The organism is Micromonospora sp. RTBAU3-60, assembly GCF_054963695.1.
This window is the reverse complement of record NZ_JBUEGB010000009.1, coordinates 1-217123: the sequence shown is the minus strand read 5'-3', so window position 1 is coordinate 217123 and position 217123 is coordinate 1. Positions and strand designations below refer to the sequence as shown.

The window sequence follows — 217123 nt, the reverse complement described above, 5'->3', positions numbered from 1 at the left end:
GGTGACCCGCCTCGGCCGGTCGTACAACCTGGCGGCGCCGGCGAGCGGCCGGATCATGTCGGGTGGTATCGACTCCACCGCGCTCTACCCGCCGAAGCGCTTCCTGGGCGCGGCGCGGAACATCGAGAACGGTGGCTCCCTGACCATCCTCGCCACGGCGCTGGTGGAGACCGGCTCCATGGCCGACACGGTCATCTTCGAGGAGTTCAAGGGCACCGGCAACGCCGAGCTCAAGCTGGACCGGAAGATCGCCGACAAGCGCGTCTTCCCGGCGATCGACATCAACCCCTCCGGCACCCGCAAGGAGGAGGTCCTGCTCGCGCCGGAGGAGCTGGCGATCGTCCACAAGCTCCGGAAGGTGCTGCACTCGCTGGACTCGCAGGCGGCGCTCGACCTCCTGCTGGACCGGCTCAAGCAGTCCCGGACGAACATCGAGTTCCTGATGCAGATCGCGAAGTCCACGCCGGGCGAGTGATCCCGCCAGGAGCGGACGGAAGAGGGGTACGGCCTTGGGGTCGTGCCCCTCTTCCGCGTTCCGGCCCGGCACGGCCGAGCACGGTTCTGAAGTTTTTCTACGGTTAAGCCGGCAGGTATTGAAACTTCTGTTCACTCTCCGGTTGACTGTCGGGCATGCGTACCCGCAGTCGATCCGCCTCTCTTGCCGGCGTCCTGCTGCTGACGCCGCTGCTGACCCTTGCCGGGCCCGTCCCACCGGGCGTCGCGGCGCCCGCCGGCGAGCCACGCACCGCGGCCGAGGACGCCCCGGCCGCCTCCTCGCGCCCTGACTCCGCGGTCGCCATCGCCGGCGACGCCGCCGCCGGCCTGGAACCGGCCGGTGGCCTGGAGACCGCGAAGACCACCCGTCCGGTCGCCCCCGGACTCGACCTGACCTCCTTCGACCGGTACGACGCCGACGGCTGGCTGCGCGCCGACGCCCTCACCGCCGACCTGTCCGGCGGGGTCACCGTGGACTACGTCAACTCGGGCGCGGTGACCCGGGACGAGCCGCTGCGCGCCGCGGCGGACCGTACCCGGGCGGTGGCGGCGGTCAACGGCGACTTCTTCGACATCAACAACTCCGGCGCCGCGCAGGGCATCGGCATCCGCTCCGGTGAGCTGGTCCAGTCGCCGGTCGCCGGGCACACCAACGCCGCGGCGATCAGCGCGGAGGGGCTGGGCCGGGTGATCCAGGTGGGCTTCGAGGGCACCGCCACCCTGCCGGCCGGACCGGTGCCGCTGACTCAGTTCAACAACATGGTGCAGCGGGACGGCGTCGGCGTCTTCACCCCACTCTGGGGCACGTACGCCCGCAAGCGGGCCGTGGAGGGCGCCGCGCGGGTGGTCGAGGTGACGGTGACCGGCGGGAAGGCCGCGACCGTGGCCACCGCCCCGGGGGACGGGGCGATCCCGGCCGGGACCACCGTGCTGCTGGGCCGGGATGCGGGCGCGGACGCGCTCGCGGCGCTGCGGCCGGGCGACCCGGTCGACCTGAGCTGGCGGCCGAAGGCCTCCGACGGGAGCAGCCTGCGCGCGGCCGTCGGCGGCGGCAGCGTGCTGGTCCGGGACGGGGTGGTGCAGGACATCGCCGACCAGAGCCTCGCCCCGCGTACCTCGGTCGGCTTTTCCGCCGACGGGCGCAAAATGATCATGCTGACCGTGGACGGCCGGCAGGTGGACAGCCGGGGCGTCACCCAGACCGAGATGGGCCGGATGATGCGCGAGCTCGGCGCGTGGACCGCGCTGAACCTCGACGGGGGCGGCTCCTCGACCCTGCTGGCCCGCGAGCCCGGCGCGGCCACCGTGCAGGTGGAGAACAGCCCCTCGGACGGCAGCGAGCGGCCGGTGCCGAACGGACTGGCCATCTACGCCCCGCAGGGCAGCGGCCGGCTCACCGGATTCTGGCTCGAGACGGCGAGTGACCCGACCGCCGCTCCGGGGGTCGCCCCGGTCCGCGGCGGGCGGCCGGACCGGGTCTTCCCCGGGCTCACCCGCCGGCTCACCGCCGCCGGCTACGACGAGACGTACGGCCCGGCGGCCGGCGCGCCGCAGTGGCGGGCCAACCCGGCCGCCCAGGGCACGGTGGACGACGAGGGCGTGTTCCGGGCCGACCGGCCCGGCCGCAGCACCGTCACCGCGTGGCGGGAGGAGGCCCGCGGCACCCTGGACCTGACCGTGCTCGGTCCGCTGGAGCGGATCGACTCCACCGTGGACCGGCTCGGCCTCAACCGGCAGGGCGACACCGGCCTGTTCGGCGTGGTGGGCTACGACGCCGAGGGCAACACCGCGCCGATCGAGCCGGCCGACCTGCGCCTGGAGTACGACCACGACGTCCTCGCGATCACCCCGACCGATGACGGCAACCTCTCCGTGAAGGCGCTCGGCGACAGCGGCTCGGCCCTGGTCACCGTCCACGTCGGAGCGGAGACCACCGTGCTGCCGGTGACCGTCGGGCTGGCCGACGTGCCGGTGGCCGGCTTCGACGACGCCGCCGCCTGGAAGTTCAGCCAGGCCCGGGCCAGCGGATCGGTCGCGCCGGCGCCGGGCCACACCGGCACCGGGCTGAAGATGTCGTACGACTTCAGCCAGTCCACCGGCACCCGCGCGGCGTACGCCGACCCGCCGGCCTGGATCGCCGTGCCCGGCCAGCCGCAGGCGTTCGGCATGTGGATCAAGGGCAACGGCACCGGGGAGTGGCCCAGCCTGCACCTGCACGACGCCCAGGACACCCAGTTCGTGCTGCGCGGCCCGTACGTCACCTGGACCGGCTGGCGGTACGTCGAGTTCGCCGTCCCGCCGGGGGTGCAGTACCCGGTCCGGGTGCGCCGGTTCTACGTGGCCGAGACCGACCCGGCCAAGCAGTACAAGAGCGAGGTGGTCATCGACGACCTGGTGGCCAAGGTGCCGCCCACGCTGGACGCGCCGGCCGAGCCGGGCCGGACCGACCGGGTGGTGCTGCGCGACGGCACGGTGGACGGCGCGCCCTGGCGCTTCGCGGTGATGTCCGACGCCCAGTTCGTCGCGGCCGACCCGGACAGCGACCTGGTCGCCCAGGCCCGCCGTACGCTCCGCGAGGTCAAGGCGGCGAAGCCGGACTTCCTGATCATCGACGGCGACTTCGTGGACACCGCGTACCCGGCGGACTTCGCGCTGGCCAAGCGGATCCTCGACGAGGAGTTGGGCGGCGAGCTGCCCTACTACTACGTCCCGGGCAACCACGAGATCATGGGCGCCCCGATCGACAACTTCCGGAACGTCTTCGGCGCCACCTCGCGGGTCTTCGACCACGAGGGCACCCGGTTCGTCACGCTGAACACGTCGAGCGGTTCGCTGCGGGGCGGCGGCTTCGACCAGGTGAAGCTGCTCCGGGACACGCTGGACGCGGCCGCCGCCGACCCGGCCGTCGGCTCGGTCGCGGTGTTCTTCCACCACCCGCCCCGCGACCCCAGCCCGGCCAAGGCAAGCCAGCTCGGCGACCGCAAGGAAGCCGCCCTGGTGGAGCAGTGGCTGGCCGACTTCCAGCACCGGACCGGCAAGGGCGCGCTCCTGGTCAACGGGCACGTCGGCACCTTCCACGCGGACCGGGTGGACGGCGTCCCGTACGTGATCAACGGCAACTCGGGCAAGAACCCCTCCACCCCGCCCCAGCTCGGCGGCTTCACTGGCTGGACCGAGTTCGGCGTCGACCCGGTGACCCCGCAGGAGGCGGAGCGGGCCCGCCGTGACCCGCTGGCCGAGGGGCCGCGCTGGGTCGAGGCGGAGTTCCACGCCCACGTCGACCGGCTCGCCCTGGCCGCTCCGGCCAGCGTCCCGGTGGGCGCCCCGGCGACCGTCACGGCCACGCTCACCCAGCCCGGCGGCCGTGCCGTTCCGGTTGCCGCGCCGGTCAGCGCCGACTGGTCAGGCTCGCCGAACCTGTACGTGGGCGGCGCCGACGGGGTGAAGCCCTGGCACGTGGCCCGGTTCGACCCGGCGACGGGGCAGCTCACCGCGCTGCGTCCCGGCGGTCAGGTGGTGCTCGCGGTGACCGTCAACGGCGTACGCGCCCAGGCGACGGTCACCCTGACGGCGGCGGAGGCGCCCGCAGCCTGACCCGCCCCGGGGGCGCGGCCACGCAGCCGCGTCCCCGGCGGCCGGCCGCCACCCGCCGACGGGCCCTGTGACCTGGGGGAGGAGCCCGTCGGCGGGTGCTCGGTCAGAAGTCGCCCTCGGCGACCTGGAAGACGGTCAGGCCGAGCGCGCGCCACATCCGGACCACCTGCTGCCGGTCGTCGAAGACGCCGACCACCCGGTACCGGTCCCTGATCTCCCGCTCGTAGATCTCCTGCTTGACCACGGCGTCCTTGCGCTGATCACCGACCGCCCGCAGGTGCAGCGCCAGGTAGGGCACCTTGACGTGCCGGTCCAGCCAGGCCTCGGTGGCCGGCCGCGCGGTCGCGTCCCGGCCCGAGCAGAAGACCACCCCGTGCCCGGCCGCGTGCATCGCCCGGACCGCCGCGATCACCGCCTCGTTCGGGGCGTCCTCGCCGACCCGGGTCATGTCGTACGGGCTGCGCGAGACGTTCAACGCCACCGTGCCGTCGATGTCGACCAGCACGATCGCCGGCGGCTCGGGGTGGGGCGGGTGGACCCGGGCCGGGGTGCCGGTGCGGGCGGTCGGGACCGGCAGCGGTAACGGACGGTTGGCCAGGTAGCGCTCGTGCAGGCGGCGGATCGCCGCCTCGCCGACCCGGTCGGCCTCCGGCCGCGCGGCGTCCCGCCGTAGGCACTCCTCCAGCGGCACGTCGGTGAAGTCGTGCACCTCGAACGCGGCGCCGTACCGCTCGGCCAGCTCGGCCCAGTCCCGCAACGTGCGCGAGCGCAGGTTGGTGTCGTCCACGCAGACACTCACCCGGGCCGCCAGCAGCGCCTCCACCTGTGCCCGCTGGGCCCGGGTGACCTGCCCCTCGGCCCACTGGGTGAAGAGCCGCTCGCCGTGCATCATCCGGCGCAGGTCGTCCCGGTTGACCCGGACCACGCCGGGCTGCAGCCGGCGGGCGAAGGTGGTCTTGCCGGAGGCGGGCAGCCCACGGGTCGCGATCAGGCAGAACATCCCGCACCTCCGGTTCGTCCCGGTCCACCCCGGCACCGGTTGACGAATGCCCGCGAGCGGGGCGGGAATGCGTGCGGGGTGGTGGGCGTTGCGCCTGCCGGACCTCCGGTGCGGCCCGCTCGCCGGGTCGGCGGACGTCCGTGGCACACTGGTCAATCGGCCACCGGTTCCGGTTCACGCCCGAGCCCCTCGCGGATGACGGGGAGCAACGACGGCGACCCGGCGACCACCGAAGAAAGGACCGAGGCGAGATGAAGCCCAACATCCACCCGGAGTACGTGACCACCGAGGTCCGCTGCTCCTGCGGCAACACGTTCACGACCCGCAGCACCGCCAAGGGCGGTCAGATCAGCGTCGAGACCTGCAGCGCCTGCCACCCGTTCTACACCGGTAAGCAGCGCGTCCTCGACACCGCCGGTCGGGTCGCGAAGTTCCAGCAGAAGTACGCCAAGGTTCAGGCCAAGAAGGCCAAGTAGCTGCTCCGACGACGCCCGTGTCCGGCTCCGTGCCGGACGCGGGCGTTCGTCCGTTTCCACCCTTTTATCCTCACCCCCACCCGGTCGTCGTCGAAGGAGCATCCGCAGCATGAGCAGTGAGCGCCTGGCCGCCCTCCTCGACGAGTACGCCGAGCTGGAGAAGCGGCTCGCCGACCCCGCGATCCACGCCGACCAGGGCACCGCACGGCGGGTCGGCCGGCGCTACGCGGAGCTCGTCCCGCTGCACAAGGCCGCCGGTGAGCTGGAGCAGGCCCGAGCCGACCTGGTCGCCGCCCGCGAGCTAGCCGCCGAGGACCCGGCGTTCGCCGCCGAGGCCGAGGCGATCGCCGCGTCCCTGCCGGCGCTCGAGGAGAAGCTGGCCGAGCTGCTGATCCCCCGGGATCCGCACGACGCCAAGGACGTCATCGTGGAGATCAAGGCCGGGGAGGGCGGCGAGGAGTCGGCGCTCTTCGCCGGCGACCTGCTCCGGATGTACACCCGGTACGCCGAGCGGCACGGCTGGGTCACCGAGGTGATCGACTCCCAGGAGTCCGACCTCGGCGGCGTGAAGGACGTCTCCCTGGCGATCAAGACCAAGGGCGTGCCCGAGGGCGGCAACGGCGTCTGGTCCCGGCTCAAGTGGGAGGGCGGCGTGCACCGGGTGCAGCGCGTCCCGGTCACCGAGTCGCAGGGCCGGATCCACACCAGCGCGGCCGGCGTGCTGGTGCTGCCGGAGGCCGAGGACGTCGACGTCACCATCGACCCGAACGACCTGCGGATCGACGTGTTCCGCTCGTCCGGGCCCGGCGGCCAGTCGGTCAACACCACCGACTCGGCGGTCCGGATCACCCACGTGCCGACCGGGATCGTGGTCTCCTGCCAGAACGAGAAGTCGCAGCTGCAGAACCGGGAGCAGGCCATGCGGATCCTGCGTGCCCGGCTGCTCGCGGCCGCTCAGGAGCAGGCCGACGCGGCCGCCTCGGACGCCCGCAAGGCGCAGGTCCGCACCGTGGACCGGTCGGAGCGCATCCGCACCTACAACTTCCCGCAGAACCGGATCACCGACCACCGGATCGGCTACACCGCGTACAACCTGGACCTGGCCCTGGCCGGTGAGCTGGACGGCGTCCTGGACGCCCTCACCGAGGCCGACCGCGCCGCCCGCCTGGCCGGCGAAACCGAACTGACCCGCCGCTGACCCCCGCCGCCCGGGGGCGGGTCAGGAGGCGCGGAGGCGGTCCTTGGCGCGCAGCATCTCCCGGTCGGCCAGCTCGAACGCGGCGCCGAGCGCCTCCCGAACGCTCGCCCCGGAACCCCCGCTCACCTCGGCGAAGCCGATGCTCACCCCGACCGGGGTGCCGGGGACCAGCGACTCCCAGTCCTCCGTGCGGATGGCGGCCTGGATCCGGCGGGCCACCTCGGCCGCCTCGGTCATGCCGGCTCCGGGCAGCACCACGACGAACTCGTCCCCGCCGTACCGGGCCACGAAGTCCCCGCGCCGCATCACCCGGTTGATCACCCCGGCGATCCGTTGCAGCACCAGGTCACCGGAGTGGTGGCCGTGCCGGGTGTTCACCGCCTTGAAGCCGTCCAGGTCGCAGACGCCGATCACCACCCGCTCGCCCCGGGACACCACCGCGCCGATGTAGCGCTCCAGCCGGCGCCGGTTGGGCAGCCCGGTCAGCGGGTCGGTGAGCGCCTCGCCCTCGTACCGGGCGGCCTCGCGGCGCACCTCCTCGTGGTCGATCCGGGCGGCGATGCCCTCGATGTAGACGTCCCGCAGCCGGTCGTTGCGCTGCGCGGCCAGCCGGAACGCGTACCGGTCGGCCCGGTGCGCGGCGGCGTGGTCGCCGGCCCGGGCCAGCGCGATGCTGCGCAGCCGGGGCGACTCGGCCGCGCCCAGCGTCTCGATGGAGACCCGGGCGGTGTCCAGCCGGGTCACCGCCTCGATCGGCCGACCGTCGGCGATGGCGAGGCAGACCTGGCCGAGCTGCTGCATGTCCCGCGCGCGGGCGCTGTCGCCGCCGTGCCCGAGCAGCCGGTCGGGAGCGGCGGCGGGGTCGGACTCCACCTGGTCGCCGAGGGTGGCCTGCCGGGCGGCGGCGTACCCGTACGCCGCCAGGCTGCTCGGTCGGATGTTGCCGGCCCGCCCACTGCGCAGGAAGCGGTGGAAGTCCCCGGCCACGTCGCGCAGCACCCGCAGGCAGCCGTCGCTGTCGCCGGTGTGGTCCAGGGCCACCGCGTTGCGCAGCCGGATGCCCGGGGCGGCGAAGGTCTCCTCGGGAATGCCGGCGCCGAGCCCCACCTGGCGGGCGCGCTCGATCGCCCCCAGCGCGTGCCCGTGGAAGCTGAGGTACGAGTAGGCCATCGCCAGGTCGTGCCAGCCCCAGGCGGTGTCCCGGTCCGGGTCGTCGTCGGCGGTCAGCCAGCGGGAGGCCTTGACCAGGTGGGTGACGCAGCGGTCCAGCGCCCCCTGGTGGTGCGCGGCGAGCGCCGCCAGGGCGTTGAGGTGCCCGTGCAGGTAGGGCTCGGCCAGGTCCCGGACCGCGGCGGAGGCCTCCTCGATGGCCCGGGTGTACTCGGCCGTCCGACCGAGATTGATCACTGCGCAGAGGCGCTGGACCAGCGCGTCCGCGCGGGCACAGGGATCGCTGGTGGTGCGGATGATCCGGTCGAGCAGGGTGACTGCCTCCGCCGAGCGGCTCGCCTCCTGCAGCGCCCGGGCGCGCCGGAGGGCGTCAACCTGGTCGTCGACCCGGTCGAGCCAGCCCACTCGAACCTCCCTGTGGTGTGCGCCCGAACGCACCCGCTCGTGATGTCACCCCGCGACGCTTCATGATTATGTCGTGACCCACCTCCCGCAACACCCGTCCGAAGGGACGGAACGCGAGCGGCCCTCGCTGGCGGTCGCCCGGGCGGCCCGGACCCTCGCGGCGGCGGGCGTCGAGGCGCCCCGGGCGGAGGCCGAGCTGTTGGCCGCGTACGTGCTGGACGTGCCGCGCGGGCGGCTGGCCCTGACCGAGGGCCTCGACCCGGGCCAGCGCGACCGGTTCGACGCGCTGGTGGCCCGGCGGGTGGCCCGCGAACCCCTCCAGCACCTCACCGGCACCGCCGGGTTCCGGCACCTGGAGCTGGCGGTCGGCCCCGGCGTGTTCGTGCCCCGGCCGGAGACCGAGCTGCTCGCCGGCTGGGGCGTGGCCCAGGGCCGGGGCCGGGGCGTGCCGCTGGTGGTGGACCTGTGCAGCGGCTCCGGCGCGATCGCCCTGGCGGTGGCCCAGGAACTGCCGCGAGCCCGGGTGGTGGCGGTGGAGCGTTCGCCGGCGGCGCTGGCCTGGCTGCGCCGCAACGCCGCCGACCGGGCCGCCGCCGGGGACACCCCGATCGAGGTGGTGGCGGCCGACGTCACCGACCCGCAGCTCCTCGCCGACCTGGTGGGCCGGGTCGACGTGCTGCTCTGCAACCCGCCGTACGTGCCGCGCTCGGTGGCCGTGTCCCCGGAGGTGGCCGGGTACGACCCGTACGAGGCGGTCTTCGGCGGCGCGGACGGGCTGGACGTGATCCGGCCGGTGGTCGCCCGGGCCGCCGAGCTGCTCCGGCCCGGTGGTGTGCTCGGCGTCGAGCACGACGACACCCACGGGGCGGCGGTGCCGGCGTTGCTGACCGCGGACGGCCGGTACGAGCGCGTCGAGGAGCACCGGGACCTGGTCGGGCGGCCCCGGTTCGCCACCGCGTCCCGCCGCGCGGACGGCCAGCACGCCGAGCCCGACGCGGCGTGGCAGACTGGCTCCTCGTGATGCTCTACGACTGTCGGTCGCTCGCCGACCGGGACCGCGGCATCGCCGCTGCCATCGAGGCGGTCAAGAACGGGGAACTCGTCGTCCTGCCGACCGACACGGTCTACGGCCTCGGCGCCGACGCCTTCACCCCGTACGCGGTGAAGGCGCTCGCGGACGCCAAGGGCGGCACCCGGCAGGCGCCGCCGGTGCTGATCGGTTCCCGGCACACCCTCGACGGCCTGGTCTTCTCGCTGCCGCGGGCGGCGCGCGACCTGGTCGAGGCGTTCTGGCCGGGTGCGCTGACCATCGTGGTGGAGCACTCGCCGAGCCTGTCCTGGGACCTGGGCGACGACAGCGGCACCGTGGCCGTCCGCATGCCGCTGCACCCGGTGGCCTTGGAAGTGCTGCGGGAGACCGGCCCGATGGCGGTGGCCTCGGCCAACAAGGTCGGCCAGCCGGCCGCGCTCACCGCCGAGGAGGCCCGCGACCAGCTCGGCTACGGCGTGCGGGCCTACCTGGAGGCGGGCCCGCCCCTCGACCCGGTGCCGAGCACCGTCGTCGACCTCACCGGCGAGGTGCCCCGGGTGCTGCGCCAGGGCGCGGTGTCGCTGGAGAAGCTGCGCGACGTGGTGCCGGACATCCTCGACGAGCGGGGGTTCTGAGTGCCGCCGTTCACCGTCCTGCACGTCTGCATGGGCAACATCTGCCGGTCGCCGATGGCCGAGCGGCTGCTGGTGCTCGCGGTGCGCGAGCGGCTGGGCCGGCTCGGTGCCGACCCGGAGCGTTCCGACGAGCTGCTGCACAGCCACAGCGCCGGCACCGGCGGCTGGCACGCCGGCGAGGAGATGAATCCGCCGGCCGCCCGGCAGGTGACCTCCCGTGGCGGCGACGTGGCGGGCTTCGCCGCCCGCAAGCTCCGCTCCGACCTGATCGACGCCGCCGACCTGGTCCTCACCGCCACCGCCGACCAGCAGGAGTACGTGGTGGCGCTGCGCCCGGACGCCGCCGCGCGCACCTTCGTGCTGGGGGAGTTCGGCCGGCTGCTGGGCGGGGTGGACGCGTCCGCCCTGCCCCCGGCCGCGGCCGCCCCGGACGCGGTGTACGCCCGCGGCGTGGCCCTGGTGGCGGCGGCGGACGCGGCCCGGCAGGGTGCCGCACCGCTGCCCGGGGACGACCTCGACGACCCGTGGGGCCGGGGCGACCAGTGCTTCAGCCGGGTGGCCGACGAGATCGAGGAGACGGTCCACCCGCTGGCCGCCGTGCTGTTGCCCTGACCCTTTCCGGTATTCGGCGTAGGGGTTTCTGTCACCTTCATCCTTCCTCGCGAAATTCCTGCGTGTTTTGGGGAAGGTGGCGGCGAAACGGCCGATTGCGGTCATTCTGAACAGGTCTCGTACAGCCGGCTCCTGCGGGGAGAGCTGATGAACCGGGCCCATCTCGACAAGTTGTTCACCATCCTGCTCGCCGGCGTGCTCGCCGGGTTGGCCCTGGCGGCGGCCGCGCTGCCGGCCGCGCTGGTCTTCGGGTTCGGTTTCAAGGGGCTGGTGCCCTTCGCCGAGCTGCCGCAGTCGCTGCGGACGCCGGAGCCGGCCCAACGGTCCAACCTCTACGCCAACGACGGCCGCACCCTGATCACCTCGTTCTACGTCGAGGACCGGATCGACGTGCCGGTCGGCGACGTGGCGCCGGTGATGCGCCAGGCCATCGTGGCCGCCGAGGACGTCCGGTTCTACCAGCACCACGGCGTGGACGTGCGCGGCGTGATCCGGGCCTTCACGGTCAACCAGCGCGAGGGCGGGACCCGGCAGGGCGCCTCCACGCTGACCATGCAGTACGTCCGCAACGCGCTGGCCAGCGATCCGCGGCTGACCGAGGCGGAGCGGGCCCGGGCCACCGAGATCAGCGCCGGCCGCAAGATCCGCGAGATGCGGTACGCGCTGGCCCTGGAGCGGGAGCTGAACAAGGACGAGATCCTCGGCCGCTACCTCAACATCGCGTACTTCGGCGCCGGGGCGTACGGCATCGGCGCGGCCAGCAAGCGCTACTTCTCCACCACCCCGGCGAAGCTGACCCTGGCCCAGGCGGCACTGCTCGCCGGACTGGTCCGCTCGCCGGACACCGACGACCCGATCAACGGGAACGCCGACGCGGCACTGGGGCGCCGGGCGTACGTGCTGGACCGGATGGTGGAGACCGGCCAGGTCTCGGCCGAGGACGCCGCCCGGGCGAAGGGCGAGCAGCTCGCCCTGAAGCCCAGCGCCACCCCGAACGACTGCACGGCGATCTCGAAGGAGCACAACGACTGGGGTTTCTTCTGCGACTGGTTCACCCAGTGGTGGAACAGCCAGTCGGCCTTCGGGGCCTCGCCGGACGAGCGGCAGCGCACCCTGCGCCGCGGCGGCTTCTCGATCGTCTCCTCGCTCGACCCGAACGTGCAGCGCAAGACCACCGAGCAGGTGCTGGAGATCTACCCGGTCACCAACAAGCGGGCCGCGCCGACCGCCGTGGTCCAGCCGGGCACCGGTCGGGTGCTGGCCATGGCGGTGAACCGGAACTACAGTGTGGCCGAGAACCCGGCGGGGCAGGAGAACTATCCGAACACGGTCAACCAGCTCATCGCCGGTGGCGGCGGCATCGTCGGCTACCAGGCCGGGTCGACGTTCAAGCTGTTCGCCATGCTCGCCGCGCTGGAGTCCGGGCTGCCGCTCGCCACCGAGTTCGACGCCCCGTCCGTGTACGTCACCAAGTACGCCACCGGCCCCGGGCCGGCCGCCTGCGGCGGCCACTGGTGCCCGGCCAACGCCAACCCGGACTGGATGGACGGCCCACGCACCATGTGGAGCGCGTTCGGCCGGTCGGTGAACACGTACTTCGCCTGGCTGACCGAGCGGGTGGGCGCGGACCGGGTGGTGGAGATGGCCGAGCGGCTCGGCATCGTGCTGCGCGCGGCCGACGACGCCCGGCTGGCCCACGACGGGGCGAAGAGCTGGGGCCCGTTCACCCTCGGCGTGGTCGCCACCACCCCGCTCGACCTGGCCAACGCGTACGCCACCGTGGCGGCCGAGGGCGTCGGGTGCCGGCCCACCCCGGTCACCTCGATCACCGACAGCTCGGGCCGGAAGCTGGCCGCGGGGAACCCGGACTGCCGGCAGGCGCTCGACACGGAGGTGGCCCGGGCGGCGGCGGACGCGGCCCGCTGCCCGGTCGGCGATCAGTCGATGTACCGCCGCTGTGACGGCGGCACCGCCGAGGAGCTGGCGCCCGGGCTGGACCGGCCGGTGGCCGGCAAGACCGGCAGCGCGGAGCGGAACGAGACCGAGACGGTGGTCGCCTTCACCCCGCAGCTCGCCGTCGCCACCATCGCGGCGAACCCGGACAACCCCCGGGACGCCGTCGGCGGCGGCGTGCAGACCCGGCAGATCGCCGCCGTGGGCCGGGTGCTGGCGTACGCGCTGCGCGACCAGCCGGTGCGCGACTTCGTCCCGCCCAGCCAGACTATCGCCTTCGAGCGCACCAGCCCGCGGTCCGGGAACTGACCGGGTCAGGCGTCGGCGGTCTCGGCGCCGGCTCGTGCGAGGCGCCCGCCGAGGTGACTCGGGGCTCCGGTGCCGAGACATGGCACAGCCCCCGGTGCGGGGCTCCGTAGACTCCTACGCTGTGGAGAACACCAGAGACACCTTCTGGGGGCCGGACTTCCAGCAGCTCAGCACCGTCGACCCGGAGATCGCCGAGGTGGTGCTGGGGGAGTTGGCGCGGCTGCGCGGTGGCCTGCAGCTCATCGCCAGCGAGAACTTCACCTCCCCGGCCGTGCTGGCGGCCCTCGGCTCCACGCTGACCAACAAGTACGCCGAGGGCTACCCGGGCCGGCGCTACTACGGCGGCTGCGCCGAGGTGGACCGGGCCGAGGAGATCGGCATCGCCCGGGCGAAGGAGCTGTTCGAGGCCGAGCACGCCAACCTCCAGCCGCACTCCGGTGCCGGCGCCAACCTGGCCGCGTACGCCGCGCTGGTGCAGAGGGGCGACACCGTGCTGGCGATGGACCTGCCGCACGGCGGCCACCTCACCCACGGCAGCCGGGTGAACTTCTCCGGCAAGTGGTTCCACACCGTCGGCTACACCGTCCGGCGGGACACCGAGCTGATCGACTACGACGAGGTACGCGACCTGGCCCGGGCGCACCGCCCCAAGATGATTATCTGCGGGGCGACCGCGTACCCGCGGCTGATCGACTTCGCCCGGTTCCGGGAGATCGCCGACGAGGTCGACGCCTACCTCATGGTGGACGCGGCGCACTTCATCGGGCTGGTCGCCGGCCGGGCCGTCCCCTCCCCGGTGCCGTACGCCGACGTCGTCTGCGCCACCACCCACAAGACGCTGCGCGGCCCGCGCGGCGGCATGATCCTCTGTCGGGAATCGCTGGCCGCCCGGATCGACAAGGCGGTCTTCCCGTTCACCCAGGGCGGCCCGCTGATGCACGCCGTCGCCGCCAAGGCGGTCGCGCTGCGCGAGGCCGCCCAGCCCGAGTTCCGGGCGTACGCCTCGCAGGTGGTGAGCAACGCCCAGGCGCTCGCCGACGGGCTGGCCGCCGAGGGGATGCGGCCGGTCTCCGGCGGCACTGACACCCACCTGGCGCTGATCGACCTGCGCGAGGTCGGGGTGACCGGGGCGGACGCCGAGGCGCGCTGCGACGCGGCGAAGATCACGCTGAACAAGAACGCCATCCCGTACGACCCGCAGAAGCCGATGGTCGCCTCCGGCATCCGGGTGGGTACGCCGAGCGTCACCACCCAGGGCATGCGGGAGGGTGAGATGCGACGGATCGCCACGCTGATCGCGCGGGCGGTCCGCACCGATCCGGCGGCGCCCGGGGGCGCCGACGAGCTGGGCCGGATCGCCGCCGACGTGACCGAGCTGGTCACCACGTTCCCGGCGTACCCCCGTGGCTGAGCCGGGGACGCGCGCCGCGGAGGCGCTGGAGGACCGCGGCTGGCGGCTGCGCCACCTGCCGGTGCTGCTGATCTCGACGGCGGTGCTGGCGGCGGTCGCCGGGGTGGTCGGCGGGGTGACCCGGGGCGCGGACGGCGCGCTCGGCGCGGCGGCCGGGGTGGCCGTCACCGCGCTCAGCTACACGTTCACCACGGTGCTGCTGGCCTGGGCCGACGCCCGCGACCCCCAGCTCGTGCTGCCCTTCGGCCTCGGCGCGTACGTGGCCAAGATGAGCGTGCTCGGGGCGGTGATGATCGGGGTGGCCGCCACCGGCTGGCCGGGACTGATCCCGTTCTGCCTGGGCATCGCCGCGGGCGTGCTGGTCTGGACCGGCGTGCACATCTGGTGGCTGACCACTGTGCACGCCCGGCGGTCCCGCGGCTGACCTGCGGACACACCGGCGCGCCGTCCCACGCTTCGGACGGCGCGCCGGTGTGTCCGCGATCGGTCATTCTCTCAGTGGCGGAAGGGGAGTAGCGTGCCTCCAGACGACTTCGCCCACCCGTGTCCCACACAACCAGGTTGTGCGGGGGGTGAGGCACAGCCTCGTCTCCTCGACTGATATCGTTCGCCCCGACATGGCCGGTGACCAGAAACCCCCCAGCACTGGCGGCCCGGGCGACGTTCCGCCCGGTGCCGGTCAGGGTTGGACCGCGCTCAGCTATCTGATCGCGGGCATGCTCGTGTGGGGCTTCATCGGCTGGCTGGTCGACCGTTGGCTCGAGACCGATGGCATCGCCACCGGGATCGGGATCGTGCTCGGCATGGCCGGGGGGATCATCCTGGTCGTGCGCAAGCTCGGCACGCCTCAATAGGAAGGGACGCGGTGTTCGGACAGGCGAACGTCCTTGCACAGGGCGCGGCAAACTTTCCTCCCAGCGTGGAGGACTTCTACCTGCCCAGCATCCTGCCCTGGGGTGCGCACAACTCCTACTGGTTCACCAAGATCACGTTCATGGTCTGGCTGGCGGTCGGGATCCTGATCCTGTTCTTCATGCTCAGCTACCGCAACCCGCAGCTGGTGCCGACCAAGAAGCAGTGGTTCGCCGAGTCGATCTACGGCTTCGTCCGGAACAACATCGCGGTCGACATGATCGGGCACCAGGGAGTTCGGTTCGCGCCTTACTTCACCACGCTCTTCTGTTTCGTCCTGCTGACGAACTTCTTCGCGATCGTCCCGTTCTTCCAGATCTCGCCGAACTCGCACATCGCCTTCCCGGCGTTCCTCGCGTTGATCAGCTACGTGCTCTTCAACTATGTGGGCATCCGGCACCACGGCTTCGTGAAGTACTTCAAGAACTCGCTCATCCCGCCGGCGCCCTGGTACATCCTGCCGCTGCTGATCCCGATCGAGGCGTTCTCGACTTTCCTGGTCCGGCCGTTCTCGCTGGCCGTCCGTCTGTTCGCCAACATGTTCGCCGGGCACATGCTCCTGCTGGTCTTCACGCTGGGCGGCTTCGCGATGCTCAACGCCACCGGGCTGCTGGCGCCGGTCTCGGTGCTCTCCTGGGTGATGACCGTCGCGCTGACCTTCCTCGAGTTCCTGGTGATCTGTCTACAGGCCTACGTCTTCACGGTGCTGACCGCCAGCTACGTGCAGGGCGCGCTCGCCGAAGAGCACTGATCCACTTCGCACCAACCGTTGTCGTCCCGCGTGACAGTCACGCGTGATAACCAGGAGGAACACACCAATGGACGTTCTCGCCGCGGTATCGGGCAGCACCGCCGCCATCGGCTACGGCCTGGCCGCCATCGGCCCGGGCATCGGCGTGGGCCTGGTCTTCTCGGCCTACATCCAGTCGACCGCCCGCCAGCCGGAGTCGTCCCGGATGACCCTGCCGTACGTCTGGATCGGCTTCGCCGTCATCGAGGCGCTGGCGCTGCTCGGCGTCGCGTTCGGCTTCGTCTGGGCTAAGTAATCCCCCCTCTGATCGGGAGGTCTTCCATGTACTTCCTCGCCGAGGCGGCTGAACACAACCCGATTATCCCGCTCTGGCAGGAGGTCGTGGTCGGTGGCATCGCCTTCATCGTGCTCTGCTTCGTGCTGATGAGGTTCGTCTTCCCCCGCATGGAGCAGACGTTCCAGGCCCGGGTCGACGCGATCGAGGGTGGCATCAAGCGTGCCGAGGCCGCCCAGGCCGAGGCCAACAAGCTGCTCGAGCAGTACCGCGCGCAGCTGGCCGAGGCCCGGACCGACGCCGCCAAGATCCGCGACGACGCCCGGGCCGACGCCGAGGGGATCCGCCAGGACATCCTCGCCAAGGCGCGGGAGGAGTCCGACCGGATCATCGCGGCCGGCAAGGAGCAGCTCTCCGCCGAGCGGGCCACCATCGTGCGCGAGCTCCGCGCCGAGGTCGGCACCCTCGCGGTGGACCTGGCCAGCAAGATCGTCGGTGAGTCGCTCGCCGACGAGGCACGTCGCAAGGGCACCGTCGACCGGTTCCTGAGCGGTCTCGAGAGCGCGGGGGCCCGCTGATGCAGGCCGCCAGCCGGGAGTCGTACAAGGTCGGGGCCGAGCGCCTCGACGCGTACGCCCGCGGCGCGGAGCCGTCGGCGGTGGCCTCCACCGCCGACGACATCCTCTCCGTGGCCGCACTGCTGCGGCGCGAGCCGCGGCTGCGCCGGGCGCTGTCGGACCCGGCGCGTCCGGGCGACGACCGCACCGGCCTGCTCACGGGCATCCTGAGCGGGAAGGTCGGCGCGGACGCGCTCGACCTGCTCACCGCGCTGGTCGGCGGCCGCTGGTCGGCGCCGTCGGAGTTGCTCGACGGCACCGAGCGGCTGGGCGTCGAGGCGCTCCTGGCGGGCGCCGAGAAGGCCGGCGAGCTGGGCGAGGTCGAGGACGAGCTGTTCCGTTTCGGCCAGGTCGTCTCCGCTTCCGCCGAGCTGTCCAACGCGCTCTCCGATCCGATGGCCCCGGCCGAGCGGCGGGCCACCCTGGCCCGCGAGCTGCTCGCCGGCAAGGCCCGGCCGGTCACCGTCCGTCTCGTCGAGGCCGCGCTGGCCGGCTTCGGGGGGCGCTCCTTCATCGGGGCGCTCACCCGGCTGGTCGAGCTGGCCGCCGACCGGCGGGACCGTCAGGTCGCGTACGTGACCGTGGCGGCCCCGCTGAGTGACGAGGAGGAGCGACGCCTCGGTGCCCGCCTCTCCGCGATGTACGGTCGAGAGGTTTCCGTCAAGCAGACGGTGAACCCCGAGGTGCTCGGTGGGGTGAGCGTGCGGGTCGGCTCCGACCTGTACGACGGCACCGTCCTGCGCCGCCTCAACGAGACCCGCAACGCGCTCGCGAAGCGCTGACCAGCGCCTCCGCAGCCCTGATTCGACGCCATCGGACCGGTCGGTACTAGGTATCCCGGGCCCCTGATACTTGAAGGAAGCAGAGGATGGCCGAGCTGACCATCTCGACGGAGGAGATCCGCGGCGCCCTGGAGCGCTACGTCTCCTCCTACACGGCCGACGTCTCCCGTGAGGAGGTCGGCACCGTCGCCGACGCCGGCGACGGCATCGCCCACGTCGAGGGTCTGCCCTCGACCATGACCAACGAGCTCCTGGAGTTCGAGGACGGCACGCTCGGCGTGGCGCTGAACCTCGACGTCCGGGAGATCGGTGTCGTCGTCCTCGGTGACTTCGGCGGTATCGAGGAGGGGCAGCGCGTCAAGCGCACCGGCCGGGTGCTCTCCGTCCCGGTCGGCGACGCCTTCCTCGGCCGCGTGGTCAACGCGCTCGGCCAGCCGATCGACGGCCTCGGCGACATCCCGGACGAGGGCTACCGCGAGCTGGAGCTCCAGGCCCCGAACGTGATGTCCCGCCAGTCGGTCTTCGAGCCGCTGCAGACCGGTCTCAAGGCCGTCGACGCGATGACCCCGATCGGCCGCGGCCAGCGTCAGCTGATCATCGGTGACCGGAAGACCGGCAAGACCACGGTCGCCCTGGACGCCATCCTCAACCAGCGGGACAACTGGCGTTCCGGCGACCCGAAGAAGCAGGTCCGCTGCATCTACGTCGCCGTCGGCCAGAAGGCCTCCACCATCGCCTCGATCAAGGGGACGCTGGAGGAGGCGGGCGCGATGGAATACACCACCATCGTCGCCTCCCCGGCCTCGGACCCGGCCGGCTTCAAGTACCTCGCCCCGTACACCGGCTCGTCCATCGGGCAGCACTGGATGTACGGCGGCAAGCACGTCCTGATCGTCTTCGACGACCTGAGCAAGCAGGCCGAGGCGTACCGGGCCGTGTCGCTGCTGCTGCGCCGCCCGCCGGGCCGCGAGGCGTACCCGGGTGACGTCTTCTACCTGCACTCCCGCCTGCTGGAGCGCTGCGCCAAGCTCTCCGACGAGCTGGGCGGCGGCTCGATGACCGGTCTGCCGATCATCGAGACCAAGGCGAACGACATCTCCGCGTTCATCCCGACCAACGTGATCTCGATCACCGACGGTCAGATCTTCCTCGAGACCGACCTGTTCAACCAGGGCGTCCGGCCGGCCATCAACGTCGGCACCTCGGTCTCCCGGGTCGGTGGCGCCGCCCAGGTGAAGCCGATGCGGAAGGTCGCCGGTTCGCTCCGGCTCAACCTGGCCCAGTTCCGCGAGCTGGAGGCGTTCGCCGCCTTCGCCTCCGACCTGGACAAGGCCTCCCGTGCCCAGCTCGAGCGCGGCTCCCGCCTGGTCGAGCTGCTCAAGCAGCCGAACTACTCGCCGTACCCGGTGCAGGAGCAGGTCGTCTCGGTCTGGGCCGGCACCGAGGGCAAGCTGGACGACATCCCGGTCGGCGAGATCAAGCGCTTCGAGTCGGAGTTCCTGCAGTACCTCCGGCACAAGCACGAGGGCGTCCTGGCCGCGATCGCGGACAACAAGTGGGACGACGACATCATCGGCTCGCTCGACTCGGCCATCACCGAGTTCAAGCAGCTCTTCCTCGGCAAGGAGGACGAGGTGCGGATCAACGAGGCCCCGGCCAAGCCGCTGGAGGGCGAGGAGACCCGCGAGACGGTGACCCGCTTCCGCGAGGGCTCGACCGACCGCCCGGCTGAGAGCTGACGATGGCCGCCCAGGTACGCGTTCTTCGTCAACGGATCCGCTCGGCGAAGTCGATGAAGAAGATCACCAAGGCGATGGAGCTGGTGGCGACGAGCCGCATCGCCAAGGCCCAGGCGCGGGTGGAGGCGTCCCTGCCGTACGCCAAGGCGATCACGGACGTGCTCACGGCGCTGGCGTCCAACGCGCGGATCGACCACCCGCTGCTCACCCCGCGCGAGCGGGTGCGGCGGGCGGGCGTCCTGCTGGTCACCAGCGACCGCGGTCTGGCTGGCGGCTACAGCTCCAACGCGATCAGGACCGCGGAGTCGCTGATCGCCCGGCTTGCGGCCGACGGCAAGGAGCCCGTGCTCTACGTCATCGGTCGTAAGGGCGTGACCTTCTACCGGTTCCGCAACCGGGACATCGCGGCGAGCTGGACCGGCTTCTCGGAGCAGCCGGCGTTCTCCGACGCCCGCGAGGTGGGTGAGACGCTGATCAAGGCGTTCACGGCCGGCGCGGACGACGTGGACGGCGGGGCCGGTCCGGACGGGGTTGTCGGCATCGACGAGCTGCACATCGTCTACACCGAGTTCAAGTCCCTGATGACCCAGACGCCGGTCACGCGGATCATCGGCCCGATGCAGGTCGAGGACCGGCCGCGGTCCGAGGGTCTGCTCCCGGCGTACGAGTTCGAGCCGGAGGCGGAGGCGCTGCTCGACGCGCTGCTGCCGAAGTACATCAACACGCGGATCTACGCGGCGTTGCTGGAGTCGGCGGCCAGCGAGTCGGCGGCCCGTCGGCGGGCGATGAAGAGCGCCACCGACAACGCCGAAGAGATGATCGAGAAGTACACGCGGGAGATGAACACGGCCCGCCAGGCCGGGATCACCCAGGAGATCAGTGAGATCGTCGGCGGCGCGAACGCGCTCGCCGCGTCGGGAAGTGAAGTGTGATGACTGCCCCAGTAGAGACCAAGACGGCCACGGGTCGCGTGGTCCGGGTCATCGGCCCGGTCGTCGACGCCGAGTTCCCGCGCGACGCCATGCCGGACCTGTTCAACGCTCTGCACGTCGACGTGACCCTGTCCGGCGGCGAGAAGACGCTGACCCTGGAGGTCGCCCAGCACCTGGGTGACAACCTGGTCCGCGCAATCTCGATGCAGCCGACCGACGGCCTGGTCCGCGGCACCGAGGTGCGGGACACCGGCTCGCCGATCAGCGTGCCGGTGGGCGACGCGGTCAAGGGCCACGTGTTCAACGCGATCGGCGAGTGCCTCAACCTCACCGAGGGTGAGACGCTCAACCCGGACGACCACTGGCAGATCCACCGCAAGGCCCCGGCCTTCGCGGACCTGGAGCCGAAGACCGAGATGCTGGAGACCGGCATCAAGGTCATCGACCTGCTCGCCCCGTACGTCAAGGGCGGCAAGATCGGCCTGTTCGGTGGCGCCGGCGTGGGCAAGACGGTGCTCATCCAGGAGATGATCACCCGCGTCGCCCGGAACTTCGGTGGCACCTCGGTGTTCGCCGGTGTGGGTGAGCGCACCCGTGAGGGCAACGACCTCATCGCCGAAATGACCGAGTCCGGCGTCATCGACAAGACCGCGCTGGTCTACGGCCAGATGGACGAGCCGCCGGGTACCCGGCTCCGGGTCGCCCTCTCCGCGCTCACCATGGCGGAGTACTTCCGCGACGTGAAGAAGCAGGAGGTGCTGCTCTTCATCGACAACATCTTCCGCTTCACCCAGGCCGGTTCCGAGGTTTCCACGCTGCTCGGCCGCATGCCGAGCGCCGTGGGCTACCAGCCGACCCTGGCCGACGAGATGGGCGAGCTCCAGGAGCGGATCACCTCCGTCCGGGGCCAGGCCATCACCTCGATGCAGGCGATCTACGTGCCCGCCGACGACTACACCGACCCGGCGCCGGCCACCACGTTCGCCCACCTGGACGCGACCACCAACCTGGAGCGGTCGATCTCCGACAAGGGCATCTACCCGGCCGTGGACCCGCTGGCGTCCTCGTCCCGGATCCTCGCCCCGGAGTTCGTCGGCCAGGAGCACTTCCAGGTGGCCACCGAGGTGAAGCGGATCCTGCAGCGCTACAAGGACCTGCAGGACATCATCGCCATCCTCGGTATCGAGGAGCTCTCCGAGGAAGACAAGATCACCGTGCAGCGGGCCCGGCGGATCGAGCGCTTCCTGTCGCAGAACACCTACGCCGCCGAGCAGTTCACCGGCGTACCGGGCTCGACGGTCCCGATCAAGGAGACCATCGAGGCGTTCAAGAAGATCAGCGAGGGCGAGTACGACCACTTCCCCGAGCAGGCCTTCTTCATGTGCGGCGGTCTCGAGGACCTGGAGCGCAAGGCCAAGGAGCTGATGGAGGGCTGAGACCCTTGCCACACTCCACGGAGGCCGCCCCGACAGACGTCGGGGCGGCCTCCGCCTGTTCGGGCCCGGCTCGTACCAGATGTCCGGATGTCCGGAAAGCGGTTCGCCGGACCGCGCGGTACCGTTCGTGACACGACTTCACGTCATCAACGTTGCTCTCTATTGCAACGAAACGGATCCGCCCGCCCGTCTACCAGTCGTGGGCGCGACGATTGGAGAAGTTCGTGGCCAAGGCCGGCACGCGCGGCGGCAAGCGGTCCATCTGGCGGGGAGTGCCGCGGTGGGCCCGGATGTGCACCATCTTCGGCGTGGTCCTCATGGTGCTGAGCGGCAGCGTGCTGGTGGGCTATCACGCGCTGGTGGCCCGCTATGAGGGCGCGGTCGGCAAGGGGGACCTCTTCGGTGACGAGGCGGCCGGCGCCACCGAGAAGAAGAGCGACATCAAGGGCCCGCTGAACATCCTGCTGGTCGGCATCGACCCGCGCGATCCGAAGACCCCGCCGCTGTCCGACTCGGTCATGATCATGCACGTGCCGGCCGGCCTGGACCGGGGCTACCTCTTCTCGCTCCCCCGCGACCTGCGGGTCGACATCCCGGCCTTCCCCAAGGCGCACTACTCCGGCGGCACCGGCAAGCTGAATGACGCCATGTCGTACGGCAGCAGGGTGTCCGGGCAGAACCCCGACGCCGCGCAGGGCTTCGAACTGCTCGCGAAGACCGTCCAGCAGGTCACCGGGATCGAGCGCTTCGATGCCGGCGCGATCATCAACTTCACCGGCTTCCGGAAGATCGTCGACGCCATGGGCGGCGTCGAAATGTACATCGAGCGGGACGTGAAGTCGGAGCACCGCCAGCCCGACGGCACCATGCGCCAGCTCAAGCCCGGCGGTGGGGGCTACCTCGGCCCGCAGGCCGAGTACAAGAAGGGCAACGCGCACCTCAAGGGCTGGCAGGCGCTGGACTACGTGCGGCAGCGCTACCCGCGCAACGGCGTGCCGGACGCCGACTACGGCCGGCAGCGGCACCAGCAGCAGTTCGTCAAGGCGATGGTGAGCCAGGCGTTCAGCGCCGACGTGGTGACCAACCCGGTGAAGCTGGACCGGGTGCTCCGCGCCGCCGGCGAGTCGCTCATCTTCAACGGCCGCGGCAACAGCGTGGTCGACTTCGCGCTCGCCCTGAAGGGCATCCGCGCCGACTCGATCCAGACGATCAAGCTGCCCGGCGAGGGCATCGGCACCGGCTCGGCGTACAAGGGGGAGCGGCTGCTGCCGCCGGCCGACGACTTCTTCGCGGCCCTCCGCAACGAACAGATCGACGCGTTCATGCTGGAGCACCCCGACTTCAAGCAGAAGACCAGTTAACCTGAGCGCCAACGGACCCCGGCGGGTGCCGGGGCTCGTTGACATGACCGTGGCGCAGCTCTCGCCACCCGCGTTGGGTGGGGCTCGGGGCCGCGACTAGACTTTCGGCAATCCGCCGCCGCAGCAAGGAGACAGCGTGGCACAGCAGCTTCACGTCGAGCTCGTAGCCGTCGAGGAGAAGGTCTGGTCCGGCGAGGCCGAGATGGTCGTCGCCCGGACGACCGAGGGTGAGCTGGGTGTGCTGGCGGGGCACGCGCCCCTGCTCGGCCAGCTCGCCGAGCCCAGCCAGGTACGCATCAAGCAGGCCGGCGGCCAGCAGCTCGCGTACGACGTGGCTGGCGGCTTCGTGTCGGTGACCGGTGAGGGCGTCACGGTCCTCGCCGAGAGCGCCACCCCCGCCACCCCGGCGCGCTGAGCCGACCCGCCGATGGAGATCGTGGAAGGGATCGGAATCGGCGTCGCGGTCGTGCTCGCCTCGCTTCTGATCCTCTTCGTCCGGCGGGCACTGTTCACCCGCAGCGGAGGCATCATCCGGCTCAGTGTCCGGGTCTCCACGATCCTCGACGGCCGAGGCTGGTCACCCGGCTTCGGCCGTTTCGTCGGCGACGAACTTCGCTGGTACCGCATGTTCAGCTTCGCCCTGCGGCCCAAGCGGGTGCTCTCCCGTAAGCGGCTCGCGGTGGAGCGCCGCCGGCTGCCCGAGGGGCAGGAACGGCTCTCCATGCCGGCCGACTGGGTGATCCTGCGCTGTACCAGCAATCACGCACCGGTGGAGATCGCCATGGCGCGATCCACGGTCACCGGCTTCCTCTCCTGGCTCGAGGCCGCCCCGCCCGGGGCGGTCTCGCCGCGTCTGGCCTCCCAGGACTGGCCCGCCGCCTGATCCCTCGCCCCTGGTCCGTCCTGGGTCGCGGTCTGGGGCTCGCCGCCTCCTCGTGGAGTGTGTCGCCTTTGGCGCGCTGGCCAGGGCTTGATCGACTCCATATACGCGATGTGGCGGTGTCGACGGCTGCCGGATGCCGCCGTTTACGCGACCTGGTGTGGATCTTCGGGGGTTCGGCCCCTCTGTCCGGGCGTTCTAGCGGGAGCCCGGGGCGAGTGAGGCGAGTGGCGCGAGCGGGCGGCGGCAGTGGTACACGAGGGCGGGTGGCAGGTTGGCCCAGACGGTCCGGCCCACGGTCACCTCGTCGAAGACGCCGGTCAGCAGCCGGTGGAAGCGCCGGGCCGGGCGGGTCGGCAGAGCGTGCCGGTACGCGAAGGTGGTGAAGACCCCGCCGGCGTTGAGCGCCCCGACCACCGCGGCGAGGATCGCCCGTTGCCGTCGGGCGGGAAGGGCGGCCCAGGGCAGCCCGCTGACCACCACGTCGGCCGCCGCGAGCCGGCGTTCCGCCAGCAGCTCCCCGAGCGCGGCGGCGTCGGCGCGTACCACCTCGACGGCGGGGTGCCGGCGGGCCAGGCCGGTGGCGAACGCCGGGTTGAGTTCGACCGCCAGGTGGTGGCCGCGGCCGGCCAGCCGCTGCTGGATCGCCCCGGTGAACGCTCCGGTCCCGGGGCCGAGCTCGACCACCAGCGGGTGCCCCACCCGCGGCACCGCCGCCGTGATGTCCCGGGCCAGGGTGGGCCCGCTGGGCAGCACCGCGCCGGTGGTGAGCGGGTGCCGCATGAACTGGGTGAGGAAGGTCGGCGCGTCGCTGATCACGCTGGTCGACGCTAGGCGCGGGACGGCCGGGCGGACCTCGTGCCGGCGGTCGGCGTACCGGCCACCTGGAGGAGGCACGGCGGCCGATGGGAGGGCCGTCGGCGGCGCCGGTCGTCCGTATGGTTGGCCAGGTGACGGGTGGGTGGCGCGGCTGGTGGCGGGAGCTGCTGCTCGGGCTGGCCACGGCCGGCGTGGGCCTGGCGACCACCCGGATGGCCCGGCCCGGGGTGGCCCGCGAGGAGTGGGCGGAGGTCTTCGCGGTCCTCGCCGGGCTGGCCCTGGTGGCCGTACGGCGGTGGCCCTGGCCGGTGCTGCTCGCGGAGTCGGCGCTGATGGTCGGCGGCGGCGCGGTGACGCTGGCCGGTGGCGGCATCCCGCAGCTAGCCGGGGCGGTCGCGCTGGGCTACGTCGCATACCGGTGCGGCCGGTCGGCGACGGTGGCGGGGTATGCCCTCTACCTCGGGGCGACGCTGGGCGACGCCCTGCAGCGCGACGCGGGCGTCCTCACCGGCGGCACCGGGGTGATCCGCCTGGTCCTGCTGGCCGGGGTGGTCGCCGCGCCGGTGGCGTTCGGGCGGTATCTGCGCGGGGTGCGGCAGGCCGCGGCGGCGGCCGAGGAGCGCGCCCGGGAGGTGGAGGAGCGCCGCGCGGCGGAGACCCGGGCGGCCCGCCTCGCCGAGCGGGCGGGTGTCGCCCGGGACCTGCACGACATCGTGGCCCACCACATCGCGGCGATCGCCCTGCGCGCCGGCGCGGCCCGGTACGCCGTGCAGCACACCGGCCGCACCGACGAGGCGGTGTCCGCCCTCGGCGAGCTGCGGGACACGGCCGGGCAGGTGCTGGACGAACTGCGGGAGCTGCTGGAGGTGCTCCGGGACCCGGAGGCGGTCGAGCCGACCGACCCGCAGGTGGAGCCGGAGCAGGTGATCCGGGACGCCGCCCGGCGGGTCCGCGAGGCGGGTGTGGCGGTCCAGGTGAGCGTGTCGCCCGCGCTGGCCCGGGTGCCGCTGGTGGTGGGTACGACGGCCGCGCGGGTGGTGCAGGAGGCCCTGACCAACACCCTCAAGCACGCCGGACCCGGGGCGATCGCCTCGGTGGACGTCCAGGGGGTCGACGGCGCGCTGCTGCTGGAGGTGCTGGACAGCGGGCCGGTCCGGCAGCAGCTCGCCGAGCCGGATCGTGGCCGGCCAGGGCGTCCCCCGCTGCCCCCGTCCGGCTACGGGCTGAGCGGGATGCGGGAGCGGGTGGGCCTGCTCGGTGGCACGTTCACCGCGACGGGCACGGAGGGCGGTGGCTGGCGGGTGCAGGCGCGGCTGCCGATCAGGGAGATCAGATGATCAGGGTGCTCGTGGTCGACGACCAGACGCTGGTCCGGGCCGGGGTGGGTCTGCTGCTGCGGACGGCCGGTGGTTTCGAGGTGGTGGGCGAGGCGGGCAATGGCCACGACGCGGTGCGCCTCGCCGAGCGGCTGCGGCCGGACGTGATCCTCATGGATCTGCGGATGCCTCGGATGGACGGCATCGAGGCGACCCGGCGGATCCTGGACCGGCAGCCGGCCGCCCGGGTGCTGGTGCTGACCACCTTCGCCGACGACGTCAACGTGTACGGCGCGCTCGGCGCGGGCGCGATCGGCTACCTGGTGAAGGACGGGGCCCCGGAGGAGCTGATCGACTCGGTGAGCCGGGCGGCGCGGGGGGAGACCCTGCTGGCGCCGCCGGTGCTGGCCCGCGTACTGCGCCGGGCGCTCGCCGCCCACGACCGGGAGCAGCGGCCGCACCCGGACGCCCGCGCGGCGGACCTGCGGCTGCTGAGCACCCGGGAGCGGGAGGTGCTGGCTCTGGTCGGCGCCGGGCTGTCGAACGCGGAGATCGGCGTGCGGCTGCACCTCGGGGTGACCACCGTGAAGACGCACGTGTCGGCGGCCATGGAGAAGCTGGAGCTGCGCAATCGGGTGCAGGCGGCGGTGCTGGCGCACCGGCTCGGCCTGGTCGACGACGACTTCAACCCCGTGCCCGGTGCGGGGGAACCCTAAGGGGGTCGGCGGCCACCTGGAGGACCCGGGCGGGCCGGCGGGAGGAGGGCGGTGTCGCCCCGGCGCGGCACGCTGGGTGACGTGACCTTCCTGGATTCCCTGCTGGACCGGCTCGACCACCTGCCGCCGGGTTACGTCCTGCTGGCCGCCGCGGCGGTGCTCGCCGCCGAGGTGGGCCTGCTGGTCGGCGTGGTGCTGCCGGCCGCCACCACCATGCTGACGGTCGGCCTGCTGGCCCGGGACGGCCGGCTCGACCTGGGCCTCGCGCTCGCCGTCACCACGCTCGCCGCGTTCGCCGGGGACCAACTCGGCTACCTGGAGGGGCGGCTGCTCGGGCCCCGGCTCCGGCGTGGCCGGCTGGGCCGCCGGGTGGGGGAGCACCGCTGGCAGCGCGCCGAGGCGCTGGTCGCGGCGCGCGGTGGGCCGGCGGTGCTGCTGGGCCGGTGGACCGCGTTCGTCCGCACGTTGGTGCCTCGGGTGGCCGGGGCGGCCGGGCTGCCGTACCGCCGGTTCGTGCTCTTCGACGGGCTGGCGGTGGCGGTCTGGGTGCCGGGGACGGTGCTGCTGGGCTGGGCCGTCGGCGCCGCGCGGACGGCGCTGCCGGCCGCCGCGGGGGTGCTGGTCGTCGCGGCGGTCACCGCCGCCGTCGGCGGCCACCGGTTCCGGGTACGGCGGGCGCGCCGGCCGGCCGCGCAGGCCTGTCCGGGACCGGCCCGGGTGCGCGGCCGGTCGAGTGGCCGGCGGGGCGGCTCCCGCCGGCCCGGCGCCGGCCAGCACGCCCCGGCCCGCCGGGGTGCCGTGTGCTGAACGTCGGGCTGGGGTGACCGCTCAGTCGAGTGCGCCGACCAGTTCCACCTCGTAGCCCTGCCCGTCCGCGAGGTATGCGGCGTACGTCCCGGGGCCACCGGCGTGCGGGTGACGGTCCGGGAAGAGCAGTTCCCACCCGTGCTCCGGGGCGGCCGCGACCAGCCGGTCCACCGCGGCCGGCGGGCCGGCGTGGAAGGCCAGGTGGTTGAGGCCCGGCGCGAGCCGGTCGTGCACCCGGCCGGAGAGGGCAGGGGACTCCTCGATCACCAGGTAGGTGGGGCCGAGCCGCCAGGACCGGCCGGCCGGCCAGTCCTGGTACGGCGTCCAGCCCAACTCGCCGAGGAGCCAGCCCCAACTGTGTCTGGCGGCGGCGAGGTCGGGTACCCAGACCTCCACGTGGTGCAGGGCCCCGGCGGTCAGCGCTTACCGCCCGGCACCCATAGCACATCGCCGTCCGGATTTGCCGTTCTTGCCAGGATAAAGAGCAGATCGGAGAGCCGGTTGAGATACTTTGCCGGGAGGGTGCTGGTCCGCTCCGGATCGTGCGCGATCAGGGCCCACGCCGCCCGCTCGGCGCGCCGGGCGATCGTCCGTGCCACGTGCAGCAGCGCCGCACCAGCGGTGCCACCGGGGAGGATGAAGGAGTCGAGCTTGCTCAGGCGCCCGTTGTACTCGTCGCACCAGCCCTCGAGGCGCTTGACGTACTCCTCCGTGACCCGTAGCGGCGGGTACGCCGGATCCGGCTCCACCGGGGTCGACAGGTCCGCCCCGACGTCGAACATGTCGTTCTGGATCGACCCGAGGACCGCCCGCAGCTCGTCATCGAGCTGCCCGAGGGCGAGCGCGACGCCGATCGCGGCGTTGCACTCGTCCACGTCCGCGTACGCGGCGATCCGCGGATCGGTCTTCGGCACCTGCTCGTTGTTGCTCAGCCTGGTCATGCCGGCATCGCCGGCCTTGGTGTAGATGCGCGTGAGGTGGACGGCCATGACGCACAGCCTACGGATTCCGGACCTGACCATCCCGGCCCGGCCGGCCCAGACCGGTTGGCCGGCCGGGGTCGGTCCCGGCGACGCGGGTGATCCGGCGGTCAACGACGTCGACGTCATCCGGGTGCTCGGTGAGGCCCGGCTGGCCGGCACGGTGCACGTGGTCGGGGCGAAGAACTCGGCGCTGAAGCTGATGGCCGCCGCGCTGCTCGCCCCGGGACGCAGCGTGATCACGAACGTCCCCCGGATCACCGACATCGCCATCATGGGCGAGGTGCTGCGCCGACTGGGCTGCGGCGTCCGGTTCGCCGCCGACGACCCGGTCGACCCGATGGTGGCCCGGGGCGGGGTGGAGCGCTCCCGGTCGGTCGTCATCGACGTACCGGAGCAGCCCGGCGCGGAGGCCGACTACGACCTGGTCCGCCGGCTGCGCGCGTCGATCTGCGTGCTCGGCCCGCTGCTGGCCCGCCGGGGGTACGTGCGGGTGGCCCACCCCGGTGGTGACGCCATCGGGTCGCGCGGCCTGGACATGCACATCTCCGGCCTGACCCGGATGGGTGCCGAGATCTCCGGCGAGCACGGCTTCGTCATCGCTGAGGCCCCGGAAGGCCTGCACGGCGCGGACATCGTGCTGGACTTCCCGAGCGTCGGCGCCACGGAGAACCTGGTGATGGCGGCGGTGCTGGCCGAGGGCACCACGACGATCGACAACGCCGCCCGGGAGCCGGAGATCGTCGACATCTGCACCATGCTGAACCACATGGGCGCCCGGATCGAGGGGGCCGGCAGCTCGACCCTGCGCATCGTCGGGGTGCCCGAGCTGCGCCCGGTGCGGCACGCCACCGTGGGCGACCGGATCGTCGCCGGCACCTGGGCGTTCGCTGCCGCGATGACCCGCGGGGACGTCACCGTGACCGGCGTAGACCCGGCGTTCCTGGAGGTCGCGCTGGACAAGCTGGTCTCGGCCGGCGGCCTGGTGGAGACCCGGGCCGACGCCTTCCGGGTACGCGTCGACGACCGCCCCGCGGCCGTCGACGTGGTGACCCTGCCGTACCCCGGGTTCGCCACCGACCTGCTGCCCATGGCGATCGGGCTGGCCGCGGTGAGCGACGGGGCGTCCCTGATCACCGAGAACATCTTCGACGGCCGGTTCATGTTCGCCAACGAGATGATGCGGCTCGGCGCGGACATCAAGACCGACGGTCACCACGCCCTGGTCTGCGGTCGCGGGCGGCTCTCCGGCGCCCCGGTCCGCGCCACGGACATCCGGGCCGGCGCCGGCCTGATCATCGCCGGGCTCTGCGCCGACGGCGTCACCGAGGTCTCCCACGTGCACCACGTCGACCGCGGCTACCCCGACTTCGTCGCCGACCTGCGGGCGCTCGGCGTGGAGGTGGAACGCGGCACCGCGCCCGAGGAGCCGGATCTCGCCATCTGAGGGGCGCGGGGCTCTCGCTCGGCCGAGACAGCCCTTAGCACTCGTTCAGGCTCGCCGACTAGGGTGCTGGCAGACACTCAATCAGGCGAGGGAGAAGCAGATGGCGGGTCGACTCGCGGTCGTCGGTGCCGGGCTGATGGGCTCGGGCATCGCCCAGGTCGCGGCGCAGGCGGGCTGGCAGGTGACGCTGCGGGACCTGGACGACGCGGCCACCAAGCGGGGCGTCGACGGCATCCGGAAGTCGCTGGAGAAGTTCGCCGAGAAGGGGAAGATCGAGGCGTCCGAGGTCGAGGCCAGCCTGGCCCGGATCACCCCGACCACCGACCTGGAGGCGGCGGCCGACGCGGACATCGTGGTCGAGGCGGTCTTCGAGAAGATCGAGATCAAGCACGAGGTGTTCCGCGCGCTGGACAAGATCTGCAAGGCGGACGCGGTGCTGGCCACCAATACGTCGGCCATCCCGGTCACCCAGATCGCCACGGCCACCGAACGCCCGGAGTCGGTCGTGGGCACCCACTTCTTCTCGCCGGTGCCTATGATGAAGCTCTGCGAGCTGGTCCGCGGCTACAAGACCAGCGACGAGACCCTGGCGACCGCGAAGGCGTTCGCCGAGGGGGTGGGCAAGACGGTGGTGGTGGTCAACCGGGACATCGCCGGCTTCGTCACCACCCGGCTGATCTGTGCGCTGGCCATGGAGGCGGTCAAGCTGGTCGAGTCCGGCGTGATCTCGGCCGAGGACCTGGACACCGCCTGCAAGCTGGGCTTCGGTCACGCCATGGGCCCGCTGGCCACGGTCGACCTGACCGGGGTGGACGTGCTGCTCAACGCCAGCAAGAACATCTACACCGACACCGCGGACGAGAAGTTCTTCCCGCCGGAGTTGCTCCAGCGCATGGCGACCGCCGGCGACCTGGGCCGCAAGACCGGCCAGGGCTTCTACGCGTACTGAGGCGTGCCGCTGACGCCCCCGACCGCGCGGCGGCCGGGGGCGTCACGCCGTCCGGGGCGGGGTGAGCGCGGGGCCCAGCAGACCCTTCCCTCCGGCTCAGCCGTCGCGCTTGGTGGTCCAGCGGAAGGTGGTCAGGCAGAGGACCAGGCCGATCACGCACCACAGCGCCAGCACCAGGGCGACCCGGCCCAGCTCGAACGAGCCGGCCGGCTCCTGGGCGCCAAAGCTGTCCGGCAGGAAGACGGCGCGCAGCCCCTGGCACGTCCACTTGAGCGGGAAGAGCGCCGCGATCTGCTGCATCCAGCCCGGCAGGCCGGTGAAGACGAAGAACACGCCGGAGATGAACTGCAGGATCAGCGCCACCGGGGTGACCACCGCCGAGCCGCTGCGGGCAGTGCGCGCCAGCGAGGAGATGGCGATGCCGCACAGGGTGCAGGCGGTGACGCCGAGCGCGGCGACCCAGGCGAAGGTGAGCCACCTGCCCGCCGTGCTGGGCAGGTTCAGATCGAAGAAGACGGCGGAGACGGCGAGCAGCAGCGCGGTCTCGGCGACGCCGATCGCCACCACCATGATCACCTTGCCGGCGAACCACACCCACTTGGGCATCGGAGTGCCCCGATAGCGCTTGAGCACCCCCCGGTCCCGCTCGATCGGGATCCAGATGCCGAGGTTCTGGAAGCTGACCGTCATCAGGCCGGTCGCGATCATGCCGGTGATGAAGTACTGGGTGTAGCTGACGCCGGGGGCGATCTCGTCGTTGAAGATCGAGGCGAAGATCAGGATCATGATGATCGGGAAGCCCATCGTGAAGACGACGGACTCCCGGCTGCGCAGGAACTGGGTGATCTCCAGCCGGCCCTGCCGCAGCGCCAGGGCGCCGGCGCCGAGGCGACGCCCTCCGGCGGTGGTGGCGACCGGGGCGGCCGGCTTCGTGGTGGTCGTCATCAGTGTCCGATCATCCGCAGGTAGACGTCTTCCAGGGTCGGCCGGGTCACCGTGAGCCCGGGGACCTCGCCGCCGAAGCGCGCGGCCAGTTCCGCGACCAGCGCTGTCGGCGTCGCGGTCGCCGCGCTCTCCGGCGTTCCCTCCGGGGTACGCCAGGAGACCGTCGCCAGGGCCTCCTGCCGGTTGCCGAGCCGGTTCGGCGGGGCTACCTCGACCACCCGGCCGGCGGCGATCACGCCGACCCGGTCCGCCAGGGCCTCGGCCTCGTCCAGGTAGTGCGTGGTCAGCAGGATGGTGGTGCCGGCGGCGGCGAGGTCCCGGATCAGCTCCCAGAACTCGCGCCGGGCCTCGGGGTCGAAGCCGGTGGTGGGCTCGTCCAGGAAGAGCAGTTCGGGGCGGCCGATGATGCCCAGCGCCACGTCCAGCCGGCGCTTCTGCCCACCGGAGAGGGTGTGCGTACGGGCCCTGGCCTTGGCGCCCAGCCCGACTCGCTCGATGACCTTGTCCGGGTCGTCCGCACCCGGGTAGAAGCCGGAGAAGTGCCGCACCACCTCGGCGACGGTCAGCTCGTCGAACTCGCCGGTGCCTTGGAGCACGATGCCGACCCGCGAGCGCCAGTCGGGGTCCGGGTGGGCCGGGTCGGCGCCGAGCACCCGGACCTCGCCGGCGTCGCGCTGCCGGTAGCCCTCCAGGATCTCCACGGTGGTGGTCTTGCCGGCGCCGTTCGGGCCGAGCAGGGCGAACACCTCGCCCCGGTGGACGTCGAGGTCCACGCCCGCCACCGCGAGGTTGTCTCCGTACGCCTTGCGCAGCCCCCGTACGGAGATCGCGAGCTCGTCATCCATGACGTCCAGTGTGCGACTCCGGCGCGCCGGCCGGCGGCGCGGGGGTGTGGTGGTCTCGGCCATGTCGCGCCGCTCGTGCCCGGTGGTCCCCTCCATGGACCTGTGTGGTTTTCCACAACCCGTTTTACTGAACGGTAACTTAGACTCCGGCCATGGATGAGAAGGCTCCCTCGGGGCGGCTGCCGGAGCGCGACCGGCCCTGGGTGATGCGCACCTACGCCGGGCACTCCTCCGCCGCGGCCACCAACGCGCTCTTCCGCCGCAACCTGGCGAAGGGGCAGACCGGTCTCTCCGTCGCCTTCGACCTGCCCACCCAGACCGGGTACGACCCGGACCACGAGCTGGCCGCCGGCGAGGTGGGCCGGGTGGGCGTGCCCGTGGCGCACCTCGACGACATGCGGGCACTCTTCGACGGTCTCCCGCTCGCCGAGCTGAACACCTCGATGACCATCAACGCGCCGGCCATGTGGCTGCTCGGCCTCTACGCCGCGGTCGCCGCCGAGCAGGGCGCGGAGCTGGCCCGGTGCGCCGGCACCACGCAGAACGACATCATCAAGGAGTACCTGTCCCGGGGGACGTACATCTTCCCGCCGGCGGCGTCGCTGCGACTGACCGCCGACGTCATCGCCTACACGCTGCGCGAGATGCCGAAGTGGAACCCGGTCAACATCTGCTCGTACCACCTGCAGGAGGCCGGTGCGACGCCGGTGCAGGAGGTCGGCTTCGCCCTGGCCACGGCGGTCGCCGTGCTCGACGCGGTGCGCGACTCCGGCCAGGTGCCCGCCGAGCGGATGGGCGACGTGGTGCAGCGGATCTCCTTCTTCGTCAACGCCGGGGTGCGCTTCGTCGAGGAGATCGCCAAGATGCGCGCGTTCGGCGCGCTCTGGGACGAGATCACCCGCGACCGGTACGGCGTGGCGGAGGAGAAGCAGCGCCGCTTCCGGTATGGCGTCCAGGTCAACTCGCTCGGCCTCACCGAGGCCCAACCGGAGAACAACGTGCAGCGCATCGTGCTGGAGATGCTCGGCGTCACCCTCTCCCGGGACGCCCGGGCCCGCGCGGTGCAGCTCCCCGCCTGGAACGAGGCGCTCGGCCTGCCCCGCCCCTGGGACCAGCAGTGGTCGCTGCGGATGCAGCAGGTGCTGGCGTACGAGTCGGACCTGCTGGAACATCCCGACCTCTTCGCCGGCTCGCAGGTGATGACCGCGCTGGTCGACGACATCGTCGCCGGTGCCCGGGTCGAGCTGGCGAAGGTGCTGGAGCTGGGCGGCGTGGTGGCCGCCGTGGAGACCGGCTATCTGAAGAGCGCCCTGGTGGCCTCGCTCGCCGACCGCCGCCGGCGGATGGAGGCCGGCACCGACGTGGTGGTCGGCGTCAACCGGTTCACCGAGACCGAGCCGTCGCCGCTGACCGCGGCCGGTGCCGAGGCGATCGAGCAGGTCGATCCGGCCGTCGAGGCGGCCGCCGCGACCGCCGTACGCCAGTGGCGAGCCGGCCGGGACGCGGCGGCGGCGGACGCGGCACTGGCCCGGCTGCGCGCGGACGCCGCGACCACGGCGAACCTGATGCCGGCGACGCTGAAGTGCGTGCGGGCCGGGGTGACCACCGGCGAGTGGGCCGGCGCGCTGCGCCAGGTCTTCGGCGAGTACCGGGCCCCGACCGGCCTCTCCGGCGCCGCCGGGGCGGGTGGAGACGCGGGGCTCGCGGGGGTCCGCGAGCGGGTCGCCGCGACCGCGCGCGAGCTGGGCAGCGGCCGGCTGCGGCTGCTGGTCGGCAAGCCCGGCCTGGACGGGCACTCCAACGGCGCCGAGCAGATCGCGGTACGCGCCCGCGACGCCGGCTTCGAGGTGGTCTACCAGGGCATCCGGCTGACCGCCGGACAGATCGTCGCCGCAGCGGTCGAGGAGGACGTGGACCTGGTCGGGCTGTCGGTGCTCTCCGGCTCGCACCTCGCCGCCGTGCCGGCGGTGCTGGACGGGCTGCGCGCCGCCGGGCGGGCCGATCTGCCGGTGGTGGTCGGCGGCATCATCCCCACCGGCGACGCGGAGGCGCTGCGGGCGGCCGGTGTGGCCCGCGTCTTCACGCCGAAGGACTTCGCGTTGACCGGCATCATCGACGAACTGGTCACCGTGATCCGCGCGGCCAACGGCCTGCGCTGAAAGCAGGGCCCCAAGCCCACCGAGAGCAGCCCACGACGCGGACCCAACCCGGAACCGCGACCAGCAGGATCAGACCCGGAATCCAGCCGCGCGGGCTGCCGCGCGTTCCCGCCGCCGGTCCTTGCGCCGCCGCAGGAACCAGCCGAGGAACAGGACGAACCCGAGCAGGAACGCCAGCACCAGCACCGGCAGCAGGATGGCCACCACCGACATGACCGCGCTCGTGGCGTCCTCGGCGGTGCTGGCGACCGGGGCGCCGAAGCCCGCGGTGGTCGCGTTGATGACCGGGCGGACCGCCGACTTGAGCAGGTGCACGCCGAGCGCGATGAGGACGCCGACCACGACGGGCACCCACTGGTGCGAGGAGAAGAACGTGTCCGGGTCGCTGACCGTGACGGTCTGCGAGCTGGAGCCGGCGCCGAAGGCCAGGCCGCCGGCGGTGGGCCGGACCACCGTCTGAACCACGTCGTTGACGTGGTCGACCACCGGCACCTTGTCGGCGACCACCTCGATGGTGAGCAGCACGGCGAGGATCAGGATGACCCAGCCGTTGCCCAGCCACTGCCACCCGCTGGGCAGGTCGACCAGGTCGGTGTAGCGCGCCAGCAGACCCATGAGGAGCAGCGGGATGTAGGCGTTCAGGCCGGCCGAGGCGGCGAGGCCGGAACCGGTGAGGACTTCGAGCACGATCTCAATATCGCACCGGTACGCCAGTGGCGCTCGCCGGCGAGCGCCGGGGGCTCGGCTACCCTCGTCGGGTGCGGTTGGTGATTGCGAAGTGCTCGGTGGACTACGTCGGACGGCTCTCGGCGCACCTGCCGCCGGCCACCCGGCTGCTCATGGTGAAGGCGGACGGCTCGGTGTCGATCCACGCGGACGACCGGGCGTACAAGCCGTTGAACTGGATGAGCCCGCCGTGCCGGTTGGAGGAGGCGCCCGGCGTCTGGCGGGTGGTCAACAAGGCCGGCGAGGAGCTGCGCATCACCCTGGAGGAGATCTTCCAGGACACCTCGTACGAGCTGGGCGTCGACCCGGGCCTGCGCAAGGACGGCGTCGAGGCGCACCTGCAGGAGCTGCTCGCCGCCAATCCGGAAACCCTCGGTGAGGGCTTCACGCTGGTCCGGCGGGAGTACATGACCGCGATTGGTCCCGTCGACCTGCTCTGCCGGGACGCGAACCAGGGCGCGGTCGCGGTCGAGGTGAAGCGGCGCGGCGAGATCGACGGGGTGGAGCAGCTCACCCGCTACCTCGAACTGATGAACCGCGATCCGCTGCTCGCCCCGGTCACCGGCGTCTTCGCCGCGCAGGAGATCAAGCCGCAGGCCCGGGTGCTCGCCACCGACCGCGGGATCCGCTGCGTGGTGGTCGACTACGACAAGCTGCGCGGCATCGAGCGCGACGAGCTGACCCTGTTCTGAGTCCGGGGGAGACCGGCCCCGTCAGCGGCCCCGGCCGTACATCAGCTTGGCGGCCTTGACCAGGCGGGCGACGTCGGCCGGGGTGCGCTCGAAGGTCATCGACGGCAGCAGCGAGGGCCCACGGCGCCGGGTGATCGCCTTGGCCCGGCCGAACTCGCGCAGCCCGTCCTCGCCGTGGATCCGGCCGAAGCCGGAGTCGCCCACCCCGCCGAACGGCAGGGTGGACATGCCGGCGAAGGTGAGCGTCGAGTTGATCGCGGCCATCCCGGAACGCAGCCGCCGTGCGACCGCCACCGCCCGCTTCCGGCCGAAGACCGAACCCCCGAGACCGTACGACAGGGCGTTGGCCCGCTCGACGGCCTCGTCGATGTCGCGGACCCGGTTGACCGTCAGGGTCGGGCCGAAGGTCTCCTCGCGGACGGCGGCCGAGTCTTCCGGGACGTCCACCAGCACGGTCGGGTGCACGTACGGCGGCTGCACCGCCTCGGGACCGCCGAGCACCGCCCGGCCGCCACGGGCGACCGCGTCGTCGATGTGCCGGCGGATGACGTCGAGCTGGGCCGGCATGGTGATCGGTCCGATGTCGGCACCCTCCGGGCCGACGGTGAGCCGGCCGGCCTTCGCCACCACCTTGTCGAGGAAGGCGTCGAAGACCGGCTCGACCGCGTAGACCCGTTCGATGCCGATGCAGGTCTGCCCGGCGTTGGTCAGGGCGCCCCAGACGCACGCCTCGGCGGCGGCGTCCAGGTCGGCGTCGGCGTCCACGATCATGGCGTCCTTGCCGCCCGCCTCCGGCAGCACCGGGGTGAGGGTCTCGGCGCAGGCGGCCATCACCTTCTTCGCGGTGGCGGTGGAGCCGGTGAAGGCCAGCTTGCCCACGCCGGACCGGCACAGCGCCGCGCCCACGTCGCCGAGGCCGTGCACGGCGGTGAGGACGGGCTGCTCCGGCACCACCTCGGCGAAGCGGTCCACCAGCCACTGCCCGACGGCCGGGGTGTACTCGCTCGGCTTGAACACCACAGCGTTGCCGGCCGCGAGGGCGTACGCGGCGGAGCCGATCGGGGTGAAGACGGGGTAGTTCCAGGGGCCGATCACCCCGACCACCCCGTACGGCTGGTATTCGAGGTGCCCGGTGAACTCGGCGAGGATCAGCCGGGTGCGCACCCGGCGCGGCCCGAGCACCCGGCGGGCATTGCGGGCGGCCCAGTCGATGTGCTCCAGCGCGGTGAGGATCTCGACGACGGCGTCGCCGATCGGCTTGCCGCCCTCCGTGTGCACCAGTTCGGCCAGTTCCTCGATGCGGCGGGCGATGACACCGCGCCAGCGCAGCAGCCGCTCCCGGCGGCCGGTGAAGCCGAGCCCGGCCCACCACTGGCCCGCGGCGCGCCCCCGTTCGACCGCGTCCCGTACGTCCGCTACGGTCGCCACCGGGACCCGTCCGGCTTCGGCGCCGGTCGCCGGGCTGGTGGACACCAGGTGACCGTCCTCGATGATCGGGGTCCCCGGGACATGCACAGCCGTCATGGCCGAAGTCTAGACCCGAACGTTACTCACTGGTAGGTCCGGCGTCCCGCGTAACCTGCCCTGACCGGGGCGCCGACGAACCGACGGAATCGACGGACATGACCGGTGAATGAACCCGAAACGGCGAACAGAAGTTGACCGGCCGGGGTTGCGGGGGTGACCGCGCGGTGGTGACAGCCATTACGGTGAGCTGGCAGGCTGACGCCGCAGGCGACGGGGTGGAGGGGCGACTGCCGATGGAGGAGCATCCGGAGCTGATGCCGCTGTTGACGGTGTCGGGCGGGGCGCTGCGCGGGCTGAGCTTCCGCGTCGGCCGGGACCCGCAGGTCATCGGCCGGGCGCCGAGCGCCCACATCGTGCTCGCCGACGCGCATCTGAGCCGGCGGCACGCCACGGTGCAGTTGACCCCCGAGGGGGCCTGGCTGACCGACCTCGGCTCGACCAACGGCACCTGGCTCAACGACCAGCGGATCAGCGGCAGCGTGCCGCTCACCGACGGTGACGTGATCCGGCTCGGCCGCACCGACCTGCGCTACTTCGACCCGGGGGTGGCCCGGACCGACCCGGTGGGGATGAGCTTCAGCCTCCCGAGCCCGGGCCACCGGCCGACCCTCCCGCTGCCCGTCCCGTCTGCCCGGACGCCGGTGGAGTCGCGCGAGATCCTGTCGCTCCCGGTCGACGCGCACTCCTGATCCCACCGGGTCCGTCCACACCCACGGGCGGTCCGGAGTGGGGTCCGGGCACATGGACCGGGCCGGCGCGGTGTGCCAGCATGCGCGGATGCGGAGCACGCGGCACACGGTCCACGCCAACGGCATCACCCAGTCGGTACGGGTGGCCGGTCCGCCGGACGGCGTACCGGTGTTGCTGGTCCACGGCAACGTCTCGTCGTCGGCGTTCTGGGAGCCGCTGCTGCGGCGGCTGCCGGAGGCGCTCCGCGTGGTCGCCCCGGACCTGCGCGGGTACGGCGAGACCGACACCGCCCCGGTCGACGCGACCCGGGGCCTCGGTGACTTCGCCGACGACGTGGCCGCCCTGCTCGACGCTCCCGGGCTGTTCGCCTCCGGCGCGCGGCCCGTGGTGGTCGGGCACTCGCTCGGCGGCGGGGTGGCGATGCGGCTGCTGGTCGACCATCCCGACCGCGTGGCCGGGCTGCTGCTGGAGGCGCCGGTGTCGCCGTACGGGTTCGGCGGGACCCGGGACCTCGACGGCACCCCCACCACGCCCGACTTCGCCGGCACCGGCGCCGGCACCGCCAACCCGGACTTCGTCGCCCGCCTCGCCGCGCAGGACCGGGGCGAGGACGGCCCGACCAGCCCGCGCAACGTGCTGCGGGCGGCGTACGTGGCCGACCCGGCGTCGCTGGGCGAGGACGAGGAGCTGCTGCTGGAGAGCATGCTGACCACCGCCACCGGGGACGACAACTACCCGGGCACGGCGGTCGCCTCCGCGCACTGGCCGGGCACGGCCGCGGGGAAACGCGGGGTGCTCAACGCGCTGGCGCCCGCCTGGTTCCGGGTCGCCGACAAGCTGGTCACCGTCCCGGCCAAGCCGCCGGTGACCTGGGTACGCGGCGATGCCGACGTGATCGTCTCCGACACCTCGCTGTTCGACCTGGCGTACCTGGGGTCACTCGGCGCCGTGCCGGGCTGGCCGGGAGCGGCGGACTGCCCGCCGCAGCCCATGGTGGGCCAGACCCGGGCGGTGCTGGACCGGTACGCGGCGGCCGGCGGCACGTACCGGGAGGTGGTGCTGCCCGGCTGCGGCCACAGCCCGCACCTGGAACGGCCGGCCGAGTTCGTCGCGGAGCTGCTGGCGCTGGTCGGGGCGCCCGCGGAGGCCTGACCCGGCGACGCTGGCGGAGGCCTGACCCGGCGGCGACGGCGGACGACGGTGCCCGGCCTGCGGTGACGGCGCATTGCCCGGGCCGGCCGCGCCGGGGGCGGAGAGTGACGGACGTCGTGAAATATCCCACGGCGTCTCGACAACGTAGAGTCACGTGGCAGACTCCGGCGCATAACCTTAGCGGCCGTTCATGTCGGCAACGGCGGAGTCAACCAAGGGGAGGCCGGTCGTGGCGCGCGAGTTCACCAGGGTGGGTGTGGTGGGTCTGGGCACCATGGGTGCCGGCATCGTCGAGGTGTTCGCCCGCAACGGCATCGACGTGGTGGCCGTGGAGATCTCGGCGGCCGCCCTGGAGCGTGGCCGGGCCACCCTCACCGGGTCGACCGACCGCGCCGTGGCCAAGGGCAAGCTCGTTGAGGCCGACCGGGACGCCCTGCTGAGCCGGGTCGACTTCCAGGTTGGGCTGGGTGCGCTGCACTCGGTGGACCTGGTAATCGAGGCGGTGCCCGAGCATCTGGACCTGAAGCAGCGGATCTTCGCCGAGCTGGACCGGGTCTGCAAGCCCGAGGCCATCCTGGCCACCAACACCTCCTCGCTGAGCGTCACCGAGATCTCCGTCGCCACCACCCGGCCCAACCAGGTCATCGGCATCCACTTCTTCAACCCGGCGCCGATCATGAAGCTGGTCGAGGTGGTCCGCACCGTGGTCACCTCCGCCGACGTGGTGGCCGACGTGGAGGCGCTCTGCACGCGCCTCGGCAAGGTCGACGTGACCATCAACGACCGGGCCGGCTTCATCGCCAACGCGCTGCTCTTCGGCTACCTGAACCACGCCGTGAGCCTGTTCGAGGCGCGGTACGCGAGCCGCGAGGACATCGACGCCGCGATGAAGCTCGGCTGCGGCCTGCCGATGGGCCCGCTGGCGCTGATGGACCTGATCGGCCTGGACACCGCGTACGAGATCCTGGACACCATGTACCGGCGCGGTGGCCGGGACCGCCGGCACGCGCCGGTGCCACTGATCAAGCAGATGGTCACCGCCGGGCTGCTCGGGCGGAAGTCCGGCCGCGGCTTCTACACCTACGAGCGGCCGGGCTCGCCGAAGGTCGTACCGGACGAGCACACGCCGGTGGCGACGGAGGCGGCGCTCGCCGACGGCGCGCGGGCGATCGCCAAGGTCGGCGTGGTCGGCTCGGGGACCATGGCCACCGGCATCATCGAGGTCTTCGCCAAGGCCGGGTACGAGGTCATCTCGGTCACCCGGGGCGCGGAGCAGTCGGCGAAGGTCTGCGAGGCGGTCAAGACCTCGCTCAACAAGGGCGTGGTCCGGGGCAAGCTCAGCGAGGCCGACCGGGACGCCGCGCTCGGCCGGGTCACCTGGTCGGCCACATTGGACCATCTCGCCGACGTCGACCTGGTGGTCGAGGCGGTGGTCGAGGAGCTGAGCGTCAAGAAGGCCCTCTTCGCCAGCCTCGACGAGATCTGCAAGCCGGGCGTGGTGCTCGCCACCACCACCTCGTCGCTGCCGGTGATCGACGTGGCGATGGCCACCCAGCGTCCGGCCGACGTGATCGGCCTGCACTTCTTCAACCCGGCGCCGATCATGCCGCTGGTGGAGATCGTGCAGACCATCCGCACCTCGGCGGAGACCACCGCCACCGCCCGCGCGGTCTGCGCGGCGCTGGGCAAGACCGGCGTGGTCTGCGGCGACCGGTCCGGCTTCATCGTCAACGCGCTGCTCTTCCCGTACCTGAACGACGCGGTGAAGATGCTGGAGGCCAGCTACTCGACCGCCGACGACATCGACCACGCCATGAAGCTCGGCTGCGGCTACCCGATGGGCCCGTTCGAGCTGCTCGACGTGGTGGGTCTGGACGTCTCGCTGGCCATCCAGCGGGAGCTCTACCTGGAGCTGCGCGAGCCCGGCTTCGCCCCCGCGCCGCTGCTGGAGCACCTGGTCACCGCCGGCTACCTGGGCCGCAAGAGCGGCCGTGGGTTCCGCGACCACACCCACCGCTGATCCGGGTCAACAGCGGGCGCCGGTGACGGCGTCTTGAGGGTGTGACCTTCGAGGAGTACGTCGGCAGCCGCGGCCCAGCCCTGTTGCGCCTGGCCCGGCTGCTGACCGGCGACGCGCACCGCGCCGAAGACCTGACCCAGGACGTCCTGGCCCGCGCGTACGTGCACTGGCGGAAGATCGCCCGGGCCGACCGGCCGGACGTGTACGTGCGGCGGATGCTGATCAACGCCAACCACTCGTGGTGGCGCCGGCGGTCCAGCCACGAGCTGGCCGTGGACACCTTCGCCGAGCAGGCCCACCGGGGCGACCTCGGCGGCGAGGCGGCCGACCGGGATGAGATGTGGCGGCTCATCCGGGCGCTGCCCGACCGCCAGCGTGCCGTGCTGGTGCTGCGCTACTACGAGGATCTGGACGACGCGACGATCGCCCAGATCCTCGACTGCTCGCCGGTCACCGTCCGCACCCACGCGATGCGGGCGCTCGCCCACCTGCGGGAGCGCTGCGGCGCCCCGACGACGAACGGGAGCCGGCCGTGACCGACCTCGACGAGCGGATCGCCTCGGTGCTGCGGGAGCGCGCCGAGGGGGAGACCGACACCCACCGCCTGCTCCGGGAATCCCGCGCCCGGGGCCGCCGCCGCCAACTACGCCGCCGGGCCACGACCGGCACCGCACTGGCCCTGGTCGGGGTGCTCGGCTTCGTCGGGGTGACCACGGCCGACTTCACCGGGCTGCCCGGCCGACTGCCGTGGACGGCGGCGACGCCGACCGTCGCCCCGCCGGTGCCGCCCCGGGCCGACGGGGTGCCCGGGGCCGCCCAGCGCCCAGACCTGGTGGGCACCGACCCGCAATTGCTGCACTTGGGCGTGGACACCAGCAAGGCCCGTTACCTGCGGTGGGCCGCGTCTCTGGATGTGGAGTCGATCCGGTTCAGCGTCGGGGGTGAGCAGCCGGTTCTTGTCGAAGTGGCCCGGTCCGCGCAGTCGTTCACCGGCATGGGGATCGAGGGTTTCCCGAACCGGGTCGGTCCGGTCCCGGTGACCTTCGACGGTGAAATCCGGCAGGTGGCCGGCACGACCGGCGGCCTGGTCAAGGCCTGGCAGCCCGTCCCCGGCCTGTACGCCCGGGCGAGCATGCTCGGCGGCGACCGGAGCATGCTGGTCAAGGCCCTGGCTGCCGTCCGCTGGGACGAGGCACGACGGTGCACGGCGCCGCTGCGGCTGAGCACGTTGCCGGAGGGCGCGACGATGGGCTTCTGCTCCGTCGACGCCACCGGCTTCCCGAAGGCTCTCAAGGTCGAGCTCACCCTTAACCGAAAGCCGTCGGCAACCATGTGGGTGCGGCTGCTGTACGGGGCGGAGATCGTGGGAAGCACTACCGAGAGCAACCGCGAGGCGGGTGGCCGTCCCGCCTACCTCTACCCGGACGGTACGAAGCTGGAACTGCTCGGCATCCCGAGAGCGCACCTGACCGCCGAGTTCGGTTGGCCGTTTCCAGGGATCGACCCCCGCAAGGGTGGCCTGGACTTCACGGAGGCCGACGCGACGAGCGTGCTGGCCGGGGTGCAAGTGGCGAAGGACCTGACCGACCCGGAAACCTGGAAGTGACCGGCGCTGCCGGCCGGGCCGCCCGTCGCGGGGCGGCCCGGCCGGCGAGCCGTACGCTTGGTGACCGTGAGCCCCCGTCGCAACCGCCCCCGCCGGGACGACACCACCCGGCTGGACTCCGACCGGGCCCGCCAGGGCGTGCCCACCGTCCAGCAGTGGCGCGACGGCGACTGGCAGGTACGCGGGATCAGCGGCGGGGCGTCCGTCAAGACGTACCGCTGTCCCGGCTGTGACCAGGAGATCCGCCCCGGGGTGGCGCACGTGGTGGCCTGGCCGGCCGACGACCGGGGCGACCTCACTGACCGGCGGCACTGGCACAGCGGCTGCTGGCGGGCCCGGGACCGGCGCGGCCCGAACCTCCTGCGCGGTCGCGGCGCCCCCCGGTACGGCTGAGCGATCTGGGTCACCCTGTTTCCGCCCCGGCGGGCGACGGGGCGGACGGCGCGCGAGACTGGGACGGTGAGCACCCCGATCCGTGCGTCGTCGATCCTCCCCGGCCACCGGGAGGACATCGAGCTCCACACCGCCGACGGGCTGACGCTGGTCGGTGAGCTGGCCCGGCCGCTGGACCGGGAGCCCGCCGGCACGCTGGTCTGCCTGCACCCGCTGCCCACCCACGGCGGGATGATGGACAGCCACGTGTTCCGCAAGGCGGCCTGGCGGCTGCCTGCGCTGGCCGACCTGGCCGTGCTCCGGTTCAACACCCGGGGAACCAGCAGCGTCCGGGGCACCAGCGAGGGATCCTTCGACGCCGCCGTCGGCGAGCGCTTCGACGTCGCCGCCGCCATCGAGTACGCCGAGTTCCACGAGCTGCCGAACATCTGGCTGGTCGGCTGGTCGTTCGGCACCGACCTGGCGCTCAAGTACGGCTGCGACCCAGCGATCGCCGGGGCGATCCTGCTCTCCCCGCCGCTGCGTTTCTCCGAGCCGGCGGACCTCGCCGTCTGGGCCGAGGCGGGCAAGCCGCTCACCGCTCTGGTGCCCGAGTTCGACGACTACCTGCGCCCGGACGAGGCGCGGCAGCGGTTCGCGGCCGTGCCGCAGGCCGAGGTGGTCGGGGTGCCCGGCGCCAAGCACCTGTGGGTGGGCGACGCGGAGACCGTGCTCGACGAGATCGTCCGGCGGGTCAACCCGGCCGTGCCGGTGCCCCTGCCGACCACCTGGGACGGCCCGATGGAGACCGGTGACGTCAGCGCGTACGCCGACCGGACCGTGGCCGCCTTCGCCGACACCCCGGTCCCCGGGCCGCAGCAGCGGCAGGCGGGCTGACGCCGCCGGTCAGCGGGAGTCCTGCCGGGGGAGGACCACCTCGCGGAGGATGAGCTGAAGGGCGGCCACCACCGGGATGGCGATCAGCGCGCCGACCACCCCCAGCAGCGACACCCCCAGCAACGCGCCGAGCAGCGCCGCCACCTCGTTGACCGAGACCGCCCGGCGCATGATCTTCGGGTAGATCAGGTAGTTCTCCACCTGCTGGTAGACCAGGAAGAAGACCAGGCAGGCGACGCCCACCGGCAGGTCGGTGGCGAACCCCACCAGGGACACCACCACCGCGCCCAGGGTCGCCCCGATCTGCGGGATCAGGTCGGTCACCGCGACCACCACGGCCAGCGCGAACGGGTACGGCAGCCCGACCGCCAGCGCGAAGACGAAGGTGCTCGCCCCGGCCAGCACCGCGATGGCGAGCGCGCCCACCATGTACGCGCCGACCCGGGTGAGGATCTCGTCGCCGATCAGCCGGACCCGTTCCCGTCGGGTGCGGGGCACCAGCGCGTACCCGAGGTCACGCAGCCGGTCGAAGTACGCCAGGAAGTAGATGGTCAGCACCAGCACGGTCAGCGCCCGGAGGATGGTGCCGAAGATCAGCTGAGCGCCGCCCAGCACGCCGCCCAGCGCCCGGCCGATGGTCTCCGCGTTCGCCGCCGCGCGGACCCGTTCCATCACGTCGTACTGCTCGATGAGGTCGTTGACGGTGGGGTTGCGGCGCAGTTGCTCCACGTAGCCGGGCAGGTGCGTGATGAACTGCCCGGACTGGGTCACCACCGGCGGCACCAGCGCCAGCAGCCCACCGATGATCAGCAGCAGCACGGTGAGCGTCACCACCGCCACGGCCAGCCCGTGCGGCAGGCCCCAGCGGCGCAGCCGGACCACCGCCGGGTGCAGACCCACGGCGAGGAAGAGCGCGATGACCACCAGCACCAGGATGCCGGCGGCGTTGCGGATGCCCAGGAAGACCGCGTACGCCAGCAGCACGCCGAGCGCCCCGGTGAAGCCGACCAAGAAGGCGCTGCGGCGCAGCGGCTTGCCCGGCACGCCGAACCGGCCGCTCGGCTCGAACTCGGTCGGTTCGGCCGTCTCATCGGGCTCGGTCGGCTCGCCGGCGGTGGGCCGCCCGGACTCGTCGGCCGCGCCTTCCTCGGGGCGGAGCGCGCCCAGCGGGTCGTCGTCCTCCGGTCCGGCGTCGCCCGGCCGCCCGTCCTGCGTCACCTGACCTCCCCCGATCCCGCTCCGGCGTACCGGAGTCCAGCTCGCCGGACCGGCTCGGGTGGCCCGGATCGGCCGGCCGGCCGTCGGGTCCACGCGGCAGCCCGCTGCTCGGGAGGTTAGCGGGCCTGGCTTTCCTCGGCCAGCCCTTCCGCGGCCCGTGCCGGTCACCTCCCGCTTCACCGTCCCGGCGGGAGCCCCTGGCCTCCGGCGAACTCGCTGATCTGGCGGGCCAGGGCGGGGCCGGGGGTTCCCGCAGACGGCGAGCTCGCTGATCTGGCGGGTCAGGCCGTCGGCTAGGGGCTCCCGCCGATGGCGAGGCCGCTGATCTGGCGGGCCAGGCCGCCGTCACCGAGGGGTAACCCCCACTCCGCCTACAAACTTGATGACACAACGATTCACCGCTGGGTGGAAGGCGCCACGCGAACTTCGCCTTCCAGACCCCCTGTGATCACGGTGATCCTCGGACCCCAAAGGCCGGCAGGCCGCCCCCGGCTGAGTCGTTTACGTCATCAGGTTCGTAGCGTCCGGCGGGCACCCGGCCCGGCCGCCGGACGGCAGCGGGGGCGCGGTGGACGGCGGCGGGGCGCGGCGATGCCGGCCGAGGTCGGATATCGGGCGGGACTCCTCGCCTGGGTCAGTCGGTCTCGACCTTGACCGCGCTCGGCTTGGCGCTCCGCTCGTCGGTGGTGGGCTTGGTCGGGCGCTTGCCGTTCTCGCCGGTGCTGGTGATCTTCGTGGGAGTGGCGCCTCGGCCGCCCTCGCCGGGCACGGCGGCGACGGTCGGCTCGCCGTCCACGCCGGCGGTGGCGGCGCCGCCGTCCACGGTGGTCACCGGTTCGGCGACCGGGCGGGCAGCGCTGCCGTCCGCCGCCGGCTCGGTGGCCGCCGGCTCCCCGGCCGCCGCCGGCGCGGGCTCGCCGCCCTCGGGGGAGACGGTCGCGGTGCCCTTCGCGGTCACCGGGGTGGTGTCCTTGCCGGCGGTCACCGGCGCGGTGTCCTTGCCGGCCGGCACGGTGTCCTTCCCGGAGGACGGCGTGCTCACCCTGCCGGCGGTCACCGGGCCGGTCTCCTTGCCGGCAGCCACCGGAGCGGTGTCCTTCCCGGCGGTCACCGGGGTCGTGTCCTTGCCGGCCGCCGGCGCGCTGTCCTTCCCGGAGGCCACTGACGTGCTCGCCTTGCCGGCGGTCACCGGGCCGCTCTCCTTGCCGGCCGTCGGGGCGGCGGGGCCGGTCGCGGCCGGCCCAGAGGAATCGCCGCTGGCGGCCGCGCTCAGCTCGTCCGGGTCGACGGGGGTGGTGGCGAGGCCGGCCTTGGTCGCCGACAGCCGGACCTCGGCGAGCTTGCGCTGGAGGTCGTCGGACTCCTGGCGGGACTTCCAGGTCTCCGTCCGCAGGTCGGCCAACTCCTGCTGGGCGTGGGCGATCTCCAGCATCACCTGGGCGAGCTGCTGGCGGCCGGCGGCCACCTCCTGCTGGGTGGCGGCGAGGTGCTGCTGCGTGGTAGCGAGGTGCTGCTGAGTGGTGGCCGCGTACTCCTCGAACTGGCGGCGCGAGGCGGCGACGTGCTCGTCGGCCTTGCGGCGCTTGTCGGCGGCGTCGACCTCGGCCCGGCGCAGCAGCTCGGCGCCCTCCTCCTCGGCCCGCCGGCGCATGGTGAGCGCGTCCTGCTCGGCCGCCTTCCGGATCCGGGCGGCGCCCTGCTCGATCTCCTCGCGCCGGGCGGCGTACGCCTTCTCCAGCTCGTCCTGCCGCTTCTTGTGCTGCCGGTCGAGCTCGTCGCGGCGCTTGGCGTACTCCTGCTCGGCGGCCGCGCGGCGCTGGGCGAACTGCTTGTCGGCCGCCTCCCGCCGGGCGTTGACCTCCTGCTCCACCCCGGCCCGCCAGGCGCCCAGCTCCTGCTGTGTCTGGGCCCGGGCCTCCTGGACGTACGCCTCGGTCTCGGTGCGCATCCGCTGGACGTACGCTTCGATCTCGGCGCGCTTGCGCTTGCCCGCCTCGGCGGCCTCGGTGCTGAACCGGTCGGCCTCGGTGCGGGCCCGGCTCCGGGTGGCCTTCGCCGCCTCCTCCGCGTCGTCGACGATCTTCTTGGCCTCGGCAAACGCCTTGGCGTGGGTGGCCCGGCCGGCCTCGGCCGCGGACTCGGTGAGGCGCTTGGCCTCCTGCTGCGCCTTGGCGTGCACCTCCTTGGCCGCCTCGCGGAGCTGGGTCGCCTCCTGCTGCGCCTTGGCCAGCGCCTCCTTGGCCGCCTCGCGTAGCCGGGCGGCCTCCTGCTGGGCGCGGGTGTGGATCTCCTTGGCGGTGTCCCGGAGCTGGGTCGCCTCCTGCTGGGCCTTGGTCAGCGCTTCCTGGGCCGTCCGGCGCAGCCGGGTCGCCTCGTCGTTGGCGTCCTTACGGAGCTTGGTGGTCTCTTCGTGGGCGTCCTTGCGGAGCTTGGTGGTCTCCTCGTGGGCGTCCTTGCGGAGCTTGGTGGACTCCTCCTTGGCCGCCTTGAGGGTGGCCTCCGCCTCGGCCTTGCGGGCGGCGGTGAGTCGCTCCTCCTCGGCCCGCCGGGCGGCGAGGGCGATCTCGAAGTCCTTGAGGGCCTGGGCGGACTGCTCCCGGGCCTCCTCGATGATGTGCTCGGCGGCGGCGCGACGGGCCTCGATCTCCTCGTTGGCGGCGGCGAGGATCTCGTCCGCCTGCTCCTCGGCCATCAGAAGGATCTGCTCGACCCGGGGACCGAGGTGCCGGAACGAGGCCCGGTCCACCACGCCCACCTGCTTGCGTACCTGGGCGAGATCGCGTTGCAGCACCTCGACCTGGCCGGCCAACTTGTGGATCTGGGTGTACGCCTGCTCCCGCTCGGCCGTCAGCGCCGCGATCTCGTGCTCCGCCCGAGCGACGTACCGGTCGACCTGTCGTTTGTCGTACCCCCGCAGCGCGGACTCGAAGCTGGGCTCCGTGGCCACGTCCCCGCCGAGAGCAAACAGTTCCTCGCCGTGCGACATGCTCCCATCCTCACACGCATCCGGTTCTGCTGGGGCGATACGGACGCCCCGGTTGGGACCTACTTCACTGACGGGTCGAAACGGGCTGGAAAGCGTGACGGCGCGGGGTGGCACCGGTTACCCGGTGTCACCCCGCGCCGTGGTTCATGCCCCGTCGCGGGTGGTGTCTCAGCTGGCCGACTCGGCGCTCACCTTGTCCTCGGCGCCACCGGCCTTGGCCGCCTCCGGCTTGGCGCCGCCGCCCGGCACGCCCGGCACGATGCCGGCGAGGCCGGAGAGCATCTGCCCGAGCTGCGAGGTGACCGCGTCCTTCTGTCGGGTGAGGTCCTCGACCTCGCGGCGGGCCGCCTGGGTGGTCAGCTCCGCCTCGGTGCGGGCCTCGCTGAGCAGGCGCTGCGCCTCGGCCTTCGCCTCGTTCAGCGTCTTGTCGGCCAGCGCCTTGGCCTTGTCCACCGTCTCGTTGGCGGTGCGCTCGGACTCGACCCGGCGGGCCTCGGCCCGCTGCTCGATCTCCTTGGCCCGCTCCTGGGCGGCCCGGGCCCGCTGCTCGGCCTCGCTGACCAGCTTCTGGGTCTGCGCGACCTGGGCGGCGTGCCGCTCGGACTCCTCGCGCTCGGCCTTCTCGCGCCGCTCGGCGAGCTGGAGCTCCAGGGCCTGCAGGTCCTTGTCGCGCTTGTCCCGCGCGTCGGTGAGCAGCTTGGTCGCCTCGGCGCGCTTCTCCTCGGCCTCCCGGGCGGCCTTGGCCCGCTGCTGGGTGATCTCCCGCTCGGCGGTGGCCCGCAGGGTGGCGACCTCACGCTCGACGGTGGACTTCAGCTCGGCCACCTCGTGGGCGGTGACCGTACGCAGCTGCTTGGTCTCCCGGTCGGCGTCGGCGCGCAGGGTGTCCGCCTCGCGGCGGGCCTGCACGCGGACCTCAGCGGCTTCCCGCTCGGCGGCGGTGCGGACGCTGCCGGCCTCGCGCTCGGCGGTGGCCTTCATGGCGGCCGCTTCGGCGCGCGCCTTGTCGGTGATCTCCCGCGCCTCGAGGCGGGCCGCGGAGAGGATGCCCTCCGACTCGCGCTTGGCCTCGTTGCGGTGGTCGTTGGCCTGCTCCTCGGCCAGCCGGAGGATCTGCTCGACGCGGGTGCCCAGGCCGGAGAGGGTCGGCCGGCTGTTCTCCTCGAGCTGCTTGCTGGTGTCGGCGAGCTTCTGCTCCAGCGCGCTCTGGCGCTGCTCGGCCTGGCGGAGCCGGCGCTGGGCGTCGTTCATCCGCTGCTCGGCCTCGGCCCGGGCCTGCTCGGACTGGCTCAGCGCGGCACTCAACCGGCCGATGAAGTCGTCGACCTGGTTGGTGTTGTATCCGCGCAGGCCAACGGTGAAATCTGGCTGCGTGTTCGCGTTATCGAAGAACGCAAGAGGGGAGGACTGCTGCTGGGGCATTGGGACATACTGGCAGACGCCCCAGGGTGCTTCGCAAGAGCGGTCGGAAGCTTTCGTGTCCTGTTTACATGGTCAACTTCGCGGGCGGGCCGGACCGGACCGAACAGCGATCTTGGCAGCTCCGGGCGTGCCCGACGGGACGCGAGTCGCGCGCCGAAAAGGGCCGCCGGTCGGTGCCCCGCGGCCCTTTGTCGAGCAGTCCCTGAATCGCCTTCCGCGCAATGGAAAGCGCAATGCCTCCACCGCCCGGCCGGTGCCAGGACCACCCGGACGGGTCAGTGCCCGCGGAACCGGTTGATCGCCGTTTCGTGCCGGGCTCGCAGCTCGGTGTCCCGGACGCCGAGGCCGTCCGTCGGGGCGAGGCAGCGCACCCCCACCTTGCCCTGGTGCGCGTTGCGGTGCACCTCGTACGCGGCCTGGCCGGTCTGCTCCAGCGGGTAGGTCCGCGACACGGTCGGGTGGACCTTGCCGAGTGCCACGAGGCGGTTGGCCTGCCACGCCTCGTGGTAGTTGGCGAAGTGGCTGCCGACGATCCGCTTGAGGTGCATCCAGAGGTATCGGTTGTCGTACTGGTGCTGGTAGCCGCTGGTGGAGGCGCAGGTGACGATGGTGCCGCCGCGCTTGGCGACGTAGACGCTGGCGCCGAAGGTCTCCCGGCCGGGGTGCTCGAAGACGATGTCCGGGTCCTCGCCGCCGGTCAGCTCGCGGATCCGCTCGCCGAAGCGCCGCCACTCGTCCGGGTCCTGGGTCTCCTCGTCCTTCCAGAACCGGAAACCCTCGGCGGCCCGGTCGATGACCAGTTCGGCGCCCATCCGCCGGCACAGCTCGGCCTTCTCCGGCGAGGAGACCACGCAGACCGGGATCGCGCCGCCGCCCAGGGCCATCTGGGTGGCGTAGCTGCCCAGGCCGCCGGAGGCGCCCCAGATCAGCACCACGTCGCCCTGCTTCATGTTCGCGCCATGGTGGGAGACGAGCTGCCGGTACGCGGTGGAGTTGACCAGGCCGGGACTGGCCGCCTCCTCCCAGCTCAGGTGGCGCGGCTTCGGCATGAGCTGGTTGGCCTTGACCACGGCCAGTTCGGCCAGGCCGCCGAAGTTGGTCTCGAAGCCCCAGATCCGCTGCTGTGGGTCGAGCATGGTGTCGTCGTGGCCGGCCGCGTCCTCCAGCTCCACCGAGAGGCAGTGCGCGACCACCTCGTCGCCGGCCTTCCACCGGGTCACCCCGGGCCCGGTCCGCAGCACCACGCCGGCCGCGTCAGACCCCACCACGTGGTACGGCAGGTCGTGCCGGCTGGCCAGGTCGGAGACCCGGCCGTAGCGCTGGAGGAACTTGAACGTGGGCAGTGGCTCGAAGATGCTGGTCCAGACCGTGTTGTAGTTGATCGCGCTGGCCATCACCGCGACCAGCGCCTCGCCCGGGCCGAGCTCGGGGGTGGGCACCTCCTGCAGGTGCAGCGCCTTGCGGGGGTCCTTGTCCCGGGTCGCCATGCCGTCGAACATCCGGGTGTCCTCGGCGCGGACGACCACGCCCCGGTAGCTCTCCGGTACCGGCAGGCCGGCGAGGCCGGCGAGTTCCCGCTCCGGCTGCGCGGAGCCCTCCGCCGCCATGATCGCATCGAGGATGTCCTGCATGGTGACCTCCCGTTCGTCCGCACCCACACCGGGGCAGGGGTGCTGCCATCGTCGGCGCCGGTGCGACGGGTCCGCCATGTCGGCAATCGACACATCCGGCACCGGTCGCACTCTTGTGGGGCCGGACGTTACTGAACGGTAGCTAGGGTCGGAAGTCCCCTGTGAAAAACTGCATCCACCGATGCGTGGAGGTGTCCGCGGGACGGCTGAACCGCGCATCGCCGCGCTCGGCCCCGGCGAAAGGAAGGGCCCTCTGCTGACCAGGGCCCTTCCTTTTCGGCTCAGTGGGCGGCCGGCTCGACCAGCTCGACCAGCACGCCGCCGGCGTCCTTCGGGTGCACGAAGTTGATCCGGGAGTCGGCGGTGCCCCGCTGCGGGGTCTCGTAGAGCAGCCGTACGCCCCGCTCGCGCAGCGCCGCGCAGGCCGCGTCGATGTCCGTCACCGTGTACGCGACCTGCTGCACCCCGGGCCCGTTGCGGTCCAGGAACTTCGCGATCGTCGACTCCGGCGACAGTGGGGCGAGCAGCTGCAGACAGCCGCCCTCGGTGGTCGGCCCGACGGCCAGCATCGCCTCGCGTACGCCCTGCTCGGCGTTGGTCTCGGTGTGCACGCAGCGCATCCCGAAGGTGCGCTGGTAGAAGTCGATCGCGGCGTCGAGGTCCGCCACGGCGATCCCGACGTGGTCGATGCGGCGCAGGCCGATGTCTGTGACATAGTCGGCAGTGGGCTCGACGGGGGAGTTCTCAGCCATGGCGCTAGTCTGACCGAACAATCGTTAAGGCGTACAGGTCGGCACCCCCCCCTCGGAGGCAGGCATGGCTTCGGTGATCGTCAGCGGCGCGCGGACCCCGATGGGGCGCCTGCTGGGCAACCTCAAGGATCTCCCGGCGACCCGGCTCGGCGGCGTCGCGATCAAGGCGGCCCTGGAGCGCGCCGGCGTGTCCCCCGACCAGGTGCAGTACGTGATCATGGGGCAGGTGCTCCAGGCCGGCGCGGGCCAGATCCCCGCCCGCCAGGCGGCCGTCGAGGCCGGCATCCCGATGTCCACCCCGGCGCTGACCATCAACAAGGTCTGCCTCTCCGGCCTCGACGCCATCGCCCTGGCCGACCAGCTCATCCGGGCCGGCGAGTTCGACATCGTGGTGGCCGGCGGCATGGAGTCGATGACCAACGCCCCGCACCTGCTGCTAGGCCAGCGCAGCGGCTACAAGTACGGCGACGTCACGATCAAGGACCACATGGCTCTCGACGGGCTCACCGACGCGTGGGACTGCTGCGCGATGGGTGAGTCGACCGAGCGGCACGGGGTGAAGCACGGCATCACCCGCGAGGAGCAGGACGCCTTCGCGGCGGCCAGCCACCAGCGCGCCGCGGCCGCCCAGAAGAACGGCCACCTCGCCGACGAGATCACCCCGGTGATCATCCCGCAGCGCAAGGGCGACCCGCTGGTGATCAGCGAGGACGAGGGCATCCGCCCGGACACCACGGTCGAGACGCTGGCCAAGCTGCGCCCGGCGTTCACCAAGGACGGCACCATCACCGCCGGCAGTTCCTCGCCGATCTCCGACGGCGCGGCCGCCGTGGTGGTCATGAGCAAGGCCAAGGCCAAGGAGCTGGGGCTGACCTGGCTGGCCGAGATCGGGGCGCACGGCAACGTGGCCGGCCCGGACAACTCCCTGCACTCGCAGCCCTCCAACGCCATCAACCACGCCCTGAAGAAGGCCGGCCTGACCGTCGCCGACCTCGACCTCATCGAGATCAACGAGGCGTTCGCCGCGGTCGGCATCCAGTCCACCCGGGACCTGGGTGTCAGCCCGGAGAAGGTCAACGTCAACGGCGGCGCCATCGCGCTCGGCCACCCGATCGGCATGTCCGGCGCCCGGCTGGTGCTCACCCTGGCGCTGGAGCTCAAGCGCCGGGGCGGCGGCACCGGCGCGGCCGCGCTCTGCGGCGGCGGCGGCCAGGGCGACGCGCTGATCATCCACGTGCCGTCCGGGGGCGAGACCGAGCAGTGAGCGACGCCGTCGAGAACGCCCCGGTTGCGGCCACCGGATCGGTGCGCCGCAGCCGGGACGTACCGATGCTGGTGGAGCGGGCCCGCGCGGGTGACCCCCGCGCGGTGGCCCGGCTGATCACCCTGGTGGAGTCCGGCGACGAGGTGCTGCCGCAGGTCGCGGCGGCCCTCGCGCCGTACACCGGGCACGCCCAGGTGGTCGGGCTGACCGGGTCGCCGGGGGTGGGCAAGTCGACCACCACCAACGAGCTGGTCCGGGCGCTGCGGGCGCGCGGCCACCGGGTCGGGGTGCTGGCCATCGACCCGTCCAGCCCGTTCACCGGCGGGGCGATCCTCGGCGACCGGGTCCGGATGCAGGACCACGCCACCGACCCCGGCGTCTACATTCGCTCGATGTCCAGCCGCGGGCACCTCGGCGGGCTCTCCGCGGCCACGCCGCAGGCGGTCCGGGTGCTGGAGGGCGCCGGCTGCGACGTGGTGCTGGTGGAGACGGTGGGCGTCGGGCAGGCCGAGGTCGAGGTGGCCTCGCTGGCCGACACCACGCTGGTGCTGCTCGCACCGGGCATGGGCGACGCCATCCAGGCGGTCAAGGCCGGCATCCTGGAGATCGCCGACGTCTTCGTGGTCAACAAGGCCGACCGGGACGGCGCCGACGCCACCGTCCGCGACATCCAGGGCATGATCGCGCTGGGCGAGCGCGGGCCGGGGGAGTGGCGGCCGCAGGTGGTCCGGGCGATCGCCGCGCGGGGCGAGGGCGTCGACGACATCGCCGCCGCGATCGACAAGCACCGCGACTGGCTGGAGCGGCACGGCGAGCTACGCCGCCGCCGGGAGGCGCGGGCCGCCGCCGAGGTCGAGGCGATCGCGCTCGGCACCCTCCGGGACCGGATCGGCTCGCTGCGCGACGGTACGCAGCTGCCGACCCTCGCCGCCAAGGTGGCCGAGGGTGCGATCGACCCGTACGCGGCCGCCGCCGAACTGCTGGCCCAACTCGGGGCCTGACGGGTCCACTGCGGACCGGCCCCGAACTAGTACGCTCGCACCGCCTCATGGCGGTCGTGGGGCAGGACGAGTGGGCGGGAGAGCATGGCTGACGAGGCGACCCAGGAGCTGTCGGTGCTGCCGGACGCGGTGGCGGGCGGTGCGACGCACGTCTCCGACGAGGTGGTGGAGAAGATCGCGGTGGCCGCCGCGAAGTCCGTGCCCGGGGTGGCCGAGCTCGGTGGCGACGTGGCTCGGTTCTTCAACGCGGTGCTGGACCGGGTCGGGCTGGACCAGGTCGGCGACGCCCGGCGGGGCTGCTCGGCGCACGTCACCAACGGCGCGGCGCTGGTCAACCTGGTCATCGTGATCGACGGCGGCCGGCCGGTCCCCGAGGTGACCGACGCGGTCCGGGTGAAGGTCACGGAGGCGGTCGAGGCGTACGGGCTGCGGGTCGACGAGATCAACATCCGGGTCGACGACGTGGCCCTGGGCGGGCCGGCGGCACCGTCGGCCTGAGTCAGGTTACCGGCCGGTACCCACGTCCTTATCGATCGTTCAGGTATCCGTTCTACACTCGGTCTTCAGTCGAGGACTCGAGGAGGAGCTCCGCGCATGGACGCCGACGAGATCGCCGCCGGTCGGGCCCGCTGGCAGGCCCGCTACGACGCCGCCCGCAAGCGGGACGCGGACTTCACCACGCTCTCCGGCATGGCCGTGGACCCGGTGTACGGCCCGCCGGAGGGCCTGCCCTACCCCGGGTTCGAGCGGATCGGCTGGCCGGGCGAGTTCCCGTACACCCGGGGGCTCTACCCGACCGGCTACCGCGGGCGGACCTGGACCATCCGGCAGTTCGCCGGCTTCGGCAACGCCCAGCAGACCAACGAGCGCTACAAGATGATCCTCGGCGCCGGCGGCGGCGGGCTCTCCGTCGCCTTCGACATGCCGACCCTGATGGGCCGCGACTCCGACGACCCGCAGTCGCTCGGCGAGGTCGGCCACTGCGGCGTGGCCATCGACTCGGCCGCCGACATGGAGGTCCTCTTCGGCGGCATCGACCTGGCCGGGGTGACCACCTCGATGACCATCTCCGGCCCGGCCGTGCCGGTCTTCTGCATGTACCTGGTCGCCGCCGAGCGGCAGGGCGCCGACCTGTCCAGGCTGGACGGCACGCTCCAGACGGACATCTTCAAGGAGTACATCGCGCAGAAGGAGTGGCTCTTCGACCCGGAGCCGCACCTGCGCCTGATCGGCGATCTGATGGAGTACTGCGCCCAGGAGATCCCGAAGTATAAGCCGCTGTCGGTCTCCGGCTACCACATCCGGGAGGCCGGCGCGACCGCCGCCCAGGAGTTGGCGTACACCCTGGCCGACGGGTTCGGCTACGTCGAGCTGGGGCTCTCCCGCGGGCTGGACGTCAACGTCTTCGCCCCGGGGCTGAGCTTCTTCTTCGACTCCCACGTGGACTTCTTCGAGGAGATCGCCAAGTTCCGGGCGGCCCGCCGGATCTGGGCCCGCTGGCTCCGCGACGTCTACGGCGCCACCAGTGAGAAGGCCCTCTGGCTGAAGTTCCACACCCAGACCGCCGGGGTGTCGCTCACCGCCCAGCAGCCGGTCAACAACGTGGTACGGACCGCGGTGGAGGCCCTCGCGGCGGTGCTCGGCGGCACCAACTCGCTGCACACCAACGCCCTCGACGAGACCCTGGCCCTGCCCACCGACGAGTCGGCCGAGATCGCCCTGCGTACCCAGCAGGTGCTGATGGAGGAGACCGGGGTGACCAACGTGGCCGACCCGCTCGGTGGGTCCTGGTACGTCGAGGCGCTCACCGACCGGATCGAGGCCGAGGCGGAGGAGATCTTCGCCCGGATCAAGCAGCTCGGCGGCGACGGCCCGCACAAGATCGGCCCGATGACCTCGGGCATTCTGCGCGGCATCGAGGACGGCTGGTTCACCGGGCACATCGCCGAGTCGGCCTTCGTCTACCAGCAGGCGCTGGAGAAGGGCGAGAAGAAGATCGTCGGGGTCAACTGCCACACCGGCACGGTCGCCAAGGACCTGGAGATCCTGCGCATCTCGCACGAGGTGGAGCTGGAGCAGCGCCGGGTGCTCGCGGAACGCAAGGCCGCCCGCGACGACACCGCGGTCAAGGCCGCCGTGCAGCGCATGGTCGAGGTCAGCCGGACCGGGGAGAACATGATCCCCGCCATGCTGGACGCGGTCCGCGCCGAGGCGAGCCTCGGCGAGATCTGCGACGCGCTGCGCGCCGAGTGGGGCGTCTACCGCGAGCCCGCCCGCTTCTGAGTGGCCACGCCGGTGCCGGGACTTCCGGCACCGGCGCCCAGCTGGCGTGACAGTTGCAACTGTCGCCGTCGCGGTTGATCTGAGTTCAGGCGGACACGTGCGAGACTAGATAACCATGAGCGACCCACGGATCACCTCGTCGATCTTCACCCGCGGCGCGGTCGACCTCAGCGCCCTGCGCAGCGCCGCCCCCAACGCCGCCCCGGCCAAATCCGGTCCCCCCGCCGGCGCGCCGGGCGGCGCGGTCGGTGGGGTCAGCGTCATCGACGTGACCGAGGCGACCTTCCAGTCCGAAGTCCTCGAACGCTCGCTGACCACCCCGGTGATCGTGGACTTCTGGGCCGAGTGGTGCGAGCCGTGCAAGCAGCTCTCCCCGGTGCTGGAACGGCTGGCCGTGGAGGGCGCCGGCGCGTGGCTGCTCGCCAAGGTGGACGTCGACGCCAACCCGCGGATCGCCCAGATGTTCCGGGTGCAGGGCATCCCGATGGTCTACGCGATCGTCGGCGGTCAGCCGATCGACGCCTTCTCCGGGGTGGTGCCGGAGGCCCAGCTGCGCCAGTGGATCCAGGCCGTGCTGAAGGCCGGCGGGGTCAACGTCGAGGCGCCCGAGGACCCGCGCCTCGCCGAGGCCGACGACGCCCTGATGACCGGCGACCTCGACGCGGCCGAGCGGGCGTACCGGAAGATCCTCGCCGAGTCCCCGGCGGACGCGGCGGCGGAGGCGGGGCTGGCCCAGGTCGGGCTGGCCCGCCGGGTGGCCGGCGCCGACCCGCAGGCGGCGCTCATCGCCGCGCAGGCGAACCCCGACGACGTCGACGCCCAGCTGCTGGCCGCGGACATCGAGGTGCTCAGCGGCCTGGCCGAGCAGGCCTACCAGCGCCTGGTCGGCCTGGTCCGCCGCACCGCCGGTGACGACCGGGAGAAGGTACGCCAGCACCTGGTCGGCCTCTTCACCATCGCCGGCCCGGACGACCCCGCGGTCGCCTCGGCCCGCCGGGCCCTGGCCAGCGCCCTGTTCTGAGCAAGTAGCACGCCAGCGCGGGCCGGCGTATCGGCCGGCCCGCCCGACCATCGAGGACGGGAGCCCATGATGCGCCGGATCGCCGTCCTCGACGCGCCGACCAACCTCGGGTTGCGCCCGCCCACGGTCACCTCGGTCCCGGGCTGCGCCAAGGCCCCGGGCGCGCTGCGCGACCACGCCCTGCTCGCCCGGCTGCGGGCCCGCGACGCCGGCTGCCTCACCCCGCCCCGGTACGACCCGGGCGACTGGCGCCCCGGCGACGGGGTCTGCCACGCCCCGGAGATCGCCGCCTACTCGGCGGCACTGGCCGACCGGATCGGCGCGATCATCGACCGCGGGGAGTTCCCGCTGGTCCTCGGCGGGGACTGCTCCGTGCTGCTCGGCTCGGCGCTGGCCATGCACCGGCTCGGCGAGGCGGTCGGCGGCCGGATCGGGCTGGTCTTCGTCGACGGTCACTCCGACTTCCGGCACCCCGGCAACGCCTCGTACGTGGGCGCGGCGGCGGGGGAGGACCTGGCTCTGGTCACCGGCCGGGGGCAGGCCGACCTGGCCGGCATCGAGGGGCGGCGCCCCTACTTCCGGGACATCGACGTGGTGGTGCTCGGCATCCGGGCGCAGGACGAGTACCGACTCGACCTGCAGGCCGCCGGCATCACCACCCGGCCGGTGCCAGCGCTGCGGGCCGAGGGCGCCGCCCGTACCGCACAGTGGGCGCACGAGCAGTTGGCCGACTGCGCCGGCTACTGGGTGCACATCGACGTGGACGTGCTCGACCCGGCGGTGATGCCGGCCGTGGACGCGCCCGACCCGGGCGGGATCGCCTTCGCCGAGCTGGAGATCCTGCTCGCCGGGCTGGTCGACACCCCGCACTGCCTCGGGGTCGAGCTGACCGTCTTCGACCCCGACTACGACCCGGACGGGTCGTACGCCGCCGAGATCGTCAACACCGTGGTGGCCGGGCTCGCGCCGGTCTCCGCGCCCACCGCGACGCCGCCGCGGCTGCTGCCGGCCGGCCCGGTCGCGCCGGCGCCCCGACCGGGCAATGCCCGTCCCGCCGAGCGCGCCGTCCTGCCGGCCCCGGTGGTCACCCCGGCCCCCGCGGTCGCCGTGGAGCCGCTCGGCCCGCCGCCGGGCGAGCCCGCCGACGGTGACTCCACTGTCCCCCTGGCCGCCGGCGACGGGGCGACGTCCCCCGGGACCGCCGGGCCGGGCCTGTTGCGACGGGCGGCGACGGAGGAGGGCGACGGTCCCGAGCCGTTCGGTCCGGGGGCGGGCCTGCTGCGGCGGGTGTCGGCGCGGGACGAGACGCCTGAGCCGGTCGGGCCGCCCGCGTCGGCGGGTCCGGGCCTGCTCCGCCGGGTGCCCGTCGCCGAGGACGGCCCGACCGCGTCGACCGGGGACGCCCCGTCGCGACCGGGCGTCGACATCGCCTGACCTCCGCCGGCGCCCGCCCGCGATGCGGTGGCGTGGTCGCGCGTCGTCTCGCGGGCGGCGTTCCGGCGCAGGGCACCGCTCCCTGCCGCACCTCGCCATGATCGTGCTCAAGCCTGGATGTAGTGGCATCGGATCGTCGGCGAGGCCACTACATCCAGGATCGGGCGTGATCGTGAGGGGGCGGCGGGACCCGCAAGCGGGTGGGGTCAGCGGGTGGCGAGAGCGCGGAGGAAACGGTCACTGATCGGGACCGCGCTGGACGTGCTGGATCCGCCCTGCTCCACGAAGACCGCGAAGGCGATGTCGCCCTGCCAGCCGACGAACCAGGCGTGCGTGTGCGCCGGGTTGTTGTCGTACTCAGCGGTGCCGGTCTTGCCGTACACCGGCCCGCCGGGGGCCTTGGCCAGGGCACTCGCGGTGCCGCCGGTGACCACCGTGCGCATCATCGTCTTCAGCGCCGCCACCGACTCGGGCTTCAGGGCCGGGCCGGCCGGGGCGGGCTGCTGCGGGGCAGGGTCGAGCAGCAGCTTCGGCTGCTCCCAGTGACCCCGGGCGACGGCGGCGGTGGCGGCGGCCATGGCCAGCGGACTGACCACGGTGGTGCCCTGGCCGATCGCCGCGGCGGCCTGCTCGGTGAGGCCCCCGTTCGCGGAGACCTTGCCGGTGAAGACGTCCACGCCGAGGTCCCACTTCGCCTCCAGGCCGAGGCTGCGGCCGGTGACGGCGAGCCCGTCCGGGCCGAGCTTCGGGGCCAGCGAGGCGAACGCCGTGTTGCAGGACTTCGCGAAGTCGGTGCTGAACGGGACCGAGCCCAGCTCGAAGTTGTCGGAGTTCTTGAACGACCGGCCGTCCACCGCGAGGGTCTTCGGGCAGTCGACCCGGGCGTCCGGCGTCACCGCGCCGTTGTCCAGCAGGGTGAGCGCGCTGACCATCTTGAACGTGGAGCCGGGCGGCACCTGGGCGGTGAAGGCGAGGTTCTCGCCGGCCGGGCCGGGGCCGTTGGCGGCCGCCAGCACCGCGCCGTCGCTGATCCGTACGGCCACCAGGGCGGAGCGCCGGGTCTCTCCGCGCAGCGCCGCGTCGGCGGCGTTCTGGGTGGCCACGTCGAGGGTCGTCTTCAGCGGCTGGCCCGCCTTCGGCTCGCTGCGGAAGAGTTCGGCGCCGGTGGGGGCGGTGGTGCCCTCGGACCCGGGGTGCTCGGTGATCACGGTGAGCCCGGGGACGCCCCGGAGCCGCTCGTCGTACCCGCCCTGGAGGCCGCCGTGGCCGACCAGGTCACCCGCGACGTAGCGGTCGGGGTGGGCCTTCAGGTCGTCGGCCTGGGCCGCGTCGACCGAGCCGAGCAGGGCCCGGGCGAACTCCCGGGTCGGCGCCAGGTCGAGCTGGTCGGTGGGAAACTTCGTGCCGGGCAGGTCGTAGATCCGGGGCTTGATCTGCCGGTACGCCTCCTCCCGCAGGGTCACCACCTCGACGAGCGCCCCCGGGTCGGCCTCCTTGAGGCGCTTGGGCAGGTCGGAGAGGTCAACCGGCGGGGTGAGCGGGGGCCGGATCGCCTTGAACGCGGCGTCCAGTTGGCGGACCAGCGCCGGGACGTCCTTGACCTCGGCGGGGTGCACGCTGACCCGGACCACCGGTCGGGGCGCGACGATGGCGTTGCCGGCGCCGTCGAGCACCCCGGCCCGGGGCGCGCGCTCGCGGCGCAGCGCGAGCCGGTCGCCCTTCTCCAGCTTCTCGTGCACCACGGCCGGCTCCCAGATCACCTGCCACTGGTCGTCGCCGCCCTGCCGGAGGCGTACCGGGGTCTGGTAGCTCCAGCGGGTCTGGCCCGGCAGCGTCCAGGTGGCCTGCACCCGCGCGGCGGCGGTGTCGGCTGTGATCTTCGGCTCACCGACCGGCTTCAGCTCCGGCGGGGTGCCGGCCAGTTCGCCGGAGAGCGCCTTGATCTCCTTGGCCACCTCGGCGGCCGGGACGCGCGCCCCGGTGGGGTCGATGAAGCCCACGGCCTGCAGGTCGCCGGAGCGCCAGCCCGTCAGGAAGGCGGTGAGGCTCTGCTCGGGCCCGTCCGCCCCCGAGCACCCGACCAACGCACCCCCGGCGAGCACGGTGGCGGCCAGCGCCGCGAGGAGGGGGCGGCGACGGGAGAAGCGCCGGCGAACGGGGTACGACGTGGGCATGCAGCAGTCCCTCCGGTACGAAACTGCCCTGCACGCTAGTACGGCGGGCCCTTCGCCACTGCCCCGCCGCCGTGCCGGGGTGGGCGAGATCGCGCTGGGGCAGTGTGATGAACATCCCCAGTCCGGGTACTCCCCGACCAGCCGACCACGTACCCGCAACGGGTGAAAGGACAGAGTCCCGATCCGGACGTCCGGCCAGTGGTCCGCCGACGAACGGGCAGGGCGGCAGGGCCTAGGCTGGGCGGGAGAGTGACCCACAACGCGGTGGGTCGAGGGGAGTGGCACCGATGGACCGGCGTCCGGCGATCAAACCGGGACCCGACCTCCGGCAGGTTGACACCAGCCGGGACGATGACAGCTTCGATTCGGCGACCGACGGGGACGGTTTCGGCCGTCTCGACACAGGAGTGACCGGAATGACCGGTTCGAGCGTCGACACGCTCTACGAGTTGGGCCTGCCCACGCAGGCGCTGACCGAGGAGCCCGACGACGCCGAGTTGGACGAGCCGGTACCCAACGCGGAGCGCCTGGTGGCCCAGGCGGTCGCGCTGGCCGGCGACGACCACGACGCGGCGACCCTGGTCGGCCGCTTCTGGCGGTTCGCGCCGGACGAGGAGCTGATCGGCTTCACCGCCGAGGAGATGCTCGACGCCGCCCGGGCGCACCGGGACCTGGCCCAGCAGCGGGTACCAGGCGAGCTGAAGCTGCGCATCCACGAGCCGGATGCCGACCAGCACCACACCGTGATCGAGATTGTCACGGACGATATGCCCTTTTTGGTGGATTCGGTCACCGCGCTGCTGAACTCGCACCACATCGACGTGCACCTGCTGGTGCACCCGCTGGTCGTGGTCCGCCGCGAGCCGTTGGGCCGGCTCACCGAGGTCTCCGCCGACGTGGAGCCGGACGACGCGATCGCCGGCGACCTGGTGGAAAGCTGGATGCACATCGAGATCGACCCGGTGCGCGACCCGGCCGAGCGGGAGAAGCTCCGCAAGGAGCTGCAGCGGGTGCTCACCGACGTCCGGGAGGCGGTCGAGGACTGGCCCAAGATGCGCCAGCGCGCCCTGGCGCTGGCCGACGAGCTGGCCGCCGCGCGTACCTCGGACAACCGGCCGCCGGTGCCGGAGAAGGACATCACCGACTCGGTGGAGCTGCTGCGCTGGCTGGCGCACGACCACTTCACCTTCCTGGGCTACCGGGAGTACCGCCTCGTCGACACCGACGGCGCGGACGGGGGCCAGGCGCTGGAGGCCGTCCTCGGCACCGGGCTGGGCATCCTGCGCTCGGACTCACCGGAGGCCCGGGCGCTGTCCTCGATGACCCCCGAGGCGCACGAGAAGGTGCTGGAGAAGCGCCTCCTGATCATCACCAAGGCCAACTCGCGGGCCACCGTGCACCGCTCGGCCTACCTCGACTACATCGGCTTCAAGATCTTCAATGACGCCGGCGAGGTGGTCGGCGAGCGCCGGTTCCTGGGCCTGTTCTCCACCGCCGCCTACCGGACCAGCGTGCAGGAGCTGCCGGTGGTCCGCCGGAAGGTCGCCGAGGTGCTGGACCGCTCCGGGCTGAGCCTGCGCAGCCACTCCGGCAAGGACCTGCTCCAGATCCTGGAGACCTACCCGCGCGACGAGCTGTTCCAGATCAAGACCGACGACCTCTACCACGCGGTGATCGGCGTGCTGCGTATGGCGGGCCGCCGCCAGCTGCGGGTGTTCCTGCGCCGGGACGGGTACGGGCGGTTCATCTCCTGCCTGATCTACCTGCCCCGGGACCGGTTCACCACCCAGAACCGGCTGCGCATGCAGGACATCCTGCTGCGCGAGTTGAACGGCGTCGGGGTCGACTACACCACCCGGGTCACCGAGTCGATGCTGGCCCGGGTGCACTTCATCGTCCGGACCGACCCGGGCAACCCGCCCGGAGAGATCGACGCCGACCTGCTCGCCGAGGAGCTGGCCGACGCCACCCGGCTGTGGGACGACGACTACCGGCTGGTGCTGGAGCGCAAGCTCGGCGACGAGCAGGCCAAGCACCTGTTCAGCCGGTACGCCGACGCGTTCCCGGAGGGCTACAAGGACGGGCACACGCCGTACGAGGCGATGAAGGACCTGGCCAAGCTGGAGCTGCTGGAGGAGCCCGGCCAGCTCGAGATGCACCTGTTCCGCAAGCAGTTCCCGCCGCGGGTGAACGGCGGCGACCGGGATGTGGACGTCGACGAGACGATGGACGTCCGGTTCAAGGTCTACCGGTACGGCGAGCCGATGATGCTCTCCGCCGTGCTGCCGGTGCTGCACTCGCTCGGCGTCCGGGTGGTCGACGAGCACCCGTACGAGGTGGAACGGGTCGACGGCCGCATCTGGCTGTACGACTTCGGCCTGCAACTGCCCGAGGCGCACCAGGAACTGGCCGAGGTGCGCCCGCACGTGGAGAACGCCTTCGCCGCCGCGTGGCGGGGCGAGGCCGAGGTGGACGGCTTCAACGAGCTGGTGCTCCGGGCCGGGCTCACCTGGCGGCAGGTGGTGGTGCTCCGGGCGTACGCGAAGTACCTGCGGCAGGCCGGCACGGTCTTCTCGCAGGAGTACATGGAGCAGACGTTCATCGCGTACCCGAGGATCGCGTCGCTGCTGGTGGAGCTCTTCGAGACCCGGTTCGCCCCGGGCGCGACCACCATGGACGAGCGGCGGCAGCGCAGCGGCGAGCTGGTCACCGCGATCGGCGAGGCGCTGGACGACGTGGTCAGCCTCGACCAGGACCGGATCCTGCGGTCGTACCTGACGTTGATCCAGGCCACCCTGCGGACCAGCTTCTACCAGAAGCCGGTCGGCGGGCGGCCCAAGTCGTACGTCGCGTTCAAGCTGGACCCGCAGGCGATCCCGGACCTGCCGGCGCCGCGGCCGAAGTTCGAGATCTTCGTCTACTCGCCCCGGTTCGAGGCGGTGCACCTGCGGTACGGGCCGGTGGCCCGAGGCGGCCTGCGCTGGTCCGACCGGCGGGAGGACTTCCGCACCGAGGTGCTCGGCCTGGTCAAGGCGCAGATGGTGAAGAACGCCGTGATCGTGCCGGTGGGCGCCAAGGGTGGCTTCGTGCTGAAGCAGAAGCCGGGCGACCGGGACGAGGCGGTGGCCTGCTACAAGGAGTTCGTCGGGGCGATGCTGGACGTCACCGACAACATCGCCAGCGGGGAGATCGTGCCGCCGGAGGACGTGGTCCGGCACGACGGCGACGACCCCTACCTGGTGGTGGCGGCGGACAAGGGCACGGCGACGTTCTCCGACATCGCCAACGAGATCTCGGCCGCGCACAACTTCTGGCTGGGTGACGCCTTCGCCTCTGGCGGTTCGGCGGGCTACGACCACAAGAAGATGGGCATCACCGCCCGGGGCGCCTGGGAGTCGGTGAAGCGGCACTTCCGGGAGCTGGGGCACGACACCCAGACCCAGGACTTCACCGTGGTCGGCGTCGGCGACATGTCCGGCGACGTGTTCGGCAACGGGATGCTGCTCTCCGAGCACATCCGGCTGGTGGCCGCCTTCGACCACCGGCACATCTTCCTGGACCCGGACCCGGACGCGGCCACCTCGTACGCCGAGCGGAAGCGGCTGTTCGAGCTGTCCCGGTCGTCCTGGGAGGACTACAACCGGGAGCTGATCTCGGAAGGCGGCGGGGTGTACCCGCGTACCGCCAAGTCGGTGCCGATCTCGCCGCAGGTCCGTGCGGTGCTCGGCCTCGACGAGGACGCGACGCAGCTCAGCCCGCAGGAGCTGATGAAGGCCATCCTGACCGCGCCGGTCGACCTGTTCTGGAACGGCGGCATCGGCACCTACGTGAAGGGGTCGACGCAGACCAACGCCGAGGTCGGGGACAAGTCCAACGACGCCATCCGGGTGGACGGCAAGAGCCTGCGCTGCCGGGTGGCCGGCGAGGGCGGCAACCTGGGCTGGACCCAGCTCGGCCGGATCGAGTACGCGCAGAACGGTGGGCGGATCTACACCGACTTCATCGACAACGCGGCCGGGGTGGACTGCTCCGACCACGAGGTGAACATCAAGATCCTGCTCAACACGGCGGTCGCGGACGGCGAGCTGGACCGGCCCGAGCGCGACGAGCTGCTGGCCCAGATGACCGACGAGGTCGCCGAGCTGGTGCTGCGGGACAACTACGAGCAGGCCCGGGCGATCAACAACGCCCAGGCGCAGTCCGCCTCGCTGCTCCCGGTGCACCGTCGGATGATCAACGAGCTGGAGCGCTCCGGGGCGCTGGACCGCGCGCTGGAGGCACTGCCGCCGGACGAGGAACTCGCGGTCCGGAACGAGACCGGGCTGACCGCGCCGGAGTTCGCGGTGCTGCTGGCTTACGTGAAGATCGTGCTGGAGCGGGAGATCGTCGGCGAGGGTCTGGCCGACGAGGAGTGGACGACCGACATCCTGGTCAACTACTTCCCCACCCCACTGCGGGAGCGGTTCGCCAGCCGGATGGGCCAGCACCGGCTGCGCCGGGACATCGTCACCACCGTGCTGGTCAACGAGGCGATCAACCGGGGCGGCATCTCGTTCGTCTTCCGGACGGTCGAGGAGACGGCCGCGTCGGCGGCGGACGTGCTGCGGGCGTACGTGGTGGTGCGCGAGGTGTTCGGGCTCCGCGACCTGTGGAACGCGATCGAGGCGCTGGACAACAAGGTCTCGCCCGAGTTGCAGACGAGCGTCTTCCTGGACACGCGCCGGCTGCTCGACCGCGCGGTGCGCTGGCTGGTCACCAACCGGCGCTCGCCGATCGACGTGCCCGGGGAGATCGCCCGGCTGCGGGACGGGGTGGCCCGCCTCCTGCCCGACCTGGAGAACCTGTTCTACGGCAGCGAGCGGGAGGCGATCGCCGCCCACATCGACTCGCTGACCGAGAAGGGGCTGCCCCGGGACCTGGCCGCGCAGGCGACCCGGCTGATGTACAGCTTCGGCCTGCTCGACGTGGTGGAGACCGCCCAGTCGACCGGCCGGGACGTGAGCGAGGTGGCCTCGGTCTACTTCGTCCTCTCCGACCGGTTCCGGGTGGACGCCCTGCTGTCGAAGATCTCCCTGCTGCCGCGGGAGGACCGCTGGCAGACGCTGGCCCGGATGGCGCTGCGCTACGACCTGTACGCCGCGCTGGCCGCGCTCACCGCGGAGGTCCTCGGCTCCACCCCGGACAACGTGCCGCCGGTCGACCGGGTGCAGGAGTGGGAACAGGCGAACGCCACCTCGATCCACCGGGCGCACCGGGCGATGGGGGAGTTCGACGAGTCCCGGGCCGACCTCTCCGCCCTGTCGGTGCTGCTGCGCCAGATCCGTACCCTGGTGCGGACCTCGGCGGCGGCCTGACCCGTACGGACGCCGGCACGGCCCGGTGGTCGGTCACCCCGACCACCGGGCCGCGCCCGGTTGCACCGCCTCACGAGGTCATGGTGGCGAAGGCGATGACATTGTTGAGGTAGCTGCCGGAGCTCTGGTCGAACTGCCCGCCGCAGGTGACCACCCGGAGGCTCGGCTTGTCGCTGGCGCCGTAGACCACCTCGGTGGGGAAGGCGGTCTTCGGGTACGACTTCACCTCGTTGACCGCGAACGTGGCGGTCGAGCCGTCCTGCCGGGCGACGCTGATGGTGTCGCCGGCCTTGAGCGCGCCGAGGTTGAAGAAAACCGCCGGCCCGAGCTTGGCCGAGTCGACGTGGCCGACGATGACCGCGTTGCCGACCTCGCCGGGGCTGGCCCCGAGGGAGTACCAGCCCGCCTTCATGGCCTGCTCCAGCGGCGGCACCTGGACGCTGCCGTCCGCGTTCAGGCCGAGGCTCATGATCTCGGCGTTCACCCCGATCCGCGGGATCGAGATGGTCGTCGGAGCCGATCGGGGCAGCCCGGTGGGGGCGAGGCCCGGGACCGGCGTCGCCGTGTCGTCGACGGGCGCCTGGTCGGCGGTCTGCGTACCGCTGCCGGTGGGGCCCGGGATGGCGCGCGACGGGGCCGTGTCGGCGGCGCCGGCCTGGGCGAGCGGCTGGGGTGGGCGGGGCGGCGGCACGGTCCGGACCGACGCCCCGATCAGGCCGGCGCCCACCATGCCCAGCAGGACGACGACGGCCGTGCCGGCGGCGCGCCACGGTCTCCCGTGACGGCCGCCGGCTCGTGTCGCCGTCCGGTCAGACGAGGTCATTGGCCCGACGCCGACGCAGCAGGACCATGCCGCCCAGGGCAGCGGCGCCGATCACGCCGACCCCGCTGGCGGCCATGTTGCGGTCCAGGCTGGTGGTGGTCATGCCACCGTCACCACCGTCGACGTGGCCACGCGGGAAGCAGTGGTCCTTGTCCTCGTTCTTGAAGTCGTGGTCCTTGCGGTCGTGGTCCTTGTTGTCCCGGTCCTCGTCCTTGAAGTCCCGGTCCTTGCGGTCGTGGTCCTTGTTGTCCCGGTCCTCGTCCTTGAAGTCCCGGTCCTTGCGGTCGTGGTCCTTGTTGTCCTGGTCGTTCCGGTCCTCGTCCTTGGCCTCGTGGTCCTTGCGGTCCTGGTCCTTGCGGTCGTGGTCCTTGTTGTCCTGCTTGTTCCGGTCCTCGTCCTTGGCTTCCTGGTCCTTGCGGTCCTGGTCCTTGCGGTCCTTGTCCGACTGGTCGTCGACCATGCCGCCGCCCTGGCCGTAGGCCCCCGGCTGCCAGCTGTCGCCGCCCTGCCAGTCCTTGCCGTTCTCGTCCTTGCCCTTCTCGTCCTTGCCCTTTTCGTCCTTGCCGTGCTCGTCCTTGCCCTTCTCGTCCTTGCCCTTTTCGTCCTTGCCGTGCTCGTCCTTGCCCTTCTCGTCCTTGAAGTCGTGGTCCTTCCGGTTCTCGTCCTTGCGGTCGAAGTCCTTCCGGTCCTCGTTCTTGAAGTCGTGGTCCTTGCCGTCGTGGCCCTTGTTGTCCTCGTCCTTGAAGTCGTGGTCCTTGCGGTCCTCGTCCTTGAAGTCGTGGTCCTTACGGTCCCAGTCCTTGCGGTCCCAGTTCTTGTTCTCCCAGTCCCCGTGTCCCCCCGGGCAGGTCTCAAGAAGACTGACCTGCGGCTTGGCGCTGGCGTTGTCCACGTACGCGCCGGGTCCGGCCGCGTTCGCCATCGCGGGCGAGAACAGCAGCAGGGACGCACCGCCAAGAGCGGCGCCCGCAACGACCTTCCCGAGCATCTTCTTTCCCATGACCTGCGTCACTCCATCCCTGTTTGTCCTGAGCCCGACGACGGTCGAGCTACGCCCGACGTTAGACCTTTTCGCGACTTATCCGGGGAAAGATTCGTGTTTAAGAGTTTGTCGGCTCTTAGGCCGATACGGGTGCTAGGCGGCACATGCGGCATGGCCGGGTCGCTTCGGAGGCTTCGAGGTGCTGCGACCCCACGTGGGTCATACGTGTGCCGGACATCCCGGCGCGGTGCCGGCCTGCCGCCCTCCACCGACCTGGACCGGTCTGCCGGTAACCGCCCGCGCCGGTGCCGCCTGCCCTGTTCACCCCGTTCGCCGGCCGGCCTCTTATCGAGGCATCGCCATGGAAGCGCGCCCCGTCGCCGCCGAGCGCCGGGACAGCGCCCACCGGAACGGGCGGCTGCGCTTGATTCACTCCAGCTCGCGGAAATGGCGGTGTCCGACACCCGCCGACACCGCCACATCCCCGACACGGAGTCGATCACCCGCCCGACGAGGCGCTGCGGCAGGGCGCGGGGCATGCCCGTCCGGCTGCGCCCGCCGGCCCGGGCATTACGACGTGGGACACCTACGTCGACGTGGCCGCGGCGACTGGCACGGGAACTGGTGCAACCAGGCCGGCGCGGGCCTCCGTCAACGGCCGAAGGCCGCGCCCAGGGGAGGGCATCGGCGCCTACGTCTGGATCAAGCCCTCGGGGGCGAGTCGAACGGTTTCAGCCGGACGACGAGGGCAAGGGCTTCGATCGGATCGGCGACCCGGGCCCCTGGTCGACACCTGGTCGACCAGGGGCCCGGCCTGTCGGTGGCGGACCTCACCGCGATCATCGCCGGACCGACCCCGGGTACCGCCCGGGTCAGGGGACCGTCTTCTCGATCGCCGCCCGGCCCAACTCGGCCAGGTCGCGGCGGGCCCGCTCGATGTTCTCCGGGGTGAGGTCCTGGCCCCGGGCCAGCACCAGGTCCTCCGGGTCCCACGGCTGCTCCCCACCGGTACGGATGTTGCGCGCGGCCCCCTCGGTGCCGGTGCCGGTCGCTCCGGTCCCGGTGCCGGTCGGCCCGGTGCCGGCCGCGTACGGGTCACCGAGGATGTCCGGCGACCCGGTGTCGGGCACCGCGCCGTCCGGCTCGGTGAAGGTCGGGTTGTCCCGGTCGGCGCCGCCGCCGCTGCGCAGCTGCGGCACCGTGCTGTCGTCGTCCACCGCCGCGGCCACCTCGGGGCTTTCCTCCAGCGGCCGCTCGCCGCGGTCACGATCCGTCATGCTGCTGCCCTCCTGTCCCGTTCCGTGATCCCCCTGGCGTACCCCGCCGGGGCCGGGGCATGCCGCCCGGGCCCGGTCAGCGCTCCTCGTCCCGCTGCGCCGCCTCCGCCCCGGCCGGCCGCAGCCACTGCCGGGCCAGCATCAGCAGCCCGGAATCTCATGCCGGAAGTGATCCGCCACGCACGGCGGAGCCCCCGGCCGTGCCGGGGGCTCCATGGGGTGGCGGCTCAGCGGCCCAGGACGCGGTCCAGGAAGTCCCGGTAGCCGCGGACGGCCACCCGGAGCTGCTCGGTGTCGGTCGAGCCGGACTCCTGCCAGCTGCCGAGCCGGGACTTCTGCGCGCGCAGCCCGGCCGACAGCGCCTCGATCGCCTCCTCCACCAGCGACTGCGCCGCGTCGACCGCGGCCCGCGGGTCGTCCACGAAGCGCAGCTGGACGTCCCGCCAGCGGTCCCGGAAGCCCTGGGCGATCTCCGGGGCGAAGAGCGTGGCGGCGTCCGACGGCACCGCCCCGGGGGTCGGCCGGGCCGCGCCGGCCAGGGCCGCACCGGCCGCGCCGGGGCTGGCGTCCGGGTCGACCATGGCCGGCCCGGCGCTGCCGTAACCGGCCGCGCCAGCCGCCAGCGCGTCGTCCCGCGGCGCCGCGGAGCGCTCGGTCGCCGCGCGTTCGGGGCTGTGCAGCAGGTCGCCGGCCGTCGGGTCGGCCCGCTCGTCGTCGTACGCGTCGGTCCGTCCCGGCGCCCCGTCGCCCGGCTGGGCGGTGTCCTCGCCACGAGCGTCCCGCTCGTCCTCCGGCCGCCCGCTGGCCATCGCGGAGGCGGCGACCGCGTCGCCCACCGTGGTCGCGCCGAACACCGTGGGCAGCGGCGCCGGGTCGTGGTACTCCGGCCGCCCGGCGACGTCGGCGGCCTCCGCGTCCCGGATCTCCCGGTCGTACGCCCGGGTCCGGTTCGGCTCCGCGTCCCGCCGGTCGTCGGCGCTCTCGCCGGCCACCGCCGGGTCGTCGAAGGTGCCCCGGTCGTCCAGCGCGTCCTCGGGTACGTCGACCCGGCCGGCCCGGTCGTGCCGTGGCCCGTCCCGGTCGGCCGGCGCGTTCGACGGCGGGACTGGGACCGGCGTGGACCGGACGCTCTCCGCGTGCTCCTGCCTGACCTGCTGCTCTTCCTGGCGCATGGCGGCGGCCTCCTCAGCGGCTCGGGACGTCGTGCTCGTGGTCGGGGCGGCGTTGCTCGGGCGGCTGTTGCCCGACGGGCTCTTCGCCGAGCAGGTCGGCGAAGAGGGCCCGGTAGTGCACGAGCGCCTGACGGAGTTCCTCGGTGCTCGCCTCGCCGCGCTCGTTGCGCAGCCGGATCTCGTGGGCCTCCCGGTAGTCGGTCAGGGTGCGGGCGTGCTCGACGGAGAGCTGGGCGATCTGCTCGCTGAAGTCCCCGGTCGGGTAGCCACGGTCGGCGATGAGTCGGGTGACCAGTTCGTCGGCGTCGCCGACGGTCTCGCCCGGGGAGTCGACGAAACGGACCTGGAGTTCCTCCCAAGCGGCGGCGTATCTGGCCCGGGCGTCGGGTTCGAGCGGGGTGAGCTCCAGTTCGGCGTGGCGGCGCTCCCGCTGGCGCAATTCCCGCTCGGCGGCGCCCCGGCTGTCCTGCTCGGCGACGACCCGGTCGTACTCGGGGCCGAACCGCTCCCGGAGAGCGCGCCGGCGGCCGGCGCGCACGGCGAGCGCGGCCAGCGCCGCGAGCACCACCACCACGATGACTGTGACGACTACCTGCGTGGGCGACATGGCTCCTCCTTCGCCCGCTGGTATTCCCTCCGGACACTGATCGACAATCCCGGTCCGGGGGACTTTTCCTGGGCGATTCCGCGACCGAAACCTCGGGGGAGCACGGCACCGCTCCGGGGGCGGAACTTGAGTCGCTCCAGACAACGCGGGCGGGGTGGGGTGACACCGACGAGGAGGAGAACCGCCCGCACGAGGGCGAAACGCGTCCAGACATCCGGCAGGGTCGTCGCGCCAATGGTGTCCACAACGGAACATCTCGGACGGTAGCGACGAGCGAGACGGCCGGTAGTGCATCGGCCCGGGATTACGTATCCTGCCCAAGGCGCCCGGGCCGGGCCCGGCGTCACGGTCGGAGACCTTCCGGCCGGTGCCGGCGCCACCCCTGCGACACCTTCCGGGCGAGGTCTGATGAACACCCGTGACTGGCCGATCCGCGCCAAGCTGACCGCGCTGGTCATCGGTCCGGTGACCGCGCTGCTGGCGCTCTGGATCTTCGCCGTCACGCTGACCTTCGGGCCCGCCCTCGACCTGCTCGCGGCGCGCACGCTCCTCTACGACCTCGGCCGGCCAGGCGAGGCCGTGGTGGCCGAACTGCAACACGAACGGCGGCTCTCGGTCGTCCAGCTCGCCGGCGACACCACCCTGCCGGCCCTGACCGAGCAGCGGGAGCGCACCGACCGGGCGGTCGCCGAGCTGCGCCGCCGGGTCGACGGGGAGAAGCTGCGTGACGCCGCCGACGAGCTGCTCGACGCCCGGCTGGACCAGCTGGTCTCCGCGCTCGACGCGCTGCCCGCCGGCCGGGGCTTCATCGACGGCCGGAAGGTGGACCGGGCCGGAGCGATCGGCCTCTACAGCGGGATGATCGGTTCGGCCTTCCAGGCGTTCTCCGCGATGGCCACCCTTCCCGACAGCCAGCTCAACCGGCAGGCGCTGGCGCTCACCGCGCTGGGCCGGTCCCGGGAGCTGCTCGGCCAGGCGGACGCGCTGCTCGCCGGCGCGCTCACCGCCGGCGGATACGCCGAGGGCGAGCACGAACAACTGGTCCGCACCATCGACAACCAGCGCTTCCTCGCGGAGACGGCGGTGGCCGACCTGCCGCCGGGGGAGCGGACGGCGTACCAGCGGCTCACCGAGGGGGAGGCGTTCGTCCAGCTGCGCGGCCTCCAGGACACCCTGATCCGCGCCCGCGACCTGCCGGCCCAGCTCGACGTGCGCACCTGGGAGTCCAGCCAGGCCGCGGTCTCGCAGGGCCTGCGGGACTTCGAGCTGCGCGGCGCCGACGGGCTGGCCGAACGGTCCGTGCCGCTGGCGGTGGGCATCCTGAGCCGGCTCGCCGCCGCCGGGGTGCTCGGCCTGCTCGCCGTGGTGATCTGCGTACTGGTGGCGCTGCGGGTCGGCCGGTCGTTGGCCGGGCGGCTGACCGGGGTGCGGACCGCCGCGCTGGACATGGCCGAGCACCGGCTGCCGGACGTCGTGGCGCGGCTGCGCCGCGGCGAGGAGGTGGACGTCGCCCGGGAGGCGCCCGAGCTGGACCACGGCGGCGACGAGATCGGCCAGGTGGGGCGGGCCTTCAACGAGGTACGCCGGACCGCCGTGCAGGCCGCCGTCGACGAGGTCACCCTGCGCCGGGGGCTGAACGAGGTGTTCCTCAACATCGCCCGGCGCAGCCAGGGGCTGGTGCACCGGCAGTTGGCGCTGCTGGACCGGCTGGAGCGGCAGACCGAGGACCCGGACGAGCTGGCCGGGCTGTTCCAGGTCGACCACCTCGCCACCCGGCTCCGGCGGCACGCCGAGGACCTGGTCATCCTCGCCGGCGCGGCCCCCGGCCGGGGCTGGCGGAACCCGGTCGCCGCGGTCGACGTGGTGCGCGGCGCCATCTCCGAGGTGGAGCAGTACGACCGGGTCGACATCGGCGAGGTGCAGCCGGCCGGGTTGCTCGGCCGGGCCGTCGGCGACGTCATCCACCTGCTCGCCGAGCTGATCGAGAACGCCGCCGCCTACTCCCCGCCGGGCACCCGGGTCGACGTCACCGGGCGGACCGTGCCGGGCGGGTACGCCATCGAGATCACCGACCACGGGCTCGGCATGTCGGCGCAGGCGCTGGCCGACGCCAACCGCAAACTGTCCCGCTCTCCGGAGTTCGACCCCGCCGACAGCGCCCGGCTGGGCCACTTCGTGGTCGCCCGGCTGGCCGCCCGGCACGGTGTCCGGGTCGAGCTGCGGCCGGCCACCCCGGCGGGCGTCACCGCGCTGGTGCTCGTCCCGGCCGACCTGGTCACCGAGGAGCCGCCGGTGGGCGCCGGCCCGGATGCCGGGGCGGCGGATCCCGGCGACCGGCGGATGGCCAAGGTGACCCGGCTGACCGCGCTGCCCCGGCCGCGTACCGCCCGGTCCGGCCGGGAACGCCCCGACTCGGCGGTGGTCCCGCTCTCCGTCGGCCGTACCTCGTCGGTCGAGGCGCCCGCGGACGGCGATGGCCTGCCCCGCCGGGTCCGCCGGCGCGGGCCGGCGACCCGTCCCCGGCCCGTCGTCGCGGACACTCCGGCGCACCGCCCGCCCGAGGAGGCCCGGCGCGCCATGTCCGCCCTCCAGGCCGGCACCGCCCGGGGCCGCCGGGACGGGGCGGCCCGCGCCGCCGACCCCACCACGTCCGCCGCCGGCCCGACCGCGACAACCGCCCAGCCCACCGGACCGGCGGCCCGCGCCGCCGCCGGCCCCACCACGTCTGCCGCCGGCCCGACCGCGGCAACCGCCCAGCCCACCGGTCCGGCGGCCCGCGCCGCCGCCGAGCCCGCCGGTGCGGCGGGCCCCGTTGGTGTCGAGCCCGCCGGACCGGCCGTGGGCGTCGCCCGGGGGGTCGCCCGCCCGGCCGGCCAACCCCACGATCACGCCGCCCGGTTCCGGGGCGGCCCGCCCGCCGACGCGGCCCGGGAACGGGCCGCCGAGCCCTCCCCTCCGGAGCCGGCGCCGGCTCCGGAACCTCCGCCCGCGACTGAGAGGGACGCCTAGTGGTGCACACGACGCGGCAGAACGCCGATCTCGACTGGCTGCTCGACGACCTGGTGGAGCGGGTGCCGGCCGCCCGCCAGGCGGTGGTGCTGTCGGCGGACGGGCTCCTGCTCGGCGCCTCGGCCGAGCTGAGCCGCACCGACGCGGAGCACCTCTGCGCCCTCGCCTCCGGCTTCTCCAGCCTGGCCAAGGGGGCGACCCGGCACCTGGCCGGCGGCGCGGTCCGGCAGACCGTGGTGGAGATGGAGTCCGCGTACCTGTTCGTCACGGCGGCCGGGCAGGGTGCCTGCCTGGCGGTGGTGAGCGACGCCGACGCCGACATCGGCCTGGTGGCGTACGAGATGGCGATGCTGGTCATCCGGGTCGGCGAGAACCTGAGCGTCCCGGCCCGTACGGTGGGTGCCGCCGATGCGGACTGAGTCACCGGGGCCGCAGCACGAGTGGCTGGACGGAGCCGCCGGCCCGGTCGTCCGTCCGTACACCCTGACCGGCGGCCGGGTGCGGCCGCCCGGCGACGGCTTCGACCTGGTGGCCTTCGTGCTAGCCGCGCCGGCGGCCGATCCGGTCGGCCTGCCGGGTCTCCAGCCGGAGCACCGGCGTCTGGTCGAGCTGGCCCGGCGTCCGGTGGCCGTGGCCGACCTCGCCGCCGACCTGGACCTCGCCGTCGGCGTGGTCCGCGTGCTGCTCGGCGACCTCCTCGACCGTGGGCTCGTCGCGGTGCACCAGCCGCCGACCGCCGCCCACCTGCCCGACGACAACATCCTCAAGGCGGTGGTCAGTGGACTCCGTGCGCTCTGAACCGGGGGCGGCCGCGCCGCGGGTCCCGTTGGCCCTCAAGATCCTTATCGCCGGTGGCTTCGGCGCCGGGAAGACCACGCTGGTGGGTGCGCTGAGCGAGGTCCGGCCGCTGCAGACCGAGGAGGTGCTGACCGGGGCCGGCGTCGGCACCGACGACGTCTCCGGGGTTGAGGAGAAGTCGACCACCACGGTGGCCATGGACTTCGGCCGGATCACCATCAACGACGACCTCCAGGTCTATCTCTTCGGCACCCCGGGCCAGGACCGCTTCTGGTTCCTCTGGGACGAGCTGGCCTTCGGGGCCCTCGGCGCGGTGGTGCTCGCCGACACCCGCCGGCTGGCCGACTGCTTCCCCTCGATCGACTACTTCGAGCAGCGCGGCATCCCGTTCGTGGTGGGGGTGAACTGCTTCGACGGGGCCCGGCGGTTCAGCCTGGAGGCGGTTCGCGACGCGCTGGACCTGGACCCGGACGTGCCGCTGGTGCTCTGCGACGTCCGGGAGCGGCAGTCCGGGAAGCTGGTGCTGATCTCGCTGGTCGAGCACGTCGCCCGGCAGCGGGGTGAGCCGGTGCCGGTGGGCTGACCGGGCCTCGACGGGTCGCGGACGTACGGCCGACCGCCGAAACTGGTCCCGGGAAAGACGGCCAACGGGCCGGCCGGCCCGGAGGGCCTCTGGTTGGATCGACGGAGGAATCGGCGGAAGGTGGGACCGGTGACCGCGCAGCACGCGATCGTCCACGTCGGTGGCTACACGGCGGAGATGGGCGGGCGGGCCGAGGGCATCGCCGCGGCCCGGCGGGATCCGGTGTCGGGGGAGCTGACCCCGCTCGGCACGGTGGCGGTGACCTCCTCGCCGTCGTTCCTCGTCCGGCACCCGGCGCGGCCCGTGCTGTACGCGGTGAACGAGCTGTCCGAGGGCCAGGTGAGCGCCTTCCGGGTCGCCCCGGACGGCGACCTCGCCCCGCTCGGCGTCCGCCCGACCGGCGGAGCCGAGCCGTGCCACGTGGCGGTCGCTCCGGACGGGCGGCACCTCTTCGTGGCGAACTACGGCGGCGGCAGCGTGGCGGTGTTCCCGCTCGACCCGGACGGCGTACCGGGGGAGCGCTCCGATCTGGTCCGGCACGAGGGGCACGGCGCCGACCCGCAGCGGCAGGAGGCGGCGCACTGCCACATGGTCTCGCCCGATCCGGAGGGTGGACCGCTGCTCGCGGTCGACCTGGGCACCGACTCGGTCTACCGGTACGACCTCGACGCCGCCTCCGGTCGGCTGGTGCCGCGCGCCCCGCGGCTGCGTACGCCGGCCGGCGCGGGCCCCCGGCACCTGGCCCGGCACCCGGACGGCCGGCGCTGCTGGCTGGTCGGCGAGCTGGACGGGACGGTCACCGCGTACGACGTGACGGCCGACGGGCTGCACCAGCGGGCCCGGGTGGACGCGAGCGGGCGGGTCGGGCACGTGCAGCCCTCCGAGGTCGCGGTCGGACCGGACGGCCGGTTCCTCTACGTGGGCAACCGCGGGGTGGGCACGGTGGCGGTCTTCGCGCTGGCCGGCGAGGCGCCGGAGTTGGTGGCCGAGGTCGACACCGGCGGCGAGTGGCCGCGGCACTTCGCGCTGACCGGCCAGCACCTGTACGTGGCCGACGAGCGGGCTGACATGCTCAGGGTCTTCCGGGTGGACCCGGTCACCGGGGTGCCGGAGCCGGTCGGGGAGCCGGTGCCGATGGCCAGCCCGACGTGCGTCCGACCGTGACGGAGCGTGGTCTTGCTCACTGTCCGCAGTGGACCGTATCACCTCTGATGACTGACCAGTCACTCAAGGTAAAGTTTTGGTGATCAACTGTTTCTGCTGCGTAACTTTCGTCCGAACGGTTGTGGCACTAACCCCACGAGATACGCAAGATGGTCACCGTGTCTGGCCGCCATCGCATGCGTTCGAACCTCCGTGGGACAGGTGCCGCCGCTGCGGTCATCGCCCTGGTCGCCGTCGTGGCCGGGGGGACGTGGTTCGGCTACCGGCAGCTGGCGGGGCCGTCCTGCTCGGGGCGGATCGAGCTGTCCGTCGCGGCCGCCCCGGAGATCGCACCCGCCGTCAAGGGGGCGGCCGACCAGTGGGTCAAGGACGGGGCGGCGGTCGGCGACACGTGCATCGCGGTGAACGTGACCGCCGCCGAGTCGGTCGACGTGGCCGCCGCGGTGGCCAGCAAGCACGGCGCCACCCTCGCCGGCGTGGGGCAGGCGAGCGGCACCGCGGTGACGCCGGACGTCTGGGTGCCGGACTCGTCCACCTGGCTGCTGCGGCTCAAGTCCGGCGGGGCCACCGCCTTCGCCCCGGCGAACGGCGCGTCGATCGCCCGCAGTCCCGTGGTGGTCGCGATGCCTGAGCCGGTGGCCACCCGGATCGGCTGGCCGGACAAGAAGTTCACCTGGACCGACCTGCTGGCGCAGGTCAACGGCAGCAAGCCGCTGCGCGCCGGCATCGTCGAGCCGACCCAGGACGCGGCCGGTCTGTCCGGCCTGCTCTCGCTGACCGCCGCCGCCAGTTCCGCCGGCAGCGCCGGCTCCCCGCAGGCGCGGGAGGCGATGACCGGGGCGTTGCGGGCGTTGGCCACCAACAGTTCCCGGCTGCGGCAGGATCTCCTCGCGCGCTTCCCGCGCTCGTCCGAACCGACGGCTGTCGCCAACGGCCTCGGCGCGGCCGCGCTGTCCGAAGAGGACGTGATGGCGTACAACGCCACCAAGCCGCCGATCCCGCTGGCCGCCCTCTACCTGGACCCGCCGCCGACCCCCTTGGACTATCCGTTCGCGGTGCTGCCCGGTATCGAGCCGGCGAAGGCGTCCGCCGCCAAGGTGCTCTTCGAGGTGCTGACCACCCGCGGCTTCAAGAGCCGGCTGGCCGCCCAGTCGCTGCGCGCGCCCGACGGCAACTGGGGCGAGGGCTTCAAGGCGCTGCCCGGTGCCCCGAGCCCGGCGGGCGGGAGCACGGCCGCGCCGGCCGGTCAGGGCGCCGCCGGCGGGCTCGACCCGACCGCCATCCAGAAGGCCACCACCACCTGGTCGGCGGTCACGCTCTCCGGCCGCATGCTCTGCGTCATCGACGTGTCGGGCTCGATGAAGGAGAAGGTGGAGACCGCTGGCGGCGCCACCCGGGAGCAGGTCACCGTCGCCGCGGCGACCCAGGGCCTGAACCTCTTCGACGACTCCTGGTCGATCGGGCTGTGGATCTTCTCCACCAACCTGAACGGGGCGCAGGACTACCGGGAGGTGGTCCCGATCAAGCCGCTGTCGAGCAACCGCACCGCGATCCAACGGGGCCTGGCCACGGTCAAGCCGTCGAGCGGCGACACCGGCCTCTACGACACCCTGCTGGCGGCCTACAAGACCGTCCAGCAGGACTGGGAGCCCGGGAAGGTCAACTCGATCGTGCTGTTCACCGACGGCAAGAACGAGGACGACAACGGCATCTCCCAAAAGGACCTGCTGGCCCAGCTCCGCAAGCTCCGCGACGCGGAGCAGCCGGTGCAGGTGATCATCATCGGCATCGGGAACAAGGTCAGCAAGGCCGAGCTCAAGTCGATCACCGACGTGACCGGCGGTGGAGCCTTCGTCACCGCCGACCCGACCAAGATCGGCGAGATCTTCCTGCAGGCGATCGCGCTGCGCCCGCCGGCGCCGCGCTGACCCGCCGCTGCCGCCGTACCGGAGAGCCGGCTCGGCGGAATCCTTCCGGAGGGCTCGTCCCGCCGGAAGGATACTGACGGTAATCCGTCCGAAGCAATCGGTATCCATAATTGTCGAGGCAAGATGTCCTGGTGCTCCGAGCCGCCGGCCCTCCACCGAGGTCACGCGGTTGAGGATCGTCGTGATCGAAGTGGGGAGGGCCGGTGACCTCGGCGACGCTGCTGACCCCTGCTCGGACGTCGTCGGGGGGCGACCGTCCCGGCCCGACGACGCGGGCGGCGGAACGGGCCTACATCCGGGTCCTGGCGGTGCTCGACACCGCCGTGCTGGCGGTGGCCATCCTCATCGGCTACGTCGCCCGCTTCGGCGACGAGCCGCCGAGCGGCTCGGAGATCCCGTACGTGGTGGTCGCGCCCGCCCTGCTGCTGGTCTGGCTGATCTCGCTGAAGGCGATGCGCTGCTACGACGACCAGGTGCTCGGCTACGGTGCCGACGAGTACCGGCGGGTCAGCGCGGCGAGCCTGCGGCTGGCCGGCGGCATCGCGATCGCGGGGTACATCGCCGACGTCGGCGTGTCCCGGGGCTTCCTGGCCATCTCCTTCGCGGTCGGCACGATCGGCCTGGAGGTGGCCCGGTTCGCCGCGCGCAAGCGGCTGCACCGCGCCCGTGACCGGGGCGCCGGCTGGTCCCGCAAGGTGCTGGTGGTCGGCGACACCGCGCACGTCCTGGAGCTGGTGCACACCCTGCGCCGCGAGCCGTACGCCGGCTACCAGGTGGTCGGCGCCTGCATCCCGGACGCGCTGCTCGCCCCGGTGCCGCAGCGGCTGGGCGACGTGCCGGTGGTCGGCTCGTTCCGGGGCATCCCCGAGGCGGCCACCGCCATCGGCGCGGACACCGTGGCGGTCACCGCCTCCGGCTCGCTCACCGCGACCCGGCTGCGCCGGCTCGGCTGGCAGCTCGAGGGGACCGGGGTCGACCTGGTCGTGGCCCCCGCGCTGACCGACGTCGCGGGCCCGCGCATCCACACCCGGCCGGTCGCCGGCCTGCCGCTGATCCACGTCGAGGCGCCCGAGTTCCGGGGCGCCCGGAAGCTGGTCAAGGGGCTGGTCGACCGTTCGGTGTCGCTGCTGGCGCTGCTCCTGCTGCTGCCGCTGCTGGTGGTGATCGCGCTCGCCATCAAGCTGGACAGCCGGGGGCCGGTGCTGTTCCGCCAGGTCCGGGTCGGCCAGGGCGGCAAGGAGTTCGGCGTCTTCAAGTTCCGCACCATGGTGGTCAACGCCGACGCCCTGCTGGCCGAGCTGGCCGCGCGCAACGAGACCGACGGTCTGATGTTCAAGATGCGCGACGATCCCCGGGTGACCCGGATCGGCAAGCTGCTGCGCAAGTGGTCCCTGGACGAGCTGCCCCAGCTGGCGAACGTGCTGCTCGGCCAGATGAGCCTGGTCGGGCCGCGCCCGCCGCTGCCGTCCGAGGTGGCCCGCTACGACGGTGACGTGGCCCGCCGCCTGCTGGTCAAGCCCGGCATGACCGGCCTCTGGCAGGTCAGCGGCCGATCCGACCTGAGCTGGGAGGACGGCATCCGGCTCGACCTCTACTACGTGGAGAACTGGTCGCTCGCCGCCGACCTGACCATCCTCTGGAAGACCTTCGGCGCGGTGATCAACAGCCGCGGCGCGTACTGACCCCGTCCCGGCGCGACCCGCCGGGGCGGGGGCACCCGCGTCAGGGCTGCGGGCCCAGCCAGTCGAGGCAGACCACCACCGCGTCGTCGACCAGGTCGCCAGCGACGAACGCCCGCAGGTCGCCGATCAGCGAACGGACCGCGTCCAGCGGTTCCATCGGCCCGGTACGCCGCAGGAAGCGGTCCAACGCGGTCTCGCCGTAGCGGACCTGCCGGGCCGTGGCGTCGACGACCCCGTCGCTGACCACGAAGAGCCGGTCCCCGCGCCGGAGCTGGAACTGCTGCTCCCGGTAGTCCGTGGCCTCGAACATGCCGAGCGGGAACTGCTTCTCCAGGACCTGCTCGGTCACCTCCCCCTCGCGGAGCAGCAGCAGGCGCGGCGAGCCGGCGTCCACCACGGTCATCGTGCCGGCGGCCAGGTCCAGCTCCAGCAGGAGTGCGGAGAGGTGCTGTGCGCCCCGGTGCAGCGCGTAGATCGCCTGGTCGGCCAGGGCGGCCTGGTCGGCCAGGGCCAGCTCGGCGCGGCGGGCGTTGCGCAGCGCGTGGGTGGTCAGCGAGGTGAGCATGGACGCGGCCACCCCCTCGCCCGAGCCGTTGATCACCGAGAGCCAAACCCGGTGCCCGTCGTCCGACCAGTCGAAGCTGTCGCCGCGCACCGCGTACGCGGGCTCCAGCTGGCCTGCCAGGCTGAACGACGGCCGGATCCGGCTGCGGCCGGGTAGCAGCTCCCACTGCATCTCGGCCGCCAGGGTCAGCCGCCGGTCGCGCCGGGCGGTGACGTAGACGTCCGTGCTGGAGGTCACGGCGGCCAGCTCGTGGCCGAGCGCGGTGGCCATCGCGTCCAGCTCCCGGAGGGCGGTCGGCCCGGCGGGCAGCGGCGACACCCGGAGCACCCCGCGCCGCTCGCCCCGCATCCCGACCGGGAACCAGCCCGTGTCCTCCGACACCACCGGCTCCTGGTGGTCGAAGCAGCGCCAGGCCGGGTGACCCGGGCCGGTGATCGGCTCGCCCTCGTGGAGCGGCAGCAGCACCGCGAGCCGGTAGTCGACCTGGTAGAGCTCGGTGCGGACGATCCCGTACGCCCGCTCCAGCTCGGTGGCGAGCCGGTCGATCAGCAGGTCGGCCGGAGCCGCGCCGAGCACCCGGCGTACCCGATCCTCCGGTCCGGTCATCTTTGCTCCTTTGCACAGGTCGTACGCCTGGTGGGGCGGGTAGTCTCGGGCGCACCATGGCCGAAGAACGCGGTCCTTACGGACCTGAAGCGAGTATGGCCGCCGCCCTGGACGAGGCGGCGGGCACCCTGCTGGCTGTCTGGGAGGCGGCCCGGGAGCGGACCACGAGCCGCCTCTCCAGCGCCCAGCTACGTGCGGTCATGGTCGTCGAGCAGTACGACGGGATCAACCTCCGCCGCCTCGCCACGCTGACCGACATGCTGCTCTCCTCGGCCAGCCGGCTCTGCGACCGGCTGGTGGCGGCCGGGATGCTGGAACGGGAGCCGGGCCGGTTCGACCGGCGGGAGATCTCCCTGCACCTGACCCCGGAGGCGACCCGGCTCCTCGCCGAGCTGCGGGCCGACCGGCGGCAGCGGCTGGACCGGATCCTGGCCGGGATGAGCGATGAGGGGCGCGCGGCGCTGCTGCGGGGGATGCAGGAGTTCGACGCGGTGGCCCGGCGCGGTGAGGCCACCGCGGAGGGGTGGCCGTTGCAGCAGCCCTCGGGCGAGCGGGTCGGCGACCCGCTGGCCGGCCCGGAAGAGCCACGGCCGCCGGTGGCGCGTACCGCCTGAGCGGCCTGGCCCGGTCCGGCCGCCGGCCCACCCGCGCCCGCGGCAGGTATCTGGGCAGGAAGGTCGGGATCAGCCGGAACGGGCCAGCCAGCCGACCGGCCGGTCGATGATCCGGCGGACCACCGAGGCGGCCCCGCCGACCGCCGCGGACTGCGCGCCGAGCGCGGCCGGGCGTACCGTGACCGGCGACCACGCCGCGGTGAGCACCCGCCGGGAGATCTCCGCGACCACCGGCGGGGCGAGCCAGGGGGCGAGCGGGGCGTATCCGCCGCCGAGCACCACGGTGTCCAGGTCGAGCAGGTTCACCACGCCCGCCACGGCCACGCCGAGGGCCGTCCCGGCGTCGGCCAGGGCGGTCAGGGTGGCCGGGTCGCCGGCCTCGGCGAGGTCCGCCAGCCGGGTCGCGGCGGTGTCGGCGGGCAGTTCCCGGCCGGAGAGCCCGGCGGCGGCCAGGACCGCTTCCTGGCCCGCGTACCGCTCCAGGCAGCCGCGCCCGCCGCAGCGGCACGGCCGCCCCTCCGGGTGCACCGGGATGTGGCCCAGCTCGCCGCTCCAACCGCGCGCGCCTCGGTACAGCACCCCGTCGAGCACGATCCCGGCGCCGATGCCGATCTCGCCGGAGATGTGCAGGAAGCTGGCCGAGCCGGGCGGGCCGGCGTGCAGCTCGCCGAGGGCGGCGAGGTTGGCCTCGTTGTCGACGACCAGCGGCGGGATCCCGTCGACCGGCTCGACGAGCGGGCGCCCGGCGAGCATCCCGGGCACGTCCACGTCCCGCCAGCCGAGGTTGGGCGCCAGCCGGACCAGGCCGCCGTCGCCGACCAGGCCCGGCACGGCAAGCGCTGCACCGGCCAGGGCCAGCCCGTCGCGTACGGCCGCGGCGCGGGCCTCGGCGGCGAGCGCGGCCAGCCGGTCCAGGGCGTCGGCGGGGGAGACCGGGCGCAGGTCGGCGCGGCGCGCCACGTGGTGGCGTACCGCGCCGGTCAGGTCGACCACGCAGGCGGCCAGGTAGTCGACGTTGACCTCCAGCCCGAGCCCGGCCGGGCCGTCGGCGGCCAGCACCAGGCCGCGGGCCGGCCGCCCGGCCCCGGTACGCGGCGCCGGCTCCGCCTCGGCGACCAGCCGACCGGCGATCAGGTCGTCGACGACGGCGGAGACGGTGGCCCGGGTCAGCCCGGTCCCGGCGGCGATCTCGGCCCGGGAGGGGGGCCGCTCGGCGGCGGCGATCCGCCGGAGCACCACCGCCAGGTTGAGTTCGCGGAGGCTGCCCTGCCGGACCGCCCCGGCGGTGCTGGCGCTGGTCACCCCTTGACACTGCCACATCACGGCCATTTAATTCAACCACTGAACAAATTGCGGACGACACCACCGGAGGTCTGCCATGGCACCCCGTCCCACCCCCGCCGACAAGTTCTCCTTCGGTCTCTGGACGGTCGGCTGGCAGGCCCGCGATCCGTTCGGCGACGCCACCCGCCCGGCGTTGGACGCGGTCGAGGCGGTGCACAAGCTCGCCGAGCTCGGCGCGTACGGGATCACCTTCCACGACGACGACCTGGTCCCCTTCGGCGCGGACGCGGCCACCCGCGACGCCCACCTCACCCGGTTCCGCAAGGCCCTCGACGAGACCGGCCTGGTCGTGCCCATGGTCACCACCAACCTCTTCACCCACCCGGTCTTCAAGGACGGCGGCTTCACCAGCAACGACCGCGACGTCCGGCGCTACGCGCTGCGCAAGGTGCTGCGCAACGTCGACCTCGCCGCCGAACTGGGCGCCCGCACCTTCGTCATGTGGGGTGGCCGGGAGGGCGCCGAATACGACCTGGCCAAGGACGTCCGCGCCGCGCTGGACCGCTACCGGGAGGCCGTCGACCTGCTCTGCCAGTACGTGATCGACCAGGGCTACGACCTGCGCTTCGCCCTGGAGCCCAAGCCGAACGAGCCGCGCGGCGACATCCTGCTCCCCACCGTCGGGCACGCGCTGGCCTTCATCTCCACCCTGGCCCATCCCGAGCGGGTCGGGCTTAACCCGGAGGTAGGGCACGAGCAGATGGCCGGGCTCAACTTCGCGCACGGCATCGCCCAGGCGCTCTGGCAGGGCAAGCTGTTCCACATCGACCTCAACGGCCAGCGGGGCATCAAGTACGACCAGGACCTGGTCTTCGGCCACGGCGACCTGGTCAACGCGTTCGCCCTGGTCGACCTGCTGGAGCACGGCGGCCCGAACGGCGGTCCCGCGTACGACGGGCCACGGCACTTCGACTACAAGCCCTCGCGCACCGAAGACATGACCGGGGTGTGGGCGTCGGCGGAGGCGAACATGCGCACGTACCTCCTGCTCAAGGAGCGGGCGGCGGCGTTCCGGGCCGACCCGGAGGTGGCCGAGGCGCTGGCCGCCAGCAAGGTCGGCGACCTGGCCGCGCCGACGCTGGCCCCGGGGGAGAGCTACGCCGACCTGCTCGCCGACCGGTCCGCGTTCGAGGAGTTCGACCCGGAGGCCGCCGGGGCGCAGGGCTACGGCTTCGTCCGGCTCAACCAGCTCGCCGTCGAGCACCTGCTCGGCGCGCGCTGAGGCGGGCCACCATGCCGCTCGTCGCCGGGATCGACTCGTCCACCCAGTCCTGCAAGATCGTCATCCGCGACGCGGAGACCGGCACGCTGGTCCGGCAGGGCCGGGCGCCCCACCCGGACGGCACCGAGGTCGACCCGCGGGCCTGGTGGGACGCCCTGCTGGCGGCCGTCGACGCGGCCGGCGGGCTGGCCGACGTTGCGGCCGTGTCGGTCGCCGGCCAGCAGCACGGCATGGTCTGCCTGGACGAGGCGGGCCGGGTGGTCCGGCCCGCCCTGCTCTGGAACGACACCCGATCCGCCGGGGCCGCGCAGGACCTGATCGCGGAGGCGGGCGGCGGCGAGGCCGGCCGGCGGTTCTGGGCCGAGGCGACGGGCAGCGTGCCGGTGGCCAGCTTCACCGCCACCAAGCTGCGCTGGCTGGCCCGGCACGAGCCGGCGCACGCCGATCGGGTGGCCGCGGTCTGCCTGCCGCACGACTGGCTGACCTGGCGACTGGCCGGCGCGCCGGGGCTGGACGCGCTGCGCACCGACCGGGGCGACGCCAGCGGCACCGGCTACTGGTCGCCCCGGGCCGGCGAGTACCGCCTCGACCTGCTGGAACGCGCCTTCGGGCGGCAGCTCCGGGTGCCCGTCGTGCTCGGCCCGGCGGACCCGGCCGGGCCGCTGGATCCGGCGGCGCTCGCCGGGCGGGGCGGCGCCGGTGGCGTCCTGCTCGGCCCCGGCACCGGCGACAACGCCGCCGCGGCGCTCGGGGTCGGGGCCGGCCCGGGCGACGTGGTCGTCTCGATCGGCACCTCCGGCACGGTTTTCGCGGTGGCCGACGCGCCCGCCGCCGATCCGAGCGGGGCGGTGGCTGGCTTCGCCGACGCCACCGGCCGGTTCCTGCCGCTGGTCTGCACGCTCAACGCGGCCCGGGTGCTCGACGCCGCCGCGACCCTGCTCGGGGTCGGCCTCGACGAGCTGAGCGAGCTGGCCCTGGCCGCCCCGCCCGGCGCGGACGGGCTGGTCCTGGTCCCCTACCTGGAGGGGGAGCGGACCCCGGACCGGCCTGCGGCCACCGGCTCGTTGCACGGCCTCACCCTGGGCAGCTCGACCCCGGCCCACCTGGCCCGCGCCGCCGTGGAGGGGATGCTCTGCGCGCTCGCCGACGGGCTCGACGCGCTGACCGCGCAGGGCGCCACCGCCCGCCGGATCATCCTGGTCGGCGGCGGGGCCCGGTCGGCGGCCGTGCGGCGGATCGCCCCGCAGGTCTTCGGCCGGCCCGTGGTCGTGCCGCCGCCCGGCGAGTACGTCGCCGACGGTGCCGCCCGCCAGGCCGCCTGGGTCGCCCTCGGCGGCGCGGCGCCACCGGCGTGGACCGTCGGCGACACCGAGGAGTATGGGGCAGCGCCCGTGCCCGCCGTCCGGGCGCGCTACGCGCAGGTCCGGGACCTGGTCGCGGACCGCCTCGAAACCGCGCCGGCGTAAAGGGCTGTACGGCCGGGGTGGGCGCTGGCGATGATCCAGGGATGCGTACCGCCCCGGCTGACAGCCAGCTGCCCTCGGTCCTCCAGTACGACGACGCCGACACCCCCTGCGACGTGGTCGACGCGCTGTCGCTGGCGGACTTCGTCACCGGCCGGCACCCCTGGGCGCGGACGGTCCGGCTGTCCCGGCTCCGCCCCGACGCCACGCTGACCCCCGCCGACGCGCGGGTCCTGCGTACCGCCGTCGAGCACCGGCGGCGCTACCGGCTGCTCGACGGCGAGGGCTGGACCGCCCGGGTGGTCACCTGGAACGGGCGGGACGCCGAGGTGACCGTGACCGCCGTGGACGACGAGATCGGGCAGGCGGCCCTGGACCGGATCACCGAGGGAGCCGCCGAGCCCGAGGACCCGGACACCGGCCGGATCGGGTTCTGGCATCACGACCCGCGCCGCGGCGCCCGGCGCGATCTCCGGTCGATCGTCGCTCCGGAGTGGACGACGATCCGGCACAACTACGCGGCGACCGCCCGTACCGCCCTGGACGCGCTGATGGCCGCCACCCCGGAGGCCGTCTCGGGTCGGCTGGTGCTGCTGCACGGCGCGCCCGGCACGGGCAAGACGACCGCCCTGCGGGCGCTGGCCCGGCAGTGGCGCGAGTGGTGCCAGGTCGACGCGGTCCTGGACCCGGAGGTGCTGTTCGGCGACGCGGCCTACCTGTCGGACATCGCGGTGGGCGACGAGGACGAGGAGGGCGGCGCCGGGCGCCGCTGGCGGCTGCTCATCCTGGAGGACTGCGACGAGCTGATCCGGGGCGAGGCCAAGCAGGCCGCCGGGCAGGCGCTGTCCCGGCTGCTCAACCTGACCGACGGGCTGCTCGGGCAGGGCCGGGACGTGCTGGTGGCGATCACCACGAACGAGGATCTGTCCCGGCTGCACCCGGCGGTCGTCCGGCCGGGTCGCTGCCTGGCCCGGATCGAGGTCGGCCCGCTGTCGTACGCCGAGGCGACCGAGTGGCTCGGCAGCTCGGCGGGGATCCCGCCGCAGGGCGCCACCCTGGCGGAGCTGTACGCGCTGCGCGCCGGCGCGGTCCCGGCCGGCGCGGTGCCGGTCGAGATCGGCGGCTACCTCTGACGGCGCCTCGTCAGCGGAGCCCTGTCCCGCCATCCCCACGCGATGCCCCCGTGATAGCCGGCGAGTAGTCCGGCGATAGGCCGGTGCGTGACCCTCCAGGAACCTTGAAGACTGGGAGGGGCGTCGATGTCTGCCGGGAATCCGTTAGCCTCCGTGACCCGCCGTCCACGCCGTACCGGGCTGGTGGCGGTGCTGGCCGTCGTGGGCGGCCTACTGACCGCGCCCGCGGCCGCCGCGGCGCCGGCCGCCGCGCCCGCCCTCGGCGAGGAAGCGGCCCGGGCCGCGGCCGTCGCCACCCGTCAGCGGGTCGAGGCGACCGCCCTGCGGACCGAGAACACCCAGGTCTTCGCGAATCCGAACGGCACCTTCACCATGCGGCAGTCCGTCGTACCGGAGCGGGTGCGGCGCGGCGCGGAGTGGGTGCCGGTGGACACCACGCTGCACGCCCGGGCGGACGGCACGGTGACGCCGGCCGCGACGACGCTGGACATGGCGTTCTCCGGCGGCGGCAGCGGGCCGCTGGTGCGGCTGCGCCGCGACGGGACGGAACTGGCGTTGGCGTGGCCGGGGCGGCTGCCGACGCCCGTCCTCGCCGGCAACACCGCCACCTACCGGGAGGTGCTGCCGGGGGTCGACCTGCTGCTGCGGGCCGAGGTCGAGAGCCTGTCCCAGCTGCTGGTCGTCAAGTCCGCCCAGGCGGCGGCGAACCCGGCCCTGCACCGGCTGCGGTTCCCGGTGACCCGGTCCGGCCTGTCGGTGCGGGCCGGTGCGGGCGGCGACCTGGCCGCCGTCGACGCGGCGGGGCGGGAGGTGTTCCGGGCCCCGGCGGCGTACATGTGGGACTCGTCGGGGGAGGCGACCGCGGCGGCGCCGGGACAGGCCCGCCCCCGCGCCGCCGACGTGCCCGGCGGCCGGATTCGGTCGATGGGCGTCGCGCTCACCGCCGACGCGCTGACCCTGGCGCCGGACCGCGACCTGCTGACCGCGCCGGACACCCGCTACCCGGTCTATCTGGACCCGTCCTGGTCGGGCAGCCGGCTCAACTGGACCCAGGTGTGGAGCAACTACCCGAACACCTCCTTCTACAACGGCGCCAACCTCGGCTCCTCCGAGAACGTGGCCCGGGTCGGCTACGACGCCACGGACGGCAAGCTGACCCGGTCGCTCTTCCAGATCGACACCTCCGGCGTACGGGGCAAGCACGTGCTGAAGGCGACGCTGCAGACGTACGAGACGTGGTCGCGCTCGTGCACGACCCGTGAGGTGCAGGCGTGGGAGGTCGGCGGGTTCGGGTCGACGACCACCTGGAACAGGCAGCCGAGCTGGATCACCAAGCTCGACGCGAAGAGCGTGGCCAAGGGGTACTCGTCGAGCTGCCCGGCCGGCGGGGTGGAGTTCAACGTCACCGCGCATGTGCAGAAAGCGGCCAAGAACAGCTGGAGCAGCATCCACGAGGGCCTGCGGGCGTCGTCGACGGCGGAGTCCAACAGGGACACCCTGTCGTGGAAGAAGTTCCGGAACAACCCGACCTTCACCATCGAGTACAACACGGTGCCCGCCGCGCCGACCAACCTGACCACGGACAACTCGACGCTCTGCACCACCGGCTCGGGCCGCCTGGTGCTGGGCACCGCGACCCCGACCCTGCGGGCCACGGTCAGCGACGCGGACAACGCGGTCAAGGCGCGCTTCGAGTGGTGGACCGCGAGCGGCACGGCACCGGTCGGCAGCTGGACGTCGGCGACGGTGGCCGGCAAGACCCCGACCGTGGTGGCCGTGACGGTGCCCGCCGGCGCGTTCAGCAACGGCTCGATCGCCAAGTGGCGGGTACGGGCCGAGGACGGCACCGACACCAGCACGTGGAGCAGCTTCTGCGAGTTCCAGGTGGACAGCACCCGCCCGCCGATCCCGTCCGTCACCTCGACCGGCTTCCCGGACAACGGCGAGTCGAATGCCGTCATGGGGGCCGGGCTCACGGTCACCCTCGGCCCCAACGGCGGCACCGACGTGTCGTACTACGAGTACACGGTCAACGGTGACGTCACCGCGCTGACCAAGAAGGCGACGCCGTCCGGATCCACCTCGCCGGTCAACGTCACCGTCGTACCCGACCGGTTCGTCAACTGGATGCACGCCCGGGCGGTGGACAAGGCGGGCAACCGGTCCGAGGTCGCCACCGTGGTCTTCTACGCCACCGAGCCGTCCGGGCCGGTCGCCGACTGGCGGCTGGACTACACCGGTGACGGCACCGTCGCCGAGGACGTCTCGGGCGGCCTCCACCACGCCACCGTCGTCGGCGGCGCGGCCTGGACCGAGGGGGTCACCGGCGGCGCGCTGAACCTGGACGGGGCCACCGGCTACGCCAGCACCACCGACCTGGTCCCGGACGCCACCAGGTCGTTCTCGGTCAGCGCCTGGGTCCGGTTGGACCGGACCACCAAGAACGGCGCGGCGATGTCCCAGCCCGGCAATCGGGGCGCGGCGTTCCTGTTGTACTACTCCGCGACCTACCAGCACTGGGAGTTCAAGCGGATGAGCGGGGACGCCGACTCACCCGTCACCACCCAGGCGGTCTCGACCACGAAGCCGGTCGCGGGCGAGTGGTACCACCTGATCGGCGTGTACGACGCCCCCGCCCAGCAGTTGCGGCTCTATGTCAACGGGGTGCTGGAGGGCACGGCCAGCTACACCACGCCGTGGAACAGCAGCGGGCCGGTGCAGCTGGGCCGGTCGAAGTGGAACGGCAACTTCACCGACTACTGGCCCGGGGACCTCGACGCCGAGCGGTTCTACGACCGGGTGTTGCTGTCGGGTGAGATCCAGCAGGTGCCGCGCCTGGCCGGGCGGTGGAAGCTGGACGAGACCTCCGGCACGACCGCCGCGGACTCGGTCGGCGGGCACCCGGCCACCTGGTCGACGACCGGCGTGACCCGGATCGCCGGGGTCAGCGGGAACGCCGTCCAGCTCGCCGACGGGGTGCTGAGCACCACCGCCCCGGCGATCCGGACCGACGGCAGCTACACCGTGACCGCTTGGGTCCGGCCGGACGCGCTGACCAAGAACGGGATCGCGCTCAGCCAGGACGGCGGCAACATCGGGGGCGTCAACCTCGGCTGGTCCTGGGACGCCGCGGCCGGGGTCTACCGCTGGTCGATGCGTACCCCGGTGGGTGATTCGGCCTCCGCCGAGATCTGCGAGGCGGTGGACCAGTTCGACACGCCGACCGTCGGCACCTGGACGTTCCTCGCCGGGATGTACGACGCGCAGGCGCACGCGCTGCGGCTCTACGTCGACGGCCAGTTCGTCGCCGAGTCGTACTTCGCCGGCACCTGGCAGGCCGGCGGTGCGGTGCGGATCGGCCGGGGCTCGGCCGGCGTGACGTTCCAGCAGTACCTCACCGGTGCGGTGGACGACGCCCGCGCGTACGCGGGGCCGCTGAGCGACCAGGCGATCTGGGATCTGTACACCGCGCAGGCCGGGTGAGCCGGCCGGCCGCACGACACGGGAGGGAATCGGTGATGAGAACGATCGTGACGAGTCGTGCGCGCCGGCGACGGATGCGCCCGATCAGCCGACGGCTGGCGGCGGTGCTGGCCGGCACGGTGGCGTCCGCCCTGGCGGCCGGAGCACTGACCGTGCCGGCGAAACCGGCCGCGGCGGCCCCGCTCAGGTGGAAGCCTGACGTGGCGCGGGAACGGTCGGTGCCCGGCCGGGACTTCGTACCCCCGTCGGCGCGGTCCTCCACCGCGGCGCGGCGGTTCGCGCCCGCGGCGTCCTGGCCGGCTCCCGGCGTCGCCGAGGTGGCGCTGCCGGCGAACCTGGCCGGGCTGTCCGCCGCGGACCGCAAGGACGCGCTGGCCGGCGGCCTGTCCGCGGCGGCCGGGACGCGTCCGGTCCCCGCGGGCAGCCTGCCGGTGCGGGTCGGCGCGGCCGGCGCCGCTCAGCCGGACGGCCTGCGGGTGGAGGTGCTCGGCCAGGACGCCGCGCGCCGGGCCGACCTGCGCGGCCTGCTGCTCACGGTGGCCGCCACCGGGAGCGGCGCGGCGGCGGCCGGCACGCCCGGCGCCTCCGTCGAGGTGGACTACTCCGGGTTCCGCGACGCGTACGGCGGCGACTGGGGCTCCCGGCTGCGCCTGGTGCGCCTCCCGGCGTGCGCGTTGACCACCCCGGAGCGCCCGGACTGCCGCGCCGGTACGCCACTGCCGTCCCGTAACGACGTCCGTTCCGGGCGGCTGACCGCCGACACCCCGGTGGGCGCCACGCCCACCGTGCTGGCGGCCACCGCCACGGCGTCCGGCAGCGCCGGGGACTACAAGGCGAGCGCCCTGTCGGCGTCGTCGTCCTGGGAGGCCGGCGGCTCGGCCGGCGACTTCAGCTGGTCGTACCCGATGGAGGAGGTGCCCGCCTTCGGCGGGCCGGAGCCCGACCTCACGCTGGCGTACTCGTCGGGCAGCGTGGACGGGCGCACGGTGTCGACGAACAACCAGTCGTCCTGGGTCGGTGAGGGCTGGGACTTCAGCGAGGGCTTCATCGAGCGGCGGTACGGCTCGTGCTCCGACGACGTCTCGTTCAGCCCGAAGCCGTACGACCTGTGCTGGGAGACCGACAACGCCTTCCTCTCGCTCGGTGGGCGCACCGTGGAGCTGGTGAAGGACGACACCACCGGCGCGTGGCATCCGCGCAACGACGACGGCTCCCGGGTGGAGCGCCTGACCGGTGCCACGAACGGGGACGACAACGGGGAGTACTGGAAGATCACCTCCCGGGACGGCACCCAGTACTTCTACGGATTGCACCGGCTGCCGGGCTGGACCACCAACGCCGCGGTGACCGAGTCGGTCTGGACGGCGCCGGTGTTCGGCGACGACAGCGGTGAGCCGTGCCACGCGAGCACCTTCGCGTCGTCGTACTGCAACCAGGCGTGGCGGTGGAACCTGGACTACGTCGTGGACTCGAACGGCAACGCGATGTCGTACTGGTACACGAAGGAATCGAACTACTACGGCCGTAACCTGACCGCGACGGCCGGCACGGCGTACGTCCGCGGCGGCTACCTGAGCCGGATCGACTACGGGCAGCGGTCGGACACAGTCTATTCGACGACGGCCCCGATGCAGGTGGTCTTCACCGCGGAGGAGCGGTGCGCCGACGGGGCGACCTGCGGCACCGGGACGATCACCAAGGACACCGCGAAGAACTGGCCGGACGTGCCGTACGACCAGAACTGCGACGCCGGCGCGAGCTGCACCGACCGGTTCGCCCCGACCTTCTGGACCCGCAAGCGGCTGGCGAGCGTGACCACCCGGGTGTCCGGGACCGGGAACGTGAACAGCTGGAAACTGGGCTACCAGTACCGGGCCCCGGGCGACGGCACGTCGCCGTCACTCTGGCTGGCCTCCATCACCCGCACCGGCCAGGTCGGCGGCAGCCTGGCGCTGCCGGCGGTGACCTTCGAGGGCGTGCAGCTGGAGAACCGGGTCGACGCGCTGGAGGGCATCCCGCCGCTGTACAAGTGGCGGGTGACCGACGTGTACGACGAGTCCGGCGGGCACCTGCGGGTCAACTACTCGGGCCGGGAGTGCACCCGGGCGGCCGCCCCGACCCCGGACACCAACACCAAGCGCTGCTTCCCGCAGTACTGGGTGCCGGAGGGCGCGCTGCAGCCGCAGCTCGACTGGTTCCACAAGTACGTCGCGGTCCAGGTCCTCGAGGACGACCAGTCCGGCGTGGCCGGGATCGAGCAGACCGACTACGAGTACCTCGGCGGCGGCGCCTGGCACCACGACGACAACGAACTGACCCCGGCGAAGTACCGCACCTGGGGCGAGTGGCGCGGCTTCGCGCGGGTCCGGGTGACCCACGGCGCCCCCGGCGGGGTGCGCTCGCTGCGCGAGACGCTCTACCTGCGCGGGATGGACGGGGACAAGCTGTCCAGCGGCACCCGCAGCGTCTCGGTCGGCGACTCGGAGGGCGGGTCGGTCGCCGACCATCCGAGCCTGGCCGGCCTGGCCCGGGAGAGCATGACCTACGACGGGGTCGGCGGGACCGTGCTGAACGGCGAGATCAACGATCCCTGGATCTCGGCGGCCACCGCCACGCACGGCGCGACCAAGGCGTACCTCACCGGCATCGCGCGCAAGCGCAGCCGGCTCGCGCTGTCGACCGGCGGCTGGCGGCGCACCGAGGTGCAGACCAGCTACGACTCGTACGGGCTGCCGACCGAGGTGAACGACCTCGGCGACACCGCGACGAGCGCCGACGACGAGTGCAACCGCACCACGTACGCCCGGGACACCGCGAAGTGGATGATCGACTACGAGGTGCGGGTCGAGCGGGTCCGCGTGGCCTGCACGGTGACACCGTCCCGCCCGGCGGATGTCCTCTCCGACACGCGCACCTTCTACGACGGCTCGACCACCTTCGGGACCGCGCCGACGAAGGGCGACGAGACCCTGACCCAGGAGCTGGCGTCGTACTCGAACGGCACGCCGGTCTACGTGCAGGCCTCCCGGGCGACGTACGACAACTACGGGCGCACCCTGGACACGTTCGACGAGCTGGATCGCAGGACCAGCACGGTCTTCACCCCGACCACCGGCCCGGTCACCGCGACCACGGTCACCAACCCGCTCGGGCACGCCACCGCCACCACGTTCGAGCCGGCGTGGGGCGCGGAGACCGCGATCGTGGATCCGAACGGCCGGCGGACCGACCTGACCTACGACCCGCTCGGCCGATCCGCCGCGGTCTGGCTCCCCGACCGCTCCAAGGCGGGCGACGCCACGCCCAACATGAAGTTCTCCTACCTCATCCGGGCCACCGCGCCGAACGTGGTCACCACCGAGACGATCCGCGACGACGACACCTATGACAAGGAGTACGCGTTCTACGACGGCCAGTTGCGGGAACGCCAGACACAGCAGCCCGCCGCGGGCGGCGGCCGGATCGTCACGGACACCTTCTACGACTCCCGCGGCCTGGAGGTGAAGAGCAACGCGGCCTACTGGAACGACGGCACCGCCGGCACCACCCTGCTGACCGTCGACGACAACGCCGTGCCGGCCCAGACCCGGACCGTCTACGACGGCAACGAGCGGGAGACGGCGGAGATCTTCCTCTCCTTCGGCGCGGAGAAGTGGCGCACCACCACCAGCTACGGCGGCGACCGCGTCTCGGTCACCCCGCCGGCGGGCGGCACGGCCACTACGACGATCACCGATCCGGAGGGCCGGACAACCGAGCTGCGCCAGCACTCCGGCGGTACGCCGGGCGGCGGTTACGACGCCACCCGCTACACGTACACCAGGGCCGGTGAGCTGGCCAGCATCACCGACCCGGTGGGCAACGTCTGGCGGTACACCTACGACCTGCGGGGCCGGAAGGTGCAGGAGGAGGACCCGGACAAGGGCACCACGACCTACACCTACGACAACGCCGACCAGGTGCTGACCACCACCGATGCGCGCGGCGCCACCCTGGCCTACACGTACGACGGGCTCGGTCGCAAGACCGCCATGTACGCCGGGTCGACCTCCGGTCCCAAGCTGGCGGACTGGACCTACGACACCCTGAGCAACGGGACCGTGGTGAAGGGGCAGGCCGCCTCGTCCACCCGGTACGTCAACGGCAACGCCTACACCACGTCGGTCAACGGCTACGACTCCCGCTACCGCTCGCTGGGCAGCACGGTCACCATCCCGGCGGTGGAGGGCAAGCTGGCCGGCAGCTACCGGGTGAACACCGGGTACACCCCGACCGGCGACCCGCTGTCCGTCTCGTACCCGGCGGCCGGCGGCCTCGCCCCGGAGACCCTGCGGTACAGCTACGACGCGGACGGTCGGCTCCAAACGGCGCAGACGGGTCTGTCCACGCTGCTCGTCTCGGCCACCTACAGCCCCTACGACGAGCCGTTGCAGTACACCATGCAGGCGGTGTCGGGCAAGCAGATCGCGCAGACGTTCTTCTACGACGACGCGACCCGCAAGCTCAGCCGGACGGTGGTGGATCGCAACGTGTCGCCGCTGCACCTGGCCGACGTCACCTACACCTACGACGGCGCCGGCAACGTCACCCGGATCGCCGACACCCCCTCCGGCGGCGTGGCCGACACCCAGTGCTTCCGGTACGACGACCTGCGCCGGCTCACCACCGCCTGGACGGCGACCGACAACTGTGCGGCCGCGCCCGGGGTGGACGTCCTCGGCGGGCCCGCACCGTACTGGCAGTCGTGGACCTACGACAAGACCGGCAACCGGCTCAGCGAGACCAACTACGACACCACCACCGGCGCCGGGACCACCAGCACCTCCACCTATCCGGCTGCCGGGTCGACCCGGCCGCACGCGCTCTCGACCGTGACGACCGGCGGTCGGACGAACAGCTACACCTACGACGCGACCGGCAACACCACCGGGCGTACGGTCGGTGGCTCCGCCCAGAGCCTGGTCTGGGACACCGAAGGCGACCTGGCTTCGGTCACCGAGGGCGGCAAGGTCACGGAGTTCCTGTACGACGCCGACGGGGACCGGTTGATCCGCCGCGAGCCGGATGCCGTCACCCTCTACCTCGACAACACGGAACTGCGGCTCGCCAGGTCCACGGACGTGGTGACGGCGACCCGGTACTACGACATCGGCTCGACCACTGCGGTGCGCACCACCACGGGCGGGCTCTCGTTCGAGGCGGAGGACCAGCACGGGACGGCGCAACTGGCCGTCGACGCCGACGACCTGGCCCTGACCCAACGCCGCTACCTGCCCTTCGGCGAGCTGCGCGGCACGGCTCCGGCGAGCTGGCCGGACCAGAAGGGGTACGTGGGCGGCACGGTCGACGCCACCACCGGGCTGACCCATCTCGGTGCCCGCGAGTACGACCCGGACACCGGCCGGTTCATCTCGGTGGACCCGGTCATCGGCACCGACACCCCACAGCAGATGAACGGGTACGCGTACGCCGACAACACCCCGGTCACGATGAGCGACCCGGACGGGCAGTGGCGGGTGCTGCCCGGCGGCCACTACTGCGACGGCTGCGGCGGCTACAACAACCCGCCGCCCAAGAAGAAGCCCGCGAAGAAGGCCAAGAAGAAGGCGAAGAAGCCCTCCCCGGCGGCGCACCACTACTGCGACGGTTGCGACTACTCCAGGCCGGTTTCGTCATCGTCGTCGTCGCGCCACTACTGCGACGGCTGTGACTACATGCGGAAGGCGGCGGAGGCCCGGCGCCTGGCCCGGGAGTACGCCGCCAAGCACGCCCGGGAGGAGGCTGCCCGCAAGGCGCGCGAGGCGCTGGCGAAGAAGGCCCGCGAGGCCGCGGCCAAGGAGAAGCAGAAGCACCAGCGGTGCAAGCTGACCAGCTTCTGGAGCAGCGCCTGCCGCAAGGCGGCGGGACATGCCGTCACCGGTGCGGCGAAGGCGGTGGGCAACCACTTCAAGAACAATTGGCGGACCTACGCGATGATCGGGGTCGGGATCGGCGCCGCACTCGGGGCGCTGGCCTGCGGGGCTACCGCTATCGCCTGTGTCATGTTGGTCGGTGCGGCGTCCGGGATGGGCTCGTACGCGGCGGGCACCGCGGGCACCAAGGACTTCCGCGTCGGCACGATGCTGCAGCGAGGCGCCGTGGGAGCCTTGCTCGGTGGGTACGGTGCCCGCCTCACCGCGGGTTCCCGCGCCTTCAAGATGGCCCGGGTGGCGAAGGGCATCAAGGGCAGCCCGGGGCCGCTGGAGCACATCGCCGGGGCCCACCGGTACATCTTCAGGGCCAAGCGGACGTGGTGGCCGTGAGCGGAGTTGGGGCGGGAGGTCTCATGGGCGTACGGCAACGGTTCCGGCTGCTGTTCGGCTCCCGGCGTGGCTGGCTCTTTCTCCTCGGCGTGATCGCGTTCCTCGCCCTGGGAAGCGCGCTGCTTCCCGCGAGCTGGTGGCCGGTGCTGCCGCTGGTAGTCCTGCTGGCGGCCATCTGGTTCTCCGCCGGATGGGAGGAGGACCGGTAAGGATGTGTCGAGCGGGGTGACCCCGCGCTCACCAGGTCCGCCACCGGAGGTCGTCGCTCCGGTGGCGGACCGCCGTTACCGCTCCGTGACCAAGCACCGACCACGCCAGACGCATTGATCGATATCGTACGGGGTAGCGCCTCGTCGAACGGACGGGGCGGCTCCCGCTGACGCGGCTCTGCTGGCGACCGGACGGGCAGGTGCGTGATGTGGACGGTGCTGAACGATCGGGTTCGGGAAGCCCGGCCAGGGCGCGGATCCGGGGCGCGGTGACTTCCGGGGTGGACCCGGTGGACCGCGAGACCGCCGGGGAGCAGCACGGCATCCGCACACCTGATTTCGCCTTCAACGTGCTCGGCTCGCTGGAGGTGCGGGGGCGATCGGGGCTGATCCCACTGCCGGGCGCCCGCCAGCGCGTCGTCCTGGCCGCGCTGCTGCTGCGGCGCAACCGGGTGGTCTCGGTCGACGAGCTGATCGACGGACTGTGGCCGGAGTCGCCTCCGGCGACCGCCCGGGAACAGGTGCTGACGGTCGTGTCGTCGCTGCGCCGGCTGCTCGGCGACGCCGGCCGACCGGGCGGTGATCGCCTGCTGGTCACCCGCAGTCCCGGCTATCTGCTGCGGATCGAGGACGAACAGCTCGATCTGGCGCGGGTCGAACAGTTGCTGCGCGACGCGGACCAGGACGGGCTGCCGCTGAAGGTCAGGGCGGCGGCGTTGCGTGCCGCGTTGGCGCTGTGGCGAGGGCCGGAGCTGACCGACGTGCCGTCGCCGTTCGCCGCCTCCGAGGCACACCGGCTGGCCGAGCTGCGGCTGGCCACCACGGAGAAGCTGGTCGACGCGGAGTTCGCGCTGAACCGGCACGCCGAGCTGGTCCCGGAGCTGACCCGGCTGGTGGCCGAACACCCGCTGCGCGAGCGGCTGCGCGGGCAACTGATGACCGCGCTGGACGCGGTCGGGCGCACGGCCGAGGCGCTGGAGGTCTACCGCGCCGGACGCCGCCGCATGGCCGACGAGCTGGGCATCGAGCCCGGCGTCGAACTGCAGCGGCTGGAGCGGGCCATCCTTGCCGGCACCGATCATCGATCCGGCGATGACCAGCACCCGGCGGCCCGGCTGGCGGCCCGTGACGCGGCGGCCGAGCCCGAGCCGCGCCCGGCTGCCGAGGTCGCGTACCCGCCCGTCGCGCTTCCAGCCCAGCTTCCCGCGGACGTCGGTGACTTCACCGGCCGGGTCGCCGAGGTGGACGAGCTGTGCCGCCGGTTGACCCAGGCCGGACCGGCGGTGGACGCGGCCGTTCCGGTCGTGATCATCTCCGGGATACCGGGGGTCGGCAAGAGTGCGCTGGCCACCCACGTGGGCCACCGCCTGCGCGCCCGCTTTCCCGACGGCCAGCTGTACGTCGGGCTGCGCGGCACCCATGACCGGCCCCAGCAGCCGGCGGAGGTGCTGGGCCGGGTCCTCGTCGCGTTGGGCACGCACCGCGCCGCCATCCCCGACGACGTCGAGGAACGGATCCTGCTCTACCGCTCCATCACGGCGGAGCGGCGGGTGCTGGTGGTGCTCGACGACGCGGCGAGCGCGGCACAGGTGCGCCCGCTGGTGCCCGGCGGATCCGGCTGCGCGGTGCTCGTCACCAGCCGCTCCCACCTGACGGACGTGGAGGGCGGGTACCACCTGGACCTCGACGTGCTGCCCGACGAGGACGGGCTGGCGCTGCTGCGGGCGATGGTGGGTGCGGAACGGGTGGCGGCCGAACCGTCGGTCGCGACCCGCCTCCTTGAACTGTGCGGGTGGTTGCCGCTGGCGGTACGCATCGTCGGCGCCCGGCTGGCCAGCCGGCCGCACTGGTCCCTGCACCGGCTCGCCGACCGGCTGGCCGACCAGCATCGCCTGGACGAGCTGCACCACGGTGACCTGGAGGTACGCGCCAGCCTGCAACTCAGCTTCCGCGGCCTGGAGCCGGACGCCGACCGCGCCGGGCAGCTGCTGGCGTTGCTGGCCGTACCGAGCTTTCCCGGCTGGGCCGCCGGGGCGGTGCTGCAGCGGCCCGTCGCGGTCGCCGAGGCGTTGCTCGACCAGTTGGTGGAGCACCGCATCGTCGAGTACGCCGGCCAGGACGCCGCCGGCCAGGACCGGTACCGGTTCCACGACCTGGTCGGGTTGCTGCTGCGGGAACGGGCGGCGGCCCGGATCGGCGAGGCGGCCCGGCGTACGGCCGTGATGGCGGGCCTGAACGCGTGGCTCGGCTACGCGCTGTCCGCGATGCGGGGCCTGCCCGACAAGCAGTTCCCGGGGCTGGAGCCGGCGATCACCGGCACCATGCTGCTCGATCCGGCCGTGCCGTCCGCCGCGGCGACCGACCCGGTCCGTTGGTACGAGGCGGAGAGCGAATCGCTGCTGGCCGGCGTACGCCAGGCGTACCACCTGGGGCTGGACGAGCTGTGCGGGGCGCTGGCGCACGTGCTCGGGCCGTTCCTCGAGATGCGCGGCGCGGTCGACGTCTGGCGGTCGATCAACTCGCTCGCCGAGGCGGCGGCCGAACGGGCCGGTGACCGGCGCATGACGGCGCTGGCGATGTTGTACCGCAGCCGGGCCGACGAATACCTCGCCGTCCCCGACGCCGTCCGCTGCGCCGAGCGGGCGGCGGAACTGTTCGAGGCGCTCGACGACGACTGCGGCCAGGCACACGCCCTCAACCGGTTGACCTACCTGCGGGGTTTCCTGGGGCACCTGCCGCACGCTCGGCAGGCGGCGGAGCGGGCTCTGGTGCTGGCCGAGCGGGTCGGCAGCCTGTGGTGCGCCGCCCGCGCCCGGCAGCACCTCGGGGCGATCGAACGCGAGCACGGCCGGCTGCGGGAGGCGGAGGAGCAGTTGCGGCGGGCGCTTGACCTCTACACGGCCTGCGACAGCCGGAGCAGCCAGGCCGACGCCATGAACGGCCTCGCCCGCGTCTATCACGATGCCGGCCGGTTCGCGGACGCGATCGAACTGCTCACCACCACTCTGTCGATCTTCCGCGAGCTGCGTGACCCGTACGGTGAGGTGATCACGCTGTACCGATTCGCCGGCATCTACCTGGCGGCCGGGCGCGACGCGGAGGCCGTGGTGGCGGCCGAGCAGGCACTGGCCATCGCCGAGGCGATCCGGTATCCGACGGCCGCCGCCGAGGCGCTGAGCGTACTGGCTGCCGCGCGTCGCCGGGCGGGTCGGCTGGCGGCGGCGGCGGACCTGCTGGCCGCGGCGATCAGCGTCGGCCGCAACGAGGGCGAACGGTGGTTGGGCAGGACCCTGCTGATGCTCGGTGACATCCGGGACGAACAGGGTGACCACGACGGCGCGCTGGCCGCCTGGCGGGAAGCCGCCGACCTGCTCCACGGAGTCGCCCACCCCAGCGCCCGGGACGCCGACTCGCGGCTGGCGGCCGGGCTCCCGCTGCCGCCGCCGGCTCGGCGCGCGACGGCGCCCGGGGGATAACGCGACCAGATGGCGTAGCGTGGCTCGCTGTGCGTGCGATCCGTGGCGGGGGAGCGGTCCACCGGTTCTACAGCGTGGTCGTGTTCGTGGTGCTCGCCTCGCTGGACAACGTGGCGATCGGCCTGGTCCCGCCGCTGTACGTGCCGATCTCCGGCGCGCTGGGGGTGCCGCAGCGGCTGCTCGGCCTGGTGACCGCGGTGAGCTTCCTGGTCAGCGCGGTCGCCGCGGTCGGCTGGGCGTACGTGGGCGACCGGACCAACCGCAAGCCGCTGCTGATGGTCGGCACGCTGACCTGGGCGGCCGGCACCGGCGGCAGCGCGCTCGCCCAGCACTACCCGACGTTCCTGGTCGCCCAACTCGTCGCCGCGGTCGGCCTGGGCGCGGTCGGCTCCGTCGGCTTCTCGGTGGTCACCGACCTGATCTCGCCCCGCCGCCGGGGCCTGGTGATGAGCTTCTGGGGGCTGTCGCAGGGCGTCGGCACCCTCGCCGGAACCCTCGTCGGCGGGATCCTCGGCGCCACCGACTGGCGGCGGCCGTTCCTGCTGCTCACCGTGGTCGGCGTGGCCGCCACCGTGGCCTACCTGTTCACGTACGACATCCGGCGCGGGCAGAGCGAGCCGGAACTGGCCGCGGCCCTCGACGCCGGCGCCGAGTACGACTACCGGATCAGCCGGGCCGACCTGCCGCGGATCCTGGGCCGGCGGACCAACCGCTGGCTGATTCTCCAGGGGCTGACCGCGCAGGCGGCGTTCGGCTCGCTGGTCTGGCTACCGGTGCTGTTCGCCCAGCGCGCCGAGGCGCAGGGCTACTCACCGGCCACCGCGGTCGTGGTGGGCAGCGTCTTCGCCACCCTGTTCCAGCTCGGCGGGGTGCTGTCCATCGTGGGCGGGCTGGCCGGCGACGCGCTCCAGCGGCGTACGCCCAGCGGCCGGGCCCTGGTCGCGGCGGTGGGCATCCTCGCGGCCGTGCCGTTCTATCTGGTCCTGTTCCTGGTGCCGATCCGGATCGACGTGCCGAACGGCGGCAGCTCCGGCGCGGTGATCGCCGCGGTGCTGGCCAGCGTGGTCACCGAGCCCACCGTCGGGCTGAGCCTGCTGACCGCGGTGCTCGCGCTCGCGCTCACCTCCGCGAACTCGCCGAACTGGTTCGCGCTGATCGCCGACGTCAACCCGCCCGAGCACCGGGGCACCGTCTACAGCCTGGGCAACCTGGTCAACGGGGTGGGCCGGGCGGCCGGCAACGGACTGGTCGGGGTGGCCTTCCACGCGCTGCGGGCGGCCTTCCCGCCGCCGCTGAACTACGCCGTCGGGCTGGCCGCGTTCCAGCTCTTCTTCATCCCGACCGGCCTGATGTACTGGCTCGCCGCCCGTACCTCGCCGCGCGACATCGGGCAGGTCCACGACCTCCTGCACACTCGCGCCGACCGCCTGTGAGGAAGGGCCCCCGGTTAACGCCTCGCGTTGTACCAGGGGCCCCTCCTGACGGGTCAGGCGCGGTACCAGACCGTGACGTCGGTGGGGACGGCGTCGTCCTCCAACGGGGCGCTGGCGGCCAGGACCTCGGCGCCGGCCGGGAGGGGCACCGGTGCCGTGCCGAAGTTGGTCAGCACGGTGAGCCCGGCGTTGGTGAAGGTGAGCACCTCGTCGCCGGAGGAGAGCCAGCGCAGCGCGCCCGCGCCCAGCCCGTGCTCGCGGCGCAGCCGCAGCGCCGTCCGGTACAGCTCGTACGTCGAGCCGGGCACCCCGCGCTGCCGGTCGAGGGCGTACTCGGCCCAGATCGGGGGCTGCGGGAGCCAGCTCGCGTCGGTCGGCCCGAAGCCGTACGACGGGGCGTCGGCCTCCCACGGGATCGGCACCCGGCAGCCGTCCCGGCCCCGCTCGGTGTGCTGGCTGCGCTCCCAGGTCGGGTCCTGCCGCACCTCGTCCGGCAGCGTGGTGTGCTCCGGCAGGCCCAGCTCCTCGCCCTGATAGAGGTACGCCGAGCCGGGCAGGGCCAGCATCAGCAGGGTGGCCGCCCGGGCCCGGCGCAGGCCGAGCGCGGCGTCGGGTTGCGGGTCGCCGATGCCGATCCCGTTCGGCCGGGGGGCGCCGATCGGCAGGCCCAGCCGGGAGGCGTGCCGGACCACGTCGTGGTTGGACAGCACCCAGGTGGTGGGCGCACCGACCGCGTCGGTGGCCTCCAGTGAGCGGGTGATGACCGCGTACTGGGCCGGGGCGGTCCAGGCGGCGAGCAGGTACTCGAAGTTGAACGCCTGGTGCATCTCGTCGGGCCGGACGTAGCGGGCCAGCCGCTCCGCCGGCTCCACCCAGGCCTCGGCGACCAGGATGCGCTCCCCGCCGTACGTGTCGAGCAGCCGCCGCCACTCCCGGTAGATCTCGTGCACGCCGTCCTGGTCCCACATCGGCGGGCGGGGCTTGTCCACCTCGGGGCCGGAGAGGATCGCCGGCTGCTCCTCCCAGTCGGCCAGGTCGGCCTGCTTGATCAGGCCGTGCGCCACGTCCACCCGGAAGCCGTCCACCCCCCGGTCCAGCCAGAACCGGAGGATGCCCAGGAACTCGGCCCGGACCTCGGGATTCTCCCAGTTCAGGTCCGGCTGGCCGGGGTCGAACAGGTGCAGGTACCACTGCCCGTCGGGCAGCCGGGTCCAGGCCGGGCCGCCGAAGACGCTCTGCCAGTCGTTCGGCGGCTCGGCACCCTGCGCGCCGCGGCCGTCCCGGAAGACGTACCGCTGCCGCTCCGGGCTGCCCGACCCGGCGGCGACGGCCGCCTGGAACCAGCGGTGCGCGGACGACGTGTGGTTGGGCACCAGGTCGACGATCACCCGCAGCCCGCGCGCCTTCGCCTCGGCGATCATCTTGTCGGCGTCCGCCAGGGTGCCGAAGAGCGGGTCGACGTCCCGGTAGTCGGCCACGTCGTACCCGGCGTCGGCCTGCGGGGACGGGTAGAACGGGGACAGCCAGACCGCGTCGACCCCCAGCTCGGCCAGGTGGCCGAGGCGGGCGGTGATGCCGGGGAGGTCGCCGATGCCGTCGCCGTTCGCGTCGGCGAACGAGCGCGGATAGATCTGGTAGATGACGGCCTCGGTCCACCAACCGGTGGCCGGACCGCCGGCCGTTTCCTGCTGTGTCGCGTCGGTGTTCAGAGCCTTCTCCCCTGTGTCGAGCGGTGGCCGTCCGACGGCCGGACGGTTGTTCCCGGCCGCCACCCGGACGGCCGAATCCGTTCAGTGTGCCCGCGGTGGCGCGGTCGATTCCCGCACCACCAGCCGAGTGGGCAGGATCACGGACGGCGTGGGCGGGTCGCCGTCGGCGTCCCCGAGGCGCTGTCGCGGCACCACTCCCGGGTACGGCTCGGCGGTGCGCACGCCGAGCGGGTCGAGCAGGATCCGGGCGGCGAGCAACCCCTGCTCCGCCGCCGGTTGGGCGACGGTGCTCAACCCGAGCACCCCGGCCAGGTCGTGGTCGTCGACGCCGATCACGCTGACGTCGTGCGGCACCCGCAGCCCGGCGTCCCGCAGCGCGGTGATCGCGCCCATCGCCATCTCGTCGCAGGCGGCGAAGATCGCGGTGGGCGGCTCGCCCCGGGCCAGCAGCTCGGCGGTGGCCCGGATGCCGCCGTCGATGGTGAACTGCGACTCGACGTCCAGGCTCGGGTCGGGCCGGATGCCGGCCCCACGCAACGCGTCCTGGTAGCCGCGCCGGCGGTCCAGGTGCGTGGTGAAGGCCAACTCGTCGTCCGGGTCGCCGGAGATGTGCGCGATCCGCGTGTGGCCGAGGTCGAGCAGGTGCCGGGTGGCGGTCCGCGCCGCGGCCACGTCGTCGATGCGTACCCGGGGCCAGCCGGGCACGCCGCTGCCGGAGCTGATGGTCACGCCCGGCAGGGCCAGCCTGGTCAGCGCGGACACGTCCGCCGGCCGCAGCGGGGTGGCGACCAGGATGATCGCGTCCATCCGCTTGTCCAGGTTGGCGGTCCGCAGCACCCGCTGCCGGGTCTGCTCCCGACCACCGAGGTTGTAGAGGAGCAGGTCGTACCCGTGCTCGTGGAGGAAGTCCTCGACGGCCTCCACGACGGTCCCGAAGAACCAGCGGGTGATCCGGGGAACCACGACGCCGACCGTGCCGGTTTTCCCGCCGGCCAGCCGGGAGGCGCTCGGCGAGACCGCGTACTGGAGCTGCTCGGCGGCGGCGAGGACCCGGCGCCGGGTGGCCGCCGAGACCGTCGGGAGGCCGCGTAGCGCTCGGGAGACGGTGGCCGTGGAGACCCCGGCCAGGCGGGCGACGTCGTCAATCTTCGTCATCGGTGTTCCCCCCGCTCCGCCCCGCGTCCGCCGCCGCCGGGCCGGCGGCGGCGGAACAGCGGGTCAGCCCTTGACGCTGCCGGCGAGCAGGCCGCGCACGAAGTAGCGCTGGAGGGACAGGAACACGATCAGCGGTACGACGATCGACACGAACGCGCCGGCCGTGAGCCGCTGCCACTCGTTGCCCCGGGTGCCGGCCATCTCGGCGAGCCGGACGGTCAGCGGGGCGGTCTCGCTGCGGCCGCCCGCGAAGATCAGCGCGACCAGCAGGTCGTTCCAGACCCAGAGGAACTGGAAGATGCCGAACGCGGCCAGCGCGGGCGTGATCAGCGGGAGCACGATGGTGCGGAAGATCTTCGGGTGGGTGGCCCCGTCGACCCGGGCCGCCTCCATCAGGTCCCCGGGCAGTTGCGCGATGAAGTTGTGCAGCAGGAACACCGCGAACGGCAACGCGAAGCAGGTGTGCGCGAACCACACCTGGGCGAACTTCTGCTCGTCGACAAGATCCCAGGCCGGCAGCACCTGGACACCGCCGACGGTGACGCCGGTGGAGAAGAACTTCAGCAGCGGCACCAGGGCCATCTGCAGCGGCACGATCTGCAACGCGAAGATCGCGATGTAGAGCCAGTCCCGCCCCTTGAAGTTGATCCAGGCCAGCGCGTACGCGGCCAGCGCCGCGAACGCCGTCGGGAAGAGCACCGACGGGATGGTGATCGCCAGCGAGTTGATGAAGTAGCTGGCGAGCTGGCCGGACGAGGAGGAGGTGCCGAACAGCACCTCCCGGTAGTTCTCCAGAGTGAACTGCGGATCGCTGAAGAACGTCCACCAGCCGGTGGTCTTGATCTGGTCCTCCGGCCGGATGGAGGAGATGAACAGGCCGAAGGTCGGCACCGTCCAGAGCAGCGCGATGACGATCGAGACCAGGGTGGCGGTACGGCTGTTCAGCCGCTTGCGGACCCGGGCGGCCCGGGTGATTCCCCCGGTGGCCTGGACGCCGGCTCCGACGGTGGGCGTGGCGGTGGTCATCTCAGCCCTCCCGCTGCTGACGCAGGTTGCGGATCTGGTAGATCACGAGCGGGACGACCAGGACGAAGAGGAAGACCGCCAGGGCCGACCCCTGCCCGTTCTCGCCGTACCGGAACGCCTGGTTGTACATCTCGTTCGCGATCACGCTGGTTTCGTAGTTGCCGTTGGTGGCGGTCCGGACGATGTCGAAGACCTTGAGCGTGGCGATGGAGAGCGTCACCACCACCACGATCAGCGCCGGTCGGATGCTCGGCAGGGTGATCTGCCAGAACATCTGCCACGGGGTGACCCCGTCGAGCCGGGCGGCCTCGACGATGTCGGCCGGGATGGCCTTGATCGCCGCGGAGAGCACCACCATGGCGAAGCCGGCCTGGATCCAGATCATGATCACGATCAGCAGCAGGGTGTTCAGTGGCGAGTCGAGCAGCCACTGCCTCGGCTCGGCGCCGAGGCTGACCATGATCTGGTTGAGCAGGCCGATCTGTTCCTGCCCGTCGCCCCGGTACGCGTAGACGAACTTCCAGATGATGCTGGCGCCGACGAACGAGATCGCCATCGGCAGGAAGATCAGGGACTTGGCGACCGCCTCGAGTCGGGCCCGATCCACCAGCACCGCGTAGATCAGGCCGAACGTGGTGGCGACCAGCGGCACCAGGAGCACCCAGATCAGGGTGTTGATCAGCACCCGGACGATCGAGCCCTCGGAGAACATCCAGCCGTAGTTCTGCAGTCCCACCCAGTTGCTGCTGTCGCGGTCCATGAACGAGAGCAGCGTCGTGCGGATCGCCGGCACCACCAGTCCGACGACGAGGAACAGCAGCGTCGGCAGCAGGAAGAAGAGCGCGAACAGCCCCTCCCGCGGCTTCCGCCGGCGGGGCAGCGGTGCGCCGCTCGTCGCCGCCGCGATCAGCTGCGCGTCGCGACGGCGGGCGAACCAGGCCGGCACCACGTCGAGGAGCAGGAGCAGACCGCCCACCACCGCGACGAAAGCGATCAGCCCGTACATCAGCATGAGGAACTTGGGCTGTTCCTCCGCGAAGTCGAACTCCATCGACCCTCCCTCGGGTTGGATCGACCGACGGTGGTCCGGCCCGCTCGCGCGGACCGGACCACCGGGTCAGATCACTTCGGCCAGCTGCTCTCGATGCCGTTCAGGACCGTGGCGGTGTCCTTGCCGTTGATCCAGTCGACCATGCCCTTCCAGAAGGTGCCCGCGCCGACCGCGGCCGGCATCAGGTCCGAGCCGTCGAAGCGGAAGACGGTCTTCGGGTCCTGGAGGATCTGGACGGAGAGCTTGTCCACCGGGTTCGGGACGTTGGCGAGGTCGAGCTTCTTGTTCGCCGACACCCAGTCGCCGATCTTGGCGCGGCTGTTGGCGTACTCGCCGGAGGCCAGGTAGGTCTGCACGGCCTGGACCTCGGGACGGTCGGCGAAGGCCGTGACGAACTCGCCACCGCCCAGCACCGGCTTGCCCTTGGCCGGGTCGACGGCCGGGAAGTAGAACGCGAAGACGTCGCCGTCCTCGGCCACCTTGGTGCCCTTCGGCCACTGGTTGGCGTAGAAGGACGCCTGCCGGTGCAGGGCGCACTTGCCCTTGGTGATGGGCAGACCGGCCTCGCCGAAGGCGGTGGTGGCGATGCTCTTCACGTTGCCGATGCCGCCGTTGACGTACTTGTCGTTCTTGAGAATCAGGCCGGCCTTGTCGACCGCCCCGGCGACCTGCGGGTCGTTGAACGGGATGGCGTGGGTGGTCCACTGGTCGTAGACCTCGGGCGACGTCATGCGCAGCATGAGGTCCTCGATCCAGTCGGTGGCCGGCCAGCCGGTGGCGTCACCGGACTCGATGCCGGCGCACCACGGCTTGATGCCGCTCGCCGCGATCGTGTCGCTGAGCTTGATGAGGTCGTCCCAGGTCTCGGGGACGGTCCAGCCCTTCTCCTTGAACATCTTCGGCGAATACCACACGAAGGACTTCACGTTGGAGCCCAGCGGGGCACCGTAGAACTTGCCGTCCACGGTGGAGTACTTCAGCCAGTCGGGGGAGTAGTTGGCCTCGGCCATGGCCTTGGTGTCGGCGCCGACGGGCTTGAGCTTGCCCGCGTCGGCGAACCGCTTGAGCAGACCCGGCTGGGGGATGAAGGCCAGGTCAGGGGCGTTGCCGCCGTCCACCCGGACGGGCAGCTGGGCCTCGAACTCGGGAGAGCCCTCGTGGTCGATCTTGATGCCGGTGCACTTCTCGAACTCCTTCCAGGACTCCGCGAGGCGGTCGGCCTCGATGTCCCGGATGGACGAGTAGATGCTGACCTTCTTGCCGTCGTGGCCCTGGTACTTCTCGTATGCGGCGCACTCGGGGGAGCTCGCCTTGCTGCTCTTCTTGTCGTTGCCGGTGCCGCAGGCGGTGACGCCGATCGCCAGCCCCAGTACGCCGGCGATCGCGAGAGCCTGGCGCGATCTGGCAAACGCCATGCCGATCTCCTTCCTAGCCGGCGCGTGGAGGGATCGAACGCGCGCCGGTCCGATGGTCGTTCCCACATGTAAGCGCTTGCATCTCACCCGGTCCACCCCCCTGCCGGACACGGCCAGGTAACAATCTCGAAACCCTCCTCACCGCTCGTGGGCGCGCTCCCACGCTCCGGTGATCCGGCCTCCTGAACGACCCTTCCCATCGATGGAGCTTTCTGTCACGCTAAGCGCAGCTGATCGAAAACTTTCAACATAGGAGGAAGTGGATGCGCAAGCGGTGGTTCAGTCTCGCGGCCGTGGGCGCCGTCCTCGCGGCGATCCTGGTCCCGGCCGCCCCGGCCATGGCGGCTCCGACCTTCAAGGTCCCGTTCCCCTGCAACCAGTCCTGGTCCGGCCAGACCCGGTCCGACCACAGCCCGGCCTACGCGATCGACTTCAACCGCACGGACGACCTGGGCGACCCGGTGGTGGCCAGCGCGCCCGGCACGGTCGACCGGGTGACCGACCTCGGCGGCACCAGCTACGGCAAGTACGTCCGGATCGACCACGGCAACGGCTACACCACCTACTACGCCCACCTGAGCGGCTTCAACGTCTCCGTCGGGCAGACCGTCGGCTACGGCAGGGTGATCGGGTACGTGGGCAGCACCGGTGGCTCCACCGGCCCGCACCTGCACTACGAGCAGCGGCTCAACGGCAACGACATCCAGGTCCGGTTCAACGGGGCGCTCGCCCTCTACTGGGGCACCAAGACGTACACCAGCGACAACGGCTGCTCCGGCTCGAACACCGGTGAGGGCACGGTCAACACCACCTCCGGCGTGAGCCTGACCGTCCGCTCCGGCCCGGGCACCAACTACACCGCGGTCGGCTCGGTCGCCGACGGCGCGAAGGTCACCATCTACTGCCAGACCAGCGGCACCACGGTCACCGGCACCTACGGCACCAGCTCGATCTGGGACCGGATCGGCACCGGCCGGTACATCTCCGACGCGTACGTCTACACCGGCTACGACGGCTACATCCCCGGCGTACCGCGCTGCTGACCGGCAGCGGACGCGGGGCCCGGATCGGGGCCCCGCGTCCGGCCGCCGGACCGGCGACGCGGCCGGCCGGACGACCGCCGGAACGCGAAGCGCCGGGGTCGTCGCGCCCGCCCGCTCCGATCTGAGAGGACGGAGCCTGCGGACCCGACGACCCCGGCGGGTCAGGGGTGCTGAGGGATGCGGCGGCTAGCTGCTGAAGATGCTGACGCCGCCCGGGCCGACCAGCAGGCCGACGATGATGAGGACGATGCCCCACAGGATCTGCCGGCGGAACAGCGCGAGGATGCCGGCGACCACCAGTACGACTGCGATAATCCAGAGAATCAGCTCCATGGCTCGGGCAGTACCCGGCCGTCAGATCCGAGAAACCTGTGCCCGGTCGAGCTGATCTCCCAGGTGGAAGACGCTGTACGCCTGCTTGATCACCGGGTGGGCGACGTTGCGGACGCGGACGCCGCCGGGGGTGGTGCCCCGCTCCGACCCGTGGTGGGCGTGCCCGTGCAGGGCCAGCGCGGTGGGCGCCGAGTCGATCGCCTGCCCGAGCTGGTAGCAGCCGAGGAACGGATAGATCTCCAGCGGCTCGCCGGCGAGCGTGTCCGGCACCGGGGAGTAGTGGGTCAGCGCCACCAGCACGTCGCACTCCAACCCGCGCAGCGCCCGGCCCAGCGCGTCGGCGCTGTCCTTGGTGGTCTGGACGAAGGACTTCATCTCCGGCTCGCCGAAGTCGCTGGCGCAGCGCCCGGCGAACCCACCCCCGAAGCCCTTCACCCCGGCCACGCCGAGCCGCCCGCCGGCGCACTCCAGCACCATCCCGGTCCCCTCCAGCACGGTGATGCCGACGTCCTCCAGCACCTTCACCAGCTGCGGCACCTCGTCGCACTGGTGCTCGTGGTTGCCGAGCACGGTGATCACGGGCACCCCGAGGTTGCCGAACTCCCGGGCCACGCAGCGCGCCTCGGACTCGGTGCCGTGCCGGGTCAGGTCGCCGGCGAGCAGCAGCGCGTCGGCGCAGTCGGGCAGCTCGTCCAGGGCCGGCCGGAACCGGCCGACCACGTCCTCGTCCATGTGCACGTCGCCGACGGCCGCGATCCGGATCACGGTCCAACCTCCCTCACGGCAGCTCCTCGACCTGGGTGGGCGCCTGTGTCCGGATCACGCCGATGTCGCTGGTGATCGGCACGTCCGGGAAGCGCTCGGCGACCCGGCGCAGGATCTCCTCCCGCCGGTGCGGGCTCTCCACCTCGCCGTAGAGCACCAGCCCCCGCTCCAGGCGGACCACGGTGATGCCCTGCTCGGCGATCGCCGGGTCCTCGGCCAACAAGCGCTGGATCTCCGCCTCTACATACTCGTCGGGCGGCGCGTCGCCGTGCTGCTCGGTCACGGTGTCTCCCTTCCCTCTGCGGTGCCGCTCTCCGGCAGCACGTCCAGCCGGTCGAGGAGCACCAGGAACGCCTCTGCGTACGGCGAGTGCTGCGTCTCCTTACGTACCCGTTCCCAGTCGATCTGTTCCCGCAGCGAGCGGGCCAGCGGCAGGGCGCGGGCGAAGTCGCAGTAGTGCTGCGAGAAGCTCAGCAGCTTGTGCACCATCAGTTGGGTGGCCGAGAGCACCGGCATGTGGATCGCGTCGACCGGCCGCACGATGGTGTCGGCGAAGGTCTCCTCGGTCACCGGGGTCTCGATCGGCCGGTGGATCAGGTCCACCATCCGCCCCTCGTCATAGACCTTGACCAGCCAGTCCTCGGGCGGGCGTTCGGCGGTGAAGCCGGCCTCGACCAGGGCCTCCAGCGCCCGGTCGACGTCCTGCTCCCGGATCAGGAAGTCCACGTCGTGCTCGCTGGAGTGGCCGCCGTGGGCGTACACGGCGAAGCTGCCACCGAGCGCGAAGGGGATCTCGGACTGCTTGAGCACGGCGGCGACCTTCTTGAGGGTGTGCACCAGGGTCTCGTCCCCGCGCTCGGCCATCGGGTTCTCCCGTCGTCGTGGGTGGCGGTGGGAATGAAGTTGCGTACCCGGCGAACCGGTCGGCCACACCTCTTGTCGACGCGGCACGGGCGGGACGGAGCGGAATGGGACAAACTGCCGGGGACGGGCACCGCTCCGCTAGCCTGGGGCAGGTGGCCAGGTCACTGCGGGGGCGGCGCGGCAGGGCCCGACTGCGCGCCGTCGCCCTGATCGGCATCGACGGCTCGGGCAAGACCACCCAGGCCCACCGGCTCGCCGAGGCGCTCACCGCGGCCGGCCATCCCGCCACCTATCACCGCAACGCCGGCGGCCGCCGCTGGCTCGGCCGGCTCGCCCAGCGGCTCGGCCGCCCGGACGCGCAGCGGCTCGTCGGCCGCGACGGGCTGCTCGCCGTCGAGTCCGTGCTCCGCTGGCTCGCCATCGCCCTCGCCTTGCTGAGCTGCCTGGTGACCGGCCGCACGGCGGTGATGGACCGCTGGTCCCCCTGCCAGTACGCCAGCATCCGTGCACACGGAGGACAGCGCTGGGAACGGCTGGCCCGGGCCGGCTACCGCATCTTCCCCGCCCCGCGGGTCACCTTTCTGCTCAGCGTCGACCCGGCCGAGGCGTACCGCCGGATCGAGCGGCGCGGCACCGACCACGAGACCATGCGCTGGCTGACCACCGCCGCTACCGCCTACCGGGCGCTGCCGGAATACTCCAGCTTCGTGGTGGTCGACGCGAACGGCTCGCCGGACGAGGTGTCCCGGCGGATCCGCGCCCACCTCACCGAGTGGCTGCCCGGTGACCCGCCCGCGTCGACGGGCGGGCCGTCGGACGGCACCCGCCCGCCGTCCGGCGGGTCGGGGCGGGGTGACCCGCTGCCCGCTCAGGCCCGCCCGTAGACCGGGATGCTCGCCCCGCTGGTCGGCGCGGACTCGTCGGAGGCGAGGAAGCGGATCACCGCGGCGATCTCGGCGGGCGGCACCCAGCGCCGGTGGTCGGCCTCCGGCTGCGCGGCCCGGTTGGCCGGGGTGTCGATCACGCTCGGCAGCACCGTGTTGCACCGCACCCCGCGCTGCCGGTATTCCACCGCCACCGCGTTGGCGAAGGCGAGCACCGCCGCCTTGGCCGTGGCGTAGCCGGCCGCGCCGGCGAAGGGCGTCACCGCCGCCCGCGCCGACACGCAGACCACCGCGCCGCCGCCGGCCGCCATCAGGTGCGGCAACGCCGCCTGGGTGACCAGGTACGTGGGGCGCAGGTTGATCCGCAGCATCCGGTCGAACTCCTCGACCGGGGTCTCGTGCACCAGCCCACCGCTGGCGTACCCCCCGACCAGGTTGACCACCGCGCGCAGCGGCGCGGTCGGTTCGGCGGCCGCCACCGCCACGGCCCGCGCCGCGCCGGCGGGTTCCAGCAGGTCGGCGGCGACGGCTTCGGCGACGGCGCCAGGTCGCGGCGCGGCGTCAGACGCGCCGAGCTGGAGTCGTCGCTCGACCCGGACCGGTCCGGACGCCGCCGGATCGCCCTCCCGTTCGGGTACGACCACCCGCCAGCCCGCCTTGAGGAAGGCGGCGGTGACCGCACCGCCCAGCCCGCCCGTGCCTCCGGTCACCAGCACCGTGCGTTCCGCCATGGGCACACGCTAGCCGCCCGCGGGTCGGCGTGGCGGGCGGGGCGCGATCCGGCGGGGTCGATGCCGACCGGCGTCCGCCAGCCGTCCGTCCGGCGGTCCGGGCCGAGCCGTCCGGTCGGCGTGACCTGCACGAAGGCCGGTCCGGGGGTCGGTCGGCGCGGCCGACTCGACCGGAGCGGGGGAGTCGGGCGGGCAGCGGGAATGGGACCCTTGCGGCGATGATCCGGCGCGGAAGGCGGTACTTTTCCCGATACGCGCCGTCATGGTTGACGGTCACGCCTTCATGAAAGTAAGTTTCATCCGTGGCGAAGAGTCCGAAGATTTCTGCGAGTCACGAGCCCGGTGGACTGATCGTCCACATCAGCGGCCTGCTCCCGTCGCTGTCGCCGGCCGAGCAGCGGGTCGCCCGGCTGGTCGTCGCCGATCCGGCGGACGCCGCCCGGCGCACCATCACCGACCTCGCCACCGCCGCCGAGACCTCGGAGGCCACCGTCATCCGGTTCTGCCGGTCGGTGGGCATGGAGGGCTATCCCCAGCTGCGGATCCGGCTCGCTGCCGAGGCCGCCCGCCGGATCGAGCCCCCGGACGCCCGGGTGGTCGGCGGAGACATCCCGCCCGGCGCCGACCTGGCGCAGATCATCGCGACCATCGCGTTCAACGACGCACGGGCCGTCGAGGAGACCGCCGAGCAGCTCGACCCGGCCGTCTGCGAGCAGGTGGTCGAGGCGATCGGCGCGGCCGGCCGGATCGACGTCTACGGCGCGGGCGCCAGCGGCTTCGTCGCCTCCGACTTCCAGCAGAAGCTGCACCGCATCGGCCGGACCGCCTTCTACTTCCCGGACGTGCACACCGCGCTGACCTCGGCGGCCCTGCTCGGCCGGGGCGACGTCGCGGTCGGCATCTCGCACACCGGCACCACCTCCGACGTCATCGAGGTGCTGGAGCAGGCCCGGGCGCGGGGCGCCACCACGGTGGCGTTGACCAATTTCCCCCGCTCGCCGATCACCGAGGTGGCCGACTTCGTGCTCACCACCGCGGCCCGGGAGACCACGTACCGCTCCGGGGCGATGGCCAGCCGGCTCGCCCAGCTCACCGTGGTGGACTGCCTCTTCGTCGGGGTGGCCGCGCGCAACCGGGCCAGGGCCAGGAAGGCCCTGGAGGCGACCGCCGAGGCCGTCCGGTCGCACCGGGTCGGCTCCGGGCGGAGGCGGGGATGACGACCGGTCGAGTGGAGCCGGACGAGGTGGCCGCGGCGCGGCCCGTGGTGCGGGTCGGGGCGCCCACCGAGCGGCGCAACCCGCACAGCCTCGACCTCGACCTGATGTCGACCCGCGAGGTGCTCACCGTCATCAACGAGGCGGACCGGCGGGTGCCGGGCGCGGTGGCGGCCGTCCTCGACGAGATCGCGGAGACCGTCGACCTAGCCGTGGCCGCGCTGCGCGGCGGGCACCGGGTGCACTACTTCGGCGCCGGCACCTCCGGCCGACTCGGCGTGCTGGACGCCGCGGAGCTGGCGCCCACCTTCAACTCGCCGCGGCACTGGTTCTGCGCCCACCTGGCGGGCGGTCCAGAGGCCATGTGGCGGGCCGTGGAGGACGCCGAGGACGACGAGCGCACCGGCGCCGCGGAGGCCACCGACTGCGTACGCCCCGGCGACCTGGTGGTCGGGCTGGCCGCCAGCGGCCGCACCCCGTACGTCCTCGGGGCGCTCGCCGCGTCCCGGGCGCAGGGGGCCGCAACCGTCCTGCTCTGCGCCAATCCGGAGGCCGACGCCGCCTCGTCGGTCGACGTCTTCATCGGGGTGGACACCGGGCCCGAGGTGATCACCGGCTCGACCCGGATGAAGGCGGGCACCGCGCAGAAGCTGGTGCTCAACACGTTCTCCACGGCCGTCATGGTGCGCCTCGGCCGGGTCTACTCGAACCTGATGATCGACATGGTCGCCACCAACGCCAAGCTGCGCGGCCGGATGATCTCGATCCTGATGGAGGCCACCGGCTGCGCCGAGGAGGTCTGCCAGGCCGTGCTGCACGAGGCCGACGGCGACCTCAAGACCGCCCTGGTCTCGCTGGTCTCCGGCGCGGAGGTCGCCGCCGCCCGGGCCGCCCTGGCCCGCTCCGCCGACCAGGTACGCGGCGCGCTGGCCCTGCTCGCCTCCTGACCCGCCCCGGCGGCCCCGTTCACCCGGCTCGCTCCGGCGACTGCGACGCACGTCACGCCGCGGCCGGGACGGCCTGCGCGCTGCGGATTGTTCATCGAAGCGTGGGGTAATCCTGACCCGTGGCTGAACCGCCCGGCGCGCGGACGCGTATCTCGCAGTGACCAGGATCGCAATGTCGCGGTGACGCGGGTCGCTGTGTTCATGGAATTCGCAATGGTGCGATTTCCGGGGCGGACGACGATTCCGCTGCTCCGACCGCCTTCTGACCGGGGCGTGCGTGAGCCACCCGAGCGGGGGTCCTGACAGCAAACATGGACCGGGCTCTCAGCTACTACTCAGGCATTCGTGACAGTTTCGACTCACGACATGGAATCCCCGACGCGTCTCAACTGTTGTGTAGGTGTCAGCACCTACGGGCACAGCAGAGGTTACGGGGAGGGCTGATGAACGTGGGGATGGCAAGGAACCGGGCAACCGGCGCGAGCGAGGGGACCGTGGCAATCGTGGACAAGAACATCGGCATGCGTACCGACGAGGTCGCCGAGGAGCGCGACCTGGTCGGCGTCTACCTGCACGAGATCTCCCGGACGCCGCTGCTGGACGCCGCCAAGGAGGTCGACCTCTCCAAGGCGATCGAGGCCGGCCTCTACGCCGAGCACCTGCTCGGCGAGGACCGCGTCCCCGTCGGCGTCGAGCGGGAGGAACTGGAGCGGCTGGTCGTCGAGGGTGAGCGCGCGAAGGACCTGTTCATCCGCGCCAACCTGCGACTGGTCGTGTCGATCGCCCGCCGGTACGTGCGGTCCGGCATGCCCATGCTGGACCTGATCCAGGAGGGCAACACCGGCCTGGTCCGGGCGGTCGAGAAGTTCGACTACGAGCGCGGCTACAAGTTCTCCACCTATGCGACGTGGTGGATCCGCCAGGCCATCAGCCGGGCCATCGCGCAGCAGGAGCGGACCGTCCGGCTGCCCGTGCACCTGGTCGAGGACGTCAACCGGATGCGGAACGTGACCCGGCAGCTCACCCGCGAGCTGGGCACCGACCCGGAGCCGGAGCAGATCGCGACGGCGCTCGGCGTGACCGTCGAGCGGGTCAGCGAGCTGGTCCGCTGGTCGCAGGACACGGTCTCGCTGGACACCCCGGTCGGCGACGACGGCGACACCAACCTCGGCGACCTGGTCGCCGACAGCGACGCCCCGTCGCCGGAGGACATCGTCCTCACCGGGCTGGAGCGGCAGCGCATCGAGGGTCTGCTCAACCACCTCGACGACCGGTCGGCCGGCATCATGCGGGCCCGCTACGGCCTGGAGGACGGCCGGGAGCACTCGCTGACCGAGGTGGCGTCGCGGTTCTCGCTGTCCCGGGAGCGGATCCGCCAGCTGGAGATCCAGGCCCTCGGCCGGCTCCGCGAGCTGGCCCGGGCCGAGGGGCTGCAGGCGGCCTGAGCTGGTAGTAATGACAAGACGAACGGCCGGCGTCCGATAGGGGGACGCCGGCCGTTCGCCGTACTGGAGCCCGCGCGGGCGCTGCAGGATCAGCGCACCCGGCCGTAGCCGGCGATGGACATGATGTCCATGTCCCGCTTGTTGACGTTGCGGCCGGCGCTGGGCGCGTCGATGATCTGGCCGCTGCCCACGTAGAGCGCCACGTGCCCCAGCCCCGAATAGAAGACGAGGTCACCGGGCTGCAACGAGCTGCGGCTGATCCGCGAGGTGGCGTTCCACTGCATCGCCGCGTTGTGCGGCAACGACTTCCCGGCCGCCCGCCAGGCGGCCAGCGTGAGCCCGGAGCAGTCGTAGCCGTCCGGGCCGTCGGCCCCGTAGACGTACGGCTTGCCGACCGCGCCGTACGCGTAGCGCACCGCCACCCCGGCCGAGCCGGACACGGCCGGCGGGCTGCCGGCGGACCTGGACGAGGCGGGGGCCTCGGTGGCCCGGCCGTACGCCTGCCGCCGCAGCTGGTAGAGGCGGGCCAGGTCGGCCTCGATCTTCTTCTTGGCGGCGGCGAGCTGCTTCGCCTGGGCCGCCTGGCGGGCCAGCGTGGCGTCGAGCCGGGTCTTCTGGTCGATCAGCCGGCGCTGGTCCGCGGTGAAGCCGGCGATGGTCTGCTGGCGCTGGCGGGTCAGCTGGTCCAGGGTGCCCAGCCGCTCCGGCAGCGAGGCCGGCCCGCTCGGCTCCAGCAGGGCCTGCGCGGCCCGCAGCCCACCGGTCTTGTACGCGGTGACGGCGAGGACGCCCACGTCGGCGCGGCTCCGCTCGGCCTGCGCCTGCAACGGGCCGATCCTGGCCTGCAACGCGGCCGCGGTCGCCTGGTTGGCCTTGATGTCCTCGTTGAGCTTGTTGTAGGACTCGACGATTCGCTCCAGCTCAGTCGAGGACTTCTCGATCTGCTTCGTCAGCTCGGCGGGGGTGGGCTCGGCCCGAGCCACCGACGCCGGGGCGATCAGCACGGCCGAGAGGCCGGCGACCGCCAGCGAGCGCAGCAGGATCCGTAAGGACGACAAGAGCGGAAAGCTCCTCTCCCACGGTCGACCGGGGCGCTGGGCGACCCGGCGACACCGGCCCGGGGCCATCCGGGTGGATGGCGGTCGACCGGACCGGCCTGCCCAACCTAACCCGGGACAGGAGTGGCCGGCAGTTGAAGCAGGGACGAATGTTGGCAAAGTGTCAGGAAGTGATGCTGATGACCGTGACGCTTTGTGACCGATTTGCCGTCCGGGCGTCGCGGCCCCCGCGCTGGATGGCCGCATCGTGGGGGCTCGCCCCATTCGTCGTTCTCGGCGGATGTCGCCAGGTACCCCGTCGCGAAGTCACGACATAGACCGAAATGGCTTCTGTTTCCTGACGGAATCCCCGTCGGTGCGGGTCCGGGGGAACAGGGAAACGCCGGGCCGGGGTGGCGCGGCCCCAACACAATGAAGCGCGGAGCCGGGATTCCCGTCAGCGGCATCGGCACAGGTCAGGGCTGGCGCGGAGGACCCGGCGCGCGACCCCTGGAGGACGCCGTGCAGAGCGATGGCTCCACCACCCGCCCGCCCCGATCGCCACAGGCGACCCCCCCGACCCTGCTCTACGCCCGGCCCGGCATCGTCGTCACCGCGGAACGGTTCACCGTCGGCCGCAACAGCTGGCGGGTCGCCGACCTCACCCAGCTCTGGACCACCCGGGGGCCGCACGACCGGCTGGCCGTCCAGGCGGTCGTGGTCACCGCCGCGCTGATCGGCGCGGTCGGGGTGCTGCTCGGCTTCACCGGCGGGCTGCAACGGCTCACCGCGTCCGCGTACCTGGCGCTGGGCGCGGTGGGCCTGCTGCCGCTGGTGCTGGTCCTGATCGGCGACCGCTGGCGGCCGCCGGCGTACGAGCTGTGGGGGCTGCACCGGGGCACCGAGGTGCTGCTGTTCAGCAGCGACGACGAGCGGCAGTTCGGCCAGGTCACCCGGGCCCTGAAGCGGGCCCGGGAGGGGATCCGCCACGGTGCTGGCTGGGCGGACCCGGTGGTCTCGGCCGACCCGTGGCGGCCGAACCGGTGACTCAGCCGGCGACCGGTTCGGGGGTGCGGGGCCGGGCCGCCTGCCAGTTGCTGACCCGGCGCTCGGCGTAGAACGAGACGAACGGCACGGTGCCGGCCAGCATCACCAGCAGCATCCGCTTCAGCGGCCAGTCGGCTCGGCGCGACAGGTCGAACGTCGCGGCCAGGTAGAGCATGTAGAGCCAACCGTGCGCGGTGCCGACCACGGCCACCACGGTCGGCTTGTCGAAGCCGTACTTCAGCGGCATGCCGATCAGGACCAGCACCGCCAGCGCGACGCCCACGATCCAGGCGATCACGCGGTACCGGGTAAGCGCTCCGCCCACCGTCGTCCGTCCTTCCGAACCGGCCCTCAGCCGGGATAGTCGCCGGGCCGCGCGCCCGGGTTGGCGTTCAACCATGACAGATAGCGGTTGTACGCGGCGAGGTCGCCGTCCTCGACCGCCTCGACCGGGGTCGCCGGCACCCGGCTGACCCGCACCGGTCGGCGTACCACGGGGGTGGTGGGGGTGGGCTCCGGCCCGGCGGCCGCCGGCGGCGCCGGAGTCGGCTCGTCCGCCCGCGGCCCCCGCAGCGCGTGACGCGCCTCACGCCACCACAGGAAGATCACGAAACCGGCGAAGACCGGCCACTCGATCGCGTACCCGAAGCTCAGCGTGTTGCCCTCGGCGGCCCGGGTGACCTGCCACCAGCCCAACCCGAGGAAACCCCCGACCAGCACGACCATGGCCACGTGGCGGGCGATCCACGCCGGTGTCCAGAGCCGCTTCATGCCTTCGAGGGTACCGGGACCGGCCGCCGTCTCCGACGCGGTGTCGTAGGTGGCGGGGTTTGGTGGCATCCCGGGTGGGCATCCGTCTAGACGCCAGCCCGAACGAGACGAGGGGGCGACGATGACCGAATCAGTACGCCGGCCCGGGGACGCCAGCCCGGAGCAGCGGATGCCCGAGTGGGACGGCGACCACGCCCGCAGCGACGCCACGCTGAGCGACGTCGACGGCGAGCTGCTCGGGGTGGACCCCGCCGAGCTGGGCGACGAGGACCTGATCCGGGAGATGTCCAGCCTGCACCGGACCCGGCTGGACACCCTGCGGCACGCCACCGACTCCGCGCTCGCCAACCACCTGCGGCGCACCGCCGAGCTGGAGACGGAGTACCTCGCCCGGCACCCGGGCCGGGAGGTCGACCCGAGCCGGTTGCGGGGCGCCTGATGGCGGCGCACGCCGAGCGGGGGATGTCCGCGCCGCCCGAGGTGGTCTTCAACACGGCCATCGACCCCGACCGGGCGGCGGCGTGGCTGCCCGAGCCGCTCCGCGAGGACGGCAGCCGCCGCCCGGAGGTGATCAGCATCGAGCAGATGCGGGCCACCTGGTACAGCGACTCCGCGCCCGACTGGTCGGCGGAGATCCGGGTGGAGTCGGTCGACGCCGGCGGCGCCCGGGTACAGCTGGACCTCGCCGGCGCGGACGGCCCCGGGTTGGCCGAGGAGACGCTGGCCAACCTTGCCCGCGAGGTGGCCGACAACCTGACCGCCGGCTGACCCGGCGGCGCCACGAGAACCGAGGAGGCCGGGTGACCGGGAGTGGCCTGAAGCAGAAGGTGGCGCGCCTGCGCCAGGCGTACGCGCCGCACGAGCATCGGCCGCTGGGCGGCTACCTGGCGGCGATGGGCACCTACGCGACGGTCACCGCGTCGCTGGTGGGCGTGGTCCGGCTGACCGGGCGGCCGGTGCCGGAGCGGCCGTCCCCGGCGGACGTGGTGCTGCTCTCCATCGCGACCCACAAGCTCAGCCGGCTGCTCTCCAAGGACGCGATCACCAGCCCGCTGCGCGCGCCGTTCACCCGCTACGACCACCCGATCGGCAGCGGCGAGGTGATGGAGCAGGTCCGCGACCAGGGCAGCGCGACCCGGCACGCGGTCGGGGAGCTGCTGAGCTGCCCGTTCTGCCTCGCGGTCTGGGTCGCCACCGGGCTCACCGGCGGGCTGGTGCTGGCACCCCGGCTGACCCGGCTGGTCGCCACCGCGCTGACCGCCGTGGCCGCCTCCGACTTCCTCCAGATGGGGTACGCGGTCGCCCAGCAGGCGGCCCAGGGCGGGCAGCGCGACAAGTGACCCCGCCCGGCGACGGGGCGGGCACAGCGGTGCCTGCCCCGTCGCCTGTGCCGCTCAGGTGGCCCTGGTGCCGTGGTCCTCGCCGGCCCAGCCGCGCGGCGACTCGGTCTCGCGACGGCCCTCGTCCTCGCCGGTGATGATGTCCTCGTCCACCGAGGTCTCCTCGTGCTCCTCCGCGAACTCCGGATCAGCGTCGGGGGGTGCCGCCGTCGGCGGCTGGCCGAGCGCTTCCCGGTGCCCCTCGTCCCGGTCGGTCATCCCACTGTCCTCTCCGTCGTGCAGTCGGCCGACGCCGCGGCCTACGCGCCGGCCGCTGCGGCGCGTACCCGGCCCGCTGCGGCTGTCCGGCGCGGCGGCTACCCGACCGGCAGGCCGTTCAGGCCACGGTGCCGCCCAGCAGGTCGGCCACCTCGTCGACCGCGTACTCGCCCTGGGGGAGTGCGGCGATCCGGGTGAGCAGCTCCGCGGGGAGTTCGGCGGCGACCGCCCGGCGGTAGATGTCCGCCTGGGTGATCCGCTCCTGGCCGTGGTAGATGTCGTCCAGCAGTTCGTCGAGCTGCCGGGTGTCCGGCTGCTCGGTCACGGGCGCTTCGTCGGTCACCCCGGTCAGCTACCCCGGGCCGAATCGGTCAAACGTCGCCGGTCGCGGCCCGGCGTGCGGTGACGGCGGTCACCGCACCGGCTGGAACAGCGGACGCGTACCGGTGGTTGTGCAGAGCGTCGGTGTGTCCAGTGTCCCCGGGCCTCACCCCATCTGCCTTCGCGGAATACCGTCCGGCTGGAGCCGCGTCGTGCCACTTCGCCGAGAGGCGACCTGCACACCGACACCCCAGCGCCGCCCCGGCCTCCCGGCCGGGGCGGCGCTGTCTTGCCCGTGCATCCGCCCGTTGATCATGAAGTTGGCGGCGATGTGGATCTCCACAACTGCCGCCAACTTCATGATCAGCAGGGGATGGGTGGGGCGGTGGGGGAGTTCGTCAGGCGGGGGTGGGGAGGGTGGCGCGGCGGGTGCGGACGGCATGGGCCAGGTCGGTGAGGACGTCGGCGGTGGTGTCCCAGCCGATGCAGGCGTCGGTGACGGACTTGCCGTACTCCAGCTCCCGCGTGGGGTCGAGGTCCTGGCGGCCGGGCTGGAGGAAGCTCTCCAGCATGATGCCGACGATGCCGCGCTGCCCGGCGGCCAGCTGGGCGGCCACGTCGGCGGCGACCAGCGGCTGGCGGCGGTGGTCCTTGCCGCTGTTGGCGTGGCTGGCGTCGATCACCACGCGTTCGGGCAGGCCGGCGGTACGGAGCAGGTCCAGCGCTCCGGCCACCGAATCCGCGTCGTAGTTGGGCCGTCCGCCCCCGCCGCGCAGCACCAGGTGACCGTCGGCGTTGCCCCGGGTGTGCATGATCGCCGGGGTGCCGGAGACGTCGATGCCGGGGAAGACGTGCGGTACGGCGGCCGCCCGGATCGCGTCCGCCGCCGTGGAGATGCTGCCGTCGGGGCGGTTCTTCATGCCGATCGGCATGGACAGGCCGGAGGCGAGCTGCCGGTGCACCTGGCTCTCCACGGTCCGGGCGCCGATCGCCCCCCAGGCCACGGTGTCGGCGATGTACTGCGGGGTGATCGGGTCGAGGAACTCGCAGCCCACCGGCAGGCCCAGCCGCAGCACGTCGAGCAGGAGCGCCCGGGCCGTACGCAGGCCGGTGTTGACGTCGCCCGAGCCGTCCAGCCCCGGGTCGTTGATCAGGCCCTTCCAGCCCACCGTCGAGCGCGGCTTCTCGAAGTAGACCCGCATCACCACCAGCAGGTCGTCGGCGAGCCGGTCGGCGGCCTCGCGCAGCCGGCCCGCGTAGTCGAGGGCGGCGGCGGGGTCGTGCACCGAGCACGGGCCGACCACGACCAGGAGCCGGTCGTCGGCACGGTCCAGCACCCGACCGACGGCGCGGCGGCCGGCCACTACGGCGTCCGCTAACGCCGCGTCCAGGGGCAGGTGGTGGTGCAGCAGGGCCGGGGTGGTCAGCGGTACGACACGGTCGATCCGCTGGTCGATGACCCGATGGGCGTCCGGGGTCGTCACGGTGGGGTTCCTTCCGCCGACCGTGCCCCGGGGCCGGCGCCCGAGGTCGAGCCGGCTGCTCGTACGCGAAAGGGCAGGGAATCATCCCTGCCCGGCCGGCTCGAAGAGGAGTGACGTCAGATCATGGTCGAGTCACCGGCTCCTCCAGCCGGCTGCCTAAACCATCGATACGACCGCGTCACGCCAGCCAGCGTACCCGACGCGACGGGTTGGGCTCACTCCATCGTCCGCGCGCCCGGACCCGCCGCTCAACTTCCGTGATGCGCTCACCGGCCCGCCCGCGCCGGATCTGGGCGGCGGGCCGTCCGACTGTCCCGTATCGCGGGAGGGAAACCAGCTCGAAAAAGTTCCGGCGTGTTCCGGATGGTGGGAAGCGGGGGTCGGGCGGAGGTTGTTCCGGCTCGCCCCGCACGGGGTATGGGGACGGCATGAGTCAGGAGCAGAGCGACCAGGAGCGGATCGAGTCCCGGGCCCACCTGCTGCCCGAGGAGGCGGCGGTGGGCAGCGAGGACCCCGAGGCCCAGGCCGACGCGATCCTCGCCGAATCGGACACCCGGGAGGACCGGAACGTCGCCCCGGACACCATGCTTGAGCGGCGCACGTCGGATCAGACCGTGGGCCCGATCGAGCCCCCGGACTGAGCGGACGCCCCCCGCGCCCGGCGGGACCCGCGGTAGGTGGTCGCGCGCAGCCAGGCGAGCAGCCCCTCCGCCCGCAGGCCCGCCGGCACGTTGCCGATCGGATCGAAGGCCAGCGCGACGTCCTCGCGCGCGCCGCGCTGGCCGTCCAGGCAGACCTGCCCGAACGGCCGCCACGGCCCGACCGCCGAGGCCACCGCCAGCACCAGCCGCGGCGGGTCGGCGCCGACCGCCGCGGCGACCTCGGCGAGGCTGCGGCCCAGCTCCGGCCCGTCCGGGTCGGCCAGCGCCGCCAGCAGGAGCCGGCGCCGGCCCGCGCGGAAGGGCATGATCGAGCTGTACGTCCCGGTGAAGCGTCGTCGGGGCAGCGGCAGGTGGCGCAGCACGGGCGGGGCGGCGCTGGAACTCACCAGCAGATCCACCGGCGGCTCCGCCTCCCGGTGCAGCCGCACGCCCAGCCCCAGCACGTCCGGCCAGCTACCCGGCGTGGCGACCCCCTTCGACAGGCGGACCGTGGCCGGCCACCGTCCGGGCCGGTCGAACAGCGGGACCCCGGTCGGCGGGCCGGGCGTACCCCAGATCATCACCTCGGCGGAGAAGGTGCGGCCGGCCGGATGCAGCAGCCGGGCGTGCCGCCGGCGGGCCAGCGCGGCGGCCGCGCGTTCGACGGCGGTGGACGCGGGGTCGGGCATGCCCGGTGGGTACCCCGCCGCGCGGCGACGATGCCCCCGCCCGTCCCCTTTCCGCCCGTGAGATCGGATAGCGTCGTGCCATGCCCGACAGCGGTTACCCCTGGCCGATCGAGACGACCCGACTGGACAACGGCCTGCGCGTGGTGGTGAGCGAGGACCGCACCGCCCCCGCGGTCGCCGTGAACCTCTGGTACGACGTGGGTTCCCGGCACGAGCCGGAGGGACAGACGGGCTTCGCCCACCTCTTCGAGCACCTGATGTTCGAGGGCTCGGTGAACGTGGCGAAGACCGAGCACATGAAGCTCATCCAGGGGTCCGGTGGCTCGCTGAACGCCACCACCAACCCCGACCGGACCAACTACTTCGAGACGGTCCCGGCCGAGCACCTGGAGCTGGCGCTCTGGCTGGAGGCCGACCGGATGGGCGGCCTGGTGCCGGCGCTGACCCAGGAGACGCTGGACAACCAGCGCGAGGTGGTCAAGAACGAGCGCCGCCAGCGGTACGAGAACGTCCCGTACGGCGACGCCTGGCTGCGCCTGCTGCCGCTGCTCTATCCGCCGGGTCACCCGTACCACCACGCCACGATCGGGTCGATGGCCGATCTGAACGCTGCCGGCCTGCCCACCTTCCAGGCGTTCCACCAGACCTACTACGCGCCGAACAACGCGGTGCTCACCGTGGTCGGCGACACCACCGCGGCCGAGGTGTTCGCGCTGGCCGACAAGTACTTCGGCAGCATCCCGCCGCGCGCCGACATCCCCGCCGCGCCGGACGGCCGGACGGTGCCGACGGCCGGGCGACCGGCCGGGGAGACGGTCACCGCCGACGTTCCCGCCCCCCGGGTGTACGTGGCGCACCGCAGCGAGCCGTTCGGCACCCCCGGGTACGACGTCGCCACGGTGCTCGCCACCGTCCTCGGCAGCGGCCGGGGCAGCCGGCTCTACCAGCGCCTCGCGGACGGGGAGCGGATCGCTCAGCCGGACCTGATCGGGGCGTACGGGGTGGACCTGGCCCACGCTCCCGCCCCGCTGATCGCCACCGCCACCGCCCGGGACGGGGTGACCGCCGAGCGGCTGCGCGACGGGCTGGCCGAGGTGGTCGACGAGTTGGCCACGGTGCCGGTGACCGCCGCCGAACTGGACCGGGCCAAGGCCCTGCTGAGCACCACGTGGTGGCGGCAGATGTCCACGGTGGAGGGCCGGGCGGACACGCTGGGCCGGTACGCCACCCAGTTCGGCGACCCGGCGAAGGCCGGCGAGCGGCTGCCGGCCTGGCTCGCCGTCACCGCCGAGCAGATCGCCGAACAGGCCGCCGAGCTGCTCCGTCCCGAACACGACCGGGTGACCCTGATCTACGTGCCGGAGGAGAAGGCCGCATGACGCTGATCACTGAACGGCCCGGCCCCGGCGCCGCCCGCCCGTACCGGTTCCCGCAGGTGGTCCGCCGGGCCGTCGCCGGCGGGCAGGTCGTCGCGGCGCACCTGCCCGGGCAGAACCTCGCGGTCGCGCTGCTGCTCCTCGACGCCGGCGCCGGCCGGGAGCCGGTCGGCAAGGAAGGGCTGGGCGCGGTGCTCGCCAAGGCCCTGGAGGAGGGCACCGCGCAGCGGGACGCCACCGCGTACGCGCTGGCCATCGAGGCGCTCGGCACCGAGCTGGTGACAGGGCTGGACTGGGACTCCTTCCAGGTCAGCGTGCAGGTGCCGGTGGACCGGCTGGGCGCGGCCGTGGAGCTGCTCGCCGAGGCCGTCCGGACGCCGAAGCTCGACCCGACCGACGTGCTGCGGGTCCGCGACGACGAGGCGACCGCGCTGCGGATGGACTGGGCCAACCCCGGCCCCCGGGCGGACGCGGTGCTGCGCGGCGACATCTTCGGTACGGACAACCGCTGGGGTCGCCCGATGTACGGGGACCCGGACAGTGTGGCCGCGCTGGACGTGGACGACGTCACGGTCTTCCACTCCGAGTGGTTCATCCGCCCTGGCACCCTGATCGTCGTCGGCGACCTGGACCGGGTCGACCTGGACGCGCTGGGCGCGACGGCGTTCGCGGGCGCCGGGGGCGGGCCGGTGGAGAAGGGCGGCCCGATCGAGGTGCCGCGGCACGACCGGCGCCGGATCATCCTGGTCGACCGTCCCGGCTCGGTGCAGTCCACGCTCCGCCTGGGGCACCCGTCCCCGCACCGCGCCCACCCCGACCACGTGCCGACCACGCTCGCCGGCACGGTGCTGGGCGGGGCGTTCACCTCCCGGCTGAACCATCTGCTCCGCGAGGTGCACGGCTACACGTACGGCATCCGCGGCGACTTCGCCTCGTCCCGCCGGTTCGGCCGGTTCGCGATCAGCTCCGGGGTGCAGACCGCGGTGACCGCCCCGGCCCTGGTGGAGGCGGTCGGCGAGGTGTCGCGTACCCGGGCGGAGGGAGTGACCGAGGACGAGCTGGCGGTGGCCCGCTTCTGGCGGGCCGGCCAGCTTTCGGTCGAGCTGCAGACCCCGCGGGCCATCGCCTCGGCGCTGGCCACGCTGGTGGTGCACGACCTGCCGGACGACTACCACGCCCGGCTGCGCGAGGCGCTGCTCGCCGCCGACGTCGACCAGGTCTCCGCGGCGGCCGCGGCGCACCTGCACCCGGAGTCGCTCACCCTGGTCGTGGAGGGCGACGCGGCGGTCACCCGGGACGAGCTGGTCGCCACCGGGCTCGGCGAGGTCGTCGACCACACACCCTGATCCGCCCACGCCCCGGCTCGGCCGGGTCCTGGTGCCTTCGCACCAGGGCCCGCCGGCGGGGTGTGATTCCGGTCGCGTCCGGCCGCCGCCGGCACCCGGCGGCGGGACGCGGATGCTCCGGCGGGACCGGCCGACGGCGGGCGATCTTCCGGGGCGAGCCGTCCCGGAGCGCTGTCGTTGCAGGTGGACCGGCCCGCCGGCAGGCCGGCGGGGTCACCGGCCGGCGGCCCGCCCGATGGAAAGCCTTCCCGGTCCGCCCGCCCGGCTGGGTAGCCTCGCGGGCATGAGGATCGGCATTGTGGGGGCCACCGGCCAGGTCGGTGGCGTGATGCGGCAGGTGCTGGCGGAGCGCGAGTTCCCGGCGGAGCAGGTGCGGCTGTTCGCCTCGGCGCGGTCGGCCGGGCGCACCCTGCCCTGGCGGGACGGCGAGGTCACCGTCGAGGACGCGGCCACCGCGGACTACCGCGGGCTGGACATCGTGCTCTTCTCGGCGGGCAAGGGCACCGCCCGGGAGCTGGCCCCCCGGGTCGCCGAGGCCGGCGCGGTCGTCATCGACAACTCCTCGGCGTTCCGGATGGATCCCGAGGTGCCGCTGGTGGTCGCCGAGGTCAACCCCCACGCCATCGCCGACCGGCCCAAGGGCATCGTGGCCAACCCGAACTGCACCACCATGGCCGCCATGCCGGTGCTGCGCCCGCTGCACCGGGAGGCCGAGCTGGTCAGCCTGGTCGTCGCGACCTACCAGGCGGTCTCCGGCGCCGGCCTGGCCGGCGTGGCGGAGCTGGACGAGCAGGTCCGCAAGGTGTCCGAGCACGCCGCCGGGCTCACCTTCGACGGCACGGCCGTCGAGTTCCCGGCGCCGCGCTCGTTCGCCCGTCCCATCGCCTTCAACGTGCTCCCGCTGGCCGGTTCGATCGTCGACGACGGCTCCTTCGAGACCGACGAGGAGCAGAAGCTGCGCAACGAGAGCCGCAAGATCCTGGAGATTCCCGGGCTGAAGGTCTCCGGCACCTGCGTCCGGGTGCCGGTCTTCACCGGACACTCGCTCCAGATCAACGCCCGCTTCGCCCGGCCGATCACCCCGGCCCGCGCCCGTGAACTGCTCGACGGCGCGCCCGGGGTGGCCCTGTCGGACGTGCCGACCCCGCTGCAGGCGGCCGGTCAGGACCCGACGTACGTCGGGCGGATCCGGGCCGACGAGACCGTCGAGCACGGGTTGGCCCTCTTCTGCGCCAACGACAACCTGCGCAAGGGCGCCGCGCTCAACGCGGTGCAGCTCGCCGAGCTGGTCGCCGCCGAGCGGCGCTGAGCCGACCCGGCGTGCCCGGCCGGTGCGTCGGGCACGCCGGCCGGGAATGCGCTGAGATGGAGGCCGAACCCGACCAGCCGACCCGGGAGGCCCCCATGGCGGACGCGCAGACCCAGCAGGCCCTGACCGATCTCCTCGCGAGCCGCCGGATCGGGGTGCTCGCCACCATCAAGCGGGACGGCCGACCCCAGCTGTCCAACGTGGTCCACGCCTTCGACCGGGGGCAGGGCGTGATCCGGATCTCGGTCACCGACGACCGGGCGAAGACCGCCAACCTGCGCCGGGACCCCCGGGCCAGCTTCCAGGTCAGCAGCGCGGACGGCTGGGCGTACGCGGTGGCGGAGGCGCGGGCCGAGCTGAGCCCGGTGGCCGAGCGACCGGACGACCCGACCGTCGAGGAACTGGTCGGGCTGTACCGGGCGGTGCAGGGCGAACACCCGGACTGGGACGACTTCCGGCGGGCCATGGTCGACGAGCGTCGGCTCGTGCTGCGGCTGCACGTCGAGCGGGTCTACGGCGCGCCCCCGCGCCCCTGAACCCGCGCGTTACCCCGACCGGGGCGGCGGGTAGACCGCGGTGCCGACACCGAGAGGGGAGCACCATGACAACGGTCGGAGAGTTCATGACGACCCGGTTGGTGACGATGGACGGCGACGACACCCTGACCGCCGCGGCGCAGGAGATGCGCGACAGCGCCATCGGCGACGTGGTGGTGACCGATGGTGACCGTGTGGTCGGCATCGTCACCGACCGGGACATTACGGTCCGGGGCGTCGCCGAGAACATGGACCCCGCCACGACCAGGCTCAACCAGATCACCAGCAAGGATGTGGTGACGGTGAGCCAGTATGACGACGCGGTGGCGGCCGCTGACCTGATGCGGACGTACGCCGTCCGGCGGCTGCCGGTGGTCGACGACGGCCGGCTGATCGGACTGGTGTCGATGGGTGACCTCGCCGTCGAGCGGGAGCCCCAGTCGGTGCTCGCCGACATCAGCGCCGACGAGCCGAACAACTGACCCGCCCGCCGCGGTGACGCCGGCCCCCGGTCCTCCGGGGGCCGGCGTTCGCTGCCCCGCTTCGCGCGGTCAAGACCCCTGGACGCGGTCGTGGTTCGTGGGGGCGCGGTCAGGCCGGCTCGACGGTCACCCGCACCTCGGCCGCTGCTCGGGCCGCCCGGACGGTCGCCGCCTCCGCCTCGATCTCCCGGCCCACCCGCTTCGGCAGCGGCCCGAAGGGCGTGACGCTCAGGTCGAGCCGCCCCCGTCCGGCCTGCCGAACGCGCCAGGTGCCGGCCACCTCGCCGTCCACCAGCAGCGCGCCGGGGTTGCCGAGCATCCGCCAGAGCTGCTGCTGGTGGGCCTTGTCGGGGACCAGCAGCGCGCGGTCGCGGGCCTGCAGGTACGGGTCGCCGGTCGGCAGCAGCCGGACCAGGCGGGCCGGCTCGGCGGCCCGCAGCGCGTCGAGGCGGTCCGCCGGCAGCCAGGCCGACCGGCCGCCGACCCGGACCTCGGCGAGCGCGTCCCTCGGCCACACGCGGCGCAGTTCGGTGGCGGAGGCGCCCAGGAAGCCGGCCGCGTCGCCGACCGTGGCCGGTCCGAGCAGCCGGAGGTAGGCCAGGACCAGCGCGTCCGTGCCGGCCGCCGCGGCGGGCGCCGGCGGCCGCTCCGCCAGCGGGGCCAGCCGGGCGGCCCGGCCGGACACCACCAGGCGTACGCCGCCGGCCAGCGCGGCCTGCTGGAACAGCGCCCCGGACACGTGCCGGGCGTGGCACCCGGCGCAGTCGTAGCTCAACTCGGCGGGGATCCGGTCGGTGACCGCCCGGCTGACCTCGCCCTTGTCGGTCTCGGCGGTCACCGCCGCCCGGAACGCCTCGGCGACCGCGGTGAACCCGGCCAGGCCGAGCTGCGCGCCGGCACGGATCTGCGCGGGGAGCCGCCGGGCCGCGTCGGCGTCGCTCAGCGGCCAGGTCGCGGCGGCGAGCGCCGGCAGGTCGGCCCGCCGGTGCAGGTGCGGGGCGCCCCGGCACGACCAGACCAGCTCGAGCCGGTCGTCGTCCAGCGCCACCCCGGCCGGCACGCGGGCCGCCAACGCCAGCCGCGCCGATCCGTACGGGGTGTCCTGCGCGCCCAGGTCGAGCACGTCCAGGCCGGCCGGGCCGGCACCCGGACGGTCGAGCTGCTGGGCCGCCACCCGGTAGGCCAGGACCTGCTTCCGGCCGATCTCCGGGACCGCCGCCATGTTCCCTCCTCGTCCGCCGCCCGCAGGCTATCGCCCGGGTCCGACGTCGCCGAGCCGGCGACTCACCCGAACCGGGCGAGATTGACCTCGTACCCGATGGGCACCCCTCCTCGGACGTCGAACGCCGCGGATCGCGGGAGGAGTGGACCCGATGGTGGACGCGACCACGAGGTTCTTCGAGGACCTGGACCGGCGGGGGTACGAGCCCCTGTTGGCGAAGACCAGCGGCACCCTGCGCTTCGACCTGCACGAGGGGGCGCACACGACACACTGGCTGCTGCACATCGACCGGGGCAAGCTCCGGGTCCGGCAGGAGGACCAGGAGGCGGACACGGTCGTCGGGACCGGGCCGAGGCTCTTCGGCGAGCTGGTCAGCGGCCAGGAGAACGCCATCGCGGCGCTGCTGCGCGGCGACATGACCGTCCTGGGCGACCTGCGGCTGGTGTTGCAGATCGAACGGATCTTCCCCGGTCCGCCGGATTCCCGCGGGCCGCACCACGCGTTCCAGAGGGGGGTTTCCTGAATGGCGGGCACCGACACCGTCCGGATCCTGGACGGCAACACGTTCGTGGTGTCCGAGGACACCGGCGACATCGAGGCGACGCCGAGCGAGCCGACCGGCCTCTTCGCCATCGACACGAGGTTCCTCTCCAAGTGGGTGCTGACCGTCAACGGTGAGCGGCTCAACGCGCTGTCGTACGACGATCTCCAGTACTACGAGGCACGGTTCTTCCTGGTGCCCGGCATGGCCACCCACTACATCGACGCGAAGTTGTCGATCATCCGGGAGCGGGCGGTGGGCGGCAGCTTCCGGGAGACGTTGACCATCCTCAACCACGACGAGAAACCGGTCGACCTGGAGATCCGGATGGACGCCGCCTCCGACTTCGCCGACCTGTTCCAGGTCAAGGACGAGATCCTGAACAAGAAGGGCGAGATCTACGCCGAGGCCGAGTCGGACCGGTTGCGGCTGGGCTACCGGCGGGGCAACTTCAAGCGGGAGACGGTGATCCAGGCCTCCCAGCGGGCCCGGTACGACCGGAACGGTTTCGCGTTCAGCGTCCACCTCGAACCGAACGAGCAGTGGGAAACGGGCATCGACGTGCAGACCTTCGCGGTCGGTCCGGGCGGTCGGGACCTGCGGATGGGGCTGCGGACGCACGGCGTCGAGCGGCTGGCCCTCGAGCAGGACCTGCAGCAGTGGATCGACAAGGCGCCGAAGGTGAACAGCGAGCACCGCGAGGTCTGCTCGACGTACCGGCGCAGTCTGATCGACCTGGCGGCGCTGCGCTTCTCGCCGTTGTCGCTCGGCGGGCAGACGCTGCCGGCCGCCGGCCTGCCGTGGTTCATGACCATGTTCGGCCGGGACAGCATCCTGACCTGCCTCCAGGTGCTGCCGTTCGCGCCGGATCTGTCCAAGACCACGCTGCGGATCCTCGGGGCGTTGCAGGGCACCCGGTTCGACGACTTCCGGGACGAGGACCCGGGCCGGATCCTGCACGAGATGCGCTACGGCGAGACGGCCGCCTTCGAGGAGCAGCCGCACTCGCCCTACTACGGCTCGGTGGACGCGACCCCGCTGTTCGTGGTGCTGCTCGACGAGTACGAGAAGTGGACCGGCGACGTGGCGCTGGTCAAGGAGTTGGAAGCGGAGTGCCGGGCGGCGCTGAAGTGGGTGGACAGCTACGCCGACCTGGTGGGCAACGGCTACATCTGGTACGAGCGGCGCAACACCGACACCGGCCTGGAGAACCAGTGCTGGAAGGACTCGTGGGACTCGATCTCGTACCGCGACGGCACGCTGCCGCCGTTCCCGCGGGCCACCTGCGAGGTGCAGGGGTATGCGTACGACGCGAAGATGCGGGCCGCCCGGCTGGCCCGGGAGTTCTGGGACGACCCGGCGTTCGGCGACCAGTTGGAGCGGGAGGCGGCGGAGCTCAGGGAGCGGTTCAACCGGGACTGGTGGGTGGCGGACGGCGAGTACTACGCCCTCGGGATGGACCCGGACGGCCGGCAGTGCGCCGTGCTCAGCTCCAACATCGGCCACCTGCTGTGGAGCGGCATCGTCGAGCCGGACCGGGCACGGAAGCTCGCCGACCACCTGCTCGGGCCGCGGCTCTTCTCCGGCTGGGGGGTGCGCACCCTGGCCGAGGGCGAGGTCCGCTACAACCCGATCGGCTACCACAACGGCACGATCTGGCCGTTCGACAACTCCTTCATCGCCTGGGGCCTGCGCCGGTACGGCTTCGCCGACGAGGCCGCCGTCATCGCCAACGGCATTCTCGACGCGGCCCGGTACTTCGACGGCCGGCTGCCGGAGGCGTTCGGCGGCTATCCGCGGGACCTGACCAAGTTCCCCGTGGAGTATCCGACGGCGTGCAGCCCGCAGGCCTGGTCGACCGGAACCCCGCTCCTGCTGATCCGGACGATGCTGGGGTTGGAGCCGCACGAGGGGCACCTGGCGGTCGACCCCCGGCTGCCGGTCGGCATGGGACGGATCGAGGTGCTGGACATCCCGGGCCGGTGGGGGCGGGTGGACGCCTTCGCCCGGGGCCGGGTGGACCTGCACAAACTGGCCGCCCAGTGAGGCGATCGTCCGGGGCGCCGCCGACCGCGGGGTCGGCGGCGCCGCCGCGTGCTCAGTGGCCGGGCACCAGCGGGTCGGGGTGCGCCTCGGTGCGGGGCAGCAGGCAGAACTCGTTCCCCTCCGGGTCGGCCAGCACGGTCCACCGGGGCAGCTCGCGGACCACCGTCGCCCCCGCGTCCAGCACCGCGGCCCGCTCCTCCGCGTCACCGACCAGGTCGAGGTGGATCCGGCCGCGGGCCGGCAGGTCGTCGGCGGGGCTGATCCAGATGTCCGGCCGGCGCCCGGACGGGTCGCGCAGCAGCACCGCCTCGGTCGGCGCGAGCGACCGCTCGGCGAGCCGCACCCGGTCCTCCTCGACCACGGGCAGCCCGGTGACCGCGCTCCAGAACGGGGCGAGCAGATAGGGGTCGCGGCAGTGGATGACGATCGCGGCTAGGTCGGGCATGCCCTGACGCTAGTCGGGTCGGGCGGGCGGCAGGACGGTGTCCAGGAACGCGGCGGTCACCGCGCGGATGTCCGGACGGGCCAGGTCGAGGGCGTGCCCGCCGTGGGTGACCCAGGTGTGCACCGGGTGACCGGCGGCGAGCAGTTGCCCGGTCAGCGCCACCGACTGCGCGGCCGGCACCGACGCGTCCTCGCGCCCCTGCACCAGCAGCACCGGTACGCCGGACCCGAGATGGGACGCGACCGTGGCGTCGACGGTGCCCGTGCCGCCCGCGGCGGGCGGATGCCCGAGCAGGTCCGCCCACGGGTCGTCGTGCCGGCGCAACCGCCGCCACTGCGGGTCCAGCGGGTCGACCGGCGCCCAGTACGCGAGCCCGGCCGTCACGTCGCCCGGCCGGTCCACCCCGCGCAGGGCGAGGTGCAGGGCCAGCATCCCGCCGGCCGAGTCGCCCCCGACCAGCAACGGTAGCCCGTCCGCCGCGGCCCGGGCGGCCCGGGCGGCGGCGCGTACGTCGTCGAGCTGGGCCGGCCAGTGCGCCTCGGACACGAACCGGTAGGTCGCCGCGACCACCCGGAGCCCGAGCGGCGCCAGCGCGGCGCCGTCCTCGTGGTAGCGGGCGCGCCAGCCGCCACCGTGGATCCAGAGCAGCACCCCGCGTTCGGTCATCCCGCCATGGTGGCCCCTGCCGAGGCCGGCCGGCGACCCGGCTCTGCCCAGGGCAGAGCGGGAGCGGCATGAGGCGTCCCTACGGTTGGGTAACCTACTCACGGTAAAGTTGGCGGATGCCGGAACTCGTGTACCCGCCCGTGATCGCCGCCGCCAGAACGATGTTCCGGGTCCTCGACCTGCGCCTGCAGGTGACCGGCAGCCACCATGTGCCGCGCACCGGCGGCGCCGTGCTGGCCAGCAACCACGTCAGCTACCTGGACTTCATCTTCTGCGGGTACGGCGCGTACGAGTCCCGCCGCCTGGTCCGGTTCATGGCCAAGGAGTCGGTCTTCACGCACAAGGTCTCCGGTCCGCTAATGCGGGGCATGAAGCACATCCCGGTGAACCGGGCGGCCGGCGCCGGGTCGTACCAGACCGCCGTGTCCGCGCTGCGGCGCGGCGAGGTGGTCGGCGTCTTCCCGGAGGCGACCATCAGCCGCTCCTTCACGGTCAAGGAGCTCAAGAGCGGGGCGGCCCGGATGGCCCAGCAGGCCGGCGTGCCGCTGCTGCCGGTCGCCCTCTGGGGCACTCAGCGGCTGTGGACCAAGGGCCGCCCGCGCACCCTCACCCGCCGGCACACCCCGATCACCATCCTGGTGGGGGAGCCGATGGACCCGGCCGGATACCCGGACGCCACCACGATGACCGCCGAGCTGAGGAACCGGCTCAGCGCGCTGGTCGACCGGGCCCAGCGGGAGTACCCGGAGCAGCCGGCCGGCCCGGACGACGCCTGGTGGCAGCCCGCCCACCTCGGCGGCACCGCCCCCAGCCCAGAGCGGGCCGCCGAGCTGGACCGACCTGGCCGTCGCACCGCAACCTCCTGACTCGGCGGGAGGCCGGCGCCCGCGCCGGCCGCTCGCTGGTCGCCGCGGGCTCGGCCGGGACATGTTCCTCGGGTGACTACGAACCTGATGACGTGGATGGATCGCCGACCGGGCCGGCCCGCGCGGACCGAGCGGCGCCGGCCCGGCTCCGGCGAGCCGCGGTACGTCCGGTGGCCGGATCGTTCCGCATCCGGGCATGATGGTGCCTGCCGCCCGGGCACCCGCCCGGCCAGGATCAAAGCCATGAGCAGAGCAGCACTCGTCGTCATCGACGTCCAGGAGTCCTTCCGGCAGCGCCCGATCTGGGCGTACGCCTCGCAGCCGGACATCGTCGACCAGGTCAACCGGCTGGTCGACGCCGCCCGCCGCCGGGGCGACCTGGTGGTCTGGGTCCTGCACGCCGAGCCGGGCAGCGGCGGCCTCTTCGACCCGGCCAACGGGCACGTCCGGCTGATCGAGGGCCTGGCCGCGGTCGCCGGCGAGCCGACCCTGGTCAAGACGTCGCACAACGCCTTCACCACCACCAACCTCCAGCAGCTCCTCACCCTGGCCGGCATCCGCGACCTCACGGTCTGCGGCATCCGCACCGAGCAGTGCGTGGAGACCACCACCCGCGTCGGCTGCGACCTCGGCTACGAGATGACCTTCGTGACCGACGCGACGGTCACCTTCCCCACCCCGCACCGGGACCTGCCGGCGGACGCCACCCTGGAGCAGATCCTCGCCGACCCCCGCACCCTGTCCACCGAGCAGATCGTCGCCCGCACCGAGTACGCCCTGGCGGGCCGGTTCGCCACCGTGCGTACCGTCGCCGAGGTCGTGCAGGGGCTCCAGCTCGGCGCGTCTGGCGCCGCGCCGCGACCTGGAGCCGTCGTCGGCGCGGTGCCGGCCGGAGCCTGACCTCGTGGGCCAGGTCGTGCGACGACTCCAGCTCGGCGCGTCCGGCGCCGCGCCGCGCCCTGTTGCCGTCGTCTTCCTGCTGGTGCCGCAGCTGCACCTGCTGGACCTCGCCGGCCCGGCCCAGGTCTTCTCCACCGCCGCCGACCAGGGGTACGGCTACCGCCTGCACTACGTCGCCGCCACCGAAGAGGTGCCGACCGTGCAGGGGGTGACCCTGCGGGCCGAGCGGGAATGGCCCGCGCTGGACCGCGACGACCTGGTGGTCGTACCCGGGTGGCGGCCGTCGGCGCACGGACCGGCGGGGCCGGTCGGCCCGGACGAGCTGCGGCGGCTGGCCGACCACCACGCGGCCGGCGGCACGGTGGCCAGCGTGTGCGCCGGCGCCTTCGCCCTCGGCCGGGCCGGCCTGCTCGACGGGCGGCGCTGCACCACCCACCACGAGGTGCAGGACGAGCTGGCCCGGCGGCACCCGGCGGCCCGGGTGGTCCGGGACGTGCTCTACGTGGTCGACGACCGGGTGGTCACCTCGGCCGGCATCGCCAGCGGCATCGACGTCGCGCTGCACCTGGTCGCCACCCGGCACGGCCCGGCGGCGGCCGCCCGGATCGCCCGCGCCCTCGTCGTGTACGCCCGCCGGAACGGCCACGAGCAGCAGGCCAGCGCGATGATGCGACACCGCTCGCACCTGTCCGACGCCGTGCACCGGGCGCAGGACCTGATCGACGCGCACTACGCCGAACCGTTGCCGCTGGCCGAGCTGGCCGCCGCCTGCGGGGTCGCCGAGCGCACGCTGAGCCGGCTGTTCCGGCAGGCCACCGGGCTGACCCCGCTCGCCTACCAGCAGCTGCTGCGGGTGGAACGGGCCGAGCACCTGATCGGGCACGGGACCACCGTGGAGGCCGCCGCCCGCGCGGTCGGCTTCACCGACGCCCGGATGCTGCGCCGGCTGCGCGCCCGGGTCCGCCCCGACCGACCCGCGCTGAGCCTGGCCGGCTGAGCAGCGGTCAGCAGGCGGAGCCGGGGCGGCCGTGGGACGCCGGCCGGGGCCAGCCCGCCGCCTCGGTCGCCGCCGGGCGGTAGTAGTCCTCCCGGGAGAGGAACTCCACCGGCAGCGAACCGGGCAGGGTCAGCGAGCCCCGGGCCGGGCCGGGCGCACCGCCCACCCGGGTCAGCAGGGTGTCCCGTTCCGGCGGGGAGAGGTCCACCAGCTCGGGGTGCACCAGGCGGAACGCGGCCACCGCGCGGCGTACCTGGCGGGCCAGCGCGACGAGCAGGGCGTCCGGCCCGGCCAGGGCGAGCGCCGGCTGCCGGATGGTGCGCAGCGCGTCACAGACCACCAGCAGCTCGACCTCGTCGTCCGGGCCGTCGACCAGCTCCAGCCGGGACGGCCACTGCCAGCGGATCTGACCACTGACCAGACGGGACAGCCGGAGCGGACGTCGGTGCCGGGGGTCCGTCCGGCCGTCCCGCCCGGAGACCAGGGCCAGCTCGGAGCCGGTGCAGACGTACGCCAGCCGCCGGTCCGTCACGGTGACCGTCGCCGGCTCGGGCAGGCGCCAGGCGGGCACATTCTCGGTGGGACCGAGCAGGTGCCCGGCGATCCGCAGCCGGTGCTGCCCGAGCAGTTGCTCGCCCGTTTCAGGGACCAGCGCGTACCGCCGGTCGAGGGCGGGACGGGTGGCATCCGCATCCGCGTCGAAGCGGTGCGGTCCGATGAAGAAGGGTGCGGCGTCCTCCTGCACGGTCACGACCTCCCGGGGACGTTGGGCGGTACGTCGAGCCTGGCCGACGCGGCGGTGGCTGTCATGACACCCGTTAGGGGGTCGGCCGGTCGGTGGCTGCCTGTGACCGGTAGATGCCGATCTCCTCCGGCCGGACGAGCCCGTCCTCGATCGCCCGGGCGAGCAGCGCCGCCTTGGTGGCCGCCGGCCGGCCGGCCCGGGTGTACTTGATCCGCGCCCGGTCCACGTACTGCTTCACGGTGTGCTCGCTGATCCGCATCCGGCGGGCGACCGACGCCTTCGACATCGACTGGAACCACAGCAGCAGGGCCTCGCGCTCCTTGTCCGACAGGGTCGGCCGGTCCGGCCGGGGGTCGCCCACCATCGCCCCGGCCAGTGCCGGCGGCACGTACGGGCGGTCGCTCGCCGCGGCCAGCACGGTCGCCACGCAGTGCTCACGCCCCTCGTGCTTCGCGAGGAACGCCACCGCCCCCGCGTCCAGCGCGGCGAGCATGGTGTCCGGGTCGCTGTGTTCGGAGTAGACCACCACCCGCCGGCCGGCGGCGCTCAGCTCGGCGAGCTTGTCGAACATCATCCGCCCGTGCAGCCGCAGGTCGAGCAGCACCACCTCGGCCTCCGGGGCGGCCCGCAGCACCACGTCCGGGTCGTCCCCGGTGGCCAGGACGCGCAGCCGCGGCTCGCTGGCCAGCCAGGCGCGTACCCCGTCGATCACCACGGGGTGGTCGTCCACGATGGCCACACCGATGGGCCGCTCGTCGGTCACGTCCGCCGCCACCGGGTCTGCGTCCATCTGATCTCCCCGTCCCGCTCGTGCACATGTTCCACCCGCCCGTCCCCGTCCGCATCTCCGGCCGAGCCTGGTGGGCCGCTCCCGTCCGGCCCGTCATGGTCGGGGGTGACCAGGCTGACCACCACCTCGTCCGGGCCGGCCACCACGGTCAGCCGGGCCCGGTCCCGGGCATCGGTCAGCGCCGCGGTGAGCGGGTCGGCCAGCCGCCGGCGTATCTCGACGGGCAGCTCCGGCGGGACGCCGACGGCGACCAGCTCGATCGGCAGGCCGTTCCGTTCCGCCAGGTCGGCGGCGGCGCGCAGCTCGTGCAGCAGCGGGTCGGGCACGTCGTCCGACTCGGCGATCAGCCGGCGCAGCCGGGCCGCGGCCAGCACGCAGCGGCGGCGTACCTCCGGGTCGGCCGGGTCGGCGTCGCCGGCGGCGAGGGCGGCCAGCACCTCCTCGGCGGTGCCGCTGACCAGGGACAGCCGCGCTCGCCGCTCCGCCTGGGCCCGTTCCGCCGCCACCCGTTCCGCCTCGACCGCCAGCATCGCCGCGGCCGTGCCGGCCCGGTCCCGGGCCAGTGCGGCGATCGCGGCGCCGCCGACGAAGACCGCGACGGGCAGCGACGACACGCCGTAGACGTACATCGCGTAGCGGGCGAGGTCAGCCGGCGCGGTCGCACCGGAGGCGAGCACCGCGGCGAGCGCGATGCTCGCGTGCGCGCCGAGCACCGCCAGCAGCCACCCGACCGGCCGTCGCCAGAGCACCAGCAGGAAGAACCAGACCAGGCCACCCCACGCCCAGTTCGCCCCGGCGAACAGGTGCCCGCCCCCGACCGCCGCGAAGACCGCCGCGTCGACCACCAGCAGCACCGCCACCAGCCGCCGGGCCGGCGGCAGGCCACCGCGCAGCAGGCGTACGCCGGCCACCACGCCGACCGCCGCGGTCACCAGCCAGGCCGCGGCGACCACGGCCGAGGCGGCGGGCGAGGACCCGGCGCCGGGCAGCGCCGGCAGGTCGATCGCCAGGTGCCAGGCGAGCGCGATGGTGAGCGCGGCGATCCGGGCGGCCCGGTCGGAGGCGCTCGCCACCGCCGTCGCCGCCCCCACCGCGTCCGGAGCGGCCGGACCGCCCGGGGCCGGGATCGGCGCGAGGCGGTCGGTCGGCCCGGCCGGAGCGCGCGGGCCGAGGTCAGTGGTCACCGGTCCACTCCAGCCGGATCCGAGTGCCGACGCCAGGGCCGGAGGTCACCTCGGCGCGCCCGCCGACCGTCGCCATGCGACCGTGGATCGACTCGCGCAGCCCGTACCGGTGGGCCGGGACCGTGGCCGGGTCGAAGCCCGGCCCGTCGTCGGTCACCTCGACCACGACGGTGTCGGCGTCCCGGGCCAGCCGCAGCGTGGCGGACGCGCCCGGCGCGTGCCGGACCACGTTGGCCAGCGCGGCGGCGGCGCTGTCGGCGAGGGCCTCGGCGATCTCCGGCGGCACCGGGCACGGTGCCAGCGCCGCGGACACCGGCAGTTCGGGCAGCCGGGCGACGACCGCCCGCAGGCGGTCGTCCAGCGCCACCGCGCCGGCCGGCGGCGCCGACCGGGCGTCCGCCAGGGCGGCAAGGGTACGCAGGTCCGCCGCGCACCGCTCGCGCAGCGCGGCCGACGGACCGGGAACCGCGCCGAGCCCCACCATGGTCAGCGTGGCGAGGACGGTGTCGTGCAGGTCGCGGTTCTGCCGCCGCTCGGCCTCCCGCGCGGTACGCGCCACCACCGCCTCCCGGCTCAGCCGCTGGTAGTCGGCGAAGGCGGCGTCGGCGCGCCCGATCCGACGCCGCATCAGCGCGGTCATCCCCGCGGTGATGCCGGTCTGCACCAGCAGTGTCGTCGCGTGCGCCCGCGCCTCGACCGGGTTGCCCGCGGCGGTCGCACCGGCCGCGTAGCCGGCGGTGACCAGCAGGCCGGCCGGGATCGACCAGCGGGCCGGGGCGGTGGCCTGCGCGTTGATCACGGTGGTGCTGGCGAGCACCGCGATCCAGCTCACCTGGCCGGGCAGCACCTCCGGCGCGACCAGCCACGGGATCGCCAGCCCGGCCGCCGTGGTGAGCGCGACGTCACCGGCCACCAGTCCGACCGTGATCCCGTGCCGGAGCGCGCGGACGGCGTACCAGACGGACCAGGCGGTGAGCACGGCGACCGCCGGCACCAGCAGCGCCACCCGGACCGGCGGAGTGCGGACCGCCAGGGCCACCACTGCGGCGAAGAGGCCGCAGGTCAGCCGGAGCAGGGCTGGTGTGGTGGTGAAGACGAGGGCGAACGCGGCGGCGCCCGGCCGGTCGAGCGGGCTCGGCGGCGAGGTCGTGGCGGCAACGACCGGCATGGGGGGAGGTGTCCTTCCGGCAGCGACCCGATCGGGTCCGCGCGGCCTAGATCGACGCCGGAGAATAACATGTCAAACGGCAACTGGTCACCCTCGGTACGCGGCGCGTCGCTTGGTCGCGCCGCCATGCGCGTGCCCGGCGCGGTGCCGTCCGCCGGATCGGCGAAATGGCGGTGTGCCGGGTGGCATTTCCCCGCCACCTCGCCGATCTGGCGACCGGAGAACCGCGCCCGCCTGGTCAGGCGGGCGCGACCGCCAGCAGGTGCGCGCTGGCGCCGAGTATCGCCGGATCCTGCTCGAACGCCTCCGCACAGGCCACCGCGTCCTGGAAGAGCCGGTCCTCCCGTCCGGTGTCCAGGGCGTTTAGCAGCGGCCAGAGTGGACCCTCCACCCCGTAGAGCCGGGGCGCCGGCAGCCCGGCCGCGGTGAACTCGTCCACCACCTGTTCGGGGCGGTGGAAGTAGGCGGTGGTGAAGCCGGTCTCCGGGTCGTTCACGCCGGTGGCGTACTCGCCGAGCAGGAGCGCGCGGGTGCGCTCGTCCACCCGTCCCTGCGCGGTCAAGTCGATCAGGGCCGCGTTGCGACTGATCACCGCCGCGACGATCGGCCCGCCGGGCCGGGTGAGCCGGGCCGCCTCGCGCAGCGCGGCCACCCGGTCGACCCGCGCGGTCAGGTGGTAGAGCGGGCCGAGCAGCAGCGTCACGTCGACCGAGTCGTCGGGCAACGGCAGGTCGCGGGCATCGCCCACGCTCGCCGTGATCTCCGGGTAGGCCGTGCCCGCGGCGGCCACGTGCGCTGGCACCAGGTCGACCAGGTGCACCCGGTGACCGGCCGCCGCGAGCCAGCCCGCGTACGCGCCGGGACCGCCGCCCACGTCGAGCACGGTGGCCGGCGGCGGAGGCAGCAGCCGGGTGAGTAGGTCCCGCGTCCGCGTCGCCTCCAGGCGTCCCTGCGGCGTACGGTCCAGCCGCTCCGCCTCGGCGAAGACCTCGGTGTAGTAGCGCTGGATGTCCGGTTCGGCCGGTCGATGGTGTGGCATCCGTCGATGGTGGACGAAGCCATCGGGCGGATCATCCCCTTTTTCCGTCAGGACCGCGACGGTGGACCGGGCCTCCTACCCTCCGGGCATGACGTACCAGCCAGCCATGCTGCCCCCGCCTCGGAAGCCGAATACGACCCGTACCGTGCTCATCGTCGTCGGTGTGGTGCTCGCGCTCTGCTGCCTGGGCGGCGTCGTCGGCGGCTTCTTCCTCTACAACGCGGTGCAGGAGGCCACCGGTCCGGCCCGGAGCACCGTGGACACCTTCGCCGGCGCGCTGGTTGCCCGCGACTACCCGACCGCCTACGGGCAGCTCTGCGGTCCGGTGCGCAACCGGGTCAGCCAGGAGGACTTCGTCCGCCAACAGTCCGCCCAACCCGCGCTGACCGGCTACGAGATCGTGGGCCTGAACGTCATGAACAACAACGGGCGGGTGCGGGCATCGGCGAACGTCCGCTTCACCCCGCAGAGCGGCACCACCGTGACCCAGGCGTACACCCTGGTGAAGGAGGACGGCGCCTGGCGGGTCTGCGAGTGACGGGTGCCCGGCCGCCCCGCACGGGTCGGCCGGGCCGGTCGTCAGGCCGGGCAGTTGTGGTACGCCTCGACCCGCCAGCCGTCAGCGCCCCTGGACAGCACCCAGGTGGCCCGGCGGCACCGCTCCGCCGGCAACGTCTCCTCGCCGGGGAGCAGGAAGCCGCTGCGGCTCACCACCACTGCGCTGTCGTCGCCGACGATCCGCACGCTCTCCGGCTCGTCGACCGAGGTCGAGCCCTTCAGCGGGCCGGCGAACGCCCCCGCCATGTAGCGGCGTACCTCCTCCCGGCCCTGGTGGAACACGCCGCCGGGGAGCACCACCGTGGCGTCCGCCGCGTACCGGTCGGCGAAGGCGTCGGCGTCATTGGCTGCCCAGGCGGCCACCAGGGCGCGCAGCACGTCGCGTACCGCCTCGGCCCGGGTGTCGATCGTGTCGGTCATGGTCGTCCTCTCCTCGTGGTTGTCACTCGGCCGGTACCTACTCGGTCGCCCGCCGCAATTCATCGGCCCGGCGGGGATGAATTCCGCCCGCCGGGCCGGTAGGTATGGGAGGGCCGGCGGGAGGGGCGCAGCGATGACGGTGACCAGCGAGGACTTCGACCGGCGAACCGGTCCGTACCGGCAGGAACTGCTGGCGCACTGCTACCGGATGCTCGGCTCGGTGCACGAGGCGGAGGACCTGGTGCAGGAGACGCTGCTGCGCGCCTGGCGGGCCTTCGACCGGTACGACGCGGAGCGCGCCTCGCTGCGTACCTGGCTGCACCGGATCGCCACCAACGTCTGCCTGACCGCGCTCCGGCACCGGGCCCGCCGGCCGCTGCCGTCGGACTTCGTCGCGCCGAACCCGGACCCGGAGGCACCCATGGTGGTGGGGGAGGTGCCCTGGTTGCAGCCACTGCCCGACGCGCTCCTGGACCCGGCCACCGTGGTCGCCGCCCGGGGCAGCCTGCGGCTCGCGCTGGTCGCCGCGCTGCAACTGCTGCCGCCCCGGCAGCGCGCCATCCTGATCCTGCGCGAGGTGCTCGACTGGTCGGCCGCCGAGGTCGCCGAGGCGTTGGACACCACGCCCGCCGCGGTCAACAGCGGGTTGCAACGGGCCCGCGCCCGGCTCGGTGCGGTGGCCGTACGCGAGGAGCAGATCGTCGAGCCGGCCGACCCCGAGCAGCGCGCGCTGGTCGACCGGTACGTGACCGCGTTCGAGCGGGCCGACGTCGCCGCGTTGGCCCGGCTGCTCGCCGACGACGCCGTGCTGGAGATGCCGCCGGTGCTCAACTGGTACGTCGGCCGGGAGCGCTACGCCCGGTTCATCGCTCGGATCCTCGCGCTCCGCGGCACCGACTGGCGGATGCTTCCCACCGCCGCGAACGGGCAGCCGGCGCTGGTCGCGTACGTGCGCGACGGGGACGCGTACGTCCCCCACACCGTCCAGGTGCTCACCGTCAGCGGTGGGCGGATCAGTCGGAACGTGGTCTTCCAGGATCCGGCGGTGTTCGCCGCGTTCGGGCTGACCCCGCTGCCGGCCGTCACCCCGGCGACGCCGATCAGTTGACCGGGAGCGCCTTCGGCCGCCGCCTTCACCGACCGCTTCATGCTTGTGCCCGTCGGTGACGATGTGACATCCGGCCGGCAGTCGGCGCTGAGGGCACGGAATGATCGCAACGAGACTCACCTGATCGGCGGCGCCGGGCGGGCCACACCCCCCCTCCGTTCGTCCGGCGTCGACACCGCGGCCCACTCGGCCGACCCGTCCCCCCTGGGTCGCCTACCGGTCGCGATCCGCGCCGGAGCCGGCGCGGCGAGGCGGCGGCCCGTCCCGAGGCCGCCGCCTCAACCAATCCCGGCCCCTCCCGCCGCCGGCCTTCCGGACCGGCGTCGATGTCACGCGCCAACCGGACTGGCGTCGACGTCACGCGCCAACCAAGCCGGCGTCGACGTCACGCGCCAACCGGGTCGGCGTTGGCGCGTTCGCGCAGCCAGTCCAGGGCCGACTCGGCGTGCCGGAGCACCGAGATGTGGCCGTCCTCCGGGTAGCGGCGCAACTCCGCACGGGGGCAGTGCCCCGCCAGCCACTCGCCGTGGGCCGCCGGCACGATCCCGTCCCGGCCACCGTGCAGCAGCAGGACCGGCGGCGCCACCTGGCCCGGGCGGAAGCCCCACGGCGCGACGTACGCCAGCTCGTCGTCGATCAGCCCGCCCGGCCCGGCCTGTGTCGCCGGGCCGACCACACTGCCGAACCAGGACCAGACGCCGTGCAGCGCGGCCAGGTCCGCCGGGGTGAACTCCGGGTCGTACGCGGCGCCCGAGGTCTCGTACGCCTCCTTCGCCGCCCGGCCCGCGGCGGCGGAGCGCAGCGACGCCACCCCCGACGGCACCATGCCGGCGAACCAGTCCAGCCCCGCCGCGCCGTACGGTGCCAGGCCGGCGCCGCTCACCACCGCGACCACCCGGTCGGGCAGGAGCGCGCCGCAGGCCAGGGCGTGCGGGCCGCCGCCGGAGTGGCCCATCACCGCGAACCGCGCGATGCCCAGCGCGTCGGCCACCGCGGCGACGTCGGCGGCGGCCGAGGCGACATCCCGGCCCGGAACCCGCGTCGAGCCGCCGTAGCCGGGACGGTCGTGGGAGACCCAGCGGAGACCGAGCCGGTCGGCGGCCGCGAAGAGGGGCGCGGGCGGAGCACCGATGTTCGGCGTGCCGTGGTGCCAGAAGACGGCGAGCCGGTCCGCCCCGCCGGTGTCGTAGACGTGCAACGTGCGGCCGTCGCCCAGCCGGAGATCGGTCTCGGTCACCATGGCCGGAGACTAGTGGCCGGGGGCGACAACCCAGCCCCCTCCGACGTCGGTACCTCTCCGCCCGGGAAGTCTTGAGATCGGCCGGCCCGGTGCCTGGCTCAGCCGATCTCGGCGACGACGGTGCCCTCCTGGTCGCGGATCTGGGACCGGACCACCTCGACGGCCAACTCTGGCGCGCTCGCCAGCTGGTGGCTCCCCGCCACCGGGCGCAGCACCTCGGTCAACTCGTCGAGCACGGCCGCTGGGACCTGGATCTCCAGCATGCCGCCGCCCACCTCGCGGACGGCGACCTGGGCGCCGGGGCGGAACCCGATGCCACCGTCGCGCGCCTCGACCAGCAGGCCACGGCCGAACGGCAGCCGCGCCCGCAGGATCCGGCCGATCCGGGCCGCCGCGCTGGCTCCGAACGTCAGCGTGGTGGTCCGCTTCGTCCGTGCCCAGCCACTCCGCTCCGTACGCCAGCCGGCCTCCTGCACGAACAGGGAGCCGGTGGCGGAGCCGTCCCGGCGAGCGCCCTCCTCGACCATGGCGGCGACGCCGGGGTCGTCGGTCAGGCTGCCGCGGTCCAGGTCGGTGACCAGCAGCGGCAGCCTCGGCGCCAGCGCCGCCAGCAGTCCCTCGGCGTTCCAGCGCTCAATTGCCGCGTACTCGTCGAGGGTCAGCCCGACCACCTGGAGGAACCGCAGGCGCCCGTGCGGGGTGTCGATGGCACCGAGCTCCGGGTCCTCGGCGAACACCGCCGCCCGGATCCGGGTGTCCGGCGACGCCTCGGAGATCGGGCCGTTCAGGTCGAGGTGGTGCCCTGGGCCGAACGGGTTGCCGGAGGTGAACACGTACCGGGCGAGGTTCTGGAGGAAGTTCAGCGCCCAGACCGGCGGGTCGCTCTCGGCCGCCGCGCGGGCGACCCGGAAGGTGAACTCGAAGCCCCAGCCCGACTCGTCGGGATCATCGGACTCCTTCGCGTGCAGCTCGGACATGCCGTAGCTGACCAGGTGCCAGTGGTCCGCGCGCGGGTACGCGCTGATTCCGTCCAGCGGATCGGGCCCGCCCAGGCGCCACTTCAGCAGCGTGCCGTAGTGCTTCGGCTCGATCCCGGGGTAGAGCGGGGCGAAGGCGGCGTCGATCGCGTCCCAGCCGGGCGTGGCATCGTCGGTGTCGACCATGACGGGTGACTGTAACGGGAACATCTGGACCGGCGGGGCTCCGACTCCGCGACAAAGACGCCTTGCCCCTGCTGTCCGTACACGAGGTTTCGCTCGTGTAGCTCCTTGACGGCGCGGTACGCGGTTGACCGAGCGATGTTGTAGATCTCGCCGATCTCGGAGACCGAGGGTGGTCTAGGTAGGGTCGTCCGCATGGCTGATGCTGCGGTGATTCCCGGCGCCAGGTTCGGGCCCGGAGCGCCCCTGCTCATGTATGCCGGCGATGTGGCGGAGCAGCGGGGCGCAACCGTGCACCGACACTCATGGTTGCAGGAGTTTCCGAAGCTTGATCAGCCAGAAATCGAGGGCTGGGTCAGCGGCGAGATCGCTCCGCTGATCGACGCTGCTGGCGGTCGCCCACTGCTGATCGGCAAGTCCCTCGGCACGAACGCGGCAGCGATCGCCGCCGAAAGAGCCCTGCCCGCCGTGTGGCTCACGCCCCTGCTCACCCTGCCGTGGGTGGCTGACGCGTTGGGCCGTGCGACCGCGCCGTTCCTCCTCGTCGGGGGCACGGCCGACACGGTATGGGACGGCGACCTCGCCCGCCGACTCTCACCCCATGTGCTGGAGGTGGACGGCGCGGATCACGGTATGTACGTACCCGGCCCGCTCACCGAGTCGATCGCGGTACTCAGCCGAGTCGTGGTCGCCGTGGAAGACTTCCTCGACGCGATCGGCTGGCCGAGCTAGGCACCTGGCCTCGCCGGGCTCGCGCCTGGAAGCGGAGCCCCGCCTAATGATCGTTTGTCACACGGCCAGGGCCGGCTCGCGAACCATGAACACGTCCACCGGATCCTCGGTCTCGACGGTGAATCCGTGCCGCTCGTACAGCCGCCGGGCCGGGCTGCCCTGCAGCACGTTCAGCCGGACCAGCATGCCGTCGCGGTCGCACTGCTCCAGCAGTCCGCGCAGTACGGCCGTACCGATGCCGCTGCCCTGCAGGTGCGGGGCCAGGTAGAAGTGCTCCAGCCAGTGGGCGTCCTCGGCCGGCCGCAGCGACACGCAGCCGGCGAACGCGCCGCCGACCTCGATCACCCACGTGTGTGCCGGCCGGAACCCGTCCCGCAGCCGCTGCCGGACCCGCTGCTCGTCATATCGCCCGAGCCGCTCCAGATCCGCCCGCAGCACCACGGCCCGCAACTCGGCCACCGCCTCGACGTCCGCTGCCGACGCCGGTCGAATCTCCCAGTCCGCCATGATCTGCCAGGCTACCCAGCCAGGCTCCTCCCGCGATCGTTGATCCGGCGGCCGGGAGTTGACGCACATCCTGCCTCACGCGCGTTCCGCGCCGTCCCCATCGTTGACGACCCGGACGTCACAGCTTGTGAGACGTCCGGTCAACCACCGCTTGCCCGTGAACACCTACGCCCATGTCCTGCCCGAGATCGAGCGGGCCGCCGTGGACGAGGCTGCGAAGCAGCTCTTCGGCTGACCTGGCTGTACAAATGGCTGTACGGGGGCCGAGGGGCCGGGAGCGACGAGCCGTTGACCTGGGGTGACGGTGGTGCGCCCGGCAGGATTCGAACCTGCGGCCTTGGGATTAGAAGTCCCCTGCTCTATCCGCTGAGCTACGGGCGCGCGTCGACGTGTCGCGCCAAGAGGGTACCGCCGCTGCCCGGTCGCTCGGGGGAACGGGTGGGCGCGGGCCACGTCGATGATCAGGGTCGCACGAGGTGTCCCACGCCGGCACCGGGGTTTGGCCCCGCCCGTCGAGCGTTCGGCCCGGTTTGTACCCTCTGCGTCGTGCTGCTCGATCAGGAAACCGAGAACGAGGTCGTCTCCGAGCTGTGCCAGCTCCTCGGCCGCGCCATTCTGCCTGTCAGCCAGTTCGACCGGCCGGGCGCGGCCGCCGGCGGCTTCGGCACCGCCTTCTTCTACACCGAGCTGGTCGGCTCGACCGACGACGGGGACGTGGTGCACGAGTGGTTGCTGACCACGGACGCGTCCGTGCGGGCGCCGTACGGGGAGATCGGTCTGCGACCGAGCGTCACCGAGCCGGCGGGCGTGGCGTCGGACGCCATCCTGCTGCCCGACTTCGCCGGTCAGTGGCTGCACCTCCCGGAGGTCGGGCTGGCCGCCATGCCCACGGGCGGGCTGCACGGGCACGCCGAGGACCGGGGCTGGCGCTGGCGTACCCAGCAGGTGAGCGACGCGGTGGCCGCGGGGGCCGACGCGGTGGCCCGGGTGGGCGCGGAGCCCGGCTCGGCGTTCGTACTGGCGCTCGGCGTGGCCGAGGACGGGTCGCGGCCGCTGGAGGCGGTGGTCGAGCGGGTCGCCCGGGTCGGTGACGAGCTGCGCGTCATCACCGAGCTGCCGACGGGGTACGTCGGCGCGCCGGTGTTCGGCGTCGCGGCGGACCCGGGCGGGGAGCTGGCACTGCACTGCCTCGGCCTGGTGCTGCCCTCCGTCGACGGTGGCCACCCGGTCGCGACGTTCGACCGCATCCGGTCGGCGCTCGCCGCGGCCACCGCCGGCTACCGCTGACCGTCGGCTCAGCCGTCGGCGGCCGCGCCGGCCCGGTCCTCGACCGGCCGCCGCGCCGCCGGCGGGCCGTCCGGCGCCGGCTCGGTCGGCCCGGCGTCGAGGAACGCCTCCGCCCACCGCCCGGCTTCGGCGAGGACCTTCTCGCGTACGGCGGGGCCGGACAGGGTCAGGTCGTGCAGCCCGCCGTCGAAGCGGGCCAGGGTGACGTGCCGACCGAGCCGGGGCGCCCAGCGGACCATGTGCTCCACGTCGAGCACCGCGTCGGCGAGGGTCGCCGACTCGTGCCACTTCATGCCCCGGTAGCTGCGCGTCGAACAGGCCAGCAGCACGGGCACGGAGATGTCCAGGCCGGCCCGGAGCTGCCGTTGGCCGGCGCGGATGGCGTTGATCCAGCCGGCCCGCACCGGGAACCCGGCGAGCGGCTTCCAGGCCAGGTCGTACCGCCACTCGCCGCGGTGGTCGGCGTGCAGGCTCTCGCCGTACACGGTGCCGAGCCCGAACGGGAGGATGCGGTGCGGCGCCCGGCGGCCCAGCCGGGACACGGCGGCCGCGAGGGGGCGACGGACCAGCCAGGGTGCGTTGATGTCGAAGAACGGGCTGTTGAGGAAGAGCCCGTCGACCAGGCCGGCCGCCCGGCGGGCGTGCGCCCAGAGCGAGATGATCAGGCCGCCGGTGGAGTGGCCCATGGCGAGCAGGGTGTCGTGCCCCTCGTCGGTGCGGATGATCTCGGCGGCGGCGTCCAGCTCCGGGAAGTAGTCGCTCAGGTCGTGGCAGAAGTTCGGGGTCTGGTGCGGCAGCAGGCTGCGGCCGTACTTGCGCAGGTCGAGCGCGTAGAAGTCCCAGCCCCGCTCGGCGAAGTGGTCGGCCACGTGGGTCTGGAAGAAGTAGTCGACGAAGCCGTGGACGTAGAGCACGGCCCGGCCTGCGGGGCGCGCGGCCCGTCGACGGACCAGCGTCGCGACGACCGGTCCCTCGTCGTCGGCGCCCAGGTCGATCGTCCGCCGCTCGTACGGCGGTCCCAGCACGTCGGGTTCCACGACCGCGACGGTACGCCGCCAAGCTACCCGGCGGTAGCCCCGGTCGCTGACCGGCACGCGCGCCGGGGTCCCTAGCAGGCGGGGCCTTGATCAGGTTGTTGTCCACAGGCCGGTCCGTCGTCCACAGCCGGGGCGGCGCGGGCTGGTGGCCGCGCCGCCGCCGGTCGAGGCTCGGCCCGACAAACCGAGTCTCCGTGGAGGGGCGATGTTCGACACTTATGTAACGGTTGTCGGCTACGTGCTGACCGCGCCCGAGTGGCGCCGTACCACCCAGAGCAACACCCTGGTGGCCAACTTCAAGGTCGCCTCCACCGCCCGCCGCCTCGACCGGGACTCCGGCCGTTGGGTCGACGGGAACAGCCTGCGGGTGCGGGTGAACTGCTGGCGGAAGCTGGCCGAGGGAGTGGCCGCCTCGGTGGCGGTCGGCGATCCGGTGGTCGTCGCCGGCCGCCTCTACACCCGTGACTGGACCGACGACGCGGGCAACCACCGCACCGTCTACGAGCTGGAGGCGGTCGCGGTCGGGCACGACCTGTCCCGGGGGCGGGCCCGGTTCCTGCGCAACCGCCCCAGCATGACGACCAGCACCGTCGAGGACGCCGAGGCGGAGCGCCGGGTGCACGGCGAGGCGACCGAGCCGGTGCCGGTGGCGCAGGCGCCGACCTCGCTGGACGACCGGCCGTTCGACGACGATTTCGAGCTGCCGGAGTTCGATGCCCCGCGCGCCGGGCACGGCCTGCCCGCCGACCAGGACGGGCCGGCGGGTGACCTCGACGAGTTGGCCGACCCGTTCGACGCCGGGGCCGACGACGACGCGGCGGACGACGAACGGGCCCCCGAACCCGGTGACGGCCCGGGCGAGCCCGCCCCGGAGGGCGACGTCCAGGGGGTCACCCCGACCGGCCGGGGCCGGCGCGGCCGGCGGACGCCGGTGCCCGCCTGAGCTGTCGGGTCGTGCACGGGGGAGCGGGGTGGTGACGCCGGCGTGGCCACCCCGCCGTACGACTAGGCTGGCCGGCCGGAGGTGGTGCGGGTGCGGCAGGCGACCGCCATGGCGAACGCGGCGGGACTGGTGGCGGGCTATGCCCTGGACTCGCTGCTCGGCGATCCCCGCCGATGGCATCCGGTGGCCGGCTTCGGCCGGGCTGCCGGCGCGCTGGAGCAGCGGATCTACCGGCCGGACCGGTCCGCCGGCGCGGCGTTCACCGCGCTCGCCGTCGGTGGGCCGGTGCTGCTCGGCGTCGCCGCCACCCTCGCCACCCGGCGCCGGCCGGTGGCCCGCGCGGTGCTGGTGGCCGCCGGCACCTGGACGGTCCTGGGCGGTCGCACCCTGCGGCACGAGTCGACGCTGATGTCGCGGGCGCTGCGCGACGGCGACCTGCCCGCCGCCCGTGGCCGGCTCAACCACCTCTGCGGCCGGGACCCGTCGACGCTGGACGAGCCGGAGCTGGCCCGGGCCACCGTCGAGTCGGTCGCCGAGAACACCTCCGACGCGGTCGTCGCGCCGCTGGTCTGGGGTGCGGTCGCCGGGCTGCCCGGCCTGCTCGGCTACCGCGCGGCGAACACGCTCGACGCGATGGTCGGCCACCGCTCTCCCCGGTACGCCCGCTTCGGCACCCCGGCCGCCCGACTGGACGACCTGCTCAACCTGGTCCCGGCCCGGCTGACCGGGCTGCTCACCATCGCGGTCGCGCCGGCCGCGCACGGGGACCGCGGGGCCGCGTGGCGGGTGTGGCGACGCGACCGCAACGACCACCCGAGCCCGAACGCCGGGCAGTGCGAGGCGGCCATGGCCGGAGCGCTCGGCGTCCGGCTGGGCGGCCAAAACGTCTACTTCGGACGATCGGAGACCCGCCCGTTCCTCGGTGACGGGCCCCGTCCCGAGGCGCGGCACCTGAGGCGGGCCGCCCGGATCTCCGGGGCGGTCGGCCTGGCCGCGCTGGGCCTCGCCGCCGGTTACCGGCTGACCGTGGGCCGGCTCGTCGGCGCAACCGCCCGGTCCGCCCTGCGCGGGCTGGGCGCGACGGCCGGTGGCCGGGGCCAGGCCGCGTTCGGCGGCACCGGGGCGGCCGATGGGCCGGGTCGGGTCGCGGGCGGCGGGACCGGTGCGGCCGACGGGCCGGGTCGGGTCGCGTTCGGCGGGACCAGGGCGGCCGACCGGGCGGGTCGGGCCGCGGGCGGCGGTCCGGTGCGCCGGGGGAGTGGACGGTGAGCGGCGGGCTGCTGGTCGCCGGCACCACGTCCGATGCCGGCAAGAGCGTGCTCACCGCCGGCATCTGCCGCTGGCTGCGCCGCCAGGGCGTCCGGGTGGCGCCGTTCAAGGCGCAGAACATGTCCAACAACTCGGCCGTGGTGGTCGGCCCGGACGGGCGGGGCGGCGAGATCGGCCGGGCCCAGGCGATGCAGGCGGCCGCCTGCGGGCTCGCGCCGGACCTGCGCTTCAACCCGGTGCTGCTCAAGCCGGGCAGCGACCACGCCAGCCAGGTGGTGCTGCTCGGCGAGGCCGTCGATACCGTCACCGCCGGCAACTACCGGCAGTTGCGTCCCCGGCTCGCCGAGACCGCCTACCGGGCGCTGGCCGAGCTGCGGGCTGCGTACGACGTGGTGATCTGCGAGGGCGCCGGCAGTCCCGCCGAGATCAACCTGCGGGCCGGCGACTACGTGAACATGGGGCTCGCCCGGGCGGCCGGGCTGCCCACCATCGTGGTCGGTGACATCGACCGGGGCGGCGTATTCGCCTCGATGTTCGGCACGGTCGCCCTGCTCGATCCGGCCGACCAGGCGCTCGTCGCCGGATTCGTGATCAACAAGTTCCGGGGCGACCTGGGGCTGCTCCAGCCGGGGCTGGACATGCTGCGCCGGGTGACCGGCCGCCCCACGTACGGGGTGCTGCCCTGGGAGCTGGACCTCTGGCTGGACGCCGAGGACTCGCTCGCGTACGGCCGGGTGCTCGGCCGGCCGGCGGCGCCCCGGGGCAGCGACTGGCTCGACGTCGCCGTGGTCCGGCTACCCCGGATCAGCAACGCCACCGACGTCGAGGCGCTCGCCACCGAGCCGGGCGTCCGGGTGCGGCTGACGATCGAGCCGGCCGAGCTGGCCGCCGCCGACCTGGTGGTGCTCCCCGGCTCCAAGTCGACCGTCGCCGACCTGGCCTGGCTGCGGGAGACCGGCCTGGCCGACGCCGTCCGCGCGCACGCCGCCGCCGGCCGGCCGCTGCTCGGCATCTGCGGTGGGTTCCAGATGCTCGCCCGGGTGATCCACGACCCGGTGGAGAGCCGCCAGGGCAGTGTCCCCGGGCTCGGGCTGCTGCCCATCGAGATCACCTTCGACCCGCGCAAGACGGTGCGCCGCGCCGCCGGCACAGCCGCCGGGGACGTTCCGGTGCACGGTTACGAGATCCACCACGGGCAGGTCTCCGCCGCCGACCCGGGGCTGCCGCCGCTGCTGTGGTATGCCGACGGCACCGGCGAGGGCGCCCGGTTCGGCGCGGTGCACGGCACCCACTGGCACGGCGCCTTCGAGTCCGACGCCTTCCGCCGCCGGTTCCTCACCGAGGTCGCCGAGGTGGCCGGGCGGACCGGCTTCAAGGTCGCCCCGGACACCGCGTTCGCCGCCGCCCGCGAACGGACCCTGGATCTCCTCGGTGACCTGGTCGAGGAGCACCTCGACACCGATGCCCTCTGGCGGCTGATCGAGTCCGGCCCACCGCCGGGCCTGCCGTTCATTCCCCCCGGCGCCCCGCCCGCCTGACCCCGCCCGGGCACCCGGCCATAGCGGACGGCGAGGGTCTGACCGTGCTGCCCGGCTCGCTGAAGGTGGACGCGCCGCTCGACCCGTCCGACGCGGCGGCCTGGCTGGCTCGGTCGCGCCCGCCGGCACACCGGTCTGACCAGTCAGTAGCGGACGTCGGCGGGGCGGTCGGACATGGGCAGTCCGTCCTGCTGCCACGCCTGCACCCCGCCGATCATGTCGGTCGCCCGCCGCAGTCCGAGCGTCTGGAGACTCGCGGCGGCCAGACTGGAGCTGTAGCCCTGCCGGCACACCACCACGATCATCCGGTCGTAGCCGGTCGCCTCGGGGATGTGCCAGGCGCTGGCGGGGTCCAGGCGCCACTCCAGCACGGTCCGTTCGATCACGATCGCCCCGGGCAGCTCGCCCTGCTCACGACGCTGCGCCTCGCTACGTGTGTCGACGAGCAGCGCGCCCTTGCGGACCGCATCGACGGTCTCGTGCGGGGTGAGTCGGCGGAGTCCGGCCCGGGCCTGTTCCAACAGGGCGTCGACGCCCGGACACATCACGTCATGGAGCACCACCCGATGATGCCGGCCGTCCGGCGGCCGTGCCCGGGGAACGACCGGCGCTCACCGGGCCGCCGAGGGAAATCCCCCGGAGGCGGTAGCCGGTCGGTGCAGATCAGGCCACGGCGAGCGCGGCGGCCGCCACCCGGGTGAACTCGTCGGGCGCGTCGAGCATGACGTTGTGGCCGGCGCCGGGCACGGTCACCACGGTCACGCCCGCGGCGGAGAGCCCTGCGGCGTCGGTCACCGGGTCGCTGAGCCCACCCTGCACGAACGTCCTCGGCATCGGCAGGCGCTCCAGCAGGCGGCGCATCGTCGGTCGGGTGCCGGCGGCGAGTCCCGTCGCGGTGCGGTGCAGGCCGACCGGATCGGCGAGCCGCATGGTGCTGGCCCACAACGGACCGACCCGGTCCAGCGTCTCGGCGTAGCCGCCGGCCAGGAAGTCCGCCTCGGCGTACCCGGCTACGCCGCTGCTGCCGACCGTCCGGCGGGGGTACGGGTCGAGGTTCGCCTCGACGAGGACGAGCCGGCCGACGAGATCCGGCCGCCGGTGGGCGAGCACGATCGCGACGGCGCCGCCCATGCTGTGCGCCACCACGTCGGCCTCGCGTACCCCCGCCCGATCGAGGGTGGCGGCGAGGGCGGTCGCGTGGTCCTCGAGGGTGTAGCCGAAGGTGGCCGGTCGGTCGCTCAACCCGAAGCCGAACAGGTCGACGAAGAGCGACCGGTGACCGGCCAGTCCGGGGCGGGTGGCCACCGGGACGAAGTACGCCGTCGACATCGCCCCCAACCCGTGCACGTACACCCGCGCCGGCTCCTCGCCGGCGATCTCCACCCATCGCATCCGGGCCCCGTCCGGGCCCACAGTCGCAGCACGCATGCTCGGCACAGTACATCCGTGCCGAGGTATAACGGAAGCGGGGTATTATGAATGGGTGCTCGAACTCGCCATCCTCGGTTTCCTCGCCGAGCAACCCCTGCACGGCTACGACCTCAAGCGGCGGGTGGCTCAGCTGACCGGACACGTGCGCCCGATCGCCGACGGCACGCTCTACCCGGCGATCAAGCGGCTGGAGCGGGCGGGCTGGTTGACCCGGCGAGCTGAGCCGGGCTCCCGGGCCGCACCCCGTCAGATGCTGGTCCTGACCGAGGGGGGCCGCGCCGAACTCCGGCGCCGACTGGCCGAGCCCGAGGAGGTGGAGATCAGCGACGAGAACCGCTGGTTCACCCTGCTCGCGTTCCTGCGCCACCTCGACGACCCGGCGGCCCGCGAAGCGGTGCTCCGCCGCCGGCTGGCCTTCCTGCGTACGCCAAGCAGCTTCTTCTACGAGGGGGACCGGCCGGTGCGCGCGGAGGAGGTGGACGATCCGTACCGGCGGGGATTGCTCACCATCGCCCGGGCGACCACTCGGGCCGAGCTGGCCTGGCTGGCGGGGATGCTCGGCGAGCCGGCGTGAGGCCGGTGACGGTGGTCGAGGCGTACGCCGGGTTGGCGCGTCGGGTGCTCGCGGCGCCGGCGCGGCTGGGGCGTACCCGACTGGTGGCGGTCGACGGGCCGAGCGGCGCGGGCAAGAGCCTGTTCGCGACGCGCCTCGCGGACGCCCTCGGCGCGCTGCCCGGCGGCGAGCGGCCGCCGGTGGTCCGCACCGACGACCTGCTGAACGGCTGGGACGACCAGATCACCTTCTGGCCCCGGCTGGAGCGCTGGGTGCTAGGGCCGGTACGCGCGGGCCGGCCCGGGGCCTACCGCCGGTACAGCTGGGTGCGGCGGTGCTTCCTGGACGAGGCGGTGCCGGTGCCGGCCGGGCCGGTGCTGATCGTCGAGGGGGTGAGCGCCGCCCGCGCGGCGATCCGGCGGGAGCTGACCCTGTCCGTGTTCGTCACCGCGCCCGCGGAGCTGCGGCTGTCCCGGGCGGTCGCCCGCGACGGCGCGGAGATCCTGCCCGAGCTGCGCCGCTGGCACGTCGGGGAGCGGGCGCACTTCGCCACCGACGGCACCGAGGCCGCGGCCGACGTGGTGGTCGACGCCGCCCCCACCCTGCCGCACGACGCCGGCCGGTACTACGTCCGCCTCCCCCGGCCAGGCCAGCGGGACGGGCTCGGCGGATGACCCCGGTAAGGCCGGCATACGATGCCGGTCATGACCACACCGATCCTGTCCGAGTCCGAGGTACGGGCCGCCGTCGAGCGTGAACTGCCCGGAGTCCGTGCCGACCTGGAACGCCTCGTCCGCATTCCGGGTATCGCCTTCGACGGCTTCGACCACTCGCACGTGGAGCGCTCCGCCGAGGCGGTGGCGGAGCTGCTGCGTGGCTGCGGTCTCGACACCAAGATCGTGCGTTCCGGCGGCCAGCCGGCGGTGATCGGGACGAAGCCCGCCCCGCCCGGTGCCCCCACCGTGCTGATGTACGCCCACCACGACGTGCAGCCGGTCGGCGACCTGTCGCTGTGGGAGTCCGACCCGTTCGAGCCGGTGGAGCGGGACGGGCGCCTCTACGGTCGGGGTGCCGCCGACGACAAGGCTGGCATCATGGCGCACGTCGCCGCGCTGCGCGCCTTCGGCGACCAGCTGCCGGTCGGCGTGGTCCTCTTCATCGAGGGCGAGGAGGAGTACGGCTCGGACTCCCTGGAGCAGCTGCTCATCGCGCATCGCGAGGAGCTCGCCTCGGACGTCATCGTCATCGCCGACTCCACCAACTGGGACGTCGGCGTGCCCGCGCTGACCACCTCGCTGCGCGGCATCGTCAACTGCTTCGTGGAGGTGCGCACCCTCGACCACGCCGTGCACAGCGGCATGTTCGGCGGCGCCGTGCCGGACGCCCTCACCACGCTGGCCAAGCTGCTCGCCACGCTGCACGACGACGCTGGGAACGTGGCCGTCGAGGGCCTGGTCGGCCGCGAGGGCGCCACGGTCGACTACCCGGAGGACCGGTTCCGCGCCGAGGCCGGGCTGGTCTACGGGGCCCAACTCTTCGGCACCGGGCGGATCACCGACCGGCTCTGGACCAAGCCGGCCATCGCGGTGCTCGGCGTCGACGCGCCGGCCACCGGGGAGGCGCCGAACGCGCTGGTCCCGTCCGCCAAGGCCAAGCTGAGCGTACGGCTGGCGCCGGGCGACGACCCGAAGCAGGCGTACGCGGCGCTGATCGCCCACCTAGAGAAGCACGCGCCGTGGGGCGCGCAGGTGACGGTGACCTTCGAGCACGACGGGGCGCCCTGCGTCATCGACGCCACCGGGCCGATGTTCGAGGCGGCGCGGGCGGCCTTCCGGGGGGCCTGGGACGGCACCGACCCGGTCGACATCGGCGTCGGCGGCTCGATCCCGTTCATCGCCACCTTCCAGGAGATGTTCCCCGAGGCGGCGATCCTGGTGACCGGCGTCGAGGACCCGCACGCCCGGGCCCACGGGCCGAACGAGAGCCTGCACCTGGGCGAGTTCACCCGGGTCTGCATCGCCGAGGCGCTGCTGCTGGCCAAGGTCGCCGAGGTGGGCGCGAACCGGGGCTAGGTGGGTTCACCCGGGCCGGGACGGGCTGCACGTGTCGGAAGCGTAACTTCGCAGCCGATGTCGGAGTTTGGGGTGTGTCGGGCGCGGGGGTGTTATAGCCTCTCGAACATGCGTACGAACGACGAGATGGCGCGGCTCCAGGCCGCCGTGAGTGCTCTGGGAGACGTCGACGTCTCCGCGTGGCCCGAGGACACGCTCAAGGAACAGCTCAGTGAGCTCTCCGCCGCGCTGGTCACGCTCGACACGCTGCTCACCCGGGTCGCCGACGAGGTCCGCGCGCGCGGCCTGCGGATCGAGGAGCCGGTCTCGGCCTGACCGTCGCGCCGGGTCAGGCCCGCGGTTCGGCCCGCCCGGGTCCGGTCCGCGGTTCGGCGCGCCTGGGTTGCGGTCTGCCGTTCGGTCTGCGGTCCGGCCCGCCCGGGTTCGGTCCGCGGTTCGGCGCGCCCGGGTTCCGGTCTGCCCTTCGGTCCGCGGTCCGGCGCGTCCGGTCCGGCCCATCCGCTGCGGTCTCGGTAGCCGCCGCAGGCCGCTGTTCGAGGGCAACGTCCGGCCATGTTTCTCGGGTGACTACGAACTTGATGACGTGGATGGATCGCGCCGGCCGGTGTGGACGGGGTTGGCGCTGACTCGTTCACGTCATCAAGTTCGTAGCGTCTCGCACACCTGCGGGGGTTCGTCGGGCAAGCGGCCCTGCCGATGCGCGGCCTGCCGCCGTGCGACCGACCCGGCCCGGTGCGTGGCGGTCCGCACCGGCACTTCGGGGCCGGCACGATCGCCGGCCGGGCGACGCGCGGGACCCGTCGCCCGGCCGGGCGGTGCACGGGATCGGTCGCCCGGCCGGGCGGTGCACGGGATCGGTCGCCCGGCCGGGCGGTGCACGGGATCGCCGGGCCGGGCGGCGCGTGGGGCCCGTCGCCCGGCCGGGATACGCCATCCGGTCGGCGGTGGCTGGCAGGATGGGTTCGTGCGGTTCCTCGACCTGGCGGCCACCTCCGCCGCGGTGGGCGCCACCAGCGGCCGGCGGGCCAAGGTGGAGCTGCTGGCCGCCGCGCTGCGGTCGCTGGATCCGGCCGAGGTCCCGGCGGGCGCCGGCTACCTCGCCGGTGAGCTGCATCAACGGCAGACCGGCGTGGGCTGGGCGAGCCTGCGTGACCTGCCGCCGCCGGCCGCCGAGCCGACCCTGACCGTGGCGGCCGTCGACGCGGCGGTCGACCAGATCGCGGCGGTGCGCGGCCCCGGCTCGCAGGCCCGCCGCCGGGAGTTGCTCGGCCGGCTCTTCACCACGGCCACCGCCGACGAGCAGCGGTTGCTGGTCGGCCTGTTCAGCGGTGAGCTGCGCCAGGGCGCCCAGGCCGGCCTGCTGGCCGACGCGGTGGCCCGGGCCGCCGAGGTGCCGCTGGCGGCCGTCCGGCGCGCCCTGCTGCTCGCCGGCGACCTACGGGAGGTGGCGGTCGCGGCGCTCTCCGGCGGCGCGGCGGCGCTGGCCGCCTTCGGACTCCAGGTGGGCCGTCCACTGGCCCCGATGCTGGCGCAGAGCGCCCCCACGGTGGACGAGGCGCTCGCCGCCACCGGCATCCCCGCCGTGGTCGACGTGAAGCTCGACGGCATCCGGATCCAGGTGCACCGGTCGGGGCAGGACATCGCGGTCTTCACCCGTAGCCTGGACGACATCACCGCGCGGCTGCCCGAGGTGGTGGCCGCCGTCCGCGCCCTGCCGGCCCGGGAGTTGGTGCTCGACGGCGAGGCGATCGGGCTGGACGCCGCCGGCCGCCCGCTGCCCTTCCAGGAGACCTCCAGCCGGGCGGCCCGGCGCACCACGCCCAGCACCACCGGCGGCACGGCGGTGGCCCCCGCGGTGCTCGCCGCCGCCGAGCGCACCGGCCAAGCGGTGCTGACCCCGTACTTCTTCGATCTGCTGCACCTCGACGGCACGGACCTGATCGACCTGCCCGGCCGGGAACGCTGGGCCGCGCTGGCCGGCGCGGTCGACCCGTCGCTGCTGGTCGGGCGGATGGAGGTGGACGGTCCGGAGCAGGCCGGCGCCGCCTTCGCGGCCGCAGTCGACGCCGGCCAGGAAGGGGTGGTGGTCAAGGATCCGGACGCCCCCTACGATGCCGGCCGGCGCGGCTCGGCGTGGGTCAAGGTCAAGCCCCGGCACACCCTCGACCTGGTGGTGCTGGCGGTGGAGTGGGGCAGCGGGCGCCGGCAGGGCTGGCTGTCCAACCTGCACCTCGGCGCCCGGGACCCGCGCACGGGGGAGTTTGTCATGCTCGGCAAGACGTTCAAGGGGCTCAGCGACGAACTGTTGCGCTGGCAGACCGAGCGCTTCCTCGACCTGGCCGTGGAGAAGGGCGACTGGGTGGTCCGGGTTCGCCCCGAGCAGGTGGTCGAGATCGCGTTCGACGGGGTGCAGACGAGCAGCCGCTACCCGGGCGGCGTGGCGCTGCGGTTCGCCCGCGTGGTGCGCTACCGGGACGACAAGAGCGCCGCCGAGGCGGACACCATCGACGCGGTCCGGGCCATCCACGCCGGCCGGCCCACAGGTTAGCCGGCGGCGCCGGAGGCGGTGCGCGGGCCGCCTCCGACGCCGTACGGGTCAGCCCAGCGACAACGAGCGGGCGTAGTTGACCTGGTTGTTGATGTGCTGCACCTGGAACTGGTCGACCACCGGGATCCGGGCCACGTACTGCTGGCCGCCGCTGGTGACCGTCACCTGCACGGTCCCGTGGTGCTTCGTCTCCTTGATCAGCAGGAAGAGCAGGCTGAACACGGTCAGGCAGAAGAAGCCGAGGATGGCGCAGACCAGCGCCCAGGTTGCCACCTTCTCCTCTTTCTGCCAGTGGTCCATCACGTGCCAGGAGGCTCCGGCCAGCGGCAGCGCGCCGACGGGCGTACGGATCACCGGCGGGGCCACCATGATCTCGCCGATCTGGACCGCCACCACGGACTGCCCGGGCGGCAGCGGCCCGACCGGCGGGGCGGGTACCGGAGGAGCCGAACCCGGGCGTGCCAGCAGTTCACCGGCCTGCGGCGCCGGCGGCGCGGAGAACTGGGCCGGGGCCGGGGGCGCGGAGAACTGGGCCGGGGCTGGGGGCGCGGGGAACTGGGCCGGGGCCGGGGGTGCGGAGAACTGGGCCGGGGCTGGGGGCGCGGGGAACTGGGCCGGGGCCGGGGGTGCGGAGAACTGGGCCGGGGTCGGGGGCGCGGGGAACTGGGCCAGGGCTGGCGGGACCGGGGCCGGCGCGGGCGGCGGGGCGGCGAACCGCATGGTCGGCGGAGCATCCGGCGGGCCGGCGTTTCCCGAAGCGGAGGCGTCCGATGGCACGGCGGCGTCCGTCGGCGCGGAGGCGCCCGGCGCGGTCGGAGCGGGGCCGGGCGGGAGCACCGGGAACTGCTCGGTGGGCGGCGCGACGGCGGGGGGCATGGCGGCCCACGGGTCGTACGTCGGCTGTGCCGGCATCGGCGGCTGGCCTGGCGGCAACGGCTTGGTGGGATCAGGGGTCACCGCGACCCCCGACGGTTGGCGATCATGGGCGGACCTTACAGCGTCGCCGATGTCCCGTGTGGCCGCCGACGGTCCGGTCCGGTCAATGGGCGTCGGTCACGCGGAGGCCGGCTCGGCGGCCCGGTCGACCGGCTTGCGCGGCTTGTCCAGGCCGGCCGCGCGCCGCGCCTCCCGGCGTGCCACCCAGCCGTAGCCGAAGAGGCTCATGGCGGCGAAGAGCCACCACTGGACCACGTACCCGAAGTTCTGCCAGTTGTTGGTGTGCCCGATCGGGACGGCCTGGAAGGCCGGGTCGGCGGCCGGGGTCTGCTGGTCGAGCAGGACGTAGCCGCCGGCCACCGGGTAGGGCAGCTGCTTGGCGATGCGGGGGATGCTGATCCGCCGGCTCTCCAGCTTGCCGTTGCGCCGGTCGACCGTGCCGCCGCCGCTCTCGCTGGCCACCACCCGGCCGGTGACCGTCACGTCCCCGCTGGGTGCCGCCGGCACCTCCGGCTGGGTGGTGGCGTCGCCGCCCGGGGCGGGCGGGATCCAGCCCCGGTCGACCAGCACGGCGGTGCCGTCGGCGAGGACCAGCGGGGTGAGCACCTCGAAGCCGACGTCCCGGCCGATCGTGCGGCCACGGACCAGGACCAGGTTCGTGGGGTCGTACCGGCCGGTGACGGTGACCCTGGACCAGGTGAGCTGCTCGGCGGGGGCCGGGCCGGTGGTGCCGGGCCCGCCGGTCGGGGCGGGCAGGGCGTCACGCAGCGGCGCGGGGGTCATGGTGGAGCCGGCGTCGATCCGCTCGTTGATCGCCGTGCGGCCCCGGTAGCGGTCCAGCTGCCAGTTGCCGAGGAACACCATCAGCACGGCCGCGACCAGGGTCAGTGCGAGATAGCCCAGCCAGCGCGGGGTCAGCAGGAACCGGTACACGTTGGCCAAGGCTACTCGTATGAGCGGCGCCACTGAGCTGCACCGGGCCGGAACCGGCCGGTCGGCGGCCGCCGCACGTCGGTCCGGGCGGGTATGGTCACGCGGGCGGAAACCACCCCAGATCAGGAGTCGATGATGATCGTGCCGCGCGTCGTGCTGAGCGCACCCTCCTCGGGGCACGGCACGGGCGCGCTCTCCCTCGGGCTGCTGGCCGCCCTCGGGGAACGGGGGCTGGACGCGGCGGGCTTCAAGATCGGGCCGGACCAGGTGGACGCGGCGTACCTGGGGCTGGCCGCCGGGCGGCCGGGGCGGAACCTGGACCCGCGGCTGTCCGCGTACCCGGAGATCGCCGGCCGGCTGGTCACGGCGGCCGTGGCGCCGGCGGAGGCCCCGGCGTGATCGGGCAGGTGGCGGTGCGCCGTTTCCCGACGCTGACCGTGTCCACCCCGCGCACGGAGGTACGCCCTCTCGTGGCGGCCGACGCCGAGGCGGTGGACGAGGTGTTCGGGGACCGGCAGACCCAGCGCTGGCTGCCCCTGGCCGACTCGTCGGGGCGGATCGACGGGCGCGCCTGGTGCACCGAGCTGGCCCGGCAGCGCCGGGACAGCGGTGACGGCGACCACTACGGGGTGGTCCGCCGGGAGGACCAGCGGGTGGTCGGCTGCCTCTGGACCCGGCGCACCGACTGGGGTGCCCGGCTGACCGAGGTGTCGTACGCGGTCGCGCCGCACGCCCGGGGCTATGGCCTGGCCGCCGAGGCGGTGGACGCGGTGGCCATCGCGCTGATCCTGGAGCACGGTTTTCACCGGGTCGAACTGCGGGTGGCGCCGGGCAACGTGGCGTCCCGGCGGGTGGCCGAGAAGGCCGGCTTCAGCTACGAGGGCCTGCTGCGCAACGCCGGCTTCGTTCGCGGCGCCCGTGTCGACCTCGAACTCTGGTCCTTCGTCGCCGCCGACCTCCGCTGACCGGGCCGGCCCGGCCCGGAACGGCGATCAAGAGGTCCGCGTCAGGATCCGCAGGTCCTGGACGCAAACCTCTTGATCAACTACCCGGGCGCACCCCCGGGCGGTCCGGCCGACGGCTCCGGGTCGGGGCGCGGCTCCAGACGTGCCGAGCCGGAGCCGTCGTAGGGTCGACGGTCAGCCGACGATCTGGTCGGACGGTGGGGTGAACTGGTGGGTGGGCTGGCCCTTGAGCGCGTCGCGCAGGGTGGTCGCCACCGCGTCGACGGGCACCTGGGAGAGCCCGTCACCCACCGCGTTGAACGGGTTGTCCGGGTCGGCGATGAAGCTCGCCGCGGCCAGCTCCGGGGTGTAGCCGACGAACCAGGCGGACCGGGTGCTGTCGGTGGTACCCGTCTTGCCGGCGACCGGGCGGCCGACCGTGCCCCGGACGCTGTCGGCCGTGGACCAGCCGCCGCAGCCGCCCTTGGCCGGGGTGTCACCGGTCGGACAGCGGGCGGCGTCGGTGGCGGCCCGGGCCGCGTCCGCGCTGACCACCTGCCGGCAGCGCGGCTTGGCGACCTCCCGCTCCACCCCGCCGGCGGTCTTGTACATGGCCGGCGTGCCGTCGCGGTTGAAGATCGCGTTGACCGGGATCGCCTCGCAGTACCGGCCGTCCGCGGCCACCGCGGCGTACGCGTTCGCCATCTCCAGCGGGGTGGCGTCGGAGACGCCCAGGGTGAACGCGCCCCACTTGTTCGCCTTGTCCGGCGAGGCGTGGTCGCGGTCCACGTCGGTACGCCAGCGCAGCCCGAGCTGCTCGGCTAGGCGCACCCCCTTCTCCGCGCCGACCTTCTCCTCCAACTGGACGAAGAAGGTGTTCACCGACTTGCCGAAGCCGGACCACATGGTCTGCACGCCGGTCATCGCGCCGCTGGCGTTGACCGGGGCCCACCCGTCGTAGATGGCCGACTGGTACTTGAACGGCGAGTTGATGGTGTCGGAGAGCTTCGTCCCGGAGTTGAGCGCGGCGAGCATCGTGAACATCTTGAACGTCGATCCGGCCTGGTAGCCGGGGAGCGTGCCCCCGCCGAGCAGCGGCGCCACGGTGTTCGGATAGTTCGCCTTGACGTTCGGGCCGGCCTCCGGGTTGGAGCTGTTCGGGTTCTCGCTGAGGTCGAGCGAGTAGGTGCGGTTCACCGCCATAGCCTTGATCCGTCCGGTGCCCGGCTCGGCGACCACGATGCCGTTGGCGTACGGGCTGCCGGTGCCGTCCTTCGCGCCCACGTTCTTCTCCGCCGCCTCCTGGATCTTCGGGTCGAGGGCGAGCACGATCCGGTAGCCGCCCCGGCGCAGCTTGTCCATCCGTTCCAGCCGGTTGTTGCCGAACGCGGGCTGCGAGCTCCACCAGTTCTTCAGGTAGTCGCAGTAGAAGCCCCAGGTCGCCCGGTACTTCTCGAGGAGCGCGGCGCAGTCGTTCGGCGGGTTGGTCAGCCGCAGCCGGATCGGTTCGGCCTTGGCCCGGGCGACGGCGTCGGGCGACAGGTAGCCGAGTCGCGACATGTTGTCGAGCACGTAGTTGCGCCGGCCGGTGGCGTCCTTCTGGTCGGAGGTGATCGGGTCGTACTCCGACGGGGACTTCACCAGACCGGCCAGGGTGGCCGCCTCGGCCGGGGTGAGCGTGGCCGGGGTCTTGGAGAAGAAGATCTGCGCGGCCGCGTAGATCCCGTACGCCCGGTGGCCGAAGTAGGCCGAGTTGAGGTACCGCTCCATGATCTGTTCTTTGCTGAGGTGCTTCTCGATGTCCAGCGCCATGCGCATTTCCTTGACCTTGCGCAGGCTGGTCTGCTGGGTGGCTTCCTGGACCTCCTTCGGGGTCTTGGCGCTGTCCCGCAGGGCCATCCGGACGTACTGCATGGTGAGGGTCGAGGCGCCCTGGGAGACGCCACCGGAGCGGGAGTTGGCGACGAAGGCGCGGGCCACGCCCTTCGGGTCGACGCCGTGGTGCTGGTAGAAGCGGTTGTCCTCGGCGGCGACGATCGCCTGCTGCACGTTCGGCGAGATGTCCTGGATCTTGGTGTACTGCCGGTACTCCTCGTAGAACATCGTCAGCACGGTCTTGCCGTCCGGCGCGTAGAGGTACGAGGTCTCGGCGGGTAGCGCGGTCTTGAGGATGTTGGTCTTCTGCTCCACTGCGTGTGCGGTGGCCTTGGCGCCGATGCCGGTGAGGGCGGCGAGCGGGAACGCCGCGGCGGCGATCACGAGGCCGGCGATCAGCCCGGCGCGGAGGAGGAGAACGGCACGACCAGCGGAGGCACGGGGTCGGTTGCTCACGAGGTCAAGCTATGACATTTCCGATTCGGAAATGAGAAAAATTCATAAACGGGCGAGTGGGTCGCGCGGTGGTGACGCGGCCCACGCCGGGATCCGCTGTCCCGGGCGACGGCTTCCCGGCAGGATCGCGGACATGCGTGCTCAGCTGACCGGAACGCCGGCCGCCGGTCCGGGAGCGGACCCGCGGGACGAGCCCGACCTCGGGCACCACGGGGACGCCGAGGTGGCCCCCGGGCTGGTCGACCTGGCCGTCAACGTCCGCCGCGCCCCGATGCCCGACTGGCTGGCCGACCCGGTGGTCGCGGCGCTGGGCGAGCTGGCCGCGTACCCCGACCCCGGTCCGGCCCGGGCCGCCGTCGCCGCCCGGCACGGGCGTACCCCGGAGGAGGTACTGCTCACCGCCGGCGCGGCGGAGGGCTTCGTGCTGATCGCCCGGGCGTTGCGCGACGCCCGGCGACCGGTCGTGGTGCACCCGCAGTTCACCGAGCCGGAGGCCGCGCTGCGGGCCGCCGGGCACGCCGTCGAGCGGGTGCTGCTCGACCCGGCCGACGACTTCCGGCTCGACCCGGCCCGGGTGCCCGCCGACGCCGACCTGGTGCTGCTCGGCAACCCCACCAACCCGACCTCGGTGCTGCACCCCGCCGCGCAGCTCGCCGCGTTGGCCCGCCCCGGCCGGGTGCTCGTGGTCGACGAGGCGTTCGCCGACACCACCCTGGCTCCCGGCGTGGCCGGCGAGCCCGAGTCCCTGGCGGCCCGCCGCGACCTGCCCGGCCTCGTCGTGGTCCGCAGCCTCACCAAGACCTGGGGGCTGGCCGGCCTGCGGGTCGGCTACCTGCTCGGCGAGCCGGCGCTGCTGGCCCGGTTCGCCGCCGCCCAGCCGCTGTGGGCGGTCTCCACCCCGGCGCTCGCCGCCGCCACCGCCTGCGCGTCCCCGGCCGCCGTCGCGGCCGAGCGCGCCATTGCCGCCGGGCTCGCCGCCGACCGCGAGCACCTCGTGGCCCGCCTGTCCGGCCTGCCCGGGGTACGCGTCGCGGGCCGCCCGGCCAGCGCGTTCGTCCTGATCCACCGGCCCGGCGCCGCCGCGGTGCGGGAGCGGCTGCGGGAGCGTGGCTGGGCGGTACGCCGGGGTGACACCTTCCCCGGGCTCGGCCCGGACTGGCTGCGGATCGCGGTGCGCGATCCGGCGACGACCGACGCGTTCACCGATGTGCTGGCGGAGATCCTGGAGGAATGATGCTGGAGTCCACCGTGGCGGCGATCCGGCCGCTCGACGAGACCGCCATGGCGGCGGCCCGCGAGCTGCAGGGCCGGCTGACCAAGCCCGCCGGCTCGCTGGGCGCCCTGGAGCCCCTCTCCGTACGCCTCGCCGGGCTGGCCGGCACCTGCCCGCCGCCGCTGCCCGAGCCGGCCGCGGTGGCCATCTTCGCCGGTGACCACGGCGTGCACGCCCAGGGCGTGACCCCGTGGCCGCAGGAGGTCACCGCGCAGATGATCGGCAACTTCCTGGCCGGCGGCGCGGTGGTCAACGCGTTCGCCCGGCAGGCCGGCGCCTCGGTCACCGTGGTCGACGTCGGCGTGGCCACCCCACTCCCGGTCGACCCGGCGGCCGACGGCTCCAGGTCGCAGCGCGGCGTCAGACCGGCCTTCATTCGGTCCGGAGCGCCGTCTAGCGGCGCGGAGGCCGAATTATGGCCGCCAGCCGAGCTGGAGTTGTCGCAGGGCACCGACCCGGCCGGACCCCGGCTGGTCGCGGCGAGCGTCCGCCCCGGCACCCGGGACATGACGGTGACCGCCGCGCTCACCCGGGACGAGGCGCGGGCGGCGGTGGAGACCGGCATCCGGGTCGCCGGGGAACTCGTCGACGCCGGGGCGGGCATCCTGCTGACCGGCGACATGGGCATCGGCAACACCACCCCGGCCGCCGCGCTGGTCGCCGCGTTCACCGGGGCCGACCCGGCCGAGGTGACCGGGCGGGGCACTGGAGTGGACGACGGGACGTACGCGCGGAAGGTCGCCGTGGTGCGGGCCGCGCTCGACCGGCACGCGCCGGACCCGGTCGACCCGCTCGGTGTGCTGGCCGCGGTCGGCGGGCTGGAGCACGCCGCGCTGGCGGGGCTGATCCTGGGCGCCGCCGCGCGCCGGGTGCCGGTGCTGCTGGACGGGGTGATCGCGGTCAGCGCCGCGCTGGCCGCCGCCGCGTTCGCGCCGGACGCGGTCGGGGCGATGGTCGCCGGGCACCGCTCCGCCGAGCCGGGCGCCACGGCGGCCCTGCGGCAGCTCGGCCTCGACCCGCTGATCGACCTCGGGCTCCGGCTCGGTGAGGGCACCGGCGCGCTGCTCGCGCTCCCCGTGGTGACCGGCGCGGTCCGGGTGCTGCACGAGGTGGCCACCTTCGACTCGGCGGGCGTGGCCGAGAAGTGAGCGAGCGGAGCGAGCGAACCATTCGGCTCAGCAGCGTGGCGCCTCGCGCCGCCGCCGAGCGGAGCGAGGTGGCGGCGTGAGCGAGCGGAGCGAGCGAACCATTCGGCTCAGCAGCGGCAACCCGTATCCCCTCGGGCTCCGGCTGGCCGGCCGCCGGGTCGTCGTGGTGGGTGGGGGCGCGGTGGCCACCCGACGGGTGCCCGCGCTGCTCGACGCCGGCGCGGACGTGCTGCTGGTCGCGCCGGAACTCACCCCGGCGCTGCGGGCGCACGCCGACGCGGGCCGGCTGCACTGGGAGCCGCGCCGTTTTGTCCCCGCCGACCTGGACGGCGCCTGGCTGGTCCAGGTGGCCGTCGACGACCCGGCCGCCGCGGCCGCGGTCAGCGCCGTCGCCGCCGAGCGCCGGATCTTCTGCGTACGCGCCGACGACCGGGCGGCGGCCACCGCGTGGACTCCCGCGGTCACCCGGCACGGCCCGGTCACGGTGGCCGTGCTCGGCGGCGGTGACCCCCGCCGTGCGATGACCGTCCGCGACGCCGTCCGCGACCTGCTGGCTGCACGGCAGAGCCCCCTCCTGACGTCCCCGGCGGCGGAGGGGCCCCCGGTTGACACCGCTGGGCGGGTGGCGCTGGTCGGCGCGGGGCCGGGCGACCCGGAGCTGATCACCGTGAAGGGCTGGCGGCTGCTCACCGAAGCAGACGTGGTGGTCGCCGACCGGCTGGTGCCCGGGCTGCTCCTCGACGAGCTGCGCTCCGACGTCGAGCTGGTGGACGCCTCGAAGATCCCGTACGGGCCGTCCCGCGCGCAGGAGGAGATCAACCGGATCCTGGTGGACCGGGCCCGGGCCGGGAAGTTCGTGGTCCGGCTCAAGGGCGGCGACCCGTACGTCTTCGGCCGGGGCGGGGAGGAGCTGCTGGCCTGCGCCGAGGCGGGCGTGCCGGTGACCGTGGTGCCCGGGGTGACCAGCGCGATCGCCGTGCCCGCGGTGGGCGGTGTCCCGGTCACCCACCGGGCGGTGGCGCACGAGTTCACCGTGGTCTCCGGGCACGTGGCACCCGACTCGCCGGCCTCGTTGGTCCGTTGGGAGGCCCTGGCCGGCCTGCGCGGCACCCTGGTGGTCCTGATGGGCCTGAAGAACCTTCCCGCGATCAGCGCGACCCTGGTGGCCCACGGCCGCCCGGCCGACACCCCGGTGGCCGTGGTCCAGGAAGGCACCACCGCCGCGCAGCGCACCCTCCGCTCGACGCTCGGCGCGGTGGCGGCCGACGTGGTCGAGGCAGGCATCCACCCACCCGCCATCGTCGTCATCGGCGACGTGGTGGGGGCGCTCGACGTCTGACCTCGGCTCGTCGTCGGGGTTTCCGGGGAGCCCGCTCGCTCCGGGCGGTCAGGCTTGATCCTTCCGCGGGGCGGGCTCCCCGGAAACCCGGTCGTGGGTGGGGTCGGTCCGTCGGTGTGCGGGAGCAGTGAAGAGGCGGCCGGAGACTTCGTCTCCGGCCGCCGGTGGTGCTGGTCAGGTCACTGCTTGAGCATGTTGTCGAGCAGCAGGGCGCAGCGGATCAGGCCGAGATGGCTGTACGCCTGCGGGTGGTTGCCCAGGCCGCGCTCGGCGAGCGGGTCGTACTGCTCCGGGAGCAGCCCGGTCGGACCCGCCGTGTCGATCATCTGGACGAACAGCTCCTCCGCGTCGATGCGCCGGCCGGTGCGCAGGTACGCCTCGACCAGCCACGCCGTGCAGATGTGGAAGCCGCCCTCCCGGCCGGGCAGGCCGTCGTCCCAGTGGTACCGGTAGACGACCGGGCCGCTCCGCAGGTCCGCCTCGATCTTGAGCACGGTGGAGAGGAAGCGCGGGTCGTCGCCCGGGAGCAGCCCGGACAGGCCGATCCATAGCGACGAGGCGTCCATGTCCTCGTGCCCGTACGCGACGCTGTACGCCTCGGCCACCTCGTGCCAGCCGTACTCCAGCACGTTGGCGGCGATCCGGTCGCGCAGCTCCACCCACTCCGGCCGGTCCTCGTGGCCGTGCTGCCGGACCACGTGCAGCGCCCGGTCGACGGTCATCCAGCACATGACCTTCGAGAAGATGTGGTGCCGCGGGGGGAGGCGGGCCTCCCAGATGCCGTGGTCGGGCTCGTGCCAGCGGCGGCGGACCGCCTCGACCATGTTGTCCAGCACCCGCCACTCGTCCTCACGGACCGAGCCCCGCGCGTCCGCGACCGCCGCGATCAGGTCGGCGATCGGGCCGAAGACGTCGAGCTGCAGCTGGTGGTTGGCCAGGTTGCCGACCCGGACCGGCCGGGAGCCGGCGTACCCGGGCAGGGTGTCGATGACCGCCTCGGCGCCCAGCTCGTACCCGTCGACGGTGTAGAGCGGGTGCAGCCGCTCCGGGTGCCCGCCGGTGCGCTCGACCACGCCGTCGATCCAGCGCAGCAGCGCCTCCGCCTCCTCGGTCGAGCCGAGGTCGACCAGTGCCCGGGCCGTCATCGACGCGTCCCGCAGCCAGCAGTAGCGGTAGTCCCAGTTCCGGACGCCGCCCAGCTCCTCGGGGAGCGAGGTGGTCGCCGCGGCGAGGATCGACCCGCTGGGCTCGTGGCAGAGCGCGCGCAGGGTGAGCGCGCTGCGGGCGACCAGGTCCCGGGCGGTGTTGGGCAGCCGCAGCCCGGCCACCCAGTCCTTCCAGGGCTGCTCGGCGGCGGCCTGCCGCTCGTGGATCGGCACCGTGTGGTGCTCCAGGCTCTGGGTGCCGAAGCGCAGCTCCAGCACGACCTGCCCGCCGAGGGCGGAGAGGTCGACCACGGCCTTCGCGCTCTCGTTCACCCCGTCGCTGGTGACGTCCCACGTCACGCCGGGGGAGTAGAGCGCGATCGGCTCGTTGGAACCGAGCACCAGCAGGCCGTCGTCGATCGGCTGCAACTGCACCGCCACCTGGCCGAACTCGGGCCGGGGGGCGAAGTCCACCCGGGCCCGCCCGGTGCCGGTGAGCACCCGGACCAGCGTCGAGTCGCCGCTGACGACGGCCGGGCCGTCCGGGGTGGTCTCCGTCGCCGGCACGTCCAGCCAGTCGGTGACGGTCAGCCCCGACCACCGGGTCTCCACGGTCATGGTGCCGCTGCGGTAGCGCTGACCGAGCGGGATGCCGCCGCGCTCCGGCGAGATGCTGAAGTGCCCGGCCGGGCTGCCGCCCACCAGGTCGGCGAAGATCGCCGCCGAGTCCGGCTTCGGGTGGCACAGCCAGGTGATCTTGGCGTCCGGGGTGAGCAGCGCGACCGTGCGGCCGTTGGCCAGCATCGAGTGCCGCTCGATCGGCACCGCGCGCTCGCCGAAGAGCCAGTGCCGGCGGGTCTCCAGCAGCAGGCCCAGCGCCCGGGCCGCCTCGATCGGCTCGGCCACCCGGTAGTCGGCCTGGGTGTCGCCGGGGCCGATCTTGATGCCGACGTCCGGGCCGTGCAGATTGCCGAAGGCGTTCTCGTCGGTGACGTCGTCGCCGATGAAGAGCACCGCGCTCGCCGCGAGCTGGGTGCGGAGCTGGTCGACGGCGGTGCCCTTGTGGGTGGCCACCACCGACAGCTCGATGACCTCCTTGCCCTGGGTGACGGTCACCTCGTCCCAGGTGGCCGGGCCGCTGCGGACCGCCTCGACGGCCGAGGCGGCCACCTGCGGGTCCACCCCGCGGGTGTGCACCGCGACGCTGGCCGGCTTGCGCTCCAGCCGTACGCCCGGGTGCTCGGCGGCGATCTGGCGCAGCGCGTCCCGCAGCCGGGTGCGCACCGCGATCAGCTCGGGGGAGAGCCGTTCGACGAAGCCGATGTCGAACTCCGAGCCGTGACTGCCGACCAGGTGCACCTCACTGGGCAGCCGGGAGAGCGTGGCCAGGTCGCGCAGCGCGCGCCCGGAGACCACCGCGACGGTGGTCTGCGGCAGCGAGGCGAGCGCGCGGACCGCGGCCACCGACTCGGGCAGCGGCACGGCCTTGCTCGGGTCGTCGACGATCGGGGCCAAGGTGCCGTCGTAGTCGCAGGCGACCAGGAGCTGCGGCACCCGGGCGATCCGGCCGATGGCGGCACGCAGCTCGGGATCCATCACCCCGGCCGGGGCGGTGGTGGTGGGGAAGTTCACGCCGCCTCCGCATCGGGCACGCCGAGTTCGGTCAGGAACGACTTGGCCCAGTGGCCCACGTCGTGGGTGCGCAGATGGCGCTGCATTATCCGCATCCGGCGGCGGGCCTCGGGTTTCTCGACGTGCACGGCGCGCAGCAGCGCGTCCTTGACCGCGTCGGGGTCGTGGGGGTTACACAGGAACGCCTGGCGCAGCTCGGTCGCGGCGCCGGCGAACTCACTGAGCACGAGCGCGCCGCCCTGGTCGGCGCGCGATGCGACGTACTCCTTGGCCACCAGATTCATTCCGTCTCGCAGCGGGGTCACCATCATCACGTCTGCCGCGACGTACATCGCGGCAAGTTCGGAGCGACTGTACGACTGATGCAGATAATGCACCGCCGGTAGGCCGACCCGTCCGAATTCACCGTTAATCCTGCCCACCTCGCGCTCGACCTTCACTCGAAGCGCCTGGTAGTGCTCCACGCGCTCCCGGCTCGGGGTGGCGACCTGCACCATGACCGCGTCGGGAACTGTCAACTTCCCGTCAGCCAGGAGTTCGCGGAAGGCCTTGAGCCGCAGCTCGATGCCCTTGGTGTAGTCCAGCCGGTCGACGCCCAGGACGATCGTCCTCGGGTTGCCCAGCTCCTCGCGGATCTGCTTGGCGCGGGCCTGGATCGCCGGGTCCTCGGCCAGCCGCTCCATCTCCCGGGTGTCGATGGAGATCGGGAAGGCGCCGGCCTTCACCTGCCGGCCGTCGACCTGGATCATCTGCCCCTCGTAGCGCAGGCCGAGCAGGTGCCGGGCGAGCCGGACGAAGTTCTGCGCGGCCAGCCGCTGCTGGAAGCCGACCAGGTCGGCGCCGAGCAGGCCGCGCAGGACCTCGGTCCGGAACGGCATCTGCATGAACAGCTCGATCGGCGGGAACGGGATGTGCAGGAAGAACCCGATCCGCAGGTCCGGCCGCAGCTCCCGGAGCATCGCCGGGACCAGTTGGAGCTGGTAGTCCTGCACCCAGACCGTCGCGCCCTCGGCCGCGACCTCCGCCGCGGCCTCCGCGAACCGGGCGTTGACCAGCCGGTACGTCTCCCGCCAGCGGCGCTTGTAGACCGGGGTCTCCACCGCGTCGTGGTAGAGCGGCCAGATCGTCGCGTTGGACTGGCCCTCGTAGTAGCGCTCCAGCTCCTCGGCGCTCAAGGGCACCGGGTGCAGCCGGATGCCCTCCAGATCGAACGGCTCCGGCGCGGCCCCGGTGCCGCCCGCCCAACCGACCCAGGTGCCCTGGTGGTCGGCGAGGACCGGATGCAGCGCGGTGACCAGCCCCCCGGGGCTCCGTCGCCACTGCCGTCCTTCGGGTGTGCTCACCTCGTCGACCGGCAGTCGGTTCGCCACTACGACAAAGGAGCTACGGACGGTCACGATCGGCCACCTCCGGGTGCTGACGGGTCCACCGCGATGAGCGTACTGAGCGTAGCTGCGGCTTCTGTTCCCCCGTGCCGGAGTCACCTACCCGTCCCACGCCCGCAGAATCCCTTTACGTGATCTTGCCAACATCGGTCACCGATCGGGGCCCGCCGCGTACCTCCCCGGCGGGGTGATGTGGGCGGACCGGGCCGTACCTGTCAGGATTGAGGGCGGCGTGCGCGTGGCCGGCTCCCGGCCGGCGGCGGCGGGCGGAGTTTCCGGCCCGCGCCCGTGCCCGCGACCCAGACGCAATCGACGGAGGTAGCCCGCACCGTGGCCCAGTTCATCTACGTCCTGGAAAAGGCGCGCAAGGCGCACGGCGACAAGGTCGTGCTCGACAACGTGACGCTGAACTTCCTGCCGGGGGCCAAGATCGGTGTGGTCGGTCCGAACGGCGCCGGTAAGTCCAGCCTCCTCAAGATCATGGCAGGCTGGGACCAGCCGAGCAACGGCGAGGCTCGGCTGATGCCCGGCTACACCGTCGGCATGCTGGCGCAGGAACCGCCGCTGAACGACACCAAGACCGTCCTCGGCAACATCGAGGAGGCGGTCGCCGAGACCAAGGCCAAGCTGGAGCGGTTCAACAAGATCGCCGAGCAGATGGCCACCGACTACTCCGACGAACTGATGGAGGAGATGGGCCGGCTCCAGGAGGAGCTGGACCACGCCGACGCCTGGGACATCGACTCCAAGCTCGAGCTGGCGATGGACGCGCTGCGCTGCCCGCCGCCGGACGCCGACGTCACCCAGCTCTCCGGTGGTGAGCGCCGCCGGGTGGCGCTGTGCAAGCTGCTGCTGGAGGCGCCGGACCTGCTGCTGCTCGACGAGCCCACCAACCACCTGGACGCGGAGAGCGTGCAGTGGCTGGAGCAGCACCTGGCCAAGTACGCCGGCACTGTGATCGCCATCACCCACGACCGGTACTTCCTCGACAACGTGGCCGGCTGGATCCTTGAGCTGGACCGGGGCCGGGCCATCGGCTACGAGGGCAACTACTCCACCTACCTGGAGAAGAAGGCCGCCCGGATGGCCGTCGAGGGGCGCCGCGACGCCAAGATGAAGAAGCGCCTCGACGACGAGTTGGAGTGGGTCCGCTCCAACGCGAAGGCCCGCCAGACCAAGTCCAAGGCCCGCCTCGACCGCTACGAGGAGATGGCCACCGCGGCGGAGCAGACCCGGAAGCTGGACTTCGAGGAGATCCAGATCCCGCCGGGCCCGCGCCTCGGCAGCACGGTCATCGAGGTCAACGACCTCACCAAGGCGTTCGGCGACCGGGTGCTGATCGACGGCCTCAGCTTCTCGCTGCCGCGCAACGGCATCGTCGGCGTGATCGGCCCGAACGGCGTCGGCAAGACCACCCTGTTCAAGACCATCGTCGGGCTGGAGGAGCCGACCACCGGCTCGGTCAAGGTCGGCGACACCGTCTCGCTGTCGTACGTCGACCAGAGCCGGGCGGGTCTGGCCGGCGACAAGACGGTCTGGGAGACGGTTTCCGACGGGCTGGACCACCTCCTGGTCGGCAAGGTCGAGATGCCGTCCCGGGCGTACATCGCCGCGTTCGGGTTCAAGGGGCCGGACCAGCAGAAGCCGACCAAGGTGCTCTCCGGCGGCGAGCGGAACCGGCTCAACCTGGCGCTGACCCTGAAGATCGGCGGCAACGTCATCCTGCTCGACGAGCCGACCAACGACTTGGACGTGGAGACCCTCGGCAGCCTGGAGAACGCGCTGCTGGAGTTCCCCGGCTGCGCCGTGGTCATCTCCCATGACCGGATGTTCCTGGACCGGGTCGCCACGCACATCCTGGCCTGGGAGGGTGACGACCAGAACCCGGCCAAGTGGTTCTGGTTCGAGGGCAACTTCGAGGCGTACGAGAAGAACAAGATCGACCGGCTCGGTGCCGAGGCCGCCCGTCCGCACCGGGTGACCTACCGCAAGCTCACCCGTGACTGACCGCTTCGTCTACCACTGCACGCTGCGCTGGTCCGACCTGGACGCGTACGGGCACGTCAACAATTCGCGCTTCCTCACGCTTTACGAGGAAGCGCGGGTGGCGATGATGTTCGCCGGCGGCCGGGCGTGGGGGGTGGGCTCGTTCGCCGACGGGGTGGTCATCCGCCGGCACGAGGTCGACTACCTGCGCCCGGTCGACTACGCGCTGGGTCGGGCCAGCGCGGAGGCCGCGCCGACGGTCCGGATCGAGCTCTGGGTGGAGGAGATCCGGGCCGCGTCGTTCACCGTCGCCTACGAGCTGTACGACGGCGAGGTGCTGGCCAGCCGAGCCCGCTCCGTGCTCGTCCCGTTCGACCTGGCGGCGCAGCGGCCCCGCCGGATCTCCCCGGACGAGCGGGCCTTCCTGCTCCGGTACGCGCCCGGGGTGGCCCCGTGAGCGGGGCGGGGCACGGGCTGGACGGGGTGGCCGACGCGGGGGCCTTCCTGGCCCGGCTGGTCCGGCTGGACCCGGCCGCCCTGGTCCGGCTCCGGCCGGTGTCCGGCGTCGGCCGTACGGCCCTCTGGGCCCGGTTGCCGTGGGGCGTCCTGGTGGTCCGGACGGTCACCGGGACGGCTCCGGGTGACGTCACCGTCGCGGCCGGGGAGTTGCTGGCCGAGTTGTCGTCCGGGGGCGCGGGGCTGCCCCGGCGCCGCGACGACGGCTGGCGTTGGCCGCTGCCGCCGCCGGCCAGCAGGGCGGTGGAGACCCTGCCCGCCGAGGACGTACGCCGGATCGCTGCCGCGGCGGCCGGGACGCTGCGCGAGGCGGCCACGCACGGCGTGGCGGGCCGCGCGGTGGGGCAGCGGGCGCTGCGGGACGCGTTGCTGGACCACGTCGCCGTGCTGGTGACCCCGGACGACCTGCCGGACGCGCCGGTCGAGGTGCCGCAGCGGTTGGTGCAGGGGTTGGTCCGGATGGGCTTCGTCGGCACCGGCGACGTCCAGGTACGTGTCGCCGGCCGTTGGGTCGGTCTGGTCGGACCGTACGGAGCTGCCTGGTCGCAGAAGGTGGCGGAGCTTAGCCTTACGCCCACCATCACTCATCCGAAAGTATGACCCCACCTCATCCTTCCGGTTTGGTGCGTCCGTTGGGGGGATGCCTCAGCCCGGCTGTCCGGGTACCGTCCATGCTCGGATCCAACGCACCGTAGGCGGCTGGATCCGCTGGGGAGTGAGGTGCGCGAGCGATGCCGTGGTGGTCATGGCGCCCAGGTGCCGCCGGTGGCGGCGACCCGGAAACTCGAAGCGGGATCACAGTGGAGGACACCGTCCGGGTCGGACCACCGACCCCCCGCCAGCCGGGGGACGACACGCCGGCCGCCGAGCGGTCCGTGATCGCGGACATGCCGGCAACCGTCGCCCCGGTCACCCTCCGCCGGGTCTGCGACGCACTCGACCTGCTCGATGTGCGCTACCTGGCCGACGGTGGGGGCAACCTGCTGGCCATGTGGGAGCGGCACGCGGTGCTGGTCACGCTGGAGGGCCCGGACGACGAGATCCTGGTGATGCGGGCCCGTCCACACGCGACGGTGCCGCCGGACTGGGCCGACCGCGCCTACCGCGTGGTCAACGAGTGGAACCACACTCGACGGTTCTGCAAGGCGTACATCGGCGACCCGACCGAGCGCGGTCAGCTGCCGATCTACGCGGAGCTCCAGGTCCCGCTCGGCGCCGGCACCCACGACGCGCTGCTGGTCGAGATGCTCGACTGCGGGTCGGCGGTGGCCACCAGCTTCGTGGACTGGCTGCACGACGAGGGTGCCCTGCTCTGACCGCGCCGGCCCGGGCCCCGGGCCCGGGCCGCGCCGCGCGGTCGGCCGCCACCTGCCGTTCGGCCTGGCCCTCGGCGGCACCCTCGGGCGTCAGGCCCCGGCGGTCGGGTCCTCCATGACGTTGACCATGAAGTACGCCGCCCGCTCCAGGTAGTCCCAGAGTGCGCCGGCAATCTCCGGTGGCAGGTCGACCCGGTCGACGGCCCGCCGCATGTGGCGCAGCCAGGCGTCCCGTTCCGCCGCCCCGATCCGGAACGGCGCGTGCCGCATCCGCAGCCGCGGGTGGCCGCGCTGCTCCGAGTAGGTGTGCGGGCCGCCCCAGTACTGCATGAGGAACAGGGTCAGCCGGTCGGCCGCCGGGCCGAGGTCCTCCTCCGGGTACATCGGCCGCAGCAGCGGGTCGTTGGCCACACCCGCGTAGAACTCGTCCACCAGCTTGCGGAAGGTGGGTTCGCCGCCGACCGCCTCGAAGAGGGTCATCGACTCGCCTGGGGAAGTCACCCTTCCATCCTGCCAGGTGCCGGCGGCGCACCGGCGCCGCCCACCGCCCGGCGGGAGTCAGCTCACCCCACCGCGTGCCGGCGCCGGCCCCGCTCGCCGATCACGCCCGGCATGGCCGGGGTGTGCGGGTTCCGGCCGGTGGCGGCGACCGAATCGGCCTCGGCCGCCGCGACGGTCGCGGCCACCGTCTCCGGGCGCGGCCAGGTGAGCACCGCCAGGAGCATCAGGCCCACCCCGGCGGCGCTCCACACGCCCACCACCGCGGGGATGGCGAACCGCTCGGAGAGCGCTCCGGTGGCCAGCACCGCGCCGCCCTGGATGATCTGCGTCCCACTGGCCATCACACCGAACGCCCGGGCCCGGTAGCCGTCCGGCAGGGCGCGGACGAAGAGGCCGTTGGCCACCGGCAGCAGCCCTCCCACCGCGAAACCGCAACCGGCGGCGAGGAGCGCCACCAGGAGCGGCGGCGGGTCGAGCAGGGCGGGGACGAGCGCCGCCGGGGCGAGGACCGCCAGCGGGCGGATCAGCGCCACCCGGCGGGCCGGGGCGACGAGCCGACTGATCAGCAGCCCGCCGAGGATGTAGCCGACCGGGTTGGCCGCCATGATCACCGCCTGGGCGGTGCCGGCGTCCAACGCGCCGTCGGTGCGCTCGGCCGCCCACGCGGCGGCCAGCCCTTCGGGCACGATCGAGAAGACCACCGCGCTGAACACCACCACGGCGATGGCCCGCAGGACCGGCTGACCGAAGACGATGCGGAAGCCCTCACCGGTCTCCCGCAGCAGGTGGCTGCGGTGCGCGGCGGTCATCGCGGGCGGCCGGTCCCGGACGCCGAGCCGGACCAGGGCGGCCGACAGGCCGAAGGTGGCCGCGTTGATCAGCAGGGCGGTGGTCGGGTCGATCGCGGCGATCGCCGCGCCCAGCAGGTAGCCGACCACCTGGGCGGCCTGGGCGGTGCTGGTGGTGACCGACAGACCGATCACCAGCCGGTCGCCGGTGAGGATCTGCGGCGTCAGCGCGGACCGGGCGGCCTGGCTCGGTGGGTTGGCCAGGGTGGCGACGAAGATCAGGGCGAGGAGCGCCCAGGGGGGCATCCCGGGCACGGCCACCAGCGCCATCAACGCCATCCGGATGACGTCGCAGGTCACCATGACCTGCCGGTACCGATACCGTTCGGCGAGCGCGGAGAGCAGTGGGCCACCGATCAGCCAGGGCAGGTAGCTCGCTGCGAACGCAGCGGCGGAGAGCGCCACCGATTCGGTCTGCTGGTAGACCAGGACGGTGACCGCGGCCTTGGCGAGGTAGTCGCCGACCCAGGACAGCGTGCTGGCGGTGAAGAGGGCGCGGAACTCCGGCTGGCTGAACACGTCGCGGAAGGTGGCCGAGCCCTCCTGGGCGGGTCGCTCGTCGGACACCGTCGCCTCCATCGTCCCCGGCCCGACCACTCGTGATGGACCGCCCGGGAACCGTCGTCAGGTTTACGGATCAGCGAGGACACGAGCACGCTCCCAGCGGGAGCGTGTGCACCGGATTCTGCCCGATCGTCTGACAGCTGGCTAGGGTGAACGGATTGATCGTCGCATCTCCGACTGAACGAACGGACGATACCCGAGGGGCCGCTCGGCGCGCGACCCCCCGACAACGGCCCTCCCGCCGGGACCGGCTGGCGACCCGCCTCAGGTCGCCCCGCCGGTGCCCGTCTCCCCGGGAGCCGGCAGGTTGGTCGGCAGGCCCGGGTAGAGCCGGGCCGCCGCGATCCGGGCGGTGATGCCGGAGTTCTCCAGCGCCTCGGCCAGCCGGCGGCGCAGCTCGCGGCCGACCGCGAACTGCCCGTCGGCGGTCGTCTTGACCACCGTGCGGATCACCGCCCCGTCCACCGTCATCTGTTCGACGCCGAGCACGTCCGGCGCCTCGACGATCTGGGGCGCCAGATCCGGGTCCATCGCCACCGAGGCCGCCGCCGTACGCAGCACCGCGGTGGCCTCCTCGGTGCCGGCGAAGCCGATCGGCAGGTCCACCACCACCAGGGCCCAGCCCTGGCTCTTGTTACCGACCCGGACGATCTCGCCGTTCCGGATGTACCAGAGCACGCCCCGGCCGTCCCGGACGGTGGTGACCCGCAGGCCCACCGCCTCCACCACGCCGGTCGCCTCGCCCAGGTCGACGGTGTCGCCGACGCCGTACTGGTCCTCGATCAGCATGAACAGGCCGGCGATCAGGTCCTTGACCAGGCTCTGCGCGCCGAAGCCGAGGGCGACGCCGGCGATGCCGGCGCTGGCCAGCAGCGGGGCCAGGTCGAAGCTGAACTCCTTCAGCACCATCAGCAGCGCGATGCCGAAGATGAACGCGGTGACCATGCTGCGCAGCACCGAGCCGATCGCCTCGGCACGCTGCCGCCGCCGCTCCGGGACGAACTCCTCCGGGTTCGCCGCGGCGCTGGGGATCCGCTCGCGCAGCGGCTTGAGCAGGGTGGGCACCGCGGTCTCGGTGCTCGTCCGGACCAGCCGGTTGATGGTCCGGTGCAGGGCCCAGCGGGCGGCGGCCGCCAGCAGCAGGATCAGGATGATGCGCAGCGGCTTCAGGACGATCCAGTAGCTGCCCTCGGCGAACCAGGTCGAGTTGGTCAGCTCCAACACCTGCTTGCACAAGGGGTCGCTTCGGCAGTCGGCGGACGGACTCGGGCCGGGGTCCGGCGCGGCGGCCAGGACGCGGAGCATCAGGTCGGCGGTACTCACCCTGCTTTCGTACCGCAAGGCTCCTGGGCGTCCGCTGCTGACCCACCGCGACGCGGGCCAGGCCACTGGCCATCCGGAGGGAACCGCCCATCGTGGCACGGGCCACGAAAGGTTCATGAGGGTACCCCGGATTAGTACGTGCAATCCGGGGTCCGATCAGGGACGATGGGCGCAGCGGACGTCGGTGATTCCGGCCGGCGTCGGTGCGGCTCCCCGCGGCCTGCGGGGCACCCCCGGCGCGACAGCGGCAGGAGCGGCTGGACCGGGAGGGTGAGCACGATGCCTGACATACGACCCACGGCGGGCTCCGGTGCACTCGTTCTCAACGCCACCTACGAGCCGCTGTGTGTCGTGTCGGTGCGTCGCGCCGCGATCCTGGTGCTCTCCGCCAAGGCCGTCTGTGTCGCCGACGGCGACGGCATCCTGCACAGCGCCCGCAACGCGCTCCCGGTCCCCTCGGTGGTCCGGCTGACCCGCTACGTCCGGGTGCCCTACCGCACCCACGTCGGGCTCTCCCGCCGGGCCGTCTTCGCCCGGGACGGCTGGCGGTGCGCCTACTGCCGCGGTCCGGCCGAAACCATCGACCACGTCTTCCCGCGCAGCCGGGGCGGCCGGCACGCCTGGGAGAACGTGGTCGCCGCCTGCGCCCGGTGCAACCACACCAAAGGCGACAAGACCCCGGCCGAGCTGGGGTGGCGGCTGCACTGCATGCCGGCGGCCCCGAAAGGGACGGCCTGGCGGGTGCTCGGCCACCGGGCGCCGGATCCGCGCTGGGCGGACTGGCTGGACCTGCGCGAGCCCGAGCCCGAGGCCGCCTGAGCCCGCCCGGCCGGGTGCGGCTCACGGGCCGCGCGAGTCGACCAGGGACGCGTAGACCACCAGGTTGTCGGCGTATCCGGTCGCGCCGCCCACCCACCGGCCACCGCAGGTGATCAGGCGCAGGTTCGGCCGGCTGAAGTCGCCGAAGATCTCGTTCACCGGCAACCGCTCCTTGCCGTACCGCTGCACCGAGGTGACCTCGAAGACGGCCACCGAGCGGTCCTCCCGGGTCACCTCGACCCGGTCGCCGTCGTCCAGCTTCTTCAGGTCGTGGAAGACGGCCGGGCCGGTGGTGGTGTCGACGTGCCCGACGATCACCGCCGGGCCGTTCTGCCCCGGGGTCGGCCCCTGGTCATACCAGCCGGCCTCGCCGGCCCGCTCCAGGGCCGGTACGGCGATGCTGCCGTCCTCGGCGATGCCGACCCGGTGCACCGGCGCGCGCAGCCCGAGCTTGCTGATCGTGATGTCCGTCGGCGGGCTCGCCGCCAGCACCGGGAACTCCTTCGGCGGTGGCCGCAGCCCGGCGAAGAGCCGGTCCGGCAGCACGGTCACACCGGTCACCCGTTCCACGCCGAGCATCGCGATGATCAGCACCATCAGCGTGCCGATGACCAGCACCGGGACGCCAGGGCCGCGCCGGGCCGCGTACCGCCAGCGGGCCGCGCTCCGGGTGGGCCGGACCGGCGCGGCACGGGTCCGCGGGTCGGCGGTGGCGACGCTGGCCGTGGCGGCCTGACCGGCGGCGTGGGTGAACCGACGGGTCGCCCGGGTCACCAGCCGCAGCGAGGTCCGCAGCCGGCTGCCGGTCGCCCCGGGCCGGGTCCGGCGGTGGTCCCGGTTCGCCCGCGGCCGGACGTTCCGCACGTGGCCCACGCCCCGGACCGGCCGGGTGCGGCCCCCGATCCGCCGGGCGCGGCCGTCGCCCTGGATCCTGCCCTCCGGGCGGGTCGGCGTGCCGCCGCCGATCCGGGTGGTGCGGCCGTCGCCCTGGATGCGGGCGCTGCGGCGCCCGGTCCGGGCGGACGGGATGCGGCCGTCGCGACGGAGCCGTCCGGTGCGGCCGTCGCCCTGGATCCGCGGCGTGCGTCCCCGACCGTCGACCCAACCGTCAGGTCCGCCCGGGCGGGCCGGCGCGGGTGCGCCCCGCACGGTGCCGGCGCCACCCCGGCCGTCGCCGCGGATCCGCGTGGTGCGGCCGTCGTCCCGGGTGTCCGGCTGCCGGCCGGCTCGGGTCCGTGGGCGGGCCATGGCCGCACCTCGTCAGAAGCGCGACCCGGGCCTGCGGCGGGCCCCCACGCCGGCCACCACCGCCACCGCGACCAGCCCGGCGACCAGCAGCAGCGAGCCCGCGCCCCGGCCGCCGGCCGTGCCGCCGCCGCCGGTGGCCGGGCCCTTGCTGGGCTGGGCCATGTTCAGCACGGTGAGCACGGTCGAGGCGGTCTTCCCGTTGGAGCAGCGCAGATCGACCGGGAAGTCACCGGCCTCCTTGTTGCCGGGGATGGTCACCGACCCGGTGAGGAAGCCGTTGTCCGGACGGAGCATCACCCGTCCGAAGGCGTCCGAGTTCACCTCGGCCTGCCGGTTGTTCGCGTTGTCGCAACTCGCCCGGATGCTCACCCGGGTGCCCGCCTGCGCGGGATTCGGCGTGACCTCGACGAAGACGTTCTCCCCGGCGCGGGCCGGGGTGGCGGTCATCAGGACGAACACCCCGACCAGGGCGAGCACGCCCAGTACGGCGGACAGGGCGCGGTGTGACACGAGCCCTCGCATGGTTCCCCCCTCCCGGTGCGGCGCACCGGAATCCTGCTGACGGGCAGTGCCGGCTGCTTTCCCGCTGGCTCGGGGGCAAACCCGGGGCGGATCAGCGGCGGCGCCCGGGCGGGGGCGAACCGGCGGGCCGGAGCGGGGTGACCGGGTGCCAGTCCAACGGGGTGGAGAGCACCATCGTGCTGGACGGCTGGCCGTACGGGGCGAGCCGGTCGATGAGCCGCTCGAACTCGTCGATCGAGCCTGCCGCGACCTTGAGCATGCTGCACGCGTCCCCGGTGATCCGGTGGATCTCCATGATCTCCGGCCAGCCCGCCACCTCGGGGTCGTTGAGGATGCAACGGGACCCGTAGCAGGACATCCGGATCATCGCGACCACCGTACGGCCGGCCCGGGTCAGGTCCACGTGCGCGTGGTAGCCGCTGATCACGCCGGACTCCTCCAGCCGGCGGACCCGCTCGGCGACGGCCGGCGGCGACAGGTGCACCCGGCGGGAGAGCTCGCTGAACGAGAGCCGGGCGTCGGCCTGGAGCTCGCGCAGCAGGGCCCAGTCCATGTCGTCCACTGCGTGACCTTTCTTTCGTGAACCCCGGAGCCGTGCGGCCTTCAACACGACAGGTCGAACCACCGTACCGCCGTTGAACAGGCATTCCATCCGCGGATCCGGTAGCGGGATCATGTCGTCTACCCCGCGTACCGAGGGAGATGACGGTGGAACAGACGACGGCGGTTCGTCCGGCCACCCCGCAGCAGCGGGCGGCCCGGGCGGCGCGCAACGGCGGCGAACCGACGCTGGAGTTCGCCGATCGGGTGCCCTACGACGCCTACGTGCGGGCGAGCACGCTGCACCAGCTGCAGCAGCCGCTCAGCGACGATCCGGGCGAGATGTCCTTCCTGATGGTCAGCCAGATCATGGAGCTGTACTTCGGGCTGACCTGCCACGAGCTGCGGCACGCCCAGCGGGAGCTGCGGGCGAACCGGATCTGGGACGCGCTGCCCCCGCTGCGCCGCGCCGCCCTGCACCTGGAGGGGCTGAACGCCGCCTGGCAGGGGTTGCGCTGGATGACCCCGGCCGACTTCAACCGCTTCCGCGACCGGCTCGGCGAGGGCTCCGGCTTCCAGTCCGCCATGTACCGGCAGCTGGAGTTCCTGCTCGGCCTGCGCGACCCGGCGCTGATCCGCCCGTTCCGGCGGCAGACCGAGGTGTACGCGGAGCTGACCGCCGCCCTCGCCGCGCCGAGCCTCTGGGACGACGTGGTCGCCCTGCTCGCCCGACGCGGCTTCGACCTCCCCGGCGAACTGCTCGACCGGGACGTGGCGACCGAGCACGAGGCGCACCCGGCGGTCGAGGCGGCCTGGGTGCGCATCTACGCCGACGGCGGCCCGGACAACCACCTGCGCCTGCTGGGCGAGGCGCTCACCGAGGTGGCCGAGCGGTTCGCCGACTGGCGCTGGCACCACGTCAAGGCGGTGCAGCGGACCATGGGCGCCAAGGTCGGCAGCGGCGGCTCGGCCGGGCTGGCCTGGCTGCAGCGCAGCATGGCCCGGGTGGTCTTCCCGGAGCTGTGGTCGGCCCGGACCGCGATGTGAGCGGAGAGAAGGACGGGCAATGACGAAAGACGAAACCGGGCCGCTGCGCTTCGACGAGGCCGAAGCTCTCCAGCTCGACGCCGCCGACCCGGGGCACCGGCACCTGTTCCACGTGCCCCCCGCCGAGGGCGGGCGATACCCCGAGGTGGCGTACCTGGCCGGCAACTCGCTGGGCCTGCAACCCCGGGCCACCCGGGACGAACTCCTCGCCGACCTGGACGCCTGGCGGCGGCTGGGCGTGGAGGGGCACCTGGAGGCGGAGCGGCCCTGGCTGCCGTACCACGAACTGCTCACCGCCCCGGCCGCGCGACTGGTCGGCGCGCTTCCCGCGGAGACCGTGGTGATGAACTCCCTCACGGTCAACCTGCACCTGCTGATGGTGAGCTTCTACCGGCCGGCGGGGGAGCGGACCCGGATCGTCATCGAGGACAGCGCCTTCCCCTCGGACAGCTACGCGGTGCGCAGCCAGGCCCGGTTCCACGGCCTGGACCCGGACGCCGCCGTGGCCCGGCTGGCGCCGCGCCCCGGCGAGGACACCCTGCGTACCCAGGACGTCCTGGACTTCCTCGCCGCCGAGGGGCACACCGTCGCGCTGCTGCTGCTCGGCGGCGTCAACTACCTGACCGGCGAGCTGATGGACATTCCGGCGATCACCGCCGCCGGCCGGGCCGCCGGCGCCGTGGTCGGCTGGGACCTGGCGCACGCGGTCGGCAACGTGCCGCTGGCGCTGCACGACTGGGACGTCGACTTCGCCGCCTGGTGCTCGTACAAGTACCTCAACTCGGGGCCGGGCGCGCTGGCCGGCGCCTTCGTCCACGAGCGACACCTGGGCGACCCCGGCCTGCCCCGGTTCGAGGGCTGGTGGAGCACCGAGGCCGCCACCCGGTTCGAGATGACCCCGGTCTCCCGGCCGCCGGCCACCGTCGAGGCGTGGCAGATCTCCAACCCGCCGATCTTCGCGATGGGGCCGGTGCGTACCTCGCTGGAGCTCTTCGACTCGGTCGGCCTGCCGGCGCTGCGCGAGCGCAGCCTCCGGCTCACCGGCTACCTGGAGCGGCTGCTGGACGAGGTGACCCTCGACCGGCCGCTGACCGTGGTCACCCCGCGCGACCCGGCCCGTCGGGGCTGCCAGCTCTCCGTGCGGATCGGGGTGGGCAGCGCCAACGAGCTGACCAAGCGGCTGCGGCACGAGCACGGCGTGCTCGCCGACGCGCGGGAGCCGGACATCGTCCGGTTCGCGCCGGTGCCGCTCTACTCGACGTACCACGACTGCTGGCGGGTCGCCGACGCGCTGGCCGCGACGGTGGAGAAGGAGTCATGAGCGAGCGCGACGAGATCGCCGTGGTCGGGGCCGGGCTGGCCGGCTGTCTGCTGGCCTGCTACCTGGCCCGGCGCGGCTATCCGGTGGCCCTCTACGAGCGGCGACCGGACCCGCGTAGCGGGCGGGTGGAGCGGGGTCGCTCGATCAACCTGGCGCTCTCCGAGCGCGGCCTAGACGCGCTGCGCCGGATCGGGCTGGAGCAGCAGGTGATGGCGGACGCGCTGCCGATGCGCGGCCGGATGATCCACCCGGTCGAGGGGGAACCGCAGTTCCAGTCGTACAGCGGCTCCGGTGACCGGGCGATCAACTCGATCAGCCGGGGCACGCTGAACAACGCCCTGCTCAACGCCGCCGCCGCGTTGCCGGGCGTGCGGATCGCCTTCGACCACCGGCTGGTCGGCCTGGACCCGACCACCGGTGAGATGACCTTCGAGACCCCGCAGGGCAAGGTCACCGCCGCCGCGTCGGTCGTCCTCGGCACCGACGGCGCCGGCTCCGCCGTGCGCGGGCAGCTCCTCGGGTACGGCGCGCTGACCGAGAGCCTGGACTTCCTCGACTACGGCTACAAGGAACTGACCATCCCGCCGATCGGCGGCGAGTTCGCCCTGGACCCGGGCGCGCTGCACATCTGGCCGCGCGGCACCTCCATGATGATCGCGCTGCCCAACCCGGACCGCTCCTTCACCTGCACGCTGTTCTGGCCCACCCACGGCACGGCGAGCTTCGCGTCGCTGGGCAGCCCGGCCGCCATCGAGCGGTACTTCCGCACCCACTACCCGGACCTGGTCCCGCTCGCCCCCAACCTGGTGGACGACTACCAGCACAACCCGATCGGCGTGCTCGGCACGGTCCGCTGCACCCCGTGGCAGGTGGCCGGGAAGGTGGGCCTGCTCGGCGACGCGGCGCACGCCATCGTGCCGTTCTACGGCCAGGGCGCGAACTGCGCCTTCGAGGACGTGGTCGAGCTGGACCGCTGCCTCGACGAGTGCGCCGACGAGTGGGCGGCGGCGCTGCCGCTGTTCCAGCAGCGCCGGCAGGCCAACGCCGAGGCGATCGCCCGGATGGCGCTGGCCAACTTCGTGGAGATGCGGGACAAGGTCGCCTCGCCGGTGTTCCAGACCCGCAAGCGGATCGAGCACGCCCTGGAGCAGGCCCTGCCCGGCCGGTACGTGTCGCAGTACGAGCTGGTCTCCTTCTCCACCACCCCGTACGCCGAGGTGCGCCGCCGGGTGCGCCGGCAGTACCAGGTGCTCGGGGCGGTCGCGGCCGGCGCGGTGGCGGCGCTGGCCGGTGCGGCGATGGTGGTCGGCAGAGGGAGGCGGCGATGACGCTCTGGGATCCCCGGCTGATGGCCGGGCAGGCGCCGGACGGGCCGGGTCTGCTGCGCAACTTCGTCGGCGGCGAGTTCGTCGCCGACGGGCGGCGGTTCACCAAGCGCAGCCCGGTGACCGGCGAGCCGGTCTTCGAGGTGGTCGAGGCCTCCTCGTCCACCGTGGACGACGCGGTCGCCGCCGCGCGGGCGGCCCTGCGCGGGCCGTGGGGCCGGATGGGGGAGCGGGAGCGCGCCGAGGTGCTCCGCCGGGTCGCCGACGAGCTGGAACGCCGCTTCGACGACCTGGTCGCCGCCGAGGTGGCCGACACCGGCAAGGCCATCTCCCAGGCCCGTACGCTGGACATCCCGCGCGGCGCGGCCAACTTCCGGGCGTTCGCGGAGATCGTGGCGACGGCGCCGACCGAGTCGTTCACCACGGTCACCCCGACCGGGGGCCGGGCGCTGAACTACGCGGTCCGCAAGCCGGTCGGCGTGGTCGCGGTGATCGTGCCGTGGAACCTGCCGCTGCTCCTGCTCACCTGGAAGGTCGCCCCGGCGCTGGCCTGCGGCAACGCCGTGGTGGTCAAGCCCAGCGAGGAGACCCCGGCCTCGGCCACCCTGCTCGCCGAGGTGATGGCGGCGGCGGGCGTACCGGAGGGCGTGTTCAACCTGGTGCACGGCTTCGGCCCGGACTCGGCCGGGGAGTTCCTCACCCGGCACCCGGGCGTGGACGCGATCACCTTCACCGGGGAGTCCGCCACCGGCAGCGCCATCATGCGGGCCGCCGCGGACGGGGTGAAGGCGGTCAGCTTCGAACTGGGCGGCAAGAACGCCGGCCTGGTCTTCGCCGACGCCGACCTGGACGCCGCGGTCGCCGGGTCGGTCCGGTCCAGCTTCACCAACGGCGGCCAGGTGTGCCTCTGCACCGAGCGGATCTACGTGCAGCGGCCGGTCTTCGAGGAGTTCACCGCGCGGCTCGCCAAGCGCGCCGACGAACTGGCGTACGGCTGGCCGGCCGACGCGGCGACGGCGAACATGCCGCTCATCTCGCACACCCACCGGGACAAGGTGCTGGGCCACTACGACCTGGCCCGGGCGGAGGGCGCCGAGGTACGCGCCGGGGGCGGGGTGCCGCGCTTCGGCGACGCCCGCGACGGCGGCGCGTACGTGCAGCCGACCGTGCTGACCGGGCTCGGGCCGGACGCCCGCACCAACCGGGAGGAGATCTTCGGCCCGGTGGTCCACGTCGCCCCGTTCGACACCGAGGAGGAGGCGTACGCCCTGGCCAACGGCACCGACTACGGCCTGGCCGCGACGGTCTGGACCCGCGACGTGGGCCGGGCGCACCGGGCCGGGTCGCGGCTGGACGCCGGCATCGTCTGGGTCAACACCTGGTTCCTGCGCGACCTGCGCACCCCGTTCGGCGGGGTGAAGGCGTCCGGCATCGGCCGGGAGGGCGGCGTGCACTCCCTCGACTTCTACTCCGAGCTCACCAACGTCTGCGTGGACCTCACATGAGCGAGCGGAGCGAGCGAATCATCCGGCTCAGTAGCGCGGGGCCTCGCGCCGCCGCAGAGCGAAGCGAGGCGGTGGCGTGAGCGCGCATCCCGGGCAGAATGGCCGGCATCGTGAGCGCGAGGAGCGAGCCGGGGGCGCGAGCCCCGCAGTCGCGAACCGTCGTGAGCGTCGTCAGCGAGCGCAGCGAGGAGCGGGGATGACCACTGTCGACATCGAGGCCGCGAACCGGGAACTGGCCGTGGCCCGGCAGGAGGAGAAGCCGTGTCCGCCCCTGCGGGGCCGGCTGCTGCCGGAGGGCGACATCGAGGCGGCCTACCAGGTGCAGCAGGTGTACACCCGGCAGCGGCTCGGCAAGGGCCACCGCCGGGTGGGGGCGAAGATCGGCCTGACCTCCCGTGCGGTGCAGGAGAACTTCGGCGTCTTCCAGCCCGACTTCGGGGTGCTCTTCGACGACATGGCGGTCGGCGACGGCGTCGAGGTGCCGATGGGCCGGCTGCTCCAGCCCCGGGTGGAGGCGGAGATCGCCTTCGTCCTGGGCGCGGACCTGCCCGACGAGCGGGTCACCACCGTCGACCTGATCCGGGCCGTGGACCACGTGCTGCCGGCCATCGAGATCGTCGACTCGCGGGTCGCCGGGTGGGACATCTCCATCGTGGACACCGTGGCGGACAACGCCTCCAGCGGACTCTTCGTGCTCGGCACCGCGCCCCGCCGGCTCGCCGACGTCGACCTCCGGCTGTGCGGCATGGTGCTGGAGCACGCCGGGGAGCCGGTCTCGGTGGGGGCGGGCGCGGCCTGCCTCGGCAACCCGCTGCACGCGCTGGAGTGGCTGGCCGGGACGATGGCCCGCGCCGGCGACCCGCTGCGGGCCGGGGACGTGGTGCTCTCCGGCGCGCTCGGCCCGATGGTGCCGGTCACCCCCGGCGCGGCGTACGAGGCCCGGATCTCCGGGCTCGGCTCGGTCCGGACCTGTTTCTCGAAGGAGACGCGATGAGCGAGCGTCAGCGAGCGAATCATCCACGCAGCCTGGTGGTGCCGCTTGGCGACCCGGAGCGAAGCGGAGTGCCGGCATGAGTGTGGGCGTGGCCGTGATCGGTTCCGGCAACATCGGCACCGACCTGATGATCAAGGTGCTGCGGCTGAGTGACAGCCTGCGCATGGTGGCCATGGCCGGCATCGATCCGGCCTCGGACGGCCTGGCCCGGGCCCGGCGGCTCGGCGTGGCGACCACCGCCGAGGGCGTGGACGGCCTGGTGGCGCTGCCCGAGTTCGCCGACGTCGAGCTGGTCTTCGACGCCACCTCGGCCGGCGCGCACCAGCGCAACGACGCGGTGCTGCGGGCGCACGGCCGCACCGTGGTCGACCTGACCCCGGCCGCCCTCGGCCCGTACGTGGTGCCCCCGGTCAACCTGGACGAGCACCTGCACGAAACCAACGTCAACATGGTCACCTGCGGTGGGCAGGCGACCGTGCCGATCGTCGCCGCCGTCGGCCGGGTCACCCCGGTCGCGTACGGGGAGATCGTCGCGTCGATCGCCTCGAAGTCGGCCGGGCCGGGCACCCGGGCCAACATCGACGAGTTCACCGAGACCACCGCCCGGGCCATCGAGGTGGTCGGCGGCGCCGAGCGCGGCAAGGCGATCATCGTGCTGAACCCGGCCGACCCGCCGCTGCTGATGCGGGACACCGTCTACTGCCTCTGCCCGGACGTCGACGCCGACCGGTCCGCCATCGCCGCCTCGGTGGCGGGCATGGTGGCCACCGTGCAGGAGTACGTCCCGGGCTACCGGCTCAAGCAGGACGTGCAGTTCGACCGGGTCGACACGTACGTGCCGTCGCTGGGGCGGCACCTGACCGGGCTCCAGGTCTCGGTCTTCCTGGAGGTCTCCGGCGCCGGGCACTACCTGCCCGCGTACGCCGGGAACCTGGACATCATGACCTCGGCGGCGCTGCGCACCGCGGAGCGGCTGGTGACCCTGCGGCGCTCGACCACGACGGAGGTGGCGGCGCGATGACCGACCTCTACATCCAGGACGTGACGCTGCGGGACGGCATGCACGCCATCGCGCACCGGTACACCGTGGACCAGGTGCGGACCATCGCCGCGGCGCTGGACGCGGCCGGGGTGGCCGCCATCGAGGTGGCCCACGGCGACGGCCTGGCCGGGTCCAGCGTCAACTACGGCCACGGCGCGGCCAGCGACGCCGGCTGGATCTCCGCCGCCGCCGAGGTGCTGACCGGCGCGAAGCTCACCACCCTGCTGCTGCCCGGGATCGGCACCATCGCCGACCTGAAGGCGGCCAAGGCGCTCGGGGTGACCAGCGTCCGGATCGCCACCCACTGCACCGAGGCGGACATCTCCGCGCAGCACATCTCCTGGGCCCGCGAGAACGGCATGGACGTCTCCGGGTTCCTGATGATGTCGCACATGAACGACCCGGCCGGGCTGGCCGCCCAGGCCAAGCTGATGGAGTCGTACGGGGCGCACTGCGTCTACGTGACCGACTCCGGCGGCCGGCTGCTGATGTCCGACGTGGCCGAGCGGATCGACGCGTACCGGCAGGTGCTCGAACCGGAGACGCAGATCGGCATCCACGCCCACCACAACCTGTCGCTCGGGGTGGCGAACAGCGTGGTCGCGGTGGAGCACGGCCGCATCCTCGGGGACGGGCCGCTCGGCTCCCCGTCCGGCCGTACCGTCCGGGTGGACGCGTCGCTGGCCGGGATGGGCGCGGGCGCGGGCAACGCCCCGCTGGAGGTCTTCGTGGCGGTCGCCGAGTTGCACGGCTGGAAGCACGGCTGCGACGTGTTCGCGCTGATGGACGCGGCCGACGACCTGGTCCGCCCGCTCCAGGACCGGCCGGTCCAGGTGGACCGGGAGACGCTCTCCCTGGGCTACGCGGGCGTCTACTCCAGCTTCCTCCGGCACGCCGAGCGCGCCTCCGCGAAGTACGGGGTGGACGTCCGCTCGATTCTGGTCGAGCTGGGCCGGCGCCGGATGGTCGGCGGCCAGGAGGACATGATCGTGGACGTGGCGCTCGACCTCGCCGGTCGGCGTGCGGAGCAGGGGGAGATGGCGTGATCGGTCCGGACATCGCAGGGATCGCCGAGAAGCTGGGCGCGGCCGCCGACACGGCCACCGCGATCCCGCAGCTCGCGGCCGAGGCCGGCCTCGACGTCGACGCCGCGTACGCGGTGCAGACCGCGCTGGTAGAGCGCCGTCTCGACCGGGGTGAGCGACTGGTCGGGCTGAAGATGGGGCTGACCAGCAAGGCGAAGATGGCCCAGGTCGGCGTGGACGAGGTGATCTGGGGCCGGCTCACCGACGCGATGCGGGTCCCCGACGGCGGCACGGTCGACGTGGGGGCCTTCATCCACCCCCGGGTGGAGCCCGAGGTGGCGTTCCTGCTGGACCGCCTGCCCAAGCCCGGCAAGCCGGTCGGCGCGTTCACCGACGCGGTGCGCGCGGTCGCCCCGGCGATCGAGCTGATCGACTCCCGGTACGCCAACTTCACCTTCTCCCTGCCGGACGTCGTCGCCGACAACACCTCGGCCGCCGCGTTCGTGGTCGGGCCCTGGTCGCCGGTGCCGGACGGGTTGGACAACCTCGGCGTGCTGCTGGAGATCGACGGCCGGGTGGCGCAGGTCGGCTCGACCGCGGCGATCCTCGGCGACCCGCGCCGGGCCTTGGACGAGGGGGTCCGGCTGGCCGGCCGGCACGGCGTCCGGCTGCGCGAGGGCTGGGTCTTCCTGGCCGGCGCCGCGACGGCCGCGGTGCCCCTGCGCCCGGGCGCCCACGTCCGTGCCGTGGTGGAGAAGCTCGGCACCGCCTCGCTGCGGGCTTCGTCATGATCGGCCTCGGGGGTTCCGGGCAGCCCACCCGGCTCCGGGCGGTCAGGCTTGATCCCTCCGCCGGGCGGGCTGCCCGGAACCCCGTTGCGCTCGTTGTCCGCGGGTCGATGCCGGGGGGTGGTCTGTCGTGAGCGGGGAGGCGCGGGTGGTGGCCGGGAAGGCGGTCCCTCGGGGTGCGTTCCCGCACGTCAAGGTGGCCGGGGGGTTCGTCTTCGTCTCCGGTACGTCGTCGCGGCGGCCGGACAACACCTTCGCGGGTGTGGCGGTGGACGAGTTCGGCACGACCAACCTGGACATCCGGGTGCAGACCCGGGCGGTGATCGAGAACATCCGGGACCTGCTGCGGTCGGTCGGCGCCGACCTGTCCGACCTGGTCCAGGTCACCAGCTACCTGGTCAACATGAATGACTTCGGTGGATACAACGAGGTGTGGGCGGAGTTCTTCGACGCCACCGGGCCGACCCGGACCACGGTGGCGGTGCACCAACTGCCGCATCCGCACCTGCTGATCGAGATGCAGGCCGTGGCCCTACTTCCGTCGGGAGGTCAGTCGTGAGTGAGATCGCCGAGCCGTTCAGCTTCCAAGGCTGGATCGGGGAGAACCAGCACCTGCTCAAGCCGCCGGTGGGCAACAAGGAGATGTTGCCGGGCAGCGATGACTTCATCGTCATGGTGGTGGGCGGCCCCAACCAGCGCACCGACTTCCACGTCGACCCGTACGAGGAGTTCTTCTACCAGGTCAAGGGCAACATGCACGTCAACCTGATGCTGCCGGAGGGCCCGCGTACGGTGCACATCCGCGAGGGTCAGATGTGGATGCTGCCGCGCAACACCCCGCACTCGCCGCAGCGGCCCGAGGCCGGCTCGATCGGCATGGTGATCGAGCGGGTCCGCGAGGAGGGCACACTGGAGAAGTTCCAGTGGTACTGCCCCGAGTGCAGTCACCAGGTGCACGAGGTGGAACTCCAGGTCCGCGACATCGCCGCCGACCTGCCCCCGGTCTTCCAGGCGTTCTACGCCGACGAGAAGGCCCGTACCTGCACCAACTGCGGCGCGCTGCACCCGGGCAAGGGCTGATGCCCGGACCTGTCGTGGACGTGCACACGCACGTCGTACCCAAGGGGTGGCCGGACCTCGCCGCGGCGTGCGGCGGGTCCGGCTGGCCCTGGCTGCGGGTGGACTCCGAGCGCGCTGCCATGATCATGGTCGGCGAGACGGAGTTCCGGCCGGTCGGCGCGGAGTGCTGGGACGCGGAGACCCGGCTGGCCGACATGGCCGCCGACGGCGTCGACGTGCAGGTGGTCTCGCCCACCCCGGTCTTCTTCAGCTATGACCGGCAGGCGGACCAGGCGGTCAAGGTGGCCCGGATCTTCAACGACCTCACCCTGGCGGTCACCGCCGCCGGGGGCGACCGGCTGGTGCCGTTCTGCCAGGTGCCGTTGCAGGATCCGGACCTGGCCTGTGCGGAGCTGGACCGCTGCCTGGCGGCCGGCCACGTGGGCGTGGAGATCGGCAACCACGTCGGCGACCGGGACCTCGACGACGCCGGCATCGTGCAGTTCCTGACCCACTGCGCGCAGGTGGGCGCCCCGGTCTTCGTGCACCCGTGGGACATGCCGGCAGGCCCGCGGCTGGACCGCTGGATGGCCCGCTGGCTCGCCGGGATGCCCGCCGAGACCCACCTGTCGGTGCTCGCGCTCATCCTCGGCGGGGTCTTCGACCGGGTGCCGGAGACGCTGCGGATCTGCTTCGCGCACGGCGGGGGCAGCTTCCCGTTCTGGCTGGGCCGCGCCGACAACGCCTGGCACCGCCGTGGCGACCTGGTACGCGGCGCCTCCACCGCCCCGCCCAGCTCCTACGTCGACCGGTTCTGCGTCGACTCGGTGGTCTTCGACCCGGCGGCGCTGCGGCTGCTGGTCGACACCATGGGAGAGGACCGGGTGCTGGTGGGCAGCGACTACCCGTACCCGCTGGGGGAGCGGCCGGTCGGTCAGGTGGTCCGGAAGGCGGACTTCCTCACCGCCGACCAGCGCGACAAGCTCCTTTCCCGCAATGCCCTGCGCTTCCTCGGCCTGGAGCGGGCATGACGCCCGTGTCGGAACAGCACCCGACGGTCGCAGCGGGCAGGATGGGGGCATGGCCGAGCCGCACGACCTGACCGCGCTGGAGCAGGCCGCCGCGGTCCGCCGGGGCGAGCTGTCCAGCGTGGAGCTGGTCGAGCACCACCTGCGCCGGGTCGAGGCGCTCGGCGACACGATCGGCGCGTTCGTCACCGTCACCCCCGAGCGGGCCCGGGAGGCGGCCCGGGCGGCCGACGCGGTGCCGGTGGACCGGCGCGGCCCGCTGCACGGCGTACCGACGGCCATCAAGGACCTCACGCTGACCGCCGGGGTGCGGACCACCTTCGGCTCGGCCGCCTTCGCCGACTTCGTGCCGCCGGTCGACGCCGACGTGGTCCGGTTCATGGCCGCCGCCGGGCTGGTCAGCCTGGGCAAGACCACCACCTCCGAGCTGGGCTGCTCGCTCTACTCGGAAGGGCTCGTGGCCCCGCCGGCGCGCAACCCGTGGCGCCTCGCGTACACCGCGGGCGGGTCCAGCGGCGGCGCGGCGGCCGCGGTGGCGGCCGGGCTGGTGCCGGTGGCGCAGGGGTCCGACGGCGGCGGCTCGCTACGCATCCCGGCGGCGCTCTGCGGCCTGGTCGGCTACAAGCCGAGCCGGGGGCTGGTCTCCGGCGGCCCGCTCGGCTTCGGCGGGTTCGGGCTGCCGGTGAACGGCCCGCTCGGCCGGACCGTCCCCGACGTGGCCGCGCTGCTCGACGTCCTGGCCCAACCGGTGCCCGGCGAGCCGTACCTGCCGCCCGCCGCGCCCGCCGGTGGCTACCTGCGGGTGGCCCGCGACGCGGCACCCGGACGACTGCGGATCGGCCGCTTCACCACCCCGATGCTCGCCGACGAGGCCGTCCACCCCGACTGCGTGGCCGCCGTCGACCGGGCCGCCGCGCTGCTCACCGCGGCCGGCCACGAGGTGGTCGAGGTCCCCGCGCCGCTCGGCCCGGCGGCGTGGCCGCTCTTCGAGACCCTCTGGTACGTCCTCGCGCTCTCCCCGGTGCCGCCCGAGCGGGAGAGCGACCTGCTGCCGCTGACCCGGTTCCTCCGCGCCCGGGGCGCGGCCGTCGGCGCCGGCCCGCTGCTGGCCGCGCTCGGCGAACTGCAGGCCCAGGTACGCCTCGGCGTCCGCCGTACCGCCGGCTGTGACCTGCTGCTCTGCCCGACCCTGGCCGCGCCGCAGGCGCCGGTGGGCGCGTTCGCCGCCCTCGACCCCGCCGAGGATTTCGACCGCCAGCGCCGCTTTTCGCCGTACTGCGCCATCTTCAACGTGACCGGCGACCCGTCCGTTTCGCTGCCGCTCGGCCGGACCGGCGACGGGCTGCCGGTCGGGGTGCTCCTCACCGGCCGGTACGGCGAGGACGCCACGCTGCTCGCCACTGCCGCGCAACTGGAGCACGGCTGTGGCGGATGGGATCAGCACCCCGCAATCTGGCGGGCGGTCGGCTCCGCTAACGTGAACAGCACAAGCGGGGTCGGGGACCCTTCATCATGATCGTCACCCGACCCGGAAAATTCCTGGTCTCTCTTTCCGCCTGGGGGCGTTGGGATTGTCTGTTACCGACACGTTGCTGGTCTTCGCTGGCATCCCGGCGGTCGCGGTGCTGGTGATCGCCGGGCTCGCATACGCCGGCGCCCGCCGCGGCGGCGGTGGCGGCGCCAAGCGCTACCGGCCGGGCCGGCCCTTCGACTTCACTCCGGTCTGGTTCCTGGGCCGTCCGGAGCAGCTGGCCGACTCGGCCGGCACCGTGCTGGCCGCCGGGGCGCAGGCGCCGGCGCTGACCAGCCGCAAGCAGGAACTGGCCGGCCGGGAGGCGCCGGCCGCGGGCACCGGAGGCGCAAGTGACCGTTGGTGAGATGCAGACCGAGCCTGAAACGGGCGTCCCGCCCCAGGTGCTGGACGGGCCCTTCTCGACCCGTCAGCTGCTCCGCATCGACGAGGCGCTCCGCCTGGCCGACCAGGGCACCGGGCTGGTCTTCTCGGTCTACGTCGGCGGCCTCGACGAGCCGATCCGGGAGCACGCCGAGCGGCTGCACCGGCAGCTCGCCGAGCCGGACCGGTCCGTGCTGATCGCCGTGTCGCCCAACCAGCGGCAGCTGGAGATCGTCACCGGCCGGTACGCCCGCAAGCGCATCCCGGACACGTACGCCAAGCTCGCCGCGCTCTCCATGGTGGCGTCCTTCGGCGGCGGTGACCTGGCCGGCGGCATCATCCAGGGCCTCGACCAGCTCGCCAGCCACGCCGGCAAGGGCTGATCCCCTCCGTACGACGAAGCCCGCCCCGCGAGTTCGCGGGGCGGGCTTCGTCGTAGTCGACTTCGGCGATGTGGCGGTGTCCCGCACCCATCGATCCAGCGGCAGCGCCGACGTGGCGAGGAGCGGCCCGGACCGAGCCCGGGCCGCTCCGCCCGTCAGGCGCTGCGCGCGTCCCGGGCGCGGGCCTTCAGCGCGCGGAGCACCCCGTCGCGGCCCTCGGCGACCAGCCGGCGCAGCGGGGCCGGGTGCTCCTCGCCCGCCAGCCACGCGTCGGTCGCCGCGACCGTGTCGTCCGCCACCAGGTATGCCGGGTAGGCCAGCTGGGCGAACTCCTGGGCCGGCTCGCTGTCCCGGCTGCCCCAGACCTGGTCCACCGCGGCGAAGTACTTCTGCCGGTACGGCGCCACCAGGTCGACCTGCGTCGGGTGCGTGAAGCCCTGCAGCAGCGCCCGGTTGCGCCAGTTCGGCAGCGCCTCCGGGCCGGTGAGCGCCGCCCACACCGCCGCCTTGTTCTCCGCGGTCGGCACCAGGGCGTGGGCGTACGCGGCCTCCCGCTCGCCGCTGGCGGTGCGGTCCCGGGCCAGCTCGTCGTCCACCTCGGCGGCCCCGGCCGCGCCGTTGGCCACCAGCGACTGCAGCACCGCCCAGCGCAGCTCGGTGTCCACCGACAGCCCGGCCGGCACCTCGACGCCGTCCAGCCAGCCGCGCAGCGCCGCCAGGTCCTCTGGCGAGCGGGCCGCGGCGGTGTACGCCCGGGCCCAGGCGAGCTGGAAGCCGCTGCCCGGCTCGGCCGCGAGCAGCGCGGCCCGGGCGGTGCGGGCCAGGTCGGCCCAGCCGGTCGGCGCCCAGGCCGGGTCGGCGTAGAAGGTGAGCGTGGTGGTCGCCTGGCGCAGCGTGGCGGTGACCAGGTTGATGTCGGTCTCGGCGGGCAGGCCGGCCAGCACGAGCGCGACGTAGTCCCGGGCGGCCAGCTCGGCGTCCCGGACCATGTCCCAGGCGGCCGTCCAGCACAGCGCCCGGGCCAGCGACGACTCGAAGCCGCCGAGGTGCTGCACCACGGTCGCCATGGACCGCTCGTCCAGCCGCAGCTTGGCGTAGGTGAGGTCGTCGTCGTTGAGCAGCAGCACGTCGGCGGCGCGCGTGCCGCGCAGCGCGAACAGCTCCCTCGCCTCGCCGGTCACGTCCGCCTCGATCCGCTCCCGGCGGACCAGTCGCCCGTCGGTCAGGTCGTAGAGGCCCACCCCGATCCGGTGGGTGCGCAGCGTCGGGTATCCCGCCGGCGCCTCCTGGCGGACCAGCACCCGCTCGTAGCTGCCGTCGGCGCCGATGGTGACCTCCGGGCGCAGCGTGTTGACCTGCGCGGTCTCCAGCCACTGGGCGGCGAACTTGCGCAGCTCCCGGCCGGAGGCCGCCTCCAGCTCGGCGAGCAGGTCGTCGAAGGTGGCGTTGCCCCAGGCGTGCTTGCCGAAGTAGGCCCGCAGGCCGGCCAGGAACGGCCCCTCGCCGACGTACGCGACGAGCTGCTTGAGCACGCTGGCGCCCTTGGCGTACGTGATGCCGTCGAAGTTGACCTCGACCGCCTCCAGGTCCGGCATGTCGCAGTAGACCGGGTGGGTGGAGGAGAGCTGGTCCTGCCGGTAGCCCCAGTTCTTGCGGATCGACAGGAAGGTCGTCCACGCGTCGTGGAACCGGGTGGCGTTGGTGTTGCACCAGTGGCTGGCCCACTCGGCGAACGACTCGTTCAGCCACAGGTCGTTCCACCAGCGCATGGTGACCAGGTCGCCGAACCACATGTGGGCCAGTTCGTGCAGGATCGTGTTGGCGCGCTGCTCGTACTCGAAGTCGGTGACCTGCGAGCGGAAGATGTAGTGCGACTCGGCGTGCGTGACGCAGCCGAAGTTCTCCATCGCGCCGGCGTTGAAGTCCGGCACCCAGAGCTGGTCGTACTTGGGCAGCGGGTAGCGCACCCCGAACTTCTCGTGGAAGAAGTCGAAGCCCTGCTTGGTGATCAGGAACAGGTCGTCCGGGTCCAGGTACTGCGCCATCGAGGCCCGGCAGTAGACGCCCAGGTCGATGCCGTCGTGGCTGTCCCGCACCTCGTGGTACGGCCCGGCGCAGAGCGCGGTGATGTAGGTGCTCATTCGCGCCGACTCGGCGAAGTGGACGGTCTTGAGCGCCTCCCCGGCCGGCTCCTCCCGCGCCACCGGCATGTTGGACACCACCCGCCAGTGGTCCGGCACCGTGGCGTGCCAGGTGTAGACGCTCTTCAGGTCGGGCTGGTCGAAGCAGGCGTACACCCGCTGCGCGTCCGCCGTCTCGAACTGGCTGTAGAGGTAGGTCTCGCCGTCGACCGGGTCGACCGTGCGGTGCAGGCCCTGGCCACTGTTCGAGTACGCGAAGTCCGCGTCCACCACGAGGACGTTCTCCGCCGCCAGGCCGGGCAGGGTCAGCCCCTTCTCCGCCGACCAGCCGGAGATGTCCACCGGCTCGCCGTTGAGCGTGGCGGACCGGACCGTGTCGGCGGCCACCTCGATGAAGCTGCTCGCTCCCGGCTCGGTGCAGCGGAACCGGACCTCGGTCACCGAGCGGAACGTGCGGCCGGTGGCGGCCTGCACGGCGGTGGACAGGTCAAGGCTGATGTCGTACCCGGTCACGTCGAGCAGGCGGGCCCGCTCGGTGGCCTCGACCTGGGTCAGGTTGCGCACTCCCGGCACTGTTCGTCTCCATCCCACTCTTCTCGCCGCGCCCGCGGCGCCGGCCTGCCCGGCCCGCTCGTGGCGGCCGGTCCGCACCGAGTCTTCCATGTAATGACACCCTCGGTGGTCGAGGTCACGCTCTCATTCCGGTACCGGTCGATGCCGCCCGGGGTGAGGATCGGAGGGAAGGCGCCGGAGGTCCGGCGCGCGGAGTCGTGAAGGGATATCACCGTGACCGAACGTGTCGCAGTGGACATGTGGTTCGACCCGATGTGCCCGTGGGCGTGGATCACCTCGCGCTGGCTGCTGGAGGTCGAGAAGGTCCGGGAGGTGCAGATCCGCTTCCACGTGATGAGCCTCTCCGTGCTTAACGAGGGGCGCGAGCTGCCCGAGCAGTACCAGGACCTGATGGAGAAGGGCTGGGGCCCGGTGCGGGTCTGCATCGCGGTGGAGCAGGCGCACGGCGGGGAGGCGCTGGCGAAGCTCTACACCGCGATGGGCAACCGGATCCACCTTGGCAAGGAGGAACTCGGCCGGGACATGCTGGTCGGCGCGCTGACCGACGTCGGGCTGGACCCGGCGCTCGCCGACGCCGCCGAGACGAGCGCGTACGACGAGGCGCTGCGGGCCAGTCACGAGGCGGGCATGCGGCCGGTCGGCACCGAGGTCGGCACCCCGGTGATCCACGCCCCGGGCCCGGACGGCGGCCAGGTCGCCTTCTTCGGCCCGGTGATCACCCCGGCCCCGAAGGGCGAGGCGGCCGGCCGGCTCTGGGACGGCGTGCTGCTGGTCGCCGGCACCCCCGGCTTCTACGAGCTCAAGCGGACGCGGGAGCTGGGCCCCATCTTCGACTGAGCGGCAAGGAAGGGTGCCCGGTTGGCGCTTTCGATAGCGCAGGGGCCCCTTGTTGACACCTTCGCGACCCCGCGGCGCCGGCGTCACCCCGGCGGCGCGGGGTTCGTTTCACCAGGTGTCCCAGCCGGCGGCCCGTGGGGGCCGCACCCCGGCAGCTCCTGGAGGCGTTCCCATGGCTAAGCACCGCCGCCTGCCCGACGACGCGCCGGTGACGGCGACCGCGGACTCCGGTGCGACGTACTGGTCCGTGGCCGAGGGCGACTGGCCGGCCGTCGAGCCGACCCTGCCACCCGAGATGGCCGACCTGCTGGCCCCGCCGATCGTGGTCGGCGTCGCCCGGGTGGTGGCGACCTCCCGGATGACCCCGCCCGCCGACGCGGACTTCCCGCCCCGGACCACCGGCGGGATCCGGTCCGGCGCCGCCGCCGGCCGCCCGGTGCCGGGAGCGACGACGGTACGCCTCGCCGCGGCCGCCGCGTCCCGGCCGACCACCCCGGCTCCCGGCCGCCGTCCGGCCCCCGGCCGGCACCGCAACGCCGGCGCCGATCGCACCGCCTGACGGCGGTCAGGGAGGGCCCCCTGCGCTACCGAATGCCTTGACCAGGGGCCCCTCCTTTCATCTGGTGGAAGCGGCGAGGGTCCGGCGCGGCGGGGCGGGTGGCGCGGGTAGCGTCAGCGGGCATGACGGTCGTGCATCCGATCGCCCGGGCCTGGATCACCACTGGCGGCACCGGCGCGCAGAACTACGACGAGTTCGCCGACGACGCGGAGATCACCGCCATCGTCGAGGCGAATCCGCACAGTGCCCTCGGCATCGAGATGCCCCACCGGGCGCCCGGCAGCGTCGGAAAGTCCTTCCTCGACGCGCTCCCCGACGCGGTGGCCCGCCTCGCCGAGGCCAAGGCGGACGGCAGCTACACCCCGGCCGAGCAGGTCGTGGTGCTCTACCGGATCAGCGCGCCCGGCGAGGAGCCCGCGTACGGGCTGTTCGCCATGGTCGACACCGACCAGATCTCCACCCGGGCCGACGAGCCCGGCCTGGTGATCCGCAACGAGGACGTCTTCATCGCCAAGGTGCGGGAGCGGGTCGCCCTGGCCGAGGCGCTGGGCCACCTGCTCTCGCCCGTACTCCTGCTGCAGACCGGGCGGGGCGATGAGCTGCACGCCGCGCTCGCGGCGGCGACCGAGGCGGCCGGCGCGCCCGCTGCGACCGACGTCGACCAGGCCGGGCGGACGCACGCCATCTGGCTGCTGGGCCCCGGCCCGGAGCAGGACGAGCTGACCGCCCTCGCCGGCGGCGGGGAGCTGGTGGTCGCCGACGGCAACCACCGCAGCCTGGCCGCCCAGACCGGCGGCCTGTCCCGCTTCCTCTCGGTGATCACCACGCCCGCCTCGGTCGCCATCCAGCCCTACAACCGGCTGGTCAGCGAGCTGACCAGCCGCCCGGAGGAGCTGCTCGACCGGCTGCGCGCCGCCGGCGCCGAGATCAGCCCGATCGACGGCCCGATCGAGGTCCCGGCGGCCGGCGGTGACGTCCACCTCTACCTCGCCGGCCGGGGGTACGCGGTCACCCTGCCGCAGGTCGACGGCGGCCGGCTGGAGAACCTGGATCACGCGCTGGTCGAGCGGCTGCTGCTGCGCGACGCGCTCGGCCTCGACCCGGGCGACAAGCGGATCACCTACGTGGGCGGCGACTACCCGGCGGGCTGGCTCACCGGCGAGGTGGACGCCGGCCGGGCCGAGCTGGCCATCCTGATCGCCCCGGTGACCGTGGACGACTTCGTCGCGGTGAACCTGGCCCGGGAGAAGATGCCGCGCAAGAGCACCTGGTTCACCCCGAAGGCGCGCGCCGGCCTGGTCCTGGCCGAGCTGCCGCACTGATCCTGTGACGAATCCGCCTCCGTGCCGCCGCCCGCGCGACGGCGCGGAGGCCGGCCTGACAGACTGCGCGGTATGCGCGTCTACCTGGGATCCGATCACGCCGGTTTCGAGCTGAAGGGGCACCTGGCCAACCACCTGGCCAAGCAGGGGTACGAGGTGGTCGACGTGGGCCCGCACGGCTACGACCCGGACGACGACTACCCCGCCTTCTGCCTGCACACCGGCGACCGGGTGGCGGGCGACCCGGGCAGCCTCGGGGTGGTCATCGGCGGCTCCGGCAACGGCGAGCAGATCGCGGCCAACAAGATCGCCGGGGTCCGGGCCGCCCTCGCCTGGAACATCGACACCGCCCAGCTGGCGCGGGAGCACAACGACGCCAACATCATCGCCGTCGGCGCCCGCCAGCACACCCTGGACGAGGCGACCGCCCTGGTGGAGGCGTTCCTGACCACCCCGTTCTCGGGCAACCCGCGGCACGCCCGCCGGATTGCCCAGATGGCCGCGTACGAGCAGACCCGCGAGCTGCCCGAACTGCCCGCCTGACGGGCTACCGGTTCGGGCGGGGGAGCTCCTCACGGGGCACCCAGTTGCGCCGGACGAGCACGACGCGGGCCTCGGCCTCGGCCAGGTCCGCGTCGGTCGGCCGGGCGGCGTCCCGCGCCCGCAGCGCGGCGGTCACGCTCACCTGCGAGGAGCCGGAGCCGACCAGGCCGCGCAACCCCCGCTCGCCCTCCTCCGCGGCAGGGCCGCCGCGGCGCCCCCGGGGCTCCGACAACTCCAGCTCGGCGCGTCTCACGCCGCGCCGCGACCTGGAGCCGTCGTCCGACAACTCCGGCTCGGCGCGTGTGATGCCGCGCCGCGACCTGGCGCTGTCGTCGTGCACCGCCGCCGTGCTCGCGGTCGGCCCGTCGGCGAAGGTGTCGGCGGGCTCATGCCGGCCGGTCCGTCCGGCGGCAGCTTCGCCGTCCGGCATCCCGGCCTCGCCGTGGTGCCGCAGTCGGCGGCGCCGTCGCTCCGCATCACCCATCCCCCGACCGTACGCCCCCACCACTGATCGCGCCCGCCCGACCAGAGCCGGCGATCATGGAGTTGACGGTGGCGAACCGGGGCGAATCGCCCCGTCAACCTCATGATCGGCGTGGTGGCGGCGGGTCAGAAGACCTCCATCGGGGCCGGGGCGCGGTGCCAGCCGAAGGCCGGGGCCACCTCGGCCACCGTGCCCGGCAGCAGTTCACGGACCCGGCCGGCGGCGGCGAGCGCGCCCAGGCCGGACCCGCCCAGGTAGACCTCGCCGAGGGCGCGCACGTCGCAGGCGAGCCGGGCGGGCGCGTCGGTCGCCTCGCACCGGGCTCCGGACGGACCGCCGACCAGCCGCCACCGGCCGGCGTTCGCCGGCAGCAGGTCATCGGCAACCTCGAACACCACGTCCACGTCGGCGGCGTACCGGCGGGCGGCCAGCGCGGCCGGGACGTCCACGACGCGTACCCAGAGGGCGTCGGAGAGGTGGGCGCCGAGTTGCCGCGGCTCGTTCACCAGCCACAGCAGCGGCTCGTCCACGGCGGCCCGGTCGAAGGACAGCCGCCGGGTCAGGTCGATCGACAACAGCAGCCGCCACAGCGCTTCGTACGCCGCCGGGTTCCCGGCCACCACCTCGTCGACCCGGACCTCGCCGCGCGGGCCGGTCCGGTCCCACTCCTCCTTCGTCCGGTACAGCGCGTACCCGTCCAGACCGTCGCGCCCCTCGTGCAGCAGCACCCGGCGCTCGGTGGCGCCGCCCCGCAGGCTCGGCACGTCGGCGAGCACGTACGCCCACCAGCGTTCGTCCCGCCGTGACCAGCCGGGGCGCTCGGCACGTACCCGCTCGTACAGCCGGGCCAGCTCGGCCTGGTGCGCGGCCGGCCGATCCAGGCGGAGCGTGCCCCCGGCGGACGCCGGTTCCGGCAGCCGCAGCTCGCTCGTGTCGCAGGTCAGCGTGTACCGCTGGGCGGCCAGGCCGTAGCCGAAGCGGGGGTAGATGCGACCCTCGCTGGCCCAGAGCACCGCGACCGGCTCGCGGCCGGCGTCGCGGATCTCGGTGAGCTGCCGGCGCATCAGGCCGGTGAGCAGGCCCCGGCGACGGTGGGTCGGGGCGACCGAGACCATCGTCACGTGCGCCGCCGGCACGGTCGCGCCCGGCACGGTCAGCTCGCGGCTGAACGCTCCGGCGTGCGCCACGGCGGTGCCGCCGTCGCGGACCAGCAGGGCGCGTTCGGGCTCGAAGATGGGCCGTTCGATCTCGCGCAGCTCCGGGTCGGAGCCGCCGTGGAAGGCGAGGGCCAGCAGTCCGGCGATGTCGTCGAAGTCCTCGGCCCGGGGCACCGTTACGTCGATCATCGGATGTGTGTAACCCATCCCCTTCGGGGTCGGCGACCGATTTGCCGGCTCGCTACCCTCGGAACCGTGGCCGGCGTCGGTCGAGGGGGAGGACACGAGATGGCGGACCAGACACAGCCGTGGGCCGAGCGCACCGTGGAGGTGCCGCCGCAGCCCGGTGTCGGGGTGGTGCCACCGCAGCGGGACGCGTTCCGGCGTGGGGTGGCCGCGGTGGGGCAGCCGCGTACGCCGCGGACCGAGCAGTTCTCCACCGTCGACCCGACGACGGACTGGTCCGGTGGCTCCGCCCCGCGCCGCCCGATGGCCTGGCACCTGGCCCAGCTGCGCCGGGGCGGCGAGTGGAGCGCGGCCGGTGTCCTGTTCGCCTTCGTCTGCTGGGGCATCTGGGCGATCTCCGGCCGTGGCGACCTCGGCGCACCGCTGCTCACCTTCGTGCTCAGCCTGCTCACGGCCGCCGGCCTCTTCGCGCTCGCCCGCCTGCTCGGCCGGCTCGTCTGGGAGCGGCAACTGGGCCGGGTACGCCGCAGCGCGCGCGGCGCCCACCTGGTGACGGCGCTCTTCCTGGCCGGTGTGGGGGTCGCCTACCTGCAGCAGACCGAGTGGGTGGTGGCCGCCTGGAACTGGGTCACCGGCAACTGATCCGCCGTGGCGGCGGGCGGGTCGGCGTTGCGCCGCCCGCCCGCGCGCCCGGTCGCGGGATGCCGCGACGCCGGTCGTCACTCCACCAGGACGAGGTCGCCTTACCCGGCTTTGCCCGGTTCATCCGTCGCCCGGTGGGCTGAGCCGCCCCTGCCGGGGCAGACCTGCGGCCGCCATTTCGGCGGGCCGGGTGGGTGGGTCAGCCGGCGAAGCGGTACAGCACGAAGTCCTTCTCGGCGCCGCAGGCGAGCACCTCGGCGTTCCACGAGCAGGACTCGCTGCGCACGTCCTTGAGCAGCCCCATCTCGTCCGGCGCGTCGCTCACCGACATGCCGGCCACGCTGCGGTCGTCCGCCGCGCTGCTCGGCGACTCCGCGAAGAGCAGCAGGTTCCCGCCGTCGATCCGCCCGGCCACCCCGTCCCGGTCGCGCAGCACCGCCGTGCCCTCCGGGTCGAAGAGGGTGAACGCGGCCTGCGGGGAGTCGCGCCAGGCGAGCAGGTGCTCGCCCAGCGGGACCAGCCCGTCCGCCGCCGGGGCCGACCAGTGGCGGGCGGCCTTCCCCTCGGTGACCGCCACCACCTCCGTCCCGTCGGCTCCGGAGTCCGGCACCTCCAACAGGCAGGCCCGCTGCTCGCCGCAGGTGACCAGCGCCTTCGCCCGGCGCCGCTCGTCCGGGGCGGTGTATAGCACCGCCGGCCCGCCGAGCTTGCCCAGGTCGTAGGCGAGCAGCCGGTAGCCGTGGCTGTCCTCGGTGACGTACAGCCGGTCGTCCCGCGCCGCCACCAGGTCGTCGACGTCGGCGACGTTGCCCCGGCTGCGCAGGATCTCCCCGCTGTCCATGTCGATCACCCGCACCGACCGGTCCGCCCCCACCTGGACGAGCCGGTTCGCGCCCCCGAGCCACGGCGCCCGCGGCGAGCCGTCGAGGTACGCGGGCCCGCCGAGCGCCTCGCCCGTGCCGACCGGCACCACCGCGGTGCGGGCGTCGCCGTACTCGTTGCGCGGGTTGGCCTGGTCCCACTTCTGCTGGCCGTTGTCGAGCCGCAGCCCGACCAGCCGGCCGCCGGTCCGGTCGAGCCAGACCGCCGTGTCCTCGGTGAAATACAGGGCGTCGTCGCCATGGATGCTCAACTGCCAGCTCTGCTTGCCCGTGCCGGCGTCGAGCACCACCAGCTCGCGGGGCGTGCCGGCACCGGCGGCGTCGGTGAGCACGGCGATCGCGCCGGGCAGCGCCTGGACCGTCGCCCACCGGTCCGCGGCCACCGGGGTCGGCTCGCTCCACCGCTTGTCGCCGGTGGCCGCGTCGACCGCCACCACCTGCAGCCGGTCGTCATCCCGCGGGTACGCCAGGTAGGCCCGGTCGGCCAGCACCGAGGTGAACATGTCGCTCGGTCGCTCGCTGCCCGCCCCGTACCGGTCGATCACCTCCAGGTCCCGGAACTCCAGCGCCGGGTAGGGGTCCCGGAACGCCCACAGCACCGTCGCGGCCACCACGCCGACCACCACGAGGCCGGCGCCGAGCGCGATCCACAGATTTCGTCGGCCCCGCCCCGGCCGGGCCGCGCCGAATCCCGGCGCGGGCGAGACCGGCGGCGCACCGAAGGGCACGTCCGGCCGCCCCGGGCCGCCCGGAGCGAAACCGCCCTGATCCGGCACGGTCGGCGGTTGCCCGGCGCCGACGTGCCCCGACGGGGTCGGGGTGCCCGCGTACCCGGGCAGGGTCCTCGCGTCGGCGACCAGGGTGGCGTGCGGCGCGGGGACCGGCACCGTGGCCGCCGGCAGCGTGTCCCCGGACGCCGCCCCGGCCGGCAGCGTGCCGTGCGGTCCGGCGGCCGGTGGCGCGCTCTGGGGCACCGTGTCGTGCGTTCCGGCGGGTACGGGGACGGTGGGGGCCGCTGACGCGCTCTCGGGTCGGGCGCCGTGCGGGCCGCCGGATGCGGGCCCGGCCGGCGCCGGTGGCGTGCGCCCGGGCGGCGTGCCGTGCGGTCCGGCGGGCACCGCCGGCGCCCCGGCTGCGGCCCGGCGGGGCAGCGGCAGGTCCGTCAGCGCCCCCTCGGCGACCGGCAGCTCGGGCTGTTCCAGGACGGTCGGGGCGACCCCCAGGTCCGCATGGAGCATCCGGGCCACCAGCGGCACCCGGGACGACCCGCCGACCAGGAAGAGGCCGGCGAGCTGCCCGGGTACGAGCCCCGCGGCGGCGATCACGTCGCGGGTCTCGGCCACCGCCCGGGCCAGCAGGGGAGCGGCGAGCAGTTCCAGATCCTCCCGGGTCAGCCGGGCGGCCGCCTCCACCCCCGGTACGGCCACCGGCGCGACCATGGCCCGGGAGAGCATCTCCTTCGCCCCGCGTACGTTGTCCCAGAGCTGCTGAAGGTCGCGCCGCTCCGCGGTGCTCCTCGAGTCGGTCAGGCGCGCCCACGCGGCCGGGTGCACCGGGCCGACCAGGTCGCCCAGCCGGCCCACCAGGGCGGCGTCCAGGTCCAGGCCGCCGAGGTCGGCGACGCCACCGCTGGCGACCAGCGCGAATCCCGAGTCGCCCCACGGGTCGGCGCCCTCGTTCCGCAGCACCGCCACGTCGAGGGTGCCGCCGCCGAAGTCGAACACCGCGACGGAGCCCCCGACCGGGACCGGCCGGCGCAGCACCTGGGTGTAGTAGCGGGCGGCGGCCACCGGCTCGCGCAGCAGCCGGGTGCCGGGCGTGATCGGCCCGGCCAGGGTGTGCTCGGCGGCCGGAGGCCAGCCGGCCAGCGCGAGCGCGTCGTGCAGCACCTGTCGGCGGGGCGCCGCCCAGGCCGCCGGGTGGGTGACCACCGCGGGCGGGAGGAAGCCCACCGTGGCCACCGCCGCGTCTGCCACCGCCCGCAGCGTCGCCGCCAGCAGCTCGGCCGGCCGGTACGCCCGCCCGCCCAGTTCGACGGTCTCCTCGTCCACCCGGCGCTTGGGGTTCGGCTCGTACCCGGCCGGGTCAGCCTGCGCCAGCCGTTGCGCGTCCCGCCCCACGTGGAGGTGCCCGTCGGGGTCGACGTAGACGCCGGAGGGGAGGATCGGGTGTCCGTCCACGAGCAACGGGCGGGTCCGCCCGTCCGGCCAGCGCAACACCGCCACCGTGTTCGAGGTGCCGAGGTCGACGCCGAGGGCGTACCCGTCCTGCTGGCCTGACATCCGTGGCTACCTCCACCCGACGCGGGGATGTCCGGCCCCGCATCGTACGCAGGCCCCGCCGCCGGGTGATCTCCGGCGCGAGGTACGGATTCGCTGCGATCCCCCGGGTCCCGTGCGGCGGCGGTGGCCCGCCCCCCTTCCCGCAACTCGATTGCGAGGTGGCGCGGCGGTGCGATGGGCGCACAACGCGGCCTGGGCGGCGTGGTTCGCGTCCCGGGGGATCAGCCGTACCAGGGCCGGGGTGGCAGTCCCCTCCCGCCCACCTACTCGCGCCGGGGCCCCCTTCTGAGCAGCGCGAGCGAGATCATGATCACGACGATGCCGAGACCTTCCAGGAGGGTCGGCACCTGCAGGAGCAGGTCCTCCGTCGCGTACCCGTCCGGCGTGGCAGCCCGGGTCGGATCCGTCCGGTCGACGCGTACCGCGAGTACGTCCCCGACGTGGAACTCACTCTCGTCGAGTTCGCTGGAGAACCGCTCCCGGTGCCGCACGCCATCGAACGTGTAGTCCACGGTCAACCTCGTGGCGGCGAACGAACGGCTGATCTTGAACCGTTCGACGTGGACCACCCGGCCGGTCGTCCCGCCGCCGACGCGTACCCGCTCGTCGATCGCCGCGGTCAGCCGAGCGTCGAGCAGGATCCCGCCGCCGATCAGAAGGGTGCCCAGGACAACCGCCAGGACCAACCTCTGCTCTCGTCGGCCGAACGGGCTCGCCATTCCCGGTCCTCCCCGCGTCTCGGTTCGTATCGGTCAGCCGGTGGGTGCGTTGTAGAGCGTCCCGACGCCGCATGGGCCACGCCACCATGCGGGCGGTGCTGATCTACAGCACGCCACCAGCGAGCGTGACCGCGAGATCGCCTCCGCGATGGATCGTCGCATCGCCGGGGAGAGCCGTCGCCGCCGGTGAATTGGCACGCGGATGGCACGCAAGATCGAACGTGGGGGAGAGGTGGGCCGGCCCAGGTGCCGCGATCATGCGGTCCACCTGGGCCTTCGTGGGTGGAGCGGGCGACGGGAATCGAACCCGCACCGTCAGTTTGGAAGACTGAAGCTCTGCCATTGAGCTACGCCCGCAGGCACCCCGCTGCCGCGGGGCGCGCCCGACAGCCTACCGAATCCCCGAACCGGACGCGTAGCCCCGTACCGCGCGCCGCCGGTCGCTCGGCGTCCAAGATCCGCACCACTTCCGCGAAAGAGGCCCCTCGCCGCTCCGGGAGACCACTCTTTCGCCGAAACTGCTGCATCCCGCGAACCCGGGCGTGCGCCCGCGCCGCCCGGCGGGCGCCTCGCGTCGCCCTCGCATGCCACGCCGGTGCGGGCCTCGCGCCGCCCAGGTGCGCGCGCCTCGCGCGGCCCCGGTGCGGGTCCAGGGGGCGCGGACGGCATACACTTCTCGTCGCCACGGGGTGTGGCGCAGCTTGGTAGCGCACTCGCTTTGGGAGCGAGGGGCCGTGGGTTCAAATCCCGCCACCCCGACTGTCCGTTCGCGGCCGGCCGCCCGGGAACCGCCGATTTTTCCGCGCGGTACCCGGGCGCTGCCGATGCAGCAGGCCGGCTCGCCTACACTCGATGCGCGTAATCACGCCCAGACTCAACTGAGATCCGTCAAGGAGTACGCCTGTGAAGAGCACCGTCGAGACTCTGAGCCCGACGCGCGTGCGGCTCGCCATCGAGGTGCCGTTCGTCGAGCTCGAGCCGAGCCTCAAGAAGGCGTACCGGGAGATCGGGCAGCAGGTCCAGGTTCCCGGCTTCCGCCGGGGCAAGGTTCCCCCCGCCGTGATCGACCAGCGGGTCGGCCGGGGCACCGTCCTCAACGAGGCGGTGCAGGAGGCGATCCCGCAGAACATCCTCGCCGCGGTCCGCGAGCACGAGCTGAAGACCCTCGGTCGCCCGGAGGTCGAGATCACCGAGTTCGCCGACGGTGACTCGCTCAACTTCACCGCCGAGGTCGACGTCCGCCCGGAGATCACCCTGCCGGACCCGGCGTCGATCGAGGTGACCGTGGACGAGATCCAGGTCGCCGACAGCGAGATCGACGAGCAGGTCAACGGCCTGCGCGAGCGGTTCGCCACGCTGAAGACCGTCGAGCGGGCCGCCCAGGAGGGCGACTACGTCCAGATCGACCTGAACGCCACGGTCGACGGCGAGGAGGTGCCGGGCGGCTCGGCGAGCAACATCTCGCACGAGGTCGGCAGCAAGCAGCTCCTGCCGGGCCTGGACGAGGCCCTGGTCGGCCTGGCCGCCGGCGAGAGCACCACCTTCTCCACCCAGCTGGTGGGCGGCGACTACGCCGGCCGGGACGCCGACGTGGCGGTGACCGTCCGCACGGTCAAGGAGAAGGAGCTGCCGGAGCTCAACGACGACTTCGCCCAGCTGGCCAGCGAGTTCGACACCATGGAGGAGCTGCGCAACGACCTCCGCGAGCGGGTCACCCGCGGCAAGCAGGTCGAGCAGATCTACGCCGCTCGGGACAAGGCCCTCGAGCAGATGGTCGCCGCCGCCGAGGTGCCGGCGCCGGAGGGTGTCGTCCGCGAGGAGGTCGAGAGCCGCAAGGCCGCGATGGTCGACCAGCTGGAGCGCATCGGCGCCTCCCTCGAGGAATACCTCGCCGCCGAGGAGAAGACCGAGGAGCAGATCGACGCCGAGCTCACCGAGGCGGCGACCGACGGCGTCAAGATCCAGCTCCTGCTGGACACCCTGGCCGACGCCGAGGACGTGCAGGTCTCCGACGACGAGTTCGGCCACGAGATCGTCCACCGCGCCCAGCGCGCCGGCATGGCTCCCCAGCAGTACTACGACCAGCTGGTCCGCTCCGGCGCCGCGCCGGCCGTCTTCGGCGACGTCCGCCGGGGCAAGGCGCTCGCCGCGGTGATGGAGAAGGTCAAGATCAAGGACTCGGCGGGCAACGAGGTCACCCTGGACGCGCTCCGGGCCCAGAACGAGGCCGAGCACAACCACGAACACTGATCGCCGGGTGTCGGCCGCCGTCCGTAGCTGCACGCTGGACGGCGGCCGAAACCCTTTTCGGGGTACGCCCTCCAGGGCAGCTGCGCTGAGAGCGAACAGTGCCCCGACCGGGAGTACGGCCCCCGGCCGACCGGTTAGTGTCGGGTACGACGGTACGGAGAGCGAAGGGCTGCCATGACCGACATGCACATCCCAGCGAAGCCGCTCCGGGCGCTCGAGGCCCGCGGTGGCGACTCAATTGGCAACCTCGACGACTCGGTCTACAACCGGTTGCTCAAGGAGCGGATCATCTTCCTGGGCAGCGAGGTGACCGATCAGGTCGCCAACCGCATCTGCGCGCAGCTGCTGCTGCTCGCCGCGGAGGACCCGGACCGCGACATCAACCTCTGGATCAACTCGCCGGGTGGCTCGGTCTACTCCGGCATGGCCATCTACGACACCATGCAGTTCATCGACAACGACGTGTCGACCGTGGCGATGGGCATGGCCGCCTCGATGGGCCAGCTGCTGCTCTGCGCGGGCACCAAGGGCAAGCGCTACGCCCTGCCGCACGCGCGGATCATGATGCACCAGCCGTCCGGTGGCATGGGCGGCACGGCCGCGGACATCGCGATCCAGGCCGAGCAGATGCTCTACACGAAGCGGATGTTCCAGGAGCGGGTCGCGTTCCACACCGGCCGGAGCGCGGCGGAGATCGAGGCGGACTCGGACCGCGACCGCTGGTTCACGGCCCAGGAGGCCATGGACTACGGCTTCATCGACAAGGTGATCACCGGAGCCGCCCAGGTTCCGGAAGGCGCCGGGACCCTGAGCTGACCGAGGAGCTGACGATGACCGACCTGAGCCTGCCGCCCCAGTTCGCGGCCGTGCACAACCGCTACGTTCTGCCGTCGTTCGTCGAGCGCACGTCGTACGGGATGAAGGAGTCCAACCCGTACAACAAGCTCTTCGAGGACCGGATCATCTTCCTCGGCGTGCAGGTGGACGACGCCTCGGCCAACGACGTGATGGCCCAGCTGCTGACGCTCGAGGGCACCGACCCGGACCGCGACATCATCATGTACATCAACTCGCCCGGCGGCTCCTTCACCGCCATGACGGCGATCTACGACACCATGCAGTACGTCCGCCCGGACATCCAGACCGTCTGCCTCGGCCAAGCGGCCAGCGCGGCGGCCGTGCTGCTCTCCGCGGGCACCCCGGGCAAGCGGATGGCGCTGCCCAACTCCAGGATCATCATCCACCAGCCGGCCACCGAGGGCGGCTACGGTCAGGGCTCGGACATCGAGATCCAGGCCCGGGAGATCCTGCGGATGCGGACTCAGCTGGAGACGATGCTCTCCCAGCACTGCAACCGCCCGGTCGACCAGGTCCGCAAGGACATCGACCGTGACAAGATCATGACGGCCGAGGAGGCCAAGGAGTACGGGCTGGTCGACACCATCCTGACCAGCCGCAAGAAGGGTCTGCTGGCGGCGCACGCCGCGAGCTGAGCTGTGCCGAATCGGAGGTCGGCCGGGGCATCGGTCCCGGCCGACCTCTGACACACCCGTTTTGGGGGTCGGAGAAACCTCCGCCAGCGGGTAACGTCGGGTCTGTACCGCTTCGCTGGTGCGGATCGGCGGATGGGACGACAGACGGACGGGCGGCAGGCCCGCAGGTCAGGGCCGGCGCTCCGGCCGACGAGTGCAGGGAGAACGTAGGTGGCACGGATCGGTGACGGCGGCGACCTACTGAAGTGCTCCTTCTGCGGCAAATCGCAGAAGCAGGTCAAGAAGCTCATCGCGGGTCCGGGCGTCTACATCTGCGACGAGTGCATCGATCTCTGCAACGAGATCATCGAGGAGGAGCTGGCCGAATCCGGCGAGGTGAAGTGGGAAGAGCTTCCCAAGCCGATGGAGATCTGCCAGTTCCTCGACAACTACGTCGTCGGTCAGGAGCAGGCCAAGAAGGCGCTCGCCGTCGCGGTCTACAACCACTACAAGCGGATCCAGGCCGAGGCGGCCGGCGCACCGGGCTCCGGCAACGACGGCGTCGAGCTGGCCAAGTCCAACATCCTGCTGCTCGGTCCCACCGGCTGCGGCAAGACCCACCTGGCGCAGACCCTGGCCCGGATGCTCAACGTCCCGTTCGCGATCGCCGACGCCACCGCCCTCACCGAGGCGGGCTACGTCGGCGAGGACGTGGAGAACATCCTCCTCAAGCTGATCCAGGCGGCCGACTACGACATCAAGCGCGCCGAGACCGGGATCATCTACATCGACGAGGTCGACAAGATCGCCCGTAAGTCGGAGAACCCGTCGATCACCCGGGACGTCTCCGGCGAGGGCGTGCAGCAGGCGTTGCTGAAGATGCTCGAGGGCACGGTGGCCAACGTGCCGCCGCAGGGCGGGCGGAAACACCCGCACCAGGAGTTCATCCAGATCGACACCACCAACGTGCTGTTCATCTGCGGTGGCGCCTTCGCCGGCCTCGACCAGATCATCGAGGCCCGCACCGGCTCCGGTGGCACCGGCTTCGGTGCCCGGCTCCGGTCGGTCTCGGAGCGGTCGACCGACGACATCTTCAGCCAGGTCATGCCGGAGGACATGCTCAAGTTCGGGCTGATCCCCGAGTTCATCGGCCGGCTCCCGGTGATCACCAGCGTGCGCAGCCTCGACCGGTCGGCGCTGGTCCGGATCCTCACCGAGCCGCGCAACGCGCTGGTCCGGCAATACCAGCGCCTCTTCGAGCTGGACGGCGTCGAGCTGGAGTTCGAGCAGCCGGCGCTGGAGGCGATCGCCGACCAGGCCATGCTCCGCGGCACCGGGGCCCGCGGCCTCCGCGCGATCATGGAAGAGGTCCTGCTCTCCGTGATGTACGAGGTGCCGAGCAACCCCGACGCCGCCCGGGTGCTGATCACCCGCGAGGTGGTGCTGGAGAACGTGAACCCGACCATCGTGCCCCGCGAGTTCACCGGTCGCCGGGCCCGTCGGGATCGCGAGGAGAAGTCCGCCTGACCCTCGTCGCGCTGCCCGGGCCCCCGGTGCGGATGGCGGCGGGCAACTGAGCCCTGTCGCCGGCCGCGCGTCGCCCGTACGCTGAGCCCCATGCGCGTCGCCGTCTGCCAGCTCAACGCCCGCGACGACCGTGCGGCGAACCTCGCCGCCGCCGAGGCCCTGCTGGTCAGGGCTGCGGCGGCCGGCGCCGATCTCGCCGTCCTCCCCGAGTACGTCGACTATCTCGGCGTGGCCGACCGGATGCCGCCGGCCGAGAAGGTCGACGGCGTGGTGGGGGAGTTCTTCGCGGGGGTCGCCCGCCGGCTGGGCATGTGGGTGATCGCCGGCTCGTTCCACGAGGCCGGGCCGGACCCGGAGCACACCTGGAACACCTCACTGGTCTTCGACCGCACCGGCGCGCTCGCCGCCAGCTACCGCAAGATCCATCTGTACGACGTGGAGATCCCGGGCCGGGTCTCGTACCTGGAGTCCGCGACGGTCGCGCCCGGCGACCAGCCGGTGGTGGTCGACGTCGAAGGCCTGCGCGTGGGCCTATCGATCTGCTACGACCTGCGCTTCCCCGAGCTCTACCGGCAACTGGCCACGGACGGCGGCGCCGAGCTCCTGGTCGTGCCCGCCGCGTTCATGATGCACACCGGCCGGGACCACTGGGAGGTCCTGCTGCGGGCGCGGGCGATCGAGAACCAGTGCTTCGTCGCCGCCGCCGGCCAGACCGGTGACCACGATCCGGGCCGGACCTGCTTCGGCCGCAGCATGGTGGTGGACCCGTGGGGGACCGTGCTGAGCCAGGTGCCGGACGGCCCGGGCCTCGCCGTCACCGACCTGGACCTCGACCGGCTGCGGACCATCCGCGCTGAGGTGCCCAGCCTCGCCAACCGCCGGCTCTGACCCCGGTCAGCTCTCGAGCAGCACACCCATCACGGTGAACCCGGCGATCGCCGCGGCGGTGATGAGCAGCGCCGTGGTCATCCGGGAGCGACCGCGTCGGGCGAGTCGCCCCACCGACACCAGGACGACGAAGACCACGAAGGCGGCGATGACGAGCTGCCAGAACGGCAGCAGGAGGCCGAGCAGGGTGTCTGCGGCGAGCGTCGCCACCGGGAACCGGGACACGTCATCCATGCCAGACACTCTGGCACGCCGGAGCCGTCGATGGTCCTTCTCGACGCCGCCGGTCCGCCGTCGGGTTTCCCGGCACCCGGCAAATCGAAGTGACGATCATTGATTTGCCTTCTCGGAGCCGTACGCGTAACTTTCTCTCTGCACGCGGGAGGCCGGACAAACCGGCCGACAACGGGCGCCAGGCTCGTGGCGGAGACGCCGAGCGAGACTGGGGATCCGGGCGGTGCGAGGCACTCCGAGAAACACGGGGTTGCGATCGCGAAGCCGACCGGGTAGAGTGCGAAGGCCGGCAGGGAGCCGGGCGGGTGGCCGCGAAAGCGGTGCCGGCCGGTCCGCCGGAACCCACGACAGCAACGACCGCCGGATACGGCGTGCGTCGGCGTGGATCGGACCGAACCAAGTTGATCACCTCGGATACGAGGTTGACTGCGCGGAACGGCCCGGGTAGAGTGGAGAGGTTGCCCCAGACAGGGTCCTGCGTGT

The 217123-nt window shown here is 73.2% G+C and carries 192 protein-coding genes, 3 tRNA genes and 3 pseudogenes; 125 read left to right on the top strand and 73 right to left on the bottom strand.

Annotated elements, in window-relative coordinates; translation table 11 throughout:
* Together ACY34I_RS12235 and ACY34I_RS12230 are read left to right on the top strand one after the other, a co-directional pair.
* Positions 1 to 475: pseudogene (locus ACY34I_RS12235) on the top strand (transcription termination factor Rho); the annotation flags it as partial.
* A gap of 155 nt (positions 476 to 630) precedes the next feature.
* The gene (locus ACY34I_RS12230; RefSeq protein ID WP_462754847.1) at positions 631 to 4089 is read left to right on the top strand and encodes a phosphodiester glycosidase family protein; all 3459 of its coding nucleotides are present in this window, start codon (positions 631 to 633) and stop codon (positions 4087 to 4089) included.
* A 103-nt stretch (positions 4090 to 4192) separates the two neighbouring features.
* Here the strand turns inward: ACY34I_RS12230 and ACY34I_RS12225 are convergent, their stop codons facing one another.
* Positions 4193 to 5089 (bottom strand): phosphatase domain-containing protein, encoded by an 897-nt coding sequence (locus ACY34I_RS12225; protein ID WP_462754845.1) that lies wholly within the window; start codon positions 5087 to 5089, stop codon positions 4193 to 4195.
* Positions 5090 to 5340: 251 nt separating this feature from the next.
* Here ACY34I_RS12225 and rpmE point away from each other — a divergent pair, with 251 nt between their 5' ends.
* Positions 5341 to 5565, top strand: coding sequence for a 50S ribosomal protein L31 (rpmE, locus tag ACY34I_RS12220; RefSeq protein WP_073834647.1), 225 nt, complete (start codon positions 5341 to 5343; stop codon positions 5563 to 5565).
* Positions 5566 to 5674: 109 nt separating this feature from the next.
* Positions 5675 to 6763 carry a peptide chain release factor 1 gene (gene prfA / locus ACY34I_RS12215; protein ID WP_148800745.1) on the top strand — a complete coding sequence of 363 codons (1089 nt, stop codon included), beginning with the start codon at positions 5675 to 5677 and terminating at the stop codon, positions 6761 to 6763.
* 21 nt (positions 6764 to 6784) lie between these two features.
* On the opposite strand, the gene ACY34I_RS12210 is transcribed toward prfA, so the two are convergent.
* Positions 6785 to 8338: a GGDEF domain-containing protein gene (locus ACY34I_RS12210; RefSeq protein ID WP_462754843.1), complete on the bottom strand. Its 1554-nt coding sequence runs from the start codon at positions 8336 to 8338 to the stop codon at positions 6785 to 6787.
* Between the two features lie 73 nt (positions 8339 to 8411).
* Between ACY34I_RS12210 and prmC the strand changes: the two genes are divergently transcribed.
* From prmC to ACY34I_RS12125, 17 genes are all read left to right on the top strand, one after another.
* Complete coding sequence (gene prmC, locus ACY34I_RS12205; RefSeq protein ID WP_462754841.1) at positions 8412 to 9359, top strand: peptide chain release factor N(5)-glutamine methyltransferase; 948 nt, start codon at positions 8412 to 8414, stop codon at positions 9357 to 9359.
* Positions 9359 to 10003, top strand: coding sequence for an L-threonylcarbamoyladenylate synthase (locus tag ACY34I_RS12200; RefSeq protein ID WP_148800759.1), 645 nt, complete (start codon positions 9359 to 9361; stop codon positions 10001 to 10003). Before prmC ends, ACY34I_RS12200 begins: the two co-directional genes overlap by 1 nt.
* On the top strand, positions 10004 to 10615 hold the full coding sequence (locus ACY34I_RS12195; protein WP_462754840.1) for an arsenate reductase/protein-tyrosine-phosphatase family protein: 612 nt from the start codon (positions 10004 to 10006) through the stop codon (positions 10613 to 10615).
* Positions 10616 to 10762: 147 nt separating this feature from the next.
* On the top strand, positions 10763 to 12877 hold the full coding sequence (locus tag ACY34I_RS12190; protein ID WP_462754838.1) for a transglycosylase domain-containing protein: 2115 nt from the start codon (positions 10763 to 10765) through the stop codon (positions 12875 to 12877).
* Positions 12878 to 12956: 79 nt separating this feature from the next.
* On the top strand, positions 12957 to 14288 hold the full coding sequence (locus ACY34I_RS12185) for a serine hydroxymethyltransferase (protein WP_462754837.1): 1332 nt from the start codon (positions 12957 to 12959) through the stop codon (positions 14286 to 14288).
* Complete coding sequence (locus ACY34I_RS12180; protein WP_148800736.1) at positions 14281 to 14712, top strand: hypothetical protein; 432 nt, start codon at positions 14281 to 14283, stop codon at positions 14710 to 14712. Before ACY34I_RS12185 ends, ACY34I_RS12180 begins: the two co-directional genes overlap by 8 nt.
* Before the next feature lie 193 nt (positions 14713 to 14905).
* Entirely contained in the window at positions 14906 to 15142 is a 237-nt protein-coding gene (locus tag ACY34I_RS12175; protein WP_148800734.1) for an AtpZ/AtpI family protein, read from the top strand.
* Between the two features lie 11 nt (positions 15143 to 15153).
* On the top strand, positions 15154 to 15951 hold the full coding sequence (gene atpB / locus ACY34I_RS12170) for a F0F1 ATP synthase subunit A (protein WP_462754834.1): 798 nt from the start codon (positions 15154 to 15156) through the stop codon (positions 15949 to 15951).
* A gap of 67 nt (positions 15952 to 16018) precedes the next feature.
* Positions 16019 to 16246 (top strand): ATP synthase F0 subunit C, encoded by a 228-nt coding sequence (locus ACY34I_RS12165; RefSeq protein WP_091197508.1) that lies wholly within the window; start codon positions 16019 to 16021, stop codon positions 16244 to 16246.
* A gap of 26 nt (positions 16247 to 16272) precedes the next feature.
* Positions 16273 to 16803, top strand: a complete 531-nt coding sequence (locus ACY34I_RS12160; RefSeq protein WP_462754832.1) for a F0F1 ATP synthase subunit B — start codon at positions 16273 to 16275, stop codon at positions 16801 to 16803.
* Complete coding sequence (locus ACY34I_RS12155) at positions 16803 to 17624, top strand: F0F1 ATP synthase subunit delta (protein ID WP_462754830.1); 822 nt, start codon at positions 16803 to 16805, stop codon at positions 17622 to 17624. The genes ACY34I_RS12160 and ACY34I_RS12155 overlap by 1 nt, the downstream gene beginning before the upstream one ends.
* An 86-nt stretch (positions 17625 to 17710) precedes the next feature.
* On the top strand, positions 17711 to 19363 hold the full coding sequence (atpA, locus tag ACY34I_RS12150; protein WP_148800726.1) for a F0F1 ATP synthase subunit alpha: 1653 nt from the start codon (positions 17711 to 17713) through the stop codon (positions 19361 to 19363).
* Positions 19364 to 19365: 2 nt separating this feature from the next.
* Positions 19366 to 20295 (top strand): F0F1 ATP synthase subunit gamma, encoded by a 930-nt coding sequence (locus ACY34I_RS12145; RefSeq protein ID WP_357440154.1) that lies wholly within the window; start codon positions 19366 to 19368, stop codon positions 20293 to 20295.
* Positions 20295 to 21731, top strand: coding sequence for a F0F1 ATP synthase subunit beta (gene atpD, locus ACY34I_RS12140; RefSeq protein ID WP_148800722.1), 1437 nt, complete (start codon positions 20295 to 20297; stop codon positions 21729 to 21731). Before ACY34I_RS12145 ends, atpD begins: the two co-directional genes overlap by 1 nt.
* A gap of 224 nt (positions 21732 to 21955) precedes the next feature.
* The gene (locus ACY34I_RS12135) at positions 21956 to 23092 is read left to right on the top strand and encodes an LCP family protein (RefSeq protein WP_462754869.1); all 1137 of its coding nucleotides are present in this window, start codon (positions 21956 to 21958) and stop codon (positions 23090 to 23092) included.
* Between the two features lie 136 nt (positions 23093 to 23228).
* Complete coding sequence (locus ACY34I_RS12130; RefSeq protein WP_148800720.1) at positions 23229 to 23507, top strand: F0F1 ATP synthase subunit epsilon; 279 nt, start codon at positions 23229 to 23231, stop codon at positions 23505 to 23507.
* A gap of 12 nt (positions 23508 to 23519) precedes the next feature.
* Positions 23520 to 23975 carry a DUF2550 domain-containing protein gene (locus ACY34I_RS12125; protein ID WP_462754827.1) on the top strand — a complete coding sequence of 152 codons (456 nt, stop codon included), beginning with the start codon at positions 23520 to 23522 and terminating at the stop codon, positions 23973 to 23975.
* 195 nt (positions 23976 to 24170) lie between these two features.
* On the opposite strand, the gene ACY34I_RS12120 is transcribed toward ACY34I_RS12125, so the two are convergent.
* On the bottom strand, positions 24171 to 24791 hold the full coding sequence (locus tag ACY34I_RS12120) for a class I SAM-dependent methyltransferase (RefSeq protein WP_462754825.1): 621 nt from the start codon (positions 24789 to 24791) through the stop codon (positions 24171 to 24173).
* 131 nt (positions 24792 to 24922) lie between these two features.
* On the opposite strand from ACY34I_RS12120, the gene ACY34I_RS12115 reads away from it, so the two are divergent.
* The 3 genes from ACY34I_RS12115 (at position 24923) to ACY34I_RS12105 (ending at position 27630) form a co-directional block, all read left to right on the top strand.
* A complete protein-coding gene (locus ACY34I_RS12115) occupies positions 24923 to 26128 on the top strand; it encodes a sensor histidine kinase (protein ID WP_462754823.1) in 1206 nt (401 codons plus the stop codon).
* On the top strand, positions 26125 to 26823 hold the full coding sequence (locus ACY34I_RS12110; RefSeq protein WP_148800714.1) for a response regulator: 699 nt from the start codon (positions 26125 to 26127) through the stop codon (positions 26821 to 26823). The genes ACY34I_RS12115 and ACY34I_RS12110 overlap by 4 nt, the downstream gene beginning before the upstream one ends.
* A gap of 81 nt (positions 26824 to 26904) precedes the next feature.
* Positions 26905 to 27630 (top strand): DedA family protein, encoded by a 726-nt coding sequence (locus ACY34I_RS12105; protein WP_462754821.1) that lies wholly within the window; start codon positions 26905 to 26907, stop codon positions 27628 to 27630.
* Between the two features lie 21 nt (positions 27631 to 27651).
* Here ACY34I_RS12105 and ACY34I_RS12100 read toward each other — a convergent pair whose 3' ends face one another.
* A complete protein-coding gene (locus ACY34I_RS12100) occupies positions 27652 to 28050 on the bottom strand; it encodes a VOC family protein (RefSeq protein WP_462754868.1) in 399 nt (132 codons plus the stop codon).
* Positions 28047 to 28619: a cob(I)yrinic acid a,c-diamide adenosyltransferase gene (locus ACY34I_RS12095; protein WP_462754819.1), complete on the bottom strand. Its 573-nt coding sequence runs from the start codon at positions 28617 to 28619 to the stop codon at positions 28047 to 28049. The genes ACY34I_RS12100 and ACY34I_RS12095 overlap by 4 nt, the downstream gene beginning before the upstream one ends.
* Between ACY34I_RS12095 and murA the strand changes: the two genes are divergently transcribed.
* Together murA and ACY34I_RS12085 are read left to right on the top strand one after the other, a co-directional pair.
* A complete protein-coding gene (gene murA, locus ACY34I_RS12090) occupies positions 28618 to 30057 on the top strand; it encodes a UDP-N-acetylglucosamine 1-carboxyvinyltransferase (RefSeq protein ID WP_462754817.1) in 1440 nt (479 codons plus the stop codon). The two genes, ACY34I_RS12095 and murA, sit on opposite strands and share 2 nt — an antisense overlap.
* A gap of 100 nt (positions 30058 to 30157) precedes the next feature.
* Positions 30158 to 31006 carry a 3-hydroxyacyl-CoA dehydrogenase family protein gene (locus tag ACY34I_RS12085; protein ID WP_462754815.1) on the top strand — a complete coding sequence of 283 codons (849 nt, stop codon included), beginning with the start codon at positions 30158 to 30160 and terminating at the stop codon, positions 31004 to 31006.
* Between the two features lie 96 nt (positions 31007 to 31102).
* Here ACY34I_RS12085 and ACY34I_RS12080 read toward each other — a convergent pair whose 3' ends face one another.
* Positions 31103 to 31951, bottom strand: coding sequence for an ABC transporter permease (locus ACY34I_RS12080; RefSeq protein WP_462754813.1), 849 nt, complete (start codon positions 31949 to 31951; stop codon positions 31103 to 31105).
* Positions 31951 to 32796 (bottom strand): ABC transporter ATP-binding protein, encoded by an 846-nt coding sequence (locus tag ACY34I_RS12075; protein ID WP_462754811.1) that lies wholly within the window; start codon positions 32794 to 32796, stop codon positions 31951 to 31953. The genes ACY34I_RS12080 and ACY34I_RS12075 overlap by 1 nt, the downstream gene beginning before the upstream one ends.
* A gap of 152 nt (positions 32797 to 32948) precedes the next feature.
* On the opposite strand from ACY34I_RS12075, the gene ACY34I_RS12070 reads away from it, so the two are divergent.
* Complete coding sequence (locus ACY34I_RS12070) at positions 32949 to 34955, top strand: protein meaA (protein ID WP_462754810.1); 2007 nt, start codon at positions 32949 to 32951, stop codon at positions 34953 to 34955.
* Positions 34956 to 35024: 69 nt separating this feature from the next.
* Here ACY34I_RS12070 and ACY34I_RS12065 read toward each other — a convergent pair whose 3' ends face one another.
* Complete coding sequence (locus ACY34I_RS12065; protein ID WP_462754808.1) at positions 35025 to 35642, bottom strand: DUF4126 domain-containing protein; 618 nt, start codon at positions 35640 to 35642, stop codon at positions 35025 to 35027.
* A 71-nt stretch (positions 35643 to 35713) separates the two neighbouring features.
* On the opposite strand from ACY34I_RS12065, the gene nucS reads away from it, so the two are divergent.
* Positions 35714 to 36373, top strand: coding sequence for an endonuclease NucS (gene nucS, locus ACY34I_RS12060; protein WP_073836014.1), 660 nt, complete (start codon positions 35714 to 35716; stop codon positions 36371 to 36373).
* A 21-nt stretch (positions 36374 to 36394) separates the two neighbouring features.
* On the opposite strand, the gene ACY34I_RS12055 is transcribed toward nucS, so the two are convergent.
* Positions 36395 to 37897, bottom strand: a complete 1503-nt coding sequence (locus ACY34I_RS12055) for an aldehyde dehydrogenase family protein (protein ID WP_462754806.1) — start codon at positions 37895 to 37897, stop codon at positions 36395 to 36397.
* Between the two features lie 167 nt (positions 37898 to 38064).
* Between ACY34I_RS12055 and ACY34I_RS12050 the strand changes: the two genes are divergently transcribed.
* The 7 genes from ACY34I_RS12050 (at position 38065) to ACY34I_RS12020 (ending at position 44637) form a co-directional block, all read left to right on the top strand.
* Complete coding sequence (locus tag ACY34I_RS12050) at positions 38065 to 38589, top strand: FHA domain-containing protein (RefSeq protein WP_462754804.1); 525 nt, start codon at positions 38065 to 38067, stop codon at positions 38587 to 38589.
* A gap of 88 nt (positions 38590 to 38677) precedes the next feature.
* The gene (locus ACY34I_RS12045; RefSeq protein WP_462754803.1) at positions 38678 to 39742 is read left to right on the top strand and encodes an alpha/beta fold hydrolase; all 1065 of its coding nucleotides are present in this window, start codon (positions 38678 to 38680) and stop codon (positions 39740 to 39742) included.
* A 229-nt stretch (positions 39743 to 39971) separates the two neighbouring features.
* Complete coding sequence (locus ACY34I_RS12040; RefSeq protein WP_462754801.1) at positions 39972 to 41762, top strand: 3-hydroxyacyl-CoA dehydrogenase family protein; 1791 nt, start codon at positions 39972 to 39974, stop codon at positions 41760 to 41762.
* Positions 41763 to 41803: 41 nt separating this feature from the next.
* Positions 41804 to 42298: a SigE family RNA polymerase sigma factor gene (locus ACY34I_RS12035; RefSeq protein WP_462754800.1), complete on the top strand. Its 495-nt coding sequence runs from the start codon at positions 41804 to 41806 to the stop codon at positions 42296 to 42298.
* Positions 42295 to 43368 carry a hypothetical protein gene (locus ACY34I_RS12030; protein WP_462754799.1) on the top strand — a complete coding sequence of 358 codons (1074 nt, stop codon included), beginning with the start codon at positions 42295 to 42297 and terminating at the stop codon, positions 43366 to 43368. Before ACY34I_RS12035 ends, ACY34I_RS12030 begins: the two co-directional genes overlap by 4 nt.
* A gap of 60 nt (positions 43369 to 43428) precedes the next feature.
* Positions 43429 to 43761 (top strand): hypothetical protein, encoded by a 333-nt coding sequence (locus ACY34I_RS12025; protein WP_462754797.1) that lies wholly within the window; start codon positions 43429 to 43431, stop codon positions 43759 to 43761.
* A 66-nt stretch (positions 43762 to 43827) separates the two neighbouring features.
* Positions 43828 to 44637 (top strand): alpha/beta hydrolase, encoded by an 810-nt coding sequence (locus ACY34I_RS12020; RefSeq protein WP_148800684.1) that lies wholly within the window; start codon positions 43828 to 43830, stop codon positions 44635 to 44637.
* A gap of 9 nt (positions 44638 to 44646) precedes the next feature.
* Here the strand turns inward: ACY34I_RS12020 and ACY34I_RS12015 are convergent, their stop codons facing one another.
* The 5 genes from ACY34I_RS12015 to mce all read right to left on the bottom strand — a co-directional run bounded on the left by ACY34I_RS12015 (position 44647) and on the right by mce (position 52646).
* The gene (locus ACY34I_RS12015; protein ID WP_462754794.1) at positions 44647 to 45855 is read right to left on the bottom strand and encodes an AI-2E family transporter; all 1209 of its coding nucleotides are present in this window, start codon (positions 45853 to 45855) and stop codon (positions 44647 to 44649) included.
* Positions 45856 to 46489: 634 nt separating this feature from the next.
* Positions 46490 to 48841 carry a hypothetical protein gene (locus ACY34I_RS12010; protein WP_462754793.1) on the bottom strand — a complete coding sequence of 784 codons (2352 nt, stop codon included), beginning with the start codon at positions 48839 to 48841 and terminating at the stop codon, positions 46490 to 46492.
* Positions 48842 to 49009: 168 nt separating this feature from the next.
* Positions 49010 to 50263 carry a DivIVA domain-containing protein gene (locus tag ACY34I_RS12005; RefSeq protein ID WP_462754791.1) on the bottom strand — a complete coding sequence of 418 codons (1254 nt, stop codon included), beginning with the start codon at positions 50261 to 50263 and terminating at the stop codon, positions 49010 to 49012.
* 275 nt (positions 50264 to 50538) lie between these two features.
* Positions 50539 to 51894, bottom strand: coding sequence for a crotonyl-CoA carboxylase/reductase (ccrA, locus tag ACY34I_RS12000; RefSeq protein ID WP_462754789.1), 1356 nt, complete (start codon positions 51892 to 51894; stop codon positions 50539 to 50541).
* Between the two features lie 281 nt (positions 51895 to 52175).
* A complete protein-coding gene (mce, locus tag ACY34I_RS11995; RefSeq protein WP_462754787.1) occupies positions 52176 to 52646 on the bottom strand; it encodes a methylmalonyl-CoA epimerase in 471 nt (156 codons plus the stop codon).
* A gap of 64 nt (positions 52647 to 52710) precedes the next feature.
* Between mce and ACY34I_RS11990 the strand changes: the two genes are divergently transcribed.
* From ACY34I_RS11990 to ACY34I_RS11965, 6 genes and pseudogenes are all read left to right on the top strand, one after another.
* Entirely contained in the window at positions 52711 to 53910 is a 1200-nt protein-coding gene (locus ACY34I_RS11990) for an acetyl-CoA C-acetyltransferase (RefSeq protein ID WP_462754785.1), read from the top strand.
* Positions 53907 to 54911: a methylmalonyl Co-A mutase-associated GTPase MeaB gene (gene meaB, locus ACY34I_RS11985; RefSeq protein WP_462754784.1), complete on the top strand. Its 1005-nt coding sequence runs from the start codon at positions 53907 to 53909 to the stop codon at positions 54909 to 54911. Before ACY34I_RS11990 ends, meaB begins: the two co-directional genes overlap by 4 nt.
* A gap of 84 nt (positions 54912 to 54995) precedes the next feature.
* Positions 54996 to 55409, top strand: a complete 414-nt coding sequence (locus tag ACY34I_RS11980) for an Asp23/Gls24 family envelope stress response protein (protein WP_148805062.1) — start codon at positions 54996 to 54998, stop codon at positions 55407 to 55409.
* A gap of 96 nt (positions 55410 to 55505) precedes the next feature.
* Positions 55506 to 57194 carry an acyl-CoA mutase large subunit family protein gene (locus ACY34I_RS11975; protein ID WP_462754783.1) on the top strand — a complete coding sequence of 563 codons (1689 nt, stop codon included), beginning with the start codon at positions 55506 to 55508 and terminating at the stop codon, positions 57192 to 57194.
* A gap of 115 nt (positions 57195 to 57309) precedes the next feature.
* Complete coding sequence (locus ACY34I_RS11970) at positions 57310 to 58215, top strand: tetratricopeptide repeat protein (protein WP_462754782.1); 906 nt, start codon at positions 57310 to 57312, stop codon at positions 58213 to 58215.
* A 66-nt stretch (positions 58216 to 58281) separates the two neighbouring features.
* Positions 58282 to 59415 (top strand): annotated as a pseudogene (locus tag ACY34I_RS11965) (arginase family protein); the annotation flags it as partial.
* Positions 59416 to 59855: 440 nt separating this feature from the next.
* On the opposite strand, the gene ACY34I_RS11960 reads toward ACY34I_RS11965, so the two are convergent.
* Positions 59856 to 61823: a penicillin-binding transpeptidase domain-containing protein gene (locus ACY34I_RS11960; protein WP_462754780.1), complete on the bottom strand. Its 1968-nt coding sequence runs from the start codon at positions 61821 to 61823 to the stop codon at positions 59856 to 59858.
* A gap of 287 nt (positions 61824 to 62110) precedes the next feature.
* On the opposite strand from ACY34I_RS11960, the gene ACY34I_RS11955 reads away from it, so the two are divergent.
* Positions 62111 to 67177, top strand: a complete 5067-nt coding sequence (locus ACY34I_RS11955; protein ID WP_462754779.1) for an NAD-glutamate dehydrogenase — start codon at positions 62111 to 62113, stop codon at positions 67175 to 67177.
* A 70-nt stretch (positions 67178 to 67247) separates the two neighbouring features.
* Here ACY34I_RS11955 and ACY34I_RS11950 read toward each other — a convergent pair whose 3' ends face one another.
* From ACY34I_RS11950 to ACY34I_RS11930, 5 genes are all read right to left on the bottom strand, one after another.
* Positions 67248 to 68000 carry a class F sortase gene (locus ACY34I_RS11950; protein WP_462754778.1) on the bottom strand — a complete coding sequence of 251 codons (753 nt, stop codon included), beginning with the start codon at positions 67998 to 68000 and terminating at the stop codon, positions 67248 to 67250.
* Positions 67987 to 69000: a hypothetical protein gene (locus tag ACY34I_RS11945; protein WP_462754776.1), complete on the bottom strand. Its 1014-nt coding sequence runs from the start codon at positions 68998 to 69000 to the stop codon at positions 67987 to 67989. Before ACY34I_RS11945 ends, ACY34I_RS11950 begins: the two co-directional genes overlap by 14 nt.
* A gap of 854 nt (positions 69001 to 69854) precedes the next feature.
* Entirely contained in the window at positions 69855 to 70259 is a 405-nt protein-coding gene (locus ACY34I_RS11940; protein ID WP_148800949.1) for a hypothetical protein, read from the bottom strand.
* A 227-nt stretch (positions 70260 to 70486) separates the two neighbouring features.
* A complete protein-coding gene (locus ACY34I_RS11935; protein WP_462754775.1) occupies positions 70487 to 71431 on the bottom strand; it encodes a hypothetical protein in 945 nt (314 codons plus the stop codon).
* 13 nt (positions 71432 to 71444) lie between these two features.
* Positions 71445 to 72038: a hypothetical protein gene (locus ACY34I_RS11930; RefSeq protein ID WP_462754774.1), complete on the bottom strand. Its 594-nt coding sequence runs from the start codon at positions 72036 to 72038 to the stop codon at positions 71445 to 71447.
* A gap of 408 nt (positions 72039 to 72446) precedes the next feature.
* Here ACY34I_RS11930 and ACY34I_RS11925 point away from each other — a divergent pair, with 408 nt between their 5' ends.
* The 7 genes from ACY34I_RS11925 (at position 72447) to ACY34I_RS11895 (ending at position 81202) form a co-directional block, all read left to right on the top strand.
* Positions 72447 to 75047, top strand: coding sequence for a sensor histidine kinase (locus tag ACY34I_RS11925; RefSeq protein ID WP_462754773.1), 2601 nt, complete (start codon positions 72447 to 72449; stop codon positions 75045 to 75047).
* The gene (locus ACY34I_RS11920; protein ID WP_462754771.1) at positions 75047 to 75466 is read left to right on the top strand and encodes a roadblock/LC7 domain-containing protein; all 420 of its coding nucleotides are present in this window, start codon (positions 75047 to 75049) and stop codon (positions 75464 to 75466) included. Before ACY34I_RS11925 ends, ACY34I_RS11920 begins: the two co-directional genes overlap by 1 nt.
* The gene (locus tag ACY34I_RS11915; protein ID WP_148800944.1) at positions 75456 to 75845 is read left to right on the top strand and encodes a DUF742 domain-containing protein; all 390 of its coding nucleotides are present in this window, start codon (positions 75456 to 75458) and stop codon (positions 75843 to 75845) included. The genes ACY34I_RS11920 and ACY34I_RS11915 overlap by 11 nt, the downstream gene beginning before the upstream one ends.
* Positions 75826 to 76428, top strand: a complete 603-nt coding sequence (locus ACY34I_RS11910; RefSeq protein ID WP_462754770.1) for a GTP-binding protein — start codon at positions 75826 to 75828, stop codon at positions 76426 to 76428. The genes ACY34I_RS11915 and ACY34I_RS11910 overlap by 20 nt, the downstream gene beginning before the upstream one ends.
* Before the next feature lie 129 nt (positions 76429 to 76557).
* The gene (locus ACY34I_RS11905; protein WP_462754769.1) at positions 76558 to 77592 is read left to right on the top strand and encodes a lactonase family protein; all 1035 of its coding nucleotides are present in this window, start codon (positions 76558 to 76560) and stop codon (positions 77590 to 77592) included.
* Between the two features lie 176 nt (positions 77593 to 77768).
* The gene (locus tag ACY34I_RS11900; RefSeq protein WP_462754768.1) at positions 77769 to 79520 is read left to right on the top strand and encodes a substrate-binding domain-containing protein; all 1752 of its coding nucleotides are present in this window, start codon (positions 77769 to 77771) and stop codon (positions 79518 to 79520) included.
* 203 nt (positions 79521 to 79723) lie between these two features.
* Positions 79724 to 81202, top strand: coding sequence for a sugar transferase (locus tag ACY34I_RS11895; RefSeq protein WP_462754766.1), 1479 nt, complete (start codon positions 79724 to 79726; stop codon positions 81200 to 81202).
* A 40-nt stretch (positions 81203 to 81242) separates the two neighbouring features.
* Here ACY34I_RS11895 and ACY34I_RS11890 read toward each other — a convergent pair whose 3' ends face one another.
* Positions 81243 to 82373: a PP2C family protein-serine/threonine phosphatase gene (locus tag ACY34I_RS11890; protein ID WP_462754765.1), complete on the bottom strand. Its 1131-nt coding sequence runs from the start codon at positions 82371 to 82373 to the stop codon at positions 81243 to 81245.
* A gap of 95 nt (positions 82374 to 82468) precedes the next feature.
* Between ACY34I_RS11890 and ACY34I_RS11885 the strand changes: the two genes are divergently transcribed.
* The gene (locus tag ACY34I_RS11885) at positions 82469 to 82987 is read left to right on the top strand and encodes a MarR family winged helix-turn-helix transcriptional regulator (protein WP_462754764.1); all 519 of its coding nucleotides are present in this window, start codon (positions 82469 to 82471) and stop codon (positions 82985 to 82987) included.
* Positions 82988 to 83056: 69 nt separating this feature from the next.
* On the opposite strand, the gene ACY34I_RS11880 is transcribed toward ACY34I_RS11885, so the two are convergent.
* The gene (locus ACY34I_RS11880) at positions 83057 to 84316 is read right to left on the bottom strand and encodes an ROK family transcriptional regulator (RefSeq protein WP_462754763.1); all 1260 of its coding nucleotides are present in this window, start codon (positions 84314 to 84316) and stop codon (positions 83057 to 83059) included.
* 49 nt (positions 84317 to 84365) lie between these two features.
* Between ACY34I_RS11880 and xylA the strand changes: the two genes are divergently transcribed.
* The 8 genes from xylA (at position 84366) to ACY34I_RS11840 (ending at position 103052) form a co-directional block, all read left to right on the top strand.
* Complete coding sequence (gene xylA, locus ACY34I_RS11875) at positions 84366 to 85553, top strand: xylose isomerase (protein WP_148800936.1); 1188 nt, start codon at positions 84366 to 84368, stop codon at positions 85551 to 85553.
* An 11-nt stretch (positions 85554 to 85564) separates the two neighbouring features.
* Positions 85565 to 87019 carry a xylulokinase gene (gene xylB / locus ACY34I_RS11870; RefSeq protein WP_462754761.1) on the top strand — a complete coding sequence of 485 codons (1455 nt, stop codon included), beginning with the start codon at positions 85565 to 85567 and terminating at the stop codon, positions 87017 to 87019.
* Positions 87020 to 87060: 41 nt separating this feature from the next.
* Positions 87061 to 88149, top strand: coding sequence for a DUF5925 domain-containing protein (locus ACY34I_RS11865; protein WP_462754760.1), 1089 nt, complete (start codon positions 87061 to 87063; stop codon positions 88147 to 88149).
* 153 nt (positions 88150 to 88302) lie between these two features.
* Positions 88303 to 91632 carry a LamG-like jellyroll fold domain-containing protein gene (locus ACY34I_RS11860; protein WP_462754758.1) on the top strand — a complete coding sequence of 1110 codons (3330 nt, stop codon included), beginning with the start codon at positions 88303 to 88305 and terminating at the stop codon, positions 91630 to 91632.
* 47 nt (positions 91633 to 91679) lie between these two features.
* Positions 91680 to 97934, top strand: a complete 6255-nt coding sequence (locus ACY34I_RS11855) for an RHS repeat-associated core domain-containing protein (RefSeq protein ID WP_462754756.1) — start codon at positions 91680 to 91682, stop codon at positions 97932 to 97934.
* Positions 97935 to 97957: 23 nt separating this feature from the next.
* Entirely contained in the window at positions 97958 to 98143 is a 186-nt protein-coding gene (locus tag ACY34I_RS11850; RefSeq protein WP_462754754.1) for a hypothetical protein, read from the top strand.
* Positions 98144 to 98433: 290 nt separating this feature from the next.
* Positions 98434 to 101619 (top strand): AfsR/SARP family transcriptional regulator, encoded by a 3186-nt coding sequence (locus tag ACY34I_RS11845; RefSeq protein ID WP_462754752.1) that lies wholly within the window; start codon positions 98434 to 98436, stop codon positions 101617 to 101619.
* Positions 101620 to 101648: 29 nt separating this feature from the next.
* Complete coding sequence (locus ACY34I_RS11840; protein WP_462754751.1) at positions 101649 to 103052, top strand: MFS transporter; 1404 nt, start codon at positions 101649 to 101651, stop codon at positions 103050 to 103052.
* A gap of 53 nt (positions 103053 to 103105) precedes the next feature.
* On the opposite strand, the gene ACY34I_RS11835 is transcribed toward ACY34I_RS11840, so the two are convergent.
* From ACY34I_RS11835 to ACY34I_RS11815, 5 genes are all read right to left on the bottom strand, one after another.
* Positions 103106 to 104761 (bottom strand): glycoside hydrolase family 13 protein, encoded by a 1656-nt coding sequence (locus ACY34I_RS11835; protein WP_462754867.1) that lies wholly within the window; start codon positions 104759 to 104761, stop codon positions 103106 to 103108.
* Positions 104762 to 104842: 81 nt separating this feature from the next.
* Positions 104843 to 105916 (bottom strand): LacI family DNA-binding transcriptional regulator, encoded by a 1074-nt coding sequence (locus ACY34I_RS11830; protein WP_462754749.1) that lies wholly within the window; start codon positions 105914 to 105916, stop codon positions 104843 to 104845.
* Positions 105917 to 105979: 63 nt separating this feature from the next.
* Positions 105980 to 106942: a carbohydrate ABC transporter permease gene (locus ACY34I_RS11825; RefSeq protein ID WP_148800927.1), complete on the bottom strand. Its 963-nt coding sequence runs from the start codon at positions 106940 to 106942 to the stop codon at positions 105980 to 105982.
* 1 nt (position 106943) lies between these two features.
* A complete protein-coding gene (locus tag ACY34I_RS11820; RefSeq protein WP_264998441.1) occupies positions 106944 to 107993 on the bottom strand; it encodes a carbohydrate ABC transporter permease in 1050 nt (349 codons plus the stop codon).
* A 71-nt stretch (positions 107994 to 108064) separates the two neighbouring features.
* Positions 108065 to 109408 carry an ABC transporter substrate-binding protein gene (locus ACY34I_RS11815; RefSeq protein ID WP_462754747.1) on the bottom strand — a complete coding sequence of 448 codons (1344 nt, stop codon included), beginning with the start codon at positions 109406 to 109408 and terminating at the stop codon, positions 108065 to 108067.
* 263 nt (positions 109409 to 109671) lie between these two features.
* Between ACY34I_RS11815 and ACY34I_RS11810 the strand changes: the two genes are divergently transcribed.
* Entirely contained in the window at positions 109672 to 110451 is a 780-nt protein-coding gene (locus ACY34I_RS11810; protein ID WP_462754745.1) for a M23 family metallopeptidase, read from the top strand.
* Positions 110452 to 110637: 186 nt separating this feature from the next.
* Here ACY34I_RS11810 and ACY34I_RS11805 read toward each other — a convergent pair whose 3' ends face one another.
* From ACY34I_RS11805 to ACY34I_RS11790, 4 genes are read right to left on the bottom strand one after another with little or no spacing between them, the layout of a single operon-like run.
* Complete coding sequence (locus ACY34I_RS11805) at positions 110638 to 110784, bottom strand: GPGG-motif small membrane protein (protein ID WP_187413490.1); 147 nt, start codon at positions 110782 to 110784, stop codon at positions 110638 to 110640.
* 21 nt (positions 110785 to 110805) lie between these two features.
* Positions 110806 to 111549 (bottom strand): metallophosphoesterase family protein, encoded by a 744-nt coding sequence (locus tag ACY34I_RS11800; RefSeq protein ID WP_148796926.1) that lies wholly within the window; start codon positions 111547 to 111549, stop codon positions 110806 to 110808.
* A gap of 13 nt (positions 111550 to 111562) precedes the next feature.
* Positions 111563 to 111832 carry a hypothetical protein gene (locus ACY34I_RS11795; RefSeq protein ID WP_148796928.1) on the bottom strand — a complete coding sequence of 90 codons (270 nt, stop codon included), beginning with the start codon at positions 111830 to 111832 and terminating at the stop codon, positions 111563 to 111565.
* Positions 111829 to 112413 (bottom strand): nucleotidyltransferase, encoded by a 585-nt coding sequence (locus tag ACY34I_RS11790; RefSeq protein WP_148796930.1) that lies wholly within the window; start codon positions 112411 to 112413, stop codon positions 111829 to 111831. The genes ACY34I_RS11795 and ACY34I_RS11790 overlap by 4 nt, the downstream gene beginning before the upstream one ends.
* Before the next feature lie 152 nt (positions 112414 to 112565).
* Here ACY34I_RS11790 and ACY34I_RS11785 point away from each other — a divergent pair, with 152 nt between their 5' ends.
* Positions 112566 to 113297 (top strand): dTMP kinase, encoded by a 732-nt coding sequence (locus tag ACY34I_RS11785; protein ID WP_462754743.1) that lies wholly within the window; start codon positions 112566 to 112568, stop codon positions 113295 to 113297.
* Here the strand turns inward: ACY34I_RS11785 and ACY34I_RS11780 are convergent.
* A complete protein-coding gene (locus ACY34I_RS11780; RefSeq protein ID WP_462754741.1) occupies positions 113282 to 114028 on the bottom strand; it encodes an SDR family NAD(P)-dependent oxidoreductase in 747 nt (248 codons plus the stop codon). The two genes, ACY34I_RS11785 and ACY34I_RS11780, sit on opposite strands and share 16 nt — an antisense overlap.
* A gap of 302 nt (positions 114029 to 114330) precedes the next feature.
* On the opposite strand from ACY34I_RS11780, the gene ACY34I_RS11775 reads away from it, so the two are divergent.
* From ACY34I_RS11775 to ACY34I_RS11765, 3 genes are all read left to right on the top strand, one after another.
* On the top strand, positions 114331 to 115245 hold the full coding sequence (locus ACY34I_RS11775; protein ID WP_462754739.1) for a MurR/RpiR family transcriptional regulator: 915 nt from the start codon (positions 114331 to 114333) through the stop codon (positions 115243 to 115245).
* Positions 115242 to 116189: an N-acetylmuramic acid 6-phosphate etherase gene (gene murQ / locus ACY34I_RS11770; RefSeq protein WP_462754737.1), complete on the top strand. Its 948-nt coding sequence runs from the start codon at positions 115242 to 115244 to the stop codon at positions 116187 to 116189. The genes ACY34I_RS11775 and murQ overlap by 4 nt, the downstream gene beginning before the upstream one ends.
* Before the next feature lie 455 nt (positions 116190 to 116644).
* Positions 116645 to 117634: a sigma-70 family RNA polymerase sigma factor gene (locus ACY34I_RS11765; RefSeq protein WP_462754866.1), complete on the top strand. Its 990-nt coding sequence runs from the start codon at positions 116645 to 116647 to the stop codon at positions 117632 to 117634.
* An 89-nt stretch (positions 117635 to 117723) separates the two neighbouring features.
* Here ACY34I_RS11765 and ACY34I_RS11760 read toward each other — a convergent pair whose 3' ends face one another.
* Complete coding sequence (locus tag ACY34I_RS11760) at positions 117724 to 118692, bottom strand: C40 family peptidase (protein WP_462754735.1); 969 nt, start codon at positions 118690 to 118692, stop codon at positions 117724 to 117726.
* 501 nt (positions 118693 to 119193) lie between these two features.
* Between ACY34I_RS11760 and ACY34I_RS11755 the strand changes: the two genes are divergently transcribed.
* Positions 119194 to 119718 (top strand): DUF6232 family protein, encoded by a 525-nt coding sequence (locus tag ACY34I_RS11755; protein WP_462754733.1) that lies wholly within the window; start codon positions 119194 to 119196, stop codon positions 119716 to 119718.
* Between the two features lies 1 nt (position 119719).
* Here the strand turns inward: ACY34I_RS11755 and ACY34I_RS11750 are convergent, their stop codons facing one another.
* Both ACY34I_RS11750 and ACY34I_RS11745 read right to left on the bottom strand, forming a co-directional pair.
* Complete coding sequence (locus tag ACY34I_RS11750; RefSeq protein ID WP_148796949.1) at positions 119720 to 120043, bottom strand: DUF3817 domain-containing protein; 324 nt, start codon at positions 120041 to 120043, stop codon at positions 119720 to 119722.
* Between the two features lie 26 nt (positions 120044 to 120069).
* Entirely contained in the window at positions 120070 to 120489 is a 420-nt protein-coding gene (locus ACY34I_RS11745) for a hypothetical protein (RefSeq protein WP_462754732.1), read from the bottom strand.
* Positions 120490 to 120610: 121 nt separating this feature from the next.
* On the opposite strand from ACY34I_RS11745, the gene ACY34I_RS11740 reads away from it, so the two are divergent.
* The 3 genes from ACY34I_RS11740 to ACY34I_RS11730 are packed head-to-tail and all read left to right on the top strand — an operon-like array spanning position 120611 to position 121829.
* Entirely contained in the window at positions 120611 to 120928 is a 318-nt protein-coding gene (locus tag ACY34I_RS11740; RefSeq protein ID WP_462754731.1) for a DUF6158 family protein, read from the top strand.
* The gene (locus ACY34I_RS11735; protein WP_148796955.1) at positions 120928 to 121257 is read left to right on the top strand and encodes a hypothetical protein; all 330 of its coding nucleotides are present in this window, start codon (positions 120928 to 120930) and stop codon (positions 121255 to 121257) included. Before ACY34I_RS11740 ends, ACY34I_RS11735 begins: the two co-directional genes overlap by 1 nt.
* A gap of 32 nt (positions 121258 to 121289) precedes the next feature.
* Positions 121290 to 121829 (top strand): DUF1360 domain-containing protein, encoded by a 540-nt coding sequence (locus tag ACY34I_RS11730; RefSeq protein WP_462754730.1) that lies wholly within the window; start codon positions 121290 to 121292, stop codon positions 121827 to 121829.
* A 54-nt stretch (positions 121830 to 121883) separates the two neighbouring features.
* Here ACY34I_RS11730 and ACY34I_RS11725 read toward each other — a convergent pair whose 3' ends face one another.
* The 3 genes from ACY34I_RS11725 to ACY34I_RS11715 form a co-directional block, all read right to left on the bottom strand.
* Positions 121884 to 122087 carry a hypothetical protein gene (locus ACY34I_RS11725; RefSeq protein ID WP_462754729.1) on the bottom strand — a complete coding sequence of 68 codons (204 nt, stop codon included), beginning with the start codon at positions 122085 to 122087 and terminating at the stop codon, positions 121884 to 121886.
* A 118-nt stretch (positions 122088 to 122205) separates the two neighbouring features.
* Entirely contained in the window at positions 122206 to 122439 is a 234-nt protein-coding gene (locus ACY34I_RS11720; RefSeq protein WP_370517966.1) for a hypothetical protein, read from the bottom strand.
* A gap of 367 nt (positions 122440 to 122806) precedes the next feature.
* Positions 122807 to 123892 (bottom strand): 3-deoxy-7-phosphoheptulonate synthase, encoded by a 1086-nt coding sequence (locus tag ACY34I_RS11715; RefSeq protein WP_462754727.1) that lies wholly within the window; start codon positions 123890 to 123892, stop codon positions 122807 to 122809.
* A gap of 428 nt (positions 123893 to 124320) precedes the next feature.
* Here ACY34I_RS11715 and ACY34I_RS11710 point away from each other — a divergent pair, with 428 nt between their 5' ends.
* A complete protein-coding gene (locus ACY34I_RS11710; protein WP_148796967.1) occupies positions 124321 to 124533 on the top strand; it encodes a hypothetical protein in 213 nt (70 codons plus the stop codon).
* Here ACY34I_RS11710 and ACY34I_RS11705 read toward each other — a convergent pair.
* The gene (locus ACY34I_RS11705) at positions 124500 to 125222 is read right to left on the bottom strand and encodes a phosphodiesterase (protein ID WP_462754726.1); all 723 of its coding nucleotides are present in this window, start codon (positions 125220 to 125222) and stop codon (positions 124500 to 124502) included. The two genes, ACY34I_RS11710 and ACY34I_RS11705, sit on opposite strands and share 34 nt — an antisense overlap.
* 80 nt (positions 125223 to 125302) lie before the next feature.
* On the opposite strand from ACY34I_RS11705, the gene ACY34I_RS11700 reads away from it, so the two are divergent.
* The 5 genes from ACY34I_RS11700 to ACY34I_RS11680 all read left to right on the top strand — a co-directional run bounded on the left by ACY34I_RS11700 (position 125303) and on the right by ACY34I_RS11680 (position 130271).
* Positions 125303 to 126601, top strand: a complete 1299-nt coding sequence (locus tag ACY34I_RS11700; RefSeq protein ID WP_462754725.1) for a M16 family metallopeptidase — start codon at positions 125303 to 125305, stop codon at positions 126599 to 126601.
* A complete protein-coding gene (locus ACY34I_RS11695) occupies positions 126598 to 127944 on the top strand; it encodes a M16 family metallopeptidase (RefSeq protein WP_462754723.1) in 1347 nt (448 codons plus the stop codon). The genes ACY34I_RS11700 and ACY34I_RS11695 overlap by 4 nt, the downstream gene beginning before the upstream one ends.
* A gap of 283 nt (positions 127945 to 128227) precedes the next feature.
* On the top strand, positions 128228 to 129253 hold the full coding sequence (locus ACY34I_RS11690; RefSeq protein ID WP_462754721.1) for an aspartate-semialdehyde dehydrogenase: 1026 nt from the start codon (positions 128228 to 128230) through the stop codon (positions 129251 to 129253).
* Between the two features lie 95 nt (positions 129254 to 129348).
* Positions 129349 to 129789: a PPOX class F420-dependent oxidoreductase gene (locus ACY34I_RS11685; protein WP_462754720.1), complete on the top strand. Its 441-nt coding sequence runs from the start codon at positions 129349 to 129351 to the stop codon at positions 129787 to 129789.
* Positions 129790 to 129854: 65 nt separating this feature from the next.
* Positions 129855 to 130271, top strand: coding sequence for a CBS domain-containing protein (locus tag ACY34I_RS11680; RefSeq protein WP_073836006.1), 417 nt, complete (start codon positions 129855 to 129857; stop codon positions 130269 to 130271).
* Positions 130272 to 130380: 109 nt separating this feature from the next.
* Here the strand turns inward: ACY34I_RS11680 and ACY34I_RS11675 are convergent, their stop codons facing one another.
* On the bottom strand, positions 130381 to 131493 hold the full coding sequence (locus ACY34I_RS11675) for a DNA glycosylase AlkZ-like family protein (protein ID WP_462754718.1): 1113 nt from the start codon (positions 131491 to 131493) through the stop codon (positions 130381 to 130383).
* 151 nt (positions 131494 to 131644) lie between these two features.
* Here ACY34I_RS11675 and ACY34I_RS11670 point away from each other — a divergent pair, with 151 nt between their 5' ends.
* Complete coding sequence (locus ACY34I_RS11670) at positions 131645 to 132016, top strand: SCP2 sterol-binding domain-containing protein (RefSeq protein ID WP_462754717.1); 372 nt, start codon at positions 131645 to 131647, stop codon at positions 132014 to 132016.
* Positions 132017 to 134080, top strand: a complete 2064-nt coding sequence (locus tag ACY34I_RS11665) for an amylo-alpha-1,6-glucosidase (protein WP_462754715.1) — start codon at positions 132017 to 132019, stop codon at positions 134078 to 134080.
* A gap of 52 nt (positions 134081 to 134132) precedes the next feature.
* Here ACY34I_RS11665 and ACY34I_RS11660 read toward each other — a convergent pair whose 3' ends face one another.
* A complete protein-coding gene (locus ACY34I_RS11660; RefSeq protein WP_462754714.1) occupies positions 134133 to 134525 on the bottom strand; it encodes a VOC family protein in 393 nt (130 codons plus the stop codon).
* Positions 134526 to 134534: 9 nt separating this feature from the next.
* Entirely contained in the window at positions 134535 to 135191 is a 657-nt protein-coding gene (locus tag ACY34I_RS11655; RefSeq protein WP_462754712.1) for an alpha/beta hydrolase, read from the bottom strand.
* A 116-nt stretch (positions 135192 to 135307) separates the two neighbouring features.
* On the opposite strand from ACY34I_RS11655, the gene ACY34I_RS11650 reads away from it, so the two are divergent.
* The 3 genes from ACY34I_RS11650 to ACY34I_RS11640 all read left to right on the top strand — a co-directional run bounded on the left by ACY34I_RS11650 (position 135308) and on the right by ACY34I_RS11640 (position 137954).
* On the top strand, positions 135308 to 136057 hold the full coding sequence (locus tag ACY34I_RS11650) for a lysophospholipid acyltransferase family protein (RefSeq protein ID WP_462754710.1): 750 nt from the start codon (positions 135308 to 135310) through the stop codon (positions 136055 to 136057).
* A 243-nt stretch (positions 136058 to 136300) separates the two neighbouring features.
* Complete coding sequence (locus ACY34I_RS11645) at positions 136301 to 136957, top strand: isochorismatase family protein (protein ID WP_462754708.1); 657 nt, start codon at positions 136301 to 136303, stop codon at positions 136955 to 136957.
* Positions 136958 to 136961: 4 nt separating this feature from the next.
* On the top strand, positions 136962 to 137954 hold the full coding sequence (locus ACY34I_RS11640) for a GlxA family transcriptional regulator (RefSeq protein ID WP_462754707.1): 993 nt from the start codon (positions 136962 to 136964) through the stop codon (positions 137952 to 137954).
* A 7-nt stretch (positions 137955 to 137961) separates the two neighbouring features.
* On the opposite strand, the gene ACY34I_RS11635 is transcribed toward ACY34I_RS11640, so the two are convergent.
* From ACY34I_RS11635 to ACY34I_RS11615, 5 genes are all read right to left on the bottom strand, one after another.
* Positions 137962 to 138699, bottom strand: a complete 738-nt coding sequence (locus ACY34I_RS11635; protein ID WP_462754864.1) for a hypothetical protein — start codon at positions 138697 to 138699, stop codon at positions 137962 to 137964.
* Positions 138700 to 138772: 73 nt separating this feature from the next.
* Positions 138773 to 139489 carry a response regulator transcription factor gene (locus tag ACY34I_RS11630; protein ID WP_462754706.1) on the bottom strand — a complete coding sequence of 239 codons (717 nt, stop codon included), beginning with the start codon at positions 139487 to 139489 and terminating at the stop codon, positions 138773 to 138775.
* Positions 139459 to 140616: a hypothetical protein gene (locus tag ACY34I_RS11625; RefSeq protein ID WP_462754863.1), complete on the bottom strand. Its 1158-nt coding sequence runs from the start codon at positions 140614 to 140616 to the stop codon at positions 139459 to 139461. Before ACY34I_RS11625 ends, ACY34I_RS11630 begins: the two co-directional genes overlap by 31 nt.
* Before the next feature lie 46 nt (positions 140617 to 140662).
* A complete protein-coding gene (locus tag ACY34I_RS11620) occupies positions 140663 to 141841 on the bottom strand; it encodes a sensor histidine kinase (RefSeq protein WP_462754705.1) in 1179 nt (392 codons plus the stop codon).
* Positions 141842 to 142079: 238 nt separating this feature from the next.
* Positions 142080 to 142880 carry a class I SAM-dependent methyltransferase gene (locus tag ACY34I_RS11615; RefSeq protein WP_462754704.1) on the bottom strand — a complete coding sequence of 267 codons (801 nt, stop codon included), beginning with the start codon at positions 142878 to 142880 and terminating at the stop codon, positions 142080 to 142082.
* A gap of 88 nt (positions 142881 to 142968) precedes the next feature.
* On the opposite strand from ACY34I_RS11615, the gene ACY34I_RS11610 reads away from it, so the two are divergent.
* Positions 142969 to 143418 (top strand): Rv0361 family membrane protein, encoded by a 450-nt coding sequence (locus ACY34I_RS11610; RefSeq protein ID WP_462754703.1) that lies wholly within the window; start codon positions 142969 to 142971, stop codon positions 143416 to 143418.
* 41 nt (positions 143419 to 143459) lie between these two features.
* On the opposite strand, the gene ACY34I_RS11605 is transcribed toward ACY34I_RS11610, so the two are convergent.
* Positions 143460 to 143858, bottom strand: a complete 399-nt coding sequence (locus ACY34I_RS11605; protein ID WP_462754701.1) for an SgcJ/EcaC family oxidoreductase — start codon at positions 143856 to 143858, stop codon at positions 143460 to 143462.
* 133 nt (positions 143859 to 143991) lie between these two features.
* Between ACY34I_RS11605 and ACY34I_RS11600 the strand changes: the two genes are divergently transcribed.
* Positions 143992 to 144966: a sigma-70 family RNA polymerase sigma factor gene (locus tag ACY34I_RS11600; RefSeq protein ID WP_462754700.1), complete on the top strand. Its 975-nt coding sequence runs from the start codon at positions 143992 to 143994 to the stop codon at positions 144964 to 144966.
* A gap of 385 nt (positions 144967 to 145351) precedes the next feature.
* Here ACY34I_RS11600 and ACY34I_RS11595 read toward each other — a convergent pair whose 3' ends face one another.
* On the bottom strand, positions 145352 to 146206 hold the full coding sequence (locus ACY34I_RS11595; protein WP_462754698.1) for an alpha/beta fold hydrolase: 855 nt from the start codon (positions 146204 to 146206) through the stop codon (positions 145352 to 145354).
* Between the two features lie 98 nt (positions 146207 to 146304).
* On the bottom strand, positions 146305 to 147369 hold the full coding sequence (locus ACY34I_RS11590) for a suppressor of fused domain protein (protein ID WP_462754696.1): 1065 nt from the start codon (positions 147367 to 147369) through the stop codon (positions 146305 to 146307).
* 192 nt (positions 147370 to 147561) lie between these two features.
* Here ACY34I_RS11590 and ACY34I_RS11585 point away from each other — a divergent pair, with 192 nt between their 5' ends.
* On the top strand, positions 147562 to 148098 hold the full coding sequence (locus ACY34I_RS11585) for an alpha/beta hydrolase (protein WP_462754695.1): 537 nt from the start codon (positions 147562 to 147564) through the stop codon (positions 148096 to 148098).
* A gap of 57 nt (positions 148099 to 148155) precedes the next feature.
* Here the strand turns inward: ACY34I_RS11585 and ACY34I_RS11580 are convergent, their stop codons facing one another.
* Entirely contained in the window at positions 148156 to 148605 is a 450-nt protein-coding gene (locus tag ACY34I_RS11580) for a GNAT family N-acetyltransferase (RefSeq protein ID WP_148797022.1), read from the bottom strand.
* Positions 148606 to 148910: 305 nt separating this feature from the next.
* Positions 148911 to 148986 (bottom strand) — tRNA-Arg (locus tag ACY34I_RS11575).
* A gap of 165 nt (positions 148987 to 149151) precedes the next feature.
* On the opposite strand from ACY34I_RS11575, the gene ACY34I_RS11570 reads away from it, so the two are divergent.
* Complete coding sequence (locus ACY34I_RS11570; protein WP_462754693.1) at positions 149152 to 149892, top strand: hypothetical protein; 741 nt, start codon at positions 149152 to 149154, stop codon at positions 149890 to 149892.
* A gap of 8 nt (positions 149893 to 149900) precedes the next feature.
* Here ACY34I_RS11570 and ACY34I_RS11565 read toward each other — a convergent pair whose 3' ends face one another.
* Positions 149901 to 150929 (bottom strand): alpha/beta hydrolase, encoded by a 1029-nt coding sequence (locus ACY34I_RS11565; protein WP_462754691.1) that lies wholly within the window; start codon positions 150927 to 150929, stop codon positions 149901 to 149903.
* Between the two features lie 205 nt (positions 150930 to 151134).
* On the opposite strand from ACY34I_RS11565, the gene ACY34I_RS11560 reads away from it, so the two are divergent.
* The 3 genes and pseudogenes from ACY34I_RS11560 (at position 151135) to ACY34I_RS11550 (ending at position 154679) form a co-directional block, all read left to right on the top strand.
* Positions 151135 to 151872, top strand: coding sequence for a single-stranded DNA-binding protein (locus tag ACY34I_RS11560; RefSeq protein WP_462754690.1), 738 nt, complete (start codon positions 151135 to 151137; stop codon positions 151870 to 151872).
* 90 nt (positions 151873 to 151962) lie between these two features.
* A pseudogene (locus tag ACY34I_RS11555) lies at positions 151963 to 152961 on the top strand (cobalamin biosynthesis protein); the annotation flags it as partial.
* 176 nt (positions 152962 to 153137) lie between these two features.
* The gene (locus tag ACY34I_RS11550) at positions 153138 to 154679 is read left to right on the top strand and encodes a cobyric acid synthase (protein ID WP_462754689.1); all 1542 of its coding nucleotides are present in this window, start codon (positions 153138 to 153140) and stop codon (positions 154677 to 154679) included.
* Positions 154680 to 154822: 143 nt separating this feature from the next.
* Here ACY34I_RS11550 and ACY34I_RS11545 read toward each other — a convergent pair whose 3' ends face one another.
* Together ACY34I_RS11545 and ACY34I_RS11540 are read right to left on the bottom strand one after the other, a co-directional pair.
* Positions 154823 to 155224, bottom strand: coding sequence for a rhodanese-like domain-containing protein (locus ACY34I_RS11545; RefSeq protein ID WP_462754862.1), 402 nt, complete (start codon positions 155222 to 155224; stop codon positions 154823 to 154825).
* A gap of 118 nt (positions 155225 to 155342) precedes the next feature.
* Positions 155343 to 156107, bottom strand: coding sequence for an alpha/beta fold hydrolase (locus ACY34I_RS11540; RefSeq protein WP_462754688.1), 765 nt, complete (start codon positions 156105 to 156107; stop codon positions 155343 to 155345).
* A gap of 55 nt (positions 156108 to 156162) precedes the next feature.
* Here ACY34I_RS11540 and ACY34I_RS11535 point away from each other — a divergent pair, with 55 nt between their 5' ends.
* The 5 genes from ACY34I_RS11535 to ACY34I_RS11515 all read left to right on the top strand — a co-directional run bounded on the left by ACY34I_RS11535 (position 156163) and on the right by ACY34I_RS11515 (position 161283).
* Positions 156163 to 156684 (top strand): PadR family transcriptional regulator, encoded by a 522-nt coding sequence (locus ACY34I_RS11535; RefSeq protein WP_462754687.1) that lies wholly within the window; start codon positions 156163 to 156165, stop codon positions 156682 to 156684.
* The gene (locus ACY34I_RS11530) at positions 156681 to 157337 is read left to right on the top strand and encodes a uridine kinase family protein (RefSeq protein ID WP_462754686.1); all 657 of its coding nucleotides are present in this window, start codon (positions 156681 to 156683) and stop codon (positions 157335 to 157337) included. Before ACY34I_RS11535 ends, ACY34I_RS11530 begins: the two co-directional genes overlap by 4 nt.
* A 30-nt stretch (positions 157338 to 157367) precedes the next feature.
* Entirely contained in the window at positions 157368 to 158735 is a 1368-nt protein-coding gene (locus tag ACY34I_RS11525) for a M20/M25/M40 family metallo-hydrolase (RefSeq protein ID WP_462754684.1), read from the top strand.
* Between the two features lie 108 nt (positions 158736 to 158843).
* Complete coding sequence (locus ACY34I_RS11520) at positions 158844 to 159050, top strand: hypothetical protein (protein ID WP_462754682.1); 207 nt, start codon at positions 158844 to 158846, stop codon at positions 159048 to 159050.
* A 649-nt stretch (positions 159051 to 159699) separates the two neighbouring features.
* A complete protein-coding gene (locus tag ACY34I_RS11515; RefSeq protein WP_462754681.1) occupies positions 159700 to 161283 on the top strand; it encodes an ATP-dependent DNA ligase in 1584 nt (527 codons plus the stop codon).
* Positions 161284 to 161331: 48 nt separating this feature from the next.
* On the opposite strand, the gene ACY34I_RS11510 is transcribed toward ACY34I_RS11515, so the two are convergent.
* The gene (locus tag ACY34I_RS11510; RefSeq protein ID WP_462754680.1) at positions 161332 to 162240 is read right to left on the bottom strand and encodes a hypothetical protein; all 909 of its coding nucleotides are present in this window, start codon (positions 162238 to 162240) and stop codon (positions 161332 to 161334) included.
* Positions 162241 to 162336: 96 nt separating this feature from the next.
* Positions 162337 to 163152, bottom strand: coding sequence for an SURF1 family cytochrome oxidase biogenesis protein (locus ACY34I_RS11505; protein WP_462754860.1), 816 nt, complete (start codon positions 163150 to 163152; stop codon positions 162337 to 162339).
* Between the two features lie 135 nt (positions 163153 to 163287).
* Here ACY34I_RS11505 and ACY34I_RS11500 point away from each other — a divergent pair, with 135 nt between their 5' ends.
* Complete coding sequence (locus tag ACY34I_RS11500) at positions 163288 to 163551, top strand: hypothetical protein (protein WP_462754678.1); 264 nt, start codon at positions 163288 to 163290, stop codon at positions 163549 to 163551.
* Positions 163548 to 164117, top strand: coding sequence for a GNAT family N-acetyltransferase (locus ACY34I_RS11495; RefSeq protein ID WP_148797052.1), 570 nt, complete (start codon positions 163548 to 163550; stop codon positions 164115 to 164117). Before ACY34I_RS11500 ends, ACY34I_RS11495 begins: the two co-directional genes overlap by 4 nt.
* A gap of 174 nt (positions 164118 to 164291) precedes the next feature.
* On the opposite strand, the gene ACY34I_RS11490 is transcribed toward ACY34I_RS11495, so the two are convergent.
* Entirely contained in the window at positions 164292 to 166427 is a 2136-nt protein-coding gene (locus ACY34I_RS11490) for a transglycosylase domain-containing protein (RefSeq protein WP_462754677.1), read from the bottom strand.
* A 133-nt stretch (positions 166428 to 166560) separates the two neighbouring features.
* Here ACY34I_RS11490 and cobC point away from each other — a divergent pair, with 133 nt between their 5' ends.
* The 3 genes from cobC to cobA all read left to right on the top strand — a co-directional run bounded on the left by cobC (position 166561) and on the right by cobA (position 170187).
* The gene (gene cobC, locus ACY34I_RS11485) at positions 166561 to 167661 is read left to right on the top strand and encodes an Rv2231c family pyridoxal phosphate-dependent protein CobC (RefSeq protein ID WP_462754676.1); all 1101 of its coding nucleotides are present in this window, start codon (positions 166561 to 166563) and stop codon (positions 167659 to 167661) included.
* Positions 167661 to 168848, top strand: a complete 1188-nt coding sequence (locus ACY34I_RS11480; protein ID WP_462754674.1) for a nicotinate-nucleotide--dimethylbenzimidazole phosphoribosyltransferase — start codon at positions 167661 to 167663, stop codon at positions 168846 to 168848. Before cobC ends, ACY34I_RS11480 begins: the two co-directional genes overlap by 1 nt.
* Before the next feature lie 100 nt (positions 168849 to 168948).
* Positions 168949 to 170187 carry a uroporphyrinogen-III C-methyltransferase gene (gene cobA, locus ACY34I_RS11475; RefSeq protein WP_462754859.1) on the top strand — a complete coding sequence of 413 codons (1239 nt, stop codon included), beginning with the start codon at positions 168949 to 168951 and terminating at the stop codon, positions 170185 to 170187.
* A 179-nt stretch (positions 170188 to 170366) separates the two neighbouring features.
* On the opposite strand, the gene otsB is transcribed toward cobA, so the two are convergent.
* Both otsB and ACY34I_RS11465 read right to left on the bottom strand, forming a co-directional pair.
* Complete coding sequence (gene otsB / locus ACY34I_RS11470) at positions 170367 to 172928, bottom strand: trehalose-phosphatase (RefSeq protein ID WP_462754858.1); 2562 nt, start codon at positions 172926 to 172928, stop codon at positions 170367 to 170369.
* A 32-nt stretch (positions 172929 to 172960) separates the two neighbouring features.
* Positions 172961 to 174361 (bottom strand): alpha,alpha-trehalose-phosphate synthase (UDP-forming), encoded by a 1401-nt coding sequence (locus ACY34I_RS11465; protein WP_148797060.1) that lies wholly within the window; start codon positions 174359 to 174361, stop codon positions 172961 to 172963.
* Positions 174362 to 174679: 318 nt separating this feature from the next.
* Here ACY34I_RS11465 and ettA point away from each other — a divergent pair, with 318 nt between their 5' ends.
* From ettA to ACY34I_RS11445, 4 genes are all read left to right on the top strand, one after another.
* Positions 174680 to 176356: an energy-dependent translational throttle protein EttA gene (gene ettA / locus ACY34I_RS11460; protein WP_462754672.1), complete on the top strand. Its 1677-nt coding sequence runs from the start codon at positions 174680 to 174682 to the stop codon at positions 176354 to 176356.
* Positions 176349 to 176792: an acyl-CoA thioesterase gene (locus ACY34I_RS11455; protein WP_462754670.1), complete on the top strand. Its 444-nt coding sequence runs from the start codon at positions 176349 to 176351 to the stop codon at positions 176790 to 176792. The genes ettA and ACY34I_RS11455 overlap by 8 nt, the downstream gene beginning before the upstream one ends.
* Positions 176789 to 177451, top strand: a complete 663-nt coding sequence (locus tag ACY34I_RS11450) for a hypothetical protein (protein WP_462754668.1) — start codon at positions 176789 to 176791, stop codon at positions 177449 to 177451. Before ACY34I_RS11455 ends, ACY34I_RS11450 begins: the two co-directional genes overlap by 4 nt.
* 131 nt (positions 177452 to 177582) lie before the next feature.
* Positions 177583 to 178167 carry a type III secretion system chaperone family protein gene (locus ACY34I_RS11445; RefSeq protein ID WP_462754667.1) on the top strand — a complete coding sequence of 195 codons (585 nt, stop codon included), beginning with the start codon at positions 177583 to 177585 and terminating at the stop codon, positions 178165 to 178167.
* A 90-nt stretch (positions 178168 to 178257) separates the two neighbouring features.
* Here ACY34I_RS11445 and ACY34I_RS11440 read toward each other — a convergent pair whose 3' ends face one another.
* The 3 genes from ACY34I_RS11440 to ACY34I_RS11430 form a co-directional block, all read right to left on the bottom strand.
* Positions 178258 to 178647 carry a globin gene (locus tag ACY34I_RS11440; RefSeq protein WP_462754857.1) on the bottom strand — a complete coding sequence of 130 codons (390 nt, stop codon included), beginning with the start codon at positions 178645 to 178647 and terminating at the stop codon, positions 178258 to 178260.
* Between the two features lie 83 nt (positions 178648 to 178730).
* Positions 178731 to 180095: an MFS transporter gene (locus ACY34I_RS11435; RefSeq protein ID WP_462754665.1), complete on the bottom strand. Its 1365-nt coding sequence runs from the start codon at positions 180093 to 180095 to the stop codon at positions 178731 to 178733.
* A gap of 249 nt (positions 180096 to 180344) precedes the next feature.
* Positions 180345 to 181385 (bottom strand): mechanosensitive ion channel family protein, encoded by a 1041-nt coding sequence (locus tag ACY34I_RS11430; RefSeq protein WP_462754854.1) that lies wholly within the window; start codon positions 181383 to 181385, stop codon positions 180345 to 180347.
* A gap of 297 nt (positions 181386 to 181682) precedes the next feature.
* On the opposite strand from ACY34I_RS11430, the gene ACY34I_RS11425 reads away from it, so the two are divergent.
* Complete coding sequence (locus ACY34I_RS11425; RefSeq protein ID WP_462754664.1) at positions 181683 to 182222, top strand: HNH endonuclease; 540 nt, start codon at positions 181683 to 181685, stop codon at positions 182220 to 182222.
* Positions 182223 to 182243: 21 nt separating this feature from the next.
* On the opposite strand, the gene ACY34I_RS11420 is transcribed toward ACY34I_RS11425, so the two are convergent.
* From ACY34I_RS11420 to ACY34I_RS11410, 3 genes are all read right to left on the bottom strand, one after another.
* Positions 182244 to 183017 (bottom strand): class F sortase, encoded by a 774-nt coding sequence (locus ACY34I_RS11420; protein ID WP_462754852.1) that lies wholly within the window; start codon positions 183015 to 183017, stop codon positions 182244 to 182246.
* Between the two features lie 465 nt (positions 183018 to 183482).
* Positions 183483 to 183992: a hypothetical protein gene (locus ACY34I_RS11415; protein WP_462754662.1), complete on the bottom strand. Its 510-nt coding sequence runs from the start codon at positions 183990 to 183992 to the stop codon at positions 183483 to 183485.
* A gap of 91 nt (positions 183993 to 184083) precedes the next feature.
* On the bottom strand, positions 184084 to 184554 hold the full coding sequence (locus ACY34I_RS11410; protein WP_148797087.1) for an Lrp/AsnC family transcriptional regulator: 471 nt from the start codon (positions 184552 to 184554) through the stop codon (positions 184084 to 184086).
* A 140-nt stretch (positions 184555 to 184694) separates the two neighbouring features.
* Between ACY34I_RS11410 and ACY34I_RS11405 the strand changes: the two genes are divergently transcribed.
* The 14 genes from ACY34I_RS11405 (at position 184695) to ACY34I_RS11340 (ending at position 197943) form a co-directional block, all read left to right on the top strand.
* Positions 184695 to 185579 (top strand): tryptophan 2,3-dioxygenase, encoded by an 885-nt coding sequence (locus tag ACY34I_RS11405; RefSeq protein WP_462754661.1) that lies wholly within the window; start codon positions 184695 to 184697, stop codon positions 185577 to 185579.
* Positions 185580 to 185598: 19 nt separating this feature from the next.
* Positions 185599 to 186900 (top strand): kynureninase, encoded by a 1302-nt coding sequence (gene kynU, locus ACY34I_RS11400; protein ID WP_462754660.1) that lies wholly within the window; start codon positions 185599 to 185601, stop codon positions 186898 to 186900.
* Complete coding sequence (locus ACY34I_RS11395) at positions 186897 to 188228, top strand: FAD-dependent oxidoreductase (protein WP_462754658.1); 1332 nt, start codon at positions 186897 to 186899, stop codon at positions 188226 to 188228. Before kynU ends, ACY34I_RS11395 begins: the two co-directional genes overlap by 4 nt.
* A 20-nt stretch (positions 188229 to 188248) precedes the next feature.
* Positions 188249 to 189730: a 2-hydroxymuconic semialdehyde dehydrogenase gene (locus ACY34I_RS11390; protein ID WP_462754851.1), complete on the top strand. Its 1482-nt coding sequence runs from the start codon at positions 188249 to 188251 to the stop codon at positions 189728 to 189730.
* 196 nt (positions 189731 to 189926) lie between these two features.
* Positions 189927 to 190724 carry a 2-keto-4-pentenoate hydratase gene (locus ACY34I_RS11385; RefSeq protein WP_462754657.1) on the top strand — a complete coding sequence of 266 codons (798 nt, stop codon included), beginning with the start codon at positions 189927 to 189929 and terminating at the stop codon, positions 190722 to 190724.
* Positions 190725 to 190800: 76 nt separating this feature from the next.
* Positions 190801 to 191745 carry an acetaldehyde dehydrogenase (acetylating) gene (locus tag ACY34I_RS11380; protein ID WP_462754656.1) on the top strand — a complete coding sequence of 315 codons (945 nt, stop codon included), beginning with the start codon at positions 190801 to 190803 and terminating at the stop codon, positions 191743 to 191745.
* Positions 191742 to 192812, top strand: a complete 1071-nt coding sequence (gene dmpG, locus ACY34I_RS11375) for a 4-hydroxy-2-oxovalerate aldolase (protein WP_462754655.1) — start codon at positions 191742 to 191744, stop codon at positions 192810 to 192812. The genes ACY34I_RS11380 and dmpG overlap by 4 nt, the downstream gene beginning before the upstream one ends.
* The gene (locus ACY34I_RS11370; RefSeq protein WP_462754653.1) at positions 192809 to 193582 is read left to right on the top strand and encodes a 2-keto-4-pentenoate hydratase; all 774 of its coding nucleotides are present in this window, start codon (positions 192809 to 192811) and stop codon (positions 193580 to 193582) included. The genes dmpG and ACY34I_RS11370 overlap by 4 nt, the downstream gene beginning before the upstream one ends.
* A 127-nt stretch (positions 193583 to 193709) precedes the next feature.
* Positions 193710 to 194138 (top strand): RidA family protein, encoded by a 429-nt coding sequence (locus ACY34I_RS11365; protein WP_462754652.1) that lies wholly within the window; start codon positions 193710 to 193712, stop codon positions 194136 to 194138.
* Positions 194135 to 194659 (top strand): 3-hydroxyanthranilate 3,4-dioxygenase, encoded by a 525-nt coding sequence (locus ACY34I_RS11360; RefSeq protein ID WP_148797113.1) that lies wholly within the window; start codon positions 194135 to 194137, stop codon positions 194657 to 194659. The genes ACY34I_RS11365 and ACY34I_RS11360 overlap by 4 nt, the downstream gene beginning before the upstream one ends.
* Positions 194659 to 195669 (top strand): amidohydrolase family protein, encoded by a 1011-nt coding sequence (locus ACY34I_RS11355; protein ID WP_462754650.1) that lies wholly within the window; start codon positions 194659 to 194661, stop codon positions 195667 to 195669. The genes ACY34I_RS11360 and ACY34I_RS11355 overlap by 1 nt, the downstream gene beginning before the upstream one ends.
* Positions 195670 to 195718: 49 nt before the next feature.
* Positions 195719 to 197182, top strand: coding sequence for an amidase (locus ACY34I_RS11350; RefSeq protein WP_462754648.1), 1464 nt, complete (start codon positions 195719 to 195721; stop codon positions 197180 to 197182).
* Positions 197183 to 197237: 55 nt separating this feature from the next.
* A complete protein-coding gene (gene ctaJ / locus ACY34I_RS11345; RefSeq protein WP_462754647.1) occupies positions 197238 to 197543 on the top strand; it encodes an aa3-type cytochrome oxidase subunit CtaJ in 306 nt (101 codons plus the stop codon).
* Positions 197530 to 197943 (top strand): DUF5130 family protein, encoded by a 414-nt coding sequence (locus ACY34I_RS11340; protein WP_462754645.1) that lies wholly within the window; start codon positions 197530 to 197532, stop codon positions 197941 to 197943. The genes ctaJ and ACY34I_RS11340 overlap by 14 nt, the downstream gene beginning before the upstream one ends.
* A 155-nt stretch (positions 197944 to 198098) precedes the next feature.
* On the opposite strand, the gene pepN is transcribed toward ACY34I_RS11340, so the two are convergent.
* A complete protein-coding gene (gene pepN, locus ACY34I_RS11335; protein WP_462754849.1) occupies positions 198099 to 200648 on the bottom strand; it encodes an aminopeptidase N in 2550 nt (849 codons plus the stop codon).
* A 222-nt stretch (positions 200649 to 200870) separates the two neighbouring features.
* On the opposite strand from pepN, the gene ACY34I_RS11330 reads away from it, so the two are divergent.
* From ACY34I_RS11330 to ACY34I_RS11315, 4 genes are all read left to right on the top strand, one after another.
* Positions 200871 to 201494, top strand: a complete 624-nt coding sequence (locus tag ACY34I_RS11330) for a mycothiol-dependent nitroreductase Rv2466c family protein (RefSeq protein ID WP_462754643.1) — start codon at positions 200871 to 200873, stop codon at positions 201492 to 201494.
* Between the two features lie 172 nt (positions 201495 to 201666).
* Positions 201667 to 202053, top strand: a complete 387-nt coding sequence (locus ACY34I_RS11325) for a hypothetical protein (RefSeq protein WP_462754641.1) — start codon at positions 201667 to 201669, stop codon at positions 202051 to 202053.
* Between the two features lie 122 nt (positions 202054 to 202175).
* Positions 202176 to 203375 carry a DUF1015 family protein gene (locus ACY34I_RS11320; RefSeq protein ID WP_462754639.1) on the top strand — a complete coding sequence of 400 codons (1200 nt, stop codon included), beginning with the start codon at positions 202176 to 202178 and terminating at the stop codon, positions 203373 to 203375.
* A gap of 72 nt (positions 203376 to 203447) precedes the next feature.
* A complete protein-coding gene (locus ACY34I_RS11315) occupies positions 203448 to 203918 on the top strand; it encodes a ribose-5-phosphate isomerase (protein ID WP_462754637.1) in 471 nt (156 codons plus the stop codon).
* Between the two features lie 4 nt (positions 203919 to 203922).
* Here the strand turns inward: ACY34I_RS11315 and ACY34I_RS11310 are convergent, their stop codons facing one another.
* Both ACY34I_RS11310 and ACY34I_RS11305 read right to left on the bottom strand, forming a co-directional pair.
* On the bottom strand, positions 203923 to 204402 hold the full coding sequence (locus tag ACY34I_RS11310) for a hypothetical protein (protein WP_462754635.1): 480 nt from the start codon (positions 204400 to 204402) through the stop codon (positions 203923 to 203925).
* Between the two features lie 125 nt (positions 204403 to 204527).
* Positions 204528 to 205748, bottom strand: a complete 1221-nt coding sequence (locus ACY34I_RS11305; RefSeq protein ID WP_462754633.1) for a GNAT family N-acetyltransferase — start codon at positions 205746 to 205748, stop codon at positions 204528 to 204530.
* Positions 205749 to 205847: 99 nt separating this feature from the next.
* Between ACY34I_RS11305 and ACY34I_RS11300 the strand changes: the two genes are divergently transcribed.
* On the top strand, positions 205848 to 206387 hold the full coding sequence (locus tag ACY34I_RS11300; protein ID WP_462754631.1) for a hypothetical protein: 540 nt from the start codon (positions 205848 to 205850) through the stop codon (positions 206385 to 206387).
* Positions 206388 to 206586: 199 nt separating this feature from the next.
* Here the strand turns inward: ACY34I_RS11300 and ACY34I_RS11295 are convergent, their stop codons facing one another.
* From ACY34I_RS11295 to ACY34I_RS11285, 3 genes are all read right to left on the bottom strand, one after another.
* A complete protein-coding gene (locus ACY34I_RS11295; RefSeq protein ID WP_462754629.1) occupies positions 206587 to 209550 on the bottom strand; it encodes an Hsp70 family protein in 2964 nt (987 codons plus the stop codon).
* Between the two features lie 263 nt (positions 209551 to 209813).
* The gene (locus ACY34I_RS11290) at positions 209814 to 210269 is read right to left on the bottom strand and encodes a DUF3592 domain-containing protein (RefSeq protein WP_462754627.1); all 456 of its coding nucleotides are present in this window, start codon (positions 210267 to 210269) and stop codon (positions 209814 to 209816) included.
* A gap of 283 nt (positions 210270 to 210552) precedes the next feature.
* Positions 210553 to 210626: transfer RNA gene (locus tag ACY34I_RS11285), tRNA-Gly, on the bottom strand.
* A 328-nt stretch (positions 210627 to 210954) separates the two neighbouring features.
* On the opposite strand from ACY34I_RS11285, the gene ACY34I_RS11280 reads away from it, so the two are divergent.
* The 6 genes from ACY34I_RS11280 (at position 210955) to ACY34I_RS11255 (ending at position 216406) form a co-directional block, all read left to right on the top strand.
* Positions 210955 to 211028: transfer RNA gene (locus ACY34I_RS11280), tRNA-Pro, on the top strand.
* A 144-nt stretch (positions 211029 to 211172) separates the two neighbouring features.
* Positions 211173 to 212519, top strand: a complete 1347-nt coding sequence (gene tig, locus ACY34I_RS11275; protein ID WP_148797183.1) for a trigger factor — start codon at positions 211173 to 211175, stop codon at positions 212517 to 212519.
* Between the two features lie 174 nt (positions 212520 to 212693).
* A complete protein-coding gene (locus tag ACY34I_RS11270; RefSeq protein WP_148797186.1) occupies positions 212694 to 213335 on the top strand; it encodes an ATP-dependent Clp protease proteolytic subunit in 642 nt (213 codons plus the stop codon).
* A 14-nt stretch (positions 213336 to 213349) separates the two neighbouring features.
* A complete protein-coding gene (locus ACY34I_RS11265) occupies positions 213350 to 214012 on the top strand; it encodes an ATP-dependent Clp protease proteolytic subunit (RefSeq protein WP_073836589.1) in 663 nt (220 codons plus the stop codon).
* A 210-nt stretch (positions 214013 to 214222) separates the two neighbouring features.
* Entirely contained in the window at positions 214223 to 215518 is a 1296-nt protein-coding gene (clpX, locus tag ACY34I_RS11260) for an ATP-dependent Clp protease ATP-binding subunit ClpX (RefSeq protein WP_148797191.1), read from the top strand.
* A gap of 90 nt (positions 215519 to 215608) precedes the next feature.
* A complete protein-coding gene (locus tag ACY34I_RS11255) occupies positions 215609 to 216406 on the top strand; it encodes a carbon-nitrogen hydrolase family protein (RefSeq protein WP_462754624.1) in 798 nt (265 codons plus the stop codon).
* A gap of 6 nt (positions 216407 to 216412) precedes the next feature.
* On the opposite strand, the gene ACY34I_RS11250 is transcribed toward ACY34I_RS11255, so the two are convergent.
* The gene (locus tag ACY34I_RS11250; protein ID WP_462754623.1) at positions 216413 to 216640 is read right to left on the bottom strand and encodes a hypothetical protein; all 228 of its coding nucleotides are present in this window, start codon (positions 216638 to 216640) and stop codon (positions 216413 to 216415) included.
* Between the last annotated feature and the right edge of the window lie 483 nt (positions 216641 to 217123).

What these genes read in the sequence shown, in the direction of transcription:
- ACY34I_RS11290 (WP_462754627.1), bottom strand. Translation starts at nt 210,269, where the DNA reads ATGGCGAGCCCGTTCGGCCGACGAGAGCAGAGGTTGGTCCTGGCGGTT.
- ACY34I_RS11425 (WP_462754664.1), top strand. Translation starts at nt 181,683, where the DNA reads ATGCCTGACATACGACCCACGGCGGGCTCCGGTGCACTCGTTCTCAAC.
- ACY34I_RS11705 (WP_462754726.1), bottom strand. Translation starts at nt 125,222, where the DNA reads ATGCCCGACCCCGCGTCCACCGCCGTCGAACGCGCGGCCGCCGCGCTG.
- ACY34I_RS11310 (WP_462754635.1), bottom strand. Translation starts at nt 204,402, where the DNA reads ATGGGTGATGCGGAGCGACGGCGCCGCCGACTGCGGCACCACGGCGAG.
- ACY34I_RS11390 (WP_462754851.1), top strand. Translation starts at nt 188,249, where the DNA reads ATGGCCGGGCAGGCGCCGGACGGGCCGGGTCTGCTGCGCAACTTCGTC.
- ACY34I_RS11435 (WP_462754665.1), bottom strand. Translation starts at nt 180,095, where the DNA reads ATGGAGGCGACGGTGTCCGACGAGCGACCCGCCCAGGAGGGCTCGGCC.
- ACY34I_RS12145 (WP_357440154.1), top strand. Translation starts at nt 19,366, where the DNA reads ATGGCCGCCCAGGTACGCGTTCTTCGTCAACGGATCCGCTCGGCGAAG.
- mce (WP_462754787.1), bottom strand. Translation starts at nt 52,646, where the DNA reads ATGGCTGAGAACTCCCCCGTCGAGCCCACTGCCGACTATGTCACAGAC.
- ACY34I_RS11520 (WP_462754682.1), top strand. Translation starts at nt 158,844, where the DNA reads ATGCGTACGAACGACGAGATGGCGCGGCTCCAGGCCGCCGTGAGTGCT.
- ACY34I_RS11810 (WP_462754745.1), top strand. Translation starts at nt 109,672, where the DNA reads ATGCGCAAGCGGTGGTTCAGTCTCGCGGCCGTGGGCGCCGTCCTCGCG.
- otsB (WP_462754858.1), bottom strand. Translation starts at nt 172,928, where the DNA reads ATGGATCCCGAGCTGCGTGCCGCCATCGGCCGGATCGCCCGGGTGCCG.
- ACY34I_RS11990 (WP_462754785.1), top strand. Translation starts at nt 52,711, where the DNA reads ATGGCTTCGGTGATCGTCAGCGGCGCGCGGACCCCGATGGGGCGCCTG.
- ACY34I_RS11325 (WP_462754641.1), top strand. Translation starts at nt 201,667, where the DNA reads ATGGCTAAGCACCGCCGCCTGCCCGACGACGCGCCGGTGACGGCGACC.
- ACY34I_RS11665 (WP_462754715.1), top strand. Translation starts at nt 132,017, where the DNA reads ATGGCGGGCACCGACACCGTCCGGATCCTGGACGGCAACACGTTCGTG.
- ACY34I_RS11295 (WP_462754629.1), bottom strand. Translation starts at nt 209,550, where the DNA reads ATGTCAGGCCAGCAGGACGGGTACGCCCTCGGCGTCGACCTCGGCACC.
- ACY34I_RS12175 (WP_148800734.1), top strand. Translation starts at nt 14,906, where the DNA reads ATGGCCGGTGACCAGAAACCCCCCAGCACTGGCGGCCCGGGCGACGTT.
- ACY34I_RS11630 (WP_462754706.1), bottom strand. Translation starts at nt 139,489, where the DNA reads ATGGACGCAGACCCGGTGGCGGCGGACGTGACCGACGAGCGGCCCATC.
- ACY34I_RS11660 (WP_462754714.1), bottom strand. Translation starts at nt 134,525, where the DNA reads ATGCCCGACCTAGCCGCGATCGTCATCCACTGCCGCGACCCCTATCTG.
- ACY34I_RS12125 (WP_462754827.1), top strand. Translation starts at nt 23,520, where the DNA reads ATGGAGATCGTGGAAGGGATCGGAATCGGCGTCGCGGTCGTGCTCGCC.
- ACY34I_RS11355 (WP_462754650.1), top strand. Translation starts at nt 194,659, where the DNA reads ATGCCCGGACCTGTCGTGGACGTGCACACGCACGTCGTACCCAAGGGG.
- ACY34I_RS11680 (WP_073836006.1), top strand. Translation starts at nt 129,855, where the DNA reads ATGACAACGGTCGGAGAGTTCATGACGACCCGGTTGGTGACGATGGAC.
- ACY34I_RS11300 (WP_462754631.1), top strand. Translation starts at nt 205,848, where the DNA reads ATGGCGGACCAGACACAGCCGTGGGCCGAGCGCACCGTGGAGGTGCCG.
- ACY34I_RS11930 (WP_462754774.1), bottom strand. Translation starts at nt 72,038, where the DNA reads ATGTCGCCCACGCAGGTAGTCGTCACAGTCATCGTGGTGGTGGTGCTC.
- ACY34I_RS12110 (WP_148800714.1), top strand. Translation starts at nt 26,125, where the DNA reads ATGATCAGGGTGCTCGTGGTCGACGACCAGACGCTGGTCCGGGCCGGG.
- ACY34I_RS11805 (WP_187413490.1), bottom strand. Translation starts at nt 110,784, where the DNA reads ATGGAGCTGATTCTCTGGATTATCGCAGTCGTACTGGTGGTCGCCGGC.
- ACY34I_RS12005 (WP_462754791.1), bottom strand. Translation starts at nt 50,263, where the DNA reads ATGCCCCAGCAGCAGTCCTCCCCTCTTGCGTTCTTCGATAACGCGAAC.
- ACY34I_RS11790 (WP_148796930.1), bottom strand. Translation starts at nt 112,413, where the DNA reads ATGGCCGAGCGCGGGGACGAGACCCTGGTGCACACCCTCAAGAAGGTC.
- ccrA (WP_462754789.1), bottom strand. Translation starts at nt 51,894, where the DNA reads ATGCAGGACATCCTCGATGCGATCATGGCGGCGGAGGGCTCCGCGCAG.
- ACY34I_RS11950 (WP_462754778.1), bottom strand. Translation starts at nt 68,000, where the DNA reads ATGACCTCGTCTGACCGGACGGCGACACGAGCCGGCGGCCGTCACGGG.
- ACY34I_RS11980 (WP_148805062.1), top strand. Translation starts at nt 54,996, where the DNA reads ATGGCTGACGAGGCGACCCAGGAGCTGTCGGTGCTGCCGGACGCGGTG.
- ACY34I_RS11645 (WP_462754708.1), top strand. Translation starts at nt 136,301, where the DNA reads ATGAGCAGAGCAGCACTCGTCGTCATCGACGTCCAGGAGTCCTTCCGG.
- ACY34I_RS11395 (WP_462754658.1), top strand. Translation starts at nt 186,897, where the DNA reads ATGAGCGAGCGCGACGAGATCGCCGTGGTCGGGGCCGGGCTGGCCGGC.
- ACY34I_RS11560 (WP_462754690.1), top strand. Translation starts at nt 151,135, where the DNA reads ATGTTCGACACTTATGTAACGGTTGTCGGCTACGTGCTGACCGCGCCC.
- ACY34I_RS11830 (WP_462754749.1), bottom strand. Translation starts at nt 105,916, where the DNA reads ATGACGAAGATTGACGACGTCGCCCGCCTGGCCGGGGTCTCCACGGCC.
- ACY34I_RS11445 (WP_462754667.1), top strand. Translation starts at nt 177,583, where the DNA reads ATGCCGTGGTGGTCATGGCGCCCAGGTGCCGCCGGTGGCGGCGACCCG.
- ACY34I_RS11825 (WP_148800927.1), bottom strand. Translation starts at nt 106,942, where the DNA reads ATGACCACCGCCACGCCCACCGTCGGAGCCGGCGTCCAGGCCACCGGG.
- ACY34I_RS12055 (WP_462754806.1), bottom strand. Translation starts at nt 37,897, where the DNA reads ATGACGGCTGTGCATGTCCCGGGGACCCCGATCATCGAGGACGGTCAC.
- ACY34I_RS11820 (WP_264998441.1), bottom strand. Translation starts at nt 107,993, where the DNA reads ATGGAGTTCGACTTCGCGGAGGAACAGCCCAAGTTCCTCATGCTGATG.
- ACY34I_RS11350 (WP_462754648.1), top strand. Translation starts at nt 195,719, where the DNA reads ATGGCCGAGCCGCACGACCTGACCGCGCTGGAGCAGGCCGCCGCGGTC.
- ACY34I_RS11710 (WP_148796967.1), top strand. Translation starts at nt 124,321, where the DNA reads ATGAGTCAGGAGCAGAGCGACCAGGAGCGGATCGAGTCCCGGGCCCAC.
- ACY34I_RS11305 (WP_462754633.1), bottom strand. Translation starts at nt 205,748, where the DNA reads ATGATCGACGTAACGGTGCCCCGGGCCGAGGACTTCGACGACATCGCC.
- ACY34I_RS11960 (WP_462754780.1), bottom strand. Translation starts at nt 61,823, where the DNA reads ATGCCCACGTCGTACCCCGTTCGCCGGCGCTTCTCCCGTCGCCGCCCC.
- ACY34I_RS12095 (WP_462754819.1), bottom strand. Translation starts at nt 28,619, where the DNA reads ATGGCCGTCCACCTCACGCGCATCTACACCAAGGCCGGCGATGCCGGC.
- ACY34I_RS11940 (WP_148800949.1), bottom strand. Translation starts at nt 70,259, where the DNA reads ATGACGGATCGTGACCGCGGCGAGCGGCCGCTGGAGGAAAGCCCCGAG.
- ACY34I_RS11320 (WP_462754639.1), top strand. Translation starts at nt 202,176, where the DNA reads ATGACGGTCGTGCATCCGATCGCCCGGGCCTGGATCACCACTGGCGGC.
- ACY34I_RS11250 (WP_462754623.1), bottom strand. Translation starts at nt 216,640, where the DNA reads ATGGATGACGTGTCCCGGTTCCCGGTGGCGACGCTCGCCGCAGACACC.
- ACY34I_RS11885 (WP_462754764.1), top strand. Translation starts at nt 82,469, where the DNA reads ATGGCCGCCGCCCTGGACGAGGCGGCGGGCACCCTGCTGGCTGTCTGG.
- ACY34I_RS11880 (WP_462754763.1), bottom strand. Translation starts at nt 84,316, where the DNA reads ATGGCCGTGATGTGGCAGTGTCAAGGGGTGACCAGCGCCAGCACCGCC.
- ACY34I_RS11740 (WP_462754731.1), top strand. Translation starts at nt 120,611, where the DNA reads ATGACCGAATCAGTACGCCGGCCCGGGGACGCCAGCCCGGAGCAGCGG.
- ACY34I_RS11690 (WP_462754721.1), top strand. Translation starts at nt 128,228, where the DNA reads ATGAGGATCGGCATTGTGGGGGCCACCGGCCAGGTCGGTGGCGTGATG.
- kynU (WP_462754660.1), top strand. Translation starts at nt 185,599, where the DNA reads ATGACGAAAGACGAAACCGGGCCGCTGCGCTTCGACGAGGCCGAAGCT.
- ACY34I_RS11900 (WP_462754768.1), top strand. Translation starts at nt 77,769, where the DNA reads ATGCGTTCGAACCTCCGTGGGACAGGTGCCGCCGCTGCGGTCATCGCC.
- ACY34I_RS11385 (WP_462754657.1), top strand. Translation starts at nt 189,927, where the DNA reads ATGACCACTGTCGACATCGAGGCCGCGAACCGGGAACTGGCCGTGGCC.
- murQ (WP_462754737.1), top strand. Translation starts at nt 115,242, where the DNA reads ATGACGACCGGTCGAGTGGAGCCGGACGAGGTGGCCGCGGCGCGGCCC.
- ACY34I_RS12200 (WP_148800759.1), top strand. Translation starts at nt 9,359, where the DNA reads ATGCTCTACGACTGTCGGTCGCTCGCCGACCGGGACCGCGGCATCGCC.
- ACY34I_RS11270 (WP_148797186.1), top strand. Translation starts at nt 212,694, where the DNA reads ATGACCGACATGCACATCCCAGCGAAGCCGCTCCGGGCGCTCGAGGCC.
- ACY34I_RS11970 (WP_462754782.1), top strand. Translation starts at nt 57,310, where the DNA reads ATGAGCGACCCACGGATCACCTCGTCGATCTTCACCCGCGGCGCGGTC.
- ACY34I_RS11605 (WP_462754701.1), bottom strand. Translation starts at nt 143,858, where the DNA reads ATGACCGACACGATCGACACCCGGGCCGAGGCGGTACGCGACGTGCTG.
- ACY34I_RS11600 (WP_462754700.1), top strand. Translation starts at nt 143,992, where the DNA reads ATGACGGTGACCAGCGAGGACTTCGACCGGCGAACCGGTCCGTACCGG.
- ACY34I_RS11380 (WP_462754656.1), top strand. Translation starts at nt 190,801, where the DNA reads ATGAGTGTGGGCGTGGCCGTGATCGGTTCCGGCAACATCGGCACCGAC.
- ACY34I_RS11695 (WP_462754723.1), top strand. Translation starts at nt 126,598, where the DNA reads ATGACGCTGATCACTGAACGGCCCGGCCCCGGCGCCGCCCGCCCGTAC.
- ACY34I_RS11765 (WP_462754866.1), top strand. Translation starts at nt 116,645, where the DNA reads ATGGCAAGGAACCGGGCAACCGGCGCGAGCGAGGGGACCGTGGCAATC.
- ACY34I_RS11955 (WP_462754779.1), top strand. Translation starts at nt 62,111, where the DNA reads ATGGACCGGCGTCCGGCGATCAAACCGGGACCCGACCTCCGGCAGGTT.
- ACY34I_RS11735 (WP_148796955.1), top strand. Translation starts at nt 120,928, where the DNA reads ATGGCGGCGCACGCCGAGCGGGGGATGTCCGCGCCGCCCGAGGTGGTC.
- xylB (WP_462754761.1), top strand. Translation starts at nt 85,565, where the DNA reads ATGCCGCTCGTCGCCGGGATCGACTCGTCCACCCAGTCCTGCAAGATC.
- ACY34I_RS11525 (WP_462754684.1), top strand. Translation starts at nt 157,368, where the DNA reads ATGACCACACCGATCCTGTCCGAGTCCGAGGTACGGGCCGCCGTCGAG.
- ACY34I_RS11815 (WP_462754747.1), bottom strand. Translation starts at nt 109,408, where the DNA reads ATGGCGTTTGCCAGATCGCGCCAGGCTCTCGCGATCGCCGGCGTACTG.
- ACY34I_RS11685 (WP_462754720.1), top strand. Translation starts at nt 129,349, where the DNA reads ATGGCGGACGCGCAGACCCAGCAGGCCCTGACCGATCTCCTCGCGAGC.
- ACY34I_RS11915 (WP_148800944.1), top strand. Translation starts at nt 75,456, where the DNA reads ATGCGGACTGAGTCACCGGGGCCGCAGCACGAGTGGCTGGACGGAGCC.
- ACY34I_RS12075 (WP_462754811.1), bottom strand. Translation starts at nt 32,796, where the DNA reads ATGGATGACGAGCTCGCGATCTCCGTACGGGGGCTGCGCAAGGCGTAC.
- ACY34I_RS12185 (WP_462754837.1), top strand. Translation starts at nt 12,957, where the DNA reads ATGGCACAGCCCCCGGTGCGGGGCTCCGTAGACTCCTACGCTGTGGAG.
- ACY34I_RS11430 (WP_462754854.1), bottom strand. Translation starts at nt 181,385, where the DNA reads ATGCTCCGCGTCCTGGCCGCCGCGCCGGACCCCGGCCCGAGTCCGTCC.
- ACY34I_RS12010 (WP_462754793.1), bottom strand. Translation starts at nt 48,841, where the DNA reads ATGTCGCACGGCGAGGAACTGTTTGCTCTCGGCGGGGACGTGGCCACG.
- ACY34I_RS11255 (WP_462754624.1), top strand. Translation starts at nt 215,609, where the DNA reads ATGCGCGTCGCCGTCTGCCAGCTCAACGCCCGCGACGACCGTGCGGCG.
- ACY34I_RS11725 (WP_462754729.1), bottom strand. Translation starts at nt 122,087, where the DNA reads ATGACCGACCGGGACGAGGGGCACCGGGAAGCGCTCGGCCAGCCGCCG.
- ACY34I_RS11620 (WP_462754705.1), bottom strand. Translation starts at nt 141,841, where the DNA reads ATGCCGGTCGTTGCCGCCACGACCTCGCCGCCGAGCCCGCTCGACCGG.
- ACY34I_RS11850 (WP_462754754.1), top strand. Translation starts at nt 97,958, where the DNA reads ATGGGCGTACGGCAACGGTTCCGGCTGCTGTTCGGCTCCCGGCGTGGC.
- prfA (WP_148800745.1), top strand. Translation starts at nt 5,675, where the DNA reads ATGAGCAGTGAGCGCCTGGCCGCCCTCCTCGACGAGTACGCCGAGCTG.
- ACY34I_RS11580 (WP_148797022.1), bottom strand. Translation starts at nt 148,605, where the DNA reads ATGGCGGACTGGGAGATTCGACCGGCGTCGGCAGCGGACGTCGAGGCG.
- ACY34I_RS12080 (WP_462754813.1), bottom strand. Translation starts at nt 31,951, where the DNA reads ATGACGACCACCACGAAGCCGGCCGCCCCGGTCGCCACCACCGCCGGA.
- ACY34I_RS11440 (WP_462754857.1), bottom strand. Translation starts at nt 178,647, where the DNA reads ATGACCCTCTTCGAGGCGGTCGGCGGCGAACCCACCTTCCGCAAGCTG.
- ACY34I_RS11935 (WP_462754775.1), bottom strand. Translation starts at nt 71,431, where the DNA reads ATGCGCCAGGAAGAGCAGCAGGTCAGGCAGGAGCACGCGGAGAGCGTC.
- ACY34I_RS11670 (WP_462754717.1), top strand. Translation starts at nt 131,645, where the DNA reads ATGGTGGACGCGACCACGAGGTTCTTCGAGGACCTGGACCGGCGGGGG.
- ACY34I_RS11545 (WP_462754862.1), bottom strand. Translation starts at nt 155,224, where the DNA reads ATGTGTCCGGGCGTCGACGCCCTGTTGGAACAGGCCCGGGCCGGACTC.
- ACY34I_RS12155 (WP_462754830.1), top strand. Translation starts at nt 16,803, where the DNA reads ATGCAGGCCGCCAGCCGGGAGTCGTACAAGGTCGGGGCCGAGCGCCTC.
- ACY34I_RS12190 (WP_462754838.1), top strand. Translation starts at nt 10,763, where the DNA reads ATGAACCGGGCCCATCTCGACAAGTTGTTCACCATCCTGCTCGCCGGC.
- ACY34I_RS11945 (WP_462754776.1), bottom strand. Translation starts at nt 69,000, where the DNA reads ATGGGAAAGAAGATGCTCGGGAAGGTCGTTGCGGGCGCCGCTCTTGGC.
- ACY34I_RS11540 (WP_462754688.1), bottom strand. Translation starts at nt 156,107, where the DNA reads ATGCGTGCTGCGACTGTGGGCCCGGACGGGGCCCGGATGCGATGGGTG.
- ACY34I_RS11650 (WP_462754710.1), top strand. Translation starts at nt 135,308, where the DNA reads ATGCCGGAACTCGTGTACCCGCCCGTGATCGCCGCCGCCAGAACGATG.
- ACY34I_RS11865 (WP_462754760.1), top strand. Translation starts at nt 87,061, where the DNA reads ATGCGTACCGCCCCGGCTGACAGCCAGCTGCCCTCGGTCCTCCAGTAC.
- ACY34I_RS11590 (WP_462754696.1), bottom strand. Translation starts at nt 147,369, where the DNA reads ATGGTCGACACCGACGATGCCACGCCCGGCTGGGACGCGATCGACGCC.
- ACY34I_RS12165 (WP_091197508.1), top strand. Translation starts at nt 16,019, where the DNA reads ATGGACGTTCTCGCCGCGGTATCGGGCAGCACCGCCGCCATCGGCTAC.
- ACY34I_RS11610 (WP_462754703.1), top strand. Translation starts at nt 142,969, where the DNA reads ATGACGTACCAGCCAGCCATGCTGCCCCCGCCTCGGAAGCCGAATACG.
- ACY34I_RS12045 (WP_462754803.1), top strand. Translation starts at nt 38,678, where the DNA reads ATGCGGAGCACGCGGCACACGGTCCACGCCAACGGCATCACCCAGTCG.
- ACY34I_RS11595 (WP_462754698.1), bottom strand. Translation starts at nt 146,206, where the DNA reads ATGGTGACCGAGACCGATCTCCGGCTGGGCGACGGCCGCACGTTGCAC.
- ACY34I_RS11615 (WP_462754704.1), bottom strand. Translation starts at nt 142,880, where the DNA reads ATGCCACACCATCGACCGGCCGAACCGGACATCCAGCGCTACTACACC.
- ACY34I_RS11500 (WP_462754678.1), top strand. Translation starts at nt 163,288, where the DNA reads ATGATCGTGCCGCGCGTCGTGCTGAGCGCACCCTCCTCGGGGCACGGC.
- xylA (WP_148800936.1), top strand. Translation starts at nt 84,366, where the DNA reads ATGGCACCCCGTCCCACCCCCGCCGACAAGTTCTCCTTCGGTCTCTGG.
- atpD (WP_148800722.1), top strand. Translation starts at nt 20,295, where the DNA reads ATGACTGCCCCAGTAGAGACCAAGACGGCCACGGGTCGCGTGGTCCGG.
- ACY34I_RS11975 (WP_462754783.1), top strand. Translation starts at nt 55,506, where the DNA reads ATGGACGCCGACGAGATCGCCGCCGGTCGGGCCCGCTGGCAGGCCCGC.
- ACY34I_RS12225 (WP_462754845.1), bottom strand. Translation starts at nt 5,089, where the DNA reads ATGTTCTGCCTGATCGCGACCCGTGGGCTGCCCGCCTCCGGCAAGACC.
- ACY34I_RS11925 (WP_462754773.1), top strand. Translation starts at nt 72,447, where the DNA reads ATGAACACCCGTGACTGGCCGATCCGCGCCAAGCTGACCGCGCTGGTC.
- ACY34I_RS11585 (WP_462754695.1), top strand. Translation starts at nt 147,562, where the DNA reads ATGGCTGATGCTGCGGTGATTCCCGGCGCCAGGTTCGGGCCCGGAGCG.
- atpA (WP_148800726.1), top strand. Translation starts at nt 17,711, where the DNA reads ATGGCCGAGCTGACCATCTCGACGGAGGAGATCCGCGGCGCCCTGGAG.
- ACY34I_RS11675 (WP_462754718.1), bottom strand. Translation starts at nt 131,493, where the DNA reads ATGGCGGCGGTCCCGGAGATCGGCCGGAAGCAGGTCCTGGCCTACCGG.
- ACY34I_RS11405 (WP_462754661.1), top strand. Translation starts at nt 184,695, where the DNA reads ATGACGGTGGAACAGACGACGGCGGTTCGTCCGGCCACCCCGCAGCAG.
- ACY34I_RS11265 (WP_073836589.1), top strand. Translation starts at nt 213,350, where the DNA reads ATGACCGACCTGAGCCTGCCGCCCCAGTTCGCGGCCGTGCACAACCGC.
- ACY34I_RS11415 (WP_462754662.1), bottom strand. Translation starts at nt 183,992, where the DNA reads ATGCGAGGGCTCGTGTCACACCGCGCCCTGTCCGCCGTACTGGGCGTG.
- cobC (WP_462754676.1), top strand. Translation starts at nt 166,561, where the DNA reads ATGCGTGCTCAGCTGACCGGAACGCCGGCCGCCGGTCCGGGAGCGGAC.
- ACY34I_RS11480 (WP_462754674.1), top strand. Translation starts at nt 167,661, where the DNA reads ATGCTGGAGTCCACCGTGGCGGCGATCCGGCCGCTCGACGAGACCGCC.
- ACY34I_RS12160 (WP_462754832.1), top strand. Translation starts at nt 16,273, where the DNA reads ATGTACTTCCTCGCCGAGGCGGCTGAACACAACCCGATTATCCCGCTC.
- ACY34I_RS12085 (WP_462754815.1), top strand. Translation starts at nt 30,158, where the DNA reads ATGGCGGGTCGACTCGCGGTCGTCGGTGCCGGGCTGATGGGCTCGGGC.
- ACY34I_RS11745 (WP_462754732.1), bottom strand. Translation starts at nt 120,489, where the DNA reads ATGAAGCGGCTCTGGACACCGGCGTGGATCGCCCGCCACGTGGCCATG.
- ACY34I_RS11315 (WP_462754637.1), top strand. Translation starts at nt 203,448, where the DNA reads ATGCGCGTCTACCTGGGATCCGATCACGCCGGTTTCGAGCTGAAGGGG.
- ACY34I_RS12070 (WP_462754810.1), top strand. Translation starts at nt 32,949, where the DNA reads ATGGATGAGAAGGCTCCCTCGGGGCGGCTGCCGGAGCGCGACCGGCCC.
- ACY34I_RS11700 (WP_462754725.1), top strand. Translation starts at nt 125,303, where the DNA reads ATGCCCGACAGCGGTTACCCCTGGCCGATCGAGACGACCCGACTGGAC.
- ACY34I_RS11780 (WP_462754741.1), bottom strand. Translation starts at nt 114,028, where the DNA reads ATGGCGGAACGCACGGTGCTGGTGACCGGAGGCACGGGCGGGCTGGGC.
- ACY34I_RS12230 (WP_462754847.1), top strand. Translation starts at nt 631, where the DNA reads ATGCGTACCCGCAGTCGATCCGCCTCTCTTGCCGGCGTCCTGCTGCTG.
- rpmE (WP_073834647.1), top strand. Translation starts at nt 5,341, where the DNA reads ATGAAGCCCAACATCCACCCGGAGTACGTGACCACCGAGGTCCGCTGC.
- murA (WP_462754817.1), top strand. Translation starts at nt 28,618, where the DNA reads ATGACGCACAGCCTACGGATTCCGGACCTGACCATCCCGGCCCGGCCG.
- dmpG (WP_462754655.1), top strand. Translation starts at nt 191,742, where the DNA reads ATGACCGACCTCTACATCCAGGACGTGACGCTGCGGGACGGCATGCAC.
- ACY34I_RS11655 (WP_462754712.1), bottom strand. Translation starts at nt 135,191, where the DNA reads ATGACCGAACGCGGGGTGCTGCTCTGGATCCACGGTGGCGGCTGGCGC.
- ACY34I_RS11890 (WP_462754765.1), bottom strand. Translation starts at nt 82,373, where the DNA reads ATGACCGGACCGGAGGATCGGGTACGCCGGGTGCTCGGCGCGGCTCCG.